This is a genomic window from Burkholderia plantarii, from assembly GCF_001411805.1.
GTDB lineage: Bacteria > Pseudomonadota > Gammaproteobacteria > Burkholderiales > Burkholderiaceae > Burkholderia > Burkholderia plantarii.
This window is the reverse complement of record NZ_CP007212.1, coordinates 801,829-1,028,584: the sequence shown is the minus strand read 5'-3', so window position 1 is coordinate 1,028,584 and position 226,756 is coordinate 801,829. Positions and strand designations below refer to the sequence as shown.

Here is a 226,756-nt window from a genome sequence, read left to right as displayed (position 1 = left end):
GACGGCTGAAGGAGTTGCTCCGAGGCATGCCGCACCGCGCGCCTGTCGCGCGCGGTGCGGCATCACTTGCGCGCAGCCTTGTTCGGCGCGGCAGCACCTCGCGCGGCGGGCGCCGCCGGGGTCTTGGCCGGGGTCTTGGCCGGGCCGACCGTGAGGCCCTCGGACACCAGCCGGTCGACCGATTTCGGACCGATGCCCTTCACGCGCCGCGCGAGGTCGGCGGTATCCTTGAACGGGCCGTGCGCGTTGCGCTCGTCGACGATCGCCTGCGCCTTCGCGGCGCCGATGCCCTTGATGCCACGCAGCGCGTCGCTGTTCGCCTGATTGACGTCGACGGCGGCCCACGCCTGCGCAAGCCCCGCGAACCACATCGCCACCACCAGAATCTTCTTCAGCATCGGGATCTCCCATCAGGAAAAACGGCCGGCGGCTGCCGACCGTGAGACCCAGTGTAGGGACGATGCCGCGTGGCTTACAGCTGGCCGAACAGCCAACGCACGTAGCGGTCGACGCCTTCCTGAACGGTCAGGAACGGCGCGTCGTAGCCGGCCGCGCGCAGCTTCGACTGGTCGGCCTGCGTGAAGCACTGGTACTTGCCGCGCAGCGCGTCGGGGAACGGCACGTACTCGATGAGCCCCTGCCGGACCTGCTCGTCGAGCGTGAGCGGCGGCTCGCCGCCGAGCGCGCGCAGCGTGTTGACGACCGAGGTCGCGATGTCGTTGAACGGCTGGGCGCGTCCGGTGCCGAGGTTGAAGATGCCCGACTTCTCGGGATGGTCGAAGAAGAACAGGTTGACCTTCACCACGTCCTCGACCGACACGAAGTCGCGCGTCTGCTCGCCGGCGCCATAGCCGTTGTACTCGCCGAACAGCTTGACCTTGCCCTCGGCACGGAACTGGTTGAAGTTGTGGAACGCCACCGACGCCATGCGGCCCTTGTGCGTCTCGCGCGCGCCGTAGACGTTGAAGTAGCGGAAGCCCGCGATCTGGCTTTGCGCCTGCGGCAGCACGCGGCGGATCACCTGGTCGAACAGGAATTTCGAATAGCCGTAGACATTGAGCGGTGCCTCCACCTCGCGGACCTCGACGAAGCGCGTCGAGCCGCCGTAGATCGCCGCCGACGACGCGTAGAGGAACTGCGTGCCGTTCGCGAGGCAGGTGTCGAGCACTGCGCGGCTGTAGCGGAAGTTGTTGTCCATCATGTAGCGGCCGTCGGTTTCCATCGTGTCCGAGCAGGCGCCCTCGTGGAACACGGCACGCACCTTGCCGAAATCGCCGCGCGCGAAGCGCTCGACGAACTCGGTCTTGTCGAGGTAGTCGTCGATCTCGCAATCGACGAGGTTCTTGAACTTGTCCGCGCGGGTCAGGTTGTCGACCGCGATGATGCGCGTCTCGCCTCGCTCGTTAAGCGCCTTCACGAGATTCGCGCCGATGAAGCCGGCCGCGCCGGTGACGATGAGAGTCATGATCGTCCTGCTGTCAGAAGGATGAATAAGTCGCGCGGCGCGCCCGGGCGCCGCTCAATGGAACAGTTCGTCGTATTCGACGGTGGCCGTGCCGAGCTTGCCGACCACGATGCCGGCCGCGCGGTTCGCGAGCATCACGGCCTCGTCGAGCGACATCCCGGCGCCGAGCATCGCGGCCACGGTCGCGATCACGGTGTCGCCCGCGCCCGACACGTCGAACACCTCGCGCGCGAGCGCTGCCACGTTCAGCTCGCCCGCGTCGGAGAACAGCGTCATGCCCTCCTCCGAGCGCGTCAGCAACAGCGCATCGAGCGCGAGCTGCGCACGCAGGTCGGCCACGCGCGCGCGCAGCTCGTCCTCGGAGCGCCACTGGCCGATCACCTCGCGCAGCTCGGCGCGGTTCGGCGTGATCAGCGAGGCGCCGCGGTAGCGCGCCCAGTCGGCGCCCTTCGGGTCGACCAGCACCGGCAGCCCGGCCGCGCGCGCGGTTGCGATCATGGTCGTGACGTGCGTGAGGCCGCCCTTTGCGTAATCGGACATCAGCACCACGCCATACGTGGGCAGCAGCGTCTCGAAGCGCGCCAGGCCGGCCAGCAGCACTTCATGCTGCGGCGACGCCTCGAAGTCCACGCGCAGCAGCTGCTGCTGCTGCGCGAGCACGCGCAGCTTGATGGTGGTCGGCAGCAGCGCGTCGCGTTCGAGATGCGTCTCGACGCGGCTCTCGCCGAGCAGTTCGACGATACGCTCGCCCGGCTCGTCGGTGCCCACCACGCAGAGCAGCCCCGCGTTCGCGCCGAGCGTCACGATGTTGCGCGCGACGTTCGCGGCACCGCCGAGCCGCTCCTCCTGGCGCTGCACGTGGACGACCGGCACCGGCGCCTCGGGCGAGATGCGGTTGACGTTGCCGAACCAGTAGCGATCGAGCATCACGTCGCCGACCACCAGCACGCGCGAGGCCGCGAGGCGCTCGCGCGCAACCGATGCGGGCACGGCGGCCGCGGGCTCAGCCGCGCGCGGAGGATTGAGCGGCGACATGCGGGCGTCCGATGGCGTAGTAGTCGATCCCGAGTTCGGCCATCGCGTCGGGTTCGTAGAGATTGCGGCCGTCGAAGATCACCGGCGCGTTCAGCACCGACTTCAGATGCGTGAAGTCCGGGCTCTTGAATTCCTTCCATTCGGTGACGACGACGAGCGCGTCGGCGCCCGTCACCGCCTCCTCCTTGGTGGCGACGAACGTGAGGCCCGCGCCGGCCGCCGGCTGGTCGGCCAGGTCCAGCGCGAACACGCGGCGCGCCTCGTCGATCGCGACCGGATCATAGGCGCGCACCGAGGCGCCGCGCGCGAGCAGCGAGGCGATCAGCGTGCGGCTCGGTGCCTCGCGCATGTCGTCGGTGTTCGGCTTGAACGCGAGGCCCCAGACCGCGAACGTGCGGCCCGACAGGTCGGCGCCGTAGCGCGCGTCGATCTTCGCGAGCAGCACGCTCTTCTGCGCATGATTGACGGCCTCGACCGCATCGAGGATGCGCAGCGGCTGGCCGTTCTCGGCCGCGGTGCGGATCAGCGCCTGCACGTCCTTCGGGAAGCACGAGCCGCCGTAGCCAACGCCGGCGTAGAGGAAGTGATAGCCGATGCGCGGATCGGAACCGATGCCGCGGCGCACCGCCTCGATGTCGGCGCCCACGCGCTCGGCCAGGTTCGACAGCTCGTTCATGAACGAGATGCGCGTGGCCAGCATCGCGTTGGCCGCGTACTTGGTGAATTCGGCCGAACGCACATCCATGTAGAGGGTGCGCTCGTGGTTGCGGTTGAACGGCGCGTAGAGCTTCTTCATCTTCTCGCGCGCGATCGCGCCGGCCGCGTCGTCGTCGACGCCGATGATGATCCGGTCGGGCCGCATGAAATCGTCGACGGCCGCGCCTTCCTTCAGGAACTCGGGATTCGAGACCACCGAGAAGCGGTGCGCGTCGCTGCCGGCCAGGCCGCGCGCGGCGAGCGCCTCGGCCACCACGCCCAGCACGCGCTGCGCGGTGCCGACCGGCACCGTCGACTTGTCGACGATCACCTTGGTGCCGGTCATGTAGCGGCCGATGTTGCGGGCCGCTTCGAGCACGTATTGCAGGTCCGCGGAACCATCCTCGTCGGGCGGCGTGCCGACCGCGATGAACTGGATCTCACCGTGCGCGACGCTGGCCTCGACGTCGGTCGAGAACGTGATGCGTCCCGCCGCGCGCGTGCGCGCGATGATCTCCTGCAGGCCGGGCTCGTGGATCGGAATCCCGCCGTTGTTGAGGATCTCGATCTTGCGCGGATCGACGTCGAGGCAGAACACGTCGTGGCCGATTTCCGCGAGGCAGGCGCCGGTGACGAGACCGACATAGCCGGTGCCGATGATGGTGATTTTCATAGGTTTCCCGGTGATTCGTTCCGGAGGTTAAGCATGATTCTGCGCCGTGTTCGTGACGAAGCGTCGTGGCGCCTAGTTCGGCACGCCGGCCTCGACGCGCCGTGGCGCGTAGGTCTCCCAGCCGCTGCAGCCCGGGCATTGCCAGTAGAACAGGCGGGCGCGGAAACCGCAGTCGTGGCAGGTGTAGCGCGGCAGGTTCTTGGTGCGCTGCTTCACCAGCGCGCGCATCATTTCCAGTTCGGCGCGGCGCGGCTCGTCGGCCGCCGCGATCTGCGCCTCGAGCAGGTGCAGCATGCCGGACAGGTTCGGCGCCTTCTGCATCTGGGTGCGCGCGAGCGCATGCGCCGACTCGGTGCCGCGCAGCTCGGAAACGTACTGGAACACGATGTCGAGCAGGTCGTTCGACGGATAGCGGTCGGCATAGCCGGTCAGCAGTTCGGCGCCTTCCGGACCGCGGCCGAGCGCGAGATACGACTTCATCAGTTTCTCGGCGACGAGCGGCAGATAGGCCGCGTTCTGCTGCTCGACGCGGCGCCAGTGCGCGATCGCCGCGTCGTGGTCGCCGGCCGCCGCGGCCGCGTCGCCGGACAGGATGGTCGCGCGCACGTTTTGCGGATTCACCGCGAGCGCATCGCGCAGCTGGGCCGCGGCCGCCTCGGCGTTTTTCTTCGCGAGCGCGTCCTGGGCCAGCTCGCAATGGAACTGGGCGATCTCGATGGCGAGCGGGCCGCCGTCCATCGCCTCGATCTTGCGTGCCGTCACGATCGACTTGTTCCAGTCCTTCTCGATGCCATAGATCGTCAGCAGCGCTCGCTGCGCGCCAAGCGCGTAGTCGCCGTCGGCGAGCAGGTGGAACGATTCTTCGGCGCGGTCGAGCAGGCCGGCCTTGAGGAAATCCTGGCCGAGCTCGTAGAGCGCGTGGTCGCGCTCGTTGACCGGCAGGTCGTCGCGGTTCAGCAGGTTCTGATGCACGCGGATCGCACGGTCGGTTTCACCGCGCCGGCGAAACAGGTTGCCGAGCGCGAAATGCAGCTCGACCGTTTCGGGGTCGAGCTTGGCGACCTCGATGAACGCGTCGATCGCCTTGTCCGGCTGCTCGTTGAGCAGGAAATTGAGGCCGCGGAAATACGAACGCGGCAGGGTCGCGCTTTCGGACAGCAGCTTGTTGAGGTCGTAGCGCGCCGCCACCCATCCGCATGCGAACGCAACGGGTATGGCCAGCAGCCACCAGAAATCCAGATCCATGCGTGATATCGAAGCAAGGTCGGGGCCGCCTGCGAGGCGGCGCCGACGAACGTTAAATGACGGGCGGCATCGGCGGCTGATCGATCACCACCGGGGTTTCGCGCGCCGAGCGCAGGTCGCGCTTCAGGCGCCCGTTCTCGAGGCGCATCCGCAGCACGGCGGGCAGCGCGGACAGCAGGCCGGCGAGCAGCCCGACACCGAAGAACGCGAGGCCGATCAGGATCAGCGGCGCCTGCCAGTTGTAGCCGGCGAGGAAGTTCAGCGTCGCGGGTTGCGTATTGGCGAGCGCCAGTACGAGCAGCAGGACGAACACCAGTACCCGGATCAGCCAGACGACGAATTTCATTGAGCCCTCCTGTCGAACTTGTTGCACGGCCGAGGTTTCCCGTTCGCCGCGCTTGAAGTGCCCGTATTGTAAAGGATGCGTTTCACGATCCGTGCAACCGATCGCAGCCGGTGCCGCTTCAATCGTTGCAGCCGCTCAAGGCCGGCGCGGCACGGCCACCCTGCCCCGCCGGCGCGGCACCGATCGCGCGAGCAATAAAAAAGCGCCCGCTAGGGGCGCTTTTCACAGCCATGCCGGCAGGCAGGCTTCGGGCGGCGTGACGCTTACTGATCGTCGTCGCCGCCGCTGTCGTGCTTCAACGGCTCGCCAGCGCGGCCATCGACGCGTTCGCGCAATTCCTTGCCGGGCTTGAAGTGCGGTACGTACTTCTCGGGTACCTGTACCTTCTCGCCCGATTTCGGATTGCGGCCCACGCGGGCCGGACGGCGGTTGAGACCGAAGCTTCCGAAGCCGCGGATCTCGATGCGATGCCCCTTGGACAACGCATCCGACATCGCATCGAGCATCGTTTTCACCGCGAAATCCGCATCCTTGAGGACAAGTTGCGGAAATCGCGTTGCCAACTGGGCGACCAACTCGGATTTGGTCATACTTCAGCAGACCTCGCGAGGCTTACTGGTTCTGGCCGTCGAGCTTTGCCTTCAGCAGCGCGCCGAGGTTCGTCGTGCCGCTGGCAGCCGAGCTGTTGTCCGACTGCAGGCCACGGATCGCCTCTTGCTGCTCGGCCGAATCCTTCGCCTTGATCGACAGGTTGATGCCGCGCGACTTGCGATCGATGTTGATCACCATCGCGTTGACCTTGTCGCCTTCCTTCAGCACGTTGCGAGCGTCTTCGACGCGATCCTGCGAGATTTCCGACGCGCGCAGGTAGCCTTCGACATCGCCCGTCAGCGTGACGACGGCGCCCTTCGCATCGACCGTCTTCACGACGCCGTCGACGATCGAGCCCTTGTCGTTCATCGCGACGTAGTTGCTGAACGGATCGCCTTCGAGCTGCTTGATGCCCAGCGAGATGCGTTCCTTCTCGACGTCGATGCCGAGCACGATTGCCTCGACTTCGTCGCCCTTCTTGTACTTGCGAACGGCTTCCTCGCCCGACTCGCTCCACGACAGGTCCGACAGGTGGACCAGGCCGTCGATGCCGCCCGGCAGACCGATGAACACGCCGAAGTCGGTGATCGACTTGATCGCGCCCGTGATCTTGTCGCCCTTCTTGAAGTTGCGGCTGAAGTCATCCCACGGATTCGGCTTGCACTGCTTCATGCCGAGGCTGATCCGACGGCGGTCTTCGTCGATCTCAAGGACCATGACTTCGACTTCGTCGCCGAGCTGCACAACCTTCGACGGGGCGACGTTCTTGTTGGTCCAGTCCATTTCCGACACGTGGACCAGGCCTTCGATGCCCGATTCCACTTCGACGAACGCGCCGTAGTCGGTGATGTTGGTGACCTTGCCGAACAGGCGCGTGCCCGACGGGTAGCGGCGCGAGATGCCTTCCCACGGATCGTCGCCGAGCTGCTTGATGCCGAGCGAGACGCGGTTCTTTTCCTGGTCGAACTTGAGGATCTTCGCGGTGACTTCCTGGCCGACCGAGAGGACTTCGCTCGGGTGACGCACGCGACGCCATGCGATGTCGGTGATGTGCAGCAGGCCGTCGATGCCGCCGAGGTCCACGAACGCGCCGTAGTCGGTGATGTTCTTGACCACGCCGTTGACGATCGCGCCTTCCTTCAGCGTCTCGAGCAGCTTCGCGCGCTCTTCGCCCTGGGTCGCTTCGATGACGGCACGGCGCGACAGCACGACGTTATTGCGCTTGCGGTCGAGCTTGATGACGCGGAACTCGAGCGTCTTGCCTTCATACGGGGTCGTGTCCTTGACAGGACGCGTATCGACGAGCGAACCCGGCAGGAATGCGCGGATGCCGTTCACCATCACGGTCATGCCGCCCTTCACCTTGCCCGTGATGGTGCCGGTGACGAGTTCGTTGTTGTCGAGTGCCTTTTCCAGCGACAGCCACGAAGCCAGACGCTTCGCCTTGTCGCGCGACAGGATCGTGTCGCCATAGCCGTTTTCCAGCGCGTCGATCGCGACGGAAACGAAATCGCCCGACTGAACCTCAACCTCGCCCTGATCGTTCAGGAATTCCTCGATGGGAATGTAGGCCTCGGACTTCAGGCCCGCGTTGACGACCACGAAGTTGTGGTCGACACGCACGACTTCGGCGGAGATCACTTCGCCGGCGCGCATGTCTTGGCGGGTCAGCGACTCTTCGAACAGAGCCGCAAAGGATTCGGTATTCGGGGTGGAGGTTTGCAGGTCGGACATAAAAATCGGATTGTGCATGGTGCCGCGCCACGCTCGCGCCATCTGGCCGAGCTTGCCGGTGCGAACGCCACACGGGGTTAAGGGTTGAAACAAGCTTCGAGACCGGCCCATGCCGATGGCCCGAAGCACCTACCGCGACTGCTGGTTACTGCCTGCTGCATGACTGCCGGAGTGTTGCTTTACTGCCACTTCGGTGCCGCGACGGCTGATGCCGTCAGGCGGATGGCGCCGACTCCCGGTACCACGCCTGCACCTGCTCGACCGCTTGTTCGATCGACAGGCCGGACGTGTCCAGCAGCTTCGCATCCGCCGCGGGCTTGAGCGGCGCGGCCGCGCGGTTGCTGTCTCGCGCATCCCGCTCACGCAAATCCCGGAGCAAGTCATCCATATTAGCAGAAAAACCTTTTTGCATCAATTGCTTATGCCGCCGGGCGGCGCGAGCCTCGACGCTGGCCGTCAGGAACACCTTGAGGCCCGCATCGGGAAAGATCACGGTGCCCATGTCGCGACCGTCCGCGACCAGGCCCGGGGTCTTGCGGAAGGCCCGCTGGCGCGCCACCAGCGCGGCGCGCACGCCGGCGTGGACCGCGATCGCCGAGGCGCGGTTGCCCACCGCCTCGGCGCGGATCTGGTCCGAGACGTCCACGCCGTCGAGCTGCGCGCAGCCCTCGCGGAACGTGATGTGGAGATCGTCGACCAGCTTCGCCAGCCCCGCCTCGTCGTCGGGCTCGATCCCGTAGCGCACGCTCGCGAGGGCCGCGAGCCGGTACAACGCGCCGCTGTCGAGCAGGTGAAAGCCGAGGTGTGCCGCCACGAGCGCGGCGACCGTGCCCTTGCCGGACGCGGTCGGACCGTCGATCGTGATGACGGGGGTCGGGTGGAATGGTCGAGTCGATTTCATCGGAACAAACGGGTCAGCGCTGCGCGAGCGCGGTAAAACGGTCGAAATAATCGGGGAAGGTCTTGGCGACGCACTTCGGATCGTTGATCCGCACCGGCACGCCGCCGAGACTCACGAGCGAGAAGCACATCGCCATGCGGTGATCGTCGTAGGTGTCGATCGCGGCGTTCGGCACGAGCTTCGCCGGCGGCGTGACGACGAGATAGTCGGCCCCCTCCTCGACGGTCGCGCCGACCTTGCGCAGCTCGGCGGCCATCGCGGCGATCCGGTCGGTTTCCTTGACGCGCCAGCTCGCGATGTTGCGCAGCGTGCTGGTGCCCTCGGCGAACAGCGCGGCCACCGCAATAGTCATCGCCGCGTCGGGGATCAGGTTGAAGTCCATGTCGATCGGCTCGAGCTTGCCGTGGTCGTGGCCGATGCCGCGCACCTCGATCCAGTCGTCGCCCATCGAGACGTTCGCGCCCATCTGCATCAGCGCGTTGGCAAAGCCGACGTCGCCCTGGATGCTGGCGCGGCCCACGCCCTCGATGCGCAGCGGGCCGCCGCCGAGCGCGCCGGCCGCGAGGAAGTACGACGCCGACGACGCATCGCCCTCCACCATGATCGTGCCCGGCGACTGGTAGCGCGCCGCCGGCACGCTGAAGCGCTGCCAGCCGTCGCGCTCGACCGTCACGCCGAAGCGCGCCATCAGCTTGATCGTGATCTCGATGTAGGGCTTCGAGATCAGCTCGCCGTCGATCTCGACCACGCTCGCGTCGCCCTTCTTGCCGACCAGCGGCAGCGTCATCAGCAGCGCGGTCAGGAACTGGCTCGATACGTCACCACGCACGCGGATCGGCGCATCGACGGCGATCGTGCCGGCCCGGATCCGCAGCGGCGGATAGCCCTCGTTCTGCTCGTAGTCGATCACGGCGCCGATCTGGCGCAGGCCATCGACGAGGTCGCCGATCGGCCGTTCGTGCATGCGCGGCACGCCGTGGACGCGGTAGTCGCCGCCGTTGACGGCCAGCGCGGCCGTGAGCGGGCGCACCGCGGTGCCGGCGTTGCCGAGGAACAGGTCGGCCGTCTTCGCCGGAAACGCGCCGCGTGTGCCGTTCACGACGCAGGTATCGGCATGGCGTTCGAGCCGCACGCCGAGCGCTTCGAGCGCGGCCAGCATCACGCGCGTGTCGTCGGAGTCGAGCAGATTGGTGATCGTCGTCACGCCCTCGGACAGCGCGGCGAGCAGCAGCACGCGGTTCGAGATGCTCTTGGACCCGGGTAGACGCACCGTGCCCGACGCATGGGAGTAGGGACCGACATCGAGGAATTCCATAAAGATCCTGTTATGACTGAACGGAACCGGGCGCGGCTTTCCCGCCGCGCTCCTGCCAGGCCGTGCGCGCGACGCGCGAACGGGTGAAGACTGCCTCGAGCGCGGCGGCGTCGCCCGCCTCGATTGCCGCGCGCAAGCGCGCGAGCACCTGGGTGTAGGCGTCGAGCTCGTCGAGCAGCGCCTCGCGGTTCGCCACGCAGACGTCGCGCCACATTTCCGGGCTCGACGCGGCGATCCGCGTGAAATCGCGGAAACCGCCTGCCGCGAACGAAAATTTCAGCTCCGCGTCGGCTTCGCCGAGAATCTGCTCGACCAGCGCGAACGACAGCACGTGCGGCAGATGGCTGACAGCGGCGAACACACGGTCGTGCTGCGCGGGCCTCATCTCGCGCACCACCGCGCCAGTGGCGCGCCACATCGCGGCGACGCGCTCGACCGCGGCCGGCGCGTTCTCGGGCAGCGCGCAGAGCACCACGTTGCGGCCGACGTAGAGATCGGGCAGCGCGGCCTCGACGCCGCTCGCCTCGCGGCCCGCGATCGGATGGGCCGGCACGAACTGCGCGATGCGCTCGCCGAGCGCCGCGCGCGCGGCCGCGACCACGTCGGATTTGGTGCTGCCCGCGTCGGTCACGATCGTCGCCGCGTCGAGCAGCGGCGCGATCCGTTCGAGCAGCGGCCCGGTCTGCGCGACCGGCACGGCGAGCAGCACCAGGTCGGCCCCCGCCAGCGCCTCGCGCAGCTGCGCGTCGTCGTCGAGCGCGGCGATCGCGTCGACCACGCCGAGTTCACGCGCGCGCTCGACCGAGGCCGGCGAACGCCCCACGCCTATCACGCTGCCGGCCTGCCCGGTATCGCGCTCGCGCAACGCGCGCGCGAGCGAGCCGCCGATCAGGCCGACGCCGAAAATCACCAGTTTGTTGAACGAGAAATCAGACACGGCAGCCGCCTGTTAGCCGGGTCGGGCGCGCGGCAACGGCCCGCGTCCGACACGATGGAACCACTCGCCCCCGGCACCGGGCCGGCGGATCGTCGACAAGCCTCACCGGGCGCGCGGATACGAACCGAGAATCTTCAGGAACGCGGCCTTCGCGCCGAGCTCCGCGAGCGCCGCCGCGACCTGCGCTTCGTCGCGATGCCCTTCGATGTCGATATAGAAGTAATACTCCCAGGTGCCCACGCGCGCCGGGCGCGATTCGAAACGCGTCATCGACACGCCGTGCCGCGCGAGCGGTTCGAGCAGCTTGAACACCGCGCCCGGCTCGTTCTTCACCGAGACGATCAGCGAGGTCTGGTCGTGGCCGCTCGCGCCGGTCGGCGCCTTGCCGATCACGACGAAGCGCGTGCGGTTGTGCGGATCGTCCTGGATCATCGCGTGCGCGACCGGCAGCCCGTAGTGGGCGGCCGCGCGGTCGCCCGCGATCGCCGCGACGCTCGGGTCGCCGGCCGCGAGCCGCGCCGCCTCGGCGTTGCTCGCCACCGCCTGCCGTTCGAGCTGCGGCGCGTTGGCCGACAACCAGCGCTGGCACTGCGCGAGCGCCTGCGGATGCGCGCAGACGCGCGTCACGCCCTTGAGCGAGCCCGAGCGCGTCAGCAGGTTGTGATGAATCGGCAGCGACAGCTCGCCGCCGATCAGCAGCTGCGTATGCAGCAGCAGGTCGAGCGTGCGCGACACCGCGCCTTCCGACGAGTTCTCGACCGGCACGATGCCGAATTCGGACGCGCCGGCCTCGACGCCACGAAACACCTCGTCGATCGACGGGCACGGCAGCCCCTCGATCGACTGACCGAAATACTCGAACATCGCCTGTTCGCTGTAGGTGCCGACCGGCCCCAGGAACGAGACGTGGATCGTCTTCTCGAGCGCGCGGCTCGCGGCCATGATCTCGCGCCAGATGGCGTTGATGTGCCCGCTGACGAGCGGGCCGTCGCTCATCGCCTGCAGCCGCGCGATCACCTGCTGCTCGCGCTCGGGCCGGAACACCGGCGCGTTGAATTCCTTCTTGACTTCGCCGACCTCGAGCGCGATCGCCGCGCGCTGGTTCAGCAGCGCGATCAACTGCGCATCGATCGCGTCGATGCGCTCGCGCAGCGGTTTGAGTCGGGAATTGAGTTCGTCGTCCATGCTGGTTTGCCGTGCTTTGATGAGCGCGCCGCCGTCAGGCATGCGCGCGCTCGAATTCCTTCATGTACTCGACGAGCGCCTTCACGCCCGCGAGCGGCACCGCGTTGTAGATCGACGCCCGCATGCCGCCGACGGACTTGTGGCCCTTCAGCTGCAGCAGCCCGCGCGCTTTCGCACCGGCAAGGAAGTCTTCGTTGCGCGTTTCGTCGGCCAGGAAGAACGGCACGTTCATGCGCGAACGCGACGCTTTCTCGACCTTGTTGATATAGAAGCTGCTCGAATCGATCGCGTCGTAGAGCAGCGCCGCCTTCTCGGCGTTGCGCGCCGCGATCGCGGTCAGGCCGCCCTGCGCCTTCAGCCACTTGAACACGAGGCCGGCGATGTAGATCGCGTACGTCGGCGGCGTGTTGTACATCGAATTGTTCGCGGCGACCGTCTTCCACTCGAATGCGGACGGGCAGATCGGCAGCGCCCGGTCGAGCAGGTCTTCGCGCACCACCACCAGCGTCACGCCCGCCATCCCGATGTTCTTCTGCGCGCCGCCGAACAGCGCACCATATTTGGTGACGTCGATCGGGCGCGACAGGATGTGCGAGGAGACGTCGGCCACGAGCGGCAGGTCGCCGGTATCGGGGATATCGAACGCCTCGACACCGTCGATCGTCTCGTTGGTGCAGAGATGCACGTAGGCCGGATCGGCCGACAGCTGCCATTCGGAGAACGCCGGCACGCGCGTGTAGCCATCCTCGGTACGCCCGCTCGCGGCCAGATGCGGCGTGCAGTATTTCTGCGCTTCCTTGAACGACTTCTGCGACCACGAGCCCGTCACGACGAAATCGGTGGTCTGGCGCGTGCCGAGCAGGTTCATCGGCACGATCGCGTTCTCGGCGATCCCGCCGCCCTGCAGGAACAGCACGCGGTAGTTGTCCGGCACCGCCATCAGTTCGCGCAGGTCGGCCAGGGCGGTTTCGTGGATCGAGGTGAATTCGCGGCCGCGGTGGCTCATCTCCATCACGCTCATGCCGCTGCCGTTCCAGTCGAGCATCTCGTCGGCCGCCTGGCGCAGCACATCCTCGGGCAACGCCGCGGGCCCCGCGGAGAAATTAAACACGCGCATCGTAGAACCTCGGGAGGGACGCGACCGCGCCGGAACGAACCGGGTGCCGCGCCAAAAAAGAAATGGCCGCCTGCGCTTGCGCGCAAACGGCCATTATCGCACCGACGTCCCCGCCCCGCCAAACCGGCGGACTGCACCGGCGTGGGGCAGAACGCGTGCTTACTTGCCGGGCTTGATGGCCGCGACTTCCTTGTCGGCCTGGGCGCGGGTCGCCTGGATCGCTTGCGGCATGTACTTCTGCATCAGGCCGTTCACGACGTCGCGACCGACCTGATCCTGCACCTGGATGAACTTGCGGCCCGTCGGGCTCTTGTAGAACGTCGTCAGATCCTTGATCTCCGACGTGCTGTAGTACTTCGCGTAGGCGTCGTACTGCGCCTGCATCGCGTCGTTCTTGAAGCCTTGCGTGTCGAACACCTTGCCCGAACCGTCAACCAGCTTCTGCACCGCGTTCTTCTGCAGCGTCGGCACGGCCGCCTGCTTCTGTGCGTCGGTCAGCGTCTTGTTTTCCGACAGCGCGTCCGACAGGATCGCCGGCACCAGCTGCTTCGACTGCATTTCCGCGCTGTTCGCGATCGCGCCGACCAGCTTCGGTGCGTCGATGGCGTTCAGCAGGTCGGTGATCGCCGCCTTCTTGTCCGCATCGATCGGCGCCGCAGTGGCCGAAGCAGCCGGTGCCTGATTCGACAGCGACTGCGCCAGCGCGAAAGTCGGCACGATGGCTGCCAGCAGCACCAGTTGCTTGAATTGTTTTTGCATCATCACTCCCTCATGGAAATATGAACGATTGTTGCACCGTCGGGCGCGACCGCTTCAGCGGTTCCCGCCCGACGGCCGGCCGCCGCCGCCCGGTCAGGCGTCGCCGCCCTCCGGTACGTCGTCGGCGTCGACATCGCTGTCCGCGTCCGCCTCCGCAATCTGCTGCAGGCCAGAAAGCTTGGTGCCCTCATCGAGACTGATGAGTGTAACACCTTGCGTTGCGCGGCTCATTTGGCGGATCTCCGACACGCGCGTGCGGATCAGCACGCCCGCGGTCGTGATCAACATGATCTGATCCTCCGGATCGACCAGCGTCGCGGCCACCACGCGGCCGTTGCGCTCCGAGGTCTGGATCGCGATCATGCCCTTCGTGCCGCGCCCGTGGCGCGTGTATTCGGTGATCGGCGTGCGCTTGCCGTAACCGTTCTCGGTCGCGGTCAGCACCGACTGCTCCTCGCCGCCCGCCACCAGCATCGCGATCACCTGTTGACCATCCTCGAGCTGCATGCCGCGCACGCCGCGCGCCTCGCGGCCCATCGGGCGCACGTCGTTCTCGTCGAAGCGTACCGCCTTGCCCGAATCGGAGAACAGCATCACGTCGTGCTCGCCGTCGGTGATCGACGCGCCGATCAGGAAGTCGCCGTCGTCGAGGCCGACCGCGATGATGCCCTTCTTCATCGGACGGCTGAACGCCTCGAGCGGCGTCTTCTTCACGGTGCCGAGCGAGGTCGCCATGAAGATGTACTTGTCGGCCGAGAACTCGCGCACCGGCAGCACGACGTTGATCTTCTCGCCTTCCTGCAGCGGGAACATGTTGACGATCGGCCGGCCGCGCGAGTTGCGCGAGCCCTGCGGCACCTCGTAGACCTTGACCCAGTAGACGCGGCCGCGGTTCGAGAAGCACAGGATGTAGTCGTGCGTGTTGGCGATGAAGAGCGTCTCGATCCAGTCGTCTTCCTTCATCTGCGTGGCCTGCTTGCCTCGCCCGCCGCGCTTCTGCGCACGGTATTCGGACAGCGGCTGCGACTTCACGTAACCGGCATGCGACATGGTCACGACCATGTCCTGCGGCGTGATCAGGTCCTCGGTGTTCAGCTCGGTCGCGTTCAGCTCGATCCTCGAGCGCCGCGCGTCGCCGAACTCGGCCTTCACCGCGGTCAGTTCCTCGGTGATGATGGTCGTGATCCGCTCCGGGCGCGCGAGGATGTCGAGCAGGTCGGCGATCTGCGCCATCACCTCGCGATACTCGCCGATGATCTTGTCCTGCTCGAGGCCGGTCAGGCGCTGCAGACGCATCTGCAGGATTTCCTGGGCCTGCGTCTCGGACAGGTTGTACTCACCGTTGGCCTGCATCCCGAACGCCGGGTTCAGGCCTTCCGGGCGGTACGCCTCGCGGCCGCCCGCCGACGCGTTCTCGGTCTCGGCGCGCGTGAGCATCTCGCGCACCAGCGACGAATCCCACGACTTCGCCATCAGTGCCTGACGTGCGATCGGCGGCGTCGGCGCGGCCTTGATCAACTCGATGAATTCGTCGATGTTGGCGAGCGCGACGGCCAGGCCCTCGAGCACGTGGCCGCGCTCGCGCGCCTTGCGCAGTTCGTAGATCGTGCGCCGCGTCAGCACCTCGCGCCGGTGCGCGAGGAAGCAGACCAGCATCTCCTTCAGATTCAGCAGCTTCGGCTGGCCGTCGACGAGCGCGACCATGTTCATGCCGAACGTATCCTGCAGCTGCGTGGACTTGTAGAGGTTGTTCAGCACGACCTCGGGCACCTCGCCGCGCTTCAGCTCGATCACGACGCGCATGCCGCTCTTGTCGGACTCGTCGCGGATGTCGGAGATGCCTTCGAGCTTCTTCTCGTTGACGAGCTCGGCGATCCGCTCCAGCAGCGAGCGCTTGTTCACCTGGTACGGCAGTTCGTCGACGATGATCGCCATGCGCTGCCCGCGATCGATTTCCTCGAAGTGCGTGGTCGCGCGCATCACGACGCGGCCACGGCCGGTGCGATAGCCGTCGCGCACGCCGGCCACGCCGTAGATGATGCCGGCCGTCGGGAAATCGGGGGCGGGGATGATCTCGATCAGCTCGTCGACCGTCGCTTCCGGATTCGCGAGCAGATGGTGGCAGGCGTCGACGACTTCGGACAGGTTGTGCGGCGGGATGTTGGTCGCCATCCCGACCGCAATGCCCGACGAGCCGTTGATCAGCAGGTTCGGGATCCGCGCCGGGAGGATCGTCGGCTCGTTCTCGCTGCCGTCATAGTTCGGTCCGAAATCGACGGTTTCCTTGTCGATGTCGGCCAGCAGTTCGTGACCGATCTTCGCCATGCGGATTTCGGTGTAGCGCATCGCGGCGGCGTTGTCGCCGTCGACCGAACCGAAGTTGCCCTGACCGTCGACCAGCATGTAGCGCAGCGAGAAGTCCTGCGCCATCCGCACGATCGTGTCGTAGACCGCGCTGTCGCCGTGCGGGTGGTACTTACCGATCACGTCGCCGACGATACGCGCCGACTTCTTGTAGGCCCGGTTCCAGTCGTTGTTCAGTTCGTGCATCGCGAACAGCACGCGCCGATGCACGGGCTTCAGGCCGTCGCGGACATCCGGGAGGGCACGTCCGACGATCACGCTCATCGCGTAATCGAGATACGAACGGCGCATTTCCTCCTCTAGGGAGATGGGCAGGGTCTCTTTGGCGAATTGATCCATGTATCCGTGTCGTTTCGGAGCGAAGACGGGACCGCCTTTCGCGTGAACGCCGTGGTCACGACGCAACGTGCGATTCTATCATGCGGCAAAACCGCGCCAACGCCGTTGGCCCCCTCTATATGTATATAGCGAAGATTGGCCGCAGGGCCGGCACCGCCCGCCCGGGTTGGCTCCGGCGGGCGCCCCGGGCGGGCGGTGCGCGACGCGATGGTCCGGAATCGACCCGGCATCACCCACGGGGTCGTTATGTCACCGCCCCCTTTCAGCCCTCGCTCATCCGCCCCCCATCCGTCGACATGCTGCTGCCATCGTTGCCGTCGATCATCGACGGTTTGCCCACGCGCACCACCCGCCGCCTAGCGCGCGATTGTGTCGGAACCGTGTACGACGAGCAGGATTTTCTTGACATTCCCTCAAACATCCTGCAGGCGATTGTTGCACTGGAACCACAAACGCCGGGGCGTTCTTGGGGTGGGGAGGATTTTTTTTCGTGGCAAGGGAACGATATGGCAAAATGCCGAAGCACTGAAATTCAGCCGCTGCTCTGCCGGAGCGGTGCCGCGTTTTTTGTGCCGCACCAATGTTATACTCCGAGCAATGTATGACTTGTCATCGTCATCAGGCTCGCAGTAAACCTGCGGTAATCTCAATTTCGAGAGGAGAAATATGAATAAATTTTCAAAGCTCGCGTTCATTGCAGCTACCGCAGTTGTGGCTGCATCCGCCTCGGCTCAGTCGGTGCCGGCGTCGCGACAAGCCGTGAATGACAACTGGGTGAATGGCACGGGCGAATACGTGTGGATGAACGGCACGAACGAGCTTTGCTGGCGCGATGCGTTCTGGACGCCGGCAACGGCCAACGCCAAGTGCGACGGCGCGCTGGTCGCGCAAGCACCGGCTCCGACGCCGGTCGCTCCGGTCGCCCCGCCGGCGATCACGAGCCAGAAGATCACGTATCAGGCCGACGCGCTGTTCGACTTCGACAAGGCGACGCTCAAGCCGCTGGGCAAGCAGAAGCTGGACGAGCTGGCTGCCAAGATCCAGGGCATGAACGTCGAAGTCGTGGTCGCTACCGGCTACACCGACCGCATCGGCTCGGACAAGTACAACGACCGTCTGTCGCTGCGCCGTGCGCAAGCCGTCAAGTCGTACCTGGTCAGCAAGGGCGTCGAATCGAGCAAGGTCTACACGGAAGGCAAGGGCAAGCGCAATCCGGTCACGACGGGCTGCAACCAGAAGAACCGCAAGCAACTCATCTCCTGCCTCGCACCGGATCGCCGCGTGGAAGTGGAAGTGGTTGGCACGCAGCAAGTGCAGAAGTAAATGGGTCGGCAGTAACCTCTCGGGTTACCGCAGCCTTGAAGCCCCGCCTCGGCGGGGCTTTTTCATTTCGACGCCTGGCCACCGACCGCCCGGTGGCAGCCGATCCCGCCCGCTTATATACTCGGGGCTCGCTCCATCTCCGCGTTTTCCGCTTGCCGACATGACCAACGCCGACCCGCACGAACTACAGAAATTCAGCGATCTCGCCCACAAGTGGTGGGATCCGAACGCCGAGTTCAAGCCGCTGCACGACCTGAATCCGGTCCGTCTCGGCTGGATCGACGCGCATGCGCACCTGCCCGGCAAGCGCGTGCTCGACATCGGCTGCGGCGGCGGCATCCTGTCCGAGTCGATGGCGGCCCTCGGCGCCCATGTCAAGGGCATCGACCTGTCGACCGAGGCGCTCGGCGTGGCCGACCTGCACAGCCTGGAAAGCGGCGTGACGGTCGACTACGAGGCGATCGCGGCCGAGGCGATCGCCGAGCGCGAGCCGGGCAGCTACGACGTGGTCACCTGCATGGAGATGCTCGAGCACGTGCCGTCGCCTGCCAACATCGTGGCCGCCTGCTCGACGCTCGTGAAGCCGGGCGGCTGGGTGTTCTTCTCGACGCTGAACCGCAACGTGAAGGCGTATCTGCTTGCCGTGATCGGCGCCGAGTACGTCGCGCAGCTGCTGCCGAAGGGCACCCACGACTACGCGCGCTTCATTCGCCCATCCGAGCTCGCCGGCTTCATCCGCGCGACCGACCTGCACGTCGCGGAGATTCGCGGCATCACCTACCACCCGCTGACGAAGCGCTTCGCGCTGTCGAACGACACCGACGTGAACTATCTCGTCGCCTGCCGCCGCCACGCCTGATCCGGATCGCCGCCCGCATGTCCACCTCCCCCGCTCCGCTCGCCGCCGCCGTCGCGGCGCCGTCTCTCGCTGCCTGCGACGCCGTGCTGTTCGACCTCGACGGCACGCTCGCCGACACGGCGCCCGACCTCGCCGGCGCCGTTCACAAGATGCAGCGCGAGCGCGGCCTGCCCGAAACGCCGCTCGACGCGCTACGGCCGCTCGCCTCGGCCGGCGCGCGCGGGCTGCTCGGCGGCGGCTTCGGCATCGCGCCGGGCGCGCCCGAATACGAGGCAATGCGCGTGGAATTTCTCGCCAACTACGCCGCCGCGATCTGCGTGAATACGACGCTGTTTCCCGGGATCGCCGAACTGCTCGACGCGCTCGACGCGCGCGGCGTGCGCTGGGGGATCGTCACGAACAAGGCGACGCGGCTGACCGAACCGCTCGTCGCGCTGCTCGGCCTCGCGCCGCGCGCGGCCAGCATCGTCTGCGGCGACACCACCGCGCACTCGAAGCCGCACCCGGCGCCGCTGCTGCACGCAGCCGACCAGATGGGCATCGCGCCGCAGCGCATCGTCTATGTCGGCGACGATCTGCGCGACATCCAGGCAGGCACCGCCGCCGGCATGGCGACGATCGCCGCCGCCTACGGCTACTGCGGCGACGGCGCGCCGCCCGAGACGTGGCAGGCCCAGCACTTCGCCGCGACCACGGACGCGTTGCACGAGCTTCTGCGCAATGTTGCGCTATAATGTCAGGTCCGTGGGGGCGACCTGGTTTCGACAGGGGTTGCGAAGCGGCTAGGGCATGTCGAGGACCCGTCACCTCGTTAATCAATGGGAAAAACGTAACTGCAAACGACGATACGTTCGCACTGGCAGCCTAACGGCCGCCGTCCTCTGCCTAGTTCACTGACGGGCTAGTGTCGCAAGACCGGTAGCAATACCGCCAGAGGTCATATACGTCAGTTAAGCCCTGCCGGCGCCGCGACGGCAGGGTCGAAAACCTAGCGGATCGCCGTCCCGCAGCGTGTTCGTCCGCGACGTGGCGGTTAAATCAAAAGACTGAACTAAACATGTAGAACTGGTCGTGGACCGCTTCTGGACGCGGGTTCGATTCCCGCCGTCTCCACCACCCAACACCCGAGGCTGTACCGGCATCAACAGGAAACCCGCGACGGCGCAAAGCCCCGCGGGTTTTTTGTTGTCGGCGCCACGAACGCAGCGTTGTCGAACGCGGGGAGCCGGACCACCGCCCGGCCTGCGCGGCTGCCATCACTTCGCGCAATTCGTCTCGTCGCGATTCACGATCTTCAGCATCGCGCGATCCGAGATCATCGCCGAAAAGCGATGCTGCCTGATGTCGCGATTCAGCGTGACGAGCAGTTCGCCCCTGCGATAGATGTCGAGTTGCTCGTCGGTCGCGAGCGAGCGCCCCAGCAGGCCCGGATACTCCGCATTCGCCACGCGCACGAAGCCATCGGCGCGCAGGCGGCGGGCCGCCCGCTCACGCGCGTCATCGGCATCGGCCAGGAAATACAGCAGCGCGCCGTTGCTCAGCAGGCTCTTCGCCTGCGAATCCTCCATCCCGAACAACACCACGCCGATCGCCTCGTTATCGAAGATGCGACAGCTCGGGCCGGAACGCGACATCTGCAGGTAGCTGCCGTAGTGAGGCGTGCAAACGCTCTTGTTGGCGGGATTGGCGTCCTCGAAGTCGTGCGGCATCGCACGGACCTCCGTCATGACCTCGCCGACGTTGTGCGTCGGCGTGAAACGATCGAGACCGGGGCACGCCTGCGAGGCGGCGAGCGAGAAATCGTAGCCGGCCGCCGAGGCGCCCCGCATGACGCAGCCGAACAATACCGCGAGGATCCACTTGTCGAGTTTCATCTGGCCTGTGCCGGGCTGACGCGAGAGGGGGCGTATTGTCACGGATTGGCGGCCGTCTGTCGATCGGCCGATCTCGTCCCGCTGCACCGGCGATCCACGGCAACGCGCATGAAAGTCGGCTCAACGAATGGCCGGCGGCCGCACGGACTTCACAAGGTGCCGCCAGCGCGCCCTTCGCGTCATTCGCCGACCTTCCCCCTGCCCGCCTTGATCGCCCCGCGCCGGTTCTTCGCGTCGAGCCGGCGCTCCTTCGAGGCGCGCGTGGGGCGCGTCGCCACGCGCGCGCGCCGCACCACGGCGACGCTCGCGATCAGCGCGTCGAGCCGCGCCAGCGCCGCCACGCGGTTCTGCTCCTGGGTCCGGTATTCCTGCGACTTGAGCACGACGACGCCCTCGCGCGTGATCCGCTGATCGGACAGCGCGAGCAGGCGCTCTTTCAGCACCTCGGGCAAGGACGACGCGCGGATATCGAAGCGCAAATGGATCGCACTCGACACCTTGTTGACGTTCTGGCCGCCCGCGCCCTGCGCGCGCATCGCCGACAGCTCGACCTCGGCCAGATCAAGCGTGTAGCGGATCATGATGCGGCGCCGCCGCGCGCTGCCGTCGCGGTGCCTTTCTCGTACATGGGGATTTCCTCGTGGTCGTGCCGCCCCGGCAACCGCCCGGAAGGTCCGGCGACCGGGACGGGATGCCCGCAGCCAGCGCGGGCCGGGCTCGGCGCACGCAACTTTACACTATCGCCGCAGCCCGATTCCGGCCGCGCCGCACGCCGCGCACGAGGTGCCCCGGCGCCGGATGATCCCCGATGCCCGGAAGAGCAAAACCCCGCCGGGTTCGCCGCGCGGGGTTGCTGGTGGCCGAAAACGCTTACGCGTCCGACAGCACGATATTCGCCGTCTTGCTCGGGTCGCCGGCCAGGCCCATCGAGGCCGCGTCGTCGGTCGAGTACTGGTAGGCATGGATCGCGTCGCCGTCGCCGGCCGTGCGGCCATCCGACATCGTGACCGTCATGTTGGTCGCCTGGCCGCCGAAATCCTTGTTGCCGTCGACCTTGCTGATGTCGGGGTTGCCCGCGCCCGACGCCTGGCCGTTGTCGGCGCCGCCGTCCTCGTACAGCACCTCGTCCGGGTGCGTGTTGCCGCTCGCGTCCGACGGCGAGATCCGCACCCCGATGTCACCCGAGCCAGCCGTGAACGAACCGGTCTGCCCCGGCTCCAGCGTGATCGTCCCCTTGTTCTGCCCCTGCACCGAGTACGTGAACGACTGCTCGCGGTTCGTGTTGTTGGTTACGTTGAACGTCTTGTCGTCGCCAGTGCCGGTGTTCACGACCTTGACCGAATTGGGGCTGACGCCATTCGTCGCGGCGGCCTGCGCCACGCCGCCCGCGTTGTTGCTGAGGCCGGCGGCACCCGACGCGGCGGACGAGTCGGTCGTCGCCCCCGGCGTTGCGCCCGCGGGCGACGTGACAGCCAGCGTCGAGGCATTCGGCGTCGCGCCCGCCGGGGATCCCGCGGCGGGCGATCCCGCGGCGGGCGTGCCGGCGCTGGCGCCCGCCGGTTGCGCGGCCAGCTGCGGGAACCCGCCGCCCATGCCGCCACCACCGCCACCGGCGCCGGACGGGCCGCCGCCGATCTTGTTGTTGTCGTCGGAACTCATCTGGGCCAGCAGTTGATGAATCGCATTCTCGATCTGCTGCAGCAACTGGATCAACTGGCTCTGGGCCGAATTGGCGGCGCCGAGCGTGTCGATACCGTCGCTGCCGTTCACATTGCCGATCGCAAGGGACATGTCAAACCCCGATGAAAGTGAGAGCACGAAAAGCGTAAGGGGGCAGCGCATCAGCGTCCGGCACGGGCGGAAACGATGTACGCCGATGCGAAGCGCGCGGCCCAAATCGTTCCGCCACACGAAGAAAAAAGACACGGCGATGACTGCCGCACGCTATCGCGAAATAGTCGAACAATTACCCTGATTGACGTCAATTGCTGCGCCAATCAACCATCGGTCCCGCCCTTTCACTTGTCTATACAAGCTTTATAGTGAAGCGCGTCCTTCACTTTCATGGAGCGGAAAATGGGAAATGCACAGGTCATGTCGACCAAAAAGATGGGGCTCGTCGCGCTGACGCTCGTCACCGCCTCGAACATGATGGGCTCCGGGGTGTTCCTCCTCCCCACCAACCTCGCCAACGTCGGCTACATCTCGATGTGGGGATGGGCGCTGACGATCGTCGGGGTCATGGCGCTCGCGCTGGTGTTCGCCAAGACCAACCTGGTCCAGCAGCGCGCGGGCGGTATCGTGGCTTACGCCGGCGACGCGTTCGGGCCGTTCATCGGCTTCCAGTCCACGTTCTGCTACTGGATCAGCGCCTGGGTCGGCAACGTCGCGCTGCTGGTGGCGGGCGTCGGCTACCTGAGCTACTTTTTTCCGCAGATGAAGGACCCGATGATCGGCAGCGTGACGGCCATCGTCATTCTGTGGGCGTTCATCGGCCTGTCCTGTTTCGGCGCCAAGGTGGCCGGGCGGGCGCAATCTTTCACCGCCTCCTGCATGCTGATCGTCGTGCTCGGCATCGGGCTCGGCGGCTGGGGCTGGTTCAACCCCCACACCTTCACGGAGGTCTACAACGGCACGCCCCACGGCAGCGGCACGGCGATCATCACGGCGGCCTCGATCGCGCTCTGGGGGTTTCTCGGCGTCGAATCCGCCGTGGTGTCGACCGGCCAGGTCGAACGCCCCGAGTACACGGTGCCACGCGCCACCGTCATCGGCCTGCTGATCGCGGCGGTCTGCTACGTGGCGAGCTGCACGGTCATCATGGGGATCGTCCCGCATGAAGTGCTGATCAAGTCGGCCGCGCCGTTCGCCGATTCGGCACGCTACATGTTCGGTCCGCGCGCCGGCGAAATCGTCTCCGCGCTCAGCATCATCGCCTGCCTCGGCTCGATTTCGGGCTGGCTGATCCTGCAGAGCGAATCGGCCCGCTCGGGTGCCGAACGGGGCCTGTTCCCGCGCTTCTTCGCCGACACCAACCGCAACGACGTGACGGTCAAGGGGCTCGTCGTCACCGGCGTGCTGATGTCGGGCGTGCTGCTGCTGACGGCCTCCCCCGATCTGGCCGCGCAGTTCCAGGTGATCATCCTGATGTCGGTGTTCGCCTCGCTGCTGCCCTACATGTACGCGGTGGTGGCACTGCCCATCATCATGGCCTCGAAGAAGATGAACATCGGCCCGACCTTCAAGCTCTACGCCGTGCTGGCCCTGATCGGCGTGGTCTACAGCATCTTCGCGCTGCTCGGCTCGGGCTCCCGGTCGATTTTCTGGGGCACCGCGCTGATCATGGTAACGATCCCGCTCTACTCGCTCGTGGTCCGCAACAAGGCCGCCCGCGCCTGACGCGTCACACGCGGGCCAACCGGCCCGCATCCGGATTCATTTTTTAAGGAATGCGAACCATTCTGGCAAGGCCATGGCAACTTCCTTCGGAGAAATCTCATGAACCATCGTGACAACACGCACTTTCCCATCCTCGTCATCGGCTTCGACAAGGAATCGATGAGCAAGCCCGGCGCCGAGGAGGTCCGCAAGATCGGCCAGCTGCTGAAAGACAGCTACGGCTACTCGATCCTGCACGAAACGACGCTGAAACCGGGCCTGCTGACGAAGGAAGCGGAAAGCACGCTCGGCTGCATCGTGATCGATGCCGATCTCTGCGGCGACGAGCAGGACGGCCTGCACTACATTTCGATGATCGAGGAGATCCGGCGCCACAACACCGGCGTGCCGATCATCCTCGCGGCGGAACGCGCCGTGATGACCGACCTGCCGATCGGCATCCTCGGCGAGGTGCGCGAATACGTCCACCTGGGCCAGGACACCTCGACCTTCATCGCCGGCCGCGTCGATTTCGCCGTGAAGCAATACATGGATTCGCTGCTGCCGCCGTATTTCAAGGCGCTCAAGTCCTATGCCGAGGATCGCCCCTACTACTGGGACTGCCCCGGCCACCAGGGCGGCGTGGCCTACCTCAAGCATCCGGTCGGCCGCGAGTTCCTGCGCTTCTTCGGCGAGAACATCATGCGCGCCGACATCGGCATCGCGACGCCCGACCTCGGCAACTGGCTCGAACATCGCGGTGTGCCCGGCCAATCCGAACGCGAGGCGGCCCGCACCTTCGGCGCCGACGCCACCTACTACGTGGTCGGCGGCTCCTCGCAGTCGAACCAGATCGTCGGCCACGCGATGCTGCGGCCCGGCGAGATGGTGCTGGTGGACCGCAACTGCCACAAGTCGGTGAACCACGAGCTCACCATCACGGGCGCGCGGCCGATCTATTTCAAGCCGGCCCGCAACGGGTACGGGCTGATCGGGCTGATCCCGCCCGAACAGTTCGAGGCGGCGGCGATCCGCGACGAGATCGCGACGAGCCCGATGCATGAGGGCGCGCGCGGCAAGGCACCGGTCTACGCGGTGGTGACCAATTCCACCTACGACGGCCTGATCTACGACGTCGACCGCATCACGCGCCAGCTGGCAGGGGCGGTGCCGCGCATCAAGTTCGACGAGGCCTGGTATGCCTATGCGAAATTCCATCCGCTCTATGCGGGCCGCTACGCGATGGGCGTGCCGGAAGACCTGCCCGAGCGGCCGACGCTGATCGCGGTGCAGTCCACGCACAAGATGCTCGCGGCGTTCTCGTCGGCCTCGATGATCCACATCCGCAACAGCGAACGCGCGCCGATCGACCACGACGTGTTCAACCAGTCGTTCATGATGCACGGCACGACCTCGCCGTTCTACCCGATCATCGCGTCGATCGACGTCGCCACGTCGATGATGAAGGGCGAATCGGGCAAGGCGCTGCTGCGCGACGCGATCAACGACGCCGTCGACTTCCGCAAGACGATGCTGACGATGGCGGCCAAGCTCGGGAAGTCGGGCGACCACGGCTGGTGGTTCGGCGTCTGGCAGCCCGACGAGGTTCAGGTGGACGGCAAGCGCGTGCCGTTCCTCGACGTGCCCAACGCCACGCTCGAGCGCGACCCGACCTGCTGGTGGCTGCGCGCCAACGAGGCGTGGCACGGCTTCGGCGAGATCGAGGACGGCTACGCGATGCTCGATCCGATCAAGGTGACGATCACCTGCCCCGGCATCGACGCGCTCGGCCGCGAAACGGACTTCGGCATTCCCGCGCCGGTCGTCTCGCGCTTCCTCGGCACGCGCCGCACGATCCCGGCCCGCAACGGCGACTACAACCTGCTGATCCTCTATGCGCTCGGCTCGACGCAGGGCAAGTGGGGAACGCTGATCGAATCGCTGCTCGAGTTCAAGCGGCTGCACGACACCGACGCGAGCCTCGCCACGGCGCTGCCCGAGCTCGTCGCACTGGCGCCGCGCTACCGCGACATGACGCTGCGCGAACTCTGCGCGGCAATCCACCGGACCAAGCGCGAGCTGAAGATGACGCAGTTGTCCGACGCGGCCTGCACCGCCAAAGCATCGCCCGTGATGTCGCCGAGCGAGGCATACCAGCGGCTCATCAGCGACGGCACCGAGAAGGTACGCGTGCGCGACATGGTGGGGCGCACCGTCGGCGTGATGGTCACGCCCTATCCTCCGGGCATCCCGGTCATCATGCCCGGCGAACGCGTCGCGCCCGACGCGCACGCCATCGTCGACTACCTGCTCGCGATGGAACGGTTCAGCCGCCTGTTCCCCGGCTTCGAGTCGGAGCTGCAAGGCGTCGAGGTCGACGACGAAGGCAACTACTGGGTGCGCTGCCTGAAGCAGTAATACGGTAGCGGGCCAAGCACACGGGTCGCGACGGGCCAGCCCGCGCCGCAACCCGTGCCTTCACGCGCTCACCACTCGGTCCGCAACGGCCGGCCGCGCTCGAGCGCGGTCAGCCGGCCGCCCGCCCCCAGCTTCGCGAAACTGCCCTCGAGCTGCGCATGCGTCTCCTTCAAATGGACCCAGCCCTCGTTGTGGACCGCGACCAGCGTGGCGTCGGGAAACGCGCTCGCCGCCTCGAGCGCGTCCTCGCTGCCCATCGTCATGTGAAAGCGCCCGCGCGGCGCCGCGGCGCCGGTATGCCGCACCACCACGCGCGGCGCGAACCGCTCGGCCACCTCGGCCGTGCCGCGATACCGGACGGTGTCGCCCGTCACGTAGCGCAGGTCGCCCGGCTGCTCGATGCCGAGCGCGAAGCCGACCTCGTCGCCCGGCTAAGGCTCGATGCCGACCGGGCCGTGGCGCGCCGGCGTGGCGGTCACCAGCAGGCGCCGGCCGCCGCGTGTCGAGCATGCAGGTTTCGAACGGCGCGAGGCCGCGCGCATTGCCGCCGAGGCACCCCGCTCCGGCCTGCGTCGCCAGCACCACCGGCACGCCGGGCAGCATCGCGCGGCCCGCGTGATCGAGATTGTCGAAATGATGGTCGTGGCTCAGCAGCACCGCGTCGAGCGCGCCGATCGCCTCGACCGACAGGGCCGGCCCCGAGGTCTTCGCGAACCGAACGGGCGTTTCCCGGTAGAGCCCGGGCGGGTCGATGGTCGGATCGGTCGGCAGCCGCACGCCGTCGAATTCGATCAGCACGGTCGGGCCGCCGATCAGCGTCAGGGAGGGGTTCGAAGTCGTCATCGCAAATCCCGGTCGGCTATCGAGGCCCCATGCTAGGCTGCACCTAAATGTTCGAAAATTACCGAATTTCATACAATGGCTGATCAAATTCGCACACCCCTCGACTGGCAGGACGTTCGCGTATTCGTTGCGCTGGCGCGACATGGCAGCCTGTCGGCGGCGGCCCGCGCGCTGTCGGTCTCGCACGCCACGATCTCGCGGCGGATCCAGTCGCTCGAACACACGCTCGGCGAGCGGCTGGTCGAGCGCCGCCCCGACGGCTACGTGCTGACGCCTGCCGGGACCCGTGCGCTGGCGGGCGCGAGCGAGATGGAAACGGCGGCCGCGCGGCTGAGCCGAGGCGGTCGCGACGACAACCCGCGCGGGCTGGTCCGGCTCAACGCACCGCCGAGCCTCGTGCAGCACTTCCTGATCGCGCGGCTCGCGACGCTCGCCGCGCGGCATCCGTCGCTCGACATCGACGTGGCGTCGGACTTCCGGGCGGTCAGCCTCGATCGCCGCGAAGCCGATATCGCGCTGCGCTTCGGGCGCCCCGACGACGGCGACGTGATCGCGAAATCGGTGGCGACGCCGGGCTACGGGTTCTACGCGACGCCGCAATGGGCCGGGCGGATCGCGGCAGGCGAGGCGCCCGTGTTTGTCGGCTTCGACGAGGCAAACGCGCATCTGCCCGAAGCGGTCTGGCTCGCGCGGCATTTCCCGCAGGCACGGATCGCCATCCGCGGCGGCAGCCAGCTCGCGCAGGCCGCTGCCGCGCGCGCTGGCGCCGGCGTCGTGCTGCTGCTGAACTTCATCGGCCGCGGCGACGCGGCGCTCGTGCATTGCACGCTCGATCACGCGCCGCCGCCTCGCGAACTGTGGCTGCTGACGCGGCGGGAGGGCCGCAAGGATCTACCGACGCGGACCGTCGTCGATTTTCTGATCCGCACCTTCGCCGACGAGCACGATCATCTGGCGTGAATCGACGGCGGGATCAACGTGGAGGGGTGAGGTGGCAGGGGCTTGCCAAGGGACGGGAGCCGCGAGCCGGTGGAGCAACCTTCGGCTCGGCGGGAAAAGCGGGCGTAACGCGGAAGCGCAAGGGGAAACAAGCGAAGCAAGCAGGCGCTCGCCGGAACGACCCGCCGCTCCGGCATCGACGGGCGGGGGGTGAACCCGCGCGCCCGCTACCGGCCGGTGCTTACTGGTCGTCCGGGCACTGCAGGTTGCAGCCGTTCGGGTCGCCCATGTCGCCTTTCTTGCGCGCCTCGGAGCGCTTGCCGGTCTGGTACTTCTTCGACGGCGCCGACGCGGCGAACGGCATCTGCGGATGCTCGTTGAACTTGAACTGGTCAGTCAGGATGCCGCCCGGCACGCCCGGCGAATTCTGCGCGAACGAAACCGAGGCGACGGCGGACAGCACGCCCGCCGTCACGGCGACGGCGGCAAGATTGGCAAGGAGTTTCATGAAGTCGGGGCGCCGGGTTGCGGCGTGGTGGCTGGTAACGTTGGCTAAACGAAAAGCGTAGCGCAAATGGTCGCCGCGTGCAGCGATCTCGGCACCCGCGCCACGTTACCGGCAATTTCCGGGGCCGGATGCGCGTGCGTGCCGGTCCGGCATCCGCCCATGTCCTCGTTTCGTCACGGATTGCGCCACGGATCTCTGGCGACCGAGCAAGGCCGGGCGGCGCCGCGTCACGAGGCCCCCCCCGACAGCCCGTCGGCAACCGACAGCAGCGTGCCGCAGGCGCCCGGATCATAGCCGTCGAGCCGCGCGACGGTATCGCGATACGGCATCTCTCGCAGCAGCGCGAGCGCGCCGGCCAGCGGCGCCTCGCCGAGCCGGTCGCGGTCGCAGGCGAAGTAATAGTCCTCGTCGACCACCGGAATGAACGCCAGCCCGAAATGATGCGCGGCCGGCTCGACGCCGAAGCCGAGGTCCGCCATCCCGCTCGCGACGAACGCCGCGATCGCGGAATGCGTCAGTTCGGCCGAGGCGTAACCGTTGATCGCCTCGGGATCGACACCGATCTCGCGCAGGGCCAGATCGAGCAGCATCCGCGTGCCCGAACCGGGCTGGCGATTGACGAAACGCACGTCGTCGCGTGCCAGGTCGGCAAGCCCCACCACGCCCTTCGGATTGCCGCGCGGAATGAACAGGCCCTGCTTGCGCCGCGTCAGGTGGATCAGCACGTGGCGCGTGTCGTCGAGCCAGGGCCGGTAGATCTGCGCGCAGTTCGCGCGGAACGCCCCGTGCGGCAGATGGAAGCCGGCCAGATCGCACTCGCCGCGCGCGAGCGCCATCACCGCTTCGACGCTCTCGCGATACTTGATGTCCACCTGCGCGTGCCCGTCGACCAGCGACGACACCAGCGCCGCGACCGCGTAGCCGTGCGAGGCATGGATCCGCAGCGCGCCGGGATGCTGGGTCAGGCGCCGGTTCAGCTCGCTCGCGACCTCGGCGGCCAGCGCCCGCAGGTTGCCGCCCAGCCGTTCGCCGACCAGCCGCTGCGCGCCGACCACGGCCGCGCCCAACTCGGACAGCGAAGTACCCTTGCCGCGCGCGGTCTCGATCAGCACGCCGCCGACGCAGGCTTCCAGCGAGCGCAGCAGGCCCCAGGCGTGACGATAGGACAAACCCTTGGCCTCGGCGGCCTGGGCGATACTGCCCGTCGTCGCGACCAGTTCCAGCAGCGGCACCACGTCCGACAGGCTGGCCGTGCGCCCTTCGCTGTCGCGCACGATCAGATGTGCGTCGCATTCGACTCGAATCATTTATGCAACCTCGTTTCTTATTGCGACCTGGATTCTAACGGCTTATCGTCTCCAGCACTCGATCAAACAACAGCGTCAGTGCCCGGATATATGAAATTCCGAGCATATGGACCTGGAGGAGCTCAGGATGTCCCCATCCCCCGTTTCAGCGGACGCGCTTGTCTTGCGACATGCGCGCGCCGGTCAATCGCTCGTGGCAATTCTGCACGCGATTCAGGATGAAGCCGGCTACGTGCCCGAGGGCTGCGTGCCGCCGCTTGCGAAAGCGCTGAACCTGTCGCGCGCCGAAGTGCATGGCGTGCTCACCTATTACCACCATTTCCGCACCACGCCGCCCGCGCGCGTGACGATCCAGCTGTGTCGCGCCGAGGCCTGCCGCAGCCTCGGCGGCGAGGCGCTGGTCGAGCACGCGCAGGCGCGCACCGGTTGCCGGATCGATGCCGGGCACGACGGCGACGTCGCGCTCGAATCGGTCTACTGCCTCGGCTTCTGCGCGCAGTCGCCGTCCGCGATGATCAACGGCGAGCCGCACGCACGCCTGAACCCGGCGCGCTTCGACGCGCTGCTCGCCGCGGCCGTCGCCGACACCGCCGCCGACCAGAAGGAGCCCGCATGAGCCAGCCCGTCGTCCGCATTCATGTGCCGCGCGATTCCGCCGCGCTGGCGGTCGGCGCCGAGGCGCTGGCCCGCGCGATCGCGGCCGAGGCCGCCGCGCGCGGCATTGCCATCGATCTCGTGCGCAACGGCTCGCGCGGCCTGCTGTGGCTCGAACCGCTGGTCGAGATCGCCACGCCGGCCGGCCGCGTCGGTTACGCGAACCTGTCGGCCGCCGACGTCGGCGCGCTGTTCGACGCCGGCTGGCTCGAAGGCGGCGAGCACCCGTCGCGCGTCGGCCTCGTCGACGAGCTGCCCTGGCTCAAACGCCAGCAGCGCCTGACCTTCGCGCGAATCGGCATCACCGATCCGCTGTCGATCGACGATTATCTCTCGCACGGCGGCCTCGACGGCCTGAAACGCGCGCTCACGCTCGACGGCGCCGCGGCCTGCGAGGAACTGATCGAATCGGGCCTGCGCGGACGCGGCGGCGCCGCGTTCCCGGCCGGCATCAAGTGGCGCACGGTGCGCCAGGCGCGCGCCGCGCAGAAATACGTGGTCTGCAACGCCGACGAGGGCGATTCGGGCACGTTCTCGGACCGCCTGATCATGGAAAGCGATCCGTACTGCCTGATCGAAGGGATGATCATCGCCGGCGTGGTGACGGGCGCGACGCGCGGCCATATCTACGTGCGCAGCGAGTATCCGCACGCGATCGCGGCGCTCGACGAGGCGATCGCGCGGGCCCGCGCGGCCGGCTGGCTCGGCGAGAGCGTGCTCGGCTCGGGCCCCGCGTTCGAGCTCGAGGTCGCGAAAGGCGCCGGCGCCTACGTGTGCGGCGAGGAAACCGCGCTGCTCGAATCGCTCGAAGGCAAGCGCGGCGTGGTGCGCGCCAAGCCGCCGCTGCCGGCGCTCGAAGGCCTGCACGGCCAGCCGACCGTGATCAACAACGTGATCACGCTGGCCACCGCGCCGATCATCTTCGCGCGCGGCGCCGCGTTCTATCGCGACTACGGCATGGGCCGCTCGCGGGGCACGCTGCCGTTCCAGCTGGCCGGCAACATCCGCCAGGGCGGCCTTGTCGAGCTCGCGTTCGGCGTGACGCTGCGCGAACTGCTGTTCGAGTTCGGCGGCGGCACCGCGAGCGGCCGCCCGGCGCGCGCCGCGCAGGTGGGCGGCCCGCTCGGCACCTACCTGCCCGAGAGCCAGTGGGACATTCCGCTCGACTACGAAGCCTATGCGGCCGTCGGCGCGGTGGTCGGACACGGCGGCATCGTGCTGCACGACGACACCTCGAACCTGGCCGAACTCGCCGAATACGCGATGCAGTTCTGCGTCCTCGAATCGTGCGGCAAATGCACGCCGTGCCGGATCGGCTCGACGCGCGGCGTCGAGACCATCGCGCGCATCCGCGGCGGCGACACGTCCGAGAAGCAGGTCCACCTGCTGCGCGATCTGTGCGACACGATGATGGCCGGCTCGCTCTGCGCGATGGGCGGGATGACGCCGTACCCGGTGCTGTCCGCGCTCGATCATTTTCCGGAAGATTTCGGCCTCGCCGGCGCCCCCGTGGCGTCAAAAGCCGCGGCCTGACAGGAGACCACGATGTCCACCCAAGCATTCGACAGCAGCGCCCCCGCCGGCGGCTGCGGCTCCGGCAACTGCGCCTGCAAGAGCGCCGCGCAGGCACGCCGCGATCCGTTCGACGACACCGACTACGGCACGCCGTTCCGCCATTCGGATACCGACGTCACGCTCGAGATCGACGGCCAGGCCGTGACGGTGCCGGCCGGCACCTCGGTGATGCGCGCCTCGATCGAGGCCGGCGTGAACGTGCCGAAGCTCTGCGCGACCGACTCGCTCGAACCGTTCGGCTCGTGCCGGCTCTGCCTCGTCGAGATCGAGGGGCGGCGCGGCACGCCGGCTTCCTGCACCACGCCCGTCGAGGCGGGCATGAAGGTGCGCACCCAGAGCGACCGGCTGCAGAAGCTGCGCCGCAACGTGATGGAGCTCTACATCTCCGATCACCCGCTAGACTGCCTGACCTGCCCCGCCAACGGCGACTGCGAGCTGCAGGACATGGCCGGCGTGGTCGGGCTGCGCGAGGTGCGCTACGGCTTCGGCGGCGACAACCACCTGCAGGCGCAGAAGGACGAGTCGAACCCGTACTTCAGCTACGACCCGTCGAAGTGCATCGTCTGCAACCGCTGCGTGCGTGCCTGCGAGGAAACCCAGGGCACCTTCGCGCTGACGATCGCGGGGCGCGGCTTCGAATCGCGCGTCGCGGCCGGCGAGAGCGGCACGTTCATGGAATCGGAATGCGTGTCGTGCGGCGCCTGCGTGGCCGCCTGCCCGACCGCGACGCTGCAGGAGAAGAGCGTCACGTTCCTCGGCCAGGCCGAGCACTCGGTCGTGACCACCTGCGCCTATTGCGGCGTGGGCTGCTCGTTCAAGGCCGAGATGAAGGGCTCGCAGGTGGTGCGCATGACGCCGCACAAGAACGGCCTCGCCAACGAGGGGCACGCCTGCGTGAAGGGCCGCTTCGCCTGGGGCTACGCCACCCACAAGGACCGCATCACCAAGCCGATGATCCGCGAGAAGATCACCGACCCGTGGCGCGAGGTGAGCTGGGACGAGGCGATCGGCTACGCCGCCTCGCGCTTCCGCCAGCTGCAGCAGCAATACGGCCGCGACTCGATCGGCGGCATCACCTCGTCGCGCTGCACCAACGAGGAAACCTACCTCGTGCAGAAGCTGGTGCGTGCCGCGTTCGGCAACAACAACGTCGACACCTGCGCGCGCGTGTGCCACTCGCCGACCGGTTATGGCCTCAAGACGACGCTCGGCGAATCGGCCGGCACGCAGACCTTCGCCTCGATCTCGAAGGCCGACGTGATCGTCGTGATCGGCGCGAACCCGACCGACGGCCACCCGGTATTCGGCTCGCGCCTGAAGCGGCGTGTACGCGAAGGCGCGAAGCTGGTGGTGATCGACCCGCGCCGCATCGACATCGTCGACGGCGCGCACGTGAAGGCTTCGCATCACCTGCAGCTGCGGCCGGGCACCAACGTCGCGATGATCAACTCGCTCGCGCACGTGATCGTCACCGAGGGACTGCTCGACGAGGCCTACATCGCCGAGCGCTGCGAGTCGCGCGCATTCGAGCAATGGCGCGAGTTCGCCGCACGCGAGGAAAACTCGCCGGAAACCAACGAGGCGATCACCGGCGTGCCGGCCGAGCAGGTGCGCCTGGCCGCGCGGCTCTATGCGACGGGCGGCAACGCGGCGATCTACTACGGGCTCGGCGTGACCGAGCACGCGCAGGGCTCGACCATGGTGATGGGCATCGCGAACCTCGCGATGGCCACCGGCAACGTCGGCCGCGAGGGCGTGGGCGTCAACCCGCTGCGCGGCCAGAACAACGTGCAGGGTTCGTGCGACATGGGCTCGTTCCCGCACGAGCTGCCCGGCTACCGCCACATCGGCGATTCGACGGTGCGCGCGCAGTTCGAGGCGGCCTGGTCGGCGACGCTGCAGCCCGAGCCGGGCCTGCGGATTCCGAACATGTTCGACGCGGCGCTCGACGGCAGCTTCAAGGGCCTCTACTGCCAGGGCGAGGACATCGTGCAGTCGGACCCGAACACGCAGCACGTGGCGGCCGCGCTGTCGTCGATGGAATGCATCGTGGTGCAGGACATCTTCCTCAACGAAACCGCGAAATACGCGCACGTACTGTTGCCGGGCTCGACCTTCCTCGAGAAGGACGGCACGTTCACCAACGCGGAGCGCCGCATCTCGCGCGTGCGCCGCGTGATGCCGCCACTGGCCGGCTACGCGGACTGGGAGGTGACGCTGCTGCTGGCCCGCGCGCTCGGCTACGAGATGCACTACACGCATCCGTCCGAGATCATGGACGAGATCGCCTCGCTCACGCCGACCTTCTCGGGCGTCTCGTATGCGAAGCTCGACCAGCTCGGCAGCATCCAGTGGCCGTGCAACGACGACGCGCCGGAAGGCACGCCGACCATGCACATCGACAGCTTCGTGCGCGGCAAGGGCCGCTTCGTGATCACGCAGTTCGTGGCGTCGCCGGAGAAGGTCAACGCGCGCTATCCGCTGATCCTGACCACCGGGCGGATCCTCTCGCAATACAACGTCGGCGCGCAGACGCGGCGCACCGAGAACGTCCACTGGCACGACGAGGACCGCCTCGAGATCCATCCGCACGACGCCGAGGAGCGCGGCATCGACACCGGCGACTGGGTCGGCATCGAGTCGCGCGCGGGACAGACCGTGCTGCGCGCGCTGGTCTCCGACCGGATGCAACCGGGCGTGGTCTACACCACGTTCCACTTCCCCGAATCGGGCGCGAACGTGATCACGACCGACAGCTCGGACTGGGCCACCAACTGCCCCGAGTACAAGGTGACGGCGGTGCAGGTGCTGCCCGTCACGCAGCCGTCGGAATGGCAGCGCCAGTATTCGCGGTTCAACGCCGAGCAGATCGACCTGCTGCGGCAGCGCGATGCGACGGCCGTGCCGGTCGGCTCGGGCAAGTGAGTACGAGGACACGATGAAAGTCGATCACCTGATCACGATGGCGAACCAGATCGGCACGTTCTTCGGATCGATGCCGGACCACGACGAAGCAGTGAACGGCATCGCCGATCACATCCGGCGCTTCTGGGAACCGCGCATGCGCCGCACGCTGCTCGCGGCGCTCGACGACGCGGGCGGCGACGAGGCCGCCCGCGCCTTGCTGCCGGTCGTGCGCGAGGCGCTGCTCACGCATCGCACGGCGCTCGAGCCGATGGTGTCGCCGGCGGCTTGAGCTGAATCGCGGGTTGTCCCCGCGACGGGCTCGCCCGGCAACGGCTGGCCCGCTGCCTTCAGGGCGCAATGGCATGTACCGCGCGTAGCGCGGTGCGTGCCGTTCCGCGCGTTTCATTGCGGCGCTCGCCGCGCCATGACGTCGAGCGCCGCGCCGCCGCGGATGCCGCCGTCCACGCCCTCCTGTCGATACCGCCCCCCGCCGCCGGCAGCATCATCAGGCGTGCCGGTTCGCCGCCGCGAACCACATCTCGCAATGTCGCAGCAGCGCGTTCGCATCGGACGCGGGCCGCCCGCGCGCGGCGATATAGCCATCCGGGCGCAACAGATAGACGCTCGGCAGCGTATGGCCGTAGACGTCGCCGAGCGGCGGCGCGCCCGGCAAGTCGGCCTCGGTCACGCGCCAGTGACGAATCGCGCCCGGCATCAGGCGATCGAGCGCGGCCGCCAGTTCACGGTCGTCCGGGTCGCCTTCGGCCGCCTGCTCGGGCGCCTCGATCGTCAGCAGCGTGAAGTGCGCCGGGTCATGCAGGTCGAACAGGCGCGCGATGCCCGGGGCCTGCCCGAGCGGCCCGTCATGGACGCGCAGCAGCGCGTCGGGCGCGCGCTCGCCGGCGCGCGGACCGCCGTCGAGCACGCGTTCGAGCGTCAACGGGCTCTTCCGATACTGCACCGCGAGTTCGCTGACCGAGCGGCGCAGCGCGTCGCGCACCGGCCCGAGCGACGCGAGCACCGGCACCAGATGCTCGCGCAGCAGCTTCAGCGGGCCGCGATCGGCCTCGACGACTTGCGTGATGAAGCTCGTCTGGCGCAGTACGTCGCGCTCGATCGGGTGGCGCTCGGCGTGATAGCTGTCGAGCAGCCGCTCGGGCGCACCGGCCTTCAGCACGCGCGCGAGCTTCCAGCCGAGATTGAACGCCTCCTGGATGCCCGTGTTCATTCCCTGCGCGCCGGCCGGGCTGTGGACGTGAGCCGCGTCGCCCGCGAACAGCACGCGGCCGAGGCGCAGCTGCTCGACCATGCGGCTGTTCAGGTGGAAATACGAGGACCAGACGAGCTCGTCGATCGTCAGTTCGGCGTCGATGCGCGTGCGAACGATCTCGCGGCAAGTCTCGAGCGAAGGCGCAGCGGCCGCAGCCGTACCGGCATCGCCGGCATGGCCCGCGCGCCCGCCCGCATCGGGTTCGCCGCCGAGACCGTTGCCGCTGTCGCCGCTGCCCGGCGGCCGGTCCGCCACGAGCCGATAGCGGCCGCCGCCTAGCGGCAGCATTCCCGCGAGCCCGTCGTGCGTGGCGAACAGGTGGATCTCGTCGTCGGGCCAGTCCGGCGCGGCGGAGAAATCGGCGAGCAGGAAGGTCTGCTCGAACGCATGCCCGGCAAAACCGGCGCCGAGCTGATGGCGCACCGTGCTGTGCGCGCCGTCGGCGGCGATCAGGTAGGGCGGCTCGACCGCTTCCTCGCGCCCGTCGCCGTGCCGCAGCGAGACGCGCGTCATGTCGCCCTCCTGGCGGCAGCGCGTGAGCGTGACGCCGCGTTCGATCATGACGCCGAGCCCGGCCAGCTGCTCGGTGAGGATCCGCTCGGTCTCGGTCTGGTCGAGCATCAGCAGATACGGATAGCGCGTCTGCAGCGGGTCGAAATCGAGCGCGGCGATGCGCCGGCCACCCGAATGCAGATGCGCGAGACGCGCACGATGGCCGAGCGCGAGAAACGGCTCGACGATCCGGTGCTGCTCGAACAGTTCGAGCGTGCGCGCCTGGATGCCGATCGCGCGTGAAAAGCGGCCGGGCCGCGGCGCGGCGTCGATGATGCGCACGGGGACCTGCGCACGCGCGAGCGACAGCGCGGCGGCGAGGCCGGTCGGCCCGGCGCCGACCACCAGCACCGGCGCGAGATCGAGAGGAACAGCAAGCATGTGGCGGCCTCCGCGAAACACAACGGTCCCCAGTCTACGCCGGCCGCCGCGCCCGGACCATATGCCGAACGGCCGACCCGTAAATGGGCGGACCGGCGCCGCGGTTATGGGAAAATGCCGCTTTCCCGTCAGTCTTGCGTCATGGAAACCGTTTTCGATCGCGCGTTCGCGGCGCACCGCGCGGGGCGCCTGGCCGATGCCGAGCGCGACTACCGCGCAGCGCTCGCGGCCAACCCCGCCGATGCCGACGCGCTGCACCTGTTCGGCGTGCTGCGCCACCAGCAGGGGCAGAACCACGAGGCGGCCGAGCTGGTCGGCCGCGCCGTCGAGCTTCGCCCGAACGACGCCGCGCTGCAGCTCAACCTCGGCAACGCGCTGAAGGCGCTCGGCCGGCTCGACGACGCGATCGTGCGGTTCCGCAACGCGCTCTCGCTCGCGCCCGATTTCCCGCTCGCCCACTACAACCTCGGCAACGCTTACGCGGCGCAGGCGCGCCACGAGGACGCCGCGGCCGCGTTCGAGCGCGCGCTGCGGCTCACGCCCGGCGACGCGTCGATCCACAACAATCTCGGCAACGCGCTGAACGCGCTCGGCCGCCACGACGACGCGCTCGCCGCGTTCCGGCGCGCGCTCGAACTGCGCCCGGGCCATGCGGGCGCGCACAACAATCTGGGCATGGCGCTCTCGGCGCTCGGCCGCGTCGACGAGGCGGTCGGCCATTTCCGCGCCGCGCTCGCCGCCGAGCCGCGCTTCGTGGCCGCCCACTTCAACCTCGGCAACACGCTCGACGCGGTGGGCCGCCACGCCGAGGCCGTCCACGCGTTCGAGCAGGCGCTGGCGCTGCATCCGGCGTTCCCGGTCGCGCTGCTCGGGCTCGGCAACGCGCTCGCCGCGCTTGGCCGCCATGCCGAGGCGCGCGCGCGCTACGAGCGTGCAATCGGCCTCGACCCGTCGCTCGTGCTCGGCTGGCTGAACCTCGGCACTGCGCATCACGCGCTCGGCGCGCACGAACTGGCGCTGCGCGCGTTCGACCAGGCGCTGCGGCTGGTGCCCGGCCACACGCTGGCGCGCATGCATCGCGCGGTCACGTTGCTCACGCTCGGCGATTTCGCGCGCGGCCTGCCCGACTACGAGGCGCGGCACGCGCTGCCCGGCGCGCCCGACCCGGGCGGCCTGCCGATGTGGCGCGGCGAGCCGATCGAATCGCGCACGCTGTTCGTGCGCGCCGAACAGGGCTTCGGCGATACGCTGCAATTCGCGCGTTTCGTGCCGCTCGCTCGCGCGCGCTGCGCGCGGCTCGTGCTCGAGGTGCAGCCGGAACTGCTCTCGCTGATGGAGCCGCTCGCGCGAAGCTGGCGCGTGTCGGTGGTCGCGGCCGGCGCGTCGGCGCGCGCGCGGCAGGACGCCGATCTCGGCTGCACGCTGCTGAGCCTGCCCCACGCGCTCGGCATCGGCTTCGCCGAAATTCCGTCGCGCACGCCCTATCTCGCGGTGCCGGAAACCGCGCGGCGGCGCTTTCGCGGTTCGCTCGGCGGCCAGTCGAAGCGCAAGCTCGGCATCGTCTGGTCCGGCCGGCAGCAGGTGCAGGAGAATCGCGCGGTGCCGCTGGCTGCGCTCGCGCCGCTGTTCGCAATCGCCGGCGTCGACTGGATCGTGCTGCAGCCGAACCTGTCGGGCGCTGATCGCGCCGCGCTCGATGCGCATCCGCAGCGCGCGCGCATCCACACCGTGGACGGCCTCGACGAGTTCGCGTCCACCGCAGCGCTGATCGACCGGCTCGACGGCGTGGTGTCGATCGACACCGCCGTCGCGCACCTGGTCGGCGCGCTCGGCAAGCCGCTCTGGCTGATGCTGGCGTTCGCCGCCGACTGGCGCTGGTTCACCGGCGACGAGAGTCCCTGGTACCCGCGCGCCGAACTGTTTCGCCAGCCGGCGCCCGGCGCGTGGGACGCGGTGGTGGCGGCCGTGGCCCGGCGCGTCGAGGCGGGCTAGTTCCGCCGGATTTCCTGCCCCTTGCCGCAGCGCGCCGATGAAGCCAGGCGAAGTCGCTTGCCCTGCCTCATGCCCGGGTCGGTCGGGCCGAGCGTTCTCCGGCAGGCACAAGGCATGCCGCGGCGGCATTCGTCCCAAAACAAAAGGGAGCGCCACGGCGCTCCCCTTGCCTCACTTCCCGCCGCGGAAAATCGCGGCGCCTGTCGTCAAACCGCCTTGTACTGCCGGCGCGACTCCGGCGTGCGATACAGCACCAGCGTCGCGATCAGCCCGCAGATCGCGGCCACGCCGAGCCACAGCCCCGGTGCCGCCTTGTTGTGGGTCTCGTGGATCAGCAGCGTCGAGATCGCCGGCGTGAAGCCGCCGATCGTCGTCGCGAGGCTGTAGGCGAGCGAGAAGCCGGCGGTGCGCACGTCGGCCGGCATCACCTCGGTCAGCGCGACCACCATCGCGCCGTTGTACGAACCGTACAGGAACGACAGCCACAGCTCGACGATCAGCAGCCGCATGAACGACGGCTCGGCCACCAGCCACTGCACGGCCGGATAGGCGGTCAGCAGCGTCAGCACCGTGAACGTGATCAGCACCGGCCGGCGGCCGATGCGGTCCGACACGCTGCCCGACAGCGGCAGCCAGAGCAGGTTCGACAGGCCGACGCAGACCGTCACGATCAGCGCATCGACGGACGACAGGTGCAGTTCCTCCTTGCCGAAGGTCGGCGTATAGGCGGTGATCATGTAGAACGACACGGTGGTCATGATCACCATGCCCATCCCGGCCAGCACCACCCCCCAGTTCTGCGCCATCGACTGCATGATCTCGCCCATGCTCGGGCGGTGGCGCCTGGCGAGGAACTCGTCGGTTTCCTTCAGCGAGCGGCGGATCAGAAACAGGAACGGCACGATCAGGCAGCCGATCAGGAACGGCACGCGCCAGCCCCAGGCCGTCATCTGCTCGACGGGCAGCACGCTGTGCAGCAGCACGCCGACCAGCGCCGCGAACACCACCGCCACTTGCTGGCTGCCAGATTGCCACGACGTATAGAAGCCCTTGTTGCCCTTGGTCGCGATCTCCGACAGGTAGACCGACACGCCGCCGAGCTCGACCCCGGCCGAGAAGCCCTGCAACAGCCGCCCGAGCAGCACGAGGATCGGCGCGAGCACGCCGATGGTCGCGTAGCCGGGCACGGTCGCGACCGTGAGCGTACCCAGCGCCATCAGGCCCAGCGTGAGGATCAGCCCCTTGCGGCGGCCATGGTGGTCGATGTACGCACCGAGCACGATCGCGCCGATCGGGCGCACCAGGAAGCCGGCGCCGAACACCGACAGCGACAGCATCAGCGAGGCGAACGCGTCGCCGTTCGGGAAATAGGTCTTGGCGATCGCCGAGGCGTAGTAGCCGTAGACCATGAAGTCGTACATTTCCAGGAAGTTGCCGCTGACCACGCGGAACACGGTGCGGGCCTTGGATTCCTGGTTGACTTGCGTGTGAGTCGCAGTTGACATGATTGATCTCGATAGAGCATGGCGCGGCGCAGCGCGTGCGCCGCCGCGAGGTGGCCGAAGCTGGCACGGCGGCCGAATGCGGTGGCGGACCGGCATCGCGCCGCGCGACGAGCGTCGCCGCGCGGCCGGCCGGGGTCTGCCGACTGTACCGCAGTGTCGCGCAAAACGTCGCCGTGGGATATGCGGGGAAGTGATGAGCGGCGCGGCGATGCTTTCGAATCGATTACGCGAATCGCAAACGGCGCCACGCATGAAACCGGATCGTCAGCTTTGGCCGCCGACTCACTGCGCGTCCGGCGCGAGCCCGTTCTCGTTCTGTTGCTGCAGCCGTCGCACGCGCCGCTGCAGTTCGTGCAGCCGCGCCGCCGAAGCACGCTCCTCGACCGCGAGCGCCTGCGCCTGATCCTGCGCCGCCTGCCGCCGCGCCTCGATCTGTGCCTGCTGCTCGCGCGCGATGCCAAGGTCGGCCCGCAGGCGCTTGGCATGATCCTCGGACAGGCCGATCACGCGCTCGAGAAACCGCTTCTGCGCGGCCAGCTCGGTGCGCCGCAGCTCGATGTCGGACAGCTGGACGGTCTGGTCCGCGAAGTTCTGGTAGATCATCTCCGCGCGCGGACGCTCCTGCGACTTGACCACGCGCCAGAAATGCTTGTCCTGGAACAGCGCGACGTAATAGGTCATCTCCTGCGGATAGAACAGCAGGCTCGCGCCGTAGCTGCCGTTGTAGGTCGTGCGCATCTCCGTGAGCTGGTGATCGCGCAACATCCGCATCAGCTCGGCCACGTCGCCCTGCGCGTCGCCGGCGGCGAGCGGCGACGGCGCGGCGCGGCCTTCGCCGTCACCGGCCGTCAGCGTCGTGACGTCGGGGCGCGTGCCGGCCACGGGCGGCGAGGAATCGGGCGGCGGCGTGGTATCGACGGCAGCGGACGCATCGGCGGCGGGCCGCGATGAAGCCGAAGACGCGGTGGCCGCCGTATCGGCATCCGCGGCATCCGTGGCCTCGGCGGCCAGCGCGTGCGCGCCGCAGATCGCGATCGCGGCCAGCGCGGCGCCCGGAAGCGTCCGTCCGATGAGGCGGGCAACCCTGCTGCGCGTACTCAAGCTGAGGCTCCTGAACGAGGAAAGAGGACGCGCGATTATCGCCCGAATCGCGCGCCGGCCGCCCGCGAACGCGGGTCGGCCGGCAAATTGCCGCGGCAGAACGCGGCAGGAAACGGCCGGGCCGCCGTTACAGCCGCGTCTCGCGAGCGGCGCGCAGGAACGTGTCGAGCAGCGGCGTGCAGTCGAGCAGCTCGGCGCCGCCCGCGCGATGGAACTCGGGGTGCCACTGCACGCCCACCACGAACGGCGCGCGGCGATAGCGAATGCTCTCGATGATGCCGTCCTCGGCCGACACGGCCTCGATGTTCAGGTCGCGGCCGAGATCGCGGATCGCCTGGTGGTGGATCGAGTTGACGATCGCCTCGCGGCGGCCCGGGAACATGTTCGCGAGCGTCGAGTTGTCGGGGAAGCGGATCGCGTGGCGGTGCTGGTCGTAATGCTCGCTGACGTGGATGCCGGCCGTCGGCACGTCGGTGGCGATGTCCTGGTAGAGCGAGCCGCCGAACGCGACGTTGATCAGCTGGCAGCCGCGGCAGACGCCGAGCACCGGTTTGCCGGACTCGACGAACTCGTGCAGCAGCTCGAGCTCGTACATGTCGCGCACGCGGTCGCCCGGCCATTCGGGGCGCGCGTCGGACTCCGCGTAGGTCTGCGGCGACACGTCGGCGCCGCCCTGCAGCAGCAGCCCGTCCAGATGCTTCGCGTAATCGCGCAGCCGGATGTTGCTCGGGTGCAGCATGCCCTGATGGCCGACGGTCGGGATCATGAACACGAGAACGTCGCGCGACATCACCCAGTGCGCGATCGATTCCTCGAGATATTGCAGCGTCTTGCCGCGCAGGCCGCTCGCGCCGGGCTCGGGGTGAAAGATCCGGGCCGAGACGCCGATCCGCAGCGTGCGCTGCGTGATCCGCTGGCCGGCCCGGTCGAACAGCCGCCGCGCGCGCGCGGCGATGATGCGGCCGAATACCGACCACGGCGTGTCGCTGCGCTTCAGGTAGGCAGGTGGGGCCGGCTGCGCCGAGGCGGGCGGCGGGCGGGCGGTTTCGAAATCGGGCGCGGCGCCGAAGCCGGGCGGCGGCGAGCCGGCACGGGCCTGGCCGGCCGCGGGCTCGCCGCCGGTGGCGGCACCAGCCTGCGCGGCGGCGCCTGCCACGCCGGTGGCCGCACCGGCGGCCGCGACACCAGCGGAAGTCACACCGGCCGCGCCGGCCGGCTGGCCGGCGTCGCCCGGCGCCGCCGCGACGGGCGTCTCGGGCAAGCTGGCCGCGAGCGGATCGGCGGGGACGAAGGCGGGTTCGACCGCAACGTCCTGCGCGGCGGGAATCTGCGCGGCGAACACGGCCGGCGACAGTTTCGGTGGCTCGGGCGCGGGTGTGGAGGCGGCAATCGAATCGGCCATGTCGGTGGCCGTGGGGGATTCCGGACGAACGCCGGAAGACGGAGCGGGAGGCGTGTTTTCGCTCATGACGATGGTCTGGCGCGTCTGTCACGCGAATGTTCGACGAGGATTCATTATCCGTCAGTAGAGGATCAGCGGCAAACCGGCTCACATTCCGCAACATTGTTGCAACGGCTGCCGGAACTGCATCGAACCCGCGGCGGCCGGCGCGAAGCGCGCCGGCGCGCAGGCTGGACGCCCGCGATCGATCCCCCTACCATCGTCAGTCAGCCCGCGGGCCGGCACACCGCGCAAGCCGCGCGACGCCGGCCGACTCCATCCACCCTTCGCCCACCTTTCATCCCGCCGCCATGACCACTTTCGCCCCCTTCCCGCCGCTCGCCACGCTGGCCGCCGATCTCGCGGCCGGCCGCACGACCAGCCGCGCGCTCGTCGACGCCGCGCTCGACCGCATCGCCGCGCCCGACGGCCAGGGCGCGATCGCGTTCACCAGCGTCGACGCCGACACGGCGCGTGCGGCGGCCGACGCGCACGACCGCCTGCGCGCGGCCGGCACGGTGCTGTCGCCGCTGGCCGGTATCCCGGTGTCGGTCAAGGATCTGTTCGACATCGTCGGCCAGGTCACGCGGGCCGGCTCGCGCGCGCTCGACGACGCACCGCCGGCCACGGCCGACGCGCCGGCCGTCGCGCGGCTGCGCCGGGCCGGCGCGGTGCTGGTCGGGCGCACCAACATGAGCGAATTCGCGTTCTCGGGGCTCGGCCTGAACCCGCACTACGGCACGCCGCGCTCGCCATACCGGCGCGAGGCGGCCGGCGACGCGCGCGTGGCCGGCGGCTCGTCGTCGGGCGCCGCCGCCTCGGTGGCCGACGGCATGGCGGCCGTCGCGCTGGGCACCGACACCGGCGGTTCGCTCCGGATTCCGGCCGCGCTGTGCGGGCTGACCGGCTTCAAGCCGACCGCGAGCCGGGTGCCGAAGGACGGCGGCGTGCCGCTGTCGTCGACGCTCGACTCGTTCGGCCCGATCGGCGTGTCGGTCGCCTGCTGCGCGCTGGTCGACCGGATTCTCGCCGGGCTCGCGCCGCGCGTGCCGGCCGCGCGCCCGCTCGAAGGCGTGCGGCTCGGCGTGCTCAATCATTATGTGACGGACGGCATGGACGCCGAGGTGGCGGCCGCGTTCAGCGCCGCGCTCGAGCATCTGGCGGCGGCCGGCGCGATCCTGTCGGATCTGCGCTTCGCCCCGCTCGAGCGGCTCGCCGACATCAACCGCTTCGGCTTCCCGTCGATCGAGGCCTACGCCTGGCACCGGCCGCTGCTCGAACACCGCCGCGACAGCTACGACCCGCGCGTGCTGGTGCGCATCATGAAGGGCCAGCCCGCCTCGGCCGCCGATTATCTCGACCTGCTCGCCGCCCGCGCGGCCATGCTCGACGAGGCCGACCGCACGCTCTGGTCGGGCGTGGACGCGGTGCTCGCGCCGACCGTGCCGGTCGTGCCGCCGCGCATGGCCGAACTCGAACACGACGACGCCGCGTTCGCGCGCACCAACGCGCTGATCCTGCGCAATCCGAGCGCGTTCAACTTCCTCGACGCCTGCGCGCTGTCGGTACCATGCCATCCGCGTGACGGCGCGCCGGTCGGCCTGATGGTCGCGGCCGCGCCCCATCGCGACGATGCGCTGCTCGCGATCGGCCAGTCGATCGAAGCAGTGCTCGCGGCGATCCGCTGATCCGCCGCCGCGGCGGCGAAAGCCGGCGAGCCACCCGGACGGCGCCGCGCGGGCCACGCGTCGAAAGCGCACCCGACTCGCCGATGCACGCGAAATCGCCACCGGGTTCGCGCTAGAATCCGACGACTCCATTTTCGGGACCGACCACCGATGAACGACTTCTCGCTGTCGCTGCGCCACGAGCGCCGCCTCCTGACGCTGCTCGGCGTCGTCTGCGTCGGCCTGCTGGCCGGGGCGCTGTACCTGCAGTTCGTGAAGGGCGAGGACCCGTGCCCGCTCTGCATCATCCAGCGTTATTTCTTCGCGCTGATCGCGATCTTCTCGTTCCTCGGCACCGGCCTGCGCAGCCGCCGCAGCCTCGCCGTGATCGAATTGCTGATCGTGATCTCGGCGCTCGGCGGCGCCGGCACCGCGGCGCGCCACCTGCAGATCCAGTTGCACCCGGGCTTCAGCTGCGGGTTCGACACGCTGCAGCCGATCGTCGACAGCCTGCCGCCCGCGCAATGGCTGCCGAGCGTGTTCAAGGTCGGCGGCCTCTGCGAGACCGTCTATCCGCCGATCCTCGGCATCCTGCTGCCGGGCTGGGCACTGATCGGCTTCGTGCTGATCTTCGTGCTGGTCGGCACGAGCCTGCTGCGCAAGCGCCGCCGCTCGATCTGAGCCCGGCCGCGGCGCGCTTCGTGCCTGGCTTCCCGCCGTGCCGCGAACGTGCCGCGCGTTCCGTCGCGCATCCGTTCCGGCTGCCGTGGCCTCGTGCCCGACGCCCGCCGTCGCGCCGCTTGCCCGACCACCACGCCGTTCGGCGTAAACACCTAAGCCCGACCCCAGCCCCGGCGCGGCGTGCTGCAGCCTGTCCGCCACCACCCGGGCACCCGCCCGCCGCGCCCCGCTGACACCGGTCCGGCAGCCCTCACGCCCGCCGTCGTCGACGCCTTCGCGCGCGTCGTACTACGATCGACATGATCGCCACCGAATAGCCCGCATCAGCCAGGATAAATATTTCCTGAAATTGACGGTGCTATCTTGAAAAACGGATGGCGATCTACGTGCGCGACGGGCCGGTTGGCCCAGCGTAACGCGCGCCTGATCCGCAATGTCCTGTTGGTTGAACCATGACAACGCAAACCATCCGTATCCGCCCTCGTGGCGCCACGTCCGTCGTGCGCACCGCGCATCGACTTCCCGCGCCGCGGCCGCCCCGGCCGCGCAGCGCCGTTCGCGAGTCCGCGCGGGCCGACGCCCGTGCGGCTCACGCGATGTCCGCCCCCGCGACAGGCACCGTGCCGGACAGCGCGCCTCGTCCGGCCGGCTCGTCGTCCGGCCCGGGCCGTCCCGGCCTCCATGCGCGGCGAGCACGCCCATCGCGCGCCCTCCACCTGCCGCCCGCCGCCCGCGCGGCGGCGCCCTGAGCGCGGAGGCGAACCATGGAAACCTGGCTCACCGATGCCCAGCAACTGATCGCGCACGGCGAAGCGGCCGTGCTCGTGACCGTCGCGCGCGCCGAAGGCTCGGTGCCGCGCGAGGCCGGCACCAAAATGCTCGTCACGCGCGACACCGCCCGCCACACGATCGGCGGCGGCCATCTGGAATGGAAGGCGATCGAGATCGCGCGGCAACTGCTGAAGGACGGCTCGCACCTGCCGCACGCGCGCCGGCTCGAACGGATGGCGCTCGGGCCGAGTCTCGGCCAGTGCTGCGGCGGCGCCGTGACGCTCGGCTTCGAGCGGCTCGACATCGCCGATCTCGGCTGGATCACCTCGCTCGCCAAACGCGTGGCCGCCGGCAACGCCACCGTGCGCAGCGTCTCGTTCGGCCCCGCGGCCGATCCGGTGACGCTGAGCGAACCCGAGGCCGACGTGACGCGCGCAGACTGCCTGCTATGGTCCACCGGCGACGTCTCGCTGATGACCGAGACGATCGCGCCGCACACCTTCGCCGTGATGCTGTTCGGCGCGAGCCACGCCTCGGCCGCGCTGGTGCGCGTGCTCGCGACGCTGCCGTGCCGGGTGCGCTGGATCGACGGGCGCGACGCGCCGTTCCCGCCCGCCGCGGCGCTCTCCGGCATCCACAACCTGACGGTGGACGCGCTCGACGCCCCCGAGCTCGCCATCGCCGACGCCGCGCCGCACACCTACTTCGTGGTGATGACGCACGACCACGCGTTCGACTTCGTGCTGGCCCAGCACATCCTGCGGCGCGGCGACTACGCCTACTTCGGCATGATCGGCTCGCGCAGCAAGCGCATCCAGTTCGATCAGCGCCTCGCCGCGAGCGGCATCGATCCCGCGCAGACCGCGCGGATGCGCTGCCCGATCGGCGTGGAAGGCATCGTCGACAAGGCCCCCGAGACGATCGCGATCGCGGTGGCCGCGCAACTGCTGCAGGTGGTCGACTCGCACGCCGCCCCGGCCCGGGCGGACGGCGACGCGGCCTCCCCCCATATCTGACCGACCTACAAACAAGCCATGACCCCTGACTTCCGCAACAAGATCGCGCTCGCCCCGAAGGCCGAGCTGCACATCCACATCGAAGGCTCGCTGGAGCCGGAACTGATCTTCAAGCTCGCCGAGCGCAACGGCGTGAAGCTCGCCTACGACTCGATCGAGGCGCTGCGCGCGGCCTACGCGTTCACCGATCTGCAGTCGTTCCTCGACATCTACTACGCCGGCGCGAGCGTGCTGCTGCACGAGCAGGACTTCTACGACATGACGACCGCCTACGTCGAGCGCGCGCTGGCCGACAACGTGATCCACACCGAGATCTTCTTCGATCCGCAGACCCACACGGAGCGCGGCGTGTCGATCGAGACGGTGGTGGCCGGAATCGACCGCGCGCTGGCCGACGCCGAACGGCGCGGCCTGTCGAGCCGGTTGATCCTCTGCTTCCTGCGCCACCTCTCCGAGGACGACGCGCTCGCCACCTACGAAGCCGCGCTGCCGCTGTTCGACCGGTATTCGCACCGGCTGATCGGCGTCGGGCTCGATTCGTCCGAGCGCGGCCATCCGCCCTCCAAGTTCGAGCGCGTGTTCGCGAAGGCGCGCGAGCGCGGCCTGAAGCTGGTCGCGCATGCCGGCGAGGAAGGCCCGCCCGCCTACGTGGTCGAGGCGCTCGACCTGCTCAAGGTGGACCGCGTCGATCACGGCGTGCGCAGCATCGAGGACGCCGCGCTGATCGCGCGGCTCGCCGATTCGCGCATCGCGCTGACGGTCTGCCCGCTGTCGAACCTGAAGCTGCGCGTGTTCGACGACATGACCAAGCACACGCTGAAGCTGCTGCTCGACAGCGGCGTGGCCGTCACGATCAACTCCGACGATCCGGCCTACTTCGGCGGCTACGTCAATGACAATTACTTCGCCACCGTCGCGGCGCTCGGCCTCGACGAACGCGAGGTCTACAACGTGATCCGCAACGGCTTCGAGGCCTCGTTCGTCGATGCGCCCGCACGCGCCGCGCTGATCGCGCAACTCGATTCGCACTGGCATCCGGCATGACGCCCACGTCCTGCCGAGGAGGCCGGTGCATCCGTTCCGCGCGGCATCGCGCGGACGCACCGTCGTCCCCATAACAGAGACTGAGGAGAGCTTTTTCGATGGACACGTACAACGGCAGCAAGGCCCCGGCCACGAGTTCGTGGCTCGACCGATTCTTCGGCATCCGCGAGTCCGGCTCGCGGCTGCGCACCGAAATCGTCGCGGGCATCACGACGTTCCTGACGGCGATGTACATCATCGTCGTCAATCCCGGCATCCTGGCCCAGGCGGGCGTGCCGTTCGCGTCGGCGCTGACCGCCACCGTGATCGTCAGCTTCCTCGGCAGTTGCGCGATGGGCCTGTACGCGCGCAACCCGGTGCTGGTCGCGCCGGGCATGGGCATGAACGCGCTGTTCACGTTCGTGATGGTCCACGGCGGGAAGATGCCGTGGCAGACCGCGCTCGGCTGCGTGTTCTGGGCAGGCGTGATCTTCGCCGTGCTGGCCGCGTTCAACGCGCGCAAGCTGGTGGTGGACGCGATCCCGCCGAACCTGCGGCACGCCGTGTCGTGCGGCATTGGCCTGTTCATCTGCCTGATCGGGCTCGTCAACGCGAAATTCGTGGTGGGCGACCCGGTGACGGTCGTGCATGCGGCGTCGCTGAACCCGGTGATCGTGACGTTCCTCGTCGGGCTCGCGATCACCACCGTGCTGGTGGTGCGCCGCGTGACGGGCGCGCTGATGATCGGCATCGTCGCCACCACGCTGCTCGCGGTGCCGATCGGCCGGATCTGGGGCGACGGCAGCACCTACTGGCCCGCCGCGATCGCCACCCGGACGCTCGTCAACTGGAACGGCCTGGTGGCCGCGCCCGACTTCTCCGGGATCGGCCAGCTCGACCTGCTCGGCGCGCTGAAGGTGGTCTACTGGCCGTTCATCTTCGTGATGCTGTTCACGGCCTTCTTCGACGCGCTGTCCACCTTCATGGCGATCTCGGAGGCCGGCAACCTCGTCGATCGCGACGGCAACCCGCGCAACATCCGCCAGTCGATGATGGTCGACGCGTTCTCGGCGGTGGTGTCGGCACCGCTCGGCACGAGCCCCGCGAACGCCTACATCGAATCGGCCGCCGGCATCTCGGCGGGCGGGCGCACCGGCCTGGTGGCGGTGGTGGCCGGGCTCTGCTTCCTGCCGTTCCTGGTGCTCTCGCCGCTGCTCTCGCTGGTGCCCGCGATCGCCACGGCGCCGGCGCTGATCCTGGTGGGCGTGTTCATGATGGAATCGATCACGAAGATCGAATGGCACCGCTTCGACGAGGCGATTCCCGCGTTCATCGCGATGGTGCTGATCCCGCTCACCTATTCGATCACCGACGGCATCGCCTACGGCTTTCTCACCTTCGTGGTGCTGAAGCTGTTCACCGGGCGCCGCCGCGAGATCAAGCCGGCGATGTGGATCGTCGCCGCGCTCTCGGGCGTGCTGCTCGCGCAGCTGTGAGGCCGCCGATGCGCCCCGTTCCCCTGCCGCAGGAGTTTCGTTCATGACCCAAACCGCCTTTCGCGCCCGGCTGCTGACGTTTCGCGACGACCCCGCGCACGCGGACGAGGCCGCCGTCTTCGAGGAGGACGGCCTGCTGATCGTCGACGCGGCGGGCCGGGTGGTCGCGGCCGGCGCCTACGCCGCGCTGGCCGGCCGCCTCGCGCCCGACGCGCGCGTCACCACGCTCGGCGACAAGCTGATCGTGCCGGGCTTCATCGACACGCACATCCACTATCCGCAGACCGACATGATCGCCTCGCCGGCGCCGGGCCTGCTGCCGTGGCTCGACACCTATACGTTCCCGACCGAGCGGCGCTTCGAGGACATCGAGCACGCGCGCGAAGTGGCGTCGTTCTTCATCGACACGCTGCTGGCGAGCGGCACCACCACCGCGCTCGTCTACTGCACGGTCCATCGGCAATCGGCCGAGGCGCTGTTCGAGGCGAGCGAGGCGAGGAACCTGCGGATGATCGCGGGCAAGGTGCTGATGGATCGCAACTGCCCCGAGTTCCTGCGCGACACGGCGCAGTCGGGCCACGACGACAGCGCCGCGCTGATCGCGCGCTGGCACGGCCGCGGCCGGCAGATGTACGCGCTCACGCCACGCTTCGCGCCGACCTCGACGCCGGCCCAGCTCGAGGCCTGCGCCGCGCTCGCGCGCCGCCATCCCGACGTGTTCGTGCAGAGTCACGTGGCCGAGAACGTCGACGAGGTGAAATGGGCCGCCGAGCTGTTCCCGGGCCACCGCAGCTACCTCGACATCTACGATCGCCACGGCCTGCTGCGCCCGCGCGCCGTGTACGGCCACTGCATCCATCTCGACGACGAGGACCGGCGCCGGATCGCCGAGACCGGCACGGTGATCGCGCACTGCCCGACCTCGAACTTCTTCCTCGGCAGCGGCCTGTTCGACTTCGACCGCGCCACCGCGCAGCGCGTACACCTTTCGCTCGCGACCGACGTGGGCGGCGGCACCTCGTTCTCGATGCTGCAGACCATGAACGAAGCGCACAAGGTCGCGCGGCTGTCGGGCTACCACCTCGGCGCGACGCGGATGTTCTGGCTCGCCACGGCGGGCGCGGCGCGCGCGCTCGCGCTCGACACGCAGATCGGCACGCTCGCGCCGCGCGCCGAGGCCGACTTCGTCGTGCTCGATCCGCGCGCCACGCCGCTGCTCGCGCGCCGCACCGCGCGCGCCGCCTCGCTCGAGGAACTGCTGTTCGCGTTCGCGATGCTCGGCGACGACCGCGCCGTCCACAGCACCTGGGCCGCCGGCCGCTGCGTGCATCGACGCGACGAGGCGAGGGCCGCGGCGGCCTGAACGGCGGCTCGACGGCACCGCGACGGCATCCACCCCGCCGGCACGGCCTCCGGGCCCAGACCGCCGGCCGGATGTGAAAAAGGCCCGATGCGAAACATCGCACCGGGCCTTTCATTCGCTCGGACCTTTCATTCATTTGCCGCCACCCGCGCGGGGGCGGCGGCGCTTCCGGCCCGCCCCGGCGACAACCTCCGTCGCTACCGGGCCGGACCGGCCATGTCCGACTCTAGTGCGCGCCGGCCGCGGCCGGCGCAGCCGAAGCCGGCGCCGCCGGCACCGCGCGCTCATTCGACGCAGGCGCCGCAGCCCCGCCGCTGCGCGCCACCGGCAGCCGCACGACGCGCGTCGCGCCGTTGCCGAGCGGGAAATCGGCCAGCGCCGAACGCGCCAGGTACGGCATCGCCGCGACAAGCGAATCGCCGCTGCCGGTATTGCGCGCGCTGACGTTATAGACCTCGCGCCCGGTCGTCCGCTCGGTGATGCGCAGGTTCAGCGTGCGTTGATAGACCTGATAGGTCTGGTTCACGTAGCCGGCCGGGAACGGGCCGCCCCACGGCCCGAACGGCCCCCACGGGCCACCGCGCCAGTATGGCCCCGGGCCGAACCACGGATCGTAGTAGACTGGCTGCGGCACCGACACCAGGTCGCCCTTGACGCCGTAGGTCAACTTGACCAGATAGCGCGCGTCGGCCTGCGGCACACGGCGGAACGACAGCGTGGACAGCTCGTTCGCCACGATCTGCTCGTAGGTCGCCTGTTCCAGGCTGTTCTGCTCGTCGGGCGCGCGCGTGAACGCGTAGGTGCGCGTCGCGTCGCTGCCGCTCCAGTCGGAAAATGCCGTGACCTGCGTGTTCACGTAGCTCGCGCACCCCGACAGCAGCACGACGCAGGCAGCCGCGAGCCACGTGGCGGCGCGGAACATTCGATTCGCTTTCATGATCCTCTTCCTCGATTCCCTTTCTGTATGCCCCGGCTGTTGCCCGGGTAGTGCCGGAACGCCGCCGACACCCCGGCGGGCGCCTCGCGATCATACGCTGCGCGCCGCGCTCCGCAACCACTAGGCAGACCGCCGGCAGGTCCGAAAGTTCGGTCCGCGCGACTTGCCAAGCCTTTGTACAATGGACCCACGCCGCCCGCCACGAACGGGCTCACGAACTCATCACCGACCGACCGACATGTCCGATACCGCCGCCCCTTCCACCGTGATCCGCCGCGCCGACTACACCCCGCCCGCGTTCCTCATCGACAGCGTCGCCCTCGAATTCGATCTGGTGCCCGAGCGCACGGTCGTGCGCAACACGATGCGCCTGCGCCGCAACCCCGACGCCGCGCCCGCGCCGCATCTCGAACTGCTCGGCGAGTCGCTCGAATTCATCGCGGCGCAAATCAACGGCCAGCCGGCCGCGGCGGTGCGCGCGCACGAACACGGCCTGAGCGTCGAGAACGTGCCCGACGCGTTCGAGCTCGTGATCGACAGCGCCTGCGCGCCGGCCGCCAACACCACGCTGTCCGGCCTCTACGTGTCGGGTGGCAATTTCTTTACGCAGTGCGAAGCGGAAGGCTTTCGCCACATCACCTATTTCCTCGACCGGCCCGACGTGATGTCGACCTACACGGTCACGCTGCGCGCCGACCGCGAGGCTTGCCCGGTGCTGCTGTCGAACGGCAACCTCGTCGATTCCGGCCTGCTGCCCGATGGCCGCCACTTCGCGAAGTGGGAGGACCCGTTTCGCAAGCCGAGCTACCTGTTCGCCCTGGTCGCGGGCAAGCTGGTCTCGATCGAGGAGACCATCACCACCGGCTCCGGCGCGAGCAAGCTGCTGCAGGTATGGGTCGAACCCGCCGACCTCGACAAGACGCGCCACGCGATGGATTCGCTGATCCACTCGATCCGCTGGGACGAAAAGCGCTTCGGCCTCGAGCTCGATCTCGACCGCTTCATGATCGTCGCCGTCAGCGACTTCAACATGGGCGCGATGGAGAACAAGGGGCTCAACATCTTCAACACGAAGTACGTGCTGGCGAACCCGGAAACGGCCACCGACGTCGATTTCTCGAATATCGAGGCAGTGGTCGGCCACGAGTATTTCCATAACTGGACCGGCAACCGCGTGACCTGCCGCGACTGGTTCCAGCTGAGCCTGAAGGAAGGGCTGACGGTGTTCCGCGACCAGGAATTCTCGGCCGACATGGCGGCCGGCGAAGGCGACGACGCGGGCGCGCGCGCCGTCAAGCGCATCGAGGACGTGCGCGTGCTGCGCCAGTTGCAGTTCGCCGAGGACGCCGGCCCGATGGCGCACCCGGTGCGCCCCGAGAGCTACGTCGAGATCAACAACTTCTACACGATGACGGTCTACGAGAAGGGCTCGGAAGTCGTGCGGATGTACCAGACGCTGCTCGGCCGCGACGGCTTCCGGCGCGGCATGGATCTCTATTTCAAGCGCCACGACGGCCAGGCCGTGACCTGCGACGACTTCCGCCACGCGATGGCCGACGCGAACGGCCGCGATCTCGCGCAGTTCGAGCGCTGGTACAGCCAGGCCGGCACGCCGCGCGTGGCCGTGAAGACCGCCTACGACGCGGCGGCGAAACGCTACACGGTCACGCTGAGCCAGGCTTACGGCGAGGGTTCGCCGGCCGCGCGCGAGACCCAGCAGGGCCCGCTGCTGATCCCGTTCGCGATCGGCCTGATCGGCCCCGACGGCCAGGACCTGCCGCTGCGCCTGGACGGCGAGGCCGAGGCCGGCGCCACCACGCGCGTGCTCGAGCTGACCGGGACGCAGGCCAGCTATACCTTCGTCGACGTCGCGGCCGAGCCGCTGCCGTCGCTGCTGCGCAACTTCTCGGCGCCGGTGATCGTCGACTACGACTATCGCGAGGACCAGCTCGCGTTCCTGCTCGCGCACGACAGCGATCCGTTCAACCGCTGGGAGGCGGGCCAGCGGCTCGCCACGCGCGCGCTGCTGACGCTCGCCGACACGGCCGCCGCGGACGGCGAGCTGACGCTCGACGACGCGTTCGTCAATGCATTCCACCGCGTGCTGGTGGACGATTCGCTGTCGCCGGCGTTCCGCGAGCTGGCGCTGACGATGCCGTCCGAGGCCTATCTGGCCGACCAGATGCGCGAGGCGAACCCGGCCGCGGTCCACCGCGCGCGCCAGTTCGTGCGCGGCCGGCTGGCCGCCGCGCTGCGCGCCGACTGGCTCGCGATCCACGAACGGCACCGCACCCCGGGCGCCTACGCGCCGACGCCCGAGGACGCCGGCCATCGCGCGCTGAAGAATCTCGCGCTCGCCTACCTCGCCGAACTCGACGAGCCGGCCGAAGCCGTGCGCCTCGCCACCGCCCAATACGACGTGGCCGACAACATGACCGACCGCGCCGCCGCGCTCGGCGCGCTGCTGTCGGCCTCGGCCGCCTCGGACGCGGCCGAGGCGCCGGCGCGCAAGGCGCTCGCCGACTTCTACGCGCGCTTCGAGAAGGAGGCGCTGGTGATCGACAAGTGGTTCTCGATGCAGGCCACGCGGCGTGGCACGGCCGACCATCCGACGCTCGACACGGTGCGCGAACTGCTCTCGCACCCGGCCTTCAACCTGAAGAATCCGAACCGCGCGCGCTCGCTGATCTTCGGCTTCTGCGCCGCGAATCCGGCGCAGTTCCACGCCGCCGACGGCTCCGGCTACGCGTTCTGGGCCGATCAAGTGCTGGCGCTCGACGCGATCAACCCGCAGGTCGCCGCGCGGCTGTCGCGTTCGCTCGAAAACTGGCGGCGCTTCACGCCGGCGCTGCGCGAGCCGATGCGCGCCGCGCTTGAACGCGTCGCGGCCGGCGCGAAGTCGCGCGACGTTCGCGAGATCGTCGGGAAAGCGCTGGCGTAAGCGCGCCGGACGATCCAGGCAAACCCAAGCCGCTGAAACGGCCGGCCCGCTCACGCGGCGCCGGCCGTTTTTTCATGATCGCGGGCCACGGGCCGCCGCGCGCTCAACCGGGCGCCGCACCGGCCAGCGCCCGCTCGCGATCGCGCAGCCCGCGGTCCCGATCGGCCCACCGGCGGGCGGCCGGCCCCCATTCGAATGCGCCGCCGGCCTTCTCGCGGCCGTCCCTGCCTCGCCGATTTCGTGCGTACCATGTGCGCGGCCGGCGCCGCATCGCGGCCCGAAATCGGGCTGGCGCGACCGCGCCGTGACGCGCGCGCCCGTGATCCGGAACAAAAAGGCGGCGGTGCGTCAGGGCAGCGCGGGTAAAATTGCAAAAAACAGATATTTTCCTGCCTCCCGGAGCTCAGCATGTCCCTTTCCCGACGTACCACGCTGTCGAAGTATCTGATCGAGCAACAACGCGAGAACCACAACCTTCCCGCCGACCTGCGCCTGCTGATCGAAGTCGTCGCGCGCGCCTGCAAGGCAATCAGCTTCCACGTCTCGAAGGGCGCGCTCGGCGATGCGCTTGGCACGGCCGGCAGCGAGAACGTGCAGGGCGAAGTGCAGAAGAAGCTCGACATCCTGTCGAACGAAATCCTGCTCGACGCGAACGAATGGGGCGGCAACCTCGCCGCGATGGCCTCGGAGGAAATGGAAACGTTCTTCCCGATCCCCGAGAACTACCCGCGCGGCGAATACCTGCTGGTGTTCGATCCGCTCGACGGTTCGTCGAACATCGACGTGAACGTCTCGATCGGCACGATCTTCTCCGTGCTGCGCTGCCCGGACGGCCAGCAGGCCACCGAACAGTCGTTCCTGCAGCCGGGCGTGAAGCAGGTGGCCGCCGGCTACGCCGTGTACGGCCCGCAGACGGTGCTGGTGCTGACCACCGGCCACGGCGTGAACTGCTTCACGCTCGATCGCGAACTCGGCTCGTGGGTGCTGACGCAGAGCAACATGCAGATTCCGGCCGACACGCGCGAATACGCGATCAACGCCTCGAACGCGCGCCACTGGTACGAGCCGGTCAAGCGCTATGTCGACGAGCTGAACGCCGGCGTCGACGGCCCGCGCGGCGAGAACTTCAACATGCGCTGGATCGCCTCGATGGTGGCCGACGTCCACCGCATCCTGAACCGCGGCGGCGTGTTCATGTATCCGGCCGACGCGCGCACCCCCGATCGCCCCGGCAAGCTGCGCCTGATGTACGAGGCCAACCCGATGTCGTTCATCGTCGAGCAGGCGGGCGGCGCCGCGTCGACCGGCACCGAGCGCATCCTCGAGGTGCAGCCGACCGGCCTGCACCAGCGCGTGCCGGTGATCCTCGGCTCGAAGAACGAGGTCGAACGCGTCGCACGCTATCACCAGGAAGCGGCCGCGAAGTAAAGCCCGCGCGGCCGTTGCGGCGGCGCCGCAAGAAAGTCCCCGCGACGGCGAGAAAGGCCTTCCTCCCCCGTGTTTTTCATCGTAGAATTCGGGCCGTTGAAAGACGCGGGGACAGATGATCGGCAACGGTCGTCGAGGATGCGGAGCCGGTCGGGTCGGCGCGAATGCTTGAAATTTTTTCGCCGGACCTATTGCCAGCTTCGCAGAAATCACCCTATAATTTCATTTCTTTGTTGCCGGTGTAGCTCAGTTGGTAGAGCAGCGCATTCGTAATGCGAAGGTCGTAGGTTCGACTCCTATCTCCGGCACCATCCGAATCAAGCAAAAAGCCCGATCCTCGTGATCGGGCTTTTTGCTTTGCAGCATCGGCGGCTTTCCTGTCGCTCCTCTCGCTGCTCCTCCTCCGTCTTTTCGGCGCGCCGCCGGAAAGCCCCGCGAAAGCTCCGCGACGTCATGCCTGCCGGCCCGAGAAAACCATTGGAAAAGCACTCCGGCGCTGCCTAACATTACTTAACGCTCCTGACCCGGCTATTGCAGTACATTGCGTGGGCACCGGGCCGGGGCGGACAGTTCGCCCTGTCGATGCGCATCTCGATGCCCACGGCCGGTTCGTTACGCAGCAACCCAACCTGGAGAGAACCACCATGGCTCATGGCTTGATTATGTGGCTCATCATCGGCGCCATCGCCGGCTGGCTGGCCGGCCTGCTCGTGAAGGGCGGCGGCTTCGGCCTGATCGTCGACATCATCGTCGGCATCGTCGGCGCCATCATCGGCGGCTGGCTCGCGGGCGTGCTCGGCATCACGATCGGCAGCGGCTTCTTCGCGTCGATCATCGTCGCTGTAATCGGCGCGGTCATCCTGCTGTTCATCATCCGGCTGTTCCGGCGCGCCTGACTGCGCGCCGATCGCGGCCCGGCGCCCGCCCGAAGCGGCACGCCGGGCCGCTCGCCGCCGCGGCCGCCGCGGCACCGCCTCCCCCTCTCCCGCCCTTCCGCTCCCCGCACACGTCGGACGAATGCCCCCCCCGGCGAGAAAGGTGCGTGCGCATCCATTTTCCGCGCGCCGCCGATCCGGCCAGCCACGACAAAAACCGCCCAGCTGTGCGGTTTAAGCAACATCGACAAATTGAAACGATTCCCTGCTGGAAAAATTGAAGATAGGCGGCTGATAATCGATACACCGCAAGGAGAATGATCATGGACGAAAAGCCGACTCGCATGCCACCTCCCGAGAAAGTGATGAGCCCGGACCCGGAGCCGGTGGCCGTCGAGTTCCTCGCGGAGCTGCCCGACCACGTGCGTGCGTTCTTCGACGAGCAGCACAAGCTGGGCGCGCCGAAGTAACGGCCGGCTGAACGTCGCGAACCACCGCGTCACCGCGCTCGACTCCTTGCGTCCGCCCCCCTCCCCGCTGCAGCAGGCCACCAGGCTCCCGAGTCGGGTCGGCTGCGCGCGCTAAGCTTCGTCTCCGGCGCCCGCGTGCGCGGAGTATTCGTTTATCCTCCTCGTTTTCCCTATGCCCGGCCCCCCCCACCGGCGCCTGCTGATCCACCATGACTCTCCCGATCCGCCCGACCCTCGCGTTTGCGTCGCTCGCCGCCGCCCTGCTCGCCCTGCCGCTGCCGGCCTCGGCCGACGGCGACGACACCCCGCTCACCAACCTCGTCGCGCTCGCCTCGCAGCGCATCGCGCTGGCCGAGCCGGTGGCCCGCTGGAAGTGGGCCAATCACAAGCCGATCGAGGACAAGCCGCGCGAAGCGCAACTGCTCGCCGACGTCGAACGCCGCGCGGTGGCGAGCGGGGTCGATCGCGATTACGCGCATGCGTTTTTCTCGGACCAGATCGAGGCGAGCAAGATCATGCAGAACGCGCTGTTCGCGAAGTGGCGCGCCACGCGGGCCCCCGACGGCACGCCACCCGACCTCGCCACCACCACGCGCCCGCAGTTCGACCGGCTCACCCAGTCGATGATCGGCGCGCTCACGCGCGTCGCGCCGCTGCGCAACGCGCCCGACTGCCAGTCGCGCATGGCGCGCAGCATCGCCGATTGGAAGTCGATGACGCGCTACGACTCGAGCCAGTCGCCCGCGCTCGACGCAGCGCTCGCGCATGTCTGCGCCGGCGGCGGCGCCAGCGCGATCGGCTGACGCGACACCCGCTATCGAATCGGGGAATCGATCTTGTCGGGCACCGCCCGCGCGGTGCAGGTCGAACGCGCCGGTGCGGCGGCCGTCGCGTAAACCCGAAGCGGACGCCGCTTGCTTACTGCGGTGCCACCGGCACAGGGGCCTGCAATGCAAGCTCGATGGTCGGCACGCCGCGCGCGAGATGGGTCTGCAGAATCCGGAACACGGTGGCATTGAACCGGCCGTCGCTCCCGGCCGCGGCGGCCAGCGCACGCGCGGCCTCGATGCCGGCGACAGTGCCCAGATAGCGCCAGCGATCGACCACGTGATATGTCGCCGGTGCGCCGCCGTCGACGATCGCCACCGGGCCGTCGAACGGCCAGGGCTCGCCGGCGGTGCCGCGCCGCGCGTCGCCGGCTTTGCGGTTGAAGGCCGGGGCGAGTTCGGCGATCCAGTTCGCCTCGGCCAGCATCGCACCGAGTTCGCCGCCGGTCTCGCGCCATTCCAGGCGCCGCACCTGCTCCGCGAGCCGCCGCTCCCTCGCCGAGCGCCGCTCGCCCGTGAGCAGCGCGCGCAGGCGGTTGCGCACCCGAACGCTGCGCCCGACGTAGAGCGGCGCGTCGCCCTCCCCGAACAGCGCATAGGCGCCAAAGCCGGCTGGCGCGCGCTCGAGGTCGTCCTCGGTCAGGTCGCCCGCCAGCCGGTAGCGGCGCGTCGTCTGCGCGATCTGCTCGACAAGCTGCTCGGCCGGAATCGCGTCGTGCAGGTGTCGCCAGAACTGCCAGACGAGATCGGCGTCGGCCAGCGCGCGGTGACGCGCGTTCGGCACCAACGCGTGGCGTGCGATCAGCGCATCGAGCCCATGGCGCGATTCGCGCGGGAAAAGCGCGCGCGACAGGCGCACCGTGCAGAGCACGTCGGGATTGAAGGCATAGCCGGCGCGCTCGAATTCGGCGCGCAGGAAGCCGCGGTCGAAACTCGCGTTGTGCGCGATGAAGAGCCGCCCGTCGAGCCGCGCGTAAAGCTCGGCCGCGATCGAGGCGAAGCTCGGCGCGCCGCGCACCATCGCATCGGTGATGCCGGTCAGCTGCTGGATGAAGGCCGGGATCGGCTGGTGGGGATCGATCAGCGAGTTCCAGGTCGAGACGCCGTCGGGACCGACCTCGACGACACCGATCTCGGTAATCCGGTGTTCGGCCGCGGAGCCGCCGGTCGTCTCGAGGTCGACGAAAGCGAGCGGGCCACCGGAGGCCTGGAAAAACGAAGACAACGACGAAGACGAATCAGACATGTCAGCAGTAAGCGATACCGGGTGGAGTGCGCGAAAAACCATGCACGATGCCGATTCTACCCGCCAAAAACAAAGCCCCCGCCAAAGCGGGGGCTGGACATCCGGTTCAACCCGGATTACAGCGCCTGGATGTTCGCCGCCTGCTTGCCTTTCGGCCCGGTCTTCACGTCGAACGACACGCGCTGATTTTCCTTCAGCGTCTTGAAGCCGTCCATGCGGATTTCCGAGAAGTGCGCGAACAGGTCTTCGCCACCGTTGTCCGACGTAATAAAGCCAAAGCCCTTAGCATCGTTAAACCATTTCACGATACCGGTATCCATATTCCTGATTCCCCAAACGATTATAAATAAAACGAGCAACTCGTGAGTGCCGTCACCGAAAGCCTCGGCCCCGCTAAACCTTATGGACGATGAGCAGTAAGCACCGCAGACTTCGTGGTGCTTTTATAAATGGGAGGCTCCGGGCTCGTCAAGAAAATTCTTCACATCTTCTTATCAGACTTGACCTCGATCGCGATGGAAACGGTACATCGCCAACAAAATGGACCATTTAGTCACGCGCGACCTGTCATTATTACTAGGGAATATCCGTTTCAATTAACGAAAATGCAAAAAATACCGACCGGGTAAAAAATAGCGATTACTTGGTATTTGTCCGGGTTGTCGTGGACAGCCGGTTTTGCGATGCTGAATCAGGCCGTGTACAAGGGGGCGGATATGCTGCTCGACAGATTCAAACGTTTCGCGCACCGACTCGGCATGCTGCGCCGCCATAAAAAGATCAAGGCGGTGCCCACGATCTACGCACTCGATGCCGAATTCGACACGACCTGGCATGGCGACCACTGGCAGAACCTGCTCGCCTCGCCACTCGATGCACGCCATTATGTGATGGAAGACTGGGCGCAGCCGGCCGGCATGCCGTCGGCACGCGAAGTCACGGACGCAAAACCGACGAAACAGCGCCGCCGCGGCTGAACCCGGCCGGCGCGCCATCGAGAAAAGACGGAAAAAGCAAAAAAAAGCGCGACTGGGAAGTCGCGCCGACAAAGGTTTGGAGATCTTTTCCGTCAACGAAAAAGTCTGCTTCGGAAAGCAGAGACACCAGTATAACGATTGCGCCGTGCAGCATTAGCGGTGGTCCTCACAAACGTCTATTGTCGAAGACTCAACAATCCTCCGCACTTCCCACGTTCCCGATCCGCCCCGCTTCCCTGCTCCCTTTTGTCGCCGCCGCGCAACGGCGGACGACCATTCGCGATCCCGATCAAATCTCACCGAACGGCGCTTTCCCTTGCCTGACAAAGGTTTCCGGGCGATTTCCGATCATTTCCGAAACTTAAATTCATTATTGCTTAAAGTGCGAGCCACGAACACGGCCGGCTCCCTCTTACACTGCGCTCGGGTTTGGAGATTTGCGGCGCCCTGTGGCGCCACCCCTATCACGCCACACTACGCCCCACCCGGTGCTGGCCGACTATCCCGAATTGCGGGGGACCCGTTCCTCCTCCTGATGGAGACGAAACAATGAAAAAGACTCTACTCGTGGCCGCGCTCTCGGGCGTCTTCGCAACGGCCGCACACGCTCAGAGCAGCGTGACGCTGTACGGCCTGATCGACGCCGGCATCACTTATACGAACAACCAGGGCGGCCACAGTTCATGGTCGGAAACGAGCGGCTCGATCAACGGTAGCCGCTGGGGCCTGCGTGGCAATGAAGACCTGGGCGGCGGCCTGAAGGCGATCTTCGTGCTCGAAAACGGTTTCGGCATCAACAACGGCACGCTCAAGCAGAACAGCCGCGAATTCGGCCGCCAGGCTTACGTCGGCCTTGGCCACAACCAGTTCGGTTCGGTCACGCTCGGCCGCCAGTACGACAGCGTCGTCGACTTCCTGGCCCCGCTGTCGCTGACGGGCACGCAGTACGGCGGCACGCAGTTCGCCCACCCGTTCGACAACGACAACCTGAACAACTCGTTCCGGATCAACAACTCGGTCAAGTACACGAGCGTCAACTACGGCGGCCTGAAGTTCGGTGGCTTGTACGGCTTCTCGAACAGCGACCAGTTCTCGAACAACCGTGCGTTCAGCGGCGGCGTGTCGTACTCGTATCTCGGCTTCAACATCGCGGCCGGCTACCTGCAGCTCGACAACAACATCACCGGCCTCACGTCGGCGACGCTGTCGAACACGGGCGGCGCGGTGGCGGGCGACAACACGTTCGTCGGCAAGCGCCAGCGCGTGTTCGGCGGCGGTCTGACCTACACGTTCGGTCCGGCCACGGCGGGCTTCGTGTTCACGCAGACGCGCGTGAACCGCGCGCTCGGCATCGCGGCCAGCCCGTCGGGCGTGTCGACCGGCCTTGCGCTGGACGGCACCTTCGCGCGCTTCAACAACTACGAAGTCAACGCCCGCTACGCGCTGACGCCGGCCCTGTCGGTCGCCGGTTCCTGGACGTACACGGCCGGCTTCCTCGACGGCCGTCACCCGGGCTGGAACCAGTTCAACCTGCAGACCTCGTATGCACTGTCCAAGCGCACCGACGTCTACCTGCAGGGCGAATACCAGCACGTCAGCAACGACGGCCTGGCGATCGGTGCCTATGTGAACGGTCTCGGCGGCGCTTCGTCGACGAACAAGCAGATCGCCGTCACGGCCGGCCTGCGTCACCGCTTCTGATCGACCGCGTCCTGACGCGCCGCGGCAATCCGGCGGCGATCATGACAAAAGCGCCCCTTGGGGCGCTTTTTTTGTTTTCGGGCGAGGCGACGAGATTGCCGGTGTAGTCGGCGACGGGCTGCTACGCGGCGGGCGCCGGGTAACGGACGTCGAGCACGTCCACGGGCTGCGGGCCGCCCGGCGTCACAAGCGTGACCGTGTCGCCGATGCGCGCCTTCAGCAGCGCGCGCGCGATCGGCGAGACCCAGCTGACGTGGCCGCGATCCAGGTCGACCTCGTCGACGCCGACGATCGTGATGGTGTGCTCGTCGCCGTCCTCGGTCGCGTAATCGACGGTCGCGCCGAAGAACACCTGGTCGGCACTCTCCTGCCGGCTCGCGTCGACCACCTCGGCCAGATCGAGCCGCTTGGTCAGGAAGCGGATCCGCCGGTCGATCTCGCGCAGCCTGCGCTTGCCGTAGATGTAATCGCCGTTCTCGGAGCGGTCGCCGTTCGAGGCGGCCCACGACACCAGCTTGACCACCTCGGGACGCTCCTCGTCGATCAGGTGCAGCAGCTCGTCGCGCAGCCGCTTGTGACCGGCCGGCGTGATGTAGTTCTTCGCACCGGGCGGAATCGGCGGCAAGGCCGCATCGAGCTCGTCATCGTCGCCGTCCGACTCCTTCACAAACGCCTTGTTCATTCCGTTCCAGACTACCCATGAGATGCCCCAAGGGTACACGAATGGCCTTCCTGAAGAAATCGGCGTCAAACACTTCCCTTTTCAAAAAACCTTGCTATAATCTCACTTCTGCGTGCGGCTGTAGCTCAGTTGGATAGAGTACTTGGCTACGAACCAAGGGGTCGTGGGTTCGAATCCTGCCAGCCGCGCCATTTTTTAACGGGTTGTCCTACGGGATCTCCCGGCAGTACGATGCAGTATCGTTTTGCGTGCGGCTGTAGCTCAGTTGGATAGAGTACTTGGCTACGAACCAAGGGGTCGTGGGTTCGAATCCTGCCAGCCGCGCCATCTTTTGAAGGGCCTTCCTCCGGGAAGGCCCTTTTGTTTTGTCGGTCCAATTCGCACGCCCGATGCAACCGCATCGGCATCGCCCGCTCCCCGTCATGAAAAAAAGCGGCACGCCGCTTTCGCGCGTGCCGCTTTTCCAGGGCGACGCCCTGCGCCGCCGGCCCGTCAGTAGTCCTGCCGCTCGCGGTCGATCCGCATCCCGCCGTCGTGGCGCGTATGGGCCGTGTCGTCGCTCGAACGCTCGCGCATGATCCGCATCACGTCCGGGTTGGTCCGCACGCGCCGCATCACGTTCGCGAGATGGACGCGGTCGCTCACCTGGATCACGAAGCGCAGCACCGTCGATTCGTGCGCCAGATCCTCGTCCATCGCGATGTGGACGATGTTCGCGTCGGCCGAGGTGATGTCGGCCGCGACGCGCGCGAAGATGCCCTTGGTGTTCTTCACCAGCACCTTCACCGTCACGTCGAACAGGCGGCCCGGCTGCGGCGCCCAGGCGACGTCGATCCAGCGGCCCGGATCGCGCCGGTGGATGCGCTGCGCCACCCGGCAATCCGTCGTATGGATCGCCATGCCCAGACCGATGCCGATGTAGCCCATGATGCTGTCGCCCGGAATCGGCCGGCAGCAGGCCGAGAGCTGCACCGACATGCCCTCGGTGCCGGTGATCGCGACGGGCGGCGCGTTGTGCGCCGGACGGTCGGCACGCGGCATGTCGTCGTCGGCGTCCCGCCCGCTCATCAGCACCTCGATGCGCTTGGCCATCACCGCCGGCACGCGCCGGCCGAGGCCGATGTCCGCGAAGATCTCCTGACGGCTCTTGTTGCCGGTCCACTGCACGAGCTTTTCCCACACGTCGGGCTGCACGTCGGCCAGCGCGAGACCGTAGCCCTTGAGGCTCTGGTCGACGAGCCGCTCGCCCAACTGCACCGATTCATTCAGGCGCATCGTCTTCAGATAGTGGCGGATCGCCGAACGCGCCTTGCCGGTGCGCACGAAGCCGAGCCAGACCGGATTCGGCTTCGAGTACGGTGCCGTGATCACCTCGACGATGTCGCCGCTCTTGAGCTCGGTGCGCAGCGGCAGCAACTCGTTGTTGATCTTCACGGCCACGCACTGGTTGCCGAGATCGCTATGCACGGCGTAGGCGAAGTCGAGCGCCGTCGCGCCGCGCGGCAGCGCCATGATCTTCGACTTCGGCGTAAACACGTAGACGGCGTCCGGGAACAGGTCGATCTTGACGTGTTCGAGGAACTCGCTCGAGTCGCCCGCCTCGCTCTGGATGTCGAGCAGCGACTTGAGCCACTGGTGCGCGCGCATCTGCACGTCGTTGAGATCGGCGCCGCCGTTCTTGTAGAGCCAGTGCGCGGCCACGCCGGCCTCGGCGATCTCGTGCATCTTGCGGGTGCGGACCTGGAACTCGATCGGCGCGCCGAACGGGCCGACCACGGTGGTGTGCAGCGACTGGTAGCCGTTCACCTTCGGGATCGCGATGTAGTCCTTGAACTTGCCCGGCACGGGCTTGTAGAGCGCATGCAGCGCACCGATGCAGGTGTAGCACTCGAGCGGATGCTCGACCACCACGCGGAAGCCATACACGTCGAGCACCTGCGAGAACGACAATTGCTTGTCGCGCATCTTGCGGTAGATGCTGTAGATGGTCTTCTCGCGGCCGGTGATCTCGGCGTCGAGCTTCGCGTCCACCACCGTGCGCTGCGCGGCCTCGAGGATCTTGCCGACCACTTCGCGGCGGTTGCCGCGCGCGGCCTTCACGGCCTTCTCGAGCGTTGCGTAGCGATGCGGGTTGAAGTTCGCGAAGCTCATCTCCTGCAGTTCGCGATAGGTGTTGTTCAGGCCGAGCCGGTGCGCGATCGGCGCGTAGATGTCGAGCGTCTCGCGCGCCACACGGCGGCGCTTCTCCATCGGCACCGCGCCGAGCGTGCGCATGTTGTGCAGACGGTCGGCCAGCTTAACGAGGATCACGCGCACGTCGCGCGCCATCGCGAGCAGCATCTTGCGGAAGTTTTCCGCCTGCGCTTCCTCGCGGCTGCGGAACTCCATCTTGTCGAGCTTGGACAGCCCGTCGACGAGCTCGGCCACCTTCGGACCGAAGCGCTCGGCGAGCTCGCTCTTCATGACGCCCTGGTCTTCCATCACGTCGTGCAGCAGCGCGGCCATCACCGCCTGCGCGTCGAGCTTCCAGCCGGCGCAGATTTCGGCGACGGCGACGGGATGGGTAATGTAGGGTTCGCCGCTCTGGCGATATTGACCGAGGTGGGCTTCGTCACTGAAGTGGAACGCCGCCTTCACCTCCTTGATCTCCTCCGGGGGCAGATACTCGGCAAGCGCGGCCGTCAGTTTCGCGATCGAAACGACGCCGTGCTTGCGAGGTTGCTCCGGAGTGGCGGTCGGCCCGAACAGATGGCGAAACGACTGTTCGAGGACCGCATCGATGTACTGCCGCGCCGGCGAGGTGACCGTCGCTTCCGTGCTTTCGGCCGGGCCGGTTTCCGCGGAGGCGGACGATGGTGAGTTGCTCATATTCGCCTCCTCAGGTTGGCACGTCGGGTTGCGCGGGACTACATGACTCGAGTGACCGAGTGTGCCTTAAACCGGCACTTTCTTCAGCATCTCGATGCCGACCTGGCCCGCCGCGATCTCGCGCAGCGCAACCACGGTGGGCTTGTCGCGGCTTTCGATCTTCGGCGTATGGCCTTGCGCGAGCTGCCGCGCGCGGTAGGTGGCGGCGAGCGCCAGTTCGAAGCGATTCGGGATTTGCTTCAGGCAGTCTTCGACGGTAATGCGAGCCATGTTGGTGTTCCTTCTGAATATGTTGCCTATTCTACCTTATGTCCCTCATCCCTCGCCTTCACTCGGCGTGCGGGAGATGGATGCCGAGCTCGATGAAAAGCTCGGCGTGGCGTGCGTATTGCGAAGCGAAGCGCAGCCGCGTGGCGGCCACGATGCGCTGCAGCTCGGCGAGCGCCGTGTCGAAGTGTTCGTTGATCACCACGTACTCGGCCTCGGAGGCGTGTGCGATCTCGCTGCCGGCCGCCAGCAGCCGCCGCGTAATCACGTTCGGCTCGTCCTGGCCGCGTTTCTTCAGACGCTCCTCGAGCGCCGCGAGCGAGGGAGGCAGGATGAAGATGCCGACCGCGTTGCGGAACTGCTTCTTGACCTGCTGCGCGCCCTGCCAGTCGATCTCGAGCAGCACGTCGCGCCCGCTCGCCATCTGCTCCTCGATCCAGACGCGCGAGGTGCCGTAGTAGTTGCCATGCACCTCGGCGCTTTCGAGGAATTCATGCGCCGCGTGGCGCGTGCGGAAATCCTCGACGCTCGTGAAGTGATAGTGTTCGCCGTCCTGCTCGCCCGGACGCGGCTTGCGCGTCGTGTACGAGATCGACAGGCGGATCTCGTCGTCCTTGGCGAGCAGCGCGTTCACGAGCGTCGACTTGCCCGCGCCCGACGGCGCCACCACCATGAACAGGTTGCCGGGATACGCGCCGGCATGCAGCGCGTGCGCGTCTCGGTTCGATTCGGTCATCTTGCCTTACTCCAGGTTTTGCACTTGCTCGCGCATCTGCTCGATCAGCAGCTTGAGCGCCATCGACGCATCGGCCAGCTCCTTGGCCGCGGCCTTCGAGCCGAGCGTGTTCGCCTCGCGGTTCAGTTCCTGCATCATGAAGTCGAGCCGCTTGCCCACGCGCCCGCCCTTCTCGATCACGTGGCGCGTCTCGTTCAGATGCGCGGTCAGCCGCGACAGCTCTTCCGCGATGTCGATGCGGATGCCGTACATCGTCACTTCCTGACGGATCCGCTCCGCCGCTTCCTCGCGCGTGACCACCGTCTGCGCGCCCTCGGGCGCCGCGATGCCGAGCGCTTCCTGCAGGCGTTCGACGATCTTCTGCTGGTGTTTCGTGATCAGCTCCGGCACGAGCGGCGTGATGCGCGCGACGATCGCCTCCATCTCGGTGGCGTTCGCGAGCAGCATCGTGGCCAGTTGCGCGCCTTCGCGCGAGCGCACCACCACGAGTTCGCCGATCGCTTCCTTGCCACAGGCCAGCACCGCGTCGCGCAGCGCCTCGGCCGACACGCCGCTCTCGGCGAGCACGCCGGGCCAGCGCAGGATCTCACCCGCGCGCAGCCGGCCCGCGCCGGGGAACGCGTCGAGCACCGAGCGCTCGAGCTCGGCGAGCTGGCCGAGCGCGGTGCCGTTCAGCGCGCCCGCCTGGGCGGTCTGCTCGCTGCGCTGCAGGTTGATGCGCACGTCGACCTTGCCGCGCGAGAGCTTGTTCATCAACATCTCGCGCAGCGCCGGTTCGCAGACACGCACGTCGTCCGGCATCCGGAAATTGAGGTCCAGGAAGCGCGAATTCACCGTGCGCAGTTCGACCGACACGCTGGTGGTGCCATTGCCCGAAGTGGCCACGAGTTCGCGCGTCGCGCTCGCGTAGCCCGTCATGCTGTAGATCATGGTTGGTCTCGCCGGTGAATGGGCCGCAATGGCCCGGGATTCCAGAGGCGCCCGGCGCGGTCGAAGCACGGGGCGCGAAACCCGCATTATCCCATTTTTGACGACGCCCCCGCCCGCGGGTACCCGCGCACGCGCGCCCGCCATGCGCCGCGCGAGCGCGACCGATGCGCGGCGGCCTTGCGCGGTAAAATCGCGGTTTCCCTCCGGATGCCCCACCCCACCATGACGAATCCCTCCCTGCGCCCGAGCGGCCGCCAAGCCGACCAGCTCCGCGAGGTGCGCCTGACCCGCCAATACACGAAGCATGCCGAAGGATCGGTGCTCGTCGAATTCGGCGACACCAAGGTGATCTGCACGGCCAGCGTGGCCGAGCGCGTGCCCGAGTTCCTGCGCGACCGCGGTCAGGGCTGGCTCACCGCCGAATACGGCATGCTGCCGCGCGCCACCCACACGCGCAGCGACCGCGAGGCCGCGCGCGGCAAGCAGACCGGCCGCACCCAGGAGATCCAGCGCCTGATCGGCCGCGCGCTGCGCGCCGTGGTCGATCTCGAACAGCTCGGCCCGCGCACCATCCATATCGACTGCGACGTGATCCAGGCCGACGGCGGCACGCGCACGGCCAGCATCACCGGCGCGTTCGTCGCCGTGCAGGACGCGATCGAGAAGCTCGTCGCCGCCGGCAAGCTCGAACGCTCGCCGATCAACGATTCGGTCGCCGCGATCTCGGTGGGCGTCTACCAAGGCACGCCGCTGCTCGATCTCGACTACGCCGAGGATTCGCGCTGCGACACCGACATGAACGTCGTGATGACGGGCGCGGGCGGCCTCGTCGAGGTGCAGGGCACGGCCGAGGGCGCGCCGTTCACGCGCGCCGAGATGAACGCGCTGCTCGACCTCGCGCAGAAGGGCATCGGCGAACTGATCGCGCTGCAGAAAGCGGCGCGGGAAGCGTGACATGAGCGACCACATCGACCCGGCACGCGGCGGCGAACCCGCGCCGCTCACGCGCATCGTGCTTGCCTCGAACAACGCCGGCAAGCTGCGTGAATTCGCGGCGCTGTTCGAGACGGTCGGCATCGAGATCGTCCCGCAGGGCAAGCTCGACGTACACGAAGCCGAGGAGCCGTACCTGACCTTCATCGAGAACGCGCTGACCAAGGCGCGCCACGCCTCGCGCGCGACCGGCCTGCCCGCGATCGCCGACGATTCGGGCCTCTGCGTGCGTGCGCTGCGCGGCGCGCCCGGCGTGCATTCGGCGCGCTACGCGCAGCTCGCCGGGCTGGAAAAGAGCGACGCGGCCAACAATGCGCATCTGGTCGCGCAACTGCGGGGCGTAGACGACCGGCGCGCCTATTATTACTGCGTGCTCGCACTGGTTCGACATCCCGACGATCCCGAGCCGTTGTTCGCCGAAGGCCGCTGGCAGGGCGAGGTGATCGACACGCCGCGCGGCGCGAACGGCTTCGGCTACGATCCGCATTTCCTGCTGCCGACGCTGGACGCGACCGTCGCCGAACTCGAGCCGGCCGCGAAGAACGACATCAGCCATCGTGCGATCGCGCTGCGCGCGCTGCTCGCGCGCCTCGGAGAAGACGCGTGAGCCAGGCCGCCGACACCGGGCAACGGATCGTCGCGACGTTCGCGTCGCCGGGCAGGATCCGCCTCACCTCGCTGCCGCCGCTCGCGCTCTACGTCCATTTCCCGTGGTGCGTGCGCAAGTGCCCGTACTGCGATTTCAACTCGCATGAATGGAAGGGCGAGCGGTTTCCCGAGAAGGAATACCTCGACGCGCTGCGCGCCGACCTCGAACAGGCGCTGCCGTTCGTCTGGGGCCGTCAGGTGCATACCATCTTCATCGGCGGCGGCACGCCGAGCCTGCTGTCGGCGGGCGGGCTCGACCGGCTGCTGTCCGACGTGCGCGCGCTGCTGCCGCTCGACGCCGATGCCGAGATCACGCTCGAGGCCAACCCGGGCACGTTCGAGGCCGCCAAGTTCGCGCAGTTCCGCGCGAGCGGCGTGAACCGGCTGTCGATCGGCATCCAGAGCTTCAACGAAGGTCATCTGAAGGCGCTCGGCCGCATCCACGACACCGCGCAGGCGCGCGCGGCCGTCGAGATCGCCGCGAACACATTCGACAATTTCAATCTCGACCTGATGTTCGCGCTGCCGAACCAGAGCCTCGACGAATGCCGCGCCGACATCGAGACCGCGCTCGCCTACGCGCCGCCGCACCTGTCGCTCTATCACCTGACGCTCGAACCGAACACGACGTTCGCGAAGTTCCCGCCGGCGGTGCCCGACGACGACGCGTCGGCCGACATGCAGGACTGGATCCACGAGCGCACGGCCGAGGCCGGCTACGGGCGCTACGAGGTGTCGGCCTATGCGCAGCCGCACCGCCAGTGCAGGCACAACCTCAATTACTGGCGCTTCGGCGACTATCTCGGCATCGGCGCGGGCGCGCATACGAAGCTGTCGCTCCCGAACCGGATCCTGCGGCAGGCGCGCTACAAGCATCCGGCCACGTTCATCGAGCAGGCGATGGCCGGCACGCCGGTGCAGGAAGAGCGCGAGGTGGGGCCGCGCGATCTGCCGTTCGAATTCATGCTGAACACGCTGCGGCTGGTGGAGGGGTTCCCGGTGGCGAGCTATGCCGAGCGCACCGGGCTGCCGTTCTCGACGATCGAGTCGGCGCTGGTGGAAGCGGAACGGCGCGGGCTGATCCAGCGCGACTTCGAACGGATCTCGCCGACGCCGCTCGGCCAGCGCTTTCTCAACGATCTCCAGGAACTGTTCCTGCGCGACGACGAAGCGTGAATCGCGCGGGATGTTCGCCCGGCGTAAGGAACGTTAAAAGGAACCGGTGCCGGGGGCGGACAGCGCCGGCATTTCGGTTACAATGCCGGCCGTGGAAGCGTGGCCGAGTGGTTTAAGGCACCGGTCTTGAAAACCGGCGACGGGCAACCGTCCGTGAGTTCGAATCTCACCGCTTCCGCCAGAAAGCCTTATCTGACAAGGCTTTCCTGGAGACCAACCGGCGATACCCGCCAAGCAACCCACCCTAAACAAAAGTCGTATTTCTGCCACTAGGAGGCCGAAATGCCGACCTTCACGCTGACCGCTCGCGTCGTGCTGCACAAAGACGATGCGCGGACCGAAGAGCACTCTCCTGACGCTGACGAGTACAAAACGCTGCATGCGGAAATGCACCGGCGTGACTACCGGCGCTACTTCATCAACCGGGACGACAAGGTGAAGAAGTTGCCGGCAGGTTTGTACTTCATCGAACTCAAAGCCGATTCGTGATTACTGGCGGCAACGGCGTGCGCGGGGCTGGCCTCGAAACGATCACCGAAGATCCCGACAAAGATACGTTGATCGACCCTTGATTTCAATTTCTTCAACGTAGGAACAACGTGACCGTCTTGCGCAACGCACTGGCGCCGCTACAATCTGCGTTGCACGTCGGAGGTTCAAACTAGCCCGCCCTGGCAGCGGGAGGTACCTTACTCAAACGGCGGGCACGAGCCCCGGACGTTAAAACCATCCCGCCCCGGCAGCGTGCGAGGTACGTTACTCAGACGGGGCTCCCTCATTCCCCGCAGCACCAATGAGAAAGCCCTCGGCGTGGCCGAGGGCTCGCGCGCTTCTGCACGGCCGGTCACGCGACCGGCGCCGGCCTGGTTCGGCTGACCGACTCGCTGTCGGCCAGCGGCTCGCCGCGGATAGGAGTGAGACTTTCGTCTCTAGCCAGCATCTCCGAGCAGATGCAAATCGCGCCGGTATGCACGTCTCGACCTTTGGTCCCAGGCCCCTGGATGTCCGTGACCCAGTCGTAGCCGTCCTCGAAACATCTCTCCACGACTCGAACGATCAGCCCGATACGCTCGGGCACCCGGCATCGCGTGACAATCGCAAGATCCCCCGGACGGCAACACAGTCGATCACCCAACGCAGGCAATCTGAACGGCCTTGCCGAAAATCGCTCTCGGCTGAGAAATCTGGCCGATGCGTCGCAGATGGTGCCGTACAGCCTGGCGCTGGACGACGGGAAAACCGTCATCACCCTGCCGAACCTGAGCCAATCCGCCATCCGCCTGGACCCGCCCGGCAACATGTGTTTCTAGCCGACATCCCGGATCTTCGTCGAGCCGGCCTCGAAGGGCGGCAATTACCACGACATGCTCATATTCACGGTGATGGCGAAGGCGTGATTGACCGCCGCAGGTAATTCGCGGCGGCCCCCTCGCGATCGTTTCTCCTGATGGTTTTCTCCGGCGTGCGGGCTATGCTGGAGACGACCCGATCGCTCCCGGACGGCCGCCGCCATGTCGCCAACACTCCGCCCTGCTTCGCCTCGGGCGCTCGCACGCCTTGCACGCCTCGCCGCGTGGCTCGCCGGCGCGCTCGTCGTCGCCGGCTGCACGATCACGCTGCCGCAGCGCGCGCTGGTGCTGCCGTCCTCTCCGGCCGCGGGCGGCACAACACAGGCCCAATATCGCGACGCGGTCGCGCAACGGATTCTCGACGCGAACGCCTCGAGCGTCCTTCACGGCACGCCGCAGGCGATGCTGCGCTCGCTCGTGGTGGTCGCCTTCACGGTCGATCGCGACGGCCGGCTGCTGCGCTCCTCGGTCTATCGCAGCAACGGCGACGACGGGGCCGAGGCGATCGCGCTGCAATCGCTGCGCCGCGCGGCGCCGCTGCCGAAGCCACCGGCGCCCCTGCTCGATGGACACGGCCAGCTGGACATGATGGAAAGCTGGCTGTTCAACGACAACGGCCAGTTCCAGCTGCGCACGAAGGCGACGCAGCAGGCGCAGACGATCGATTGAGACGCGCGCCACATGGATCGCCGCCACGCATCCTGCCCATTCCTGGCCCGCCCGCGGGCCGACCCGACCGACGCGTCGCCATGCACACGACCATGCAAGCGCGCCGCCGGATTGATTCCGCCCGAGCCGGCCCGGGCCGTACAGGCTTCGCACGCCTGCATGCTCCCGCGCCCGCGCGCTTCGTTACACGCAGGCGGTTGTTATAATGCCGTCCATCCCGCTCCGTCTTTCCAGACCGCTCGCCGCGGGCCGCCTACCCGGCCGGTCCACCGCGCGAGCCAGACAGGCCAGCGCTCGCGCGACGCGCGCGAGCCGCCCTAGGACGCACGCCGGCCCTCGTGCCGCCCGCGACATCGGCACCGGCGCAACGCGCCTGGCTGCCGGCTCCATTCCAATCATTCGAACATCCGGCCGGCACCCCGCGTGCCGTTTGCCCCGCACCACGGAAACATCATGTCCTCTACCCCAGCGACGGCCGACGCCGCGCAGCACGGATCGAGCACGGTCAGCCAGCGGCGCATCGTCTTCGCAAGCTTCATCGGCACCGCGATCGAGTTCTACGATTTCTACGTCTACGCTACCGCCGCCGCGCTCGTGATCGGTCCGGTGTTCTTCCCGCACGGTTCGGCAACGGCGCAGGCGCTGTCGGCGTTCGTCACGTTCGGCATCGCGTTCATCGCGCGGCCGATCGGCTCGTTCCTGTTCGGCCACTTCGGCGACCGCTTCGGCCGCAAGTCGACGCTGGTCGCCTCGCTGCTGGTGATGGGCGTGTCGACCACGGCGATCGGCTTCGTGCCCGGCTACGCCGCGATCGGCGCGCTCGCGCCGGTGCTGCTCTGCGTGCTGCGCTTCGGCCAGGGCATCGGCCTGGGCGGCGAATGGGCCGGCGCCGCGCTGCTCGCCACCGAACACGCGCCGCCCGGCAAGCGCGGCTGGTTCGGGATGTTCCCGCAGCTCGGCCCGTCGATCGGCTTCCTGATGTCGAACGGTCTGTTCTTCGCGCTCGCGATCGGCCTGAGCGACGACCAGTTCCGCGACTGGGGCTGGCGCGTGCCGTTCATCGTCAGCGCCGTGCTGGTGGCGGTGGGTCTCTACGTGCGCCTCAAGATCACCGAAACGCCGGCGTTCCAGGCCGCGATCGAACGCAACGAGCGCGTGCGCATGCCGGTGGCGGCGCTGCTCTCGCGGCACTGGGCGCCCACCCTGCTCGGCTCGGTCGCGATGATCGTCTGCTACACGCTGTTCTACATCTCCACGGTGTTCTCGCTGTCCTACGGAGTCGGCAAGCTGCACATCGCGCGCCCGAGCTTCCTCGGCCTGCTCTGCATCGCGGTGGTGTTCATGGCGATCGCCACGCCGATTTCCGCGTGGGCAGCGGACCGCTTCGGCCGCAAGCCGATCCTGATCGCAGGCGGGCTCGCCGCGCTGCTGTCGGGCTTCACGATGGAGCCGCTGCTCGGCAGCGGCTCGATACCGCTCGTCGCGCTGTTCCTGATCATCGAACTGTTTCTGATGGGCGTCACGTTCGCGCCGATGGGCGCGCTGCTGCCGGAGCTGTTTCCGACCCACGTGCGCTACACCGGCGCCGGCGTCGCCTACAACCTCGGCGGGATCCTCGGCGCGTCGGTCGCGCCGTACATCGCGCAGTTGCTGGTCGCGCGCGGCGGGTTGTCGTGGGTGGGCGGCTACGTGTCGGTGGCCGCGGCGCTCAGCGTGATCGGCGTGCTGCTGATGCGCGAAACGCGCGACGCACGCCTGATGTGAGCCGACGGCGGGCCGGCGCGACGCGTCGGGCCGGCCCGCCGTCCGGCCGCGTGCGGGTGCGCCGACGCGGCGCCACCCTCCACCTTCCGGCTCGAATCGGACGCGCATCGAGGGGCGCAATCGCGCTCCTTCGCTCGCGTCACAGTCGGGCCGTCCGCCGCCCCCGCGCCGGATCTCCGTATAATTCCGTTTTGTCCGCGCCGCCTGCCGCCATGCCGCCATGCAACGGTTGACCGATTTCCTCCCGACGCTGACACGCCGCTCGCTACGACTCTGGCGCCTGTACGGCGTGTTCTGGCTCGGCGCGATCGTGGTCGGCATCACCGCCGTACTCTACGCACGCCTGATCGACTGGGGCTACGAGACGTTCCGCTCGCTGCAGCAGACGCACGCGTGGCTGCCGCTGATCCTGACGCCGGCCATCGCCTCCGCCTCGGTATGGCTCACGCGCCGCTTCTTTCGCGGCGCCGAGGGCAGCGGCATCCCGCAGGTGATCGCAACGCTGCAGGCCAGCCCGAGCGCGTTCGGCTCGCGGCTGCTGACGCTGCGCATCCTCGGCGGCAAGATCCTGATCTCGCTGCTCGGCATCCTCGGCGGCTTCACGATCGGCCGCGAGGGGCCGACGGTCCAGATCGGCGCCGCGCTGATGTTCAACCTGCGGCGCTTCTATCCACGCTCGAACGCGCTGATCGAGCGCCAGCTGGTGCTGGCGGGCGCGGCGGCCGGCCTGTCGGCGGCCTTCAACACGCCGCTGGCCGGGATCGTGTTCGCGATCGAGGAACTCACGCGCAGCTTCTCCGAGCGCGCGAGCGGCGTGCTGATCACGGCGATCATCATCGCCGGCGTGATCGCGCTCGGCATGAACGGCAACTACACCTACTTCGGCACGATCGACGTCGGCCCGCACTTCCCGCGACTGATCGCGGTGGCGGTGCTGGTCACCGCGATCGTCACCGGCATCGCGGGCGGCCTGTTCTCGTGGCTGCTGCTCAATACCAACCGCTGGCTGCCGGCCCGGCTGCTGACGATGTATCGCGGCCAGCCGGTCGCGTTCGCGGCGCTGTGCGGCCTCGTGATCGCGGTGGTCGGCATCGTCTCGGGCGGCACCACGTTCGGCAGCGGCTACGCGGAAGCGCGCGGCCTGCTAGGCGGCCATTCGCAGCTGTCGATGCTGTATCCGTTCGAGAAGATCGTCTCGATGGTCGCGTCGTACCTGCCCGGAATTCCCGGCGGGATCTTCGCGCCGTCGCTGTCGATCGGCGCCGGCTTCGGCAACCTGCTGCACCTGGTGTTCATCCATGTGCCGCTGCCGATGTTGATCGCGCTGGCGATGGTCGGCTATCTGGCGGCCGTCACGCAATCGCCGATCACCTCGTTCGTGATCGTGATGGAGATGATCAACGGGCATGCGCTCGTGATCTCGCTGATGGCCACCGCGCTGATCTCGAGCCGTGTGTCGCGCCTCTTCGTGCCGCCGCTCTACGAGGCGCTCGCGCACCGGTACCTGCATCCGCCCGCGCCGCCCGCCGCCGCGGCCAGCGACGATCGCCTCACGACGCCGGCCGACGCCACCACCTCGCCGGCCGATCCGCTGCGCACGCTGACGCCCGGGCCGGACGACGAGGCCGAGGGCAAGGCCGATCACGCCGCGGGCAGCGGGACGGCAGCGCGCGAGCCCGGCGCGACTGACGGCAACCCGGCTCCCGCACGGGGCGCCGCTCAGGATGCCGAATCGGCCTCATCGGCCCGGACCGACGAAATCGATGCCGCCGGCACGGTAAGCCGCGACACCGCCACGCCGCCCGCGAACCCGCCCGCGCCGCGCGACGCGAACGACCCGAACGAGCCGCCGGCGCGCTGAACGCGCCACGACCTCGCCTCAATACACGACGACGTGCGCCGGATGGTAATACACCGGCCGCGCCGGCACGACCACGCACCCGGCCAGCACGATGGCGGCGAGCGCGATCACGAACAGGGTCCGTTTCATGACGACGCTCCGTCAGGCCCAGTGGCCGCGCACCCAGATCCAGTTCGGACCGCGCGCCACCCAGTGCCCCGGCGCCCAGTGCAGGCCGACACGCTCGGCCTGCCAGTGACCCGCGACCCACACGTAATGGCCGCGTCGCCAGTCCCAATGGCCGCGATCCCAGACATAGCCGACCCGTTCGGCCGGCACTACCTCGTAGCGCGGCGGCGGCGGCGCGCTCGGTGCGACGATCACGACCTCCTCGGCGGAGGCGGCGAGCGGCGCGACGGCGGTCCCGACGGTGGCGAGCGCGAGTGCGAGCGGCAGCAGATGGCGAGCGGTGGAACGAATCATGGTGACCTCCTTTGTCGTCGATTCGGATACGCGTTTCAGGCGCGTACCGGTTCAATGCGCGAGCCGCGCGAACGGCCGACAACGGCCGTGTTACGACGAGGGGCAAAGTGCAACAGCTCGTAAAGGCGCCAGGCGGCGGAGGTGAACGCGAAACGACGACGGGCGCGGCGACGCATCGGCACCCTCGAAACGAGTGGGGACGGTCAGAGCAGGCCGCGAAACGCGCGGCGCAGGCGGCGCGAACGGCCGACGAAGGGCAAAGGGGAAAACGGAAGAACGCGGCAACCACGCCGCGATCCGGGGCGCGCCCCGGGGCAACCCGGCGGCGCGCCGCCAAAACGACACGGCAACACGCGCGCCGCGGGCGCGGCGCGCGTACCCCGACGATCAGGCCTGCGGAATCTCGATCTTGACCTCGAGCACCTCGAGATCGTCCTGACGCTCGAGGCTCACGCGGATGTCGTCGTTCGAGATCTTCACGTACTTCGAGATCACGGCGAGCAACTCCTTCTGCAGCGCGGGCAGGTAGTCGGCGGGCGGCCGGCCACCGATGCGCTCGTGCGCGATGATCAGTTGCAGACGCTCCTTCGCGACGGCGGCGGATTTCTTCTTCTCTCCGAGGAGAAACGACAGAATCGACATGAGGTGCCTCCGTTACTTGCTGCCGAACAGGCGTTGCAGCAGGCCCGGCTTCTGGTAATCGACGAAGCGCAGCGGCTTGTCTTCACCGAGGAAGCGGGACACCACGTCCTTGTAGGCCTCGGCCACGTCGGTGCCGTCGAGATGCACGGCCGGCAGGCCCTGGTTCGAGGCGTGCAGCACCGCTTCGGACTCCGGAATCACGCCGATCAACTTGATCCGCAGGATTTCGCCGATGTCCTCGAGCGAGAGCATCTCGCCTTCGCTGACGCGCTTCGGGTTGTAGCGCGTGATCAGCAGGTGCTCGCGGATCGGCTCGCCGCCGTCGGCCGCGCGCTTGGTCTTCGACGACAGGATGCCGAGAATGCGGTCGGAGTCGCGCACCGACGACACTTCCGGGTTCGTGACCACCACCGCCTCGTCCGCGAAATACATCGCGTGCAGCGCGCCGGACTCGATGCCGGCCGGCGAATCGCAGACGATGTATTCGAAGTCCATCGCGATCAGGTCGTTGATCACCTTCTCGACGCCTTCGCGCGTGAGCGCATCCTTGTCGCGCGTCTGCGACGCCGGCAGGATGAACAGGTTCTCGCACTTCTTGTCCTTGATCAGCGCCTGATTCAGGTTCGCCTCGCCCTGGATCACGTTGACGAGGTCATAGACCACGCGCCGCTCGCAACCCATGATGAGATCGAGATTGCGCAGGCCGACGTCGAAGTCGATCACGGCCGTCTTGTGGCCGCGCAGCGCCAGCCCGGAGGCGAAGCTCGCACTCGTCGTCGTCTTGCCGACACCGCCCTTGCCCGAAGTCACCACGATGATTTTTGCCATTACCCTACCCTGTATTCGTCAATGAATCCGATCGATCCGCGTTCGCGTCTCGCGCCTGGCGTTCAGGTCAGCCGCAGCGGTTCGATCATCAGTTTCTCGTCCTCGAGCCGGATCTGCACCGACTTGCCGCGCACGTCGGCCGGCAGCGGGTTCTCGGTGGTTCGATAGATGCCCGCGATCGAGATCAGTTCCGGCTCGAGGCACGTGCAGAAGATCCGCGCCTCGTGGTTGCCGTGTACGCCGGCCAGCGCCCGGCCGCGCAGCGGCGCGTAAATATGGATATTGCCCTCGGCGATCACCTCGGCACCGTTGCTGACCGGCGCGAGCACGACCAGGTCGCCCTTCGCGTAGACCTGCTGGCCCGAGCGCAGCGGGCGGTCGATCACGAGCGTCTGCGGCGGCGCCGAAGTGGCCGGCGCCGGCACGGCCGAAGCTGCAGCCGCCACGTCGCTGGCCGCCGCGCCGGCGGCCGTCGCCGCGTCGCTGGCCGCCGCCTCCGGCGTCTCGCCGCCGGCCTCGGCCGGTGCGTCGCCGCTCGCGCCCGATGCCGCCTCGTGCGCCGCCCTGCCGGCCGGCGCGCGGCGATCGCGCGCCTCGAGCAGCGGCAGTCCGCCGACGGCGGCCCAGCCATGCTGCTCCGCTTGCGCGACCACGCCGATCGGGCGCATCCGCACTTCGTCGAGCAGCGCGCGCAGCGCGGCGAGCGACACCTGTTCGCCCTCGGCGAGGCGTCGCACGTCGATCGCGACGACGTCGTCCGCGAAAAACTCCGGCGTCGCTTCGAAGCGCTTGACCAGTTCGGCCCGCAGTGCATCCAGATCGACCGTCTTCACGACGAACAACAAGGTGTCGACCGAGCCGCTGCGAAGCTCGAAGAATGGCGATTTTTTAAGCGACATGGACGTCCTGCAAAAATTTTTTGCGTATTTTACAGGCGTCCGCGCGGGCGGCCATCATTTTCGGGCGGCCTGCGGCGGTGGCGGACAAGCGGGCGGGCAACGACGCGCAATAACGCGCAACCGCGGCATGCGGCGGCCAATGGCGGAAACGGGCGGCGCGGCGGCCCGCCCGCTCAGGCGCCGAAGCGCCAGACAAACAGCGACTTCATCGCGCCGGGCACGCGCGCGATCGGCGCATGCTCGCCGAGGTTCGCGAAGCCCATGTGTTCGTAGAAGCGGATCGCGTTGAGGTTCTGCTCGGCGATCCAGGCGTAGATCTCGGTCGCGCCCTGCCCGGCGAACCAGTCGCGCGCCGTGTTGACGAGCAACACGCCGCCGCGCAGATGGCGCACCGCGTGCGCGACCCACAGCTCGCTGACGAACGCGCGGCGCTCGGGCGTATTGTCGAAGTACGCACCGATCATGCCGGCCGGATGGCCCTCGGTGTAGAGCAGGAAGGTGGTGGACTGGTCGGAGCCCGCGCGCTGCGCGACGATCGAATCGGCCGCGTCCGCGTCGAACGACAGCTCCGCCTCGGGGGTTTCACCCGGCGCATAGGGCTCGCGCAGCGAGGCGGCACGCAGCTCGCGATACACATTGCCCTGATCGGCGGCAATACGGCGGACGGTCAAAGTCGAACTCATGCAGGGACACCCTTCGGACAGCAAGTTATTAGCTTCAACCGAAAGCGGGGTATGAGTCAAATCGTTATTTTCAAACGTCGGAACGATTCGGAAGAATGAAAAACCGGCATGCCGGCGCACGAAAAATATGGTGCGGCGCACATTTAGTTACGAGATATTTCAGCGACGATGTTTCGCTTTTCGATCAGGGCGTTCCGAACCGTTTCCGCCATGCCCGGTGTGCTTCGCGGTGGTGTCCGGCAATCCTCATGCCGCGATGCAGCAATTCGAGTCCGTTAGCTGCCTATCCTTGAATGGCGCGATTGAAATATTGGGGAGGGAATTAGATGCCGCGCGAATGTCGCTCGGGAAGGCCGGCTGATGCCGATGCAAGCCGCCCCAAGGCGTTCGCCCCGCGTGAGCGAAACGCGAAAGCGCCGCGCAACGGCGGGGACCGGATGCGCCGCGCGGCCGCTTCGGCAACGCGGCCGGCGGATCAGAAACCCTTCCAGTAATCGACGAAACCGGGCTTGTAGTGGAAATAGGTGGTCTGCAATTCGCGATTGATCATCGCGACGCGCGCCTCCAGCTCGCCGAGCAACGGATGGTCGCGCTTGAACAGGTACCAGCTCTTCGCCTGGGGCGAATAAATCGAGGCCGCGTAGCCCCATTGGCCCATCAGCAGCGACATGCTGCGGTTCGTGTGGAACGCCGTGTGGACCATCGTGTTGATGTAGAACCAGTTCGGATCCTTCGGCACGCGCTCGGCGATCACGGTGTGCAGCATCAGCACGCCGTCGTCGCGCACCAGCGCGTTCACCTCGTCGAGCGCCGCGCGGTCGAGCACGTGCTCGAACATCGCGCTGTTCACGACCAGCTGGTAGCGTGACAGGTCCTGCTCGGCAACGTAGCGCACGCTCGGGTCGGCGGTCTGCACGTAGCGGTCGAAGATGTTGATGTCGACGCCGAAATACTTCTTCAGGCAGCGCGAGAACGTGCCGTAGCCGGCGGCGTAGTCGAGCACGCCGTCGAGTTCCAGTACGCCGTTGCCGGCCAGCAGCTTCAGCGCGAGCGCCTGGTCGATGTAGGGCGGCTGGTTCGTGGTGCGCGAGGCCAGATCGGTTTCGAACGTGTGATGCCAGCTCGAATTGAGTTGCGACCACTGCGCCTCGCTCATCTCCTGGTGCGTGCGAGACACGGTGAAGCCGCAATGCCCGCACTTCCAGAAATCGACGGTCAGCGTTTCAGGAAACGGACTGCCCGGATATGTCGGGTAATCCTTCGAGAAAAAATACTCGGTATCGTGCCGGCAGATCAGACAAGCGTGGTCGCCCATACCTTCATCCAAGTTTTCTAGGTTCGATCCGGCGCACCGCTCGGCGCCGGCAACCGGATATTACGGCCAGCCCGCGCGCATTCTTGAGCAGGCTCCGCCGGGCATTAACCCGCATCGTCGAATCGCGGGACGATGCCGAAAAAAGACCGACAAAAGAAAAACCCCTCGACTCTTTTCAGACTCGAGGGGTTCTTCATGTATCTGGCGGAAAGGGTGGGATTCGAACCCACGGTACGGTATAACCGTACACCGGATTTCGAGTCCGGCGCATTCGACCTCTCTGCCACCTTTCCTTCTTTACTGCTTCGCCGTTCGTTAGGTCGTGTCCCGGCGAAGCAAAGATTATAGAACAACTCTTTTCAAACTTCCAAGCCCTTTCCGCAAAAAATTTATGCGGCGCGAGCATCGCGATCGAAGCGCCGCGGCCGGCGATCCGGGCACGACCCGGGCAAGGTCAGGCCGCTGCGTTCGGCGCCGCGATCGTCTCGAGCCCACCCAGGTACGGACGCAGCGCGACCGGCACCGTCACCGAGCCGTCGGCGTTCTGGTAGTTCTCGAGCACGGCCACCAGCGTGCGGCCCACCGCGAGCCCCGAACCGTTCAGCGTATGCACGAGCTCGGGCTTGCCCTGCGCGTTGCGGAAGCGCGCCTGCATGCGGCGCGCCTGGAACGACTCGGTGTTCGAGCAGCTGGAGATCTCGCGATAGGTGTTCTGCGCGGGCAGCCACACTTCGAGGTCGTAGGTCTTCGCGGCCGAGAACCCCATGTCGCCGGTGCAGAGCGTGATCAGCCGGTACGGCAGTTCGAGCTTCTGCAGGATCGCCTCCGCGTGGCCGACCATTTCCTCGAGCGCCGCATACGAGGCGTCGGGCGCCGTCACCTGCACCATCTCGACCTTGTCGAACTGGTGCTGGCGGATCATGCCGCGCGTGTCGCGGCCGTAGGCACCGGCCTCGGAGCGGAAGCACGGCGAATGCGCGGTCAGCTTGACCGGCAGCTCGGCCGCGTCGAGGATCGACTCGCGCACGCTGTTGGTCAGCGTGATCTCGGAGGTCGAGATCAGGTACTGCGTGACGGTGTTTTCGCCGCCGCCCTTCTCGACGCGGAACATGTCGTCGGCGAACTTCGGCAACTGGCCGGTGCCGCGCAGGATGTCCGGGTTCACGATGTATGGCGTGTAGGTTTCGGTGTAGCCGTGCTGCTGCGTGTGCGTGTCGATCATGAACTGCGCGAGCGCGCGGTGCAGGCGCGCGATCGGGCCGCGCAGCATCGTGAAGCGCGCGCCGGACAGCTTCGCGCCGGTCTCGAAATCGAGGCCGAGCGGCGTGCCGACGTCGACGTGGTCGCGTACCTCGAAATCGAACGCGCGCGGCGTGCCCCAGCGGCGCACCTCGACGTTGCCGGCCTCGTCGGCGCCCACCGGCACGCTCTCGTGCGCGAGGTTCGGCATGCCGAGCATCAGGTCCGACATCGCGTCCTGGATCTCGTCGAGCTTCGCGGCCGACGCCTTCATCTCGTCGCCGATCCCGCCCACTTCGGCCATCACGGCCGAGGTGTCCTCGCCCCGCCCCTTCATCGCGCCGATCTGCTTGGACAGGCTGTTGCGGCGTGCCTGCAGCTCCTCGGTGCGGGTCTGGATCGCGCGGCGGTCGGCCTCGAGCGAGGAAAACGCGGCGACGTCGAGGGTGTAGCCGCGATCGGCGAGGCGCCTGGCGACGCCGTCGAGGTCTTTGCGCAGCAACTGGATGTCGAGCATGGGAGGACCGGAGAATCGTTGTGTGAAACGCGAATTCTAACGCACCGCGCGGCGCCGCCGGCTGCCGCGCGGTGCGAAGTGCGCGACGTTTTCGGCCGGCCGCTCACATTCGTTTCACGTTCGGCCCGCGGCCGCCGCGCCGGATGGCGGGGAAGCATCGGGAGGCGCGCGTGGGCGCGCCGGCCGCTCACTCGGGCTTGCCCGCCTCGCGGTCGAGCTCGCGCAGCCAGGCGAGCTTCTCGGCGATCTTGGTTTCGAGTCCGCGCGGCACCGGCTGGTACCAGCGCGGCTCGCGCATGTCGTCGGGAAAATAGGTCTCGCCGGCCGCGTAGGCGTTCGGCTCGTCGTGCGCGTAGCGATACTCGTGGCCGTAGCCGAGTTCCTTCATGAGCTTGGTCGGTGCGTTGCGCAGATGCACCGGCACCTCGCGCGACTTGTCCTGGCGCACGAACGCCATGGCCGCGTTGAACGCGTTGTAGCCGGCGTTGCTCTTCGCCGCGCAGGCCAGGTAGATCACCGCCTGGCCGAGCGCCAGCTCGCCCTCGGGCGAGCCGAGCCGCTCGAAGGTTGCGGCCGCGTCGTTGGCCACCTGCATCGCGCGCGGATCGGCGAGCCCGATGTCCTCCCAGGCCATCCGCACGATGCGGCGCGACAGGTACTTCGGATCGGCGCCGCCGTCGAGCATGCGGCAGAACCAGTACAGCGCCGCGTCCGGATTCGAGCCGCGCACCGACTTGTGCAGCGCCGAGATCTGGTCGTAGAAGTTGTCGCCGCCCTTGTCGAAGCGGCGCGCGTTCAGCGTCATCGCGCTGGCGACGAAATCGGCGTCGATACGGTTGGTGCGCGCCGACAGCGCGGCCGTCTGCGCCTGCTCGAGCAGGTTCAGGAAGCGCCGCGCGTCGCCGTCGGCATAGCCGATCAGCGTATCGACGGCGAGCGGCTCGAACTCGAGCCCGTCGAGCGCGATCTGCTGCGCGCGCGCGAGCAGCTGGCGCAGCTCGTCGTCGCTGAGCGACTTCAGCACGTACACCTGGGCGCGCGAGAGCAGCGCCGAGTTGACCTCGAAGCTCGGGTTCTCGGTGGTCGCGCCGATGAACGTGACGAGCCCCGATTCGACGAACGGCAGCAGTGCGTCCTGCTGGCTCTTGTTGAAGCGATGGATCTCGTCGACGAACAGGATCGTGTGCCGCCCGCTGCGGTTCAGCGTGTCGCGAGCCTGCTCCATCGATTCGCGGATGTCCTTCACGCCACCCAGCACCGCCGAGATCGCGATGAACTCGCAGTCGAACGCATGGGCGGTGAGCCGCGCGAGCGTGGTCTTGCCGACGCCGGGCGGCCCCCATAGGATCATCGAATGCGGCTTGCCAGACTCGAACGCGAGCCGCAGCGGCTTGCCGTCGCCGAGAAGGTGCGTCTGGCCGATCACCTCGGCGAGCGTCTTCGGGCGCAGCGCCTCGGCGAGCGGGCGACGCGGTTCGACTTCAAACAGGTCGGCCATGACCTCGACTCCTACGTTGTGCCGCGCGACGTCCATCGCCGCGCAGCGGGACATTATGACAGCCGCGCGCGCGGCGCACCGCTGGCCGGATGGACGGGTTCGCGTCCGCGCGCGACATCGCGACCGGCGGCGCAGCGCGGCGTTCCCGCCGCCTCGTCCCATGCCGCGACGGCCGCCGCCAAACGAAACGGGCCTGCCATCGCTGGCAGGCCCGCGCGACCGGCGCCGGACAGGCGTTCAGCCCTTGATCACGTCGGCGCCCTTCGGCACCGCGAAGTGGAACTGGTCGGCCGGCAGCGACGGATTCGTCTGGATATTGGTGAAGGTCAGCAGCGTGACGTTGCCGAACACGTCGTGCAGCTCCATCGCGGCCAGCACGCCGCCCTTGAAGCCGATGCCGATGCGCTGGAACTGCGTGTCGCGTGCCTTCGGCAGCATCTCGACCCAGTCGATGCCGCCCTTCTCGCCCGCGTCGCGCAGCGTGTAGTTCTTCTCGATGTCGTTGCTGCCGAACAGGATCGCGGCCGGGCTCGCGCCGAGCGCGCCGGCCAGCTTGCGCTCGGTCACCTGGTTCAGGTCCTTGTCGTAGACGTAGAGCGAGTCGCCGTCTGCCTGCAGCAACTGCTGGTACGGCTTCTCGTAGGACCAGACGAACTTGCCCGGGCGCGAGAACACGAAGCTGCCGCTCGAATTGTCGGTGGGCTTCGCGGTATTGGTCGCGATCGCGCCGCTGGCGGCCTTCGAGGGCGCCTTGACGATCTGCTGCGTGAAGCCGCCGCGGGCCGACTTCACCTGCGCGACGAACGCCTTCAGCTCGTCGGTGCCGCCCGCGAACGCGTGCGAGGCGACGCCGAGCAGCGCGGTGCCGGCCAGCGCGGCGAGGAAATGGCGCACCGCGCGGCGGGCGGACGAGGGAACGACGAACGGGAATGCTTGCATCTGGTGGGTTTCTCCTGATTGGCGGGCCGGGCGGCCGGCGCGGGGGGGTGCCGGGCGGACCGGATCACTCCACGTCGCGGGCCGGCACGAGGATTTCGCGGTTGCCGCTCGACGACATCGCCGAGACGAGCCCCGACTGCTCCATCTGTTCGAGCAGGCGGGCGGCGCGGTTGTAGCCGATGCGCAGATGGCGCTGCACGAGCGAGATCGAGGCGCGGCGATGCTTGACGACGATCTCGACGGCCTGATCGTATAGCGGATCGGACTCGCCGCCGGCCTCGCCGGTTCCCGCTCCGGGCGCGCCTTCCTCGCCGTCGGCGGTGCCGCCTTCGAGCAGCCCCTCGATGTAGTTCGGCTCGCCGTGCTCCTTGAGCTTCTCGACCACGCGGTGGACTTCCTCGTCGGACACGAACGCGCCGTGGACGCGCACCGGCAGGCCGCTGCCGGGCGGCAGGTAGAGCATGTCGCCCATGCCGAGCAGCGATTCGGCGCCCATCTGGTCGAGGATCGTGCGCGAATCGATCTTCGACGAGACCTGGAACGCCATGCGGGTCGGCACGTTGGCCTTGATCAGGCCGGTGATCACGTCCACCGACGGGCGCTGGGTGGCGAGGATCAGGTGGATGCCGGCCGCGCGCGCCTTCTGCGCGATCCGCGCGATCAGTTCCTCGACCTTCTTGCCGACAACCATCATCAGGTCGGCCAGCTCGTCGATCACCACCACGATGTTCGGCAGGCGGCCGAGCGGCTCCGGATCCTCGGGCGTCAGGCTGAACGGATTCGGGAGTTTCTCCTCGCGCCGCGTCGCCTCGTCGATCTTGTTGTTGTAGCCGCTCAGGTTGCGCACGCCGAGCTTGCTCATCAGCTTGTAGCGGCGCTCCATCTCGGCCACGGTCCAGTTCAGCGCGTTGCCGGCCTGGCGCATGTCGGTCACGACCGGACAGAGCAGGTGCGGAATGCCTTCGTAGACGCTCATTTCGAGCATCTTCGGATCGATCAGGATCATCCTCACCTGTTCGGCCGTGCTCTTGTAGAGCAGCGACAGGATCATCGCGTTGATCCCCACCGACTTGCCCGAGCCGGTCGTGCCGGCCACCAGCAGGTGGGGCATCTTGGCGAGATCGGCGCACACCGGCTTGCCGCCGATGTCCTTGCCGAGCCCCATGGTCAGCGCCGACGAGGCCGAGCCGTATACCTCGGAGCCGAGAATCTCGGACAGCCGCACGGTCTGGCGGCGCTGGTTCGGCAGCTCGAGCGCCATGTAGTTCTTGCCGGGGATCGTCTCGACCACGCGGATCGAGACGAGCGACAGCGAGCGCGCGAGATCCTTGGCGAGGTTGACGATCTGGCTGCCCTTCACGCCGGTGGCGGGCTCGATTTCGTAGCGCGTGACGACGGGGCCGGGATAGGCCGCGACCACCCCAACCTCGACGCCGAAATCCTTCAGCTTCTTCTCGATCAGCCGCGAGGTGAATTCGAGCGTGTCGGCCGAGATCGACTCCTGCGCCTGCGGCGCCGGATCGAGCAGCGAGACGGCCGGCAGCGTCGAATCGCCGGGCAGGTCGGTGAAGAGGGGCACCTGGCGCTCGCGCTCGACGCGCTCGGACTTGGCCGGCGTGACCACCGGCGGCACGATCGTGACGGGCTCGTGCTCCTCGATGCGCACCCGCTCCTCCTCCACCTTGCCCTCGCGGCGCACCGCGGCGGCCTCGCCGAGCCGGCGGTCGCGCTCGGCCTCGCGGCGCAGCTTGGCGAGCGTGAAAGCGTTGATGATGGCGTCGCCGACACGCTCGCAGACCGACAGCCACGAGAACCGGAAGTACAGCGACAGGCCGATCGCGAGCGCGATCAGGAGCGCCAGCGTGCCGCCCGTGAAGCCGAGCGCGTGCGAGATGCCGCGCGCCACCGTCTCGCCGATCACACCGCCCGGCGCGCGCGGCAGCGGCACCTTCAGCGACCACATGCGCAGCGCCTCGATGCCGTCGCTCGCGAGCAGCACCAGCACGAACGCGAAGCCCTCGGCGAGCCAGCCGACCGGGCGGGCCGGCTCGTCGTCGGGCGCCGCCTCGTGGTGCGTGATGCGGCGGTAGTTGGCGGCGATCCGGCGCGCCAGCAGCGCGACCAGCCAGTAGGCGGAGATGCCGAACAGCAGCAGCAGGATGTCGGCCGTCCAGGCGCCGACGCGGCCGGCCCAGTTGGCGATGTGGTCGACCTGCGCCGCATGCGTCCAGCTCGGGTCGCGGCGGCTGTAGCTCACGAGTGCCATCAGCAGGAACGCGAACACCGCGACCTGCAGAATCCAGCGAATCTCGACGAACAGCCGCGACATGCGATGCGGCAGCGCCTGCGCCTGAGCCGTATAGGGAGCTTTTGCCATGAATCCGTGTAGAAGGGGCGCCCACGACGGGGCCGCCGATCGTTCGATCGCGATTATTGTAAACGCTGGCGTGACACGGCAAGTGTAAATGACGGTAACCAGCCGATCGACGCATGCTATCGGCGCCATTGAAACGTCGGTTCGGCGGCGCAGCAAACGCCCCTTTATAATGCGCGTCTGGTACCCATCTACGGCATCGTTCCGGTGCGCCGCCGCTGTCTCGCGCCGCCGCCCCGCTTTGCCCCCTCGCCGCACGCCGCGCCATCCCGCCCGTCCGGCCGCTTTTTACGGATCCTGCACATGTCCACGAAACACGCGAAAGTCCTGATTCTCGGTTCCGGCCCCGCCGGCTACACGGCCGCCGTCTATGCGGCGCGCGCCAATCTGTCGCCGCTGCTCATCACCGGCATCGCGCAGGGCGGCCAGCTGATGACCACGACCGACGTCGAAAACTGGCCCGCGGACCCGAACGGCGTGCAGGGCCCGGAACTGATGCAGCGTTTCCTCGAGCACGCCGAGCGCTTCAACACGGAAATCGTGTTCGACCACATCCATACCGCGAAGCTCGACGAGAAGCCGATCCGCCTGATCGGCGACTCCGGCGAATACACCTGCGACGCGCTGATCATCTCGACCGGCGCCTCGGCGCAGTACCTCGGCCTCGCCTCGGAAGAAGCGTTCATGGGCAAGGGCGTGTCGGCCTGCGCGACCTGCGACGGCTTTTTCTATCGCAACCAGGAAGTGGCCGTGATCGGCGGCGGCAACACCGCCGTCGAGGAAGCGCTGTACCTGACCGGCATCGCGAAGAAGGTCACCGTGATCCACCGCCGCGACAAGTTCCGCGCCGAGCCGATCCTGATCGACCGCCTGCTGGACAAGGAAAAGGAAGGCAAGGTCGAGATCAAGTGGAACCACGTGCTCGACGAGGTGACGGGCGACGATTCGGGCGTCACGGGCGTGAAGATCAAGCACACCGGCACCGGCGAGACCGAGCAGCTCGCGCTGCAGGGCGTGTTCGTGGCGATCGGCCACAAGCCTAACACCGACATCTTCCAGGGCCAGCTGGAGATGAAGGACGGCTACATCGTCACCAAGAGCGGCCTGGCCGGCAACGCCACGGCCACCAGCATCCCGGGCGTGTTCGCGGCCGGCGACGTGCAGGACCACATCTACCGCCAGGCCATCACCAGCGCCGGCACGGGCTGCATGGCCGCGCTCGACGCGCAGCGCTACCTCGAGAGCCTGCACGACGCGAACTGAGTGGCGCGGTGCGCGGCGACGCTACAATGAGGTCGCCGCGCACCGCACGCCCGCAGCTCGCCGACGTCCGCTGTCCACCGACGTCGCCGCGCTCGCCCGAAGGCCGCTGCCGTGCGCAGCGGCCTTTTTCATTGGCGCGCGCCCGGCCCCGGCCGGCCCGCCCTTCGATCCGTCGACCATCATGGCGAAGAACCATCTCCACCCGAGCGACCCGGCCAAGCGCCGCGCCGCCGCCCCCGTCAAGCCCGCCGAGCCGATCGTGCCGGCCCCGGCCGCCACCGCCGCCACGCTGAAAAACCAGGGCCTGGCCGGCCTCGGCGCGCTGCGCGACGCGCTCAAGGGCGAGGCCGAGCGGCAGGCGCGCGCGCTCGCGCAGGCCCGACGCGATATGCGCGAGGCCGAGGCCAACGCGAACCTGTTCCGCAACGAGATCGGCGCGATCACGCCGCTTGCCGCCCCGCCCCGCGCCCCGGCGCGACGCGAGCCGCCCCAGCCGCTGCCGAAGCAGACGCGCCGCGACGAAGAGGCGGTGCTGTCCGAAACCCTGTCCGACGAATTCGATCCGGAAACGCTGCTCGACTCCGACGAAAGCCTCTATTACCACCGCCCCGGCATCAGCCGCGACGTGGTCCGGAAGCTGCGCAGCGGCACCTGGATCGTCCAGTCCCAGCTCGACCTGCACGGCATGCGCCGCGACGAGGCGCGCGAGGCGCTCGCCGCGTTCATCCGCGAGGCCGGCAAGAAGGGGCTGCGCTGCCTGCGCGTGATCCACGGCAAGGGGCTCGGCTCGATCGGCAAGGAGCCGGTGCTGAAGGGCAAGGTGCGCGCGTGGCTGGTACAGAAGGAGGAAGTGATCGCGTTCTGCGAGGCGCGCGGCCACGACGGCGGTGCCGGCGCGGTGCTGGTGCTGCTGCAGCCGGCCTCGGCGCTCGGCGCCATCGGCGCGGGCGAACGCGGTACGCCGCGCGAGGCGCTCTGAGGGTTTTGCAACGGCGGGCGGGCGCGAATGGCTCGCCGGGCGCCGGCACCGTTCAGGCCGACTTGCGTTGCCGTGCGTGGCCAGCGGTTGCCCGGCATGATAGCCGGCTCCCAGTCACGGCCCTGACGCGGCCGGTCGCGCCTGTACTGAGCCGCGCGCTGGCCGTCCAGCGGTGGCCTCTGGATACCACCTGCATGTAGGTCCAACCTGAACGCGACGGCCACCGCCTCCCGCCGCGCGCGCCTCGACACTCCGCCCCAAAACCAACGGGCCGCCCGCAGGCAGCCCGTCGTCACCCCGGCGTGCCCGGGCGGCGGCGCGCCCGGGCACGCCTCCCCCGCTCACCGCGTCACGCGATCCGCGCCTCCGTGGCCGGATCGAACGCCACCGCCTTCGACACGTCGAACAGCAGCTTCAACTGCTGCTGCGGCTGCGGGTTCGCGGCCGGGTGGACGCGGCTCACGATGCGCTTGCCGTTGACCTGCGCGAACACGTGCGTGTCCGGACCGGTCGGCTCGGTCACGTCGACGATCACGTCGAGCGGCTGCAGCGCCGAGGCCTGGCCGTCGTGCGCGTTGCGCGCGTCGGTGATGCGCTCCGGACGCAGCCCGAGGATCACCTCGCGGCCGAGGTGGCCGTTCATCCTGGCGCGCTCGAACGGCAGGTTCAGCACGCCGCGCGTGGCGCCCGTGTCGATCTCGAGACCCACGCCGCTGCCCTGCTCCACCACGCGGCCGTGGATGAAGTTCATCGGCGGCGCGCCGATGAAGCCGGCCACGAACAGGTTCGACGGCGAATCGTAGATGTCCTGCGGCGCGCCGAACTGCTGCACCACGCCGTCCTTCATCACCGCGATGCGGTCGCCGAGCGTCATCGCCTCGATCTGGTCGTGCGTCACGTAGACGATGGTGGTACCCAGGCGCTGGTGCAGCAGCTTGATTTCCGCGCGCATCTCGATGCGCAGTTTCGCGTCGAGGTTCGACAGCGGCTCGTCGAACAGGAACAGCGACGGGTCGCGCGCGAGCGCCCGGCCCATCGCCACACGCTGGCGCTGGCCGCCCGAGAGCTGGCCCGGCTTGCGGTCGAGCAGGTGCTCGATCTGCAGCATCGCGGCCACGCGGTCGACGATCTGCTTCTGCTCCTGCTTCGGCACCTTGCGGATGTTCAGGCCGAACGAGATGTTCTCCTTGACCGTCATCGACGGGTAGAGCGCATAGGACTGGAACACCATCGCGATGTCGCGATCCTTCGGCGAGAGGTCGTTGACGACCTTGCCGCCGATCCGGATCTCGCCCTTCGTGACGGTCTCCAGGCCCGCGATCATGTTGAGCAGCGTCGACTTCCCGCAGCCCGAGCCGCCGACCAGGATCAGGAACTGGCCGTCCTCGATATCGATGTCGACGCCCTTCAGGACCGGCACCCCGTTCGGATAGGTCTTGTACACGTCACGGATGGAAAGGCTTGCCATGCTGTGAATCCTCTGTCTCGGTGCGGCGCCGCGCGCCGCGTCTGTTCTGCGCGCCGCGCGGAGTGCCCGCGCGGCCGGTTCGTTCGGAAATCGTTCAGGAAAAGCCGGGCCGTCAGCCCTTCACCGCGCCCGCGGTCAGCCCGCGCACGAAGTAGCGGCCGGCGATCACGTAGACGAGCAGCGTCGGCAGCGCGGCGATGATCGCGCCGGCCATGTCGACGTTGTATTCCTTCACGCCCGTCGACGTGTTCACGAGGTTGTTCAGCGCGACCGTGATCGGCATCGAATCGACGCCGGAGAACACGATGCCGAACAGGAAGTCGTTCCAGATCTGCGTGAACTGCCAGATCAGGCAGACCATGAAGATCGGCAGCGACACCGGCAGCAGGATCTTCGTGAAGATCGTGAAGAAGCCCGCGCCGTCGATGCGCGCGGCCTTCACCAGCTCGGCCGGCACGCTCACGTAGAAGTTGCGGAAGAACATGGTGGTGAACGCGATGCCGTACACCACGTGGACCAGCACCAGCCCGGCCGTGGTGTTGGCGAGGCCGAAGTAGCCCTCGACGCGCGCCATCGGCAGCAGGATCACCTGGAACGGGATGAAGCAGCCCACCAGCAGCAGCGTGAACAGCGCGTCGGCGCCGCGAAAGCGCCAGTGCGTGAGCACGTAGCCGTTGAACGCGCCGATCAGCGACGAGATCAGCACGGCCGGGATCACCATCTTCAGCGAATTGAAGAAGAACGGCTTCATGCCGTCGCAGCGCACGCCGGTGCAGGCCGTGCCCCAGGCCTTGAGCCACGGGTCGATGGTCCAGTGGGTCGGCGGCGTGAGCAGGTTGCCGGTGCGCAGCTGGTCGAGGTCCTTGAAGGACGTCGACAGCATCACGTACAGCGGCAGCAGGAAGTACAGGGCGAACAGGATCAGCACCGCGTAAATGACGCCGCGGCTGATCGTCATCTTAGGCTGCATTGCGGGTGCTCCTCGATTCCATATACATCAGCGGCACGAGCACCGCGACCACGGTCGCGAGCATCATCACCGACGAGGCCGCGCCCACGCCGAGCTGCCCGCGATTGAACGAATAGGTATACATGAACATGGCCGGCAGCGACGACGAGGTGCCGGGGCCGCCCGCCGTCAGCGCCACGACCAGGTCGAAGGTCTTGATCGTGATGTGGCAGAGGATCAGCAGCACCGAGAAGAACACCGGGCGCATGCTCGGGATCACGATCTTGCGGTAGATGGTGGGCAGCGTCGCGCCGTCCACCTGGGCCGCCTTGAAGATCTCGCCGTCCACGCCGCGCAGGCCGGCCAGGAACAGCGCCATCACGAAGCCGGTCGACTGCCAGACCGCCGCGATCACGACGCAGAAGATCGCCTTGTCCGGATCGTCGAGCCAGCCGAACGAGAAGCTCGTCCAGCCCCAGTCCTGCAGCACCTTCTCGAGGCCGAGGCCGGGGTTCAGGATCCACTGCCAGGCGGTGCCGGTGACGATGAACGAGAGCGCCATCGGATACAGGAACACCGCGCGCAGCGCGCCCTCGTTGCGGATCTTCTGGTCGAGCAGGATCGCGAGGAACAGGCCGAGCACCACGCAGACCACGATGAACGGAATGCCGAACCAGCCGAGATTCGCGGCGGAAGTCCACCAGACGTCGTTCTCGAACAGGTCCGAATAGCGGCCGAAGCCGTCGAACGTGTAGTTGGGCAGCAGTCGCGACTTGGTCAGCGACAGGTAGCCGGTGATGACGATGAAGCCGTAGATGAACACGACGGCGATCGCGATGCTGGGAGCGAGCACCAGCTTCGGGATCCAGCGATCGGCCAATGCGGAGAGCGGCGACGCATGGCGGCCGACGTCGGCGCGACCGGATTCGTTTCCGCTGAGAGGGGCAGCCACTTGATTCGACTCCTGGAACGGGGCGCCGGCCGCCTTGAAGGAAGGCGCACGGCATCGGGGTGCGGCGCGGGCCCGCGAGGGCCCGTTTGCGGCGGGTCGGGCGGTGCCGGCGGACAGGCCGCCGGCACCGCCCGCTGCGCGCTTACTTCACCTTGGCGGCCTTGGCGAGTGCTGCCACCGCGGCCTTCGGATCTTCCTGCGAGTTCATGAACTTCGTCACGACGTCCGAGATCGCGCCGGCGGTCGCATCGCCCTGCGCCATGCCGTGCGCGAGCGACGGCACGTAGCCGCCCGCCTTCAGCGCGGTCTGCTCGTCCGCGTAGGACTTCTTCGCGCAGTCGTCGAACTTGTCCATCTTCACGCCCAGGCGCACCGGGATCGAGCCCTTCAGCAGGCTGAACTGCTCCTGGAAGTCCGGCGTCATGATCGTCTTGGCGAGCGCCAGCTGGCCCGGCGTGGCCTTGTCCGAACCCTTCTGCTGGAAGAACACGAACGAGTCCACGTTGAACGTGTAGCCCTTCGCGGTGCCCGGCACCGGCGCGCAGATGTAGTCCTTGCCCGACTTCTTGCCGGCGTTCTCGAACTCGCCCTTGGCCCAGTCGCCCATGAACTGCATGCCGGCCTTGCCGTTGATCACCATCGCCGTGGCCAGGTTCCAGTCGCGGCCGTTGCGGCTCGCGTCGAAGTAGCCCTGGATCTTGCGCACCGTGTTGAACACGTCGAGCATCTTCGGCGAGGTCAGCGTGGCCTGGTCGAGGTCGACGAGCGCCTTCTTGTAGAAGTCGGCGCCTTCGGACAGCACCACGTCTTCCCACAGCGTCAGATCCTGCCACGGCTGGCCGCCCATCGCGATCGGCTGGATGCCGGCGGCCTTCAGCTTGTCGGCGACCTGGAAGAATTCCGGCCAGGTGGTCGGCACCTTGCCGCCGACCTTGTCGAGCGCGGCCTTGTTGATGTACAGCCAGTTCACGCGATGCACCGAGAACGGCGCCGCCACGTAATGGCCCTTGTACTTGATGATCTTGTCGATTTCCGGCGGCAGGTTCTGCTTCCAGTCACCCGCGACCGAGTCGATGTTGACCAGCACGCCCTGGTCGGCCCAGTCCTGGATCAGCGGCCCCTTGATCTGCGCGGCCGACGGCGAATCGCCGCTGATCACCTTGGTCTTCAGCGCGGTCATGGCCGCCGCGCCCGCGCCGCCCGCCACCGCGAAATCCTTCCACACGTAGCCCTGCTTCTGCAGGTCGTCCTTCAGCGCGCCCACCGCCTTCGACTCGCCACCCGACGTCCACCAGTGCAGCACCGTCACGTCCTCGGCCGCCTGCGCCGTGGCGGCGCCGATCATCAGGCCTGCGGCGCACAGCGCGCCCATCATCGCGCGAACTTTCATTTACTTATCTCCTCCAGATTGGATTGAACCAACTCGTAAGGCTTTCGACTCCACGAAAGCCGGCTTGCTCGGGAACCTGCGAAACGAAACAACCGGGATGACACGCCGCGAACGACCGGAACCGGTCGGGCCGTTGCCGGCCGCGGGCGCTCAGGAACTGAGTGGATCGAGATTCAAGGCTTGTCTCCTCCGATCTTGATGGTTCCGGTTCCGCCGTCGCGCGACACCGAACCTCGGGGCCGTCGCGGACCGGCGCATGATGCGTTTCGCCATTGTCCTTTAACATTCGGTCTCGGCGCGCTGCCGCACCGACCGTCCCCGCACGAAGAGCGCGCTTCCCCGATGTATCGTGTGCGCTTCTTTTTCTTCGTTCGGGTCTACCCCTTGCGGCGGATTGTAGTTAAACTACAATTCAGTGTCAAAAAAAATTTTATCGCACTACGGCTCCGATTCATGCGGTCCGCGCCCGTCGGATCGAGGTCGGATTGATGCCGTGGCGCGGGGCATTTCCAACCGGGCGGAGACACATGCAAACCGATTCCAGCTTCACCTTCGTTCTGTTCGGCGGCACCGGCGACCTGTCGATGCGCAAGATCCTGCCGGCGCTGTTCGAGGCGCACCGCGCCAACATGCTCGCCGAGGCGGGACGTATCGTCGCCGTCGCGCGCCATGAGTCGGATCGCGCCGCCTATCACGGCTGGGTCGAGGAGCACGTGAAGCCGCATGCGCGGAAAGCGTCCGGCAACGCGCTCGACGAAGCGGCCTGGCGGCGGTTCCTCGAGCGCATCGACTACGTCCATCTCGATCTCGGCCGCCCGGAAGACTACACGGTGCTGCGCGACGCGATCGGCACGCTGCCCGGCACGCGCGTGTTCTACCTGGCCACCGGCCCGTCGCTGTTCGAGCCGATCTGCAAGGCGCTGGCCGGCGTGGGCTTGAGCGAAGGCGCGCGCATCGTGCTCGAGAAGCCGCTCGGCTACGACCTCGCCTCGTCGAACGAAATCAACGACGCGGTGGGCGAGATCTTCGCCGAGGACCAGATCTACCGGATCGACCACTATCTCGGCAAGGAGCCGGTACAGAACCTGCTCGCGCTGCGCTTCGGCAATGCGCTGTTCGAGCCGCTGTGGCGCCGCGAATGGGTGGAGAGCATCCAGATCACGATCGCCGAGGAGCTCGGCGTGGAAGCGCGCGGCGATTTCTACGACAACACCGGCGCGCTGCGCGACATGGTGCAGAACCACCTGCTGCAGCTGCTGTCGATCGTCGCGATGGAGCCGCCGCATTCGATGGATTCGGATTCGGTGCGCGACGAAAAGCTGCGCGTGCTGCGCGCGCTCAAGCCGATCGACCCGCGCGACATCAGCAAGGTGGCCGTGCGCGGCCAGTACCACGGCGGCACCATCAAGGGCACCCAGGTGCCCGCCTACGCCACCGAGCCCGGCGTGAAGCCGGACAGCACCACCGAAACCTACGTCGCGCTGAAGGTCGAGATCGAGAACTGGCGCTGGGCCGGCGTGCCGTTCTTCCTGCGCACCGGCAAGCGGCTCGCCGACCGCGTCGCCGAGATCGTCGTCAACTTCCGCGCCGTGCCGCATTCGGCGCTCGGCGCCTCCGCGCTGCGCGCCGGCGCGAACCGCCTGGTGATCCGGCTGCAGCCGAACGAGACGATCCGCCTCTACTGCCTCGCCAAGCAGCCCGGCGAGGGCATGAACCTCGCAAGCGTGCATCTCGACCTCGCGTTCGACCAGTTCTTCAAGGAAGGCCAGATGGAGGCCTACCAGCGCTTGCTGCTCGACGTCATCAACGGGCGCCTCGCGCTGTTCGTGCGCCGCGACGAGCAGGAAGCCGCCTGGCGCTGGGTCGAACCGATCCAGAGCGAATGGCAGAAATCGCTGAAGCCGCCGAAGCCCTACGCATCGGGCACCTGGGGGCCGGCCGCCGCGAGCGCGATGCTCGCGCAGCACGGCACCTGCTGGCTGGAAGAAGAGAATTGACCGACATCTCGATGCGCGCGGCGGCTCGCGGCCGCTCGGCCACGCCGCGTCATCGGCAATGCATGACACCCGAAATCAATAAAAGCAGCCTGGAGGAGAAGTGATCGAGCTTCACCCATTCGAAAGCCCGCACCAACAGTGCGAGGCGCTCGCGCAGGCGGTCGGCGCGGCGCTGCAAGCGTCGCTCGCCGGGCAGGCGCGCGCGACGCTCGCCGTCTCCGGCGGCACCAGCCCGCGTCCGTTCCTGCAAACGCTGTCCACCCTCGCGCTCGACTGGGCGAGGATCGACGTCACGCTGGTCGACGATCGCTGGGTGCCGGCCACCGACGCCGCGAGCAACGCGCAGCTGGTGCGCGACACGCTGCTGCGCAACGAAGCGGCGCAAGCACGCTTCCTGCCGCTCGTCGACGTCTCCGCCACGCTCGCCGCCCAAGTCTCGGTGCTGAACGCCGATCCCGACTACCGGCAGCCCGACGTGGTCGTGCTCGGCATGGGCGAGGACGGCCACACCGCGTCGATCTTCGCCGACGCGCCCGAATGGGAGCTGGCGACCAGCACGCCGGCGCGCTACGTCGCCGTGCATCCGGGCGCCGCGCCCCACCCGCGCGTGAGCCTGTCGCTCGACGCGCTGCGCCGCGTCGAGCGCCTGTTCCTGCTGATCGCGGGCGCCCGCAAGCGCGAGGTGCTGGAGGCCGCCGCCGCGGCGCCGCAGCGCAACGCGATTTCCCAACTGGCCAACGACAAGGGGACGAAGCTCGATGTCTACTGGTGCGCAAACTAAACCGGCAGCCGGCCAGCACGCCGACGGCCCGCGCCTTTTGGCCGACGTCGGCGGCACGAACGCGCGCTTCGCGCTCGAGGTCGGTCCCGGCGAGATCACGCAGATCCGCGTGTACCCCGGCGCCGACTACCCGACGCTGACCGACGCGATCCGCAAGTATCTGAAGGACGTCAAGATCGGCCGCGTCAACCACGCGGCGATCGCGATCGCGAACCCGGTCGACGGCGACCAGGTGCGCATGACCAATCACGACTGGAGCTTCTCGATCGAGGCCACGCGCCGCGCGCTCGGCTTCGACACGCTGCTGGTCGTCAACGATTTCACCGCGCTCGCGATGGCGCTGCCGGGCCTGACCGACGCGCAGCGTCAGCAGGTGGGCGGCGGCACGCGCCGCCAGAACAGCGTGATCGGCCTGATGGGGCCGGGCACCGGGCTCGGCGTGTCGGGGCTGATCCCGGCCGACGACCGCTGGATCGCGCTCGGCAGCGAGGGCGGCCACGCCACCTTCGCGCCGATGGACGAGCGCGAGGACCTGGTCATGCAGTACGCGCGCAAGAAGTTTCCGCACGTCTCGTTCGAGCGCGTCTGCGCCGGGCCGGGCATCGAACTCGTTTACCGCGCGCTGGCCGGACGCGACAAGAAACGCGTGGCGGCCGGCTTCGGCACGCCCGAGGTGGTAGAGCGCGCCCACGCGGGCGACGCGCTCGCGCTCGAGGCGGTGGACGTGTTCTGCGCGATCCTCGGCACCTTCGCCGGCAACCTCGCCGTCACGCTCGGCTCGCTCGGCGGCGTCTACGTGGGCGGCGGCGTGGTGCTCAAGCTCGGCGAGCTGTTCCTGAAGTCACGCTTTCGCGAGCGCTTCGAATCGAAGGGGCGCTTCTCCGACTACCTCGCGAACGTGCCGACCTACCTGATCACGGCCGATTACCCGGCGTTCCTCGGCGTCTCGGCGATCCTCGCCGAGCAGTTGTCGAACCGCACCGGCGGCGCCTCGTCGGCCGTGTTCGAGCGGATCCGCCAGATGCGCGACGCGCTCACGCCGGCCGAGCGCCGCGTGGCCGACCTCGCGCTGAACCATCCGCGCTCGATCATCAACGATCCGATCGTCGACATCGCGCGCAAGGCCGACGTGAGCCAGCCCACCGTGATCCGCTTCTGCCGCTCGCTCGGCTGCCAGGGGCTGTCGGACTTCAAGCTCAAGCTCGCCACCGGCCTGACCGGCACGATCCCGATGAGCCACAGCCAGGTGCATCTCGGCGACACGGCCACCGACTTCGGCGCGAAGGTGCTCGACAACACGGTCTCGGCGATCCTGCAGCTGCGCGAGCACCTGAACTTCGAGCACGTCGAGCAGGCCATCGAGATCCTGAACGGCGCGCGGCGCATCGAGTTCTACGGGCTCGGCAACTCGAACATCGTCGCGCAGGACGCGCACTACAAGTTTTTCCGCTTCGGGATTCCGACCATCGCCTACGGCGACCTCTACATGCAGGCGGCCTCGGCCGCGCTGCTCGGCAAGGGCGACGTGATCGTGGCCGTCTCGAAGTCGGGCCGCGCGCCCGAGCTGCTGCGCGTGCTCGACGTGGCGATGCAGGCCGGCGCCAAGGTGATCGCGATCACCTCCAGCAACACGCCGCTCGCCAAGCGCGCGACGGTGGCGCTGGAGACCGACCACATCGAGATGCGCGAGTCGCAGCTGTCGATGATCTCGCGCATCCTGCATCTGGTGATGATCGACATCCTCGCGGTGGGCGTCGCGATCCGGCGCGCCTCGCCGAACGCCGAGATCAACGAGGCCGTCGCGCAGGCGCGCTCGCGCGCGGGCGACGACGAATCGGCCGACGTGCTCGACTGGCTCAGCCACGGCGCGGCGCCGGCCGCGCGCGACTGAGCGCTCGCCCGGCGAGCGCGCGAGCGTCCGTCGCCGAGGAAAAAAGGCCGGCCCCCTCGGGTGCCGGCCTTTTTCTTTTGCTCCCGCGCGTTGCCGCGACCGCCGGCGCCGCGTCGGGCGCCCGACCCGCCGGGCTCAGTCGCCGCGCACCGGCCGACCGTGCCAGCGGATCACGAGCCGCCGCCCGACGAAGCAGAGCGCGCCCGTGATCGCGATCGTCACGCCCATCCCGAACGGCGTGCCGTCGGCGAGCAGCCCGACCACCGCGCTCGCGACCGCGCCGAGCCCGAGCTGCATCGCGCCGAACACGGCCGCCGCCGCGCCCGCGTTGTGCGGATAGCGGTGCATCAGGTCGGTCGAGCAGTTGGCCGAGAGCAGCCCGATCACGCCGACCACGAAGAACAGCCCCGCGACGATCGACCAAAGCCCGCCGATCCCCGTCAGCGCGAAGAACGCCACCGCCAGCGAGGCGATGCAGCTCACCAGCGAGGCCGCCGAGATCAGCCGCAGCGAGCCGAGCCGGCCGACCACGCGCGTGTTGATGAAGTTGCCGGTGATGATGCCGATGATGTTCAGGCCGAACAGCAGGCCGTAGTGCTGCGCCGAGACGTGGAAGTATTGGATGTAGACGAACGGCGTGGCGGTGATGTAGGTGATCATCGAGGCGAACGCCATCCCGCCGCACAGCATGTGCCCCCAGGCCACCGGGTCGCCGAGGATGCGCCCGTAGGCCGCGAACGAAGTGAGGATCGCCGAGGAATGGCGTCGCGCCTTCGGCCAGGTCTCCGGCACCTTCAGGAACGCGGCGATCGCGCAGCCGAGGCCGAACAGCGCCAGCACCACGAACACCGTGCGCCAGCCCGCGAAGCGCAGGATCTGGCCGCCCACCAGCGGCGCGACCAGCGGCCCGACCGAGGTGACGATCGCCACCATCGACAGCACGCGCGCCGCGTCGGCCGGCTCGTGCGCGTCGCGCGCGATGGCCCGCGACAGCACCGAGGCGGCGCCCGCGCCGAGCGCCTGCAGGAAGCGCAGCACGATCAGCGTGCCGATGCTCGGCGCGACGAAGCAGCCCGCGCCCGCCACCGTGAACAGCACGATGCCGCCGAGCAGCACCGGCCGGCGTCCGAGCGCGTCCGACAGCGGGCCGTACAGCAGCATGCCGAGCGAGAAGCCCGCGATGAAGCTGGTCAGCGTCCATTGCACGGCCGCCGCGCTGGTGCCGAGGCTCTCGGCCACCGACGGCATGCTCGGCAGATACATGTCGGTGCCGATCGGACCGCAGGCGGCCAGCGCACCAAGCAACAGGATCAGCCGGGCGTCGGGCCGGCGCCGTACCACGTTCGACATGGGAAATTCTCGGGAGCGGCCGGGACTTCGCGCGCGTTCCGGGGCGATTCGCTGCGGGGCGATTCGACTCGATTCGGCGCGGCCCGGCTCGGGCGGGACGGGCAGCCGGACGGCCGCCGCAAGGCGACAATTGTACGCGCTTGTCCGGAATCGTTCGTCGGGCCGCCAGCGGGGCGAGTGACCGGGTGCGCGGGCGTCAAGGCGGCGCCGAAAACGATCGGGTAAGCTCGCGGGGGGAGCGTTCCTCCCGGGGCGTGCTCCCCCGATCCGCCCGATTCCCCCGTTGATCCGACCGAGATGACCGCCTTCCTGCTGATCTGGAGCCCCAAGAAATGGCCGTGGCCCGAGTTGCCCGAACTGGCCGCGCGCGTGCGCGCCGGCGAGGCCGTGCGCGACGTCTGGGGCTGCGGTTTCTCGCGCAGCATCCTGCCCGGCGACCGCGTGTTCCTGCACCGTGTCGCGCAGGAACCGAAGGGCGTGTTCGGCTCCGGCTACGTCACGCGCGCGCCCTACGAGGTACCCGACGCCGGCACCAAGCGCGGCTACCGGCTCTGCATCGACTTCGTCTACGACTGGCTCGTCGATGCCCACGCCGAGACCGTGATCGCGCGCGACGCGCTGCGCGTCCACCCGTTCTCGGTGCAGACCTGGGACGCGCAGACCTCCGGCACCTCGATCAAGCCGATGGCCGAGGGCGCGCTGGAAAAGCGCTGGGCCGAGCTGACCGGCCGGCGCAAGCCGCCGCCGCTGTAACGGGCTCAACCCGCCCGCGAGCCGCCGCGCGGCGGCCTCCCGGCGACCCGCCGCGTCACACTTCGGTACAATCTGCCCATCGTGTTTCGCACGGTTTCGTGCGTTCGCGGCCGGGACAGCGCGGCGGTCGTCGCGCCCCGCCCGGCCGTCGCCTCTCATCGCAGGCCCTTATCCATGTCGAACAACCAAACGCTCTTCGAACGCGCCCAGCGGACCATTCCTGGCGGCGTCAACTCGCCCGTGCGCGCCTTCCGCTCGGTCGGCGGCACACCGCGCTTCGTCTCGCGCGCCCAAGGCCCCTACTTCTGGGACGCCGACGGCCAGCGCTACATCGACTACATCGGCTCGTGGGGGCCGATGATCCTCGGCCACGTCCATCCGGAAGTGCTGGCCGCCGTGCAGGCCGTGCTCGCCGACGGCTTCTCGTTCGGCGCGCCCACCGAGGCCGAGATCGAGATCGCCGAGGAAATCTGCAAGCTGGTGCCGTCGATCGAGCAGGTGCGGATGGTGTCGAGCGGCACCGAGGCCACCATGAGCGCGCTGCGCCTCGCGCGCGGCTTCACCGGCCGCAGCCGGATCGTGAAGTTCGAGGGCTGCTATCACGGCCACGCCGACAGCCTGCTCGTGAAGGCCGGCTCCGGCCTGCTGACGTTCGGCAACCCGACCTCGGCCGGCGTGCCGGCCGACATCGCCAGGCACACCACCGTGCTCGAATACAACAACGTGGCCGCGCTCGAGGAAGCGTTCGGCGCGTTCGGCGACGAGATCGCCGCCGTGATCGTCGAGCCGGTGGCCGGCAACATGAACCTGGTGCGCGGCACCCCCGAATTCCTGAACGCGCTGCGCGCGCTCTGCACGAAGCACGGCGCCGTGCTGATCTTCGACGAGGTGATGTGCGGCTTTCGCGTCGCGCTCGGCGGCGCCCAGCAGCACTACGGCATCCAGGCCGACCTGACCTGCCTCGGCAAGGTGATCGGCGGCGGCATGCCGGCCGCCGCGTTCGGCGGACGGCGCGACATCATGGGCCAGCTCGCGCCGCTCGGCGGCGTCTACCAGGCCGGCACGCTGTCGGGCAACCCGATCGCCGTGGCCGCGGGCCTGAAGACGCTGCGGCTGATCCAGGCGCCCGGCTTCTACGACGCGCTCACCGCGCAGACCCGACGCCTCGCCGACGGCCTCGCCGCCGAGGCGCGCGCGGCTGGCATCGCGTTCAGCGCCGACGCGATCGGCGCGATGTTCGGCCTCTACTTCACCGAGGCCGTGCCGACCAGCTTCGCCGACGTGACCAGGAGCGACATCGCGCGCTTCAATCGCTTCTTCCACCTGATGCTCGACGAGGGCGTCTACTTCGCGCCGTCCGCGTACGAGGCCGGGTTCGTCTCCAGCACCCACGACGACGCCGTGATCGACGCGACGCTCGCCGCCGCGCGCCGCGCGTTCGCCGCGCTTGCCGCGCCCGACGCCTGATTACCCACGGAGAACCGGATGTTCTCGGATACTGATTTCGCGCACATGCAACGCGCGCTCGACCTGTCGTCGCGCGGGATGTACACGACCACGCCGAATCCGCGGGTCGGCTGCGTGATCGTCAAGGACGACGTCGTGATCGGCGAGGGTTACACGCAACCGGCCGGGCAGGACCACGCCGAGGTGCAGGCGATGAAGGACGCGCGCTCACGCGGCCACGACCTGCGCGGCGCGACCGTCTACGTCACGCTCGAGCCGTGCAGCCACTTCGGCCGCACGCCGCCGTGCGCGCAGGGGCTGATCGACGCGCGCGTGGCCAAGGTGATCGCCGCGATGGAAGATCCGAATCCGGTCGTCTCCGGGCGCGGTCTAGCGATGCTGCGCGACGCCGGCATCGAGGTGCGCTGCGGGCTGCTCGCGCAGGAAGCGCGCGAGATGAACATCGGCTTCGTCTCGCGCATGACGCGCGGCCGCCCGTGGCTGCGCATGAAGATCGCCGCCTCGCTCGACGGCCGCTCCGCGCTGCCCACCGGCGAGAGCCAGTGGATCACCGGCGAGGCCGCGCGCCGCGACGGCCACGCGTGGCGCGCGCGCGCCTGCGCGATCCTGACCGGCATCGGCACCGTACTCGAGGACGATCCGCAGTTGACCGTGCGCGACATCGACACGCCGCGCCAGCCGCTGCGCGTGCTGATCGACAGCCGCCTCGACCTGCCGCTCGACGCGAAGCTCCTGGCCGGCGCGCCGATCCTCGTGTTCTGCGGCAAGCTCGACGCCGTCAGCGAGGCGCGCGCCGCCGCGCTGCGCGATCGCGGCGCCGAGGTGATCCCGCTCGCCGACGCGAACGGCAAGGTCGACCTGGCCGCCATGCTCGCCGTGCTCGGCAAGCGCGGCATCAACGAACTGCACGTGGAGGCCGGACACAAGCTGAACGGCTCGCTGCTGCGCGAGGGCTGCGTGGACGAGTTGCTCGTCTATCTCGCGCCCACCCTGCTCGGCCCCGAGGCGGCCGGCATGTTCAACATCGCGACGCCGCCCACGCTGGCCCAGCGCACGGTGTTGCAGTACCACTCGATCGACCGGATCGGCGACGACCTGCGCGTGCTCGCGCGGCTGGTCGGCGCGCCGGCACCCTGACTCTTCTCGTCCACGGAATTCACACGATGTTTACCGGAATCGTCGCGGCTGTCGGCCGCATTGAAACCATCGAACCGCTCGGCACCGACGCCGATGCCGGCGTGCGCCTCGTCGTACATGGGGGCGGCCTCGATCTCGACGACGTCGCGCTCGGCGACAGCATCGCGATCCAGGGCGCCTGCATGACGGCGATCGGGAAGACCGCGCAGACGTTCACGGTCGACGTGTCGCGCGAGAGCCTGAGCAAGACCGCGGGGCTGACCGAGCCCGGCGACGTGAACCTGGAAAAGGCGCTGCGCGCGCACGACCGGCTCGGCGGGCACATCGTGTCGGGCCACGTGGACGGGCTCGGCACGGTCACGCATTTCGCGCCGGTGGGCGAGTCGTATGAACTGCGCGTGCTGGCGCCGAAGGAACTCGGCAAGTATCTCGCCTATAAAGGCTCGATCACGGTAAACGGCGTGAGCCTGACGGTGAACGCGGTCAGCGATCTCGCGGACGGCTGCGAATTCTCGATCAACCTGATTCCGCACACGGTGCAGGTGACGACGCTGCGCCATGTGAAGCCGGGGGTGAAGGTCAATCTCGAGATCGACATGATCGCGCGGTACGTGGAGCGGATGCTGTCGACGGCTTCGCCTGCGTGACACTCATCGGTGTTCGTGGTGAACGCCGTTGCATCCCGCCTTCAATCGTTGCGTTGAAAGCGGTTCGTTGAGTGCCGTCGACGAAGTCATGGTTCACGGCAATCCATGAACATATACGCGGCAGCCACCTCAGGGCTGCCGCCGCCCCCGCACCAGACTCGAACATCAATATTCCGCAGCCGTACCGACGCCAATTCGGTGGCTTGCTTCTATGTCGCCCAGATCGTCGAGCCCGGCGCGCGTGTCGCGCTTCAACCAGGTGCAGTCCAGGTCAAGCTCCAGCGAACCTCGACCGTGCTATCGCCTGAACAGCGCTCGCAAGGCGCGTGACCTCCCCCCGACTAGCCGAGCGTCTGCCTGAAACTCTGGCTGGCCTGCACTTCGTCGTCTCTGTCTCGTTGATGCCCGCTCGCGCCGTTCAGTATTTTTGAAAGTGCATGACACGCTCTAACGGTCGTTTGCCGGGGAATTCACATCGGCTTCGTTGAGCGCCGCTTTCAGTCCGTCACGCAGATCCTTCTCGAAGCGCTTGCCATCCTTGAGCAAGCCCACGATCTCGCAGTAGCAAGGCAATTCAAGCCGGAATTCCGCGTCGCTGAAATCCTACCTCGTCGTTCACCACTGGTTAGTTATCGATATTCAGTCCTGTCTTGTCGAATTTTACGAGAATTCAACATGCCGTTTGAACTCGTCGGACAAGCAGGTCTGGTTGGCAATTTTCAAATAATCGTCAAATTCGATTTTCTCCACTAGACCGCGCAATCGGGATGTATTCGCGATGGCGTGCCCCGATCATTTGCGCCAGACATTCGTCCGATACGTTGCGCCATTTGGTCTGATGGCCGTTTCGAAACAGCCCCCCAACTGGCGCGTCGATTCGTCTCGCTGACGTGGCAGAGCCAGCTGATGTATTAGCAATAGGCCGATGTCTTTGCGACTTTCGCCTGAAAGGAGCACTTTGCAATGCTCGACGTTGAAAAACAGAAGGACACGCTGCGCCACGAAATACCCTCGAAGGAATCGAACATGACTCCACGTCCGGCCACTGCATACGTTAGTGGCGCCGAGTTGCATTGCACCGCTGCTTATGGGACGCGTCCTCGCGATAAAGCAGTTCGCTCGCGATTTGTCCCGCTTCTTGCCACCGTCCTTGCCGCATGCGCTCTACTCGTCCTGCCTGCATGCGCGGACAGTTCGCTACCACCCGATGATCCTCTCGCCAGCGAGCATCCCTTGTGGATGGTCCAGGTCAATCACACGGACCGTGGGGCCATCAATCTGGCAGTAGGTCGATACGGAATGGGAGATGTCTATCCACACAGCGGCGGAGGTGCAGCGGCCTGCTGTTATCCCAGCCCCAAGGACTGGAGCAAACCGGTCACGGTCCACTGGGAGTGGGACACGATGTTCGATCCGAAGGCAAAGGTTATACCGCCAACCGAACCCCATTCGATGGTCGTGCATTTCCCGCCGGGCGGCCCCGCGAAGAATGACCGTTACCTGTGCTTGATCCTGCGCGACCGTGATACGGCCGAACTCGCGTTCTCACGCGCCGCCTCACGTTGCGTCGCCAAATAACTTCCAAGGAATCCAACATGACCACACGTCAAGCCGATGCATCCATGAGCAATTCCGAATTGGATTGCATCGCTGCTTATGGGACGAACCAGCGCAATAAATTCATCCGCTCACTATCCATGGCGCTTCGTACCTCAGCCCTTGCCGCATGCTCGCTATTCGCCCTGTCTGCTTGCGCGAGCGATTCGTTACCGCCCGATGATCCTCTCGCCAGCGAGCACCCCTTGTGGATGGTCCCAGTCAATCACACGGACCGAGGGGCCATCAATCTAGCGGTGAATCGATACGGAATGGGGGACGCCTATCCACACGAAGACGGAAGCGCTGCGGCTTGCTGTTACCCCAGTCCCGAAGACTGGAGCAAACCGGTCACGGTCCACTGGGAGTGGGACACGATGTTCAATCCGAACACAAAGGTTATACCGCCAACCGAACCCCACTCGTTGATCGTGCATTTCCCATCAGGCGGCCCCGCGAAGAACGACCGCTACCTGTGCTTCATCTTGCGCGACCGCGATACGGCCGAACTCGCATTCGCCACCAGCCGAACACGCTGCGCCACCAAATAACTTCCAAGGAATCGAACATGACCACACGTCAGGCCGATGCACCCATAAGCGATGCCGAGTTGGGCCGCGCGGCCATGCGCGGGATAAACCGGCGGTTCGCTGCCGAATGTTCCGTCAATCCCAAAGCTCGCTTCCAATGCCGTCTCTACCCGAAACTCAGCTTCTTCTTCGACGGCACCGGCAACAACATGTATCAGGAACTGCGGAAGCCGGAGCACGAACAGGCGCTGTCGAACGTGGCCAAGCTCTATCTCGCGGCAATTCGTGACCACTCGCAAGGCGCCACGCCAACCTACATCTCCGGCGTCGGCACACCATTCAAGATTCCCCGGCGTGTGCCCGGCTACGCCGCAGAACTGCTGCGTGACGATCCGGGCGGCGTGATTGGCCTGGGCTTCGGCCTCGGAGGGCGGACGCGTATCGACGCGGCCCTCGCCGAATTCGCCATGATCCTCGGCGAGGATTGGAGCGAGGGCGCGCGACGGCACATGCCGTTCATCAGCGTGGCGGTGTTCGGTTTCTCGCGCGGCGCGACCGAAGCCCGTGTGTTCGTGCGGAAACTGCTTTCGCACTGCGTCGACAAGGACGGCCAGCGGTGCTGGCTGGACAAGGGCCTGCAGCGCATCCCGCTGCGCATCACGTTCATGGGCTTGTTCGACACGGTGGCGTCGGTGGGTGGCCCGGGCCTGCATCTGGGCTGGGCGGCCGAACTGGCGATTCCGCCCGAAGTCGAGCGCTGCGTGCACTACGTGGCGGCGCACGAGGTACGGCAGGCGTTTCCGCTCGACTCGGTGCGCGTGGGGCGCACCTGTCCAGCCAATTGCGAGGAGGTGGTCTATCCCGGCGTGCATGCCGATGTGGGCGGCGGCTATGCGTCGGACCAGCAGGGCCGCAGCAACCTGCTCGCACGGATCCCGCTGCGCCACATGTACGCGGAGGCACTCAAAGCCGGCGTACCGTTGCTGGCGCTCAACAGAATGCTGGCAAACCGACGCGTCTATTTCACGCTTCCCGACGACGAACCAGTGGTCACCCTTTACCAGGACTACATGTCCAACCTCCCCTCAGCAAACCCCGAAGTGGAAGCACTGATCCGGGCGCACCGGCGCCTGCTGTTCCAATGGCGCGGCGGCCTCGCCCGCAGGCACGAGGACACACGCGTGCTCGGCAGCCTGTACGGCAGGCGCGGTGTCTCGGCGGCAGCCTGTCAGACCGTGCAACCCGCCACCGACCTCGACCATCCCGAGTGCGACCCGACGCGGTGGACCTATGACGTGCCGCCCAGCCCCGAACGACAGGCGACCCAGTTGCTGGCCGAGCAGCGACGCCTGGCTCGGCGAGTCGCCTTCCTGCGCAACCCGGTCGAAAGTTTTACGAACGATCGGGAATGGCCGCCGCCCCAGCCGCGCAAGCTCAACGCCTATGAAGATCTGATCCTGTCGGCGTGGGACATCGACTCGGCCGTGCCGCCGGCAGTCGACAGCCTGCTGGCAGAACACGTACATGATTCGGTCGCGCACTTTACGTCCTGGCCGTGTACCTTGTACGACCGGCGTGACGTCTATTGCGACCAGGTCCGCTACTACGCCACGAGGCCATGGCTTGGCACTCGCCCGGAAGTCACGAGCTGATGCCGGTGTTGGCAAAACGATCGCCCGTGGCGTCCTGCCTTATTCGTCGGCTTGCCCGGTAATGGCAAAGATCAAGTGAGCGCGAGACTGTTCTTCAGCCGCCCCCCCTCTTGCATGATCACCAAGGCAGTGCTCATCCGCTTGACTCATCGATCAACTTTTATTGAAATGGGCGGATTAAGCCGGCATGCGGCGGATTTGTTAACGCTCTCCGGCCAATCCTCAATCCAGTCCGGTTATGCGTTCCATGCGCTTTCACCTTGCGGGTTGAATGCTTTACAGCGCGTGGTGGTCCAATAAATATACGCATGCTGAATATGCTCGATCTCACCTCCGCGTCCATTAGCGCGTGCTATGTACTTTCAAAAAATGCTGAACAGCACGAGCGAGCATCAACGAGACAAAGACGACGAAGGGCAGCGGCCAGTTTCAGGCAGACGCTCGTACTCACGCGCGAGCTTGCGAGAGCGATTGAGCCAGCCGAAACTGCGTTCGACCACCCAATGTCGCGGCAAAAGCACGAAGCCTTTCTTCGCCTCGGATAGCTCGACAACCTGCAGCTCGATCTCCTCGGCTGTGGCGGCCGCTGCCGCATCCCTGCCGGTGTAGCCTGGGTCCGCGAAAGCGAGTTCCACCGTTCTGCTCGTCGCTTGTTGGACTTGTTGAGCCAGTTCCTGAACTGAGCGCGCGCTTGCTCGTCGGCCGGCGTGATATGGACGGCCAATGGACGTCCCAATGTGTCGACAGCGATATGCGTTTTGCTGCCACGCTTGCGTCCGTAGCCGTCGTATCCTGCGCGCGGGCCGCTCTCGCATGTGGACTGAAGCATGTGCCCATCGAGAATGACCACGCCGGGCGGGCCCTGACGCGCTTGCGCAACGCGAATCATCGAACGCAGATCGTCGGTCATCGCCTCGAAACACCCGGCGCACGGCAAACCCGTCACATCGACAGCAGGAGCGATGCCAGAGACGCGAACATGCCGCTCATGCCGGCGCATCGGCACGAACGGCTGGCACGAATCACGCCCCGCGTTCCCGATGCGGGCCGCCCGTCGCCTACGGCTGGACCCAGGACGCGAGCCCGCCGTAGCTATAGCCGGCCTTCTGATGCCGCTGATGCTGGATGATCAGGTTTTCCAGCGACTCACCGCCGTCCCCGGTGTTCGAAACGAAGTCGATCGGGATGACACCGACCACCGAACCGAAATCGTGGTTCTTCAGAAACTTCTGCAGCCGGACATTCATCCCGGCGGCATTCCTTCCCGGTGACTGCGCCCCCCAGCTATAGCTCGCGAAATTGAGCGTCATCTGGCCTTGCTTCGCCCAGGCATCGGCACCCTTGATGTACTTTTCCACCTCGTCGCCTTTTTCCGTGCCATTCCATTTCGACCAGCCGTTTTGCGTCTGGAACAGCGTCGAGCTGGACACATCGTCGATTTCGCAGCCGTTCCAGACCATGCCGCCCTGCCCCGGAAGGCCGCCCGGCTTCATGTGCGTCGGCCATCCACCGCCGGCCGTGGCCCGGATCAGGATAATCCGCCCTCTGACATCGCCGACCTTGGGAAAATCGCTGACCGGATTTCCCGCCGCGTCCTTCTTGAGCGCATCGCCGAAATGCCAGTAATTCAGATAAGGCTGGGTCATTTCCGTGAATTTCTGCGCGAAGATATCGCCCTTGGTGGTCTCCTCCATCTGGAGATTCATGAGAATGAATTCGGAAGGATTCGCCGCCAGGAACGCCACGCATTGCGCCTGTATTTCCTGGAACGTCACGGCCTGGTTCATGGTGCCGTGCCGGACGAACAGATAGATTTCCGGGTCGCCGGGCTCGTCCACCGGCGAGCCTGCCTCGCCCTTCGGGGCGACGATGTCGCAACGCACGTCCAGGAACCGGATACCGCGGCTCAGTTGATCGATGACGGACCGCCATTGGCAATGCGCGGAGGATCCACCATATCGCGCGCAGGATTCATGCGAACCGGGAATGCTGACTTCGCAAATCCGCGCTTTATCGTCAATGGCGGACATCCAGTTGTTCGACCAGGTCACGACCATGTTTGCATTGGACATCGTGCTTCTCCTCAACAGGTGAACTACCCCGAAACCGTGAAATTTGATTGATTTGATATTCTCGCGGCAGTCGTTGCCAGAATTCTGCCGCCGACAGTGTGCCTCAGCATCGGGAAACAGGATATAACGAAGAAAATCGCCTCGAATTCAAGTCAATTTCGAGTTCGATAATCGAAGGGATGAGATCGACGAAAGGCCGGGATATCGGGAAAATCGCCCCGATATGGGGAGACGGACGCGCGTCCAGGGCCGTGATCGCACGGCCGGCTGCATCGGCGGGATGACGGGAAACTGCCGGCAGGCCTGAAACCTCGCCGGCGAGTGCAGGAAAAAAAACGGAGGCGGCTCGGGCCGCCTCCCTGGTCGATCGTGCTGCCTACGCCGGCAGGCTAGTCCCGGAACGCGTCGACCACATGCAGCACATGCGCGTAGACGGCGCCGGCCCGGATCACGACCGCGATCGCATAGGCTTCGTCGAGCGCCTCGCCGGCTTGCCCGGCCGCCAGCGCCACTTCGTGAAAAACCCGCCGCCGCGCCTCGTTGGCCTGCGCATAGGCCGCCGCGGCGGCCACCACCCAGACGAGGCCCGGCGCCAGCACCTCGGTATCGAACACCGCCTGCGCGAACCGCAGCCGCTGCCGCGCCAGCTCCGTGTCCCGCACGGCGGCCTCGTCCTCGACCGCGAGGCGCCCGTCGACCACGCTCACGCGTGCCTCGCCGAACGCCTCCAGCGCCGCGCTGACGTAGCTGACCGCAACCGCCTCCGGCTCGCTCGCGCCGCTGCGGCGCGCGGCGATCGAATGATGTTCGATGCAGAACGCGCAGCGCGTGACCTGCGCGATCGCGACGGCCACCAGATGCTTGTCCTTCTCGGCCAGCGTCCCGCTGCGCCACACCGACGCCGACGACAGCCCGCGAAACGCCTTGGGGCCGCCATGCTGCCGTTCGAGCGCGCCGAGAATCCGCGCTTGCTCGTCATGCGTTCGTGTCCCGCTCATCCGCTCCCCCTCCCGTGAAAAATGCGCTCAGCGCGCATCGGCGACGGCATCGCGGCCGGCCGGTACGGCCGCGCGGCGCGCGATCCGGCGCGCCGGATCCGCCGCGGCCAGCACCGCGATCAGGCTCAACCCGCCGAGCGCGCTGATGTAGGCGCAGATCAGCCATGGCTTGCCGTCGCCGAGCGCCAGCAGCGCCGCCGCGACGAACGGCGTGAGCCCGCCCGAGATCAGCGTGCCGATCTGGTAGCCGAGCGAGATCCCACTGTAGCGCACCTCGACCGGAAACTGCTCGGCGAACCAGGCCGCGCCGGGCGCGTAGATCGCGGCGTCGAACAGCGCGAGTTCGATCGCGAACACCACGGGCAGATAACGCAGGTCGCCGTGATCGAGGAACCAGAAGAACGGCCAGACCAGCAGGCTGATGCCCGCCACGGCCCATACCGCCGGCCGGCGCCGGCCGATACGGTCGGACAGCGCGGCCCACAGCGGCGTGGCGACGATCGCGAACGCCGAGCCGATGATCACGGCGCCCAGCGCCGACGAGGCGCCGCCGCGCTTCAGGTTCAGATAGCTGATCGCATAGGTCGTGACGATCGCGTACATGGCCGGCTGCAGGAGCCGCAGGCCGATCGTCACGAGCAACGCACGCCGATGATGCCGGAACACCTCGGCGACCGGCAACCGCCGGATCCGGCCTTCGGCCTGCGCCGCGAGGAACGGCTCGGGCTCGCGAATCCGCGTGCGCACGAACACGCCGACGGCCACCAGCACCACGCTGAACAGGAACGGTAGCCGCCAGCCCCAGGCCGCGAACGCGTCGGGCGCGAGCCAGGCGCGCACGGCGAGGAAGGTGCCCGACGCGAGCAGCATGCCGGCGGCCGAGCCGACTTGCGTAAACGAGCCGAGCAGCCCGCGCGAGCGCTCGCCCGCGTGCTCGACCGACAGCAGCGAGGCCCCGCCCCACTCGGCGCCGGTCGCGATGCCCTGCAGCAGACGCAGCGCCACCAGCAGCCCGGTGGCGAGCAGCCCCGCGCTGGCGTAGGTGGGCAGCAGCCCGGTCAGCACGGTGGCGATGCCCATCAGCACGAGCGAGAACACCAGCACGCGCTTGCGCCCGATGCGGTCGCCGAAGTGGCCGGCGAACACGGCGCCGAGCGGCCGCGCGAAGAAGCCGACGCCGTAGGCCGCGAACGCGCCGAGGATGCCGGTCAGCGCGCTGGCCGAGGCGGGAAAGAACGCGTGGCTGAAGACGAGCGCAGAGGCGGTGCTGTAGATGTAGAAGTCGTACCACTCGATGGTGGTGCCGATGAAGGCGGCGAAGCCGACGCGCGCGGCGCCGGCGGCAGGCGTCGCCGACGCCGTGGAACGGGTGGACATGATGCGCGAACCGGATGGGACGGCGCAGTAGACCATCGATTTCCGCCGCGCTCCAGCGAGATTTCCTGCTTAGCATCGAAGCGGATCGCGTCATAACAATATGAACGATTCGCGCTTCGCGGGTCACCGCGCCGAACCTAGAATGGCCCGCTTTCCTCCTGCCCCGGCCCGCCGTGATGCCTCGCCAAATCCGCCTGAACGCCTTCATGATGAACTGCGTGGCGCATCTCGCGCCGGGCCAGTGGACCGCGCCGGACGACGGCTCGGCCGATTACCTCGACCCCGCGTACTGGGTCGGGATCGCCCGCACGCTCGAGGCGGGCCTGTTCGACGGACTGTTCCTCGGCGACGTGATCGGCGTCTACGACGTGTTCGGTAACGCACCGGACGCGGCGCTGCGCACCGCCGCGCAGGTGCCGATGAACGATCCGGCCGTGCTGATCCCGCTGATGGCGCATGCCACGCGCCATCTCGGCTTCGGCCTCACGACCTCGGTGGCCTACGAAGCGCCCTATCTGCTGGCCCGGCGCTTCACCACGCTCGACCACCTGAGCGGCGGGCGCATCGCCTGGAACATCGTGACCTCGTACCTGCAGAGCGGCGCGCGCAGCCTCGGCGACGACGCGCTGCTCGCGCACGACGCGCGCTACGAGCGCGCCGACGAGTTCATGGAGGTCTGCTACCGGCTCTGGGAAGGCAGCTGGGAGGACGGCGCGCGGCTGCGCGATCGCGAGCGCGGCATCTATGCCGACCCGGCGCGCATCCACGCGATCCGGCACGAAGGCGCGCACTTTCGCAGCGAGGGCGTGTTCCAGTGCGAGCCGTCGCCGCAGCGCACGCCGCTGCTGTTCCAGGCGGGCGGCTCGGCGCGCGGCACGCGTTTCGCGGCCCGGCACGCCGAATGCATCTTCCTCGGCGCGCCGACGCGCAACGGCCTGCGCAGCTCGGCGCGGGCGATCCGGCAGGCGCTCGTCGACGCGGGCCGCGCGCCCGACAGCGCGCGGCTGTTCGCGATGCTGACGGTGATCGTCGACTCGACCGCCGAACGCGCACAGGCCCGCTACGCGGCCTGTCGCGAGCGCGCCAGCCACGAGGGCGCGCTCGCGCTGCTGTCGGGCTGGACCGGCATCGACCTCGCGCGCTATCGCCCTGACGACACGCTCGCCTATGTCGATACCGACGCGGGCCAGTCGGCGCTGGCCTCGTTCAGCAAGCTCGATCCGGACAAGGTATGGACCGTGCGCGACGCGACGGAATTCGCCGCGATCGGCGGGCGCGGCGCGGTGGTGGTCGGCGACGCGGCACAGGTGGCCGACGAACTGCAGGCGATCGTGGACGACACCGGCATCGACGGCTTCAATCTGGCGTGGGTGGAGTCGCCGCGCACGTTCGAGGACGTGGTGCGTTACCTGGTGCCCGAACTGCAGCGGCGCGGCGCCTACAAGACGCGCTACGAGACGGGCACGTTGCGGGAGAAACTGCTGGGCGGCGGCGCCCGCTTGAGCGCGCCGCACGTGGGCGCGCGCTTTCGGGCGGCCGGCGCGGATTGAACTGCGGTTGAACGGCGGCCGCGCATGAACGATGCGCGAGCGGCACCGCACACGGCGGCCAATCCGCCCCCGCCCCGCGATCGGACCCGGCCGCGACGCCGGCATCACCTCACGCCGTCTACTGCCCGGCCTTCTGCGCGCCAGCCTTGGCCCGCTTCAGCTCGGCCAGCACTTCGAGCGCCCTGCCCTCGTCCTCGGTCAGGTCGACCATGAACGCCTCGTTGTTGGCCTTGATCCATTGCAGCGGCATGTCCCACCACGCCAGTTCGAGCAGGCTCTCGCGCACGCGCTCCGGGAACCGGAACCGCACCAGCCGCGCCGGCGAGCCAACATAGATGCCGTAGGGCTCGGTGCGGAAATTCGGCGGAATCACCGACCGCGCGCCGATCACGCAGCCGCTCTCGATCTCGCTGCCCCCGAGCACCATCGTCTCGTCGCCGATCCACACGTCGTTGTGGACAACGGTGTCGCCGTACTGCGGCTGGGGCGTGTTCAGCAGCCCGTCGCCGAACACGCTGAACATGCAGGTCGAGATCGTCTTGATGTCGTGCTGGCCGTTGAGCAGGAAGCGCAGGCGCAGGCCGCCGGCCACGAACTTGCCGATCCGCAGCGCCTGCTGGTCGAGATCGTACTTGGCGACCGAGCCGACCCCGAGGCCCGAGCCGCGGCCGATGTGGAAGGTGCCCGCCGTGGCTTCCTCGTCGAGCCAGTTCTTGAAGAAGTTGTTCGGAATCGTCGAGTACGCGCCATCCCGATAGGTGAACACGATGAAGTGTTTGGCGAACGGGTGATTGGCCGCGATCCCCGTGCAATCGTCCGATGTGGTTACGTTCATGGTGAAGTGTGGAAGAGAGGGCGCCGACGGCTCGCATGGCGGCCGGCGCGGTTCCGTTGGAGTGGCCGAAGCCATGATGCCCCGGAGTCGGGCGATAGCCCCCGGGACCGCGGGCGCGGGCCGCCCGGCTGTGCTTGCCGAAGCCGGCGACGGGATTGCCGCTTGCCGCCGGTGCCGCCCGGCTATCGCGGGGGCAATTGTAGTATGAAAAAACGGCCGGTCGATGGCCGGCATGCGTCCGGCGCCGGGCCGGGGGTCTCCTCCGTGGGCCCCGGACCGTCGCGGCTACGCCGCGCCGGGCCCGGCCAGCCCCATCTCCTCCACCACGCGCGCGATCGAGGCCACCACCAGGTCGGCCAGTTCCATCGGCGTCGCGCCGGCCGTCTCCAGCACCAGATCCGCGCACTCGCGATACAGCGGATCGCGCTGCGCGTACAGCTCGGTGAGCCGCTGCAGCGGATCGGCGACGCGCAGCAGCGGCCGCCCGCCCTGCACGCGCGCGCGCTCCCACAGCCGCGCGGGCGCCGCGTGCAGGTAGACCACGAAGCCGCGCCCGCCCAGGGCCGCGCGATTGTCGGCACGCAGCACGGCGCCGCCGCCCGTGGCCAGCACGATGCCGCTGCGCCGCGTGAGTTCGTCGAGCAGTTCGGCCTCGCGCAGCCGGAACGCCGCCTCGCCCTCGCCGAACAGCGCCTCGATGGTCCTGCCCGTACGCCGCTCCAGCTCCCAGTCGGCATCGAGAAACTCGCCGCCGAGCAGGCTGCCGATGCACTGGCCGATGGTGGTCTTGCCGGCCCCCATCATGCCGACCAGGAAGATCCCGCGATCGAGGCCGGCGCTCGCGGACGCGCCGGCCGGTGGCGTCGCCGCGCTCACAGGCGCTGCCACAGCGACGCGCGCGGCCGCGTGGCGAGCACCACGCGGCGCTCGCGCACGGCGTTCGCGAGCACGTCGAGCGTGGCCTCGACCATGTCGATGTTGTGCGTCGACCATTCGTAGGCGCCGTCCGCCCCGGCTTCGTCGGGACGATGCGGCAGCGTGCTGCCCGGCGTGGCGTCGAGCAGCGCACCGACCACGTGCGTGATGTCATCGCGCACCGCGTCGCCGAAGTAGCGCGCGAGCGCATGGCCGTGCTGCGCGAGCCCCGGCCGATAGGTCAGGTCGACCACCAGCGCCTGCGCCGAGGCCACCGTCTGCCCGTAGGCGCGCCCGAGCGCGGCATGGCGCGCGACGCCGGGCGGCACGATGATGCCGGGCAGCAGCCCCGGCCCCGCCCCCGTGCCGGCGCGCCGCGGCGCCACCATCCGCGACGGCGGCTTCAGGTTGCCGGCCTGCAGGTCGCTCAGCATCCCCGCCTCGAAATTCCAGCGGATCGCCCAGGCCGCCTGCGCGGCCAGTTCGGCGTCCTGCGCCAGGTCGGCCGCCGAGAACGCGGCGGCCACGCCATTCAGCGCGAGCGTGCGCGCCAGCTGGTCGAGCGGGCCGGCGGCCTCCGGCGCGGCCGCCGCGCCGTGGCCGCGCCGCTGCCGCGGGCAGACGCAGGCGAGCAGCTCGACGTCGTCCTCGTAGTCGCGCGCGAGCTGGCGCAGCCATTGCTGGAAGCTCGGCTGGCGAAGCCGCGCCGGCTCGCTCTGCAACAGCAGCAGCAGGCGGTCGTCGCGGCCCTGCACGATGGCCGCGATGCGCTGGTGGACGCGGGCGAGATCGAGCTTCATGACAGGTCTCCCGCGGTAGTGGCCGGGCGCAGCGCGTCCACCGTCACGAACGCGCTGTCGAAGCGCGGATAGGAACCGAGCACGCGACACGATTCGGCCACCGTGCCGAGTTCGTCGAGCGCGGCGGCGAGCTGCGGATCGTCGCGATGGCCGGCCACGTCGAGCAGGAACCGGTAGCGCCACGGCTTGGTGCGGCGCGGCCGCGCGTCCACCCAGAGCACCGACACGCCGCGCCGCCCGAACGGCGCGAGCAGGTCGGCGAGCGCGCCGGGCTGGTGGTCGAGATAGACCGCGAGCGTGGTGCGGTCGAAGCCGGTCGCCGCGGTGGGCGCGTTGCCGAGCACCAGGAAGCGCGTGCAGTTGTCGGCATGGTCCTGGATGTCCTCGGCCACCACACGCAGACCATAGATCGCGGCGGCATGCGCGGCGGCGATCGCCGCGCTGTCCGGCGCGGCGGCCGCGAGCCGCGCGGCCTCGGCGTTGCTCGGCGCCTCCTGCCGCGTCGCGCCCGGCAGCATCCGTTCGAGCCAGTCGCGGCATTGCGCGAGCGACTGCGGATGGCCGAACACGCGCGTCACGCCCGACAGCGAGCGGCCGGTGGACAGCAGGCAATGCCGCACCGGAATCACCACCTCGCCCTTGATCGGCGCGCTGGTGTCGAGCAGCAGATCGACGCTGCGATTGACGGCGCCCTCGGTCGAGTTCTCGATCGGCACCACGGCGAACTCCACCTCGCCGCCGACGAAGCGGGCGAACACCTCGTCGATCGAGGCGCCGGGGCACGGCACCGCCGCCTCGCCGAAGTAGGCACGCACCGCGTCCTCCGAATAGGTGCCGGCCGGCCCGAGGAACGCGATCTTGCCGTGCGTCTGCAACTCGCGACTGGCGCGCATGATCGCCTGCCAGATCGCGTCCACCTGCCCGTCGGCGAGCGGCCCGCCGTTCAGCGAGCACAGCCGCTCCACCACCTGCCGCTCGCGCTCGGGCTGGAACGTCGCCGCGCCGCTGCGCGCCTTGACGCGCCCGATCGCGAGCGAATAGCCGGCCCGCCGGTTGATCAGCGCCACCAGTTGCTCGTCGACGCGATCGATCTCGTCGCGCCAGTGATCGATGTGATCGCCGCCATCGGCCACGGATACAGAAAGCACGTCCATCCTCCCCCCCGTCCAGGTTCGCCGTCGAAATCGCCGCGGCGCCTAGGCGCGCGCCGCTCCGTTTGCGCGCGCATGCAGCCGCTGCATCTGGTTGAAGATGTTCTTGCGATGCATCTCCTCGGTGCCGCCCACGCTCGCGAAGCCGAGCGCGTCGCGCGCCAGCACCGCCAGCTCGCCCTCGTGATAGCCGGTGCTGCCGCGCAGCCGCACCAGGCTGATCGCCGTGTCGATCAGGTCGTTGGCGCCCACCAGCTTCGCGATCGAGCAGAGCATCACGCTGCCGTCGCGCCGGTTCAGCAGCTGGTCGAGCGCGGCGTAGGCGAGCCAGCGCGTGCGCTCGATGCCGATGCGCGCGTCCACCACGCGCTTCTGCACGTACTGGTGCGCCGCCACCGGTTCGCCGAAGCTGGTGCGCGCGGCCACGTAGTCGAGCGCCTCCTCGACGTAGGGCTCGGCGATCGCGGCGCTGACCAGGCCGTAATAGAGCCGTCCGAGCGAGATGATGTCGATCAGCTGCTGCAGGCCGCGACCCGGCTCGCCGAGGATCTGCTCGCGGCTCACCGGCGTGTTCTCGTAGCGGATCGGGCCGGTGGGCAGCGCGCGATTGCCGAACTTCGTGTCGGGCGGGCCGGCGTGGATGCCCGGCGCGTCCTTGTCGAGCATCACCAGCGTGACGCCCTCGCGCGCCGCGCCGGTCAGCTTGGCCACCACCAGCGAGAAGTCGGCCACCGGCGCGTGGGCGATGTTGAACTTGTCGCCGGACAGCACGTAGCCGTCACCTTGCGGTTCCAGCACGGTGCCGATGCTGCGCACGTCGGTGCCGGTGGTGGGCTCGGCGATCGCGGTCACGCCGAGTTCGCCGCGCAGCAGCGCACCGAAATACTTCTCGCGCTGCGCGGGGCTGCCGTATCCGGTCATGGCGCGGATCAGCCCGGCCTGCGCGATCACGGAGAGCACCAGCGCCGGCGTGCGGATGCCGCTCGCCAGCCCTTCCAGCGCGGCCGTGAACGCCCACCAGCCGCGTTCGTCGCCGCCGAACGCCTGCGGAATCGCGATGCGCCAGAGGCCGGCGTCCTTCAGCTTGCGCCAGCCGTCGTGATCGAACGCGTCGATCGCGGCGCCCTGGCGGGCCTGCGCGATCTCCGCGCCCAGCTTGCGGTAGCGGTCGTGCAGCTCCCGCTCCTCGTCGTTCCATCCCAGTTGCATGGGTCGCCTCCAGTTGCCCGGCGCGCGGCGCCGTTGCGGTGTCGGTGGGTGAGTTCGGTGGTGATGGCCGGCCGGCGCTCAGACTTCGCCCTGGTAGCCGATGATCTTCTGCTTGAATTCCTCGGGCACCGGCGTGGTCTTGTTGGTCTCGTAGTCGAACATGACGTGGGTGGACAGGCCGCGCGCCACGATCGTCTTGTCGTCGCGCTCCATCAGGTGCTCGATCTCGAAGCTCTTGGTGCCGAACTTGATGACGCTCGACTTGACCGTCAGCTTGTCGCCGAACAGCGCGGGCGTGACGTACTCGCACTGCGTCTTGACCATGATGTGCGGCAGCTTCTCGCTCTTCGGCAGGTCGAGCAGGTCGAACATGTAGCTCAGGTAGGAATGCTGAAGATAGTCGTAGTAGACCGGGCTGCTCACGTGCCCCATCGAGTCGGTGTCACGGTATTTGACGACGATGGGCGTTTCGTAATGGCGCTTGCTCATGTGGATCTCCGCAGGGTGGGATCAGGGTCTTGGCGCGCGGCGCCGGATGCGTCGCGTGCCGCTCGGTTGTCATCGACGGGATGAACGTTAAGGCCGAACCCGAATCGCAATCCACTGGCAAAGTTCTTAGTTGCTGCTGCGCACCATCTTTCGTATAAACGTCGCATTGCCAAGCAACTTCGCCCACGCCAAGGAGTGCGTCCATGGAAAGCGCAACATCCGGCCGGTCGTCCGCGCGACGCCTGCCCTCGCCCGCGGAAATCGCCGCGGCCTGCCCCACCACGGCGCGCGTGCGCACCGTGGTGGAAAACGGCCGGCGCGCCATCGTCGACTGCCTCGAAGGCAGCGACGGCCGGCTCGCCGTGATCGTCGGTCCCTGCTCGATTCACGATCCCGATGCGGCGCGCGACTATGCGCACAAGCTCGCGGAGCAGCGCCAGCGCCTCGCCGACGATCTCGAGATCGTGATGCGCGTGTATTTCGAAAAGCCGCGTACCACCACCGGCTGGAAGGGCCTCATCAACGACCCCTGGCTCGACGGCAGCCACGCCGTGGAGACCGGGCTCGGCATCGCGCGCACGCTGCTGCGCGACGTCAACGAAATGGGGCTGCCGACCGCCACCGAGTTCCTCGATCCGCTCACGCACGGCTATTTCTCGGACCTCGTGAGCTGGGGCGCGGTGGGCGCGCGCACCACCGAATCGCAGACGCACCGCGAAGTGGCGTCGAGCCTCGCGATGCCGGTGGGCTTCAAGAACGGCACCGACGGCAACGTGCGCATCGCGGCCGACGCGATGATCAGCGCGTCGCGCGCGCACCATCACATCTCGATCGACAGCGACGGCGCGATCTGCAAGAACGTCTCGCCCGGCAACCCCTACGCGCACATCGTGCTGCGCGGCGGCAGGCAGCCGAACTACGACGCGGCCAGCGTCAACGCCACGGGCTCGCTGCTCGAGAGCGAGAACCTGCGCGGCCGGCTGTTCGTGGACGCGAGCCATGCCAACAGCGCGCGCAAGCATCGCAACCAGATCGCCGTGTGCGGCAACATCGGCGCCCAGCTGGCCGACGGCAGCCGCTACATCGCGGGCGTGATGATCGAATCGAACCTCATGGAAGGACGCCAGGACCTCGGCAACGGCAAGGGGCTCGAGTACGGCAAGAGCGTGACCGATGCCTGCCTGTCGTGGGAGGACACTGTGGAGGTGCTGTCCCAGCTTGCACGCTCGGCCGGCAAGCGCCGCAAGCTGGCGCGCACCGAGCCGAGCGGGCTCGCGACGGCCTGAACGCCGGGCCCGCGCAACGCGCGCGGGCCCGGACCGCTCGCGCGCGCCGCCCGGCGCGCCGAGTCCGCCTGCCTGCCGTCATGGGCGCCCGCTCCCGCCGGCGGCCTCGTCATCTGCCGCCCCTCCTCACGCTTTCCCGCCGCCGTGCCGCCGGCATGGAGGCCGTCGTCGTCCATCACGCGATGCGCGGTAACCGCTCGTCGACCAACCCGGGCCACCCCCTGCCCCGCACGCCTCGCGGCGCGCCGTCGCGCGAAACCGCCCGCAGCCGGTCAATCCGCCCAATCCGCCCAATCCGCCCAATCCGCCGCCCGCATCGCCACTGCCGCGCGAATGAATTTACCGTGTCTTTTTATGAATCGGGAATAATTTTTGAATTTCAAATTCGTCAAATTTATATGCCGAATTCAGCATAAAATTACGACGCATTTTTCTGAATCTGCAATACTGTCGATACTTCACATTCATCATTCCATAGGCTCCACGCTATCAATCGGCAGCTGGGGGAGACACCTGGGACAGACTGCGTGCCATGAGCTGCAAACCGCAGCCGAATTGGCTCCGCGCGCTTCTTTAAATGCTTTTCCGCGGGGATGAAGATGGACAGCTGGCGAGAAGATGTGATGTTGCAGCTCGAGCGCGCAACGGATGCCGCGCACGCGTTTTCCATTATTGCGAAAATTGTCGCAAATCTGGGATTTGAATATTGTGCGTTCGGCATGCGAATTCCCATTCCGCTTTCGCGGATGCCGGTATATATGCATAACAATTATCCGATGCAATGGCAGCTCAACTATCGCGAGCAATCGCTGCTGCGGCTCGATCCCACCGTCGATCGCGGCATGCGCTCGACGCTGCCGTTCCTGTGGCCCGCGCTGTCGGCGCACGGCGGCGCGTTCTGGGAGCAGGCCTGGTCCTACGGGCTGCGGCATGGCTGGGTGCAGTCGGCGCGCGATCCGTCGGGCGCGATGGGCATGTTCAGCTTCGCGCGCAGCCATACCGCGATCGACCGGCTCGAACTCGACGCGAAGGAATCGCGCCTCGAATGGCTCTCGCAGATCTCGCACGCGACGATGGCCAGGCTGCTGCTGCCGCATACGCTGCCGGAGGTCCATCACCAGCTCAACGCGCGCGAGCGCGAGGTGCTGCTATGGAGCGCGGAAGGCAAGACCTCGGTGGAAATCGCCACGATCCTGAATCTGGCGGAAAGCACGGTGAACTACCACGTCGCGAACGCGGTGAAGAAGCTGCGCGCCTCGAACAAGATGCACGCGGTGGCGAAGGCCGCGATCCTCGGGCTGCTGTTCAGCGACGTCGCGGTGGTCAATCCGCTCGTCGAGCGCGACGCGCCCTCGCGCGAGCCCGCGCCGGGTCATGCGCGCGCGGCCTGCCTCGTGACCGAAGACGACAGGAGCTGATGCGCGCGACGCGCGCCTACTTGGCCGGCTGCGCCGACGCGCGCGGAGTACGGGCGGCGCCTGGCGCGCGCGGGGTGCGCGGCGTCCGTGTCGCGCGTCCGCGCGGCGTGCGCTCGACGGGCGGCAACGAGGCCGCCTGCAAGGACGACGCCAGCGCGGTCGGCGCCGGCACGTGCAGGTCAAGCTCGCGCAGATCGAGCAGGGATGCGTGGCCGTCGTCGGTCATCGGCCGCGACGGCCGGGCCGCAACCGCGTGAGCATCGTTCAGGATGGTCCAGCGTGCTTTCATCGTCGACTCCCGGATAGCTTGCATGTGAAATATCAGGGCGGGACGCCGCGCCTCGCGCGGTGCCGCGTCGTCGCCCCTGCCGAAGACGGCCGCCGCCGGTGGCGGCCGGTGCTTGCCGTGCGCGGCCGCGGTCGTGCTCAGCCGGCGCGGGGCGCGGGCGCGCCGCCCGTCAGCGAGGTGCCGGCGCGGCGGCCTGCGTTCGCGTCGGCGCCGGAGGCGGCCGCCGGCATGCCGGCCGCGCCGGCCCGAGCATCGGCGGCCGGGAAGGTGGTCTGCCAGCCGCCGCCGAGCGCCTTGAACAGGCCGATCAGCGACACCAGCACGTCGGTGCGGCTCACGGCCAGCGCCTGCTGCGTGCCGAGCAGGTTCTGCTGCACCGTCAGCACGTTCAGGAAATCGGTGGCGCCGGCCAGGTACTGGCGACGCGCGTTGTCGAGCGCGAGGCGGTTCTGCTCGACCGCCTCGGCGAGCATGTCGTGCTGCTGCTGGCTGGTGCGGTAGGCGCTCATCGCGTCGTCCACTTCGTGCCACGCGTTCAGCACGGCGCGCCGGTAGCCGATCGCGGCCGCCTGCTGCTCGGCGTTGCGCACCGCGAGCTGGCCCTTGAGCCTGCCGCCCTCGAACAGCGGGATGCTGATGGCCGGTCCCACCCCGAACGCGCGCGAACTCCAGCTGTCGAGATCGCCGAAGTGCATGGCCTGCAGATCGAGGTTCGCCGACAGCGTCACGCGCGGATAGAAGTCGCCCACCGCCACGCCGATCTGCGCCGTGGCCGCGTGCAGCGTCGCCTCGGCCTCGCGGATGTCGGGGCGCCGCTCGACAAGTTCCGACGGCAGCCCCACCGGCACCGCCGGCGGCACGGGCGGCAGCGGCGCGGCCTGCCGCAGTTCCGCCTCGAGCATGCGCGGCGGCGCGCCGAGCAGCAGGCTCAGCGCGTTCACGAGCCGCGCGCGTTCGTGTTCGAGCGGCGGCAGGCGCGCCTCGATGGTCTTCACCTGCGCGTCGGCCTCGGCGAGGTCCAGCTGCGTCGCCACGCCGTCGCGCAGGCGGATCCGCGTGAGCCGCGCGTTGTCGCGCGCGGTGTCGAGATTGCGCCGCACGATGTCCTGCTGCGCCTGCACGCCGCGCAGGCGCACGTAGCTGCCCGCGGTCTCGGCCAGCATCGACAGCAGCACGGCGCGCCGCCAGTCCTCGGCGGCCTGCAGCGACGCGTCGGCGGCCTCGATCCGGCGCCGCACGCGGCCCCACAGGTCGAGCTCCCACGACACGTCGAGGCCGGGCTGCCAGAGGTTGTAGTCGCTCTTGCCGTTCAGGCCCGACACGTCGATCAGCCCGTTCTGGCTCGAGCGCGCGTGCTGGTACGCGGCGCTGCCGTTCAGCGCGGGCAGCGCCTCGGCGCCCGTCACGCGGCGCGCGGCACGCGCCGCGGCCACGCGCGCGCCGGCCGCCTCGACGTCGAGGTTGCCCGCGCTCGCGCGCGCGATCAGCGAGCTCAGCTCGGGGTCGCCGAACTGCCGCCACCAGTCGACGTAGAGCGGACCGGGCACCGGGCGGCTCGCCACCGGCGCCTCCGCGTCATCCGCATCGTGCGCGGCCGTGGCCGAAGCCGTGGTCGAAGCGGCCGGGGCGCCAACCGGCGCGGCCGCTGCGTCGCCGGTCCAGCTCGCGGGCAGCGCCGCCACCGGGCGCTGGAAATCGGGGCCGACGGAACAGCCGGCCAGCAACGCGCAGGCGCCGCACAGCAGCGTGATCGCGGTCCTCATCGCGCGGCCACCGCTTCGCCGGCGTTGCCATGCACGTCGTCGGTAGTGATCGACGCTTCCACCGACATCCCCACGCGCAGCCGCTCGAGCGACGGCTGGCCCGGGTCGAGCACGATCTTGACCGGAATCCGCTGCACCACCTTCGTGAAGTTGCCAGTCGCGTTGTCCGGCGCGATCGCGGCGAAGGTGACGCCGGTGGCCGGCGCGACGCTGTCCACCTTGCCGCGCAGCACCACGCCCGGCAGCGTATCGACCTTCACCTCGCTGCGCTGGCCGGGCCGCACGTCGGTCAGCTGCGTTTCCTGGAAGTTGGCGACCACGTAGGCGCGCTGCAGCGGCACCACCGCCAGGAGCGGCGTGCCGGCGCCGACCCACGCGCCCACCCGCACCGAGCGCCGCCCGACCATGCCGTCGATCGGCGCCGTGATGCGCGTCCAGCCCAGGTTCAGGCGCGCCGTCTCGAGCGCGGCGCGGGCCCGTTCGAGCGCCGCCTCGGCGTGCTCGCGCGTGCTCTGCAGCACCGCCACGCGCTGCTTCGCGGCGGTCAGGCTGGCCTCGCCGCGCGTCACGTCGGCGCGCGAGGCGTCCACCCGCGCGCGCGACTGCTGCGCGTTCTGCACGCTGCCGGCGCCGTGCTGCGCGAGGTCCGCGTAGCGCTCGGCGTCGGCATGCGCGAACGCGTAGTTGGCGCGCAGCGCGGCCAGGTTCGCGCCGGCCTGGTCGATGGTGGCCTGCTGCTCGACGAGGCTCGCCGCGGCGTTGCCGACCGCGGCCTGCGCCATCGCCACGTCCGCCTGCGCGGCGAGGAACGCGGCTTGATAGTCGCGATCGTCGATCTGCGCGAGCAGCTGGCCCTTGCGGACCAGCTGGTTGTCCTCGACGCCCACCGACACGATCTGCCCCGCCACGCGCGGCGCGACCAGGCTGAAATCGGCATCGACATAGGCGTCGTTGGTGGTTTCGCCGGCGGAGCGCGTGAAGCGGAATCCGGCGAGGCCGAGCGCCAGCACGGCCGCGACGACGACGGCAACGAGGTAAGGCTTCCTCTTGAGTGACAGGTTCGACATGGAATACGAATCTCTAGGATTGAGCCACGGGACGCGGCGGGTAGATACGGGTGGGAACCAGCGGAATCAGCACGATCAGCGCGAACGAGAGCACCGCCATCACGCGCAGCACGTCGGCCGAGGCCAGCACCAGCGCCTGCTCGTGCATGCGCGCCGACAGCAGCGCGAGCAGCGCCTGCGGATCGAGCCCGCTGGCGGCGCCCCAGGCCTGCCGCGTGAGATCGCCGGCGAGCGGATGGTTGCCCGACTGGTCGGCCAGCACGTTCAGGTGATAGCGCTCGCGCATGGTGGTGAGCCCCTCGGTCACGCCGGTGCCGACCACCACCGAGAAGCCCTTGACGGTGTTGAACCACGACGACGCGAACGGCCCCTCCATCGGCGTCATGCCGTTGGTGGCCAGCATCAGCAGCGGGATCACCGCCATCGGCTGCGCGAAGATCTGCAGCAGCTGCACCGCGTAGAAGTTCTCGCGCACCCACTCCGAGGTCAGATCGGCGCCGACCAGGCACGACAGCCCGATCATCGCGAGGCCGATGCCGAGCACCCAGCGGCAATCCACGCGCGGGATGTTGCAGAGCGCCGCGACGAGCGGCAGCGCCACCAGCTGCGGCAGCGCCACGCAAAGTGCGAGCGGCACCAGCTGCAGCGGCCGGTAGCCGTGGACCTCGGCGAGATAGGCGGCCGGCACGCCCGGCACCGCGACCAGCACCAGCAGCACGCCGCCGAGCGTGATCAGCGAATGCGTGAGGTTGCGCCGCGAGAGCAGCTGGATCTTGAAGAACGGCAGCGGGTGATACCACTCGTTGACGAGGAACAGCACGAGCAGCACGCCGCCGCCGCCGAACAGCGCGCGGATCAGGCCGGAGTCGCCCCAGCCGAGCCGCGTGCCCTGCTCGAACGCGATCACCAGCATCGCGATGGCGGGCGCGCCGAGCAGCACGCCGCGCCAGTCGAAGCTGCGCAGCCGTTCGAGGCGAAGCGGATCCTGCGGCAGCCCCCAGGCGATCATCGCGATCGAGATCGCCGCGAGCGGCGCGATCTGCCAGAACAGCCAGCGCCAGCCGACGTATTCGGACCAGAGCGCCGCGAGCGGCGTGCCGAGATTCGGCGCGAAGGTGGCGGTGAGCGCGTAGGCGGCGAGGCCGTAGAGCTTGATGCCGGGCGGCAGGAAGCGCAGCGCCACCGTCATCAGCATCGGCGGCAGGCAGCCGCCCGCGAGGCCCTGCACGAGGCGCAGGACGTAGAGCGTGCCGACGTCGGGCGCGAACGGCATCACGGCGCCGAGCAGCGCGAACACCGCCACCGCGCCGATCGTGAAGCGGCGCAGCGAGAACGTGCCCGAGCACCAAGGCGCGAACATCATCGCGCAAACCTGCGCGGCCTGATAGAGCGCGGACAGCCAGATCGCCCCGTCGCGGCTCACGCCGAGCGCGCCGCGGATGTCGGCCATCGCCGTTTCGGTGACGTGATCGTTGAGCTGCGCGATCACCACCGCCAGCAGCACGCCGCCGAGCCCGGTGATGATGCGCGCGCCGAAGGCGGCCGGCGCGGCGGCCCTGGCCGGCTCCGCGCGCGCGGGCGCCGGGCTGGCGGCGGCCGTGCCGGCGGCGGGCGTACCGGCAGCGGGCGCGGCTCCGGCGCCGATCGCGACGTCGTTCATCGCGCCCCCGGCATGCCGGCCGCCGGGGCCGCCCGTCCTTTCACCGCCGCCGCCGCGGCCGCGCGCTTGCTCCCGTCCACTTCGGTTCCCCCCGTGATCGATGACCCGACGGAGTTTAGAAGCGGTGCAGCAATACGGAAACTGACTTGTCTGCACTCAATGCATGCGCCAGACGCACGCATCGATGCCGGGGCCCAGCGTGCCCGCTCAGCCGGCCGGCGCGCCCGCGGCGCAGACCTCGCGCACCACCTGGCGCAGCCAGCGGTGCGCGCCGTCGCTCTGGAACCGCGGATGCCAGCCCTGCACCATCACCACCGTCGCGAGCGGCAGCGGCAGCGAGAACGCGCGCGCGCGGATCCCCATCCGCTGCACCGCCCAGGCCACGTGCTCCGGCACCGGCAGGATCAGGTCCGAGGTACCGAGCATGAACACCCCGGAATGGAAGGTCGGCACCACCAGCGAGACGCGCCGCGCCAGGCCCAGCGCGGCCAGCGCCGTATCGATCGGCCCGCTCGAGCGGCCGCGTCGCGACACGCTGATCTGGTCGTGGCGCGCGAATCGCTCGGCCGTGATCTCGGCGTCGAAGATCGGATGCGCCTCGCGCGCGAGGCCGACGAACTTGGTGGTGAAGAGCGGCTGGACGTGGACGTCCTCGCCCATCGGCCGCATCGCGCTGATGTAGAGATCGACGGCGCCGTCCTGCAGCACCGAGTTCTCCGAGCTGCTCTCGGGCGAAAAGCGCAGCAGCACGTGCGGCGCCTCCCCGCGCACGCGCTCCAGCAGGCTCTGCCCGAACGCGCTGACGAACACGTCGTTGGCGTGCAGCGTGAAGCCGCGTTCGAGCGTGGAGAGATTGACGTCCTTCTCGGGCTGCAGCAGCTGCCGCGCGCTCGTCACGGCGCCGCGCACCGATTCGCGCAGCGCCAGCGCGCGCGGCGTCGGCACCATCTTGCGGCCGACCTTCACGAACACCGGGTCGCCCACGGTCTCGCGAATCCGAGCCAGCGTGCGGCTCATGGCGGGCGCGCTCAGGTTCATGCGGCGCGCGGCGCCCACCACCGAGCCCTCTTCGAGCAGGACGTCGAGGGCGAACAAGAGATTGAGGTCGGGTGATTGCATGACGGGCGATTATATGGATATGGATTGATCTTCGCACACGGATAGCCGTGCGCGGCATGCACTGCAGACATGCATCCGGCGGTATTTCCGGCGCGCGGAAAGCAGTGCAGCATCGAGGCTGTTCCCTCCTGCCCGCGTCCGCCATGTTCACCAACGTCCTGATCGCGCTCGACGGCTCCGCCTCGGGCGAGCGCGTGCTGCGCCTTGCCGCCTCGATCGCCACGCCGGGCGAGACGCGCCTGAGCGTGCTGTGCGTGGTGGACGCCGGCTACCGGCAGGCGGACGCCGCGCCGGACGGCCGCGAGCCCGACGGCCTGCTCTATCCGCGCGCCATTGAACAGACCGCGCACGGCGAGCGCGCGGTGGCCGAGGCCGTCGCGCAGCTGACCAGCCGTGGGCAGCAGGCGACCGGCTGGCTCTGCGACGGGCCGCCCGCCGATACCGTGATCGCCGAGGCGCGCCGGATCGGCGCCGACCTGATCGTGATGGGGCACCGCCACCTGTCGCGCCTGCGGCGCTGGGCCGATCCGTCCACCGCCGATGCCGTGATCGACCGCGCGCCGTGCCCGGTGCTGGTCGATGCCGGCGAGCTTGCCGTGCGCGAAGCGCCGGCCCGTGCCGGTTGATCCGCCCGCCTTCCACTTCTTCAGGATGAATGCCTCATGCGCACCGTTGCCCTGCCGCCTCGCAGCATGTACTACGGCACGCCCGTCGCGCTGATCTCGACGATCAACGCGGACGGCTCGGAAAACCTGGCCGCCATGTCCTCGTCGTGGTCGCTGCGCGACCGGATCGTGATCGGCATGGGCAGCGCCTCGCAGACCGCCGAGAACATCGCGCGCGATCGCGAGTTCACCTTCAACCTCGCCAGCGCCGCGCTCTGGCGTCAGGTGGAGATCCTCTCCAGCCTGACCGGCAAGCCCGAGGTGCCGGCCCACAAGGCGCCGCAGATCCGCCACGACGCCGACAAATGGGCCGCGTCCGGCTTCACGCGGCGCGTCTCCAGCCAGGTGCGCCCGGCCTGCGTCGACGAATGCCCGCTGCAGATGGAGGCCGTGGTCGAGCACATTCGCGCCGTGGCCGACGAGCCCGAGGGGTTCGCGCTGATCGAGGCGCGCGTGGTGGCGCTGTGGGCGCATGAGGACGTGGTGGCGCCCGATGCGAGCGGCGTCGATGGCGAACAGTGGCGCCCGCTGATCTTCAGCTTCCGCAGCTACCGCGACGCCGGGACCGAACTCGGCCGCATGGCGCGGGCCGTGCGCGGGGCTCCCCAGCCAGCGACACAAGCGGCCGCGCCGTCCCGGCCCGCGCAACCGCGCGCCGAGACCGAGAACCGCTGAATCCGCCGGGCCCGCCGAACCCGCCGGCAGGCCACGCGCCAACACGCCCGCGCGGCGCGCCCGGTGCCGCCCGCCCGCGCGGCCCATCGTGATCAACCCGCCAGCCGAGCGCGCTCGGCGGCCCGGCCGTCGAATACGTACAGCGAGAACCGCATCAGCGATTCGCCCGCGAGCACGAACGCCTTGCCTTCCGGTACCAGCCTGAATCCCTTCTTCCGGTAGAGCCGCATCATGGCCGGCGCGGCGACGCCGATCAGCCGCGAGATGCCGCGCGCGCGGGCCGCCTCGATCACGGCCGCGAGCAGCGTCTGCATCGCGTCGCGCCCGTCGCCGGCCTCCGCGGCCGCGCGCTGCGCCACCGCCACGCGCGACAGCTCCCAGACGCGCGGGTCGGGCGCCTCGGGCTGCGCGTCCGGCAGCAGCTTGTGCATCAGGCAGGGCGCCGTGGTCGCGAGCAGGCGCGCGCAGGCCCGCACGTCGCCGTCACGGCTGCGCAGCACCACGTACACGGCGTCGGCGCGATCGAATTCGTCCCATTCGAATTCGTCGTTCGCGGAGACCATCGGCAGGTCCCACTTCAGGTGCTTGACGAACACGCCGTGCCGGAAGCGCCCCAGCTGCGCGAGCAGCGTGGGTTCGAACGATGCACGACTACCGCTGACCGCCTTCATGCCTTGCCTCCCGCAACGTATCGGACAGGCGCTCAAAACTATCGCAACCGTCGGCGTTTGCAACTGGCAAGGTTTCCAGTGGCGCGCATGCGGTGCGGTCGCTACGCGCGCGGCGCCGCGAAATGCTTCGGCATCCCGATGATCCGGATTCCGCTCGCGCCCGGCATCCGGCCGCCGATGCCGGGACGCGGACGAATCCCCGATCCATGAGCGCCCACCGCCGATATGCTCCGGCGCTTTTCCGGGCCATTTTTCACATCATTTTCCAAACCGGTCCGGATTCGATCGCGCGCCCAATCTTTATGTTTTGTTTTACATATATTCACGCGTTGACGCCGAATGCCAAGCATCAAGCGATGACTCGCGGATATCCCGTGTTTTCACCGCGATCCAAGCTGGCGCGCTTCGGACTACACTGCGAACAAGCTGCCCGGTTTCATTCAAGGACGCGTTAAAACATTCCCCATCGGAGACACGGCCTCATATGAAAAATATAACAATTCGCCAACTCAAAACTTTCGAAAGCGTTGCGCGCAATTTGAGTTTTTCGCGCGCGGCCGAGGACCTGCACCTGACCCAGCCCGCCGTCTCCATGCAGATCAAGCAGATGGAGGATCAGGCGGGCGTGTCGCTGTTCCGCCATGCCGGCAAGCGGATCTCGCTGACCGAGGCGGGCCAGCTGCTGTTACGCCACAGTAGGGTGATCCTTGCCGATTTGAAAGCTGCCGAACAATCGCTGGCCACGCTCAGGATCGGCGGCGGCGAGCAGATGCGCGTCGGGCTCATCACTTCCGGCAGCTATTTCTTTCCGCACCTGATCGGTGCGTTCATGCAGGGCGAGACGGGCTTCGAGCTCAACATGACGGTGCGCAGCCGCGACCAGCTGATCGCGCTGCTGCGCAACGACGGCATCGACCTCGCGATCATGGTCCACGCGCCCGACGACGACGCGATCGTCGCCGAGGCCTTCGCGCCGAACCCGTTCGTGCTGGTCGCCTCGCCCGCCCATCCGCTGGCCGGCGCGCAAGACATCCCGTCCGAGCGCATCGCCGGGGAATGCCTGCTGGTCAGGGAGAGCGGCACCGACACGCGCAGCGCCGCCGACGACGCGTTCCGCGGCCGGTCGTTCGCGCCGCGCCTCATGGAGATCGGCTGCGCGGAGGCCATCAAGCAGTCGGTGATGGCCGGCATGGGCATCAGCTTCCTGCCCGCGCAGACCGTTCAGTCGGAACTGCGCGCGGGCTTGCTGGCGATCCTCGACGTGCAGGGCTTTCCGTTGCGGCGCCACTGGTGCGTGGTGCATCGCGCCGACCGGCACCTGCCGCCGGCCGCGCTGCGCTTCCGGCAGTTCCTCCTGGCCGAGGGCGGCGCGCGGCTCGCGCATTTCACGGGAATCGACAAGGTACATACGGGCATGGATCTTCAGCGCCAGTCGCTCGCTGCTCCGTCTGCTCGACCGCTGGTCGCCGGCAGCGCCGGGCTCGACGTGGCGCTGCGCACGCGTGCGCTGCTACGCGACGACGGCCTGCCAGATCAGCATCGCGTTCAGGACCACGATCACGCCGGTGGCGACGCCGGCGGCGACGAGCAGCTTGCGGCCCGCCGCAAATCGACCCATCACTGAGCGGCGCGACGACAGCACCACCAGCGCGACGAGCGGCACCGGCAGGATCAGGCTCAGCACGATCTGGCTGTCGATCATGGCGCGCATCGGGTTGCAGGTCAGGCAGACGATCACCGCGGGCACCATCGTGACGAGGCGGCGCACCATCACCGGCGTGCGGAAGCCGACGAAGCCCTGCATGATCGACTGGCCGGCCATGGTCCCCACCACCGAGCTGGAGATGCCCGAGGCCAGCAGCGAGACCAGGAACAGCGCGGCCGCGCCGGCGCCGAGCACCGGGGTCAGCGTGTGATAGGCGGCCGTGATGTCGGAGATGCCGGGCGCGTGCTTGCGGAACACCGAGGCCGACATCGCCACCATCGCCAGGTTCACGAAGCCGGCGAAGCCGAGCGCGATCATCACCTCGCGGTTCGAGAAGCGCACCAGGCGGCGGCGCTGGTAGTCGTTGCGGGCCGGCGCGCGATTCTGCGTGAGGCCCGAGTGCAGATAGATGGTGTGCGGCATGATGGTGGCGCCGACGATGCCCACGGCCAGCATCAACGCGTCGTTGCCGTGCAGATGCGGCACGAAGGTGTGGAAGATCGCGGCATGCCAGTCGGGCGGCGCGATCACGAGCTCGCACAGGTAGCTCAGGCCGATCACCGTGATCAGCGCGGCGATCACGATCTCGAGCGGGCGGAAGCCGCGCTTGTCGAGCGACAGGATGCCGACCGTGACCACGCCCGTGATCGCGAGCCCCCAGCCGATCGCGAGATGGAACAGCAGCGCGATGCCCATCGCGGCGCCCATGAACTCGGCCAGGTCGGTGGCCATCGCCGCGATCTCGGAGCCGATCCACATGCCGATCACGAGCGGCTTCGGGAATTCGTCGCGGCAGACTTCCGCGAGGCTGCGCCCGGTGACGATGCCGAGCTTGGCCGACATCGCCTGGAACAGCATCGCCACCAGCGACGAAAGCAGCACCACCCACAGCAGTTCGTAGCCGTAGGTCGAGCCGGCCTGGATGTTGGTGGCGAAGTTGCCCGGGTCCATGTAGCCGACCGAGGCGATCACCGCCGGCCCCGCGAACGACAGCAGCGCGCGCACGCCACGGCGCCTGTTGTCGAGCACCTCGCGCATCGCCGTCACGGTGTCGGTGGTCGCCGCGCCGGACAGGGCGTAGCCGGCGGTTCGTTTGATTGCCATCAGCATGATGAGCGCCTCTTCCCGGGGTGGCCGGGGTGTCGATAAAAGGTCCCGCCTCCGCCGCGCCGTCATTGCGCGGCAGTCTCGAATCCGGTGGCGCACCGTGCGGCGGGTTCGGGCCGAACCCGCGCGCAGGCGACGCCGCCGTCACTGCACCGCGTCCACGCTCAGGCGATCACGTCGCGACGACGCTTCAGGTTGTGGATCGCGTCGAGCGTCTCGTCGTCCACGCGCAGATGTTCGCGCAGCAGCTGGCGCGGCACGCTGGCGAGCCACTGCGAGAGCGTGACCTCCGAGAAGTGGTCCGACTTGAAGATCTCGAGGAACACCAGATCCTCCTTGCCGGTGTTCTTGATGTAGTGGCCGAGGTTCTTCTCGACGTAGCCGACGTCGCCGGGGCTGAAGTCGACGGTCTGCGCGGCCGGCCCGGTGTTGAACACCGTCATGCGGCCGTTGCCCTTGATGAAGTACTGCCACTCGTCGTTGTCCGGGTGCCAGTGCAGCTCGCGCAGGCCGCCCGGCTTGACCGTCACGAGCGCCGCGGCCACCGTCTTCGAGACCGGGAAGTTGTGGCTGTCGACGATCCGCACCTCGCCGCCCGAGGTCGAGAGGGTCGGCGCCATCGCGCTCATGCGGAACACGAACGGATGATCGGGGCGGCCGTCCGGCGACGCCGCGTAGGCCTGGTCGGCGGCGAGCGGGCCGGCCTTGGCGCCCTGGTAGATCCACAGCTGCTCGAGCGGGATCTCCTTGAACTTCTCGGCCGGCACGCCGAAGTTCTGCGCGAGGATGTCCGGCGGCGTGTGCGCGAGCCAGTCGGACACCATCAGCGTGTTGAATTCGCCGGCCGCGCCGTTGTCGAACGCCAGCACGAATTCGCCGCCGTTGTCGCCCAGCCCCTGCAGCGAGTGCGGCAGGCCCGGCGGGAAATACCAGATGTCGCCGCTCTGCACGTCGGCCACCTCGGCGCGGCCCTTGGTGTCGATGGTGGTGATGCGCACCTGGCCGCTGACCATGATCGCCCACTCGGCCTGCTGGTGCCAGTGCAGCTCGCGCACGCCGCCCGGCCCGAGCCGCATGTTCACGCCGGCGATGTCCTTCGACACCGGGAACGCCTTGGTGGTCACCTCGCGCGCCCAGCCGCCCGCCTGGATGCGCTTGTGCGCGAGGTTGAACGAGGCCCACGGGATCGGCATGCCGCCGACGTCGGTGGCGGGCGGGTTGTTGAACGACGGCAGCACGTCGCGCAACTGCGGGTTCTGCGGCCCCGGCTCGGAAATCGCGATCGGCGTCGAATTGATGGCGCCCTGCGCCGGCGTGTCGGGATTGCCGAACTCGGCCGCCTTCGCGGCGGCCGCCGCCCCCAGTGCCACCGCACCGGCGGCCGCGCCGACCAGGACGCTACGACGTTTCAAATCGGTCATGCTCTGTTCTCCTGAATATATCGCTTTGATGGCTCCGGCCGTCGCGGCGCATCTCGGCTCATACCTCGGCACGCGACGCGGAACACCGGCGGAGGCGGCGGGGCGCCGTGCCGACGTGAGCCGCCGCGTCCTGCACGAACGGCCCACCTCGGCAGCGGCGCCCGCCATCCGCTCCGTGACGCCAATACTAGGGAGCCGCGCCGCCGATGAACAATCACGATTTGTTGGCAAATCCATCAGCAGCTTTGATGGATGGCCGCCGCGATTGCGCTTAGGATCGGCGCACGCGCTGGTGCTTCGGGCCGGCGCCCGACGCGCTGACCGGCGCATTCACCAATCACGCAAGGAGTGGATCATGGGTAGCCTCAGCATCACGCACTGGCTGATCGTTCTGGCAATCGTCTCGCTCGTGTTCGGGACGAAGAAGATCCGCAGCCTCGGCTCGGACCTCGGCGGCGCCATCAAGGGTTTCAAGGAAGGCATGCAGGACGGCGACGCGCCGGAGGGGGCCGCGCCGGCCGCCGCCGACGCGAAGGCCGGGACGACGCTCGACGCGCAGACGGGCCGGCCGGTTTCGCAGTGAGACTGCGCGCCCGCGCGAGCCGCCGCTCGCGTGCGCCGCGCGCGACGGCACGGCCGGGCCGCGCGCGCGGCCGCATCCGGACCAAACCGGGCGTGATCCGGGCCGTGATGCCGATCGCCCACGGCCGGCCTCCCGAGTGCGCTCCGGGCCACACCTCACGCCGCCCCTCCGGGCCGCCTCCACCCGGCCGCGCCGCCTCCCGCCCCGCGCCGTCACCACCGCGCGGCCTCGCGCGCCCGCCCCGCGCGCGCCGGGCCTTGACCGCCACGGCCCCGCGTCGCCGGATTTCCAAGGCAGCCGCGCGCGCGTGACGTAAAATAGCGCTTTTCTTCCGTCTCCCCCCTTTTCTGATATGACGCTCGCCTCCACGCCCGACATCATCGCCGAGCTGAAAGCCGGCCGGATGGTGATCCTCGTCGACGAAGAAGATCGCGAAAACGAAGGCGATCTGGTCATCGCGGCCGAATTCGTCACGCCGGAAGCGATCAACTTCATGGCGCGCTACGGCCGCGGCCTGATTTGTCTGACCCTCACGCAGGAACGCTGCAAGACGCTGAACCTGCCGCTCATGACCTACCGCAACGGCACGCAGTACGGCACCGCGTTCACGGTCAGCATCGAGGCGGCCGAGGGCGTGACCACCGGCATCTCGGCGGCCGACCGCGCCCACACGATCGCCACGGCCGTCAAGCGCGACGCGCGCGCCGACGAGATCGTCCAGCCCGGCCACGTGTTCCCGATCATGGCGCAGCCGGGCGGCGTGCTGGTGCGCGCCGGCCACACCGAGGCCGGTTGCGATCTCACGGCGCTCGCGGGCCTCACGCCGGCCGCGGTGATCTGCGAGGTCATCAAGGACGACGGCTCGATGGCGCGCCTGCCCGACCTGATCGCGTTCAGCCAGGAACACGGCATCAAGATCGGCACGATTGCCGACCTGATCCACTACCGCAGCCGCACCGAATCGATCGTCGAGCGCGTGGCCGAGCGCACCATGCAGACCGCGCACGGCGCGTTCCAGGCCGTGCTCTACCGCGACAAGCCCACCGGCTCGCCGCACATCGCGCTGGTGCGCGGCACGCCCACGCCCGATCGCGAGACGCCGGTGCGCGTCCACGAGCCGCTCTCGGTGCTCGACCTGCTCGAAACCGGCAGCTCGACGCACTCGTGGACGCTCGACGCGGCCATGAAGGAAATCGCCGAGCGCGATCTCGGCGCGATCGTGCTGCTGAACTGCGGCGACACGAAGGAGCATCTCGTCGACGTGTTCCGCGCGTTCGACGAGGAGGAAAAGGCCGCGGTGCTCAAGCGCCGCCCGGTCGACTTCAAGACGTTCGGCATCGGCGCGCAGATCCTGCGCGACGTCGGCGTCGGCAAGATGCAGGTCCTCGCGAACCCGCGCAAGCTCGGCAGCATGTCGGGCTGGGGTCTCGAGGCGACGGGCTTCGTGCCGATGCCGGGCGGCGCCGCCTCCGCGGTCTGACCGGCTGCCCGGCGCTCATCCGCTCACCATTTGGCTGCCGCTCCTTACTTACGCTGAATCCAACCACGGAACGAACATGGAAATCGGACAATATCAACCGAATCTCGAAGGCGAGGGCCTGCGTATCGGCATCGTGCAGTCGCGCTTCAACGAGCCGGTCTGCAACGGCCTCGCGGACGCCTGCGTCGAGGAACTCGAACGCCTCGGCGTGGCCGGCGAGGACGTGCTCCTCGTGACGGTGCCCGGCGCGCTGGAAATCCCGCTCGCGCTGCAAAAGCTCGCGGAAAGCAACCAGTTCGACGCGCTGATCGCGCTCGGCGCCGTGATCCGCGGCGAAACCTACCATTTCGAACTCGTCTCGAACGAGAGCGGCGCCGGCATCTCGCGCATCGCGCTCGACTTCAACACGCCGGTCGCGAACGCGGTGCTGACCACCGAGAACGACGAGCAGGCCATCGCGCGCATGACCGAGAAGGGTCGCGACGCGGCCCGCACGGCCGTGGAGATGGCCAACCTCACGATGACGCTCGACCAGCTCAACGAGGATGAGGACGAGGAAGACGAGGACGAAGACGACGAAGAGGAACGCGCATGAAGAAGAGCGCACGCCGACAATCGCGCGAACTGGCGACGCAAGGCCTGTATCAGTGGCTGCTGTCGAACGCGTCCACCGGCGAGATCGACGCGCAGTTGCGCGGCGCGCAGGGTTACGACAAGGCCGATCGTGAGCTGCTGGAGACGATCCTGTACGGCGTGATCCGCGAACACGTGGATCTCGCCGCCGTGCTCACGCCTTGCCTCGATCGCCCGATCGAGCAGCTCTCGCCGGTCGAGCGCGCGGTGCTGCTGATCGCCACGTTCGAACTCAAGCACCAGATCGAGACGCCGTACCGCGTCGTGATCAACGAGGCGGTCGAGCTGACCAAGACGTTTGGCGGCTCCGACGGCTATAAATACGTGAACGGCGTGGCCGACAAGCTCGCCCTCAAGCTGCGCCCCGACGAGGCCGCCGCCCGCCGCAACGCGTGATCCACGCGGGCGCCGCGCGGCGCCCGCGCTTTTTTCCTTTCCGGCCCCGGACATGAATACTGCCGTCGAATCGCTGATCCGGCTGGCTTCGCGCGTCGACGCGATCCAGCCGTTCTACGTGATGGAAATCGTCAAGCAGGCCGCGCTGCTCGAACAGGAGGGGCGCGACGTGATCCACATGAGCATCGGCGAGCCCGATTTCACGGCCCCCGAGCCGGTGGTCGAGGCCGCCGCCGCCGCGATGCGGCGCGGCGTGACGCAATACACGAGCGCGCTCGGCATCAGGCCGCTGCGCGAGGCGATCGCCGCGCACTACGCACGGGCCTACGGGCTCACGATCGCGCCCGAGCGGATCGTCGTCACGGCCGGCGCGTCGGCCGCGCTGCTGCTGGCCTGCCTCGCGCTGGTCGGCCGCGACGACGAAGTGCTGATGCCCGACCCGTCCTACCCGTGCAACCGGCATTTCGTGGCGGCCGCCGAAGGCCGGCCGGTGCTGGTGCCGAGCGGCCCCGAGGCGCGCTTCCAGCTTACCGCCGCGGACGTCTGCGCGCGCTGGGGCGAGCGCACGCGCGGCGTGCTGCTGGCCTCGCCGTCCAATCCGACCGGCACCTCGCTCGCGCCCGACGAACTCGGCCGCATCCTGGCCGCCGTGCGCGCACGCGGCGGCTTCGCGATCATCGACGAGATCTACCAAGGGCTCAGCTACGACGGCCCGCCCGCCTCCGCACTGTCGTTCGACGACGACGTGATCACCGTCAACAGCTTCTCGAAGTACTTCAACATGACCGGCTGGCGACTCGGCTGGCTGGTGGTCCCGCCGGCGCTGGTCGGCACCTTCGAGAAGCTCGCGCAGAACCTGTTCATCTGCGCGTCCGCGCTGGCCCAGCACGCGGCGCTCGCCTGCTTCGAGCCGGCCACGCTGGCCGTCTACGAGGCGCGCCGCCTCGAATTCATGCGCCGCCGCGATTACATCGTGCCCGCGCTCGAATCGCTCGGCTTCGAGGTGCCCGTGATGCCCGACGGCGCGTTCTACGTCTATGCGCGCTGCGGCGGCGTCGCCCATCCGGCCGCCGGCGACAGCGCGAAGCTCGTCGACGCGATGCTGCAGGACGCCGGCGTGGTGCTGGTGCCGGGCATGGACTTCGGCCTGCACGCGCCGCGCGAGTACATCCGGCTATCCTACGCCACCGCCTACGAACGGCTCGAGGAAGCGGTCGCGCGGCTCGGCGCGATGTTCGGCCGCTAATAACCACCTTTTCCGCCCGCGCCGGCCGCATGCCGGGGGCCGGTGCCGCACTCAAATACGCGGCACCAAAAAGAACAGGGCACCCGAGGGTGCCCTGTCTGCATTGTTCGTTCCGTGACGACCTGATCGGCCCGCCCGATCAGGTCCCGACTTCCGCCGCGCCGTCGTGCTTGACGCCGCCCGTGTCGGCGCTCGCGTCGGCTTGCGGCGAGGTCTTCGCGTCGGCCGGCACGGTCGCCTTGATCGTGATCGGGTGCGCGCCGTCGAGCGTCGCCTGCACGCGCTTCTGGCCCGCGGCCGGCGAGCCCGACGCGGTGGTCACCGGCGTCGGCAGCTGCGGCGCGTAGATCGACACGTTGCGGCCGCGCGCGACGTCGCGCAGCCGGCCGCGCTCGGCCAGCACCTTCGCGCTGTAGCCGCCGTCGTCGGTGCCCGTCACGCCGTTGTAGAGGCGCAGGCCGCCCGGCAGCGAGCCGCCGCGCGCGATGCAGTCCTTCAGCACCAGCGCGCCGACCTGGATGTTGACCACCGGGCGCAGCGCCGCGTTGGTGCCGCCCGCGTATTCGAACTTGTCGGAATGGATCTTCGACATCACCTGCATCAGCCCTTGCGCGCCGACGCCGCTTTCCGCGTAGGGATTGAAGCCCGATTCGATCGCCATCACCGACAGCAGCAGCATCGGATCGAGGCCGATGTCGTGGCCGGTCTGGAACGCTGCCTTCACGAGCTGGCCGACCGGCTCCTGCGCGACGTGGTAGCGGCGCGCGAGATAGGTGGCCACGAGCGCCTGCTCGCGGTTCGAGAACACGCGGTCGTCGCGTGCGTCGGCCGCGACGCGCTGGGCCGGGATCAGCTTCGCGAGCGTGACCGGCGACTGGCCGTTGCGGATCGCGTCGTCGGCCGCGGCGACGTCGCCGGTGGCCGTGCCGGACGACGGCGAATAGGACACCGGCGAGACCGGCGAGGTCTGGCCGTCGGCATCGACGTCGTCATCGGTGTTGCCGGGGCCGAACGCGGGCAGCGGGTGCCCGGACAGCAGCCGCGCCGGCCCCGCCTTGACGGCGGCCGACAGCACGGGCATCAGTTTTGCGGCCAGCGTGCCGCGGGCGTTCGGCAGCATCCAGAGCGCGAACGCGACGACGACGGCCAGGCCGCCGACGACGCTGAAAAGATGGTGGCTGACACGCGTCCCCCGGCGGAGCACTTCACGCAACAACTGCGCATGCCGTTCGGAGGGACGCCACGATAACCAAGCGTTCATTCAGATCTCCCATGAACATGACTCGTGCGGCTCGCTCGACTCGGTAGCGAGAAGGACGCGTGGCCGCGGAATCAGGACGTTGCGCACCCGGATCGGGCGGCGACGTCGGAGAAACGGTATGTGTACCGTTCGGGGCCACGGCGGCTTGAGGTCAGTGCCCGGCGGGCAGACTGACGCGCGGTGGCTCCCACGCAAAAAACCAGCGTCGCGAAGGCGCTGGCTCGGACGACAACTACCGTCATGTGCCGTACAGGTCGCGGCGGACGGCGACGCGAAGCGTCTGGAAGACCGGAGACTGGTTGTCAGCCAGGGGGTCCGGCGAACAATGTGAGCGGATTCTAGGGAGGGTTTTATAGATCGTCAACACTATAAAGTCCCGAAATCATAACAAAAAGTAATCATTTATTACGACGCGGCGCGAAAAGCCGCGCACCGTCTGGCTTTCATGCGCGTTGAACAAATTTGCGGATCGCGCTGCCCGGAGCCACCCCGGGTAAAATCGGTGCTCGATTTCCGGCGCCTCGCGCCGCCATCGCGCCCGATTTCCGAGCGCCGGCAATACTCTGATGAAATACAAAGACTTACGCGATTTTTCTCAGCGCCTCGAGGGTCTCGGCGAACTGCGGCGGGTCACCCAGCCCGTGTCGCCCGTGCTCGAAATGACCGAGCTGTGCGATCGGGTACTGCGCGCCGGCGGCCCGGCCCTGCTGTTCGACGCGCCCGACGGCTATCGGTTTCCGGTGCTCGGCAACCTGTTCGGCACGCCGCGGCGCGTGGCGCTCGGCATGGGCGTGGACGCCGACGCGGCCGACGACGCCACGGCGCTGACCTCGCTGCGCGACGTCGGCCGCCTGCTGTCGGCGCTGAAGGAGCCCGATCCGCCGAAGCGCCTCGCCGACGCCGGCAAGCTGCTGTCGCTCGCCAAGGCCGTGTGGGACATGGCGCCGAAGACGGTGTCCGCGCCGCCGTGCCAGGAGATCGTCTGGGAGGGCGACGACGTCGACCTGCACAAGCTGCCGATCCAGACCTGCTGGCCCGGCGACGCCGGCCCGCTGCTGACCTGGGGGCTCACCGTCACGCGCGGCCCGAACAAGACGCGCCAGAACCTCGGCATCTACCGCCAGCAGTTGATCGGCCGCAACAAGCTGATCATGCGCTGGCTCGCGCATCGCGGCGGCGCGCTCGATTTCCGCGAATTCGCGCTCGCCAATCCCGGCAAGCCTTATCCGGTGGCCGTGGTGCTCGGCGCCGACCCGGCCACCACGCTCGGCGCCGTCGCGCCGGTGCCCGACACGCTGTCCGAGTACCAGTTCGCCGGGCTGCTGCGCGGCGCGCGCACCGAACTCGCGAAGTGCCTGACGCCGGGCGTGGACGGGTTGCAGGTGCCGGCGCGCGCCGAAATCGTGCTCGAGGGCTTCATCCACCCGCAGACCGGCACGCCGGGGCCCGCGCCCGCCGGCGCGCCGCCGCGGCCCGCCGGCACGCGCGGCACGGCCGCCTACGAACACGCGCTCGAAGGCCCGTATGGCGACCACACCGGCTACTACAACGAGCAGGAGTGGTTCCCCGTGTTCACCGTCGAGCGCATCACGATGCGCCGCGACGCGATCTACCACTCGACCTACACCGGCAAGCCGCCCGACGAGCCCGCCGTGCTCGGCGTCGCGCTCAACGAAGTGTTCGTGCCGCTGCTGCAGAAGCAGTTCGCCGAGATCACCGACTTCTATCTGCCGCCCGAGGGCTGCAGCTACCGGATGGCGATCGTGCAGATGAAGAAAAGCTACGCGGGTCACTCGAAGCGCGTGATGTTCGGCGTCTGGAGCTTCCTGCGGCAGTTCATGTATACGAAGTTCATCGTGGTGGTGGACGAGGACGTGAACATCCGCGACTGGAAGGAGGTGATCTGGGCGATCACCACGCGCGTCGATCCGGTGCGCGACACCGTGCTGGTCGACAACACGCCGATCGACTACCTCGATTTCGCCTCGCCCGTGGCCGGCCTCGGCTCGAAGATGGGCATCGACGCCACCAACAAGTGGCCCGGCGAGACGCAGCGCGAATGGGGGCGCCCGATCGAGATGGAGGCAGCCGTGAAGGCGCGCGTCGATACGCTCTGGAACGAGATCGGGCTCGGCTGAACGCGCCGCGACCCAATACTGGCGGGCGCTGATGCGTTGATTCATGCTGGCCGGTTGGCGGGAGGGCCGCACGCTCGTCGCGGCACGCGCGGTTTCACCCGGTTACGAATTGCCCCCGCCCCGGCGGCGTGCGTCCTGGCTCGAGCCCGGCCCGCTCACGCGCTCCGTCTCCTTCCCTTCCCGCCCAAAAAGCAGACGGCGCGACACGGTTTCCCGTGCCGCGCCGCGATAGGGCGCGCCGGCTTGCCGGTGATTACCAGCGGCGGCCGTAGTAGCCGTGGCCGTAATAGCCGTGATGGTGCCAGTACGGGCGGCCGTAGTAGCCGCCGACGACGACCGGGGGCGGGCCATAGTAGGCAGGCGCCGGCGCATAGACGACGGGCGGCGGCGGCGCGTAGACGACGGGCGGCGGCGCGGCATAGACCGGATAGGCCGGCGCGATCGGCAGGCCGATGCCGACGCCGATCGAAACATGGGCCTGGGCAGCGCTCGCGACCCCGAGGCCGAGCGCGGCGGCAGCGATGAGCGGAATGAGCTTTTTCACTTCGGTTCTCCTGGCGGCACTTCGTCGGCGGGCCACATGGACAGCGACGGATGCCTTGCTGTATGGGTTCAATGTAGCGAAATCCCTTCCCGCGAACCATCCACATTTGTTGCAAATTGCAATTGCAGCTTGCCCCATGGACGCGCCCGGCGCGGCCTTTCACGGGGCGGGACGGCCCGCCCGAGCCGCCGGCCGGACCTCGGCCTTGCGATCAATCAAGCGAATCGGTCAGCTTTTCCGATAGTTAATCCTGAAGCAGCGGCGGGACAGGTAATGATTGATTACAAATTCCGCGCGAAGTTGCCGCCGTCGCCCGGCGATTTCGTCGGGTTTTGTATCGGGTCGGCGGATAGTGCGCCAAATACGGGATACTGACGGCTGACCGATTCGTCCCGTGCCGCACCGCCATGACTGCAATGTCGCTTCCGTCCGTTCCCCGTCTCGGCTTCATCGGCGCCGGCCGGCTCGCCCGCTGTCTCGCGCGCCGGTTCGCGCAGGCCGGCTTTCCGGTGGTGGCGATCGCGAGCCGCTCGGCGGCGTCCGCGCAGGCGCTCGCCGCCCCGATCGACGGCTGCCTGGCCGTCGCGAACGCGCAGGCCGTCGTCGATGCCGCCGATCTGATCTTCGTGACCGTCTCCGACGACGGCATCGGCCCGGTGGCCGCGTCGCTGCGCTTCGATCCGGCGCGCGCGCCGGCGCAGGCGCTCGTCCACTGCAGCGGCGCGTCGAGCGTCGAGTTGCTGGCGCCCGCGCGCGCGCAGCTGGCGCAGACGGGCGGCTTCCACCCGCTCTACCTGTTTGGCGGCGCCGACGCCGACCTGACCCGCATCGAGGGCTGTTCGGTCACGATCGAGGCCGACGGCACGCTGCGCCCCGTGCTCGATGCGCTCGCCGCCGCGCTCGGCTGCCATCCGCTGGCGATTCCGCCCGGCGGCCGGATGCTCTATCACGCGGCCGCGCACTACGCGGCGAGCTTCGCGCTGTGCGGCCTGGCCGAAGCCGTCGCGCTGTGGCGCCAACTCGGCATGAACGAGGCCGACGCGCTGCGCGCGCTGCTGCCGATGCTGTCCGGCACCATCGAGACCGCGCGCGACAAGGGGCTCGCCAACGCGCTGGCGGGGCCGGTATCGCGCGGCGACGCCGGCATCGTCGAGCGGCAGCTCGCGCTGCTCGACGAACTCGGCGACGATCATGCCGTGCTCTACGCGCTGATGACGCGCCGCGCCGTGGGCCTAGCCAGGCGACGCGCGGTGCCGCCCGCCGGTCTCGACGCGCTGGCCGGCAGCGTCGACGCGCTGCTCGCTTCGCACCTGGCCCGGCCTGCCCCCGCGCGCCGCGAGCCGTGATAAGGTGACGCCCGATGCAGGCCACCTTCGCACGGCGGCCGCACGCTACCCGACTGTCATACTAAGGATTTCAACGATGCTCGGCGAAATCGCCCGCTTTCTGCTCAACACCCTGTTCACGCTGTTCGGCGCCGCCCTGCTGCTGCGCGCCTGGATGCAGGCGGTGCGCGTCCCGCCCTACAACCCCGTCACGCAGGCCGTGCTGCAGGCCACCAACTGGATCGTGCTGCCGCTGCGCCGCGTGATCACCGGCACGCGCGGCATCGACTGGGCCAGCGTGGTGGCCGCGTTGCTCACCGCGTTCATCTACGTGCTGCTGATGATGTCGCTGGCCGGCATCGACGCGCTGTCGATCCTGCCCACGCTCGTGATCGTCGCGCTGCTAACGCTCGTGAAATGGGCGCTGAACCTGGTGCTGTGGATGACGATCCTGATGGCGCTGCTGTCGTGGCTCAATCCGCGCTCGCCGGCCATGGAGATCCTGTTCCCGCTGACCGCGCCGCTGCTCAATCCGCTGCGGCGCGTGCTGCCGAGCCTCGGCGGCATGGATCTCTCGCCGATCCTGCTGTTCGTGATCGTGCAGGTGCTGATCATGGTCGTCACGCGTGCGGCGATCTCGATGACGCTGTTTACGCTCTGAATTCGCTTTGAATTCACGCTGAACGGCCGACGCCGGGCGGCTGGCGCCTCGCCGCCCGGACTCTCCCGGATTTTGCGGCGGCGGCCGGCATCGCCTACGCGGCTACGCGGTGCCAGCTCGCGATGTCGATGTCACGCCGGCAGCAGCAACGCGCGAGCCGTCAGGATGCCGAGCAGCGTGAGCGTGAACGAGCCGATCAGATGCACGAACGCGACGATCGCCGCCCAGCCCAGCCGCCCGTCCACGACGTGCTGCATCACCTCGGCCGAATAGGTCGAGAAGGTGGTGAGCCCGCCCATGAATCCGGTGATCACGAACAGCCGCCACTCGGGCGGCAGGCCCGTCTTCGTGTTGAACACGACGATCGCGATGCCGATCAGATAACCCCCGACCAGGTTCGAGGCGAGCGTGCCGAGCGGAAGCTGCGGCACGACCATGTTCAGCGTGAGACTCAAGCCCCAGCGCAACAGCGCGCCGAGGCCGGCGCCAATGAAGATCGCGGCGATCGAAAATAACAAGAAGGCTCCTGGATAAGGGATGGGCGCAGGCCGGCCGGCGCCTCCGGGCGCGAGGGCGGGGCGGCACGGCATCGGTCGCGTTACTTTAGGCGCTGCGGGCCGGGTAAGGCAATGTCCGGGCAACGAGCGCGATCGCGATGCTGGCCGTGGCACCACCAGTCACTTTTATCAGGCTCGGCCCCACGGAACTTGCACGACGACAAGTCCGAAACGGCATCGAGCGCTTATTGTGGATGGGTTGTCGCAGTGCCGCTGCGGCGGCAATCCCTCATGCCGTGGTTCGACCGTCAGGTCAGGCGCGTGGCCGCACGCAGCCGGCAGCCGGGCCGGCATGCCCTCCCCTTATCCGTGCCCCCTATGCTCATCCTGATCATTACCGCGCTGCTGCCCGTGTACGTCGGACTTCTGCTGGGCTATTTCGCCGGCCGCCGCAAGCTGGTCGACAACCTCAACGTCAAGAGCCTGAACGTGCTGCTGATGCAGTTCGCGCTGCCGCTCACGCTGTTCATCTCGATCGCGCGCACGCCCCACGACGTGATCGTGCAGAACGGGCGGCTCGCGCTCGTCATCGCGCTCGGGCTGCTGATCGTCTACCTGCCCGTGTTCTTCCATCAGCGCCGCGCCTGCGGGCAGGACCTCGGCACGGCCTCGGTCCAGACGCTGACCACCGCGTTTCCGAATTTCGCGTCGATCGGCCTGCCGCTGCTGACGCCGTTCTGGGGCGCCGAGGCCGGGCTGCCGGTGGCGATCTGCATCGCGGTCGGCTCGGTGACGATCTCGCCGCTGACGCTCGCGTTCCTCGACATGCATGTGTCGGCCGAGAGCCGGCCCGATTCACCCGGTTCCGCGCTAGGCAAGTTCCTCGTCGCGCTCCGGCATTCGGTGCAGAAGCCGATCTTCGTCGGCCCGCTGCTCGGGTTGATCGTGGCGCTGTCCGGCCTGCGCGTGCCGCCGATCGTCGGCACCGCGCTCGCGCCGATGACCGCCGCCACCGCGGGCGTCGGGCTCTTTCTGACCGGGCTGATGCTGTCGGCCCAGCCGATCCGCATCGGCGGCAACGTCGTGCTGGGCACGGTGATCAAGAACCTGGTGCAGCCGGCGATCGTCTGGGCGCTGGCCACGCTGTTCGGACTGCCGCCCGTCATCAAGGCCGAAGCCGTGCTGCTGACGGCGATCCCGGCCGGCTTCTTCGGCCTGGTGTTCGGCGCCAGCGCGAACGTGCGGCCGGCGGTGTCGGGGACGACGCTGGTGGTGTCGTCGCTCGCGAGCATCGTCACGCTGTCGGTGGCGATTTATCTGTTTGCGCCGGTTCGGTGAGGGGGCTGGCGGAGTGAAACGCCCCGGATCGGGGCGTTTCCACACGCATGGCGATTGCCTTGGTCATGACGATTTTTGTTCGAAGACGCCGCGCGGCCGGAAGTAGCTGAACGGTTCGACGTTCGCAATGAAGTCAACCTTGGAGTTGTGAACGTAGCGGGAAAAGAAATTGACGATGCTGTCGGGAGCGTTCGTCAGCCACGCATCGAGCCGCCATTGCTCGGGCTTGAACGAGTAGAAAAATACCCGCTCTTCGGCGGTGCCGCGATTAGTTACGACGATATCGCGATGCGTCTTCAATGCCTCCGCATAGGCTGGCGCCTCGAGGTCGATCGTGCCCCACATGGCGTGCTTGATCGAACTGCTGTTGAACGACGCCTGGCCGGCCAATGGCCGTTTTTTTCGTGAAAGCGTTCCGTTGCTTTCGTAGTACGACTTCATGTGGCACCGCATATCGGCTTCGACCGAGGTTCCCGCCGGATTTGCCGCGCTCATGTAGGCTTGATAGTTCTTCTGTGTTTCGGGCTTCACGGTGAAGCGATCGAAGATAGGAGCAAGGGTGCGCTTGATGTCCGCCATCGACAGCAGGCGCACGCCCGCCTTCAGCGCTTCCTGGTGCATGTCGTTCATCGGAATACGAGCATAGTTCCCGTCCAGGTTCTGCTCGTTGGGTCCATATCCCCCGCCGATGTCGGAATGCACACCGGGATAAACCTTTTCGGTCCAACCGGCCTTGTACTTGCCGCCTTCGCGAATCAAATCCACCGGAAACGAATAACGAAGCTCGTTGGCGGCGACGTAATGCACGCAGCGCTCGACACAGGCAGGGATGCGCAGGTCCCGCTGTTCCAACGGAAGCGTGATGTTGTGTGCGGGCATCCCGAACGATGCCACCGTATCGAATACGCCCAGGAACGTGAAACGGACCGGAAAGCCATTCAATGCCAGCGAGCCGTCCGCCTGCTTCCTGCATTGCCCGACCAGCATGTTCACGAATGCACGGGAAAGCGCCGCGCCGCGGGAGAAGCCTATGACAGAGATGTTGATGACCTTGATAAGGCGATGAGCCCCGATTGCCTTGTTCAAATCGTTCAGGCTGGCATCCTTGTTCTTCTCGACGTATTGCTTGACCTCGCCGCCCATCTTCTTCGCGTTGTTGACCACCGCCTGGCGCAACGCCTGATTCATGCGGTCTTCGCCATCGAGCAGACGACGGTCTCCGCCCGCGCCGAACGCCCCGCCGAGAGCATGGTCCTCCAGCCACACATCGGGCTTGTCGACCCAGGACACCTCGCCGTTGAAGGGGGTGCCGACGCCGCTGATGTAGAACCGGTAGATCCCTTTCGATGGATCGTTCATCGCGGCATCAAACAACCTCGCGACGTTGCTCCATCGTTGCCCGGCTGCATCCGCGTCGCGGTTGTTCCCGGTACCGTCGAAGAAGAAAGCCAGATGAAGAACGTCGGAACAATCCTGTTTTGCCGTCGGAGGCGTCTTCGGTACGTCGCGCGTAGCGGCCGATATGATTTGCGTCGTCGAAGAGGACTGTGGCTGCGACGACATCATTTTTTATCCTCCGGTTCCGGCCGCTCGTCGACGTATTCCTTGGATGCTTCGGCAAAAGCCGTTCCATTGGGATACACATGCATGGTGAGAACCTTGGAATTGTCCGGCAATGCCTGCAAAACGGCAGTTGCATGAATTCTCTCGCCCAATCTCGGCATTCCTTCAGAACCCCCGAGAGAATATTCGATCGTTATCGGGCCAGGCTTGACCTTGATACAACAAACAACCGACCCACCCGCGCCGCCAGGGTGATAGCCCATATAAGCACCCCCTGCATATTGACCATTGACGGCAACGTCATAGATCGCGCGCGGCCAGTAGTTGTAGATCGATACATCCAGGTTCATGGTTCTCTCCGAGCAGGCCGCCAGCGGCAGCAACGACATCAGGCCAACGAGCAGACGGCAGGCCGCTGCATGGAATGCAATTCCGGGTCTCGTTTTCATTTCGCCATTCGGTAGTAGATCGTCAATGCGCCGCGTCGATTGCCGGGATATCGCTCGGAAATTTTTTCATGAATTCATCAAAGCTCATGGCCTTGCTCCTGACCTGCTCCAGTAAAACGGCAACTTCCGGCAGTGTGTCAAACGCATCGCCATAAGCCAGCGCGACGCAGCAATAGTTGACGAGGTCGCCGGTCCCTTCCAGTCCATATTTTCGGGCATTCAGGATCTGCGAGTACACGAATGCGTACTGCGCCGATTCCGGTATCCGCGCCAGCAGGCCCGGTAGGTTGAGCCTGATGTAGTACAGGATGCTGTCCGGCACGCTGGCCTCGACCAGCGCATCGACCTGACGTTGGTCGAGGTTCAGGGGCAAACGCATATCCGGCCTCGACGCAGCAGCGCCGCCGTTCCAGTCGAGGGATCGAAGATGGCCGGCACGGTCCCAGTACCACCATGCGAGGACAGGGCCGAGGAATGCCTGTCGTTGCCCGGCCGCCAGCACCGGGCCGCGGACAGGCAGCGTATCGTCTCCGTGCGCACCGGCCAGGACTGCGAGAATAGCCGGGTCCCAGAAGGCAAGCGCCATGATGGTCCGGTCCGGCAGCACGACATCGACAAACGAACTCAAGTGCCTCGCGAGCATCTCCAGCGGCAGGGCGGAAATCAGCAGCGTCGCGCATGGAACCTTTGACGCATGACGATCCAGCCATGCTCCCGCGCGATGAAAATTCGCCTCATCGATCTCGATCAGATGCGGGGCGACGGCGATCACGTCAGCCGCGCCGTCAAGCAGACATACGGCGCGCGCGGAATCGAATTGCAATGCGCCCGGCAAGGTTCTGTCCTGAGCGGGATCCGCCAGGACATAAGCCTGGGCGCTCAGCGAGCGTGCCATTGCGAATACGGCCGAGGCTTCCGTCATTTCACGACCTTTTCCTTGTCGACAAACGCCGCTCGGGTCGCCGCCCTGCGCCGCAGGCATTCAGCGCATGCCGAGCGCGGTGCGCGTACCTGACCGCGCACCGTCTTCCACACGGGCTCAGCCACGACATGCATCTGCACGCTTGAAGCAACCTCCGGGGCCACAGAAACGAAAGGCATGTCATACCCCCTTCGTGATCAGCGCGGCTCGGGACTCAGCGCGTCTCAACAGGCACTCGACGCAGATCGACTGCGGCAAGCCTGGAAGCGGATACGGCAAGCTCGCGGGACCAGCGAACGCGTGCCGGGCTCCCTTGATATCGATCGTTCCCGGAGCGTGAATATCGATGTTGCCATCCTTGATCCGGATATAGGCACCGCCCGAGGTGAGCAGGATCTCCTGCCTGGCGGCGACCTCGATACTCGCGGTGGCCGACAGGATCTTGAGCGCTTTCTGGGCCGTGATTTCGATGTTATCCGAATGCGCCTGGATCTCCACTTTGCCCTTCGCCGCGAACCACTTCATCCCCGCGTTCTGCACGAACAGGCTGAGTTTCTCCGCGACGCTCGCCATCAGCGACTTCCCGCTGACGAGGAACATGCCCTGGCCGCTCACCAGATTCGTTTGTCCATCGCTCGATACATGCAAGGAGTCCTGCGTCGACAATGCGATACCGGACGGACCCGCCATCAGCATGACCGGTGCCTTGAACGCATTCGCGCTGCCTGTTCCGCCGCCTGCGGTTCTGCCACCCGCCGTTGCGCCTCGCGCGCTATTCCGAGTCGCATCGGCAAAAGCCTCGAGTGCCGTGCGCCCTTCCTCCAGGCTTTCCGCCTGGTGCGTCCGGCTCGCCCCCGACATCGCCTCGACCATGCTCCCGGCATCGACGAGTTGCTGCCGTGCCTGGCCAACGTCGAGCTGCTCGCTGTTGGCCGGTTTGGCATGCGTCGTCACGTAGAGGCCCAGGCTTGCACGAATTGCACCGTAGGCGTCGGTCCTCAAGTCAAAGCCGGAGCCCAGATAAGCGCCGCGCGTATTCCCGTTCTGATCGATCAGATACCCAAGATGCAGCAGGCTGTTGGCGCTGCTGCTCATCAACTGGACGCGATTCTGGCCGGTCGCGTCGTCCATCACCATCTGGTTGTAGCCGCTGCCGCCGTACTCCTTGGAGCGGTGCCCCGACAGGATGCCGTTGCCGTGCCACCGGGGTTTGACCTTGCCGTTGTACACGCGATGCAGCACGATCGGCCGGTCGCAGTCGCCGCCCAGATAGCCGATCAGCACCTCCTCGCCGACGCGTGGCATATGCACGCCGCCGTAGCCGCCGCCCGTGTCCGATTGCACGACACGCACCCAGCACGACGCCCCCGCGTCCCCTGTGTTCTGCCGATCCCAGACGAACCTCACCTTCACCCGGTTCAGTTCATCCGTATAGACCTCCTCATCCGGCGGACCGACGACGATCGCCGTCTCCAGATGCATCTCCGGCTTGCCGTGTTCGAACCGGCTGCGATACGGCACCGCGGTGCGCTGCGCTTCCACCTCGGCCAGATAGAAACCCGCCGAACCGTCAACGTGAGCCACCGATCCGCCCGAATACCCGGCCTTCGCCCGCGTCAGCGCGGCCTGCAGGCTGTGCGGAAAACGGACCTCGTGATTCGACAGCGGCAGATTGTTCTCGATGTAGCGCCGGACCTTGATCGCCGCGAATTCGCGTTGCCCGGCCGGATCGCGATCATGCTCCGGATGACCGCTCAATTCGAACCGCAGACCCGCATCGATACCCCGCACGCCACCCGCCGCGAAAAAACGCTTCGCCCGCGACTCCCATTCTTCCAGGCGCATTCTGGAAAGATGGTCTCCACGATCCTGAACGCCGTAGGTGTACGCGCCCGTGTATTCGTAAACCTCCGCTTGCTCGGGCAAACTTCCCTGGCCCGCCATCGTCGGCAGCGAAGTCCCTTTCGGATTGGCAGCCGATGACGGTGCCTTGTAGTCGAACGTGCGGGTCGTATGCACCACACTCTGCAAGGTCCGCGAGCCGGCCCACTGCGTCAACGCATCCGTTTCGCTGCCGGTGCCGGACCGGGAAAACACGACGGGATTGACCGATATCTCGTCGAGCGAATGAACGTCGTCGGTCACGACCAGCGAATGCGACCTGCCGTCCTTTCCCTGGCGCCAGAAGCCGAACAGCCCTTCCTGTTCCATCAGGCGATGCACGAAATTCCAGTCCGATTCGCTCTGTCGGCAATACGAGCGCGGCGGCAAGGGCTTCGACAGCGCAAACTGGAACTGCCCGTTCGCTTGCGGATGCGCATTGAAGACATCCGTGAGGATGGCGTCGGCGCCCTGATCCTGCCAATACCGCATGTCGCGGCGAAATCGAAGGAAATGCATCCACGAGGCGAAGGCCAGCTGATAACTGGTCTGGCTGCCTTCGGCACCGAGCCGGCGAGCCGTATGGATATAGCCGTTGATCGGCAGATAGGACTTGTCCGCCTGCTGTATCCACAGCGTCATGGGCTGAGCCATCAGCGTTTTCAGCTCGATGTCGTTCGCGGTCGATACCATGTCGAGCGTGACGCCGAAGTCCCGGCCAAGCTCGGAACAGGTCACGGCGCGGCGGGGGACGAGCGCGTTATCAGGCAACGATGGGATGTCCGTCTTCAGGAGGCGATCCTGCTGAATCAGCCCGCCTCGAAGCGCCTGACTCCAATCGGTCGAGTTCATGTGCTACCCGGTTCTCGTTTATGGCAAGCCCCGCGGGGCTTTCTCTCAGGGGGTACGGCCGCCCTTCGCCAACTTGGCGCGGACGGGACCGGGATCGTCGCGGTCATTTTCCGGGTGCCGGGAAGCGGTAATGATCCGCAGCCGACAATTGCCGCAACGAACCAGGCATTGAAGCTCGCCGCCATGATATGGCAATCGGCGGCCGGTGAATGCAGGCTATTAGCGCATGAGAATTTCAGAAGGCTTTAGACAAAACATTCCGTGCTTTCTTCCGGCAAGCGCCGCATGCGAATACTCGAGGCGCGATTCGCCGGTCACCAGATCATGCTCGCCCACGACCGATTTTTCAATCGCCAGAGTGGCATGCACCGTCTTGCAATAAAAGAAATTCGAATGAAAGAATAAGAAAATCGATATGCACGTCCCTTGAAATCAGCGCGATCGGCGACGATATCCGGAAGTCACGAATTGTTGGAAAAATGGCATCAAAGCTGTCCGGAATTGACAATTCCCCGTCGGCGCGCGATTGCAGTTCGACTGCATGAAAACGAAGACGGCCAGCGGCACGGCAAACTTGAACCGCTTGAACGACGGCTGCACCGTGGGCCCGGAAGCGGCATGCGTGCCAACACGATCCTTCGGCATCGGGCTCATGTCGCACTTGCCCTCCCTACTTACATCCCTGTACAATCACGCGTTCTGCGGGCGTCGTATAATGGCCATTACCTCAGCTTCCCAAGCTGATGACGTGGGTTCGATTCCCATCGCCCGCTCCACCTCGGCAGTCCATCAAGGTTCGGATCTCTCCGCAGTCCGTCGTCCCTCCCGCCGTCCCCGCATTCCCTTCGTTTCGCAGAATCCGTCGCCGCCGTCTAAGCGCTCGTCCCCTCGCGTCCCGCCATCCTCCGAATCCCCTGCGGCGGATGCCCGAGAATCCGGATGAACGCACGCCGCATCCGCTCCGGATCACCGAAGCCGACGCTGGCGGCAATCATCTCGATCGGCTCCACGCCCTGCTCGACGCGTGGCCGCGCCACCTCCACCCGCAGGCGCTCGACCGCCTTCGCCGGCGTTTCCCCGGTCTCCGCGAGAAACAGGCGCCCGAACTGCCGCGGGCTCAGGCACGCCACCGACGCGAGCAATTCGGTAGACATCGCCTCGTCCAGATGTTCGCGCATGTAGCTCAGCACCTCGCGCATCCGGTCCGACGACGGCGCCATGTCCGCCATCGCCGAGAACTGCGACTGGCCGCCCGGCCGCCGGTGATAGACCACCAGCATGCGCGCCACCGCGTGCGAGACCGTGCTGCCCAGATCCGCCTCGATCAATGCCAGCGCCAGGTCGATCCCGGCCGTGATGCCGGCGGAAGTCCAGATGCCGCCGTCATGCGTGAAGATCCGGTCGGGCTCGACCCTGACCTGCGGAAACTGCCGCTGCAGCGCCGTCGCGTGCTTCCAGTGCGTGGTGGCGCGCCGCCCGTCCAGCAGGCCGGCGGCGGCGAGGATGAACGCGCCGGTGCAGACGCTCGCGATGCGGCGCGTCCCCCTGCGCGCGGCGCGCGTCAACTGCGCCGACATCAGCGGCAGCGTGGCGGGATGGCCGGACACGTCCCCGCCCACCACGACGAGCGTGTCATACGGCGCGGCCCGGATCCGGCGCGTCGCCACCTCGAGCCCCGACGAACTGACGATGCCGCCGCCATCGGGCGACACCACATGGCAACGATAGGCGCCGGCGCCGCCGGACTTGCCGGCGACGTCGAAGGCGGCCAGCGGCCCGCTCAGGTCGAGGATCTGGAAGCCGTTGAAAACCAGAAAGGCGATGTCCCGGCTGGCGGCGCCCGGGTGGGTGACGGCGTTGCGCATGATGCTCCACGAATGCTTGCCGCCGACCGATGGCCACCAATGACCACCGCTCGGACTTCCGGCGCGACACGCCAATGATGGCGCCTGAATCGCCCGTCGTGAAGCGCCGTTTCCCTCAATAATCGACAATCCAAGTCAATGGCGAAAAACGAGGGAAGTTCGTCCTTTCGCCATTCCCGCGCGATGGCGACAATGCCCTGCCCGACGATCTCTCTGGAGCAGCAAGCAATGGCATTCCGCGATTCGCCCCGCCACGCCCGGCCCCGGTGGCGCGCAACATGACGACCCGACCCGAACCCGCGCCGCCCCCGCCGCTGCCACCGGCTGCACCCGCGCGCCGCTCCAACGCATTCGTGCTGGCCGTCGCGCAGGGCCTCTTCACCGCGGCGATCGCCATCGACCTCACGCTGACGGGCCTGACCGGCTACCAGCTCGCGCCCGACAAGTCGCTGGCCACGCTGCCGTTCGCGACGATCACGGTGTCGGGCGCCGTCGCGACGCTGTTCGCCTCGCTGTTGATGCAGCGCATCGGGCGCCGTCGCGGCTTCGTGATCGGCGCCGCGACCTGCGCGCTGGGCGGCGCGATTTCGGTCTGGGCGGTGTGGCACGCGGCGTTCTGGCTGTTCTGCCTCGGCACGGCGGCGGTCGGCGTGTTCCAGGCATTCGCCCAGTACTACCGGCTCGCCGCCGCGGATTCGGTGGAAGGCGACGACAAGGCGCGCGCGATCTCGCTGGTGCTGGCGGGCGGCGTGATCGCCGCGATTCTCGGGCCGATGCTGGCGGCCTGGAGCAAGACGCTGCTGCCGGCGCTGTTCGCGGGCTCCTACCTGATGGTGGCCATCCTCGGCGTGGCCTCGGCGCTGTTGCTGGCCGTCGGCTATCGCGATACGCCGCCCGCCAGCGCCGCGCCCGGCGCCGATGCGCCGGCGCGCGCCCTGCGAACCGTGTTCCGCCAGCCGATTTCGCTCGCGGCGCTGGCCAACAACGTGATCGGCGGGATGGTGATGATGTTCGTGATGACGGCCGCGCCGCTCGCGGCGGTGGCCTGCCACCATTCGATCGACGACGGCGCCGGCATCATCCAGTGGCATCTGGTCGGCATGTACGGCCCGTCGTTCTTCGCGGGCCGCCTGATCAAGCGCTTCGGCATGCCGGCGGTGCTGTTCGCGGGCATGGCCCTGAGCGCGGCGGCGGCCGTGATCGCCTCGCTCTCGGCCACGCTGCCGGCGTTCTACGTCGCGCTGCTGAGCCTCGGGATCGGCTGGAACTTCATGTACGTGGGCGGCACCACGCTGCTGGCTTCGTCGCACACACCGTCCGAGCGCGCCCGCGTGCAGGGCACGGCCGAACTGGTCCGCTATCTGTTCACGGCGCTCGCCACGCTCGGCGCGGGGCCGGTGCTCGAACGCTTCGGCTGGGTCGACCTGAATCTCGTCACGTTCCCGCTGCTGGCGGTCGCCGCCGCGATGACGCTGGCCTGGGTGCGGACGCAGCGCGGCACGCGCGCCGCGGGGACAACGAAATCGGCCTGAGTACGGCGCGCCGCGGCGGCTGCGACAGCGGCCCCAATCTGGACAAGCCCCCCCGTCCGTGCTACCTTACATGCCCTTTTTCGGCCACGCCGTCGTGATCCGAAGCTCGCGCGAAGCCGCCTCACCGAAGGCGGCTTTTTCGTAACGAGCCGCTATCGAACGGTAGCGGGCCGCCGTCCGGCCCGCGAACGCAGCACCGGCGCGCGATTCGCCCACACTGACCACCATGATTCACGATTCCGACCCAACCGGCCTGCCGCCGTCCGACGCCGCCGACGATGCCCGCGAGCCCGGCCACGACGCCGCCGGCGCGCCGTCCGACGACACGAACCCGCTCCACCTGCGCCGCATCCGCAGCTTCGTGACGCGCGCCGGGCGCGTGTCCACGGGGCAGCGCCGCGCGCTCGACGCGTTCGGCCCGCGCTACGTGGTGCCCTACGCGCCGGAGCCGCCGGACTGGGCGGCGGTGTTCGGCCGCGAGGCGCCGCGCATCCTCGAGATCGGTTTCGGCATGGGCGCCTCGACGGCCGAGATCGCCGCGCATCGCCGCGACGACGATTTCCTCGGCGTGGAGGTCCACGAGCCGGGCGTGGGCGCGCTGCTGAAGCTGATCGGCGAGCAGGACCTGAGCAACATCCGCATCATCCAGCACGACGCGGTCGAGGTGCTCGAGAACATGCTCGCACCCGACAGCCTCGACGGCGTCCACATCTTCTTCCCCGATCCGTGGCACAAGGCGCGTCATCACAAGCGCCGCCTGATCCAGCCGCCGTTCGTGGCGCAGCTCGTGTCGCGGCTCAAGCCCGGCGCCTACCTGCACTGCGCGACCGACTGGCAGAACTACGCCGAGCAGATGCTCGACGTGCTCGGCGCCGAGCCGCGGCTCGAAAACACCACCGACGGCTACGCGCCGCGCCCCGACTATCGCCCCATCACGAAGTTCGAGCGGCGCGGCCTGCGGCTCGGGCACGGCGTCTGGGATCTGGTGTTCCGCAAGCGCGCGGGCTGAGCCCGGGCCGCGCCGAACGCGCGAACGCCCAAATGCAAAAGCGGCAACGCATCGATCGCGATGCGTTGCCGCTTTTTTCATGGCGGCGGCCCCCATCGGCCGCCGCCGCTCAACTCCAGTTCAGCCAGCCGCTGTAGCCCACCAGCAGCACGACGAGCCCGAACACGATCCGGTACCACGCGAACACGGTGAAATCGTGCGAGGCCACGTAGCGCAGCAGCCAGCGCACGCAGGCGAACGCGCTCACGAACGCGGCCGCGAGCCCGATCGCGAACAGCCCGATCGAATCGGCCGAGAACGCATGCCAGTCCTTCACGGTTTCGTAGAGCGTCGCGCCGAAGATGATCGGGATCGCAAGGAAGAACGAGAATTCGGTGGCGACGCGCCGGTCGAGCCCGGCCAGCATGCCGCCGATGATGGTGGCGCCGGAGCGCGACACGCCCGGGATCAGCGCGCAGCATTGCGCGAGGCCGACCTTCAGCGCGTCGAGCGGGGTCAGCGCGTCGATCGACGTCACGCGCGCCGGCTCGCGGCGCTCGCGCTGGCGCGCCTCGGCCCAAAGGATCACGGCGCCGCCCGCGACCAGCGCGAACGCGACCGGCACCGGCGAGAACAGCACGCGCTTGATGGCCTTCTCCAGCAGCAGCGCGAGCACGATGGCGGGCAGCGTGGCGATCACGACGTTGAGCGCGAAGCGCCGCGCCTCGGGCCGCGACGGCAGCCCCGCCACCACGGCGCCGATGCGGCGCCGGTATTCCCAGCAGACGGCCAGGATCGCGCCGAACTGGATCACCACGTCGAAGGTTTTCGCCTGATCGGCATCGAAATCGAGAAAGCTGCCGGCGACGATCAGGTGGCCGGTGCTCGACACGGGCAGAAATTCGGTCAAGCCCTCGACCACGCCGAGTATCAGCGCCTTGCAGATCAGTATCCAGTCCATCGGTGGCCCGTTCGTCAGAGTTGCGGGAAACGGGGCCGCCGTCCGGTACCGTGATCCGGCGTGCGGCCCGCCCGGCCGCGCGCCGGATCCGTCACTTCTCGACGATCTCGACGCGTATGCCGTTTGTAAGGATCGTGATTGTACCGGGTTCGTAGCTTACGCCGGCGAATTGCAGCTGCTCGGGCTTGAACGTGTAGATCGGGTAGTTGGTCAGCAACTGCGTGGCGAGCAGCCCGGCGGCCTGGCCGACCTGCGCCGTATAGGCCTGGGCGTCGCCGTCGAGATTGACGCTGTCGACGGCCGGCGCACGCAGCACCACCGACAGGCTCGCCGGATCGTAAGCAAGCTGTGCGGAAACGGTAAACGTGCCGCTCACGGGCTCGCGCAGGAACGGGCTCGCGAAGCGCGCGTCGAGCTGCACGGCGATCCGGTTCTGCTCGGGCAGCATGCCCACGGCCGGGTTCGCGAGCGCGACCTCGAACACCTGCGAGACGGTGTGCTGGTACGGGAATTTGCGCGCCACGGCCCGCTGCACGTCCGATTTCGAGAACGTGTAGTGGTTCGGGATGAACGGGAAAGTCGGCGTCGCGCCGCAGGCGGCCAGCGACACCGATACGCCGAGGGCCGCGAGCGCGGCAAGCGCGAGGCGGCGCCGGCCGCGCGTCCGGGAAAACGTCATGCGGATTCTCCTGCTGCTGGCGAGCCGGGGCGTGTCGCGGTCTCGAGCCGGGTCAGCCACGCGAGCGCCTCGCCGCGCGAGCCGCCGCACATCTCGTCGTCGGGCTGCAGGCCCGAGCAGCAGGCGGGCCGCTCGGGCTGCCCGAAGATCGCGCAGCGCAGATCGTCGCCGAGCTGCGCGCAGCGCTCGCCCGCGGGCTTGCCCGCCGGCATGCCGGGGATCGGGCTCGAGATCGACGGCGCGATGCAGCAGGCGCCGCAACCTTCGCGGCAGGCATGGGCGGCGGCGCGCGCGGGCGCTGCGGGATCGGGGTGGACTGCCGGGTTCACGTCACTGGCTCATACTGGGTCAAACGGGCAGCGGAGCCATTGCCCCGCCGCGCGAACCCGCATTGTGCCATCTCAAACTTCAGCGAGATCGGACGGCCTCGGTCGCGCGCCGCGCCACTAGACTGAACCGCGTCGCCCGTCGCCTGTCGATTCCAATCATGACGTCCTGCTCCCCATCCTCATTGTTCCGGCCTGATTTGCTCGCGAAGTACGCGGTCAACGGCCCGCGCTACACGTCGTACCCGACCGCGCTGCAGTTCGACGAGGCGTTCGATCCCGACCACTACGCGCGCGCGGCGGCCGACCCCGGCGCGGCAGCCAGCGAGCTGTCGCTGTACGTCCACATCCCGTTCTGCGCGACGGCCTGCTTCTACTGCGGCTGCAACCGGATCGCAACCAACAACCGCGCGCACGCGGCGCCGTATCTCGAACGGCTCAAGCGCGAGCTGGCGCTGCAGGCCGGGCGCTTCGACCCGGACCGCGTGATCACGCAGCTGCACTGGGGCGGCGGCACGCCGACCTTCCTGTCCGACGCGCAGACGGCCGAACTGATGGCCGCCACGCGCGCCTGCTTTCCGATCGCGCCCGACGACGAGGCCGAGATCTCGATCGAGATCGACCCGCGCACGGCCGTGCCGGCCACGCTCGCGCATCTGCGCATGCAGGGCTTCAACCGCCTGAGCCTCGGCGTGCAGGACGTCGATGCCGAGGTGCAGCGCTCGATCAACCGGGTCCAGCCGATCGAGCGCACCGCCAGCCTGATCTCGGCGGCGCGGCTGGTCGGCTATCGCTCGGTCAGCGTCGACCTGATCTACGGGCTGCCGAAGCAGAGCGTGGCCACCTTCGCGCGCACGCTCGACACCGTGATCGAACTCGCGCCGGACCGGATTTCCGTGTTCGGCTACGCGCACCTGCCGACGCTGTTCAAGATGCAGCGCCGCATCGACGACGCGCAGCTGCCGCCGCCGGCCGAGCGCGTCGCGCTGCTCGGCCTCGCCATCGAGATGCTGACGCAGGCCGGCTACGTCTACATCGGCATGGATCATTTCGCGCGGCCCGGCGACGAACTGGTCGCCGCGCAGCGCAACGGCACGCTGCAGCGCAACTTCCAGGGCTACAGCACGCGCGCCGACACCGACCTGATCGGCGTGGGCGTGTCGTCGATCGGCAAGGTCGGCGACGTCTACGCGCAGAACGCGAAGGACCTGGCCGGCTGGAGCGCGGCGCTCGACGCGGGCCGGCTGCCGATCGTGCGCGGCGTGCGGCTGTCGGTGGACGACCGGCTGCGCCGCGACGTGATCATGCGGCTCATGTGCAACCTGACGCTGCCGTTCGCCGAACTCGAAGCCGCCTACGGGATCCGCTTCGCCGAACGCTTCGCGCCCGAACTCGCCGCGCTCGGTGAATTCGAGCGCGACGGGCTGCTCACGATCGAACGCGACCGCCTGACGATCCATTCGGCCGGGCGCCTGTTCGTGCGCAACATCGCGATGACGTTCGACGCCTACCTGTCGAACGCCGGTGCCGGGCGCTGCTCGCGCACCGTCTGAGGCCGGCGCGACGCCCGACGCGGCACGGGCAGGCGCGGCGCCCCGCCATCTGCGCTACAGTGACGGTTTCCCCCGCCGCTCTTTGCTCCACCACGATGCGCACGACCAAAGCGACCCTCGCGGTCGAACGCCTGAAGACCCGTACCGGCAACACGCGCTACGCCGCCGTCAGCATGCCGGGCGACCTGTTCTACCTGACCGACCGCTCGAGCGGCACCGCCGAGAAGCTCTGCGCGCCGCTGCCGCCCGACGAGTTCGTCGCGTTCGTCAACGCCATCGCGCCGCCGGCACCGCGCAAGGCGAGCAAACTCGACGTGGCGTTCGAGGAAAAGATCCGCAACGCCAAACGCTGACGCCCCGCAGCGCGGCCGCCCTGTTCCGGCGCTGAAATTGGCCGTCGTTTGGTACAATCGCCGCGTTAATCTCCCCGCTGACGGCCGCCTCGCGGCATGACCACCATGAACATCGAAAATGCGCGCTTCAACATGATCGAACAGCAGATCCGGCCGTGGGACGTGCTGGATCAGGAGGTCCTGAGCCTGCTGTCGGTCGTCAAGCGCGAACAGTACGTGCCCGCCGTATACCGCGATCTCGCGTTCGCCGACCTCGAACTGCCCCTGCCCGGCGGCCAGAAGATGCTGGCGCCGCGCGTCGAGGCGCGCATGCTGCAGGAACTCGCGGTGAAGAAGCACGAGAGCATCCTCGAAATCGGCGCCGGCTCCGGCTACATGGCGGCGCTGCTCGCCCATCGCGGCCAGCACGTGGTGACGGTCGACATCGATCCCGAGCTCGTGCAGTTCGCGGCCGACAACCTGCGCAACAACGGCGTGACGAACGCCGAGGTGGTGCTCGGCGACGCCGCGCGCGGCCTGCCCGAGAAAGGCCCCTACGACGTGATCTGCGTGTCGGGCGGCCTGCCGGTGGTGCCGCAGGAACTGCTCGAACAGCTGAAGGTGGGCGGCCGGCTCGCGGCCTTCGTCGGCTCGCGTCCGGTCATGAAGGCGCAGATCATCACGCGCATCGACGACAAGCAGTTCCGCGTCGCCGACGTGTTCGAAACCTACATCGACCACCTCGTCAACGCGATGGAGCCGTCGCGCTTCCGTTTCTGATTCCCGCTTACCGCTCACGCCCATGCCGATGCAGATCCTGACCGCTCCCGCGCTGGCCGCCTGGCTCGCCGATTCGTCGCGCCCCGCGCCTGTCGTGCTCGACGTGCGCGAACCGTGGGAGGTCGCGACCGCGAGCCTCGCCGGCAGCGTGTCGATCCCGATGCAGCAGATCCCCGCGCGCAGCGAGGAACTCGACGACGAGGCCGAGATCGTCTGCGTCTGCCATCACGGCATGCGCAGCGCGCAGGTCGCAATGTTCCTCGAATCGCGCGGCTTCACGAAGCTCTACAACCTGCAGGGCGGCATCGACGCCTGGTCGCGCGACGTCGACCCGTCCGTGCCGCGCTACTGATTCCGCGCCGTTGCGCCGCGCCGCGGCGCCCCGCCCGGTAGTCGATCCCGCGACGCCGCGGCCCTGACCGGCCGCGGCGTCGGCGTTTTCGGGCCACGCTTAGCAGGCCGGGCCGCACTTCCCGCCTCGCCGTCATGTCGAGCGCCCCGCGCCGCGTTCGCGTGCAGCGTTTTCCGGGCGCCATGCCGGCCGCCCATGTCCCCCGTCCCGTTCTCCCCCGCCGTCCCACCGCCGGCTCGACGACGCATCGCGGTGCGCGCCATGCACGCGAACGTGCGCGCCGCGCGGGCCGTGCCGCGCCGCATGACCCCGCATCGTGCATCGCGGCCCGATGCACCAGGTTCGCCCGCGCCGCTGCACCGCGACGGCCCACCCGAGCCGCCCGCCTCGTCGCGGCACCGTCGCCTCCCCCTCCAAACCACGCCGGCACGGGGTTTGCCCGCCTCTGGCACATGCCTTGCGTGGTCCCTCCCCGACAGCGCCGGCCGGCGCACACATGCCAACACGTCAAGGGGAAATCGATGAAGCGTCGCAGTCTGTTGAAGGTCGGTTCGATGGCGGGTGCCCTCACGCTCGCGGGGCGCGTTCCGTTCGCACGCGCCGCGGAAGGCACGGGTCCGATCAAGGTCGGCATCCTGCATTCGCTGTCGGGCACGATGGCGATCTCCGAGACCTCGCTGAAGGACACCGCGCTGATGACCATCGCGCAGATCAACCAGGCCGGCGGCGTGATGGGGCGCAAGCTCGAACCCGTGGTGGTCGATCCCGCCTCGAACTGGCCGCTGTTCGCCGAGAAGGCCCGCGGCCTCCTCACCCAGGACAAGGTCGCCGTCGTGTTCGGCTGCTGGACCTCGGTGTCGCGCAAGTCCGTGCTGCCCGTGTTCGAGGAACTCAACGGCCTGCTGTTCTACCCCGTCCAGTACGAAGGCGAGGAAATGTCGCGCAACGTGTTCTACACCGGCGCCGCGCCGAACCAGCAGGCGATCCCCGCCACCGAATACCTGATGAGCGCCGAGGGCGGCGCCGCCAAGCGCTTCTTCCTGCTCGGCACCGACTACGTCTACCCCCGCACCACCAACAAGATCCTGCGCGCGTTCCTGAAGTCCAAGGGCGTGCAGGACGCCGACATCCAGGAGGTCTACACCCCCTTCGGCCACAGCGACTACCAGACCATCGTCTCGAACATCCGCACCTTCTCGCAGGGCGGCAAGACCTGCGTGATCTCCACCATCAACGGCGACTCCAACGTGCCGTTCTACAAGGAACTCGGCAACCAGGGCCTCAAGGCCACCGACGTGCCGGTGGTGGCGTTCTCGGTCGGCGAGGAGGAACTGCGCGGCATCGACACCAAGCCGCTGGTCGGCAACCTCGCCGCCTGGAACTACTTCATGTCGCTGCGCAACCCCGAGAACACCAGGTTCAAGGCGATGTTCGCGGACTGGGTGAAGAAGAACAACCTGCCCGGCGGCGCCAAGCGCGTCACCAACGACCCGATGGAGGCCACCTATGTCGGTATCCACATGTGGAAGCAGGCCGTCGAGAAAGCCAAAAGCGTTGACGTCGACAAGGTGCGCACGGCGATGGTCGGCCAGAAGTTCAACGCGCCGTCGGGCTTCGTGCTGGAGATGGACGGCAACCACCATCTGCACAAGCCGGTCATGATCGGCGAGATCCGCGCCGACGGGCAGTTCAACGTGGTCTGGCGCACCAAGACCACGATCCGCGCGCAGCCGTGGAGCCCGTACATCCCGGGTAACGCCGGCAAGCCCGACGTGGTCAGCTCGATCGGCGATTTCCTGCGCCGCCGCCGCGCCGCCGCGCTCGCGTAAAGCACCGCCCCCGGGACCGGCGGCGCGCTTCATGTCCATGCCGCGCGCCGCCGGTCCCGCGATGTCCTCGCTCGACGGATCCCTCCCATGACCCTGCGCTCCTTCACGCGCGTGCTGCTGGTTTGCGCGGCATGCGCCCTCGGCAGCCCCGCCGCCTTCGCGCTTCAGGCCGCCGACACGGCCGCGCTGGCCGGCGACGACTTCGACGCGAAACTCGCCGCCATCGATCACCTCGCCGCGGCCGGCGACGCGCCGTCGGTCGCGCTGCTGCACGCGCTCGCCGACGGCACCGCGCTCGCCACCGACAGCGGCGCGCTGCTGCTGCAGGCCGACGACGGCAGCACCCGCGACGCGCTCTCGGGCGCCGTGGTGCCGCCCGGCGACGCCCAGCCCGTCACGCTCAACAACCTGCTGCGCAGCAAGGTCGCCAGCGCGCTGTCCGGCCTCGACCTCGCCTCGCCCGATCTCGCCACGCGCACGGCCGCCGTCGATGCGCTGCTGAAGAATCCCGACGCCTCGGAAAAACCGCTGATCGACCGTGCCCGCGCGAAGGAAACCGACCCGACGCTCAAGCGCCGGCTCGACGCGCTGTGGGCGATCGCCGCGCTGCACGACGCCGATCCGGCCAGGCGCCTCGAGGCGGTGCAGCTGGTGGCCGCGCGCCACGACCTCGACATGATCGAGCAGCTGCGCCCGCTGGTGGCGAAGCAGGCCAACGGCGCCTACGCCGAACCCGACGCACGCGTGCGCGAGGCCGCCCGGCAGGGGCTCGACGCGCTGCATGCGCTGCAGGAGCGCGGCGAGATCGCCAGCACGCTGTTCGCGGGGCTCTCGCTTGGCAGCGTGCTGCTGCTCGCCGCGCTGGGCCTGGCCATCACCTACGGCCTGATCGGCGTGATCAACATGGCGCACGGCGAATTCCTGATGATCGGCGCCTACGCCACCTACGTGGTGCAGACGCTGTTCCAGCGCTACGCGCCGGGCGCCTTCGACTGGTATCCGCTGGTGGCCGTGCCGGCCTCGTTCGCGGCCGCGGCCCTGGTCGGCATCGTGCTCGAGCGCACCGTGCTGCGCCATCTCTACGGCCGCCCGCTCGAAACGCTGCTCGCCACCTTCGGCGTGAGCCTGATCCTGATCCAGGCCACCCGCATGATCTTCGGCGCGCAGAACGTGCAGGTGGCCAACCCCGCCTGGATGAGCGGCGGCGTGACGGTGATGCAGAACCTGATCCTGCCGTACAACCGGATCGTGATCCTCGCGTTCTCGCTCGCGGTGGTGGCCGTCGCCTGGGGCGTGCTGACCAGGACGCGGCTCGGCCTGTTCGTGCGCGCGGTCACGCAGAACCGCCGGATGGCCGCCTGCGTCGGCGTGAAAACGGCGCGCGTCGATTCCTACGCGTTCGCGTTCGGCGCCGGCATCGCCGGGCTCGGCGGCTGCGCGCTCTCGCAGATCGGCAACGTCGGGCCCGACCTCGGCCAGAACTACATCATCGATTCGTTCATGGCGGTGGTGCTCGGCGGCGTCGGCCAGATCGCCGGCACGGTGGTGGGCGGCTTCGGCCTGGGCCTCGTCAGCAAGGCGATCGAGCCGTTCTGGGGCGCCGTGCTCGCCAAGATCGCCGTGCTCGTGATGATCGTGCTGTTCATCCAGAAACGCCCGCAGGGCATGTTCGCCCTGAAGGGCCGCAGCGCGGAGGCTTGACGCGATGACCTCGATCACCTCTTCCTCCCTGACGCCGGCCACGGTGCCCACGCCCTCGCCCGCCGGCGCGCCCGGCTTCGCGCTCGGCCTGCCGCCGCGCGCGCCGCTGCTCTCGCGCCGCGCCTGGCTCGCGCTCGTCGCGCTGTGCCTCGCGATCGGCATCGGCGTGCCGCTCGCCGCGCTGGTCGCGCCCGAGACGAGCGCGTTCCACCTCTCGGCCTACGCGATGACGATCGCCGGCAAGTTCATGTGCTACGCGATCGGCGCGCTCGCGCTCGACCTCGTCTGGGGCTACTGCGGGATCCTCAGCCTCGGCCACGGCCTGTTCTTCGCGCTCGGCGGCTACGCGATCGGCATGTACCTGATGCGCGAGATCGGCCACGACGGCGTGTACGGCAGCAACCTGCCCGACTTCATGGTGTTCCTGAACTGGAAGCAGCTGCCGTGGTACTGGAGCGGCTCCGATCATCTGGGCGTCGCGCTCGCGCTGGTGGTGCTCGCGCCCGCCGCGGTCGCCTGGGTGTTCGGCTTCTTCACGTTCCGCTCGCGCGTGAAGGGCGTGTACCTGTCGATCATCACGCAGGCCATGACGTTCGCCGCGATGCTGCTGTTCTACCGCAACGAGACCGGCTTCGGCGGCAACAACGGCTTCACCGACTTCAAGCGCATCGCCGGCTTCGGCATCACCACGCCCGGCACGCGCACGGTGTTGCTGCTGCTGACGTTCGCCACGCTGGTGCTCGCGTTCGTCGCCGCGCGCGCGATCGTCACCTCGAAGCTCGGCCGCGTGGTGACCGCCGTGCGCGACGGCGAAACGCGCCTGATGTTTCTCGGCTACAGCCCGCTCGCCTACAAGCTGTTCGTGTGGACCGTGTCGGCCGTGCTGTGCGGCATCGCCGGCGCCCTCTACGTGCCGCAGGTCGGCATCATCAATCCCGGCGAGATGTCGCCCGGCAACTCGATCGAGATGGCGATCTGGGTGGCCGTGGGCGGGCGCGGCACGCTGATCGGGCCGATCCTCGGCGCGTTCGCCGTGAACGGCGCCAAGAGCTTCTTCACCGCCTACTTCGCCGAATACTGGCTGTTCTTCCTCGGCCTGATCTTCGTGCTGGTGCCGCTGCTGATGCCGCGCGGCATCGTCGGGCTGGTCGAGGCCCTGCTGAAACGCGGAGCGAGCCGATGAGCGACCACGACACGACCCTGACCGTGAGCGGCGTGGCCTCGATGGGGCGCGTGGTCGAGCCGGGCACGATCGACACCTCGCACGGCACGATCCTCTATCTGGAGGACATCGAGGTCAGCTTCGACGGCTTTCGCGCGCTCAGGAAGCTGTCGCTGGCGATCGACGCGGGCGAGCTGCGCTGCGTGATCGGCCCGAACGGCGCCGGCAAGACCACCATGATGGACGTGATCACCGGCAAGACCCGGCCCGACTCGGGCAAGGTGTTCCTCGGCCAGACCATCGACCTCGCGCGGATGAACGAGCCCGAAATCGCGCGCATCGGCATCGGCCGCAAGTTCCAGAAGCCGACCGTGTTCGAGGCGCACCCGGTGTGGGAGAACCTCGAACTGGCGATGAAGGCCGACAAGGGCTGGCTCGCCTCGCTGCGCGCGCGGCTCGATCGCGCGGCGCAGGCCCGCATCGAGGAAACGCTCGAACTGATCAAGCTCGAGGACAGCGCCTATCGGCTCGCGGGTGAACTCTCGCACGGCCAGAAGCAGCGGCTCGAGATCGGCATGCTGCTGATGCAGCAGCCCGCGCTGCTGCTGCTCGACGAACCGGCCGCCGGCATGACCGACCACGAGACGATGGAACTCGCGCAGTTGCTCAACACGCTGCGCGGCACCTGCTCGATGATGGTGGTGGAGCACGACATGGAGTTCGTCGCGGCGCTCGCGGGCGAGACCGGCCGCGTGACCGTGATGGCCGAAGGCGCGGTGCTCGCGCAAGGCACGCTCGATCAGGTCAAGCGCGACGAGGCCGTGATCGAGTCGTACCTCGGACGCTGAAGGACACACCATGCTGAAGATCGAATCGCTGAACCAGTACTACGGCGGCAGTCACATCCTGCGCGACGTGAACCTGAGCGCCGAGGCCGGCAAGCTGACCGTGCTGCTCGGGCGCAACGGCGTGGGCAAGACCACGCTGCTGCGCTGCCTGATGGGGGTGGTGGCGGCCAGGCGCGGCACCATCGCGTGGCAGGGCCGCGCGCTCGACGCGCTCGCGCCGCACGCGCGCGTGGCCGCCGGCCTCGCCTACGTGCCGCAGGGCCGCGATATCTTTCCGCGCCTGACGGTGGAGGAAAACCTGCTGGTGGGCGCGGCCAGCCGCAAGGCGCCGTCGAAGGTGCCGGAGCGGATCTACGAACTGTTTCCGGTGCTCAAGGACATGCGCGCGCGGCGCGGCGGCGACCTGTCGGGCGGCCAGCAGCAGCAGCTGGCGATCGGCCGCGCGCTGATGAGCGAGCCGCAGTTGCTGATCCTCGACGAGCCGACCGAGGGCATCCAGCCGTCGATCATCCAGGACATCGGCCGCACGCTGCGGCAGCTCGTTGACGAGACGGGGATGACGGTGCTGCTGGTGGAGCAGTACTACGATTTCGCGCGCTCGATCACCGACCATTACTGGGTGATGAGCCGCGGCGAGATCGTGGCGGGCGGCGCGGGCAGCGAGATGGAACGGAACGGCGTGCGCGAGTTGATCGCGGTGTGAAGGGCGCGGGGAGGAAGGAAGGGCAGCCGGCGCGGACCGCTTGGCGGCCGCGCCGGAGTGCGAGGCAGGATGCCTCAGGCGACGGTCTGGATGACCTCGAAGCCCTCGAACTCGGGATGACCGAGATAGAGCGGACGATTGGCGCCGCCCGCGTTGCGGTGCGCCGCGCGGAACGCCTCGGATTGAGTCCAGGCCGTGAAGGCGGCCTCGTCGGCCCAGATCGTGTGGCTCGCGTAGAGCACGTGATCGTCGCGCACGGGGCCGCGCAGCAGATGGAACTCGACGAACCCCGGCACCTGCTTGAGCTGCGAGTCGCGCTCCAGCCAGACCTGTTCGAAATCCTTCTCGGAACCCAATGCCACCTTGAAACGATTCATTGCGATATACATACGCTCGATTCCTGTTGGCCGGCGATTCGCGCGGCGGTTGACGACGCCCTCGGGCGGACCGCGAAAGTGTACCGTGCCGTCCGGCGCGACGTGCGCGACAGCCGGCCACCGCCGCGCGTGAGGTAGCATGACGGCCTGCGGCATGCCGCGCGGCGCCCGATCCACCCGATCCACCTCGAGCCTCGTCGGTCCGCCCGCCGCGCCGTCCGATGCCCCGATTCACCGCCTGACCACCCGACGCTTCCCCAGTTCGATGTCCGCCCACGATCCGCACGCCCGCCCCGCCTCCGATGCCCCCGCCGCCCCCGACGCGTCCGGCACGCCCGCCCCGGCCTCGCCGGCCGCGAAGAAATCGTGGCGCGCGATGCTCGAACTCGGCTTCGAGCGGCAGCAGGCGCGCACGGCGCTCGTGCATCGCCGCCACGACGGCCCGCTGCGGATCCAGCGCCCGCTGTACCCGGAAGGCGACGCGGTCTGCCACGCCGTGATCGTGCATCCGCCCGGCGGCGTGGCAGGCGGCGACCGGCTCGACATCGCGGTGCGCGTGGGCGCCGGCTCGCGGGCGGTGATCACGACGCCGGGCGCGACCAAGTGGTACAAGTCGAACGGGCTCGACGCGCGGCAGCGCATCGCGATCGAGGTCGGCGACGGCGCGACGCTCGACTGGCTGCCGCAGAACAACCTGTTCTTCGATGCCGCGCAGGCCTCGCTCGAGTTCTCGCTCACGCTCGGCGAGCACGCCAGCGTGCTCGGCTGGGACGCCTCGCAGCTCGGCCGCCAGGCGGCCGGCGAGACCTGGTCGCTGGGCCGGATCGCGTCCTACGCGCGCATCGGCACGGCGGCCGGCGAGCCGCTCTGGATCGAGCGCGCCCACCTCGGCGCCAGCGAACCGCTGCGCGTCACCGCGCAGGGCCTCGCCGGCTTCCCCGTCTACGGCACGCTCTGGGCGATCGGCGACGCCTGCACCGAGGCGCTCGCCGAATCGCTCGCGCCGGCGCTGCCGTTCGACGCCACGCTGCGCGCCGGCGCCACCTGCGTCGCGCCGCGCGTGATCCTGATCCGCGCGCTGTCGGCCTCGATGGAACCGCTGCAGCAGCTGTTCGTCTCGCTCTGGATGCAGCTGCGCCCGATCGTGCATGGCATCGAGGCCCGCCCGCTGCGACTCTGGCAGACCTGAGCGCTCTGCGCACCCGCACGGTGCGAACGCGCGGCACGCCCCGGTCGCCGCGCACCAGGACAGTGAAAATCCGCCCGATATCGGCCGCTGCAACGCACTGCCACATGGCACACGGCTTGCATTCTGAAACGTTCCGACGCGATGCGCGATCACGATGCTACGATCGATGGCCGTGTGCCCCATGCACGAACGAATTATTACGTCAAGCTAAATATCGGGCTTTCATGAAGCTGACTCCACGAGAAAAAGACAAGCTGCTGATCTTCACCGCCGCGCTGCTCGCCGAGCGCCGCCGCGCGCGCGGCCTGAAGCTCAACTACCCGGAGACGGTCGCGTTCATCACGGCGGCGCTGATGGAGGCCGCGCGCGACGGCAGGACCGTGGCCGAGGTGATGCACTACGGCACCACGCTGCTCACGCGCGAGGACGTGATGGACGGCATACCCGAGATGATCCCCGACATCCAGGTCGAGGCGACCTTCCCCGACGGCACCAAGCTCGTCACCGTCCACCACCCGATTCCGTGAGGCCGCGATGATTCCCGGTGAAATCCTCGTCGACGACGGCGAACACGAACTGAACGCGGGCCGCGCCACCATCACGCTGGCGGTGGCCAACACCGGCGACCGGCCGGTGCAGGTCGGCTCGCACTACCACTTCCATGAAGTCAACGACGCGCTGTCGTTCGATCGCGCGGCCGCGCGCGGCTACCGGCTCAACATCGCCTCGGGCACCGCGGTGCGTTTCGAGCCGGGCCAGGCGCGCACCGTCGAGCTGGTCGAACTGGCCGGCGACCGCGTCGTCTACGGCTTCCAGGGCAAGGTGATGGGCGCGCTCTGAGCGCCCCGCCGCCGCTTCCATTCGTTCCGCACACGGCGCCCGCGGGCGCCCCGGGAATCCACACCATGACACTACGCTTGAGCCGCCGCGCCTACGCGGAAATGTTCGGCCCGACCACCGGCGACCGCATCCGCCTCGCCGACACCGACCTGCTGATCGAGGTCGAGCGCGACTGCACGATCTACGGCGAGGAAGTGAAATTCGGCGGCGGCAAGGTGATCCGCGACGGCATGGGCCAGTCGCAGCGCGTGGCCGCCGAGGTGGCCGACACCGTCGTGACCAACGCGGTGATCCTCGACCATTGGGGCATCGTGAAGGCCGACATCGCCATCAAGGACGGCCGCATCGCCGCGATCGGCAAGGCCGGCAACCCCGACATCCAGCCCGGCGTGACGATCGCGATCGGCGCGGCCACCGAGGTGATCGCCGGCGAAGGCAGGATCGTCACGGCGGGCGGCATCGACACGCACATCCATTTCATCAGCCCGCAGCAGATCGACGAGGCGCTCGCCTCCGGCGTGACCACCATGATCGGCGGCGGTACCGGGCCGGCCGCCGGCACCAATGCCACCACCTGCACGCCGGGGCCGTGGCACCTCGAACGGATGCTGCAGGCCGCCGACGGCTGGCCGATCAACATCGGCTTTCTCGGCAAGGGCAACGTGAGCCTGCCCAAGCCGGCCGAGGAGCAGATCGCCGCCGGCGCGATCGGCCTCAAGCTGCACGAGGACTGGGGCTCGACGCCGGCCGCGATCGACAACTGCCTCACCGTGGCGGACGCCACCGACACGCAGGTGGCGATTCACACCGACACGCTCAACGAGGGCGGCTTCGTCGAATCGACGGTGGCCGCGTTCAAGGGCCGCACGATCCACACCTATCACACCGAGGGCGCGGGCGGCGGCCATGCGCCCGACATCCTGAAGGTCTGCTCGGAGCTGAACGTGCTGCCCTCGTCGACCAACCCGACGCGGCCGTTCACGATCAACACGCTCGACGAACACCTCGACATGCTGATGGTCTGCCATCACCTCGACGCGTCGATCGCCGAGGATCTCGCGTTCGCCGAATCGCGGATCCGCCGCGAGACGATCGCGGCCGAGGACATCCTGCACGATCTCGGCGCGCTGTCGATGATGTCGTCCGACTCGCAGGCGATGGGCCGCGTGGGCGAGGTGATCATCCGCGCGTGGCAGACCGCGCACAAGATGAAGGTGCAGCGCGGCGCGCTGCCCGAGGACGGCGCGCGCAACGACAATTTCCGCGCCAAGCGCTACGTCGCGAAGTACACCATCAACCCGGCGCTCACGCACGGCATCGCGCACGAGGTCGGCTCGATCGAGCCCGGCAAGTGGGCCGACCTGGTGCTGTGGGAGCCGGCGTTCTTCGGCGTGAAGCCGGCCATGATCCTGAAGGGCGGGATGATCGCGGTGGCCCAGATGGGCGACCCGAACGCGTCGATCCCGACGCCGCAGCCGGTCCACTTCCGCGACATGTTCGCCACGCGCGGCGGCGCGCTCGGGCGCACCTCGCTGACCTTCGTCTCGCAGCTCGCGGCCGACGCCGGCGTGGCGGCGCGCTACGGGCTCGCCAAGCGCGTCGTGGCGGTCCGAAACTGCCGCAGCGTGACGAAGGCCGACATGATCCACAATGCGTGGCGGCCGAGCATCAGCGTCGATCCCGAGACCTACGACGTGGTGGCCAACGGCCAGCTGCTGACCTGCGAACCCGCCACCGTGCTGCCGATGGCGCAGCGTTACTTCCTGTTCTGACCATTCCATGCGCACGCTCGACAAACGCATCGCCCCCCACGTCAGGCTCGCCGCGTCGCTGGTGGGGCGCGCGCCGACCCTCACGCTCGCCTACGACGCACGCTGCAGGAGCCGCTTCGCGGCCACGCTCGACTCCGGCGAGGAACTCGGCGTGGTGCTGCCGCGCGGCACCGTGCTCGCCGACGGCGACGTGCTGGTGGCCGACGACGGCGGCCTGGTGCGGATCGTCGCCGCCGCCGAGGCGGTGCTGCTGGTGCGCGCGCCCGACGCGCTGACCTTCACGCGCGCCGCCTACCATCTCGGCAACCGGCACACGCCGGTCGAGATCGGCACGCAGACGCTCAAGCTCGAATACGATCCGGTGCTGGCCGACATGCTGACGCGGCTCGGCGCACGCGTCGAACGCGTCGAGGCGCCGTTCCAGCCCGAGGCCGGCGCCTATGGCGGCGGCCACCGGCACGGCCACGACGCGACCTTCGCCGAGGACTACGCGCTCGCGCAGCAGGTGTACGGCGAGCATCACGGGCACGCGCATTCGCACGACGGGCATGGCCACGATCATGGCCACGAGCACGGGCATTCGCACACGCATGATCACGGGCATTCGCACGGCGGCCATGGCCACGGGCACGACGATCACGCACATGGCCACTCGCATGCGCATGCCCACTCGCACGGCGACCCCTCACACGCGCACTCGCACGACGGCCACGCCTGCAGCCACGATCACGATCATCAACACGACGAGCCCGGCGCAGACGGCCATCGCCACGGCCCCGGCTGCACGCACCGGCACGGCCATGGACACGACTGAACTCGTCGCGCTGCTGCATCTGGCCTCGCCGGCGCTGCCGATCGGCGCGTTCAGCTATTCGCAGGGCTTCGAGGCCGCGCTCGACGCGAACCTGATCCACGACGCCGACAGCGCGCGCGACTGGATCGCGAGCGGCCTCGCCGACGTGCTCGCGGCGGGCGAGCTGCCGTTCCTCGCGCACCAGCTCGAACGCTGGCGCCGCCACGAGCCGGCCACGCTGGCCGAGGCCAACGCCGAATTCATCGCGAGCCGCGAATCGGCCGAGCTGCGCCGCGAGACCGAGCAGATGGGCTGGTCGCTCGCGCAGCTGTGCGGCGCGCTGGAATGGGGCGACGCCGCGCGCCGCGCCACGCTCGCCGCGCTGCGGCCGGTCGCGCTGCCCACCGCCTACGCGTTCGCGGCGGCCGCGCACGACGCGGCGCCCGAGGCCACGCTCGCCGCCTACGCATTCGGCTGGGTCGAGAACCAGGCCGCCGCGGCGCTGAAGGCGGTGCCGCTCGGCCAGCTCGCCGGCCAGAAGATGCTGGTCTCGCTGCGCGGCACGATCGCCGCCGCGGTGCGCCGGGCGCTCGCCACGCCGCCCGAGGCCATCAACACCTTCGCCCCGCTGCTCGGCATCCTGTCGGCGCGGCACGAAACCCAGTACTCACGACTGTTCCGCTCATGACCATCTCCTCCCCCTCCTCCCGCCGCACCAGGAAGCTGCCGCCGCTGCGCGTCGGCATCGGCGGCCCGGTCGGCTCCGGCAAGACCACGCTGCTCGAAATGCTCTGCAAGGCGATGCGCGAACGCTACGACCTCGTCGCGATCACCAACGACATCTACACCAAGGAAGACCAGCGCCTGCTGACGGTGGCCGGCGCGCTGCCCGAGGAACGCATCATGGGCGTGGAGACGGGCGGCTGCCCGCACACGGCGATCCGCGAGGACGCGTCGATCAACCTCGAGGCCGTCGACCGCATGCTGGGGCGCTTTCCCGACGCCGACATCGTCTTCATCGAATCGGGCGGCGACAACCTCGCGGCCACCTTCAGCCCGGAGCTGTCGGACCTGACGCTCTACGTGATCGACGTGGCCGGCGGCGAGAAGATCCCGCGCAAGGGTGGCCCCGGCATCACCAAGTCGGACCTGCTCGTGATCAACAAGACCGACCTCGCGCCGCTGGTCGGCGCGAACCTCGACGTGATGGCCTCCGACACGCGCAAGATGCGCGGCGAGCGGCCCTACGTGATGACGAACCTGAAGGCGCTCGACGGCGTCGCCGAGGTGGTCGCGTTCATCGAGAAGAAGGGATTGCTGGCGGCCTGACGGCCCGGAGGGAAGCGCGGCGGCCCGGGCCGCCGGCGGGGGAGCGCCGCGAAAGCCGCTGCGCGTGTCGGACCCGGGCCCGGATTCAGGCCGGCTCGGGCTCGCCGCTGCCGCCGCCGTCGCTCGCGTCGCCCTCGCCGTGATGACCCGGCACGGCCGCGCCGCCGGGCGGCAGCAGCGCGGTCAGCACGTCGACGGTGCGCGCGGTCGCGCCGCGATGGCGTGCCGCGAACGCGGCGCCGGCCGCGCCCATCGCGGTGCGCCGCGCCGGGTCGGCGAACAGCGCGTCGAGCACCGTCGCCAGTTCGTCCGGGTCCCGCACCTGCGCGGCGGCGCCGGCCGCCACCGCGTCGGCGGTGGCCTGCGTGAAGTTGAAGACGTGCGGCCCGATCAGCACCGGCACGCCCACCGCGCAGGCCTCGATCAGGTTCTGGCCGCCGAGCGGCAGCAGGCTGCCGCCGACGAACGCCACGTCGGCAGCCGCGTAGTAGGCGCCGAGCTCGCCCATCGAGTCGCCGAGCAGCACCGCCACGCCGGCCTCGAGCGGCGCGGCCGTGCCGCCCGCCGCCGCGGCCACGCCGGGCGCCCAGCGCGTCGAGCGCCGTTCGAGCGCGAGCCCCTCGCGCGCGGCCAGCGCGGCCACCTCGTCGAAGCGCTGCGGATGGCGCGGCACCAGGATCAGCAGCGCACCGGGCGTCTTCAGCGCCGCGAACGCGCGCAGCACCAGCGCCTCCTCGCCCTCGCGCGTGCTGGCCGCCACCCACACGGGCCGGCGGCCGATCGCCTCGCGCCAAGCGCGACCGCGCGCGGCCAGCTCGGGCGGCGTACTCATGTCGAACTTCAGGTTGCCGAGCACCACCACGTTGCGCGCGCCGAGCGCCATCAGCCGCTCGGCGTCGGACGGGCTCTGCGCGAGCACGCGCGAGAAGCCGCCGAACACCTCGCGCGCCGCCGGGCCGAACTTCGCGGCGCGCCGGAACGAGCGCGCCGACATCCGCGCGTTGGTCAGCACCAGCGGCACCGCGGCGCGCCGACATTCGTCGATCAGCGTCGGCCAGACCTCGGTCTCCATCACGAGCCCGAGCGCGGGCCGCCAGGCGCGCAGGAAGCGGCGCACCAGATGCGGCATGTCATACGGGAGATAGGCGCGCAGCACGCGCGTGCCGAACAGTTGCTCGCCGGTGGCGCGCCCGCTCGGCGTCATGTGCGTGACGAGCAGCTTCGCGTCGGGCCGCGCGGCCAGCAGCGCCTCGACGAGCGGCTGCGCGGCACGCGTCTCGCCGACCGACACCGCGTGGACCCAGATCAGCGGCGCGCCGTCGTCGGGGCTGCGCGCGGCGCGCATCGCCGGCGCGAGATGGCCGAAGCGCTCGCCGATATGCTCGCGATAGCCGTGCTCGCGGCGCGACCGCCAGAACAGCCGCAGCACCGCGGCGGGCGCGACGATCCACCAAAGCGCGCGATACACCGCTCTCAACATGAGGACATCATCGTGATTTCCGTTCGGTTCGCCGCGTTCAGACGAGCGCGCGCTGCTGCAGGCGTTCGAGGATGCCGAGCGGCGCGCATTCGGGCCGCGCCATCGCCTTGACCGGCAGGAAGAAGGTTTGCTCCATCATGAACTGGCCCGACATCACCGCGTGCGAAGTCTGGTCCGAGAAACAGATCCAGACGCAGCCGGACGGGAACGGCATGGTCTGCTGCGGGCTCGTGCGCTGGTAGTCGAGGTCGGCCTTCATCGCGTCGTGCAGATGCAGCATCAGGTGATCGTAGGCGCTGCGCCTCGACTTCGTCACGTGCAGCAGGTCGAGCAGCCAGGCCGAGCCGGGCAGCTGCGGGCGGATGCCGGGCAGGAAGCGTCTGGCGACGTCCTCGAACGGCTCGCCCACGCGCCACACGCGCGGCACGCCGGCCGGGTTGACGTTGGCGAACACGCGCAGGATCCGCTCGCCGTAGTTCGGCCGCGACGGGAACGCGTCCACGTGCAGCCGGCTGTCGTCCTTGCGCCACGAGGTCTCGCGCGTCTCGACCTGGCGCAGGCGCAGGCTGGTCGGCGCCATCCGCAGCTTGCCGCGATACTCGGGAAAGAGGCCGTCCACCAGCGTGCCGGCCTGCTGCTTGAAGCGCGCCACCAGCGCGCGCACGGCCGACTGCGTGACCGCGTCGCCCTGCACGCCGGCCACCGCGCTGCCGTCCGGCGCGAGGCTGATGTTCTTGCGCTTCGGATCGGCCAGCGCCGGATCGAGCAACGCTTCCTCGCCGCCGTCGATCGCGAAACGCAGGTTCGGGAAATACAGCACGCGGCCGGTCTCGAGCGCGGCGAGCAGCTGCTCGCGCGGCACGGCCAGCTGCTCGCCGCGCCAGTCGGCCGAGGCGATTTCGAGGATCTGGGATTCGGTCATGAACACACCGTTACAGGAGGCCGAACGACGCGAGCGCGCCCTTCACCTGGGACAGCGAGGGCGGCGCGCCGGCCGTGCCGAGATTGACGACGTTCGGCGACCAGTAGCCGCCCGTGCGCCATGCGGTCGCGAAATTGTACAGCTCGACGGTGGGCCGCTTGAGCGCCGCCGCGATGTGGACGAGGCCCGTATCGACGCCGACGGTGGCGGCCGCGCCGTCGATCAGCCCGACCACGGCCGGCAGCGACAGCTTCGGCGGCACGATCGCGGCCGCGCCGAACTCCTTCGCGAGACGTTCGCTCGTCACGCGCTCCGCGTCGCTGCCCCACGGCAGCACCAGCGACGCGCCGCGCCGCACGAGCGCCTGGCCGAGTTCGATCCAGGCGGCGTCGGGCCACTGCTTGTCGGCGCGCGAAGTCGCATGGACGAACACGACGTAGGGTACTGGAAGATTGAGCTGGAACGAGGCAAGCGCGCGCGCTGCCTGATGCGTGTCAAGACCGAAATCGAGTTCGTCGGCAGGCGTCGGCGCGGGCTCGCCGAGCGCCGCGGCCACCAGCTCGCGCGTGCGCTCGACCACGTGCGTGCGCGGCGCGATCGGCACGCGGCGGCGGTAGAAGAAGCGCGCCGGCCATTCGTAGCCGGCGCCGTCGGTGCGGTTGCCGAGCCCGACCAGCGGGCCGCGCGCCCAGCTCGCCACCCACGCGCTCTTGATGAGGCCCTGGCAGTCGATCACGAGGTCGTAGCGCTCGCCCGCGATGCGCCGGCGAAACGCGGCGATCTCGCGCCAGGTGCGCGCGCTGCCGAGCGACTTGCGCCAGCGCCGCAGCGAGAACGGCAGCACGCCGTGTACGCCGCGCACGAGCTTGACCAGATCGACGAAGCTTTCCTCGACCAGCCAGTCGATCTGCGCGTCCGGATGGTGCCGGTGAATGTCGGCGATGGCCGGCATGTTGTGGACGACGTCGCCGAGCGACGACACGCGCACGATCAGAATTTTTTGCACGCTGGAAAAATACGGCGAGAGGCCGGTACGGACCGAAAGACGCGATTTTATCGCGTCGGCCGGCTTTGTCCCGGATTTTGTCCCGTGGAGGCAGGACACGGCGCAGGCAGCGGGCGCCGTGCGGGAGGAATGGCGGGGGGCGGACCGCGGCGGCCGGGCCGCCGGCCATGGCGGACCACGGCGCCCCGTCGCGGGCAGGCGCCGGCGCCCCGAACGGCGCGCCGACGCGCGGGCCCGCCGCGTCAGAACGGCAGCTTGGCGTCGGGCTTGGCGGCCGTCAGCGCGCGGCGGAAATCGTCCTGGATCCGCGCGAGCGCCTCGGCGGTGTTCGCCTCGAAGCGCAGCACCACCACCGGCGTGGTGTTCGACGAGCGCGCGAGGCCGAAGCCGTCCGGGTACTCGACGCGCAGCCCGTCGATCGTGACGACCTCGTCGGCGCCGTCGAACTTCGCGTTCGCGCGCAGCTTCTCGATCAGCGCGACGTTCTCGCCTTCCTCGAGCTTCAGCTGCAGCTCCGGCGTCGATTCCGCGTTCGGCAGGCCGTTCAGCAGCGCGCTCGGATCGGCCACGCGCGCGAGGATCTCGAGCAGGCGCGCGCCGGTGTAGAGGCCGTCGTCGAAGCCGTACCAGCGGTCCTTGAAGAACACGTGGCCGCTCATCTCGCCGGCCAGCGGCGCGCCGGTCTCGCGCAGCTTGGCCTTCACGAGCGAGTGGCCGGTCTTCCACATCAGCGGCTCGCCGCCCTTGTCGCGAATCCACTGCGCGAGGTTGCGCGTGCATTTGACGTCGTAGATGATCTGCGCGCCCGGGTTGCGCGACAGCACTTCCTCGGCGAACAGCATCATCTGGCGGTCCGGATAGATGATCTGGCCGTCCTTGGTAACCACGCCGAGGCGGTCGCCGTCGCCGTCGAACGCGAAGCCGATCTCGGCGTCGGTTTCCTTCAGCGCACGGATCACGTCCTGCAGGTTCTCGGGGTGCGCCGGGTCCGGATGGTGGTTCGGGAAGTGGCCGTCGATCTCGGTGAACAGCTCGACCAGTTCGCAGCCGAGCGCTTTGAAAAGGCGCGGCGCGAGTTCGCCCGCCACGCCGTTGCCGGTGTCGACCACGATCTTGAGCGGGCGCGCCAGCTTGATGTCGCCGACGATGCGCTGCAGGTAGGCCTCGGCCACGTCGTGCTGCTCGTAGCTGCCGCTGCCCTCGGTGAAGTCGGCGGCCACGATGCGGCGGTACAGCGCCTGGATCTGCTCGCCGTAGATCGCCGCGCCGCGCAGCACCATCTTGAAACCGTTGTAGTCGGGCGGGTTGTGGCTGCCGGTCACGACGATGCACGAATCGACGCGGCGCTCGCCGGCCGCGAGCGGCAGCGGCACGCTGGCGGCGAAATAGCCGACCGGGGTCGGCACCATGCCGACGTCGACCACGTCCACGCCCGCCGCGCGCAGCCCGTCGGCGAGCGCGCCGATCAGCTCCGGCCCGGACAGCCGGCCGTCGCGCGCCACCACCACGGCGTCGCCGCCCTGGGCGCGCACCTCGCTGCCGAAAGCCCGACCGATCGAGCGGGCAGTCTCGGCATCGAGCGTCTTGCCGATCACACCGCGAATGTCGTATGCCTTGAAGATGGACTGGGAAATCATCGATTCACTCTCTGTCGTGCATGGAAAAAGGTGACACTCCCGCGCGCCGGTGGCACGTTACCGCCCGCCTGCGCCCCGCCGATGTCGGGTTCGAACCCGAACAACTTATAATCGATCGTTTGGACCGGACCGGTCACCCGACCGTGATCCGCGAGCCGCCCATTCTAATGCGTGGATGTTTCAGCGCAGCAAATTAGAAATTCGGCGGCGCCGGCCGACGCGGCCTCGTACCCATTTTCATCCGGTTTTTTTCATGCTGAAGCTTTCGCGCATCGCCAACCCCGATGTCGCTCGCGCCGCCGCCAACCTGGTCTGGCTCGGCCTCGAGCGCCTCACGCAGATCGGCGTGGCGATCGTGATCAGCGGCCTGCTCGCGCGCGCGCTCGGCCCCGACGCGTTCGGCAAGTGGCAGTACGCGAACACGCTGCTGCTGGTACTGGCGCCGCTGACCTGGGTGTGCGGCGCCGAGATCCTGGTGCCGACCATCGTCCAGCGCCCGCCCGGGCAGCTCGGCGCCGTGCTCGGCAGCGCGTTCGCGCTGCGCATCTCGGTGTCGGCTGCCGCGCTCGCGCTGACTTGGGCCGGCATCGCCATGCACTGGGTCGATCCGCTGGTGGGCGCGATGCTGGCCGGGCTCGCGGTGACGATGGTGCTGCGCGAGCCGTTCGTCGGCGTCATCAACGCCTGGCTGCAGAGCATGACCTACAGCAAGCCGCAGCTGATCGCCAGCATGGTCGCCGCGCTCGGCAAGGCGGTACTGGTCTGGCTGCTGGTGCGCGCCGCCGCGACGCCGGCCAGCTACGGCTGGCTGTGGGCGCTCGAGGCCGGCGCGATCGCGCTCGCGCTGATGCTCTATTACCGGCAGCGCCACGGCGGCCGGCTCGGCTGGCGCGTCGAGGCACCGCTGTTCCGCCATTTCGCCTCGGCGGGCACCGTGTTCTGGATCGGGCTCGTCTGCATGTACCTGTTCCTGAAACTCGACCGGCTGATGCTCGAACGCCACGTGTCGTTCGCCGAACTGGGCCGCTACGCGGCGGCGCAGCAACTGAACGAGAACTGGATCACGCTCGCGCTGCTGCTCGCGCAGACCATCGCGCCCGCGTTCGTCTACCGCGTGAGCGAGGTGGCCCGGCTGCGCCGCAACGTCTGGCGGCTGATGGCGATGACCAGCGCGCTGATGATCGCCGGCGCGGCGGTGCTCGACCTGCTCGCGCCGCTCATCATCGGCCGCGTGTTCGGCCCGGGCTTCGCGCAGTCGGTGTCGATCTTCCGCTGGGCCGTCTGGCTCTCGGTGCCGGCCGGGATCGAGGCGATCGGCAACCTGGTGGTGCTCAAATACCAGGCGAAATTCGTGCTGCTCGCGAAATGGCTGCTCGCGCTGGCCGTGGCGGCGCTCGCCAACACCTTCGCGATCCCGGCGCTCGGCCTGTACGGCGCGCTGGTCGGCCTCGCCGCCGGCTATCTCGCGGCCGCCTCGGTCAACTTCTACTACATTCGCCAGAGCCTGCGCCCATGACGCCCTCTCCCGCTTCCGCCGGCGCGCTCGACGACGTCGCGGTGCTGATCCCCGCCTACAACGGCCACGACGACCTCGAACGCACGCTCGACTCGCTCGACGAACCGGCCCCCGTGCGGGTGCTGGTGGTGGACGACGGCAGCACGCCGCCGATCGCGCCGCGCCCGCGCGCGGGCCTGACCGTCGAGGTGCTGCGCATGCCGCGCAACGGCGGCATCGAGCGCGCGCTCGCGGCCGGCATCGACGCGCTCGCGGCGCGCGGCGTGCGCTATGCCGCGCGCCTCGACGCGGGCGATCTGGCCGTGCCGCACCGGCTCGTGAAGCAACGCGCGTTCCTGGCGGCGCACCCGCGCGTGGCCTGCGTCGGCACCTGGGCGCAGGTGGTCGCGCGCGATGGCCGGCCGCTCTTCATGCTGACGCCGCCCGCCGATCCGGCGCGGCTGCGCCGCACGCGCTTCCTGCGCTCGCCGCTCGTGCATCCGTCGGTGATGCTCGATATTGCCCGGGTCGTGGAGGTCGGCAACTATCGGATCAAATATCCGGCCGCCGAGGATCTGGACATTTTTTTGCGCTTAATGGAACGCTACGATTGCGCGAACCTGCCCGAACTCGGCCTATATTACGAACTGAACGAAGGCGGCATCAGCGCCACGAAGCGCCGCCGCCAGATCCGCTCGACGCTCGCGCTGGTGCTGCGTTATTTCGACGTGGGCAACCCGTGTGACTGGGGCGGCCTCGCGAAATACCTTCTGCATCTCGTCACGCCGTATGCGCTGCTGCACCGGCTCAAGCGCCGCTCGTTCGCGCCGCGCCCGCCCGCCTGACGCGCCGGTCCCGTTTCCCTCTCACTACTGCCCCATGAGTCCTGTTTCCGCGCTGCGCATCGTCCTCGTCTGCAACACCGCCTGGGCGATCCACACCTACCGCCACGGCCTGATCCGCATGCTGGTGGCGAGCGGCGCCGAGGTGGTGGTGCTCGCGCCGCGCGATCGCACCGTCGAGCCGCTCGTCGCGATGGGCTGCCGCTATGTCGAGCTGCCGGTGGCCTCGAAGGGCACCGATCCGCTCGAGGATCTGCGGATGCTGGCCGCGATGCGCCGCCACTATCGCGAGTTGCGCCCGCAACTGGTGTTCCACTACACGATCAAGCCGAACATCTACGGCTCGATCGCGGCCTGGCTCGCGCGCGTGCCGTCGGTGGCCGTCACCACCGGGCTCGGCTACGTGTTCATCCGCGAGAGCCGCGCGGCCTCGATCGCGAAGCAACTCTACCGCTTCGCGTTCCGCTTCCCGCGCGAGGTCTGGTTCCTCAACCGCGACGACCTGGCGACCTTCGAGGCCTCGCGCCTGCTCGCGCATCCCGAGCGCGCGCGGCTGCTGCACGGCGAAGGCGTCGACATCGAACAGTTCGCGGCCACGCCGCTGCCCGAGCGCGCGACCTTCACGTTCGTGCTGATCGGCCGGCTGCTGTGGGACAAGGGCGTGCGCGAGTTCGTCGACGCGGCGCGCGCGCTGCGCCCGCGCTATTCGCAGGCGCGCTTCGCGCTGCTCGGGCCGGTGGACGTCGACAATCCGAGCGCGGTGTCGAAGCGCTACGTCGACGAATGGGTGCGCGACGGCCTGATCACGTATCTTGGCGAGGCGCACGACGTGCGCCCGCATATCGAGGCGGCCGACTGCGTGGTGCTGCCGTCGTATCGCGAAGGCGTGCCGCGCACGCTGATGGAAGCCTCCGCGATGTGCCGCCCGATCGTCGCCACCGACGTGCCCGGCTGCCGCGACGTGGTGGCCGACGGCGAGACAGGCCTGCTCTGCCTCGCGCGCGACAGCGCGAGCCTGGCGGAAAAGATGGCGGCGATGCTGGAGATGCCGGCCCAGGCGCGCCGCGCGATGGGGCAGCGCGGCCGCGAGAAAGTGTTGCGCGAGTTCGACGAGGCGAACGTCGTCGAACGCTATCGAGAAACCATCCGTGCGCTGACGGGCACGGCACTCTGACGGAGGTCAACCATGAGTGACAAAGGCACCATCCTCGTGACGGGCGGTGCGGGCTTCATCGGCTCGCATACGGCTGTCGAACTGCTCGGTCACGGCTATGACGTCGTGATCGTCGACAACCTGGTCAACAGCAAGCGCGTGGCCGTCGACCGGATCACCGAGATCGCGGGCCGCGCGCCCGCATTCCACCCGATCGACGCGCGCGACGAGGCCGCGCTCGACAAGGTGTTCGACGCGCACCCGATCACGGCCGCGATCCACTTCGCGGCGCTCAAGGCGGTGGGCGAGTCGGTGGCCAAGCCGATCGACTACTACCGCAACAACCTCGACAGCCTGTTCTCGCTGCTCGCGGTGATGCGCGCGCGCGAGGTCAGGCAGGTAGTGTTCAGTTCGTCGGCGACCGTCTACGGCGTGCCCGAGCGCTCGCCGATCGACGAATCGTTCCCGCTCTCGGCCACCAACCCCTACGGCCAGACCAAGCTGATGGCCGAGCAGATCCTGCGCGACCTCGAGATCTCCGACCCGTCGTGGCGGATCGCGACGCTGCGCTACTTCAACCCGGTCGGCGCGCACGAAAGCGGCCTGATCGGCGAGGACCCGGCCGGCCTGCCGAACAACCTGATGCCCTACGTCGCGCAGGTCGCGGTGGGCAAGCTCGAACGCCTGCGCGTGTTCGGCAACGACTACCCGACGCCCGACGGCACCGGCGTGCGCGACTACATCCACGTGGTCGACCTGGCGCGCGGCCACCTCGCCGCGCTCGACGCGCTGCGGCAGCGCGATGCGAGCTTCACGGTGAACCTCGGCACCGGGCGCGGCTACAGCGTGCTCGACATCGTGCGCGCGTTCGAGGCCGCGAGCGGGCGCAAGGTGCCCTACGAGATCGTCGCGCGCCGGCCCGGCGACGTCGCCGAGTGCTATGCGGACCCGGCCCGCGCGGCCGAGCTGATCGGCTGGCGCGCCGAGTACGGCATCGAGCGCATGTGTGCCGACCACTGGCGCTGGCAGGAGAAGAACCCGCGCGGCTTCGCCTGACCCACGCGGGCGGCGCGGCCGGTCCGGACGGAATCGGTCGCGCCGCCCGCGCGCCGGGCCGCCGCGCCTCGCCCCCGCCGGCCCTCGCCGGCCCTCGCCAGTCTCCGCAATTCCCCGCAAGTCCTTGTCCCACAAGGGAAACGCGAGCCGGCCGCGCTTTCGGGGCCGGCCGGGCGTCCTGTATAATCCGCTGTCCCGTTTCCGGCTCGTCGGCCGGCCCCGCTCGCCCTCCGGCCCGTCCATGCTCAGTTTCGCCGTCGCGTTCCTCGCCTCCCTGTTCGTCACGCTGCTCATCATCCGCTATGCGCATCTGCACGAGAAATTCTCGATCGACAGCGACCTGGCCGGGGTGCAGAAATTCCATGTTCGCCCGGTGCCGCGCGTCGGCGGCCTCGGCATCGTCGCGGGCCTGCTGGCCGGCTGCGTGCCGCTCGCGCTGCGCTATCCGACGGTGGCCGGCAGCATCGCCGGGCTCGCCGCCTGCGGCCTACCCGCGTTCGCCTCGGGACTCGTCGAGGACCTGACGAAGAAGGTTTCGCCGCGCGCGCGCCTGATCTGCACCATGGCCGCCGCCGCGATCGCGTTCGCGCTGGTCGGCGTGGCGATCACGCGCATCAGCGTGCCGCCGCTCGATTTCCTGCTCAGCTACACGGCAATCTCGGCCGTGGTCACGGTGCTGGCCGTGGCCGCGCTCGCCAACGCCGTCAACATCATCGACGGCTTCAACGGCCTGGCCTCGATGGTCGCGTTCATGATGTTCGCCTCGCTCGCCTACGTCGCGTTCCAGGTGTCCGATCCGACCGTGCTGTCGGCCTCGCTCGTGATGATGGGCGCGATCATGGGCTTCTTCATCTGGAACTTCCCGGCCGGGCTGATCTTCCTCGGCGACGGCGGCGCCTACTTCATCGGCTTCATGCTCGGCGAGCTCTCGATCCTGCTCGTGATGCAGCACCGCGAGGTGTCGGCCTGGTATCCGGTGCTGCTGTTCATGTACCCGATCTTCGAGACCTGCTTCTCGATCTACCGGAAGAAATTCGTGCGCGGCATCTCGCCCGGCATCCCCGACGGCGTCCACCTGCACATGCTCGTCTACAAGCGGCTGATGCGCTGGGCCGTCGGCACGCGCGCCGCGCACGACCTGACGCGCCGCAATTCGCTGACCTCGCCCTACCTGTGGCTGCTCTGCCTCGTGGCCGTGATCCCGGCCACGCTGTTCTGGCGGCACACGGTCCACCTGTTCGCGTTCGTGCTGGTGTTCGCGTTCACCTACGTGTGGCTCTACGTCAGCATCGTGCGTTTTCGCGTGCCACGCTGGCTGGTGGTCCGCAAGCAGCGCGCGCGCCGTCACCACTGAGGCACGGGGGCCGCGCGGCCGTCATGGCGTGCGTTCGCCGTGCGGTTTGGTGTCGTGATCGACCATGAAAAAAAGCGCTCATTCGAGCGCCTTTCGTTGGTGTGTCGTCGCCTCGAGCGACCTCAGCCGGCCTGCTGCGCGCCGCCGCCGGCGATGCTCTGCAGCGTCGGGCCGCAGGCCGGCTGGTATTCCGGCACCCAGCGGCGCAGGTCGCGGCGCACCTCGTCGTCGCCAAGCACGCGATGCTGCATCAGCCAGGGCAGCAGCTCGTCGAGCAGGTGGTCGGGCACCTCGCGCGCCTTCGCGGTGCGCAGCTTCGGATGCGGCGTGCGGGTGGTGGTCTCGTCGTCGGCGAGCAGTTCCTCGTAGAGCTTCTCGCCGGGCCGCAGGCCCGTGAACTCGATGCGGATCTGCTGCTCGTCGAAGCCGTAGAGGCGGATCAGGTCGCGCGCCAGGTCGACGATGCGCACCGGCTCGCCCATGTCGAGGATGAAGATCTCGCCGCCCCGCCCCATGCTCGACGCCTGCAGCACCAGCTGCGAGGCCTCGGGAATCGTCATGAAGAAGCGCGTGATCTCGGGGTGCGTGACGGTAACCGGGCCGCCCTTGGCGATCTGCTGCTGGAACTTCGGGATCACGCTGCCGGCGCTGCCGAGCACATTGCCGAAGCGCACCGTCTCGAACTGCGTGTTCGGGCTGGTCTGCTGCAGCGCCTGGCAGGCCATCTCGGCGAGCCGCTTGCTCGCGCCCATCACGTTGGTCGGGTTGACGGCCTTGTCGGTCGAGATCAGCACGAAGTGGCGCACGCCATGCCGGATCGCCGCGCGCGCCACGCGGTAGGTGCCGAGCACGTTGTTGCGCAGCGCCTGCCACGCGTTGAGCTCCTCCATCAGCGGCACGTGCTTGTAGGCCGCCGCGTGGAACACGATGTGCGGCGCGTGGCTCGCCATCACGTGGTCGAGCAGCAGCGAATCCTTGGCGTCGCCGATGATCGGCACCACGCGGCTGTCGCCGAAGCGCTCGCGCAGGTCCTCGGTGAGCCGGTAGATCGCGAACTCGGACAGGTCGAACGCGATCAGCTGGGCGGGCGAGAAGCGCAGGATCTGGCGGCACAGCTCGGAGCCGATCGAACCGCCCGCGCCCGTCACCATCACCACGCGATCGTGCAGCAGCGCGTCGACGTGCGCCGTGTCGATCGTCACCTCCTCGCGGCCGAGCAGGTCCTCGAGGTCGATCTGGCGGACCTGCGAGAGGATGCCCTGGCCCGGCATGGTGGTCAGCGACGGCAGCACCAACGCGTTCACGCCGGCGCGCACGCACAGCGTAGCGACGCGGCGCTGCACTTCCACCGAGGCCGCCGGCATCGCGATGATCACGTGCTCGGCCTTCATCGCCTCGGCCCAGCGCGGCAGTTCGGAAATCGGGCCGAGCACTTTATAGCCGTAGACCTCGCGGCCGCGCTTGGCCGGCTCGTCGTCGAGCAGCCCCACCAGCCGCCATTCGCCCGAGCGGGACAGCTCGCGCGCGAGGCTCGCGCCGGCGCCGCCGGCGCCGAGCACCAGCACCGGCTTGCCCTGGCCGACGAGGCCGCCGTAGCGATAGAACTCCTTGGTCGCGCGGTACAGCGCGCGCGCGCCGCCCATCACGAGGAACAGCAGCATCGGCGAGAGCAGCAGCACCGAGCGCGGGATGATCGGCGCGGGCTGGAACATCACCGCGCAGGCCATCACGATGCCGCCGCCGCCCACCACCGCCTTCGAGATCCGCAGCAGATCGGGCAGGCTCGCGAACACCCAGAGCCCGCGGTAGAGGCCGAGGGCGCGGAACAGCACGGCGTAGACGGGCAGCACCCAGGCGAGCGCGAGCAGGCCGCCGTGGAGGAAATCGGGGGGCACGCTACCGTTGAAGCGGATCAGATAGGAAAAGAGCCACGTGGTGGCGACCGCCAGCAGGTCGAACAGGAACGCGCTCAGCGAAAGCCACGATGCTTTGCGTCGCAACATCGACACGGCACCTCAGAAATTGTTGTTGGCGTTATCCAGCACCCGGCGCCAGCGCAGATCGATGATCAAGCCGGTGCATGCAATCACGCAATACCATCCGACAAACAGGATCCACTGGATCAGGGGACTGCAGGTCAGTGCTCTCAGGGCGATGATTATGCCGACAAGCATCGCGGCATACCAGTAAAGCGCGGTCCGGCGATGATTCGTGCCCGAGCGGATCATGCGCTGATAATAATGCTCGCGGTGCGCCTGCCAGAACTTATCACTGCGTAACAAACGTCTCAATAATGTTACAGATGCATCCGCGATAAAGGGTGCAAACACCATGGCCGGAAACCAGATCGGCCAGACAGCCTCGCGCCAGCCCCAATATCCGAGCGCCCCGGCGAGAAAACCGAGCGGAATCGAGCCGGCATCGCCAAGGAACAGTCGTGCCGGATGGAAATTGAGCAGCAGGAAGCCCGCGGCCGCGCCGGCGACGCTCGCCGATGCCAAGGCGAGATCCGCTGCCGCGCCCGGCCCGGCAGCGAACGAGGCGGCCGCATAGGCTCCGAAACCGAACAGCGCCATGCCGCCGGCCAGGCCATCCGCGCCGTCCATGAAGTTGTACAGGTTGATCAGCCAGACCATCAGGAACCCGATGGCAACCAGCCACCAGGGCGCGGCGGCCGGATAGACGACCAGCAACACCGCCACCGCGCCCAGATGGGCGGCAAAGCGAACCCGCGCGGGCAGGCCGCGCCGATCGTCGATCTGCGAGAGCGCCGCCAGCGCCGCCGCCGCCAGCGCAATCAGGGCGAGACGCGGCGCAAGCGCCAGGATTCCCACGACCACCACCGGCACGATGCCCCAGCCGCCGACGCGCGGAATCGGGCGAGTATGCAGCGAGCGCGCGTTCGGAATGTCGGTGGCGAGCCGCCATGCCCATCCGGTGCTCAGCAGCAGGCGCAGGATCGCCGTGGACATCACGGCGGCCAGGACTGCAACCAGCACCACCTGCCACGCGAAGGGCAACGCAAGAAGCATGTCTGTCATGTCCGATGATTTCGTGAGCGGTACCAGTCAACCGTCGCGGCGAGCCCCTGTCGGGTCGTGCAGGGCGGCTGCCAGCCAAGTTCCCGCCGGATCCGGCGCGTATCGAGTTGCAGGCTGCCGGCCAGGCGATCGACCTGAGCGGCGCGCCCGGTCAAGCGGCCGATCGCGCGCAGCAGGCCGACCGGAAACGGCACGAGGCGCGCCGGGCGACCCAGTTCCACGGCCACCATGCGCAGCAGCTCGGCCACCGTCGGCGCGTCGTCGTCCGCGACGTGAAAGCATCCCGTCGCCCGGGGGTCGGTCGCGCAGCAGCGCAGCGCATCCGCCAGGTTGTCGACGTAGACGAGGCTCCGGCGCGCGCGAACCGAGCCGAGCGGCAACGGCACGCCACGCGCCACGGCGTCGAGCATGCGAAGGAAATTGGCGCGAACGCCGGGTCCATAGACGAGCGGCGGACGCACGATCACCACCTCGATCCCGCTGTCCTTGCCCCATTGCTGCAACGCGAGTTCGGCATCGCGCTTCGAACGCCCGTAGGGATCGAGCGGTCTCGCCGGCGTGTCCTCGGACAGCGGCGTCCCGTCATCGCCTTCGGCAAGCGCCTTCACGCTGCTCACGAACACGAAACGCCGTGCTCCGCGGCGGCGCGCGGCCTCCGCGACGCGCAGCGTTCCCGTCAGATTGGTCGCCCGGAACGCCAGCTCGGGATCGGCGGCGCTGTCGTTCATCACATGCACGCGGGCCGCGAGATGGATCACGCAGTCGACCTCGGGCAGGTCTGCCTCGGCGAGCCCGTCGAAGTCGATGCCGTCGAAGCACCGCTCGCTGACCCCGTCAACGCAGGCGCCCGGGCGCCTGACCAGCCCCGTCACCGCATGGCCTCCGGCCAGCAAGGCGCGGCAGGTGGCGCGGCCGACGAAGCCGTTTGCTCCGGTCACGAGAATCCTGTTCATCGCCACTTCCAGCCGAAACGATGGTAGAACCGGAAGGCCGAGGCCAGGAACATCCGGATATGGGCGAAGCCCTTGCGTGAAGCACCGCCGCCGTGATGGATGATCCGCACCGAGGGGACATACGCGATCGACGCAAGCCGGCCGGCGCGGACACTGAGGTCGTAGTCCTCGAAATAGAGGAAGTAGCGCGGATCGAAGCCCCCGAGCCGACGCAGCAGGTCGGTACGGAACAGCATGAAGCAGCCGCTGACGATGGGCGGCTCCCAGACGATGTCCGTGTCGTTGATTTGGTCACGCATCTCGTAGCGTGCGAGACGGCGCGCGAACAGCCTGCGCAGCGAACCCGGCAGGAAGCCGCGCACGAACAGGTCGAGCAAGGCGGGATAACGACGGCACAGGTACTGGAGCCGCAGTTCGCCGTCATAGGTTCGCGGCGCGAGCAGGCCGACCTGCGGATGCGCGTCGAGGAACTCGGCAGCCCGCACCAGGGTATCGGGATCGAGATCGACGTCGGGATTGAGCACCAGGTGACAGTGGCCGCGCGCGCGCTCGATCGCGAGATTATGGCCGCGCCCGTAACCGAGATTGCCGTGCCCCGAGAGCAGGGTACAGGCGACGCCGGCGCGCTCGAGCGCCGCGATCGGCTCGGCCAGGTCTGGCAGCCCGCCATTGTCGACGAGATAGAGTTCGATCCCGCCGCCGCGCTCCGACTGCCAGACGCGGCAGGCTTCGAGCAGATGCGCGAGCGTGCTTGCGATGGTCGCGCGCTCGGGATGGTAGGTCACGATCGAGACCGACCAGCGCTCATCGCCGGATGGCGGAACCGGATGCAATGCGGGAGTGAAGGATTCGGATGCCAAGTGTGGGTGACGTATTCAAATGATGGCCGGCGCTATCGCATTCGACAGCAGGCCGCGGCAACGCCCGGCCGGACCGGCGCGGACGCCGGGCTTCGGCCCGCCGCATCGGTTTGGCCCTGCCGGGATGCGAAACCTCGCATCGCGCGGCCAGCCGCCGTTTTTGGGCTCCTGCACGCGCCGCTCGCCGGGCCGCGGCCACGCGATGACGCAGCGCCATGATAGCCGACGTCCACCTGCCGGCCGTCAAGTCACGCGCATGCTCGCGCGGTTCGACGCCTCGGTTCGAACGGGGCCCGCGGAAGACATTCGGCGATCGCGCGCAGGCAGGCGACGCGAAACGCAGCCGGGCCGGCACCGCATCGGTCAGGCGCGCCGTGTTGCGCGATCTGATCAACATCAACCGGAGCGCGCGTCAATGTTCCGCGAGATCGTCCATCACGAGCGCCAGCGCGCGGCGCCAGTCGAGCCGAGTCAGCCCGAAACGCCGATCGAAACGGCCGTTGTCGAGCACCGACCATGCCGGACGGCGTGCCGGCGTCGGGTAGGCCTCCGAATCGATCGCCTCGATGGTGCGTACCTTGATCGCGTCACCGCGGGTTGCGCGAGCCGAATCGACGATCGTGGAGGCAAAGCCGTGCCAGGAAGTCTGATCGGCAGCCGTCATGTGGAACAGGCCCGATTCGAAATGACCTGCCGAACGCTCGCGCATTGCTTGCGCGGCGGCATGCGCGGTCAGTTCGGCGATCATCCGCGCCGAAGTCGGGGTACCGATCTGGTCGGCCACCACCCGCATGGTTTCGCGCTCTCCCGCCAGTCGCAGCATCGTGCGCAGGAAGTTTCGACCGCGCACGCCATAGACCCAGGTGGTGCGAAACGTCAGCCAGTCGCCGCCGGCCGCCGCGATCGCCTGCTCGCCGGCCAGCTTGGTGCGGCCGTAGGCATTGACGGGCGAGGTCGGATCGCTCTCCGTGTAGGGACGATCGGCCGTGCCGTCGAATACGTAGTCGGTCGAATAGTGAACCAGCAGTGCGCCGGCCTTGCGGGCCGCCTCGGCCAGCACGCCGACCGATTCGCCGTTCACGCGCAGCGCGAGCGCCTCCTCCTCCTCGGCCCGATCGACCGCCGTGTAGGCCGCGGCATTGACGATCAGGCCGGGCCGGACCTCGGCCACCAGCGGCGCGAGCGTCTCGGGCCGCGACAAATCGGCGGTCTCGCGATCGCAGGCGACCACCTCGCCGAGCGGCGCGAGCGCGCGGGCCAGTTCCCAGCCGACCTGGCCGTTGCGGCCGGTGACGAGCACCCTCATGCGTACACCTCGGCGTCGGCGAGCAGGACGCCGGCCGCATCCTTCGCGGCCAGCACCGGCTCGCCGTCGAGCGGCCACTCGATGCCGATCACCGGATCGTTCCAGAGGAGGCTTCGCTCGAACTCGGGATACCAGTAATCGGTGGTCTTGTAGAGGAATTCGGCCGATTCGCTGACGGCGACGAAGCCGTGCGCGAAACCGGGCGGCACCCAAAGCTGGCGCTTGTTCTCGGCCGACAGGATCACGCCGACCCACTTGCCGAAGTTCGGCGACGCGCGGCGGATGTCGACCGCGACGTCGAACACCTCGCCCGCGATCACGCGCACCAGCTTGCCCTGCGCATGCTCGATCTGGTAGTGCAGGCCCCGCAGCACGCCGCGCGCCGAACGCGAATGGTTGTCCTGGACGAACACCGCCTGCGGGTCGACCTTCTCGGCGAATTCGCGGCCGTTGAAGCTTTCGTAGAAGAAACCGCGGTCGTCGCCGAACACTTTCGGCTCGACGATCCTCACCTCGGGAAGCGCGGTTGGAGTTACCTGGATTGCCATGCCACCTGGTCCGTCAAGAGATTCTTCAGATACTGCCCGTAGGCGTTCTTCGCGAGCGGCTGCGCCAGCTTCAGCACCTGCTCGGCGTCGATCCAGCCGTGCCGGTACGCGATTTCCTCGGGGCACGCCACCACCAGCCCCTGACGCTTCTGCAACGTGGCGATGAAGGTCGCGGCCTCGATCAGCGAATCGTGCGTGCCGGTGTCGAGCCACGCGTAGCCGCGGCCCATGATCTCGACGTCGAGCTGGCCGGCCTGCAGGTAGCGCGAGTTCACGTCGGTGATCTCGAGCTCGCCGCGCGCGGACGGCTTGATGTCGGCGGCGATGTCGCACACCTGCCGGTCGTAGAAATAGAGCCCGGTGACCGCGTAGTTCGAGCGCGGCTTGGCGGGCTTCTCCTCGATCGACAGCGCATGGAACGCGCTATCGAACTCGACCACGCCGTAGCGCTCCGGATCCTGCACGTGATAGGCGAACACGGTCGCACCGTCCTCGCGCGCGTTCGCGCTCGCGAGCTGCCGGACCAGATCGTGGCCGTAGAAGATGTTGTCGCCGAGGATCAGCGTCGACGGATCGTTGCCGATGAATTCGCGGCCGATGATGAATGCCTGCGCGAGCCCGTCCGGCGACGGCTGCACCGCGTAGGCGAGGTTCATGCCCCACTGCGCGCCGTCGCCGAGCATCGCCTCGAAGCGCGGCGTGTCCTGCGGCGTCGAGATGATCAGCACGTCGCGAATCCCCGCGATCATCAGCGTCGCCAGCGGGTAGTAGATCATCGGCTTGTCGTACACCGGCAGCAGCTGCTTCGACACCGCGTGCGTGATCGGGTACAGACGCGTGCCGGAACCGCCGGCCAGGATGATGCCCTTGCGTGTCATCTCGCCTCCGTCACGCGCGCTGCGCGTAGTTCATCTCGACCCAGTTGCGATACTCGCCCGAGGCGACCTCGGCGGCCCAGGGCTGGTTGTCGAGGTACCAGCGCACGGTTTTTTCCATGCCGGTCTCGAACGTCTCGGCCGGCTTCCAGCCGAGCTCGCGCTCGAGCTTGCGCGCGTCGATCGCGTAGCGGCGATCGTGGCCGGGGCGATCGGTGACGAACGTCACCTGCTCGCGATACGAGCCGGCAGCCTTCGGCCGGTGCGTGTCGAGCAAATCGCACAGCACATGCACCACGTCGAGGTTCTTCTTCTCGTTCCAGCCGCCCACGTTGTAGGTCTCGCCGGGCACGCCGCCTGCCAGCACCTCGCGGATCGCCGAGCAGTGGTCGCCCACGTAGAGCCAGTCGCGCACGTTCTGGCCGTCGCCGTACACGGGCAGCGGCTTGCCGGCGAGCGCGTTGGCGATCATCAGCGGGATCAGCTTCTCGGGGAACTGGTAGGGGCCGTAGTTGTTCGAGCAGTTGGTGGTCAGCACCGGCAGCCCGTAGGTGTGGAAGTAGGCGCGCACCAGATGGTCGGAACCGGCCTTGGTGGCCGAATAGGGGCTGTTCGGCGCGTACGGCGTGGTTTCGGAGAACTGCGGGTCGCTCGCCGACAGCGAACCGAACACCTCGTCGGTCGAGACGTGCAGGAAGCGGAACGCAGCCTTCGCGTCGGCCTCGAGCGTGTTCCAGTACTGGCGCGCCGCCTCGAGCAGCGTGAAGGTGCCGACCACGTTGGTCTGCACGAAATCGGCCGGCCCGTGAATCGAGCGGTCCACATGGCTTTCCGCCGCGAAATGCAGGATCGCGCGCGGGCGATGCTCGGCCAGCAGCGCGTCGATCGCCGCACGATCGCAGATATCGACGCGGGCGAATACGTGCGCCGGATTATCCTGAAGCGATTTCAGCGTGCCGAGATTGCCCGCATACGTCAGCTTGTCGACATTCAGCACTGCCTCGTCGGATTGCGCGAGCCAGTCCAGCACGAAATTGGCGCCGATAAAACCGGCACCGCCCGTCACCAATATCATGGGATCCCTTTTGTCGAAATACGATCCATACGCGCCGCGTTGTCGACTGGCGCCACGGCTTCCCGGAATGTGCGCCCGCGAATCGCGAATGTTCTGTTGTTCTGCAGCCCGGCAGGCCGATCGGACTGCCTTGCAGCCTTGTCGCACCTCGCCCCGCAAGCGCGCAATTATAAGGCCAGTCCCCCCTGAAAGGCGGGCTTCTAACAACTTGCAACAGCTTGACAAATGACGAAAGGCATGATGTTTCGCACCCGTTTTTCTCAAAAAAGAGACAATTCGCGGGATATTTTCTCTCGCCAATCGCGCAAGGAAGTCCGGATTAACCTGTGTTACCGTGTGCCGCAGTTCGTCAAGCAATGTCAAATCATCACGTCACGCCCATGACCCTAGCATCCGGCACGGCCGTTCCCATCGCGTTCGGCGACCTCCAGGGTTGTCACGCGCCGTTGCGCCAGTTGCTGTCACGCCTGTCCCCGTCAGCCGACCGGCCGCTCTGGTTCGCGGGGGATCTGGTCAACCGCGGCCCCGCCTCGCTTGCCACGCTGCGTGAGGTGATCGCGCTCGGCGAGCGCCGGGTGGCCGTGCTCGGCAATCACGACCTGCACCTGCTGGCGGTCTCGGCCGGCATCCGGCAGCTCAAGCCCGGCGACACGATCGGCGAGATCCTCGACGCACCCGACGCGGAGGATCTGCTCGACTGGGTCCGCCACCGGCCGTTCGTTCACTTCGAGGGGGGCAAGCTGATGCTGCATGCGGGCCTGCTGCCGCAATGGGACGTGACGCTCGTGCTCGAACTCGCCGACGAACTGCAGCGCGCGCTGCGCGCGCCGGACTGGCGCGACACGCTGCGAAAGCTCTACGGCAACGAGCCGAACCAGTGGCGGGACGGCCTGACGAAGGCCGAGCGCCTGCGCGTGGCGTTCAACGCACTCACGCGGCTGCGCTTCTGCACGCCGGACGGCGCGATGGAGTTCCGCGCCAACGGCGGCCCCGGCGCTGCGCCGGACGGCTATCTGCCGTGGTTCGAGGCGCCCGGCCGGCGCAGCGCCGAGGTGACCGTCGTGTTCGGTCACTGGGCCGCGCTCGGGCTGATGCTGCGCGACAACCTGGTCGCGCTCGATTCCGGATGCGTGTGGGGAAACCAGCTGTCGGCCGTCGAACTCGCCGACGACCCGGCCGCGCGCCGCGTCACGCAGGTGTCCTGCGAGGGCTGCGGCGCCGGCGGGGACTGAACGGCCGGCACGTTTCTGTTGCGTTGCCGCAACGCGTTCAATTGCATCGAACTATCGGCGGCCGGGGTCGGACCACGACGCCCAAAGAGCGATCGGGGCTCGCCCGTGAAGGCGAAGCGCCCCGCCCTCGCGGCCGTCAGGCGTCGCGGCGCGCGGCCGGCTCCGCCTCGACGCCGGTCGGCGCGGCTTCATGCGCCGCCGCCCCGCCCGGCTGCCCCGCGAGTTCGTCGACGGCAAGCCGCGCGAGCGCCTCGGCCGTCGGCTGGCCCGCGTTGCCCTGCATCTCGGCCAGCGCGGCGCAGACCGCCTCGCGCGCGCGCGCCGAGAGCTCGCGCCGGTCACCGGCCTCGATCGGCGCGCCGACGTAGAGGTGCGCGACCAGCGGCGCGTCACGCAGTACGCGCCCGAGCGAGGTGCCCAGCGACATCTTGCCGGTGTAGGCGGGCGCCACCGACTGCCGCCCCTGCGCGTCCTCGTACATGATGCAGAGCGGCTGAACCGGGCGCCCCGCCTCGACCGCAGCCTGGAACATGTTCGAATGGAACGGCAGCACATCGAGCCCGTTCGAGGTGGTGCCCTCGGGAAACACGCACATCAGCTCGCCGCCGTTCAGACGTTCGGCCAGCTCGTGCATGATCCGCTTGGCCTCGCTGCGCTTCTCGCGCTGCAGGAAGATGGTGCCGAGCTTCTCGGCGAGCCAGCCCACCACCGGCCACTGGCGCACCTCGGCCTTCGAGACGAACGGCGTGGGCCGCCACGCGTTGATCACGTAGATGTCGAGCCACGAGACGTGGTTGCCGATCACGAGCGCGCCGGCATCGAGCCGCGCCTCGTCGTGATGGACGACGAGCCGCATCCCGCAGAGCCGCAGCATCTTCACGGTCCAGCGGCGCGTCAGTTCCTGCCGCCGCGCCGGCGTGGCCCGGCCGAAATGCAGGGCGATGGTCGCCATCCCGCGCAACAGATGCAGGATCAGGCGCAGCTTGCGCAACAGGTTCACGATGCGCTCCCGCTCAGCGACGCTCGAACGCGAGCTGGCCGGCGACGATCGTCGCGCGCACCTGCGCGGGCAGTTCGTAGCCGAGGAACGGCGAGTTGTGGCCCTGGCTCTTCAGCGCGCGCGGCTCGACCTGCCAGTGCGCGGCCGGATCGAACACCACCAGGTCGGCCACCGCGTCCGGCACGAGACGCCCGGCCGGCAGCTTCAGCACGTCGGCCGGGGCCGAGGTGATGTGGCTCAGCGCCCGCGCGAGCGGCAGCTTCGCTTCGTTGGCCCACTTCACCGTCAGCGACAGCAGCAGCTCGAGGCCGGTGGCGCCCGGCGTCGCCTCGGCGAACGGCAGCAGCTTCTCGTCGTCGTCGACCGGCGTGTGGTCGGAGCAGATTGCGTCGATCGTGCCGTCGGCCACCCCGGCGCGGATCGCCTCGCGATCACGCTCGGCGCGCAGCGGCGGATCGAGCCGGTACTGCGCGTCGAAGTAGCCGATATCGACGTCGGTCAGGTGCAGGTGGTTCGCGCTGACGTCGCAGCTCACCGCCAGCCCCTCGGCCTTCGCCTCGCGCACCAGCGCGATGCCGGCCGCCGACGACAGTCGCATTACATGCACGCGCGCGCCCGTCACGCGCATCAGCTCGAACAGCGTGTGCAGCGCGATGGTTTCGGCCGACACCGGCACGCCCGACAGCCCGAGCCGCGACGCGACCGGGCCGCTCGCGGCCACCCCGCCCCTGGAGAGGAACGCGTCGAGCGGGCGCAGCCAGACCGTGAAGCCATAGGTGCTCGCGTATTGCAGCGCGCGCAGCAGCACCTGCGTGTCGCGGATCGGCACGTTGGCCTGCGTGAAGCCGATGCAGCCCGACTCGGTCAGCTCGACCATCTCGGTGATCACCTCGCCGCCGAGCCCCACCGTCAGCGCGCCGAGCGGATAGACGTGCGCCTGGTGCAGCTTGCTCGCGCGGAACTTGAGCATCTCGACCAGGCCCGGCTCGTCGAGCACGGGATCGGTGTCGGGCGGACAGACGAGGCTCGTCACGCCGCCGGCCACGGCCGCGGCCATCTCGGACTCGAGCGTGGCGCGGTGCTCGTTGCCGGGCTCGCGCAGCCGCGCCGAGAGATCGACGAGACCGGGCGCGACCACCAGCCCGGTGGCGTCGATCGTCTTCGCCGCGTGGAAATCGGCCGGCGCCGCGCCGATCGCGGCGACCTTGCCGGCCGCGAGGTAGACGTCGGCCTGTTGCTGCGTGCCGGCGGCCGGATCGACCAGCGTGCCGCCCTTGATATGAATCTTCATGCGCTGCCTGTGAATGCGTTGGATGCGTGGAATTCGATGGCCGGACGGCGGCGCCCGCCGCGCTGCGCGGCTCGTGGCGCCGGCCCGCGGCCGCAATCAGTCGCTGTTGCCGGCGACGATCCCCATCACGGCCATGCGCACCGCGATGCCGAACGTGACCTGGTTCAGGATCACCGACTGCGGGCCGTCGGCCACCTGCGAGTCGATCTCGACGCCGCGGTTCATCGGCCCCGGGTGCATCACGATCGCGTCGGGCGCGGCCAGCGCGAGCCGCTCGGGCGTGAGCCCCCAGCTCTTGAAATACTCCTGCGCCGAGGGCAGCAGCGCGCCGCTCATGCGCTCGTTCTGCAGGCGCAGCATGATGATCACGTCGACGCCCTTCAGGCCTTCGTCGAGATTGTGGAAGACCTTGACGCCCATCTGCTCGAGCCCGCCCGGCAGCAGCGTGCGCGGCCCGATCGCGCGCACCTCGGGCACCCCGAGCGTGGTCAGCGCATGGATGTCCGAGCGCGCCACGCGCGAGTGCAGGATGTCGCCGACGATCGCCACGCGCAGCTTCGTGAAGTCGCGCTTGTAGTGGCGGATCGTGTACATGTCGAGCAGCCCCTGGGTGGGGTGCGCGTGGCGGCCGTCGCCGGCGTTGATCACGTGGACGTGCGGCGCGCAGTGCTCGGCGATCAGGTACGGCGCGCCGCTCGAGGCATGGCGCACCACGAACAGATCGGCATGCATCGCCGAGAGGTTGTTGATGGTGTCGAGCAGCGATTCGCCCTTGCTCGTCGACGACGCGTTGATGTTCAGGTTCAGCACGTCGGCCGACAGGCGCGTGGCGGCGATCTCGAAGGTGGTGCGGGTGCGCGTCGAGTTCTCGAAGAACAGGTTGAACACCGACTTGCCGCGCAGCAGCGGCACCTTCTTCACCTCGCGGTCGGTCACGCTGACGAAGCGGTCCGCGGTGTCGAGGATGTGCGTGACGATCGAGCGCGGCAGGCCCTCGATCGACAGCAGATGCTTGAGCTCGCCGTTCTTGGTGAGCTGCGGGTTGCCCTTCAGGAAGCCGTAGCGAAAGCGCTCGGTGGACGCAGCCGCGGCGGGGGTGCCGGCGCGGCCGGAGGTGTCGGTCGTCATGGTGTGCGTGATTCCAGCGTGTTGCCAGGTAGCTGGCGCCCCGGCACGGCTTCGCGTGCCGCGGGCACCGGATGAGGCGCGCTCAGTGCGAGCTCGCCTCGAGATCGAACGTGAAGCGCAGCGCCGCGTCGCGCGTGAGCACGAGCGTCGCGCCGGCCGGCACGTCGAGCGTGCCGCCGACGAAGCGCGCCGCCACCGGCAGCTCGCGCCCGCCGCGGTCGGCCAGCGTCGCGAGCTCGACGGCGGCGGGACGGCCGTAGTCGTAGAGCTCGTTGAGCGCGGCGCGCACGGTGCGGCCCGTGTAGAGCACGTCGTCGACGAGCAGGATGCGGCGCCCCTCGACCTCGAACGGCAGCGAGGTCGGGCTGGCCTGGCTGTGCAGGCCCTTCTTGGCGTAGTCGTCGCGATGCAGCGCGACGTTGACGACGCCGAAGCCCGACGCGTTCAGGTCGCGCGCGAGGCGCTCAGCGAGCCAGGCGCCGCCGCTGTAAATGCCGGCGATCGCCGGGCCGTCGGGCGCCGCGAACGCGGCTTCGCCCCAGGCGTCGCGAATCCGGGCGAGCAGCGCGCGGTAGAGCGCTTCGGCGTCAATGGAACTCATGATGATCGGGCAACTGGTCGAGATGGGTTTGAAGGATCACGCGGGCGGCCTCGGCATCGATGGCCGCGGCGGCGCCTTTCGCTCTAGCACCGCGCTCGCGCAGCTGGGCGCGCGCCTCGACCGACGAATAGCGCTCGTCGATCCAGCTGACGGGCAGGTTGAAGCGGCCGTTCAGCTGGTTGCCGAAGCGTTTGGCCTGCTGCGTCATCTCGTGCGGCGTACCGTCCGGATGCAGCGGCAGGCCCACCACGAGCGCGTCCGGGCGCCATTCGGCGATCAGCTCGCCGATCGCCTTGAAGCGATGGTCGCGATTCAGGTTGGGAACGATGACGAGCGCGCGGGCCGAGCGCGTGAGCGTATTGCCGACCGCCACGCCGATCCGCTTCTCGCCGTAGTCGAACGCGAGCAGCGTCGCCTCGCGCGCGTTCGAACCGCTCATGCGTGGCCCGCCTCGCCGGAGAGCATCGTCGAGGACACGCCGAGCAGGCCGAGCGCGGCCTCGAAGCGCTCCTCGGCCGGCGTGTCGAACACGATGCGCGGATCGGCCGCCACGGTCAGCCAGCCGTTCTTCGAGATTTCGTCCTCGAGCTGGCCGGCGCCCCAGCCAGCGTGGCCGAGCGTCAGCAGAAAGCGTTTCGGGCCGCTGCCCGACGCGACCGCCTCGAGCACGTCCTTCGAGGTCGTCATCTCGAGCCCGCCCTCGACCGTCATCGACGAACTGTAGGCGCTGCCCTCCACCGGCTCGTGCAGCACGAAGCCGCGCTCGGTCTGCACCGGGCCGCCGAAATAGACGGGGATGTGCAGCAACGGCTCGATCTCGAGCTTGAGGTCGATGCGGTTGAACAGCGATTCGAGGTCGATGTCGGTGGGACGGTTGATGACGAGGCCGAGCGCGCCGCGCTCGCTGTGATCGCAAAGATAGACCACCGTCCCGGAGAACGTCGGATCGGACATGCTGGGCATGGCGATCAGGAACTGGTTGGTGAGATTGATGCGATCGGAACTCTTTGACATGGTTTGAATTTTAGCAAAGACCGCGCGGTAGCGAGCGGCGCCATGTCATCCGGCGCCGCCCGCCGCGAGGGTCGATATGACGGATCACGTCGCACTCTATCACGCGTTCGGGGCCGACCGGCAGGCTCGCCGCGCGGCAACGGCGTCGCGGCTCGCGGTGGCGCCGCGTCACAAAAAGCCCATCATCGGCGATGCGGCCGAATCGGTCGCGAATCGTTCGTCAATCGGCGGAAACGTCCCCAAAATCAATCGATCCGGCCGCACCGCGCGCCGCCCGTCGGAGATCGATGATCGGTGGCGCGCCCGCCACAGGACATAAGGGGGACACGACATCATCCGGGCCGGCGCCCAGGCCGGCCTCAGGCCGCCTCGAGCGCCGTGCCGAGCGCCTCGCGCGCGGCCGCCAGATCGGGCGGCGCCACGCCGGCCGCGATCTTGTAGAGCGCCGCGCGCAGCGCGTCGGAGCCGGCCGCGAGCGCCGCCCCGCCATCGCCGGGCGGATGACCGTGGGTGATGCGGCGCCAGCCGAGCGCGACCGCGTCGGCCAGCAGCGCCGTCTGGCCGAGCCCGAGCGCGGCCGCGGCGGCGCCGACCCGATAGGCCGCGGCCGACGCGCGCCAGGCCTGGGTCGTGCCGGCCGCGGCCGGATCACCCGCCAGCTCCGTCATCGAGGCGTCGGCGGTCTGCAGGAAATCCTCGTAGGCGTGGCCGTTGACGGTGACCACGCCGAGTTGGCGGATCGCCGCGGCATCACGCAGCGCGTCGGCCTCGGCGCGCGCGGCATCGGCCTCCCAGAGCATCTCCGATGCCTGCGAGCCGGCCACGTGCCAGTCCACCGTCAGGCCGTAGTCGTTCAGCAACTCGACCTCGGCCGCATCCTCGGCCGCGGCGCCGTACAGCGCGAGCTCGCGCCAGACCAGCGCGAGCGTCTCGCGCACGAGTGCCACATCGGCCACGCGCGCGCCGTTGGCCTGCTCGCGCAGTTGCAGGTTGCCGCGCGCGAGCCAGCGCCGCAGCTCGGTGCCGGCCGTGCCGCGCAACGTGCGCAGGCAGGCGCGGGCCAGCCGCCAATAATCGTAGGGATCGCTGCCGGCGAGCGCGGCGAGGCAGGCGTCGAGCGCATCGAGCGCAGCCGCGGGCGGCGCGTCGGGCTCGCGCAGCACGATCAGCAGCGCGGCCTCGTAGACGGCGCGCAGATGCGCGAGGCGATCGGCCGGCAGCGCGTCGAGCCGCGCCGGCGGCACCGGGCGGCCGGCCAGCGCGAGCGCGTCGAACGGCACCTCGCGCGCGGCCCGCGCGCGATCGGGCTCGGCCGACGCGCACGCCGCACGGTAATGCGCGTGCAGCACCGGCGAGCAGGCAAGCTCGCGCAGGTTGCGGCGCGCGACGGCCCAGCGGAAATCGCGCAGCGCGTCGCGCCACGGCAAGCCGACCGGATCCGGTGCGCCATCGGTGGAGGTGGCCAGCGACGCGGCGGCCAGCGCCAGCGCATAACGCTGCGCGGCCAGCCAGCCCGCGTCGCGCAAGGCTGCCGCGCCGGTGCGCAGCGCCCGCGCGAGCGCCTCGCCCGACGCCGTGCTGGCCTCGGCCAGCGTCGCCTCGACGAGCAGCACCGCGCCACCGCGGGGATTCGGCAGCGCATCGGGGATCGGCACGGCGGCCGGGAACGTCGTCATGGGCTCGCAACCATCGACGCGAAGACGAAAATGCCGCGCGGCCGGAGCCGTGCGGGATACCGCCGGACCGGCGTCGCGTCAGGCACGCCGGCCCGCGGCCGAAAGGCGGCGCGGATCGGTCAGATCTGAACCATCTCGAAATCTTCCTTGCGCGCGCCGCATTCCGGACAGGTCCAGTTGATCGGCACGTCTTCCCAGCGTGTACCCGGGGCGATGCCCTCGTCCGGCAACCCCGCCTCTTCGTCGTAAATCCAGCCGCAGATCAGGCACATCCAGCTTTTATATTCCATCGTTCGCCGCGCAGGGATAGCGTTGTTTGGGGAGCCGTGATGGTAACGTGCGGAGGGCCGCGCTGCCTAGCTCCGAGATGCGGCAGGGGGACGGTCGGGCCGGGACGGCGCGACCGCTGCGCGCGCATCGATCTCGCGCGGCGTCGCACCCGGCCGCCGCCGGCAGCTGCGAGGGCCCGCGAAGCGCTGCAAACGGCCGCGCGCCTGCGGTCCGGCGGGGCCACCGCGCGCTGTATCTCATTAAAAAAACCGTTTCACGCGCAGCTTTCCCCCGCATAATGACCGGCGAGGCGCACCCGCGTGGTGCGCCGCCCGATCGTTATCTCTTTCCCCGATTTTTCATGTCCAGCAACGCCCCCCCGATCGTCCTCACATTCGGCCTGTCCGATCCCACCGGCGGCTCCGGCCTGCAGGCGGATCTGCTGACGCTGGCGAGCATGGGTTGCCACGGCGTGTCGGTGCTGACGGGCTACACGGTCCGCGATTCGGCGTCCTGCGACGAGGTCACCGGCCTCGATCCCGACACCGTGGTCGCGCAGGCCCGCATGCTGCTCGAGGACATGCCCGTGGCCGCCTTCAAGATCGGCGCGACCGCGCGTGCCGAAGTGGTCAGCGCGATCGCCGAGGTGGTGGCCGACTACGACGGCGTGCCGCTCGTGCTCGCGCCTGACTTCACGCTCGACGACGAACACGTGCTGGCCGCCGACGATCTGCGCGAATCGATCGCGGACCTGCTTGCGCCGCAGACCACGCTGCTGGTGGCCGACCATGCCACGCTGATCGCGCTCGCGCAGCCCGACGGCGACGCGGAGGCCCCGAACCTCGATGCCGCGATCGCGCATCTGCTGTCGCAGGGGTGCGAATACATCCTGGCGACCGAGACCGGCACGCACCGGCTCGTCAACACGCTGTACGGCGAAGAGGGGCAGATCCGCCAGGACCTGTGGGAGCGCACGCCGCATCGGTTGATGGGCGTGACCGACACGCTCGGCACCGCGATCGCGGCGCTGCTCGCGAACGGCCAGGAACCGCCCGAGGCCGTGCGCGAGGCGCAGGAATATCTCTACCAGGCCGCGCGCGACGCGTTTCGGCCCGGCATGGGCGCCTGGGTGCCCGATCGCTTCTTCTGGGCGCGCAGCAACGAGGACGCGCCGGCCGCCCCCGCCGCCCCGGCCACGCCGCCGTTCGGCGCGTCGCGCCACTGACGACGCGCCGCTGAACGGGGCCGGGCGAGACAAGCCCGACCACGCGCGACGGCGCCGCGACCCGAGCCGTAAACGACAAAAAACCCGCAATCACTTGCGGGTTTTTTGTTTGGCAGACGGGACGCGCATCGCTGCGCGCCCGTCGATGCAATCGACCGAAGTCGATTACATGTCCATGCCCATGCCGCCCATGCCGCCCGGCATGCCGCCCGGCATCGGTGCGTCTTCCTTCGGCAGTTCGGCAACGGCAGCGTCCGTCGTCAGCAGCAGGCCGGCGACCGAAGCTGCGTTTTGCAGCGCGGTGCGCGTGACCTTCGTCGGGTCGACCACGCCGGCTTCGACCATGTCGACGTACTCGCCCGTCGCTGCGTTGTAGCCGTAGTTGCCTTGGCCGGCGGCAACTGCCGCGACCACGACGCTCGCCTCTTCGCCACCGTTCGTGACGATCTGGCGCAGCGGCTCTTCCATCGCGCGCAGCACGATCTTGATGCCGGCGTTCTGGTCGGCGTTGACGCCGGTCAGGCCCGCGATCGCGGTGCGTGCGCGGATCAGCGCGACGCCGCCGCCGGCCACGATGCCTTCTTCCACAGCTGCGCGCGTGGCGTGCAGTGCGTCTTCGACACGTGCCTTCTTTTCCTTCATTTCGACTTCGGTCGCGGCGCCAACCTTGATCACCGCCACGCCGCCCGCCAGCTTGGCAACGCGCTCTTGCAGCTTCTCACGGTCGTAGTCCGAGGTCGCTTCCTCGATCTGCGCACGCACTTGCTTGACGCGCGCTTCGATGTTCACGGCTTCGCCAGCGCCGTCGATGATCGTCGTGTTTTCCTTGCCCACTTCGATGCGCTTGGCCTGGCCGAGTTCGGCCAGCGTTGCCTTCTCGAGCGTGAGGCCGGTTTCTTCCGCCACCACTTGACCGCCGGTCAGGATCGCGATGTCTTCCAGCATGGCCTTGCGACGGTCGCCGAAGCCCGGTGCCTTGACGGCGACGGTCTTCAGGATGCCGCGGATGTTGTTCACCACCAGCGTCGCGAGCGCTTCGCCTTCGACGTCTTCGGCGATGATCAGCAGCGGACGGCCGGCCTTCGCGACTTGCTCCAGCACCGGCAGCAGGTCACGGATGTTCGACACCTTCTTGTCGTGCAGCAGCACGAACGGGTTGTCGAGGACGGCGACTTGCTTGTCCGGGTTGTTGATGAAGTACGGCGACAGGTAGCCGCGGTCGAACTGCATGCCTTCGACGACGTCGAGTTCGTCGGCCAGCGACTTGCCGTCTTCGACGGTGATCACGCCTTCCTTGCCGACCTTGTCCATCGCTTCGGCGATGCGGTCACCGATCGACGAATCGCTGTTCGCCGAAATCGAGCCGACCTGGGCGATTTCCTTGTTCGTCGTGCAGGGCTTGCTGATCTTCTTCAGCTCTTCCACTGCCGCGGCGACGGCCTTGTCGATGCCGCGCTTCAGGTCCATCGGGTTCATGCCCGATGCAACGTACTTCATGCCTTCGCGGACGATCGATTGCGCGAGGACGGTTGCCGTCGTCGTGCCGTCGCCTGCGTTGTCGCTGGTCTTGGAAGCGACTTCCTTGACCATTTGCGCGCCCATGTTCTGGAGCTTGTCCTTCAGCTCGATTTCCTTGGCGACCGACACGCCGTCCTTGGTGACCGTCGGGCCGCCGAACGAACGCTCGAGCACCACGTTGCGGCCCTTCGGACCCAGCGTGACCTTCACTGCGTTGGCGAGAATGTTCACGCCTTCAACCATCTTGGAACGGGCGGAATCGCCGAACACGACGTCTTTAGCTGCCATCTTCTAACTCCTTGAATTCTTGGGAATGGATACCGGCGGGAACGCTTAGTTCGCGTTGACCACGGCCATGATGTCTTCTTCGCGCATCACGAGCAGTTCCTGGCCGTCGACCTTGACGGATTGGCCAGCGTACTTGCCGAACAGGACACGGTCGCCAACCTTGACGTCGAGCGCAATCGGAGCGCCCTTGTCGTCACGCTTGCCCGGGCCGATCGCCAGCACTTCGCCTTGATCCGGCTTTTCCGCTGCCGCTTCGGGGATCACGATGCCCGAGGCCGTCTTGGTTTCCTGATCCAGGCGCTTGACGATCACGCGATCGTGCAAAGGACGAAGGTTCATTTTCACTCCTCTCTTGAATGAGACTGAAGAACACTAAGGGATGCCGCCTGGCGATCGCCGGCGGCGAATTGTTAGCACTCTCGTGCAGCGAGTGCTAATTATATGGACGCGGTTTGACAAATTCAAGGACGAGCCAGCACGGTTTTTTCGCGTGCCCCGCCCGCCCCCCGCCGCAGGCCCCCGACGGCCGGAACGCGGCTGCCCGTCAGGGTTTACCTGCCCCCTGCCGGCCCGGAAGCGTGCCGGCTGGCCCGGGAGCGCCGTTCGAGTCGCCCGGGGCGTGACAAGTTCCATCGCCGGCCCGGCAAGCCGGCGGCCCGGTTTCCCGCGCGCCGGCTTCGCTTTCGCCGCGCCGTGCCGGCCCTCCCATGCCCTCGCCACCTGCGCCACCGCGCCGCCTGTCCGGCCGCACCGCTCCGACATTTTCCAAACCGCTGCCCGCCTCGATCGGTCCCTTTTTCGATTGAGCTGCGTCAAGGGCCGCACGGGGATGGCCAATTCCAGGGATATCCATTCCGGTTTCAGCCATTTCGTCTGCGGAAAAAATCATCCAATGACGATTCCGGATCGGCAATTCCCGATCACGAACGCGAATCACGAGCGTTTGCCGGCTCCACGCGGTCGAGGATGCCGATTCACCGTCGCCCGGACGACACCCGCATCGCACCTTCAAAGGACCCCGATATGAAAATCGAATTACCCGAGCGAGAGATCAATGGCGAACTAGGCGGCATTTATTCGGCGCACGTGTCGCAGCATCCGCTGCCGACGCTTCGGATTCCTGACACTTCGACGGCCCCGGCGGTGGCCTACAACCTGATCCACGACGAGTTGCTGCTCGACGGCAACTCGCAACAGAACCTGGCGACGTTCTGCACCACCTGGGTCGAGCCGGAAGTGCAGCAGTTGATGACCGATGCCATCGACAAGAACATGATCGACAAGGACGAGTATCCGCAAACGGCCGAGATCGAGAACCGCTGCGTCACGATGATCGCCGACCTGTGGCACGCGCCCGATCCGCTCGGCACGATCGGCTGCTCCACCACCGGCTCGAGCGAAGCCTGCATGCTGGGCGGCCTCGCGCTGAAATGGAAATGGAAACAGCGCCGCGAGGCGGCCGGGCTTTCGACGGCCAGGCCCAATTTCGTGTGCGGCCCGGTGCAGATCTGCTGGAAGAAGTTCGCGCGCTACTTCGACGTCGAGATCCGCGAGGCGCCACTGCACGGCGACGGCCTCGGCATCACGCCGGCCGACCTGCGCGAGCTGTGCGACGAGAACACCATCGGCGTGGTCGCGACGCTCGGCGTTACCTTCACCGGCATCTACGAGCCGGTCGCGGCGCTCGCCGCCGAGCTCGACGCGATGCAGCGCGAACTCGGGCTCGACATCCCGATCCACGTCGACGCGGCCAGCGGCGGCTTCGTCGCCCCGTTCATCCAGCCCGACCTCGAATGGGACTTCTCGATCGAGCGCGTCAAGTCGATCAACGCGTCCGGGCACAAGTACGGCCTGGCGCCGCTCGGGGTGGGCTGGGCCGTCTGGCGCTCGAAGCAGGAACTGCCGGAAGACCTGATCTTCTACGTCGATTACCTCGGCGGCAACATGGCGACCTTCGCGCTGAACTTCAGCCGTCCGGGCGGCGAAATCATCGCGCAGTACTACAACTTCCTGCGGCTCGGCCGGGAAGGCTACACGGGCATCCAGCAGGCCTGCAGCGACACGGCCCAGTGGCTGGCCGCCGAAGTGGCCAGGCTCGGACCGCTCGAACTCGTCTACGACGGCCGCGGCGGCCTGCCGGCCGTCTGCTATCGCCTGAAGGACGGCATCGACCATCGCTTCACGCTCTACGACCTCTCCGACCGCATGCGCATGCGCGGCTGGCAGATCGCCTCCTATCCGCTGCCGGCCAACCGCCAGGACGTGATCGTGCAACGCGTCCTGATACGCCACGGCATCAGCCGCGACCTGATCAAGATCCTGCTCGATGACCTGCATAAAGCCATTGAATATCTTCAAGGCAACTGAAACGACGTCATCGCGTTGACGTGATATCGCATTGCGACGCCCGTGATTGCGCGCCGATCGGCGCATTCCCTTTTGCAGGTCAATCCCGCCGTCAACCGGGCGTCGCGCTATCCGGATCGCAGTGGAGAGCGAAAATGGTTCACTTCTTTACCTTCCTGAACGGCAATCCTTATATTTTGCTGTTCTTCGTGGTCGCCATCGCGGTATGGGTCGGGCACTGGTCGATCAAAGGCTATGCGCTCGGCGCCGTGGCGGCCTCGATCATCGTCGGCTGCGGCGTCGCCACCCTGGCCTCGCATTACGGCGTGATGCTGCATCTCGACGATTTCACCAAGAGCCTGTTCTATTACCTGTTCATGTACGGGGTGGGGCTGCGCGTCGGGCCGTCGTTCATCAACAGCCTCAAGGACGACGGGCCGAAATTCATCGTCCTGGCGATCCTGTCGTCGGTGCTCGGGCTCGGCATCATCGTGGCGGGCTCTCGCTGGCTGCATCTGCCGGTGGGCGCCGCTGGCGGCATCCTGGCCGGTTCGCAGACCATGTCGGCCGCGATCGGCTCCGCGGAAACCGCGATCACCTCGGGCGTGGTGCCGCTGCCGCCCGGCACCACCCAGGCCGGCGCGACGGCGATGATCGCGCTGTCCTACGGGATCTCGTATATCTGGGGCACCGTCGGCATCATCCTGATCTGCAAGTACCTGCCGCGCTGGTGGGGCGTGGACGCGCGCAAGGCCGCGAAGGAGTACGAAATCGTCCACGGCGTGCCGAACGTGGACGACGCCGAGCTGTACGGCTTCCGGCCGTTCGGCATCCGCGCCTACCGGCTCGTCAACGACAAGCTGCACGGCCTGACGATCGCCGATTTCCGCCGCCGCTTCGGCGAATACCAGATCGTCAACGTCGAGCGCGGCAACGCGCTGCTCGGCGCCGGCGCCGACCTGACGCTGAATGCCGGCGACGTGATCGCGCTCGGCGGCCGGCTCGCCGACCTGACCAGCCACATGGGCCTGATCGGCCCCGAGGTGCCGGACGCGCAGGTGCTCAGCGTGCCGCTCGACGAAGCCGAAGTGGTGGTCACGAGCAAGGGCGCCGGCGAACACACGCTGCGCAATTTCGCCGATACGGCGGTGGCGGGCCAGGTGCAGCTGACGAACATCATCCGCGGCGGCAAGTCAATGCCGGTCGGGCCCGATACGCAGTTGAAGCGCTTCGACGTGCTGCAGATGGTGGGCCTGCGCGACGCGGTGGCGAAAAGCGGCGAGATGCTCGGCATCCTCGCGCACCACAACACCGCCACCGACCTGCTCACGCTGTCGCTCGGCATGATCCTCGGCTTCCTGATCGGCCTGATCCAGATCCCCGCGTTCGGCGCCTCGGTCGGGCTCGGCAACGCGGGCGGGCTGCTCGTGTCGGGGATCATCGTGTCGTCGCTGGTCTCGCGCGTGCGCTTCTTCGGCAACACGCCGAACGCCGCGCGCAACATCCTCGAGGACATGGGGCTGATCTTCTTCGTCGCGATCGTCGGCGTGAACGCCGGCGCGAGCCTGCTCTCGCAGCTCACCGGCGGCACCGCGCTGAAGATCTTCCTGCTCGGCTTCGTCGCCTGCACGGTCCCGCCGTTCATCGTCTGGGCCATCGGCCTGCACCTGTTCCGGATCAATCCGGCGGTGCTGATGGGCGGCGTGGCCGGTGCGCGCAGCCACTCCGGCCCGGCGCGCGAGGCCGCCAAGGAAATCAGCAGCACCGTGCCGTGGATCGGCTTCCCGGTCGGCTACGCGGTGTCCGGCGTGCTGCTCACGGTGTTCGGCTACTTCGCGATGGTGCTCGCGCGCTAGCGGAGCGGGGCCGGCCCGGCACCGTGTTCAGGCGCGTGGCGATGCGTGATCGCGGCTTGATCGCGGCGTAAGCGAAACGCCACCGCCGGCCGGCAACGCGCGATCGCGTCCGGCCGCCCCCGGGCCGGGCGGAACCGGCCGTCCGGCCACGGCCGGACGGACCGGATGGACTGCAGCGGCGTGACGCGACACCTCGCGATCCACGCGCTGCGGATGATGGACCCTCCACAGGATGAACGCCGAAAGAACGCGCCGCCCCCGCGCGCCGCCCGTCGACGGGCGCGTGAAGGCGGCGAGGTTCGGGACGCGTTCCTGCAGCAGACATGACGAATCAATCGCAGCTTCAATCGCAACCTCAAACTCAGCCCCGGAGCGCCGCGCAGGCCACCCTGCCGCGCCGCCGGTTCATCCGGTCGGGCGCCGGCCTCGCCGCGGCCGCGGCGCTGCCGCTCGCCGCGCTGCCGGCCGGCGCGCATGCCGACGCGCCGGGCGCCGCGCCAACCGGCCCGGCCGACCTGAAGCGGCTCGTGACCGAGGCGCACCGGCGCTTCGCGGGCGAGCATGACGGCAAGAACGCCGACTACATTCCGTACCTGGCGGGCGTGCCGTCGCAGCTGTTCGGCATCGCGATCGTGGACCGCCACGGCGGCGTCGCGACGGCCGGCGACGCGAACACGCCGTTCGCGATCGAGTCGATCGCCAAGGTGTTCAACCTCGCGCTCGTGATGGCGGAGCGCGGCGCCGATCGCGTGCGCGACAAGCTCGGCGCGAGCGCCACCGGCCTGCCGTTCAACTCCGTGATGGCGCTCGAACTGCACGGCGGCAAGCCGCTGAGCCCGCTCGTGAACGCCGGCGCGATGGCGACGGTCAGCTTCGTCGCGGCCGGCAGCGCGAGCGAGCGCTGGAGCAAGGTGTTCGCCAACATGAAGCGCTTCGCGGGCGCGGACCTGTCGCTGAACGCCGCCGTCTATCAGTCGGAAGCGGCAACGAATCAGCACAACCGCGCGATCGCCTACCTGCTGCAGAGCGCCGGCTACATGTATTCCGATCCGATCGAGGCCTGCGACGTCTACACCAGGGCCTGCTCCGTCAACCTAACCGCGCGCGACCTGGCGATGATGGGCGGCGTGCTGGCGAACAACGGCGTCCACCCGGTGTCGGGCACGCGCCTGCTGGACGGCCGCGACGTGCCGAAGCTGCTGGCCGAAATGGCGATGGAAGGCATGTACGACACCAGCGGCGACTGGCTCTACGACGTCGGCCTGCCGGCCAAGAGCGGCGTGGGCGGCGGCATCGTGGCGGTGGCGCCGGGCCGGCTCGCGATCGCGGCGTTCTCGCCGCCGCTCGATACCTATGGCAACAGCGTGCGGGCCCAGAAGGCGATCGCCTGGATCGCCGACCAGCTCGGACTCAACGTGCTGCGCGTCGCCTGAGCCTCGCCGTCCCTCCCCAACGCGCGCGGCTTCCGGGCCGCGCGCCGGCACGGCGGGGTCACGCCACCGGTCAGGCGAACCGGCCCGCCGCCCTCGCTCATCGAGCGACACGTTAGCCGGCACCGGCACGGTGCGGGCGTGCCGGGCAGCGCGCCGATCATCTCGCGATCGGCACGCTGCCTGGTGTTTTCAGGTCGCACATGAAGGCACCCGTGATGCGTCTCGCGCACGAAGCGCCGCGCTATCGCCACCGCCCTGTCGGCCGCTCGTCGAGCGTCCGTCAATCGTCGGTCGAGCGCCCGTCGATCCGGCCGTCGCATCGTTCGCGCCGGAAGAAGTGGCCGGGCGTACGGCCAAACACGCTCTTGAACATCGCAATGAACGCGTTGACCGATTCGTAGCCGAGGTCTTCCGAGACGCGCTGGACCGGGGTACCCACGGACAGCTTCTGCAGCGCCACGATCAGCCTCAACTGGCGGCGCCAGCGGCCGAACGTCATGCCGGTCTCGGCGATCACCAGCCGGGACAGGCTGCGTTCGCTCAGCGCGACGCGCGCCGCCCACTGCGCCGCGGTGCGCCGGTTCGCCGGGTCCGCCGCGAGTTCGGTGGCGATCCTGCGCAGGCGAGGATTCGACGAGATCGGCACATGCAGATACTCCACCGGCATCGTCGCCAGTTGCTCGACCAGCACCACCGCGAGCCTTCCGGTCGGGCTGTCGCTGGCGTAGTGCTGGGACTGCTTCGCGAGATGGCAGATCAGCTCCAGCACCAGCGCGCTGAGCGTCAGCGTGCAGCAGGTGTCGGGCATCGCGGCGACATCGGGCTCGAGGAACAGCATCAGCACTTCGCCGCCCGACGAGACACGGCTGCTGTGCAGCATGCCGCGCGGAATCCACACGCCGAAATTCGGCGGCACCAGCCAGATGCCGCTCTCGACCTGGCACGTCACCGAGCCGCGGCGCGTGACGACGAGCTGACCCTTGCGATGGAAATGCGGCTGCGGCGCAGCCTGGATCTGCTTCAGGTCCGGCCGCACCGCGACGACGGGGCCGTCGTGCGTGTCCGGATCGAACCGGCTTCGACGCACCGGGACGTCGACCACGCGCTCAAGGTCCGGCATGCGCGATCCGGTGAAGCTGACTGGATTCAAATACTGGTTGCGGACACATCCTGTTTGCCCTCCGACCCGATTGACGAGTTGCCGGCCATCGGCGGCCGTGTGAACCGGCAACCCAGCCATGCTACGGTGGCCCGGTGGCAACTCGCCGAAGCAGATCAGCGTCTCGTCATTCCGCGCGGGAATTTTCGACGTGCATTGTCGTTGTCGAGGAAGGGGGTGCGATGGGCCGAGACAAGATGGCGCCGGTGTCGGGATGGCAGACTGGATGATTCGGAGTACGACGGGGACGCGTGCGGGTCGTCCAGCCGGATCGGCTCGACCCGACGTGCAAGCCGCAGCGGGATCACGCGGATCGGCCGGAGCGAGAGGTGGACGCGTCGCGGAGCCGCTGTCTCGCTCACGGCGCGCAGGGTCACATCGTGAAACGGCCGAAACGGATTCCGGCCGGCCTATCTACCGGCCGGCGACCGCGAACAGGCGTGGCACGAATCGAGGCAGCCGTGCCGCCGCGACCGACGCCACCCGCGCGCGCCGCGGCCCCGCCAACCGGCGCCGCGCACGCCGGCAAGCCGGCAGCGCGCCCGCCGTGCCGCAAACTCAACCCTGGAAAAACGCCAGCAGATCCTGATTGACCTGCTCGGCATCGACGATCGCGATGCCGTGCGAGCCGCCCGGATAAACCTTCAGCGTCGCGTGCGGCACGATATCGACGGTGCGGCGCGCCGAGGCATCGATCGGCACGATCTGGTCGTCGTCGCCGTGCAGCACGAGCGTCGGCACGTCGATCTTCTTCAGGTCCTCGGTGTAGTCGACCTCCGAGAACTCGCGGATGCAGTCGAACTGCCCCTTGATCGAGCCCATCATCCCCTGCGCCCAGAACGCGTCGATGGTGCCCTGCGAAACCTTCGCGTCGGCGCGATTGAAGTTGTGGAACGGCACGGCGAGATCCTGGTAGAACTGCGAGCGGTTGCGGACCACGCCGTCGCGGATGTCGTCGAACACGTCGATCGGCAGGCCGCCCGGGTTCGCCTCGGTCTTCAGCATCAGCGGCGGTACCGCGCCGATCAGCGCCACCTTCGCGACGCGCGCGGTGCCGTGGCGGCCGATGTAGCGCGCGACTTCACCGCCGCCCGTGGAATGGCCCACCAGCATCGCGCCCTTCACGTCGAGATGGTCGAGCAGCGCGGCCAGATCGTCGGCATAGGTGTCCATGTCGTTGCCGTTCCACGGCTGGGCCGAGCGCCCGTGGCCGCGCCGGTCGTGCGCGATCACGCGATAGCCGCGATAGCCGAAGAACAGCATCTGGGCGTCCCAGGCGTCCGCGCAGAGCGGCCAGCCATGCGAGAACACGACCGGCACACCCTTGCCCCAGTCCTTGTAGAAGATTTCCGTACCGTCTTTCGTCTGGAAAACACTCATCACGAGACTCCTGAAGTGGAATTGGCTGAACGCGGACCTGCCCAGCCAGTGTAAGCGCTCGTGATGACGGCAAGGAAATCGGCCGGCGGCCGTGACGCCCCGTTGCGGGGCAGGCGAACCACGACGCTGCCGCTCAGCCGCGCTCGCCGACCAGCTCGATCAACGCACGTGCCTGCGCGTCGTCATCGCCCGTCATCGGCGCGAACGGGAACGGCAACGCGTCCGCGAGCTGACGGAACGCGGCGCGGCTGCTGCGCGTGTAGGCGGGGTCGTAATGCAGATCGATCAGCGATTCGAACAGCTCGCCGCGCTCGCCGGCCTCGGCCAGCGTCTGCCAGTCGCGAATCCGCGCGTGGCCGTGCAGTTCGGTCAGGCGCGCGAGTTGCTGCACGAACGCGACCGGATCGTCGAACAGGTGCTCGTAGTCGCGCAGCAGCAGCGCGACGCGTTCGTCGCGCGCGGTCTCGACGGCGACGCAGCGCGCCGCGTGCATGCCGGCGAGGATCGTGTCCGGCAGCGCGATGCGGCCGATCTTGCGGCTCTCGGCCTCGACGAACACCGGCCGCGCCGGATCGAGCCCGCGCAGCGCGAGCACGAGCGCCGTGTCGAAGCCCTTCTGCGTCGGCTGCTCGGCGCCCGGCAGCGCGCCGAGCAGCGAACCGCGATGCACCGCCAGCCGCTCGAGATCGAGCGTCTGCGCGCCGGCCCGCGCGAGCGCGCCGAGCAGCTGCGTCTTGCCGCTGCCGGTGCGCCCGGTCAGCACGATGTAGCGGAACCGCCCCGGCAGCTCGCCAAGCTCGTCCACCACCCAGCGCCGGTAGGTCTTGTAGCCGCCGTCGAGCTGCCTGGCGCGCCAGCCGATCAGGTTCAGCCACGAAGTCATCGAGCCCGAGCGCTTGCCGCCACGCCAGCAATAGATGAGCGGGCGCCAGTTCAGCGGCCGGTCCGCGAAGGTGGTCTCGAGATGCGTGGCGATGTTGCGCGCGACCCAGGCCGCGCCGATCCGCGTGGCCTCGTGCGGCGACTCCTGCTTGTACATGGTGCCGACGATCACGCGCTGATCGTTGCTGAGCACCGGCGCGTTGAGCGCGCCGGGGATGTGGTCTTCCGCGTATTCGAGCGGCGTGCGCACGTCGATGATCTCGTCGAATTCATCGACGCGAGACAGCGGAACGAGAAAGGGATTCACGAAAAGGGCCGGAGGAACGAGGGGCGGAACAGCGGACAGGACAACCGGCGGATTATCGCACGGTGCCCCGCCCGCCCCGGCCCGTCTCCTCGGCCCAGCGACACCAGCGGCTGCCTCATTCAGTCACATGGCGTCGGTCACGCCGCGTCAATCGCGCAGCGCGTCGCGGATCGCCGCGAGCCACAGCGCCACGGCGTGCGCGCCCGGGTCCGGATGGCCGAGCGCGCGCTCGCCGAGATAGCTCGAACGGCCGCGCTTCGGCATCAGCGTGGCGGTGCCGGCGGCGCCCTCGGCGGCCGCGGCCGCGCTCGCGTCGAGCGCCTGGCGCAGGTTGCCGGTGGCGTCGAGCGCGGTGCGCAACGCACGCGCGGCCGGATCGAGCGCATCGACCATGGTGCGGTCGCCGGGGTGCGCGCCGCCGATCTCGGTCACGCCCGCCACCGCGGCGAGGAACGCATCGGCCCAGGCCGACGCGTCGGGCTGGCCGGCGGCGTCGAGCGTGGCCGCCGCGCGCATCAGCATGGCCGCGTAGAGCGGGCCGGAGGTGCCGCCCACCGCGCGCCGCAGCGTCGCCGACATCGCGCGCAGCACCGCGCCCGGGCGCGACGCGTCGGGCCAGCCGTCGGCCTCGGCCGCGATCGCGTGGGCCGCGCGCGACAGGCTGATGCCGAGGTCGCCGTCGCCCACGCGCTGGTCCATTTCGGTCAGCGTCGGTTCGGCGGCCAGCAGCCGCGCGCAGATCGCGTCGAGCACGCGGCGCAGCGCGCTGTCGGGCGCGAGCCGCGCGCCGCCCGCCAGCCGGCGATGCGCGGCGTCGGGCGCGGCCGGCACCGGCCGGCTCTCGGGCGGCGCGACCTGCCCGGCGCGCGCGGGCCAGGCCGGCGCGGCGGTCGGCGCATCGAGCCAGGCGAGCCGCGCGTCGTCCACGCGCAGCAGCGTCAGCGACACGCCCGCCATGTCGAGCGCGCTCAGGAAGGTGCCGGCCCAGGCGCGCTCCACCTTGACGCCGCGCGCCCCGAGCACGCGCAGCGCCGCGCCCGCCACGATGTCGAGTTCGCCCGGCGGCGTGCCGCCGAGGTTGTTGACGAGCAGCGCCACGCGCGCGCCGCGTTCGAGCGCGAGATCGTCGGCGATGCGCGCGAGCAGGCGTTCGGCCACCGTGTCGGCCGCGCCGGCCGGGTCGAGTTCGGCGCGCTCGACGCCGGCCTCGCCGTGGATGCCGAGCCCCCATTCGATCTCGCGCTCGCCGAGCGTGAAGCCGGGCGTGCCGGCCGCCGGCACCGTGCAGGGCGACAGCGCGACGCCCATCGTGCCGAGCGCGGCCGCGGCTTCGCGGGCGTGCCGCGCGACCTCGGCGAGCGGCAGGCCGGCCGCCGCCGCCGCGCCGGCGATGCGATGCACGAGCACCGTGCCGGCCAGGCCGCGCCGGCCGGCATGTTCGCCGCGCGCGGCGAGCGCGACGTCGTCGGCGACGATCACCGTCTCGACGTCGATCCCTTCCGCGCGCGCGATCTCGGCGGCGAGCCCGAAATTGAGCCGGTCGCCGGTGTAGTTCTTGACGATCAGCAGCACGCCGGCCGGGCCGCCCACGGCGCGGATCGCGTCGAGCACCGCGTCGACCGACGGCGACGTGAACACTTCGCCCGCCACCGCCGCGCTCAGCATGCCGCTGCCGACATAACCGGCATGCGCGGGTTCGTGGCCGGCACCGCCGCCCGACACGAGCGCGACCTCGCCGCGCGAGGCGGACTCGGCCGCGTCAGCGCGCACCACGATCGTGCGGTCCGCGAGCAGCGCCAGATGGGGATGCAGTGCGACGAGTCCGTTCAGCAGGTCGGGCACCACGCGTTCGACATCGTTGATCAGCTTCTTCATTCGGCAGGTTCTCCGGGAGCGTGGCTCCCCGTCGTCTCCAGCATGTCTCGCCGGACGCACCGCGTCCGGCCCTCGTGAATCGCACCGGCCGCGATCGCGGCGCGCGGCGGCCGTCCGTCACTATAAGACGATCGCCCCGAACCGGCCGTGATGCGGGCGCAATGCCGGTTCGACCATGCCGGGGCGGTGAGTTCCCGTGGGCCGGCACGCGCGGGACCGCAGGTGAAGATGGTGCCGACAATCAGTCATCACGCGGACCGGAAAGACCATCGCCGGCGCGAGCGCATGAAAAAAAGCGGCACGACCGCCGCGTCGTACCGCTTTCGGATCGCAATTCGCGGGGATCGGCGCGCCGACCCCCGGCTACCTTGCCGGTGCTTATTTCCTCGGCAGTCCGCCTGCCAGCGTCGCGACCAGCGAGGTGACCGGCGAGAGCAGCGTGCTGCCCGACGACCCCGAGGACGACGAGGCACCGCCCGACGACGGCGTGACCGCGACGCCCGGCAGCGCGGCACCGACCGCACCGATCGTCTGCGTCGCGGCGGTGGTGACGGCGCCGAGCGTCGCCACGCCGGTCGAGGCGACCGCGCCGACCGAGGCCGGCACCGTGCCGAGCGCCGCCGTCCCGGTGCTCGCGACGTTGCCGAGCGTGGTGCCCGCGGTGTTCACGAGCGTCGTGCCGACCGTGCCAAGCTGGGTGGCCGCCGCGACGCCGGTGTTGGCCGCCGTCGCCAGCGTGCCCGTCACCGTGTTCGCGACGCCCGACAGCGCGCCCGTCGCCACGCCGACCGGCAGCGCGCCGGACAGGCTGCCCACCACCGTCGTGATCGGCGCGATCGGGTTGCTCGCGACCACGTTCGTCACCGCGTTGACCACGCCGCCCACGACGGCCGGCGCCGTGCTCGCAACCGTGCCGGTGACCGAGCCGAGCCCGCTCACCGCCGACGAGACGCCCGAGGACGCCGCGTTCACCACGCCCGTCACGGCGGTGGTCGGCACTGAACCGACCGCGCCCGTCAAAGCCGTGGTCGCCGTGCCGAGGCCGGTGGTGGCCGCGTTGACCACGCCCGTCACGGCGTTGGCCGGATCGACACCGCCGACCAGGCCGGTGATCGCCGTGGTCGTCGTGCCGAGCCCGCCCGCGACGGCCTGGACGCCGCCCGAGAGCGCGTTGGCGCCCGTGCCCACCGCTCCCGCCAGCGCGCCGGCGCCCGTGCCGAGACCAGTGGCCGCCGCGCCGACCGTTCCGCTCAGCGCCGAGGCGCCGGTGCCGAGCGCGCCCGCCACCGTACCGGTCACCGCGCCGAGGCCGCCCGTCGCCGAGCCGAGTCCGCCCGCAAGCGCCCCCGCGCCGTTCGACAACGCGCCGGCCGCGGCACCGAGGCCGTTCGACAGGCCGCCCGACACCGCGCCAGCGGTGTTGGACAGGCTGCTCGCCACCGCGCCGAGACCACCCGCCAATGCGCCCGCGCCGTTCGACAGCGCGCCCGTGGCTGCGCCGAGCCCGTTCGACAGGCCGCCCGCGACCGTGCCGGCCACCGTGTTCAGACCACCGGTCGCGCCGCCCAGGCCGCTCGCCACCGCGCCGAGACCACCCGCCAATGCGCCCGCGCCGTTCGACAGCGCGCCCGTGGCTGCGCCGAGGCCGTTCGACAGCCCGCCCGCGACCGTGCCGGCCACCGTGTTCAGCCCGCTCGTCGCCGAACCCAGGCCGCCAGCCAACGCACCGGCTCCCGACGACAAGGCGCCCGTTGCCGCACCGAGCCCACTCGCCAGCGCACCGGCTCCGGAAGCCAGCGCGCCAGAGGCGGCACCGAGGCCGTTCGACAGCCCGCCCGCGACCGTGCCCGCAACGGTGTTCAGGCCACCCGTTGCCGCACCCAGCCCACCGGCCAACGCGCCCGCACCCGAAGCCAGCGCGCCCGAAGCCGCGCCCAACCCGGTCGACAGCCCGCCCGTCACCGTGCCGGCCACCGTGTTCAGGCCGCCCGTCGCCGCGCCGAGCCCACCCGTCAACGCGCCCGAGGCGGTGCCCACCCCGGTCGACAGGCCGCTCACGACCGTGCCCGCCACCGCGTTCAAGCCGCCCGCGGCCCCGCCGAGGCCGCTCGCCAGCGCACCCGCGCCCGACGACACCGCGCCGGCCGCGGCACCCAGCCCGCCCGACAACGCCCCGGCCCCCGACGACAGCGCACCCGACACCGCGCCAAGTCCGTTCGACAGGCCGCCTGCCAGCGTCCCCGCCAGCGAGTTCAAGCCACCGGCCGCGGCGCCGAGGCCCCCCGCCAGCGCACCGGCGCCGTTCGACAACGCCCCCGCCGCCGCACCGAGACCATTCGACAGCGCCCCCGTGGCGTCGCCCGCCACCGTCGTGAGGCCGCCCGCCAGCGCACCGGCCCCGTTCGACAGCGCGCCCGTCGCGCCCGACGCGACAGCACCAAGCCCGGACGTCGCCGCGCCGAGGCCGTTCGACAGCGCCGCGGTGCCGGTCGAGAGCGCGCCGGTCGCGGTGCCGACGATGCCCGTCAGCGCGCCGGCCGGATTCGTCAACGCCCCCTGCAGGCCGGTGATCACGCCGCCCAGCGGGGTGTTGCCGGCGATCGCCTCGATCGTGCTGGCGAGGCCGCCCAGCGAGGTCCGCAGCGGGTCGACGACGTTGCCGAGCGAGACGCCGAACCGCGTGCCGTTCGCGGTCAGGACGACGGACAGGCCGTCGATCCGGTTCAGCGTCGCATCGAGGCCGAGCGTCGTGCCGGCCAGGCTCGCGGTCGCGCCCAGCGCGGCACCGCTCGCGTTCAGCGAACTGCTCAGACTCAGACTGGCCCCCAGCGGGGTGACGATGCCACCGACGTCGGCCATCGCCGGCGCAGCCGCCGCGAGACCGAATACCGCCGCAACCGAAAGCGCGATGCTCGACAGAGTGAAGTGTTGTTTCATTTGTGGCCCCATGTCAGTTGGTGCTGCTGTCTGGTGTAGCGGGGGCACTTCTGCAGAGACCATGCCAGCAGCCGGCCGATACGGGAAACCACGCATTTCGTCGAACAAATTACTGCGAACCCGTGATCAAGCTCCGTAAATCGCGGCGCCGGACGCACGCTCGCCATGCGTCCCGATTCGCGAAAGACGGCCGACGTAACGTAACAACCGAATGGAACGTTACGCGCGCGCTCCGTAACGAGGCTGGCCTGCCGACAACGCGGCCTTCAGCCAAAGCGGGCCGCAATGAATTCGCGCCACATGGATTCCAGACCACTCGTGCGGCGGCTCCATCAATTGATAAAAATCCTTTCCAGGCAAGGCTTTCATGGGCAGGCCGAATGAAAATCACCGGATGTCGATCCGGCCTGAATTTTTAAAAATCGATAAGCAAAAAGAAATAGACGGTTCAAAGCTTGAAAATGTCACGATTCCCGATGGCCAATAAAAAAGAATCGCAATCGAAGATTTTTTCAATGTTCCGACAGTACAAACACGCGGCAATCCACGCCGGGCTCACGCCAGATCGCGCCGCGCGGCCGCGACGCCGAGCATTGCCTCGACGAACGCCACGAACGCGCGGGCGAGCGAGGTGGCGAGCCGGCCGGCGGGAACGTCGCCCACGGCTCGGCGGGCGGCAGCAGCCAGCCGTCGAACGTGGTGACGACGCGCCCGTCGCGCAGCGCGTCGGCAAACCGCCAGTCGGAGCCGATCGCGAGTCCGAGCCCGGCGAGCGCGCCGCGCGCACGCCCTCGGCCTCGCGCACGCGCAGCCGCCCCGAGGTCTCGACGGCCAGCTCGGTATCGTGGCGGCGGAATTTCCAGACAGCGCCGCCGGCGCGCCGGTCATGCACGACCACCTGATGACGGACGAGATCCTGCGGCCGGTGCGAAATCCCGGCGCGCGAGAAACTGGCGTGCGGGCCGACCGCGCGTCGCGCGCTCTCGCCGATCTTGCGCGCGCCGGCCAGCGCGCCGTTGCCGCCGGCGGCCGCGCCGTGGCCGATCCGCAGCGCGACGTCGATGCGCTCGGCGGCGAGGTCGGCGTGGCGGTCGTCGAGCAGCAGTTCGATGACGAGATCGGGATGGGCGTCGAGAAACGGCTCGATCGCCGGCACCAGTTGCAGGCGCGCGAACGTGCCCGGCCCCCGACGCGCAGCGTGCGCCGGCAAGGCCACCGCCGACGCCGCGCGCGGCCTGCCCGGCTTCCTCGGCGTCGTCGAGCAGCCGGCGCGCGCTTGCAATACCGCTGGCCGGCCTTGGTCGGCATCAGCCCGTGCGTGGTGCGCGACAGCAGCGATACGCCGACCTGTCGCTCGAGGTTCGCGATCGACTTCGATACGGGCGGCTGGCCGAACCCGAGCCACCTGGCGGCGCTCGAAAACGAGCCCGTTTCGATGGCGGCCATGAAACCGGCCATCGCACCGAGAAGATCCATCGGTTGGTCCTCCCGATTCCTCCGTCGAATCAGCCTGGCAGCCGCGCGGCGCGACGGCGGCCGGGTCCGGCCCCATCGCGCATCTCATGCAACGGCCAGCCGGGACCACGGCCCGGTGGATCGGCGTCCACGCCGACGCCCTGCGCGATAAACAGCGCGGCGACATGCGCGCGAGCGCCATGACGAACCGGCGCGAACCGGCGCGAACCGACGCGACCATCGATGCCGCCACCGCCCGGCCTCCCCCTGCTTCGCCCGGCGACGCGGCGACGGACATTCCCACGCCCGAGCGGCAATTTTGCGACAATGGAGGGTTTCGACCGCGCGCAACCACCGGGCCCTCGCCGATGTCGCTTCCCCATATCAATCTGCTCTACACCGTCTCCGGCCTGTTCGTCGGCTTCCTCGTCGGCCTGACGGGCGTGGGCGGCGGCTCGCTGATGACGCCGATCCTCGTGCTGCTGTTCAACATCCATCCGGCCACGGCGGTCGGCACCGACCTGCTCTACGCGGCGGCCACCAAGGCCACCGGCACCTTCGTCCACGGCGCCAAGGGCTCGGTGGACTGGCGCATCACGGGCCGGCTCGCGGCGGGCAGCGTGCCGGCCGCGGCGGTCACGCTGTGGCTGCTGCACGCGCACGGCTTCGGCTCGACCTCGACCAACCGGCTGATCCAGGTCGTGCTCGGCGGCGCGCTGCTGCTGACCTCGGTGGCGCTGATGTTCCGGCCGCGGCTCGCCGCGTTCGCCTCGCGCCACGCGCTCGCGCCGAATCCGGCCCGCACCGTCGCGCTGACGGTGCTGACCGGCGTCGTGCTCGGCGTGCTGGTGTCGCTGACCTCGGTGGGCGCGGGCGCGATCGGCGTGACGGTGCTGCTGCTGCTGTACCCGACGCTGTCCACCACGCGCATCGTCGGTTCGGACATCGCGCACGCGGTGCCGCTCACGCTGGTGGCCGGGATGGGCCACTGGCTGCTCGGCTCGGTCGACTGGTCGATGCTGGTGTCGCTGCTGCTCGGCTCGCTGCCCGGCATCGTCGCGGGCAGCCATCTGTCGACGCGCGCGCCTGAACGCCTGCTGCGCAACGTGCTGGCCGCGACGCTGGTGGCGGTCGGCCTGAAGCTCGTCACGTCCTGAGGGGGCGGCATCGCCGCGGTGAGCGCCGCCCGGAGCCGGCCGGACGCGACGAAGCGGCCGACGACGGCCTGCCGATGCCGGGCAACGCGCAAAAAATCCACGAGTCCGCCGGATGGCGGCATGCCAGCGAGCGTGCGGGAGACGGCGCGGAAGCTGGCGCCAACGCGCCCCGCCGGTCAGATAGCGCGACAGCCGCCCGGGCGGCAACGCCCGCGAAGCCGCCCGAAACCCGCCACCGGCACGAACCCGCTCCACAAAAAAATGCGCCGCTCGAGGCGGCGCACGTTTCCACGCGAGACGGCCGACGCCGTCCCGCGCGTTTCCGGTCTTACTGCTGCTGGACGGTCAGCTTGTTGTCGACCGAGGTGACGCCCGCCACCCCCTTGGCGACGTCGCCGGCCTTGTCGATCTGCGACTGGTCCGGCACCGTGCCCTGCAGCGAGATCGCGCCGCCCTTCGAGCGCACGGTGATGTTCGACACGTCGATGCCGCCGGCCTTCGTGATGGCCTTGCGCACCGCGTAACCGAGCTTGCGATTGGACTTGCGGGCCGCCTTCGCGGCCGCCTTCTGCGTGCTCTTGCTGGCGGCCGGCGCCTCGGTGCCCGCGGCGGCGTCGCTCGCCTGCGCGTACACGTTGCCGCAAACGAGCGCCGCAACCAGCGCGCTGCCCAGAGCCTTCCACACGATCGACTTCATATTTTCTCCTTGTGATTCCGGAAACGGCCGCACCAGACGGGCGGCCGAATTACCCCCAGATGAACGGCCGGCGACGGATGCCGTCGGCCGACGTTTTCACGAAGATACGAGAGGCGCAGCGTTCGCCCGGCGCGCGCGAAGGCGGCCGGACTGCCGGGACGTGGTCCGTCTCGCGCCCGGTCTGGTTTCAACGGCTTGCCGGGTCGCGCCGCGACGGACACGGCGCGGCTGCGACGCACAATGTAATCCAGCGGCACGCGAAGCGCAAAGGATTTGCGCGCCGGATCACCGGCGTTGCGCGGCGGCATCCGGACCTTCCCGGATCCCGCGCCCCGCTTGCCGCAGCGCCGTCGAACTCGGGTACCATCCTCGCCATCGCCCCGGTCCCCCGCCGTCGCCCTCCTCGCCGCCCTTCGTTTCGCACTCCGATGATTGTCCGTCCGCCCCGTCCCGACCGTCCGCACCGATTCCTGGCCCGCTTCGTCGCGGTGTCGTGGCGCGACCTGGCGATGTCGTTCGGGCCGGCGCTGCTGCTCGGCGCCGCGGCGATCTGGCTCGCGATCAAGCTGATCCAGCCCGCGCCGCCCACCCATCTGGTGCTCTCGGCCGGCCCGCCCGGCAGCACCAACTGGATGGCCGCGCGCCGCTACCAGCGAATCCTCGCGAAGAACGGCGTGACGCTCGAGGTGCTGCCCTCGGAAGGCTCGGCGCAGAACCTGCAGCGCCTGCTGGATCCGCACGGGCGCGTCGACGTGGCGTTCGTGCAGAGCGGCGTCGACCAGAAGGACCGGCCCGACAGCCTGGTCTCGCTCGGCAGCGTCGGCTACGTGCCGCTCGCGATCCTCTACCGCGGCCCGCCCGTCGCGCGGCTGTCGCAGTTCGACGGCAAGCGGCTCGCGCTCGGCCCGGACGGCAGCGGCGCCCACGAACTCGGCCTCGCGCTGCTGAAGCTGAACGGCATCGTGCCGGGCGGCGCGACGCGCCTGCTGCCGCTCGCCGGCGAGGACGCCGCGCGCGCGCTGATCGACGGCCGCATCGACGCGGCGTTCCTGTCGGGCGATTCGACCCAGATCCCGGTGATGGCGAAGCTGTTCCGCGCGCCGGGCGTGCGTTTCTACTCGTTCCCGCAAGCCGAGGCCTACACGCGGCGCTTCCCGTACCTGACCGACATCACGCTGCCGATGGGCGTCTACGATCCCGGCACGAACCTGCCGTCGGAGGACATCCATACGCTGTCGCCCACCGTCGAGCTGATCGCGCGCGACTCGCTGCATCCGGCGCTGTCGGACCTGCTGATCGAGGCCGCGCGCGAGGTGCAGGGGCGCGCGACGATCCTGCAGCGCGCCGGCGAATTCCCGTCGCCCGTCACGCACGGCAGCTTCCCGCTGTCCGACGACGCGGCGCGCTACTACAAGTCCGGCAAGACCTTCCTCTACCGGCAGCTGCCGTTCTGGGTGGCGAGCCTGGTCGACCGGCTGCTGGTGATCGTGGTGCCGCTCGTGGTGGTGCTGATCCCGGGGCTGCGCTTCGTGCCGATGCTGTACGGCTGGCGCGTGCGCTCGCGGATCTACCGCTGGTACGGCGCGCTGATCACGCTGGAGCGCAGCGCGCTGGGCGAGCCAACCGGGCGCGAACGGCTCGCGCTGCTCGAACGGCTCGACGACGTGGAGGACTCGGTCAACCGGATGAAGATGCCGCTCGCCTACGCGGGGCAGTTCTACGTGCTGCGCGAGCATATCGGCTTCGTGCGCGAGCGCCTGCTCGCGCACGAAGCGGCGCCGCGCGGCGATGATTCGTCCGCGCCGGGCACGCCGGGCGCCGCCACGCCGGCCGACGCCGCGCCTGGTGCCGGTTCCGGCACGCCGGCACCGGGTGGTCCGGGCGTCGCGCCGGGTTGAGCGGGTTGAGCGGGTTTTGTCGGGCTGAGCCGCGTTCCGTCTCCCCCGCGCGACGCCGCGCCAGGCGGCTTGCTTCGGCCCCGATCCGGTCGGGGCCGGCCACGCCATCGTGCCAATCCGCCACCATTGTCTATACCGACCAACACCGCCGCCACGGCACCACCCCGGCCCGCCGCCGCAAGTGCCGCCCCCACTCCCCGAGCACGCGCCCGCCCCTCACCGCGACGCGTGAACGGCTAGGGCGCCGCGATTGCTGCAATCGCCGACGCCATTGCGTACCATGGCGACACGCGGGCCGCGCGGCCCCTCGCCTTTTCAGGAGACTTGCCGATGACCGTGGGCCACGACACCAGCCAACCGCGCTGGTATTACGATTTCCTGTCGCCGTTCACGTATCTGCTGCTCGAACAGCAGGACAAGTGGCCGAGCATGCCGTTCGCGCCGGTCCCGGTCTCGCTGCCGGTCCTGCAGGAACGCTGGGGGCAGCGCCCGATGTACGACGTGCCGGCCAAGCGCGTGTTCACCTATCGCCATGCCTTGTTCCGCGCCGAGCAACTCGGCATCGCGTTCCGCATGCCGCCCGCCCATCCGTTCGATTCGACGCGCCTGCTGCGGCTCGCGATCGTGGCGGGCGCCGATCTCGCCGTGGTGCGCGAGATGTTCCGCTTCATCTGGCGCGAGGGGCGCGATGCGATCGCCGAGGACGGCTTCGCCGCGCTCTGCGAACGCGTGGGCGTGGCCGCCGACGACCCGCGCATCGACGCGCCCGAGACGCAGGCGCAACTGCATCGCAACACGCAGGACGCGATCGAGCTCGGCGTGTTCGGCGTGCCGACCTTCTGGATGAACCGGCAGTTGTTCTGGGGCGAGGACGCGCTGTCGATGGTGCTCTATTGCGCGCGCACGCCGAACTGGCTCGAATCAAAGGAAGTGAAGCGGATCAGCACGCTGCCGCCGGGCCACCGCTGATCGCGCGTGCCGCGCCGGAGCGGCCGGTTCGTCCCGACGGGCCGGACCGGCCGGCCGGACCGCTCCGGCCACGCAAGCCGCACCAATCGCACAAGTCGCGCCGATACCGCGGATAACACGCCGGCCCGCGCGCGCGCCGCGCGCTCCGGTATCTTACAAGCGACGCCCTCGCCGCCCCGCCGATGCCAACCGACGACGACACCGCCGATTCCCGCACCGCCTCGCTCGACATCTGGCTCGTGCGGGTGTTGCGCACGCTGCTGCTGGAGCGCAGCGTGACGCAGGCCGCGCTGCGCCTGAACCAGACGCAGCCGGCCATCAGCACGGCGCTGCGGCGCCTGCGCGAAGTGCTGAACGACCCGATCCTGGTGCGCGGCAAGTCGGGCATGGTGCCGACCGAGTACGGCGCGTCGCTGCTGGAGGCGGCGCAGCGCGCGCTGCGCGACGTCGACTTCATCGCCACGCCGCACGGCGACTTCGATCCGGCCAGCTCGCGCCGCACCTTCCGGCTCGCCGCGCCCGACTACCTGAACGACTTCTTCATGCCG

The 226,756-nt window shown here is 68.6% G+C and carries 200 protein-coding genes, 6 tRNA genes, 1 other RNA gene and 4 pseudogenes (1 of these 211 cut by a window edge); 99 read left to right on the top strand and 112 right to left on the bottom strand.

Annotation, left to right across the window (positions count from 1 at the left end):
• Positions 1-62 precede the first annotated feature (62 nt).
• The 15 genes from bpln_RS04505 to gyrA all read right to left on the bottom strand — a co-directional run bounded on the left by bpln_RS04505 (position 63) and on the right by gyrA (position 16,702).
• A complete protein-coding gene (locus tag bpln_RS04505) occupies positions 63-398 on the bottom strand; it encodes a ComEA family DNA-binding protein (RefSeq protein ID WP_042624169.1) in 336 nt (111 codons plus the stop codon).
• A 74-nt stretch (positions 399-472) separates the two neighbouring features.
• Positions 473-1,465, bottom strand: a complete 993-nt coding sequence (gene rfaD, locus bpln_RS04500; protein ID WP_055138177.1) for an ADP-glyceromanno-heptose 6-epimerase — start codon at positions 1,463-1,465, stop codon at positions 473-475.
• A 54-nt stretch (positions 1,466-1,519) separates the two neighbouring features.
• On the bottom strand, positions 1,520-2,500 hold the full coding sequence (rfaE1, locus tag bpln_RS04495; protein WP_055138176.1) for a D-glycero-beta-D-manno-heptose-7-phosphate kinase: 981 nt from the start codon (positions 2,498-2,500) through the stop codon (positions 1,520-1,522).
• A complete protein-coding gene (locus tag bpln_RS04490) occupies positions 2,469-3,869 on the bottom strand; it encodes a UDP-glucose dehydrogenase family protein (RefSeq protein ID WP_042624167.1) in 1,401 nt (466 codons plus the stop codon). Before bpln_RS04490 ends, rfaE1 begins: the two co-directional genes overlap by 32 nt.
• Positions 3,870-3,941: 72 nt before the next feature.
• Positions 3,942-5,114 carry a lipopolysaccharide assembly protein LapB gene (lapB, locus tag bpln_RS04485; protein ID WP_042624166.1) on the bottom strand — a complete coding sequence of 391 codons (1,173 nt, stop codon included), beginning with the start codon at positions 5,112-5,114 and terminating at the stop codon, positions 3,942-3,944.
• A 52-nt stretch (positions 5,115-5,166) separates the two neighbouring features.
• Positions 5,167-5,460 carry a lipopolysaccharide assembly protein LapA domain-containing protein gene (locus bpln_RS04480; RefSeq protein ID WP_042624165.1) on the bottom strand — a complete coding sequence of 98 codons (294 nt, stop codon included), beginning with the start codon at positions 5,458-5,460 and terminating at the stop codon, positions 5,167-5,169.
• A 263-nt stretch (positions 5,461-5,723) separates the two neighbouring features.
• Complete coding sequence (locus bpln_RS04475; protein WP_012734952.1) at positions 5,724-6,050, bottom strand: integration host factor subunit beta; 327 nt, start codon at positions 6,048-6,050, stop codon at positions 5,724-5,726.
• A 22-nt stretch (positions 6,051-6,072) separates the two neighbouring features.
• A complete protein-coding gene (gene rpsA / locus bpln_RS04470) occupies positions 6,073-7,803 on the bottom strand; it encodes a 30S ribosomal protein S1 (protein WP_307838135.1) in 1,731 nt (576 codons plus the stop codon).
• Positions 7,804-7,999: 196 nt separating this feature from the next.
• The gene (gene cmk / locus bpln_RS04465) at positions 8,000-8,686 is read right to left on the bottom strand and encodes a (d)CMP kinase (RefSeq protein ID WP_042624164.1); all 687 of its coding nucleotides are present in this window, start codon (positions 8,684-8,686) and stop codon (positions 8,000-8,002) included.
• Between the two features lie 13 nt (positions 8,687-8,699).
• Entirely contained in the window at positions 8,700-10,001 is a 1,302-nt protein-coding gene (aroA, locus tag bpln_RS04460) for a 3-phosphoshikimate 1-carboxyvinyltransferase (RefSeq protein ID WP_042624163.1), read from the bottom strand.
• A gap of 10 nt (positions 10,002-10,011) precedes the next feature.
• The gene (locus tag bpln_RS04455) at positions 10,012-10,938 is read right to left on the bottom strand and encodes a prephenate dehydrogenase (protein ID WP_055138175.1); all 927 of its coding nucleotides are present in this window, start codon (positions 10,936-10,938) and stop codon (positions 10,012-10,014) included.
• 102 nt (positions 10,939-11,040) lie between these two features.
• Positions 11,041-12,123 (bottom strand): prephenate dehydratase, encoded by a 1,083-nt coding sequence (gene pheA, locus bpln_RS04450; RefSeq protein WP_055139440.1) that lies wholly within the window; start codon positions 12,121-12,123, stop codon positions 11,041-11,043.
• A gap of 34 nt (positions 12,124-12,157) precedes the next feature.
• Positions 12,158-13,240 carry a 3-phosphoserine/phosphohydroxythreonine transaminase gene (gene serC, locus bpln_RS04445; protein ID WP_042624161.1) on the bottom strand — a complete coding sequence of 361 codons (1,083 nt, stop codon included), beginning with the start codon at positions 13,238-13,240 and terminating at the stop codon, positions 12,158-12,160.
• A gap of 159 nt (positions 13,241-13,399) precedes the next feature.
• Positions 13,400-13,999 carry a DUF2059 domain-containing protein gene (locus bpln_RS04440; protein WP_042626435.1) on the bottom strand — a complete coding sequence of 200 codons (600 nt, stop codon included), beginning with the start codon at positions 13,997-13,999 and terminating at the stop codon, positions 13,400-13,402.
• Between the two features lie 93 nt (positions 14,000-14,092).
• Positions 14,093-16,702 (bottom strand): DNA gyrase subunit A, encoded by a 2,610-nt coding sequence (gyrA, locus tag bpln_RS04435; RefSeq protein ID WP_042624160.1) that lies wholly within the window; start codon positions 16,700-16,702, stop codon positions 14,093-14,095.
• 296 nt (positions 16,703-16,998) lie between these two features.
• Between gyrA and bpln_RS35060 the strand changes: the two genes are divergently transcribed.
• From bpln_RS35060 to ssrA, 5 genes are all read left to right on the top strand, one after another.
• Positions 16,999-17,307, top strand: coding sequence for a hypothetical protein (locus bpln_RS35060; protein ID WP_148653933.1), 309 nt, complete (start codon positions 16,999-17,001; stop codon positions 17,305-17,307).
• Between the two features lie 61 nt (positions 17,308-17,368).
• On the top strand, positions 17,369-18,025 hold the full coding sequence (ompA, locus tag bpln_RS04430) for an outer membrane protein OmpA (protein ID WP_025100608.1): 657 nt from the start codon (positions 17,369-17,371) through the stop codon (positions 18,023-18,025).
• 160 nt (positions 18,026-18,185) lie between these two features.
• Positions 18,186-18,884 (top strand): bifunctional 2-polyprenyl-6-hydroxyphenol methylase/3-demethylubiquinol 3-O-methyltransferase UbiG, encoded by a 699-nt coding sequence (ubiG, locus tag bpln_RS04425; RefSeq protein ID WP_055138174.1) that lies wholly within the window; start codon positions 18,186-18,188, stop codon positions 18,882-18,884.
• A 17-nt stretch (positions 18,885-18,901) separates the two neighbouring features.
• Positions 18,902-19,618 carry a phosphoglycolate phosphatase gene (gene gph / locus bpln_RS04420; RefSeq protein ID WP_055138173.1) on the top strand — a complete coding sequence of 239 codons (717 nt, stop codon included), beginning with the start codon at positions 18,902-18,904 and terminating at the stop codon, positions 19,616-19,618.
• A gap of 12 nt (positions 19,619-19,630) precedes the next feature.
• Positions 19,631-20,000, top strand: a transfer-messenger RNA (tmRNA) gene (gene ssrA, locus bpln_RS33345).
• A 140-nt stretch (positions 20,001-20,140) separates the two neighbouring features.
• Here the strand turns inward: ssrA and bpln_RS04415 are convergent.
• From bpln_RS04415 to bpln_RS04405, 3 genes are all read right to left on the bottom strand, one after another.
• Positions 20,141-20,758: a hypothetical protein gene (locus bpln_RS04415; RefSeq protein ID WP_055138172.1), complete on the bottom strand. Its 618-nt coding sequence runs from the start codon at positions 20,756-20,758 to the stop codon at positions 20,141-20,143.
• Between the two features lie 179 nt (positions 20,759-20,937).
• Positions 20,938-21,342 carry an alternative ribosome rescue aminoacyl-tRNA hydrolase ArfB gene (gene arfB / locus bpln_RS04410; RefSeq protein ID WP_055138171.1) on the bottom strand — a complete coding sequence of 135 codons (405 nt, stop codon included), beginning with the start codon at positions 21,340-21,342 and terminating at the stop codon, positions 20,938-20,940.
• A gap of 286 nt (positions 21,343-21,628) precedes the next feature.
• The gene (locus bpln_RS04405) at positions 21,629-22,684 is read right to left on the bottom strand and encodes a hypothetical protein (protein WP_148653931.1); all 1,056 of its coding nucleotides are present in this window, start codon (positions 22,682-22,684) and stop codon (positions 21,629-21,631) included.
• Between the two features lie 168 nt (positions 22,685-22,852).
• Between bpln_RS04405 and bpln_RS04400 the strand changes: the two genes are divergently transcribed.
• Together bpln_RS04400 and bpln_RS04395 are read left to right on the top strand one after the other, a co-directional pair.
• Positions 22,853-24,157 (top strand): amino acid permease, encoded by a 1,305-nt coding sequence (locus tag bpln_RS04400; RefSeq protein WP_042624154.1) that lies wholly within the window; start codon positions 22,853-22,855, stop codon positions 24,155-24,157.
• A gap of 99 nt (positions 24,158-24,256) precedes the next feature.
• Entirely contained in the window at positions 24,257-26,554 is a 2,298-nt protein-coding gene (locus tag bpln_RS04395) for an Orn/Lys/Arg family decarboxylase (RefSeq protein WP_055138169.1), read from the top strand.
• Positions 26,555-26,622: 68 nt separating this feature from the next.
• On the opposite strand, the gene bpln_RS37590 is transcribed toward bpln_RS04395, so the two are convergent.
• Positions 26,623-26,928, bottom strand: a complete 306-nt coding sequence (locus bpln_RS37590) for a hypothetical protein (protein ID WP_244132085.1) — start codon at positions 26,926-26,928, stop codon at positions 26,623-26,625.
• 67 nt (positions 26,929-26,995) lie between these two features.
• Here bpln_RS37590 and bpln_RS37585 point away from each other — a divergent pair, with 67 nt between their 5' ends.
• Positions 26,996-27,433 carry a hypothetical protein gene (locus bpln_RS37585; RefSeq protein WP_244132084.1) on the top strand — a complete coding sequence of 146 codons (438 nt, stop codon included), beginning with the start codon at positions 26,996-26,998 and terminating at the stop codon, positions 27,431-27,433.
• Positions 27,434-27,472: 39 nt separating this feature from the next.
• The gene (locus tag bpln_RS04385) at positions 27,473-28,357 is read left to right on the top strand and encodes a LysR family transcriptional regulator (protein ID WP_055138168.1); all 885 of its coding nucleotides are present in this window, start codon (positions 27,473-27,475) and stop codon (positions 28,355-28,357) included.
• A gap of 220 nt (positions 28,358-28,577) precedes the next feature.
• Here bpln_RS04385 and bpln_RS04380 read toward each other — a convergent pair whose 3' ends face one another.
• Complete coding sequence (locus bpln_RS04380) at positions 28,578-28,844, bottom strand: hypothetical protein (protein ID WP_042624151.1); 267 nt, start codon at positions 28,842-28,844, stop codon at positions 28,578-28,580.
• Between the two features lie 227 nt (positions 28,845-29,071).
• Positions 29,072-30,151 (bottom strand): substrate-binding domain-containing protein, encoded by a 1,080-nt coding sequence (locus bpln_RS04375; protein ID WP_055138167.1) that lies wholly within the window; start codon positions 30,149-30,151, stop codon positions 29,072-29,074.
• 127 nt (positions 30,152-30,278) lie between these two features.
• Between bpln_RS04375 and bpln_RS04370 the strand changes: the two genes are divergently transcribed.
• From bpln_RS04370 to bpln_RS04355, 4 genes are read left to right on the top strand one after another with little or no spacing between them, the layout of a single operon-like run.
• On the top strand, positions 30,279-30,767 hold the full coding sequence (locus bpln_RS04370) for an NAD(P)H-dependent oxidoreductase subunit E (protein ID WP_042626434.1): 489 nt from the start codon (positions 30,279-30,281) through the stop codon (positions 30,765-30,767).
• Entirely contained in the window at positions 30,764-32,338 is a 1,575-nt protein-coding gene (locus bpln_RS04365; RefSeq protein WP_055138166.1) for a formate dehydrogenase beta subunit, read from the top strand. Before bpln_RS04370 ends, bpln_RS04365 begins: the two co-directional genes overlap by 4 nt.
• Positions 32,339-32,350: 12 nt before the next feature.
• On the top strand, positions 32,351-35,305 hold the full coding sequence (gene fdhF, locus bpln_RS04360) for a formate dehydrogenase subunit alpha (protein WP_042624148.1): 2,955 nt from the start codon (positions 32,351-32,353) through the stop codon (positions 35,303-35,305).
• A gap of 13 nt (positions 35,306-35,318) precedes the next feature.
• On the top strand, positions 35,319-35,576 hold the full coding sequence (locus bpln_RS04355; protein WP_042624147.1) for a formate dehydrogenase subunit delta: 258 nt from the start codon (positions 35,319-35,321) through the stop codon (positions 35,574-35,576).
• Between the two features lie 216 nt (positions 35,577-35,792).
• Here bpln_RS04355 and bpln_RS04350 read toward each other — a convergent pair whose 3' ends face one another.
• A complete protein-coding gene (locus tag bpln_RS04350) occupies positions 35,793-37,490 on the bottom strand; it encodes an FAD-dependent monooxygenase (protein WP_055138165.1) in 1,698 nt (565 codons plus the stop codon).
• Positions 37,491-37,631: 141 nt separating this feature from the next.
• Between bpln_RS04350 and bpln_RS04345 the strand changes: the two genes are divergently transcribed.
• A complete protein-coding gene (locus tag bpln_RS04345) occupies positions 37,632-39,482 on the top strand; it encodes a tetratricopeptide repeat protein (RefSeq protein WP_055138164.1) in 1,851 nt (616 codons plus the stop codon).
• Positions 39,483-39,688: 206 nt separating this feature from the next.
• Here the strand turns inward: bpln_RS04345 and tcuC are convergent, their stop codons facing one another.
• From tcuC to bpln_RS04330, 3 genes are all read right to left on the bottom strand, one after another.
• Positions 39,689-40,987 carry an MFS transporter gene (tcuC, locus tag bpln_RS04340; RefSeq protein WP_055138163.1) on the bottom strand — a complete coding sequence of 433 codons (1,299 nt, stop codon included), beginning with the start codon at positions 40,985-40,987 and terminating at the stop codon, positions 39,689-39,691.
• 282 nt (positions 40,988-41,269) lie between these two features.
• Entirely contained in the window at positions 41,270-42,088 is an 819-nt protein-coding gene (locus bpln_RS04335) for a DUF2968 domain-containing protein (RefSeq protein WP_244132083.1), read from the bottom strand.
• A gap of 127 nt (positions 42,089-42,215) precedes the next feature.
• Positions 42,216-43,556, bottom strand: a complete 1,341-nt coding sequence (locus tag bpln_RS04330; RefSeq protein ID WP_042624143.1) for a gamma-glutamyl-gamma-aminobutyrate hydrolase family protein — start codon at positions 43,554-43,556, stop codon at positions 42,216-42,218.
• Between the two features lie 284 nt (positions 43,557-43,840).
• Here bpln_RS04330 and bpln_RS04325 point away from each other — a divergent pair, with 284 nt between their 5' ends.
• From bpln_RS04325 to guaD, 6 genes are all read left to right on the top strand, one after another.
• Positions 43,841-45,217 (top strand): amidase, encoded by a 1,377-nt coding sequence (locus bpln_RS04325; RefSeq protein ID WP_055138162.1) that lies wholly within the window; start codon positions 43,841-43,843, stop codon positions 45,215-45,217.
• Between the two features lie 150 nt (positions 45,218-45,367).
• On the top strand, positions 45,368-45,877 hold the full coding sequence (locus bpln_RS04320; protein ID WP_042624141.1) for a disulfide bond formation protein B: 510 nt from the start codon (positions 45,368-45,370) through the stop codon (positions 45,875-45,877).
• A gap of 764 nt (positions 45,878-46,641) precedes the next feature.
• Positions 46,642-47,664 carry a xanthine dehydrogenase accessory protein XdhC gene (gene xdhC, locus bpln_RS35055; RefSeq protein WP_055138161.1) on the top strand — a complete coding sequence of 341 codons (1,023 nt, stop codon included), beginning with the start codon at positions 46,642-46,644 and terminating at the stop codon, positions 47,662-47,664.
• An 18-nt stretch (positions 47,665-47,682) separates the two neighbouring features.
• Positions 47,683-48,708 carry an adenosine deaminase gene (locus bpln_RS35050; RefSeq protein ID WP_042624139.1) on the top strand — a complete coding sequence of 342 codons (1,026 nt, stop codon included), beginning with the start codon at positions 47,683-47,685 and terminating at the stop codon, positions 48,706-48,708.
• 98 nt (positions 48,709-48,806) lie between these two features.
• Entirely contained in the window at positions 48,807-50,183 is a 1,377-nt protein-coding gene (locus tag bpln_RS04305) for an NCS2 family permease (protein WP_055138160.1), read from the top strand.
• 43 nt (positions 50,184-50,226) lie between these two features.
• Positions 50,227-51,546 carry a guanine deaminase gene (gene guaD, locus bpln_RS04300; protein ID WP_042624137.1) on the top strand — a complete coding sequence of 440 codons (1,320 nt, stop codon included), beginning with the start codon at positions 50,227-50,229 and terminating at the stop codon, positions 51,544-51,546.
• 226 nt (positions 51,547-51,772) lie between these two features.
• Here guaD and bpln_RS04295 read toward each other — a convergent pair whose 3' ends face one another.
• A complete protein-coding gene (locus bpln_RS04295; RefSeq protein WP_042624136.1) occupies positions 51,773-52,483 on the bottom strand; it encodes a DUF4136 domain-containing protein in 711 nt (236 codons plus the stop codon).
• A 238-nt stretch (positions 52,484-52,721) separates the two neighbouring features.
• Between bpln_RS04295 and pepN the strand changes: the two genes are divergently transcribed.
• The 6 genes from pepN to bpln_RS04270 all read left to right on the top strand — a co-directional run bounded on the left by pepN (position 52,722) and on the right by bpln_RS04270 (position 59,000).
• Positions 52,722-55,424 (top strand): aminopeptidase N, encoded by a 2,703-nt coding sequence (gene pepN, locus bpln_RS04290; protein WP_042624135.1) that lies wholly within the window; start codon positions 52,722-52,724, stop codon positions 55,422-55,424.
• 408 nt (positions 55,425-55,832) lie between these two features.
• On the top strand, positions 55,833-56,852 hold the full coding sequence (locus bpln_RS04285) for a class 1 fructose-bisphosphatase (protein ID WP_042624134.1): 1,020 nt from the start codon (positions 55,833-55,835) through the stop codon (positions 56,850-56,852).
• Positions 56,853-57,087: 235 nt separating this feature from the next.
• A tRNA-Thr gene (locus tag bpln_RS04280) sits at positions 57,088-57,163 on the top strand.
• A 333-nt stretch (positions 57,164-57,496) separates the two neighbouring features.
• Positions 57,497-57,748, top strand: a complete 252-nt coding sequence (locus bpln_RS04275) for a GlsB/YeaQ/YmgE family stress response membrane protein (RefSeq protein WP_042624133.1) — start codon at positions 57,497-57,499, stop codon at positions 57,746-57,748.
• A gap of 302 nt (positions 57,749-58,050) precedes the next feature.
• A complete protein-coding gene (locus bpln_RS37110; RefSeq protein ID WP_042626432.1) occupies positions 58,051-58,197 on the top strand; it encodes a hypothetical protein in 147 nt (48 codons plus the stop codon).
• 209 nt (positions 58,198-58,406) lie between these two features.
• Positions 58,407-59,000, top strand: coding sequence for a chorismate mutase (locus tag bpln_RS04270; RefSeq protein WP_055138159.1), 594 nt, complete (start codon positions 58,407-58,409; stop codon positions 58,998-59,000).
• Positions 59,001-59,115: 115 nt separating this feature from the next.
• Here the strand turns inward: bpln_RS04270 and bpln_RS04265 are convergent, their stop codons facing one another.
• Positions 59,116-60,270 (bottom strand): exonuclease domain-containing protein, encoded by a 1,155-nt coding sequence (locus bpln_RS04265; protein WP_055138158.1) that lies wholly within the window; start codon positions 60,268-60,270, stop codon positions 59,116-59,118.
• A 116-nt stretch (positions 60,271-60,386) separates the two neighbouring features.
• Complete coding sequence (locus bpln_RS04260) at positions 60,387-60,590, bottom strand: cold-shock protein (protein WP_012734907.1); 204 nt, start codon at positions 60,588-60,590, stop codon at positions 60,387-60,389.
• A 399-nt stretch (positions 60,591-60,989) separates the two neighbouring features.
• On the opposite strand from bpln_RS04260, the gene bpln_RS04255 reads away from it, so the two are divergent.
• The gene (locus bpln_RS04255) at positions 60,990-61,247 is read left to right on the top strand and encodes a hypothetical protein (RefSeq protein ID WP_171907455.1); all 258 of its coding nucleotides are present in this window, start codon (positions 60,990-60,992) and stop codon (positions 61,245-61,247) included.
• A gap of 549 nt (positions 61,248-61,796) precedes the next feature.
• The gene (locus bpln_RS04250) at positions 61,797-62,948 is read left to right on the top strand and encodes a porin (RefSeq protein WP_042624130.1); all 1,152 of its coding nucleotides are present in this window, start codon (positions 61,797-61,799) and stop codon (positions 62,946-62,948) included.
• Between the two features lie 121 nt (positions 62,949-63,069).
• Here bpln_RS04250 and greB read toward each other — a convergent pair whose 3' ends face one another.
• Positions 63,070-63,630 carry a transcription elongation factor GreB gene (gene greB / locus bpln_RS04245; RefSeq protein WP_042624129.1) on the bottom strand — a complete coding sequence of 187 codons (561 nt, stop codon included), beginning with the start codon at positions 63,628-63,630 and terminating at the stop codon, positions 63,070-63,072.
• Positions 63,631-63,744: 114 nt separating this feature from the next.
• On the opposite strand from greB, the gene bpln_RS04240 reads away from it, so the two are divergent.
• Positions 63,745-63,821: transfer RNA gene (locus tag bpln_RS04240), tRNA-Arg, on the top strand.
• A 59-nt stretch (positions 63,822-63,880) separates the two neighbouring features.
• Positions 63,881-63,957 (top strand) — tRNA-Arg (locus bpln_RS04235).
• A 165-nt stretch (positions 63,958-64,122) separates the two neighbouring features.
• On the opposite strand, the gene bpln_RS04230 is transcribed toward bpln_RS04235, so the two are convergent.
• From bpln_RS04230 to bpln_RS04215, 4 genes are all read right to left on the bottom strand, one after another.
• The gene (locus bpln_RS04230; protein ID WP_042624128.1) at positions 64,123-66,498 is read right to left on the bottom strand and encodes a RelA/SpoT family protein; all 2,376 of its coding nucleotides are present in this window, start codon (positions 66,496-66,498) and stop codon (positions 64,123-64,125) included.
• A 66-nt stretch (positions 66,499-66,564) separates the two neighbouring features.
• Positions 66,565-66,768: a DNA-directed RNA polymerase subunit omega gene (gene rpoZ / locus bpln_RS04225; protein WP_006999799.1), complete on the bottom strand. Its 204-nt coding sequence runs from the start codon at positions 66,766-66,768 to the stop codon at positions 66,565-66,567.
• Positions 66,769-66,826: 58 nt separating this feature from the next.
• Positions 66,827-67,501, bottom strand: a complete 675-nt coding sequence (gene gmk, locus bpln_RS04220; RefSeq protein ID WP_042624127.1) for a guanylate kinase — start codon at positions 67,499-67,501, stop codon at positions 66,827-66,829.
• 6 nt (positions 67,502-67,507) lie between these two features.
• Positions 67,508-68,431, bottom strand: coding sequence for a YicC/YloC family endoribonuclease (locus tag bpln_RS04215; protein ID WP_042624126.1), 924 nt, complete (start codon positions 68,429-68,431; stop codon positions 67,508-67,510).
• 222 nt (positions 68,432-68,653) lie between these two features.
• On the opposite strand from bpln_RS04215, the gene rph reads away from it, so the two are divergent.
• From rph to bpln_RS04170, 8 genes are all read left to right on the top strand, one after another.
• Complete coding sequence (rph, locus tag bpln_RS04210; protein ID WP_042624125.1) at positions 68,654-69,385, top strand: ribonuclease PH; 732 nt, start codon at positions 68,654-68,656, stop codon at positions 69,383-69,385.
• A 1-nt stretch (position 69,386) separates the two neighbouring features.
• Complete coding sequence (rdgB, locus tag bpln_RS04205) at positions 69,387-70,031, top strand: RdgB/HAM1 family non-canonical purine NTP pyrophosphatase (protein WP_055138157.1); 645 nt, start codon at positions 69,387-69,389, stop codon at positions 70,029-70,031.
• Positions 70,028-71,248 (top strand): radical SAM family heme chaperone HemW, encoded by a 1,221-nt coding sequence (gene hemW / locus bpln_RS04200; protein WP_055138156.1) that lies wholly within the window; start codon positions 70,028-70,030, stop codon positions 71,246-71,248. The genes rdgB and hemW overlap by 4 nt, the downstream gene beginning before the upstream one ends.
• A gap of 93 nt (positions 71,249-71,341) precedes the next feature.
• Positions 71,342-71,429 (top strand) — tRNA-Ser (locus tag bpln_RS04195).
• 101 nt (positions 71,430-71,530) lie between these two features.
• Complete coding sequence (locus bpln_RS04190) at positions 71,531-71,737, top strand: hypothetical protein (protein ID WP_055138155.1); 207 nt, start codon at positions 71,531-71,533, stop codon at positions 71,735-71,737.
• A 1,022-nt stretch (positions 71,738-72,759) separates the two neighbouring features.
• Entirely contained in the window at positions 72,760-73,266 is a 507-nt protein-coding gene (locus bpln_RS04180; protein ID WP_055138153.1) for an energy transducer TonB family protein, read from the top strand.
• A 453-nt stretch (positions 73,267-73,719) separates the two neighbouring features.
• Positions 73,720-75,030 carry an MFS transporter gene (locus tag bpln_RS04175; protein ID WP_055138152.1) on the top strand — a complete coding sequence of 437 codons (1,311 nt, stop codon included), beginning with the start codon at positions 73,720-73,722 and terminating at the stop codon, positions 75,028-75,030.
• Between the two features lie 220 nt (positions 75,031-75,250).
• The gene (locus tag bpln_RS04170; protein ID WP_055138151.1) at positions 75,251-76,891 is read left to right on the top strand and encodes a chloride channel protein; all 1,641 of its coding nucleotides are present in this window, start codon (positions 75,251-75,253) and stop codon (positions 76,889-76,891) included.
• A gap of 141 nt (positions 76,892-77,032) precedes the next feature.
• Here the strand turns inward: bpln_RS04170 and bpln_RS04165 are convergent, their stop codons facing one another.
• From bpln_RS04165 to bpln_RS04115, 11 genes are all read right to left on the bottom strand, one after another.
• The gene (locus tag bpln_RS04165) at positions 77,033-77,353 is read right to left on the bottom strand and encodes a YXWGXW repeat-containing protein (RefSeq protein WP_042624106.1); all 321 of its coding nucleotides are present in this window, start codon (positions 77,351-77,353) and stop codon (positions 77,033-77,035) included.
• Between the two features lie 387 nt (positions 77,354-77,740).
• Positions 77,741-77,995 (bottom strand): cell division topological specificity factor MinE, encoded by a 255-nt coding sequence (minE, locus tag bpln_RS04160; RefSeq protein ID WP_012734892.1) that lies wholly within the window; start codon positions 77,993-77,995, stop codon positions 77,741-77,743.
• A 12-nt stretch (positions 77,996-78,007) separates the two neighbouring features.
• Complete coding sequence (minD, locus tag bpln_RS04155; protein ID WP_012734891.1) at positions 78,008-78,823, bottom strand: septum site-determining protein MinD; 816 nt, start codon at positions 78,821-78,823, stop codon at positions 78,008-78,010.
• A gap of 62 nt (positions 78,824-78,885) precedes the next feature.
• A complete protein-coding gene (minC, locus tag bpln_RS04150) occupies positions 78,886-79,722 on the bottom strand; it encodes a septum site-determining protein MinC (RefSeq protein ID WP_055138150.1) in 837 nt (278 codons plus the stop codon).
• A gap of 173 nt (positions 79,723-79,895) precedes the next feature.
• Positions 79,896-80,534 (bottom strand): GNAT family N-acetyltransferase, encoded by a 639-nt coding sequence (locus bpln_RS04145; protein WP_226993637.1) that lies wholly within the window; start codon positions 80,532-80,534, stop codon positions 79,896-79,898.
• A gap of 346 nt (positions 80,535-80,880) precedes the next feature.
• Positions 80,881-81,561 (bottom strand): class I SAM-dependent methyltransferase, encoded by a 681-nt coding sequence (locus bpln_RS04140; RefSeq protein ID WP_055139438.1) that lies wholly within the window; start codon positions 81,559-81,561, stop codon positions 80,881-80,883.
• Between the two features lie 361 nt (positions 81,562-81,922).
• Positions 81,923-82,013 (bottom strand) — tRNA-Ser (locus bpln_RS04135).
• 161 nt (positions 82,014-82,174) lie between these two features.
• Positions 82,175-83,476 carry a serine--tRNA ligase gene (gene serS / locus bpln_RS04130; protein ID WP_042624103.1) on the bottom strand — a complete coding sequence of 434 codons (1,302 nt, stop codon included), beginning with the start codon at positions 83,474-83,476 and terminating at the stop codon, positions 82,175-82,177.
• A 187-nt stretch (positions 83,477-83,663) separates the two neighbouring features.
• Positions 83,664-84,974 (bottom strand): replication-associated recombination protein A, encoded by a 1,311-nt coding sequence (locus bpln_RS04125; RefSeq protein ID WP_042626427.1) that lies wholly within the window; start codon positions 84,972-84,974, stop codon positions 83,664-83,666.
• 237 nt (positions 84,975-85,211) lie between these two features.
• Complete coding sequence (gene lolA / locus bpln_RS04120; RefSeq protein WP_042624102.1) at positions 85,212-85,913, bottom strand: outer membrane lipoprotein chaperone LolA; 702 nt, start codon at positions 85,911-85,913, stop codon at positions 85,212-85,214.
• A 64-nt stretch (positions 85,914-85,977) separates the two neighbouring features.
• The gene (locus tag bpln_RS04115) at positions 85,978-88,290 is read right to left on the bottom strand and encodes a DNA translocase FtsK (protein ID WP_042624101.1); all 2,313 of its coding nucleotides are present in this window, start codon (positions 88,288-88,290) and stop codon (positions 85,978-85,980) included.
• Positions 88,291-88,590: 300 nt separating this feature from the next.
• Between bpln_RS04115 and trxB the strand changes: the two genes are divergently transcribed.
• Entirely contained in the window at positions 88,591-89,550 is a 960-nt protein-coding gene (gene trxB, locus bpln_RS04110; RefSeq protein ID WP_042624100.1) for a thioredoxin-disulfide reductase, read from the top strand.
• A gap of 181 nt (positions 89,551-89,731) precedes the next feature.
• Positions 89,732-90,529 (top strand): Smr/MutS family protein, encoded by a 798-nt coding sequence (locus tag bpln_RS04105; RefSeq protein ID WP_055138149.1) that lies wholly within the window; start codon positions 89,732-89,734, stop codon positions 90,527-90,529.
• 349 nt (positions 90,530-90,878) lie between these two features.
• Here bpln_RS04105 and bpln_RS04100 read toward each other — a convergent pair whose 3' ends face one another.
• The 4 genes from bpln_RS04100 to bpln_RS04085 form a co-directional block, all read right to left on the bottom strand.
• Positions 90,879-91,997 carry an ABC transporter ATP-binding protein gene (locus tag bpln_RS04100; protein ID WP_055138148.1) on the bottom strand — a complete coding sequence of 373 codons (1,119 nt, stop codon included), beginning with the start codon at positions 91,995-91,997 and terminating at the stop codon, positions 90,879-90,881.
• Positions 91,998-92,109: 112 nt separating this feature from the next.
• A complete protein-coding gene (locus tag bpln_RS04095; RefSeq protein WP_042624097.1) occupies positions 92,110-92,967 on the bottom strand; it encodes a carbohydrate ABC transporter permease in 858 nt (285 codons plus the stop codon).
• The gene (locus bpln_RS04090; RefSeq protein ID WP_042624096.1) at positions 92,957-93,898 is read right to left on the bottom strand and encodes a carbohydrate ABC transporter permease; all 942 of its coding nucleotides are present in this window, start codon (positions 93,896-93,898) and stop codon (positions 92,957-92,959) included. Before bpln_RS04090 ends, bpln_RS04095 begins: the two co-directional genes overlap by 11 nt.
• A gap of 142 nt (positions 93,899-94,040) precedes the next feature.
• The gene (locus bpln_RS04085) at positions 94,041-95,288 is read right to left on the bottom strand and encodes an ABC transporter substrate-binding protein (RefSeq protein ID WP_042624095.1); all 1,248 of its coding nucleotides are present in this window, start codon (positions 95,286-95,288) and stop codon (positions 94,041-94,043) included.
• A gap of 527 nt (positions 95,289-95,815) precedes the next feature.
• On the opposite strand from bpln_RS04085, the gene zwf reads away from it, so the two are divergent.
• The 3 genes from zwf (at position 95,816) to bpln_RS04070 (ending at position 99,957) form a co-directional block, all read left to right on the top strand.
• Positions 95,816-97,285 carry a glucose-6-phosphate dehydrogenase gene (zwf, locus tag bpln_RS04080; RefSeq protein ID WP_055138147.1) on the top strand — a complete coding sequence of 490 codons (1,470 nt, stop codon included), beginning with the start codon at positions 95,816-95,818 and terminating at the stop codon, positions 97,283-97,285.
• Between the two features lie 100 nt (positions 97,286-97,385).
• Positions 97,386-98,066, top strand: coding sequence for a 6-phosphogluconolactonase (pgl, locus tag bpln_RS04075; protein ID WP_042624093.1), 681 nt, complete (start codon positions 97,386-97,388; stop codon positions 98,064-98,066).
• The gene (locus bpln_RS04070) at positions 98,044-99,957 is read left to right on the top strand and encodes a bifunctional transcriptional regulator/glucokinase (protein ID WP_042624092.1); all 1,914 of its coding nucleotides are present in this window, start codon (positions 98,044-98,046) and stop codon (positions 99,955-99,957) included. The genes pgl and bpln_RS04070 overlap by 23 nt, the downstream gene beginning before the upstream one ends.
• A gap of 135 nt (positions 99,958-100,092) precedes the next feature.
• On the opposite strand, the gene bpln_RS04065 is transcribed toward bpln_RS04070, so the two are convergent.
• The gene (locus bpln_RS04065) at positions 100,093-101,307 is read right to left on the bottom strand and encodes a Bcr/CflA family multidrug efflux MFS transporter (protein WP_042624091.1); all 1,215 of its coding nucleotides are present in this window, start codon (positions 101,305-101,307) and stop codon (positions 100,093-100,095) included.
• A gap of 297 nt (positions 101,308-101,604) precedes the next feature.
• On the opposite strand from bpln_RS04065, the gene bpln_RS04060 reads away from it, so the two are divergent.
• From bpln_RS04060 to bpln_RS04040, 7 genes are all read left to right on the top strand, one after another.
• Positions 101,605-102,060, top strand: coding sequence for a hypothetical protein (locus bpln_RS04060; RefSeq protein ID WP_042624090.1), 456 nt, complete (start codon positions 101,605-101,607; stop codon positions 102,058-102,060).
• A gap of 174 nt (positions 102,061-102,234) precedes the next feature.
• Complete coding sequence (gene hemL / locus bpln_RS04055) at positions 102,235-103,527, top strand: glutamate-1-semialdehyde 2,1-aminomutase (protein ID WP_055138146.1); 1,293 nt, start codon at positions 102,235-102,237, stop codon at positions 103,525-103,527.
• 18 nt (positions 103,528-103,545) lie between these two features.
• Entirely contained in the window at positions 103,546-104,664 is a 1,119-nt protein-coding gene (gene ribD / locus bpln_RS04050; protein ID WP_042624088.1) for a bifunctional diaminohydroxyphosphoribosylaminopyrimidine deaminase/5-amino-6-(5-phosphoribosylamino)uracil reductase RibD, read from the top strand.
• A 26-nt stretch (positions 104,665-104,690) separates the two neighbouring features.
• Complete coding sequence (locus tag bpln_RS04045) at positions 104,691-105,311, top strand: riboflavin synthase (RefSeq protein WP_055138145.1); 621 nt, start codon at positions 104,691-104,693, stop codon at positions 105,309-105,311.
• Positions 105,312-106,274: 963 nt separating this feature from the next.
• The gene (locus bpln_RS33575) at positions 106,275-106,889 is read left to right on the top strand and encodes a DUF3304 domain-containing protein (RefSeq protein ID WP_244132082.1); all 615 of its coding nucleotides are present in this window, start codon (positions 106,275-106,277) and stop codon (positions 106,887-106,889) included.
• 17 nt (positions 106,890-106,906) lie between these two features.
• A complete protein-coding gene (locus bpln_RS33570) occupies positions 106,907-107,458 on the top strand; it encodes a DUF3304 domain-containing protein (protein ID WP_244132081.1) in 552 nt (183 codons plus the stop codon).
• A gap of 17 nt (positions 107,459-107,475) precedes the next feature.
• Positions 107,476-109,089, top strand: coding sequence for a T6SS phospholipase effector Tle1-like catalytic domain-containing protein (locus bpln_RS04040; RefSeq protein WP_055138144.1), 1,614 nt, complete (start codon positions 107,476-107,478; stop codon positions 109,087-109,089).
• Positions 109,090-109,481: 392 nt separating this feature from the next.
• Here the strand turns inward: bpln_RS04040 and bpln_RS33565 are convergent.
• The 4 genes and pseudogenes from bpln_RS33565 to bpln_RS04025 form a co-directional block, all read right to left on the bottom strand.
• Positions 109,482-109,918, bottom strand: a pseudogene (locus bpln_RS33565) (transposase).
• Positions 109,919-110,147: 229 nt separating this feature from the next.
• Positions 110,148-111,023, bottom strand: a pseudogene (locus bpln_RS04035) (phosphatidylinositol-specific phospholipase C domain-containing protein); the annotation flags it as partial.
• 527 nt (positions 111,024-111,550) lie between these two features.
• Positions 111,551-112,159 carry a carboxymuconolactone decarboxylase family protein gene (locus bpln_RS04030; RefSeq protein ID WP_055138142.1) on the bottom strand — a complete coding sequence of 203 codons (609 nt, stop codon included), beginning with the start codon at positions 112,157-112,159 and terminating at the stop codon, positions 111,551-111,553.
• A gap of 27 nt (positions 112,160-112,186) precedes the next feature.
• Entirely contained in the window at positions 112,187-113,536 is a 1,350-nt protein-coding gene (locus tag bpln_RS04025) for an MFS transporter (RefSeq protein ID WP_055138141.1), read from the bottom strand.
• Between the two features lie 176 nt (positions 113,537-113,712).
• Between bpln_RS04025 and bpln_RS04020 the strand changes: the two genes are divergently transcribed.
• The gene (locus bpln_RS04020; protein ID WP_042624083.1) at positions 113,713-115,086 is read left to right on the top strand and encodes an LLM class flavin-dependent oxidoreductase; all 1,374 of its coding nucleotides are present in this window, start codon (positions 113,713-113,715) and stop codon (positions 115,084-115,086) included.
• Positions 115,087-115,204: 118 nt separating this feature from the next.
• Here the strand turns inward: bpln_RS04020 and bpln_RS04015 are convergent, their stop codons facing one another.
• The 6 genes from bpln_RS04015 to bpln_RS03990 form a co-directional block, all read right to left on the bottom strand.
• Positions 115,205-115,921, bottom strand: a complete 717-nt coding sequence (locus bpln_RS04015) for an LbetaH domain-containing protein (protein ID WP_042624082.1) — start codon at positions 115,919-115,921, stop codon at positions 115,205-115,207.
• A 285-nt stretch (positions 115,922-116,206) separates the two neighbouring features.
• Complete coding sequence (locus bpln_RS04010; protein ID WP_042624081.1) at positions 116,207-116,797, bottom strand: shikimate kinase; 591 nt, start codon at positions 116,795-116,797, stop codon at positions 116,207-116,209.
• Positions 116,794-117,636: a hypothetical protein gene (locus bpln_RS36590; protein WP_055138140.1), complete on the bottom strand. Its 843-nt coding sequence runs from the start codon at positions 117,634-117,636 to the stop codon at positions 116,794-116,796. Before bpln_RS36590 ends, bpln_RS04010 begins: the two co-directional genes overlap by 4 nt.
• Complete coding sequence (pheA, locus tag bpln_RS04000) at positions 117,633-118,784, bottom strand: prephenate dehydratase (protein ID WP_226993596.1); 1,152 nt, start codon at positions 118,782-118,784, stop codon at positions 117,633-117,635. Before pheA (bpln_RS04000) ends, bpln_RS36590 begins: the two co-directional genes overlap by 4 nt.
• Positions 118,785-118,832: 48 nt before the next feature.
• Positions 118,833-119,996: an acyl-CoA dehydrogenase family protein gene (locus tag bpln_RS03995; RefSeq protein WP_042624079.1), complete on the bottom strand. Its 1,164-nt coding sequence runs from the start codon at positions 119,994-119,996 to the stop codon at positions 118,833-118,835.
• A gap of 78 nt (positions 119,997-120,074) precedes the next feature.
• Positions 120,075-120,485: an acyl-CoA thioesterase gene (locus bpln_RS03990; RefSeq protein WP_042624078.1), complete on the bottom strand. Its 411-nt coding sequence runs from the start codon at positions 120,483-120,485 to the stop codon at positions 120,075-120,077.
• 203 nt (positions 120,486-120,688) lie between these two features.
• On the opposite strand from bpln_RS03990, the gene bpln_RS03985 reads away from it, so the two are divergent.
• Together bpln_RS03985 and bpln_RS03980 are read left to right on the top strand one after the other, a co-directional pair.
• A complete protein-coding gene (locus bpln_RS03985; protein WP_052498254.1) occupies positions 120,689-121,771 on the top strand; it encodes a 3-deoxy-7-phosphoheptulonate synthase in 1,083 nt (360 codons plus the stop codon).
• A gap of 593 nt (positions 121,772-122,364) precedes the next feature.
• On the top strand, positions 122,365-123,189 hold the full coding sequence (locus bpln_RS03980; RefSeq protein ID WP_080937080.1) for an autoinducer binding domain-containing protein: 825 nt from the start codon (positions 122,365-122,367) through the stop codon (positions 123,187-123,189).
• 16 nt (positions 123,190-123,205) lie between these two features.
• Here bpln_RS03980 and bpln_RS03975 read toward each other — a convergent pair whose 3' ends face one another.
• The 5 genes from bpln_RS03975 to bpln_RS03955 form a co-directional block, all read right to left on the bottom strand.
• Positions 123,206-123,478, bottom strand: coding sequence for a hypothetical protein (locus tag bpln_RS03975; protein WP_042624077.1), 273 nt, complete (start codon positions 123,476-123,478; stop codon positions 123,206-123,208).
• Between the two features lie 137 nt (positions 123,479-123,615).
• The gene (locus bpln_RS03970) at positions 123,616-125,241 is read right to left on the bottom strand and encodes an efflux transporter outer membrane subunit (protein ID WP_063891177.1); all 1,626 of its coding nucleotides are present in this window, start codon (positions 125,239-125,241) and stop codon (positions 123,616-123,618) included.
• Positions 125,238-126,308: an HlyD family secretion protein gene (locus bpln_RS03965; RefSeq protein WP_055138139.1), complete on the bottom strand. Its 1,071-nt coding sequence runs from the start codon at positions 126,306-126,308 to the stop codon at positions 125,238-125,240. The genes bpln_RS03970 and bpln_RS03965 overlap by 4 nt, the downstream gene beginning before the upstream one ends.
• 13 nt (positions 126,309-126,321) lie before the next feature.
• Complete coding sequence (locus bpln_RS03960) at positions 126,322-127,968, bottom strand: MFS transporter (RefSeq protein WP_055138138.1); 1,647 nt, start codon at positions 127,966-127,968, stop codon at positions 126,322-126,324.
• A 207-nt stretch (positions 127,969-128,175) separates the two neighbouring features.
• Entirely contained in the window at positions 128,176-129,087 is a 912-nt protein-coding gene (locus bpln_RS03955) for a LysR family transcriptional regulator (RefSeq protein ID WP_055138137.1), read from the bottom strand.
• A 143-nt stretch (positions 129,088-129,230) separates the two neighbouring features.
• Here bpln_RS03955 and bpln_RS03950 point away from each other — a divergent pair, with 143 nt between their 5' ends.
• Together bpln_RS03950 and bpln_RS03945 are read left to right on the top strand one after the other, a co-directional pair.
• Complete coding sequence (locus bpln_RS03950; protein WP_055138136.1) at positions 129,231-129,713, top strand: universal stress protein; 483 nt, start codon at positions 129,231-129,233, stop codon at positions 129,711-129,713.
• Positions 129,714-129,749: 36 nt separating this feature from the next.
• Positions 129,750-130,427: a flavin reductase family protein gene (locus bpln_RS03945; protein WP_055138135.1), complete on the top strand. Its 678-nt coding sequence runs from the start codon at positions 129,750-129,752 to the stop codon at positions 130,425-130,427.
• Positions 130,428-130,519: 92 nt separating this feature from the next.
• Here the strand turns inward: bpln_RS03945 and bpln_RS03940 are convergent, their stop codons facing one another.
• Together bpln_RS03940 and bpln_RS35035 are read right to left on the bottom strand one after the other, a co-directional pair.
• Positions 130,520-131,098 carry an acyl-homoserine-lactone synthase gene (locus bpln_RS03940; RefSeq protein WP_055138134.1) on the bottom strand — a complete coding sequence of 193 codons (579 nt, stop codon included), beginning with the start codon at positions 131,096-131,098 and terminating at the stop codon, positions 130,520-130,522.
• A gap of 101 nt (positions 131,099-131,199) precedes the next feature.
• Positions 131,200-131,451 carry a hypothetical protein gene (locus bpln_RS35035; protein ID WP_148653928.1) on the bottom strand — a complete coding sequence of 84 codons (252 nt, stop codon included), beginning with the start codon at positions 131,449-131,451 and terminating at the stop codon, positions 131,200-131,202.
• A gap of 131 nt (positions 131,452-131,582) precedes the next feature.
• Here bpln_RS35035 and bpln_RS33560 point away from each other — a divergent pair, with 131 nt between their 5' ends.
• Positions 131,583-132,722 carry a LysR family transcriptional regulator gene (locus bpln_RS33560; RefSeq protein WP_082465184.1) on the top strand — a complete coding sequence of 380 codons (1,140 nt, stop codon included), beginning with the start codon at positions 131,583-131,585 and terminating at the stop codon, positions 132,720-132,722.
• Here bpln_RS33560 and bpln_RS03930 read toward each other — a convergent pair.
• Together bpln_RS03930 and bpln_RS03925 are read right to left on the bottom strand one after the other, a co-directional pair.
• Entirely contained in the window at positions 132,609-133,913 is a 1,305-nt protein-coding gene (locus tag bpln_RS03930; protein ID WP_055138133.1) for an Nramp family divalent metal transporter, read from the bottom strand. The genes bpln_RS33560 and bpln_RS03930 overlap by 114 nt on opposite strands.
• 161 nt (positions 133,914-134,074) lie before the next feature.
• A complete protein-coding gene (locus bpln_RS03925) occupies positions 134,075-135,331 on the bottom strand; it encodes a cupin domain-containing protein (RefSeq protein WP_042624071.1) in 1,257 nt (418 codons plus the stop codon).
• 355 nt (positions 135,332-135,686) lie between these two features.
• On the opposite strand from bpln_RS03925, the gene tatA reads away from it, so the two are divergent.
• From tatA to bpln_RS03900, 5 genes are all read left to right on the top strand, one after another.
• Positions 135,687-135,914, top strand: a complete 228-nt coding sequence (gene tatA, locus bpln_RS03920; RefSeq protein ID WP_042624070.1) for a Sec-independent protein translocase subunit TatA — start codon at positions 135,687-135,689, stop codon at positions 135,912-135,914.
• A gap of 352 nt (positions 135,915-136,266) precedes the next feature.
• Positions 136,267-137,394 (top strand): bifunctional 3,4-dihydroxy-2-butanone-4-phosphate synthase/GTP cyclohydrolase II, encoded by a 1,128-nt coding sequence (ribBA, locus tag bpln_RS03915; protein WP_042624069.1) that lies wholly within the window; start codon positions 136,267-136,269, stop codon positions 137,392-137,394.
• 76 nt (positions 137,395-137,470) lie between these two features.
• Entirely contained in the window at positions 137,471-137,989 is a 519-nt protein-coding gene (ribH, locus tag bpln_RS03910) for a 6,7-dimethyl-8-ribityllumazine synthase (protein ID WP_042624068.1), read from the top strand.
• Positions 137,986-138,423: a transcription antitermination factor NusB gene (gene nusB / locus bpln_RS03905; RefSeq protein WP_042624067.1), complete on the top strand. Its 438-nt coding sequence runs from the start codon at positions 137,986-137,988 to the stop codon at positions 138,421-138,423. The genes ribH and nusB overlap by 4 nt, the downstream gene beginning before the upstream one ends.
• Before the next feature lie 52 nt (positions 138,424-138,475).
• Positions 138,476-139,669, top strand: a complete 1,194-nt coding sequence (locus bpln_RS03900) for a pyridoxal phosphate-dependent aminotransferase (RefSeq protein ID WP_055138132.1) — start codon at positions 138,476-138,478, stop codon at positions 139,667-139,669.
• A gap of 139 nt (positions 139,670-139,808) precedes the next feature.
• On the opposite strand, the gene bpln_RS03895 is transcribed toward bpln_RS03900, so the two are convergent.
• A complete protein-coding gene (locus bpln_RS03895) occupies positions 139,809-140,930 on the bottom strand; it encodes a transglycosylase SLT domain-containing protein (protein ID WP_042624065.1) in 1,122 nt (373 codons plus the stop codon).
• Positions 140,931-141,496: 566 nt separating this feature from the next.
• On the opposite strand from bpln_RS03895, the gene bpln_RS03890 reads away from it, so the two are divergent.
• Positions 141,497-143,068, top strand: coding sequence for a UbiD family decarboxylase (locus tag bpln_RS03890; protein WP_042624064.1), 1,572 nt, complete (start codon positions 141,497-141,499; stop codon positions 143,066-143,068).
• Between the two features lie 253 nt (positions 143,069-143,321).
• Here bpln_RS03890 and bpln_RS03885 read toward each other — a convergent pair whose 3' ends face one another.
• On the bottom strand, positions 143,322-143,612 hold the full coding sequence (locus bpln_RS03885; protein WP_042624063.1) for a hypothetical protein: 291 nt from the start codon (positions 143,610-143,612) through the stop codon (positions 143,322-143,324).
• 416 nt (positions 143,613-144,028) lie between these two features.
• Here bpln_RS03885 and bpln_RS03880 point away from each other — a divergent pair, with 416 nt between their 5' ends.
• Together bpln_RS03880 and bpln_RS03875 are read left to right on the top strand one after the other, a co-directional pair.
• Positions 144,029-144,958: a Rossmann-like and DUF2520 domain-containing protein gene (locus bpln_RS03880; protein ID WP_055138131.1), complete on the top strand. Its 930-nt coding sequence runs from the start codon at positions 144,029-144,031 to the stop codon at positions 144,956-144,958.
• A 76-nt stretch (positions 144,959-145,034) separates the two neighbouring features.
• Positions 145,035-145,598 (top strand): YggT family protein, encoded by a 564-nt coding sequence (locus bpln_RS03875; protein ID WP_055138130.1) that lies wholly within the window; start codon positions 145,035-145,037, stop codon positions 145,596-145,598.
• 131 nt (positions 145,599-145,729) lie between these two features.
• Here bpln_RS03875 and crcB read toward each other — a convergent pair whose 3' ends face one another.
• Positions 145,730-146,116 (bottom strand): fluoride efflux transporter CrcB, encoded by a 387-nt coding sequence (gene crcB / locus bpln_RS03870; protein ID WP_055138129.1) that lies wholly within the window; start codon positions 146,114-146,116, stop codon positions 145,730-145,732.
• A gap of 357 nt (positions 146,117-146,473) precedes the next feature.
• Here crcB and bpln_RS03865 point away from each other — a divergent pair, with 357 nt between their 5' ends.
• The gene (locus bpln_RS03865; protein WP_055138128.1) at positions 146,474-147,433 is read left to right on the top strand and encodes an AEC family transporter; all 960 of its coding nucleotides are present in this window, start codon (positions 146,474-146,476) and stop codon (positions 147,431-147,433) included.
• 63 nt (positions 147,434-147,496) lie between these two features.
• On the opposite strand, the gene bpln_RS03860 is transcribed toward bpln_RS03865, so the two are convergent.
• From bpln_RS03860 to bpln_RS37275, 5 genes are all read right to left on the bottom strand, one after another.
• Entirely contained in the window at positions 147,497-148,999 is a 1,503-nt protein-coding gene (locus bpln_RS03860; RefSeq protein ID WP_080937077.1) for a T6SS phospholipase effector Tle1-like catalytic domain-containing protein, read from the bottom strand.
• Positions 148,996-149,445 (bottom strand): DUF3304 domain-containing protein, encoded by a 450-nt coding sequence (locus tag bpln_RS33555; protein ID WP_080937076.1) that lies wholly within the window; start codon positions 149,443-149,445, stop codon positions 148,996-148,998. The genes bpln_RS03860 and bpln_RS33555 overlap by 4 nt, the downstream gene beginning before the upstream one ends.
• Before the next feature lie 22 nt (positions 149,446-149,467).
• Positions 149,468-150,367, bottom strand: a complete 900-nt coding sequence (locus bpln_RS03855) for a DUF4123 domain-containing protein (RefSeq protein WP_082465183.1) — start codon at positions 150,365-150,367, stop codon at positions 149,468-149,470.
• A gap of 180 nt (positions 150,368-150,547) precedes the next feature.
• Positions 150,548-153,100 (bottom strand): type VI secretion system Vgr family protein, encoded by a 2,553-nt coding sequence (locus tag bpln_RS03850; protein ID WP_055138127.1) that lies wholly within the window; start codon positions 153,098-153,100, stop codon positions 150,548-150,550.
• Positions 153,101-153,446: 346 nt separating this feature from the next.
• Complete coding sequence (locus tag bpln_RS37275) at positions 153,447-153,761, bottom strand: hypothetical protein (RefSeq protein ID WP_148653927.1); 315 nt, start codon at positions 153,759-153,761, stop codon at positions 153,447-153,449.
• A gap of 40 nt (positions 153,762-153,801) precedes the next feature.
• Here bpln_RS37275 and bpln_RS03845 point away from each other — a divergent pair.
• Positions 153,802-153,876, top strand: a tRNA-Gly gene (locus tag bpln_RS03845).
• 96 nt (positions 153,877-153,972) lie between these two features.
• Here bpln_RS03845 and bpln_RS03840 read toward each other — a convergent pair.
• Entirely contained in the window at positions 153,973-154,965 is a 993-nt protein-coding gene (locus tag bpln_RS03840) for a GlxA family transcriptional regulator (RefSeq protein ID WP_055138126.1), read from the bottom strand.
• Between the two features lie 278 nt (positions 154,966-155,243).
• Here bpln_RS03840 and bpln_RS03835 point away from each other — a divergent pair, with 278 nt between their 5' ends.
• Entirely contained in the window at positions 155,244-156,497 is a 1,254-nt protein-coding gene (locus bpln_RS03835) for an MFS transporter (RefSeq protein WP_055139437.1), read from the top strand.
• Between the two features lie 66 nt (positions 156,498-156,563).
• Here bpln_RS03835 and bpln_RS36585 read toward each other — a convergent pair whose 3' ends face one another.
• Positions 156,564-156,725, bottom strand: a complete 162-nt coding sequence (locus bpln_RS36585) for a hypothetical protein (RefSeq protein WP_158511997.1) — start codon at positions 156,723-156,725, stop codon at positions 156,564-156,566.
• Here bpln_RS36585 and trmB point away from each other — a divergent pair.
• Positions 156,724-157,506, top strand: a complete 783-nt coding sequence (gene trmB, locus bpln_RS03830) for a tRNA (guanosine(46)-N7)-methyltransferase TrmB (protein ID WP_055138125.1) — start codon at positions 156,724-156,726, stop codon at positions 157,504-157,506. The genes bpln_RS36585 and trmB overlap by 2 nt on opposite strands.
• 109 nt (positions 157,507-157,615) lie before the next feature.
• Here the strand turns inward: trmB and bpln_RS03825 are convergent, their stop codons facing one another.
• From bpln_RS03825 to bpln_RS03815, 3 genes are all read right to left on the bottom strand, one after another.
• On the bottom strand, positions 157,616-158,446 hold the full coding sequence (locus bpln_RS03825; protein WP_042624050.1) for an undecaprenyl-diphosphate phosphatase: 831 nt from the start codon (positions 158,444-158,446) through the stop codon (positions 157,616-157,618).
• Between the two features lie 91 nt (positions 158,447-158,537).
• Positions 158,538-159,125, bottom strand: a complete 588-nt coding sequence (locus tag bpln_RS03820) for a DUF1439 domain-containing protein (RefSeq protein WP_055138124.1) — start codon at positions 159,123-159,125, stop codon at positions 158,538-158,540.
• Entirely contained in the window at positions 159,122-159,454 is a 333-nt protein-coding gene (locus bpln_RS03815; protein ID WP_042624048.1) for a YkgJ family cysteine cluster protein, read from the bottom strand. The genes bpln_RS03820 and bpln_RS03815 overlap by 4 nt, the downstream gene beginning before the upstream one ends.
• 158 nt (positions 159,455-159,612) lie before the next feature.
• Here bpln_RS03815 and hemN point away from each other — a divergent pair, with 158 nt between their 5' ends.
• From hemN to urtE, 9 genes are all read left to right on the top strand, one after another.
• On the top strand, positions 159,613-161,004 hold the full coding sequence (gene hemN / locus bpln_RS03810; RefSeq protein ID WP_055138123.1) for an oxygen-independent coproporphyrinogen III oxidase: 1,392 nt from the start codon (positions 159,613-159,615) through the stop codon (positions 161,002-161,004).
• A gap of 95 nt (positions 161,005-161,099) precedes the next feature.
• Positions 161,100-161,357 carry a hypothetical protein gene (locus bpln_RS03805; protein ID WP_042624046.1) on the top strand — a complete coding sequence of 86 codons (258 nt, stop codon included), beginning with the start codon at positions 161,100-161,102 and terminating at the stop codon, positions 161,355-161,357.
• Between the two features lie 105 nt (positions 161,358-161,462).
• On the top strand, positions 161,463-162,116 hold the full coding sequence (locus tag bpln_RS03800; protein ID WP_042626414.1) for a protein-L-isoaspartate O-methyltransferase family protein: 654 nt from the start codon (positions 161,463-161,465) through the stop codon (positions 162,114-162,116).
• Positions 162,117-162,144: 28 nt separating this feature from the next.
• On the top strand, positions 162,145-162,468 hold the full coding sequence (locus tag bpln_RS03795) for a rhodanese-like domain-containing protein (protein ID WP_042626413.1): 324 nt from the start codon (positions 162,145-162,147) through the stop codon (positions 162,466-162,468).
• A gap of 521 nt (positions 162,469-162,989) precedes the next feature.
• Positions 162,990-164,297 (top strand): urea ABC transporter substrate-binding protein, encoded by a 1,308-nt coding sequence (gene urtA, locus bpln_RS03790; RefSeq protein ID WP_055138122.1) that lies wholly within the window; start codon positions 162,990-162,992, stop codon positions 164,295-164,297.
• 87 nt (positions 164,298-164,384) lie between these two features.
• A complete protein-coding gene (gene urtB, locus bpln_RS03785) occupies positions 164,385-165,998 on the top strand; it encodes an urea ABC transporter permease subunit UrtB (protein ID WP_080937074.1) in 1,614 nt (537 codons plus the stop codon).
• Between the two features lie 4 nt (positions 165,999-166,002).
• Positions 166,003-167,181, top strand: a complete 1,179-nt coding sequence (urtC, locus tag bpln_RS03780; RefSeq protein ID WP_055138121.1) for an urea ABC transporter permease subunit UrtC — start codon at positions 166,003-166,005, stop codon at positions 167,179-167,181.
• A complete protein-coding gene (gene urtD, locus bpln_RS03775; RefSeq protein WP_042624043.1) occupies positions 167,178-168,008 on the top strand; it encodes an urea ABC transporter ATP-binding protein UrtD in 831 nt (276 codons plus the stop codon). The genes urtC and urtD overlap by 4 nt, the downstream gene beginning before the upstream one ends.
• 10 nt (positions 168,009-168,018) lie before the next feature.
• Positions 168,019-168,711: an urea ABC transporter ATP-binding subunit UrtE gene (urtE, locus tag bpln_RS03770; protein ID WP_055138120.1), complete on the top strand. Its 693-nt coding sequence runs from the start codon at positions 168,019-168,021 to the stop codon at positions 168,709-168,711.
• A 74-nt stretch (positions 168,712-168,785) separates the two neighbouring features.
• Here the strand turns inward: urtE and hmuQ are convergent, their stop codons facing one another.
• Complete coding sequence (gene hmuQ, locus bpln_RS03765; RefSeq protein ID WP_042624041.1) at positions 168,786-169,100, bottom strand: heme-degrading protein HmuQ; 315 nt, start codon at positions 169,098-169,100, stop codon at positions 168,786-168,788.
• Positions 169,101-169,353: 253 nt separating this feature from the next.
• Here hmuQ and bpln_RS03760 point away from each other — a divergent pair, with 253 nt between their 5' ends.
• The 7 genes from bpln_RS03760 to ureG all read left to right on the top strand — a co-directional run bounded on the left by bpln_RS03760 (position 169,354) and on the right by ureG (position 175,011).
• Entirely contained in the window at positions 169,354-170,277 is a 924-nt protein-coding gene (locus bpln_RS03760) for an urease accessory protein UreD (RefSeq protein WP_042624040.1), read from the top strand.
• 224 nt (positions 170,278-170,501) lie between these two features.
• A complete protein-coding gene (locus bpln_RS03755; protein ID WP_042624039.1) occupies positions 170,502-170,804 on the top strand; it encodes an urease subunit gamma in 303 nt (100 codons plus the stop codon).
• Between the two features lie 7 nt (positions 170,805-170,811).
• Positions 170,812-171,117: an urease subunit beta gene (locus bpln_RS03750; protein ID WP_042624038.1), complete on the top strand. Its 306-nt coding sequence runs from the start codon at positions 170,812-170,814 to the stop codon at positions 171,115-171,117.
• A 65-nt stretch (positions 171,118-171,182) separates the two neighbouring features.
• Positions 171,183-172,889, top strand: coding sequence for an urease subunit alpha (gene ureC / locus bpln_RS03745; RefSeq protein ID WP_042624037.1), 1,707 nt, complete (start codon positions 171,183-171,185; stop codon positions 172,887-172,889).
• Between the two features lie 7 nt (positions 172,890-172,896).
• Positions 172,897-173,703: an urease accessory protein UreE gene (gene ureE, locus bpln_RS03740; protein ID WP_042624036.1), complete on the top strand. Its 807-nt coding sequence runs from the start codon at positions 172,897-172,899 to the stop codon at positions 173,701-173,703.
• Positions 173,690-174,370: an urease accessory protein UreF gene (locus bpln_RS03735; protein ID WP_042624035.1), complete on the top strand. Its 681-nt coding sequence runs from the start codon at positions 173,690-173,692 to the stop codon at positions 174,368-174,370. Before ureE ends, bpln_RS03735 begins: the two co-directional genes overlap by 14 nt.
• The gene (gene ureG, locus bpln_RS03730; RefSeq protein WP_123863407.1) at positions 174,367-175,011 is read left to right on the top strand and encodes an urease accessory protein UreG; all 645 of its coding nucleotides are present in this window, start codon (positions 174,367-174,369) and stop codon (positions 175,009-175,011) included. Before bpln_RS03735 ends, ureG begins: the two co-directional genes overlap by 4 nt.
• An 85-nt stretch (positions 175,012-175,096) precedes the next feature.
• On the opposite strand, the gene waaA is transcribed toward ureG, so the two are convergent.
• The 4 genes from waaA to bpln_RS03710 form a co-directional block, all read right to left on the bottom strand.
• Positions 175,097-176,491 (bottom strand): lipid IV(A) 3-deoxy-D-manno-octulosonic acid transferase, encoded by a 1,395-nt coding sequence (waaA, locus tag bpln_RS03725; protein WP_055138119.1) that lies wholly within the window; start codon positions 176,489-176,491, stop codon positions 175,097-175,099.
• Positions 176,492-176,528: 37 nt separating this feature from the next.
• Positions 176,529-177,413, bottom strand: a complete 885-nt coding sequence (locus tag bpln_RS03720; RefSeq protein ID WP_055139436.1) for a Kdo hydroxylase KdoO — start codon at positions 177,411-177,413, stop codon at positions 176,529-176,531.
• Between the two features lie 10 nt (positions 177,414-177,423).
• A complete protein-coding gene (gene waaC, locus bpln_RS03715; RefSeq protein WP_055138118.1) occupies positions 177,424-178,419 on the bottom strand; it encodes a lipopolysaccharide heptosyltransferase I in 996 nt (331 codons plus the stop codon).
• Positions 178,420-178,661: 242 nt separating this feature from the next.
• Positions 178,662-180,056, bottom strand: a complete 1,395-nt coding sequence (locus bpln_RS03710) for a phosphomannomutase/phosphoglucomutase (RefSeq protein ID WP_042624032.1) — start codon at positions 180,054-180,056, stop codon at positions 178,662-178,664.
• Between the two features lie 175 nt (positions 180,057-180,231).
• On the opposite strand from bpln_RS03710, the gene bpln_RS03705 reads away from it, so the two are divergent.
• The 5 genes from bpln_RS03705 to bpln_RS03685 all read left to right on the top strand — a co-directional run bounded on the left by bpln_RS03705 (position 180,232) and on the right by bpln_RS03685 (position 185,956).
• On the top strand, positions 180,232-181,572 hold the full coding sequence (locus bpln_RS03705; RefSeq protein WP_420807353.1) for an oligosaccharide flippase family protein: 1,341 nt from the start codon (positions 180,232-180,234) through the stop codon (positions 181,570-181,572).
• Positions 181,569-182,396 (top strand): glycosyltransferase, encoded by an 828-nt coding sequence (locus tag bpln_RS03700; RefSeq protein ID WP_055138116.1) that lies wholly within the window; start codon positions 181,569-181,571, stop codon positions 182,394-182,396. Before bpln_RS03705 ends, bpln_RS03700 begins: the two co-directional genes overlap by 4 nt.
• A gap of 34 nt (positions 182,397-182,430) precedes the next feature.
• Positions 182,431-183,567: a glycosyltransferase family 4 protein gene (locus tag bpln_RS03695; protein ID WP_042624029.1), complete on the top strand. Its 1,137-nt coding sequence runs from the start codon at positions 182,431-182,433 to the stop codon at positions 183,565-183,567.
• Between the two features lie 12 nt (positions 183,568-183,579).
• On the top strand, positions 183,580-184,602 hold the full coding sequence (gene galE / locus bpln_RS03690; RefSeq protein WP_055138115.1) for a UDP-glucose 4-epimerase GalE: 1,023 nt from the start codon (positions 183,580-183,582) through the stop codon (positions 184,600-184,602).
• Positions 184,603-184,843: 241 nt separating this feature from the next.
• Positions 184,844-185,956, top strand: a complete 1,113-nt coding sequence (locus tag bpln_RS03685; protein WP_055138114.1) for an MraY family glycosyltransferase — start codon at positions 184,844-184,846, stop codon at positions 185,954-185,956.
• 122 nt (positions 185,957-186,078) lie between these two features.
• Here bpln_RS03685 and bpln_RS03680 read toward each other — a convergent pair whose 3' ends face one another.
• The 8 genes from bpln_RS03680 to rfbB form a co-directional block, all read right to left on the bottom strand.
• Entirely contained in the window at positions 186,079-187,959 is a 1,881-nt protein-coding gene (locus bpln_RS03680; protein WP_055138113.1) for a polysaccharide biosynthesis protein, read from the bottom strand.
• Positions 187,960-187,971: 12 nt separating this feature from the next.
• Positions 187,972-188,988, bottom strand: a complete 1,017-nt coding sequence (locus tag bpln_RS03675) for an MraY family glycosyltransferase (RefSeq protein WP_082465182.1) — start codon at positions 188,986-188,988, stop codon at positions 187,972-187,974.
• Between the two features lie 5 nt (positions 188,989-188,993).
• On the bottom strand, positions 188,994-189,950 hold the full coding sequence (locus tag bpln_RS03670; protein WP_055139435.1) for a UDP-glucose 4-epimerase family protein: 957 nt from the start codon (positions 189,948-189,950) through the stop codon (positions 188,994-188,996).
• Complete coding sequence (locus tag bpln_RS03665; protein WP_082465320.1) at positions 189,947-190,735, bottom strand: glycosyltransferase family 2 protein; 789 nt, start codon at positions 190,733-190,735, stop codon at positions 189,947-189,949. Before bpln_RS03665 ends, bpln_RS03670 begins: the two co-directional genes overlap by 4 nt.
• 487 nt (positions 190,736-191,222) lie before the next feature.
• On the bottom strand, positions 191,223-192,116 hold the full coding sequence (gene rfbD, locus bpln_RS03660; RefSeq protein ID WP_042624023.1) for a dTDP-4-dehydrorhamnose reductase: 894 nt from the start codon (positions 192,114-192,116) through the stop codon (positions 191,223-191,225).
• A complete protein-coding gene (gene rfbC / locus bpln_RS03655; protein WP_055138110.1) occupies positions 192,113-192,664 on the bottom strand; it encodes a dTDP-4-dehydrorhamnose 3,5-epimerase in 552 nt (183 codons plus the stop codon). Before rfbC ends, rfbD begins: the two co-directional genes overlap by 4 nt.
• On the bottom strand, positions 192,649-193,542 hold the full coding sequence (rfbA, locus tag bpln_RS03650) for a glucose-1-phosphate thymidylyltransferase RfbA (protein WP_055138109.1): 894 nt from the start codon (positions 193,540-193,542) through the stop codon (positions 192,649-192,651). The genes rfbC and rfbA overlap by 16 nt, the downstream gene beginning before the upstream one ends.
• Positions 193,543-193,552: 10 nt before the next feature.
• Entirely contained in the window at positions 193,553-194,614 is a 1,062-nt protein-coding gene (gene rfbB / locus bpln_RS03645) for a dTDP-glucose 4,6-dehydratase (RefSeq protein WP_055138108.1), read from the bottom strand.
• 380 nt (positions 194,615-194,994) lie between these two features.
• Here rfbB and bpln_RS03640 point away from each other — a divergent pair, with 380 nt between their 5' ends.
• A complete protein-coding gene (locus bpln_RS03640) occupies positions 194,995-195,846 on the top strand; it encodes a symmetrical bis(5'-nucleosyl)-tetraphosphatase (protein WP_042624019.1) in 852 nt (283 codons plus the stop codon).
• Positions 195,847-195,982: 136 nt separating this feature from the next.
• On the opposite strand, the gene bpln_RS03635 is transcribed toward bpln_RS03640, so the two are convergent.
• The 6 genes from bpln_RS03635 to bpln_RS03610 form a co-directional block, all read right to left on the bottom strand.
• Positions 195,983-196,798 (bottom strand): lysophospholipid acyltransferase family protein, encoded by an 816-nt coding sequence (locus tag bpln_RS03635; RefSeq protein ID WP_042626408.1) that lies wholly within the window; start codon positions 196,796-196,798, stop codon positions 195,983-195,985.
• 61 nt (positions 196,799-196,859) lie between these two features.
• The gene (locus bpln_RS03630; RefSeq protein ID WP_042624018.1) at positions 196,860-198,137 is read right to left on the bottom strand and encodes a dihydroorotase; all 1,278 of its coding nucleotides are present in this window, start codon (positions 198,135-198,137) and stop codon (positions 196,860-196,862) included.
• Between the two features lie 96 nt (positions 198,138-198,233).
• Complete coding sequence (locus bpln_RS03625) at positions 198,234-199,265, bottom strand: aspartate carbamoyltransferase catalytic subunit (protein WP_055138107.1); 1,032 nt, start codon at positions 199,263-199,265, stop codon at positions 198,234-198,236.
• 82 nt (positions 199,266-199,347) lie between these two features.
• Positions 199,348-199,866: a bifunctional pyr operon transcriptional regulator/uracil phosphoribosyltransferase PyrR gene (gene pyrR / locus bpln_RS03620; protein ID WP_055138106.1), complete on the bottom strand. Its 519-nt coding sequence runs from the start codon at positions 199,864-199,866 to the stop codon at positions 199,348-199,350.
• The gene (gene ruvX, locus bpln_RS03615; protein WP_042624015.1) at positions 199,853-200,305 is read right to left on the bottom strand and encodes a Holliday junction resolvase RuvX; all 453 of its coding nucleotides are present in this window, start codon (positions 200,303-200,305) and stop codon (positions 199,853-199,855) included. The genes pyrR and ruvX overlap by 14 nt, the downstream gene beginning before the upstream one ends.
• A complete protein-coding gene (locus tag bpln_RS03610) occupies positions 200,302-200,880 on the bottom strand; it encodes a YqgE/AlgH family protein (RefSeq protein ID WP_042624014.1) in 579 nt (192 codons plus the stop codon). Before bpln_RS03610 ends, ruvX begins: the two co-directional genes overlap by 4 nt.
• A gap of 76 nt (positions 200,881-200,956) precedes the next feature.
• Between bpln_RS03610 and bpln_RS03605 the strand changes: the two genes are divergently transcribed.
• Positions 200,957-201,199, top strand: a complete 243-nt coding sequence (locus bpln_RS03605) for a hypothetical protein (RefSeq protein ID WP_055138105.1) — start codon at positions 200,957-200,959, stop codon at positions 201,197-201,199.
• 40 nt (positions 201,200-201,239) lie between these two features.
• On the opposite strand, the gene bpln_RS03600 is transcribed toward bpln_RS03605, so the two are convergent.
• Both bpln_RS03600 and bpln_RS03595 read right to left on the bottom strand, forming a co-directional pair.
• Positions 201,240-202,556 (bottom strand): hypothetical protein, encoded by a 1,317-nt coding sequence (locus tag bpln_RS03600; RefSeq protein WP_055138104.1) that lies wholly within the window; start codon positions 202,554-202,556, stop codon positions 201,240-201,242.
• A 119-nt stretch (positions 202,557-202,675) separates the two neighbouring features.
• Positions 202,676-202,846 (bottom strand): rubredoxin, encoded by a 171-nt coding sequence (locus tag bpln_RS03595; protein ID WP_006400971.1) that lies wholly within the window; start codon positions 202,844-202,846, stop codon positions 202,676-202,678.
• Between the two features lie 341 nt (positions 202,847-203,187).
• On the opposite strand from bpln_RS03595, the gene thiD reads away from it, so the two are divergent.
• The gene (gene thiD / locus bpln_RS03590; protein WP_042624012.1) at positions 203,188-204,051 is read left to right on the top strand and encodes a bifunctional hydroxymethylpyrimidine kinase/phosphomethylpyrimidine kinase; all 864 of its coding nucleotides are present in this window, start codon (positions 203,188-203,190) and stop codon (positions 204,049-204,051) included.
• 165 nt (positions 204,052-204,216) lie between these two features.
• Here the strand turns inward: thiD and groL are convergent, their stop codons facing one another.
• Both groL and bpln_RS03580 read right to left on the bottom strand, forming a co-directional pair.
• Positions 204,217-205,857: a chaperonin GroEL gene (gene groL, locus bpln_RS03585; protein WP_042624011.1), complete on the bottom strand. Its 1,641-nt coding sequence runs from the start codon at positions 205,855-205,857 to the stop codon at positions 204,217-204,219.
• 45 nt (positions 205,858-205,902) lie between these two features.
• Positions 205,903-206,196: a co-chaperone GroES gene (locus bpln_RS03580; protein ID WP_012734796.1), complete on the bottom strand. Its 294-nt coding sequence runs from the start codon at positions 206,194-206,196 to the stop codon at positions 205,903-205,905.
• A 684-nt stretch (positions 206,197-206,880) separates the two neighbouring features.
• Here bpln_RS03580 and gad point away from each other — a divergent pair.
• The 3 genes from gad (at position 206,881) to glsA (ending at position 211,492) form a co-directional block, all read left to right on the top strand.
• On the top strand, positions 206,881-208,224 hold the full coding sequence (gad, locus tag bpln_RS03575) for a glutamate decarboxylase (RefSeq protein WP_055138103.1): 1,344 nt from the start codon (positions 206,881-206,883) through the stop codon (positions 208,222-208,224).
• 134 nt (positions 208,225-208,358) lie between these two features.
• Positions 208,359-210,059 (top strand): aspartate:alanine exchanger family transporter, encoded by a 1,701-nt coding sequence (locus bpln_RS03570; protein WP_042624008.1) that lies wholly within the window; start codon positions 208,359-208,361, stop codon positions 210,057-210,059.
• Positions 210,060-210,382: 323 nt separating this feature from the next.
• Positions 210,383-211,492 carry a glutaminase A gene (gene glsA / locus bpln_RS03565; protein WP_082465181.1) on the top strand — a complete coding sequence of 370 codons (1,110 nt, stop codon included), beginning with the start codon at positions 210,383-210,385 and terminating at the stop codon, positions 211,490-211,492.
• A 280-nt stretch (positions 211,493-211,772) separates the two neighbouring features.
• Here the strand turns inward: glsA and bpln_RS03560 are convergent, their stop codons facing one another.
• From bpln_RS03560 to bpln_RS37575, 7 genes and pseudogenes are all read right to left on the bottom strand, one after another.
• The gene (locus bpln_RS03560; RefSeq protein ID WP_042624007.1) at positions 211,773-212,612 is read right to left on the bottom strand and encodes an AraC family transcriptional regulator; all 840 of its coding nucleotides are present in this window, start codon (positions 212,610-212,612) and stop codon (positions 211,773-211,775) included.
• Between the two features lie 597 nt (positions 212,613-213,209).
• Positions 213,210-214,031: an alpha/beta fold hydrolase gene (locus tag bpln_RS03555; RefSeq protein WP_055138102.1), complete on the bottom strand. Its 822-nt coding sequence runs from the start codon at positions 214,029-214,031 to the stop codon at positions 213,210-213,212.
• A 133-nt stretch (positions 214,032-214,164) separates the two neighbouring features.
• Positions 214,165-215,220, bottom strand: a complete 1,056-nt coding sequence (mnmH, locus tag bpln_RS03550) for a tRNA 2-selenouridine(34) synthase MnmH (protein WP_055138101.1) — start codon at positions 215,218-215,220, stop codon at positions 214,165-214,167.
• A gap of 147 nt (positions 215,221-215,367) precedes the next feature.
• Positions 215,368-217,095 (bottom strand): dihydroxyacetone kinase subunit DhaL, encoded by a 1,728-nt coding sequence (gene dhaL / locus bpln_RS03545; protein WP_055138100.1) that lies wholly within the window; start codon positions 217,093-217,095, stop codon positions 215,368-215,370.
• 378 nt (positions 217,096-217,473) lie between these two features.
• Positions 217,474-219,954: a beta strand repeat-containing protein gene (locus tag bpln_RS36580; RefSeq protein ID WP_055138099.1), complete on the bottom strand. Its 2,481-nt coding sequence runs from the start codon at positions 219,952-219,954 to the stop codon at positions 217,474-217,476.
• A gap of 913 nt (positions 219,955-220,867) precedes the next feature.
• A pseudogene (locus bpln_RS37580) lies at positions 220,868-221,188 on the bottom strand (LysR substrate-binding domain-containing protein); the annotation flags it as partial.
• 191 nt (positions 221,189-221,379) lie between these two features.
• A pseudogene (locus bpln_RS37575) lies at positions 221,380-221,478 on the bottom strand (LysR family transcriptional regulator); the annotation flags it as partial.
• A 377-nt stretch (positions 221,479-221,855) separates the two neighbouring features.
• Between bpln_RS37575 and bpln_RS03530 the strand changes: the two are divergent.
• Positions 221,856-222,644 (top strand): sulfite exporter TauE/SafE family protein, encoded by a 789-nt coding sequence (locus tag bpln_RS03530; RefSeq protein WP_042624001.1) that lies wholly within the window; start codon positions 221,856-221,858, stop codon positions 222,642-222,644.
• A gap of 328 nt (positions 222,645-222,972) precedes the next feature.
• On the opposite strand, the gene bpln_RS03525 is transcribed toward bpln_RS03530, so the two are convergent.
• Positions 222,973-223,341: a BON domain-containing protein gene (locus bpln_RS03525; protein ID WP_042624000.1), complete on the bottom strand. Its 369-nt coding sequence runs from the start codon at positions 223,339-223,341 to the stop codon at positions 222,973-222,975.
• A 428-nt stretch (positions 223,342-223,769) separates the two neighbouring features.
• On the opposite strand from bpln_RS03525, the gene bpln_RS03520 reads away from it, so the two are divergent.
• The 3 genes from bpln_RS03520 to bpln_RS03510 all read left to right on the top strand — a co-directional run.
• Positions 223,770-225,239 (top strand): TAXI family TRAP transporter solute-binding subunit, encoded by a 1,470-nt coding sequence (locus bpln_RS03520; protein ID WP_063891172.1) that lies wholly within the window; start codon positions 223,770-223,772, stop codon positions 225,237-225,239.
• Positions 225,240-225,569: 330 nt separating this feature from the next.
• The gene (locus tag bpln_RS03515; protein WP_055138097.1) at positions 225,570-226,208 is read left to right on the top strand and encodes a 2-hydroxychromene-2-carboxylate isomerase; all 639 of its coding nucleotides are present in this window, start codon (positions 225,570-225,572) and stop codon (positions 226,206-226,208) included.
• Positions 226,209-226,390: 182 nt separating this feature from the next.
• Positions 226,391-226,756, top strand: partial view of a LysR family transcriptional regulator gene (locus bpln_RS03510; RefSeq protein WP_055138096.1) — the 5' end (the start) only. Its footprint extends 609 nt past the window's final position; only the first 366 of its 975 coding nucleotides appear in the window; it begins with the start codon at positions 226,391-226,393; the stop codon falls past the right edge of the window.

What these genes read in the sequence shown, in the direction of transcription:
- bpln_RS35060 (WP_148653933.1), top strand. Translation starts at nt 16,999, where the DNA reads ATGCTGCTGCCATCGTTGCCGTCGATCATCGACGGTTTGCCCACGCGC.
- minE (WP_012734892.1), bottom strand. Translation starts at nt 77,995, where the DNA reads ATGTCGATTCTGTCGTTTCTCCTCGGAGAGAAGAAGAAATCCGCCGCC.
- ureE (WP_042624036.1), top strand. Translation starts at nt 172,897, where the DNA reads ATGCGCACGCTCGACAAACGCATCGCCCCCCACGTCAGGCTCGCCGCG.
- groL (WP_042624011.1), bottom strand. Translation starts at nt 205,857, where the DNA reads ATGGCAGCTAAAGACGTCGTGTTCGGCGATTCCGCCCGTTCCAAGATG.
- gph (WP_055138173.1), top strand. Translation starts at nt 18,902, where the DNA reads ATGTCCACCTCCCCCGCTCCGCTCGCCGCCGCCGTCGCGGCGCCGTCT.
- bpln_RS03760 (WP_042624040.1), top strand. Translation starts at nt 169,354, where the DNA reads ATGTCCGCCCACGATCCGCACGCCCGCCCCGCCTCCGATGCCCCCGCC.
- bpln_RS33560 (WP_082465184.1), top strand. Translation starts at nt 131,583, where the DNA reads ATGAAAAATATAACAATTCGCCAACTCAAAACTTTCGAAAGCGTTGCG.
- ribD (WP_042624088.1), top strand. Translation starts at nt 103,546, where the DNA reads ATGTTCTCGGATACTGATTTCGCGCACATGCAACGCGCGCTCGACCTG.
- ribH (WP_042624068.1), top strand. Translation starts at nt 137,471, where the DNA reads ATGGAAATCGGACAATATCAACCGAATCTCGAAGGCGAGGGCCTGCGT.
- bpln_RS03955 (WP_055138137.1), bottom strand. Translation starts at nt 129,087, where the DNA reads ATGCAATCACCCGACCTCAATCTCTTGTTCGCCCTCGACGTCCTGCTC.
- greB (WP_042624129.1), bottom strand. Translation starts at nt 63,630, where the DNA reads ATGAACAAGGCGTTTGTGAAGGAGTCGGACGGCGACGATGACGAGCTC.
- bpln_RS03705 (WP_420807353.1), top strand. Translation starts at nt 180,232, where the DNA reads ATGTTTCAGCGCAGCAAATTAGAAATTCGGCGGCGCCGGCCGACGCGG.
- pheA (WP_055139440.1), bottom strand. Translation starts at nt 12,123, where the DNA reads ATGGACGACGAACTCAATTCCCGACTCAAACCGCTGCGCGAGCGCATC.
- bpln_RS04030 (WP_055138142.1), bottom strand. Translation starts at nt 112,159, where the DNA reads ATGAGCGGGACACGAACGCATGACGAGCAAGCGCGGATTCTCGGCGCG.
- bpln_RS04355 (WP_042624147.1), top strand. Translation starts at nt 35,319, where the DNA reads ATGAAAGTCGATCACCTGATCACGATGGCGAACCAGATCGGCACGTTC.
- bpln_RS03580 (WP_012734796.1), bottom strand. Translation starts at nt 206,196, where the DNA reads ATGAACCTTCGTCCTTTGCACGATCGCGTGATCGTCAAGCGCCTGGAT.
- bpln_RS03985 (WP_052498254.1), top strand. Translation starts at nt 120,689, where the DNA reads ATGGAAAGCGCAACATCCGGCCGGTCGTCCGCGCGACGCCTGCCCTCG.
- bpln_RS36580 (WP_055138099.1), bottom strand. Translation starts at nt 219,954, where the DNA reads ATGGCCGACGTCGGTGGCATCGTCACCCCGCTGGGGGCCAGTCTGAGT.
- rfaD (WP_055138177.1), bottom strand. Translation starts at nt 1,465, where the DNA reads ATGACTCTCATCGTCACCGGCGCGGCCGGCTTCATCGGCGCGAATCTC.
- bpln_RS03875 (WP_055138130.1), top strand. Translation starts at nt 145,035, where the DNA reads ATGCTCGGCGAAATCGCCCGCTTTCTGCTCAACACCCTGTTCACGCTG.
- ompA (WP_025100608.1), top strand. Translation starts at nt 17,369, where the DNA reads ATGAATAAATTTTCAAAGCTCGCGTTCATTGCAGCTACCGCAGTTGTG.
- bpln_RS04025 (WP_055138141.1), bottom strand. Translation starts at nt 113,536, where the DNA reads ATGTCCACCCGTTCCACGGCGTCGGCGACGCCTGCCGCCGGCGCCGCG.
- bpln_RS03710 (WP_042624032.1), bottom strand. Translation starts at nt 180,056, where the DNA reads ATGATTTCCCAGTCCATCTTCAAGGCATACGACATTCGCGGTGTGATC.
- bpln_RS04105 (WP_055138149.1), top strand. Translation starts at nt 89,732, where the DNA reads ATGGCGAAGAACCATCTCCACCCGAGCGACCCGGCCAAGCGCCGCGCC.
- bpln_RS04375 (WP_055138167.1), bottom strand. Translation starts at nt 30,151, where the DNA reads ATGATTCGAGTCGAATGCGACGCACATCTGATCGTGCGCGACAGCGAA.
- serS (WP_042624103.1), bottom strand. Translation starts at nt 83,476, where the DNA reads ATGCTCGACATCCAGTTGCTGCGCAAAGACCTCGACGGCGTCGCCAGG.
- bpln_RS04415 (WP_055138172.1), bottom strand. Translation starts at nt 20,758, where the DNA reads ATGAAACTCGACAAGTGGATCCTCGCGGTATTGTTCGGCTGCGTCATG.
- bpln_RS03925 (WP_042624071.1), bottom strand. Translation starts at nt 135,331, where the DNA reads ATGACCGATTTGAAACGTCGTAGCGTCCTGGTCGGCGCGGCCGCCGGT.
- bpln_RS04490 (WP_042624167.1), bottom strand. Translation starts at nt 3,869, where the DNA reads ATGAAAATCACCATCATCGGCACCGGCTATGTCGGTCTCGTCACCGGC.
- bpln_RS04325 (WP_055138162.1), top strand. Translation starts at nt 43,841, where the DNA reads ATGACCACTTTCGCCCCCTTCCCGCCGCTCGCCACGCTGGCCGCCGAT.
- bpln_RS03600 (WP_055138104.1), bottom strand. Translation starts at nt 202,556, where the DNA reads ATGACGACGTTCCCGGCCGCCGTGCCGATCCCCGATGCGCTGCCGAAT.
- bpln_RS04180 (WP_055138153.1), top strand. Translation starts at nt 72,760, where the DNA reads ATGTCGCCAACACTCCGCCCTGCTTCGCCTCGGGCGCTCGCACGCCTT.
- bpln_RS04095 (WP_042624097.1), bottom strand. Translation starts at nt 92,967, where the DNA reads ATGCAGCCTAAGATGACGATCAGCCGCGGCGTCATTTACGCGGTGCTG.
- bpln_RS36585 (WP_158511997.1), bottom strand. Translation starts at nt 156,725, where the DNA reads ATGGTGGTCAGTGTGGGCGAATCGCGCGCCGGTGCTGCGTTCGCGGGC.
- bpln_RS03560 (WP_042624007.1), bottom strand. Translation starts at nt 212,612, where the DNA reads ATGCCGGACCTTGAGCGCGTGGTCGACGTCCCGGTGCGTCGAAGCCGG.
- bpln_RS03835 (WP_055139437.1), top strand. Translation starts at nt 155,244, where the DNA reads ATGACGACCCGACCCGAACCCGCGCCGCCCCCGCCGCTGCCACCGGCT.
- ureC (WP_042624037.1), top strand. Translation starts at nt 171,183, where the DNA reads ATGACACTACGCTTGAGCCGCCGCGCCTACGCGGAAATGTTCGGCCCG.
- bpln_RS03895 (WP_042624065.1), bottom strand. Translation starts at nt 140,930, where the DNA reads ATGAACGCTTGGTTATCGTGGCGTCCCTCCGAACGGCATGCGCAGTTG.
- pepN (WP_042624135.1), top strand. Translation starts at nt 52,722, where the DNA reads ATGTCCGATACCGCCGCCCCTTCCACCGTGATCCGCCGCGCCGACTAC.
- bpln_RS03950 (WP_055138136.1), top strand. Translation starts at nt 129,231, where the DNA reads ATGTTCACCAACGTCCTGATCGCGCTCGACGGCTCCGCCTCGGGCGAG.
- trmB (WP_055138125.1), top strand. Translation starts at nt 156,724, where the DNA reads ATGATTCACGATTCCGACCCAACCGGCCTGCCGCCGTCCGACGCCGCC.
- trxB (WP_042624100.1), top strand. Translation starts at nt 88,591, where the DNA reads ATGTCCACGAAACACGCGAAAGTCCTGATTCTCGGTTCCGGCCCCGCC.
- bpln_RS33575 (WP_244132082.1), top strand. Translation starts at nt 106,275, where the DNA reads ATGCTCGACGTTGAAAAACAGAAGGACACGCTGCGCCACGAAATACCC.
- urtD (WP_042624043.1), top strand. Translation starts at nt 167,178, where the DNA reads ATGAGCGACCACGACACGACCCTGACCGTGAGCGGCGTGGCCTCGATG.
- rdgB (WP_055138157.1), top strand. Translation starts at nt 69,387, where the DNA reads ATGAGCGACCACATCGACCCGGCACGCGGCGGCGAACCCGCGCCGCTC.
- bpln_RS04320 (WP_042624141.1), top strand. Translation starts at nt 45,368, where the DNA reads ATGAACGACTTCTCGCTGTCGCTGCGCCACGAGCGCCGCCTCCTGACG.
- rfbB (WP_055138108.1), bottom strand. Translation starts at nt 194,614, where the DNA reads ATGATATTGGTGACGGGCGGTGCCGGTTTTATCGGCGCCAATTTCGTG.
- bpln_RS03890 (WP_042624064.1), top strand. Translation starts at nt 141,497, where the DNA reads ATGAAATACAAAGACTTACGCGATTTTTCTCAGCGCCTCGAGGGTCTC.
- bpln_RS03700 (WP_055138116.1), top strand. Translation starts at nt 181,569, where the DNA reads ATGACGCCCTCTCCCGCTTCCGCCGGCGCGCTCGACGACGTCGCGGTG.
- hemL (WP_055138146.1), top strand. Translation starts at nt 102,235, where the DNA reads ATGTCGAACAACCAAACGCTCTTCGAACGCGCCCAGCGGACCATTCCT.
- bpln_RS03865 (WP_055138128.1), top strand. Translation starts at nt 146,474, where the DNA reads ATGCTCATCCTGATCATTACCGCGCTGCTGCCCGTGTACGTCGGACTT.
- bpln_RS04385 (WP_055138168.1), top strand. Translation starts at nt 27,473, where the DNA reads ATGGCTGATCAAATTCGCACACCCCTCGACTGGCAGGACGTTCGCGTA.
- rfbC (WP_055138110.1), bottom strand. Translation starts at nt 192,664, where the DNA reads ATGGCAATCCAGGTAACTCCAACCGCGCTTCCCGAGGTGAGGATCGTC.
- bpln_RS03850 (WP_055138127.1), bottom strand. Translation starts at nt 153,100, where the DNA reads ATGAACTCGACCGATTGGAGTCAGGCGCTTCGAGGCGGGCTGATTCAG.
- bpln_RS03695 (WP_042624029.1), top strand. Translation starts at nt 182,431, where the DNA reads ATGAGTCCTGTTTCCGCGCTGCGCATCGTCCTCGTCTGCAACACCGCC.
- bpln_RS04440 (WP_042626435.1), bottom strand. Translation starts at nt 13,999, where the DNA reads ATGCAAAAACAATTCAAGCAACTGGTGCTGCTGGCAGCCATCGTGCCG.
- thiD (WP_042624012.1), top strand. Translation starts at nt 203,188, where the DNA reads ATGTCCAGCAACGCCCCCCCGATCGTCCTCACATTCGGCCTGTCCGAT.
- bpln_RS03755 (WP_042624039.1), top strand. Translation starts at nt 170,502, where the DNA reads ATGAAGCTGACTCCACGAGAAAAAGACAAGCTGCTGATCTTCACCGCC.
- bpln_RS04365 (WP_055138166.1), top strand. Translation starts at nt 30,764, where the DNA reads ATGAGCCAGCCCGTCGTCCGCATTCATGTGCCGCGCGATTCCGCCGCG.
- bpln_RS04265 (WP_055138158.1), bottom strand. Translation starts at nt 60,270, where the DNA reads ATGTCTGATTCGTCTTCGTCGTTGTCTTCGTTTTTCCAGGCCTCCGGT.
- bpln_RS04100 (WP_055138148.1), bottom strand. Translation starts at nt 91,997, where the DNA reads ATGGCAAGCCTTTCCATCCGTGACGTGTACAAGACCTATCCGAACGGG.
- bpln_RS04475 (WP_012734952.1), bottom strand. Translation starts at nt 6,050, where the DNA reads ATGACCAAATCCGAGTTGGTCGCCCAGTTGGCAACGCGATTTCCGCAA.
- bpln_RS33555 (WP_080937076.1), bottom strand. Translation starts at nt 149,445, where the DNA reads ATGAAAACGAGACCCGGAATTGCATTCCATGCAGCGGCCTGCCGTCTG.
- urtE (WP_055138120.1), top strand. Translation starts at nt 168,019, where the DNA reads ATGCTGAAGATCGAATCGCTGAACCAGTACTACGGCGGCAGTCACATC.
- bpln_RS03625 (WP_055138107.1), bottom strand. Translation starts at nt 199,265, where the DNA reads ATGACGACCGACACCTCCGGCCGCGCCGGCACCCCCGCCGCGGCTGCG.
- bpln_RS03680 (WP_055138113.1), bottom strand. Translation starts at nt 187,959, where the DNA reads ATGTTGCGACGCAAAGCATCGTGGCTTTCGCTGAGCGCGTTCCTGTTC.
- bpln_RS37585 (WP_244132084.1), top strand. Translation starts at nt 26,996, where the DNA reads ATGCCGACCGGGCCGTGGCGCGCCGGCGTGGCGGTCACCAGCAGGCGC.
- bpln_RS04330 (WP_042624143.1), bottom strand. Translation starts at nt 43,556, where the DNA reads ATGAGCGAAAACACGCCTCCCGCTCCGTCTTCCGGCGTTCGTCCGGAA.
- bpln_RS03640 (WP_042624019.1), top strand. Translation starts at nt 194,995, where the DNA reads ATGACCCTAGCATCCGGCACGGCCGTTCCCATCGCGTTCGGCGACCTC.
- bpln_RS03960 (WP_055138138.1), bottom strand. Translation starts at nt 127,968, where the DNA reads ATGAACGACGTCGCGATCGGCGCCGGAGCCGCGCCCGCTGCCGGTACG.
- dhaL (WP_055138100.1), bottom strand. Translation starts at nt 217,095, where the DNA reads ATGAAGAAGCTGATCAACGATGTCGAACGCGTGGTGCCCGACCTGCTG.
- bpln_RS04345 (WP_055138164.1), top strand. Translation starts at nt 37,632, where the DNA reads ATGGAAACCGTTTTCGATCGCGCGTTCGCGGCGCACCGCGCGGGGCGC.
- serC (WP_042624161.1), bottom strand. Translation starts at nt 13,240, where the DNA reads ATGCGCGTGTTTAATTTCTCCGCGGGGCCCGCGGCGTTGCCCGAGGAT.
- bpln_RS03750 (WP_042624038.1), top strand. Translation starts at nt 170,812, where the DNA reads ATGATTCCCGGTGAAATCCTCGTCGACGACGGCGAACACGAACTGAAC.
- bpln_RS04070 (WP_042624092.1), top strand. Translation starts at nt 98,044, where the DNA reads ATGTCTACTGGTGCGCAAACTAAACCGGCAGCCGGCCAGCACGCCGAC.
- zwf (WP_055138147.1), top strand. Translation starts at nt 95,816, where the DNA reads ATGCAAACCGATTCCAGCTTCACCTTCGTTCTGTTCGGCGGCACCGGC.
- cmk (WP_042624164.1), bottom strand. Translation starts at nt 8,686, where the DNA reads ATGAAATCGACTCGACCATTCCACCCGACCCCCGTCATCACGATCGAC.
- bpln_RS03825 (WP_042624050.1), bottom strand. Translation starts at nt 158,446, where the DNA reads ATGGACTGGATACTGATCTGCAAGGCGCTGATACTCGGCGTGGTCGAG.
- gad (WP_055138103.1), top strand. Translation starts at nt 206,881, where the DNA reads ATGAAAATCGAATTACCCGAGCGAGAGATCAATGGCGAACTAGGCGGC.
- bpln_RS37110 (WP_042626432.1), top strand. Translation starts at nt 58,051, where the DNA reads ATGGACGAAAAGCCGACTCGCATGCCACCTCCCGAGAAAGTGATGAGC.
- bpln_RS04085 (WP_042624095.1), bottom strand. Translation starts at nt 95,288, where the DNA reads ATGAAAGTTCGCGCGATGATGGGCGCGCTGTGCGCCGCAGGCCTGATG.
- bpln_RS04295 (WP_042624136.1), bottom strand. Translation starts at nt 52,483, where the DNA reads ATGAAAGCGAATCGAATGTTCCGCGCCGCCACGTGGCTCGCGGCTGCC.
- bpln_RS03735 (WP_042624035.1), top strand. Translation starts at nt 173,690, where the DNA reads ATGGACACGACTGAACTCGTCGCGCTGCTGCATCTGGCCTCGCCGGCG.
- bpln_RS04350 (WP_055138165.1), bottom strand. Translation starts at nt 37,490, where the DNA reads ATGCTTGCTGTTCCTCTCGATCTCGCGCCGGTGCTGGTGGTCGGCGCC.
- nusB (WP_042624067.1), top strand. Translation starts at nt 137,986, where the DNA reads ATGAAGAAGAGCGCACGCCGACAATCGCGCGAACTGGCGACGCAAGGC.
- urtA (WP_055138122.1), top strand. Translation starts at nt 162,990, where the DNA reads ATGAAGCGTCGCAGTCTGTTGAAGGTCGGTTCGATGGCGGGTGCCCTC.
- bpln_RS03805 (WP_042624046.1), top strand. Translation starts at nt 161,100, where the DNA reads ATGCGCACGACCAAAGCGACCCTCGCGGTCGAACGCCTGAAGACCCGT.
- tatA (WP_042624070.1), top strand. Translation starts at nt 135,687, where the DNA reads ATGGGTAGCCTCAGCATCACGCACTGGCTGATCGTTCTGGCAATCGTC.
- bpln_RS04165 (WP_042624106.1), bottom strand. Translation starts at nt 77,353, where the DNA reads ATGATTCGTTCCACCGCTCGCCATCTGCTGCCGCTCGCACTCGCGCTC.
- bpln_RS04020 (WP_042624083.1), top strand. Translation starts at nt 113,713, where the DNA reads ATGCCTCGCCAAATCCGCCTGAACGCCTTCATGATGAACTGCGTGGCG.
- minC (WP_055138150.1), bottom strand. Translation starts at nt 79,722, where the DNA reads ATGTCGCTTAAAAAATCGCCATTCTTCGAGCTTCGCAGCGGCTCGGTC.
- bpln_RS04015 (WP_042624082.1), bottom strand. Translation starts at nt 115,921, where the DNA reads ATGAACGTAACCACATCGGACGATTGCACGGGGATCGCGGCCAATCAC.
- ureG (WP_123863407.1), top strand. Translation starts at nt 174,367, where the DNA reads ATGACCATCTCCTCCCCCTCCTCCCGCCGCACCAGGAAGCTGCCGCCG.
- bpln_RS04170 (WP_055138151.1), top strand. Translation starts at nt 75,251, where the DNA reads ATGCAACGGTTGACCGATTTCCTCCCGACGCTGACACGCCGCTCGCTA.
- bpln_RS35050 (WP_042624139.1), top strand. Translation starts at nt 47,683, where the DNA reads ATGACCCCTGACTTCCGCAACAAGATCGCGCTCGCCCCGAAGGCCGAG.
- bpln_RS04060 (WP_042624090.1), top strand. Translation starts at nt 101,605, where the DNA reads ATGACCGCCTTCCTGCTGATCTGGAGCCCCAAGAAATGGCCGTGGCCC.
- bpln_RS03990 (WP_042624078.1), bottom strand. Translation starts at nt 120,485, where the DNA reads ATGAGCAAGCGCCATTACGAAACGCCCATCGTCGTCAAATACCGTGAC.
- bpln_RS03995 (WP_042624079.1), bottom strand. Translation starts at nt 119,996, where the DNA reads ATGCAACTGGGATGGAACGACGAGGAGCGGGAGCTGCACGACCGCTAC.
- bpln_RS03975 (WP_042624077.1), bottom strand. Translation starts at nt 123,478, where the DNA reads ATGAAAGCACGCTGGACCATCCTGAACGATGCTCACGCGGTTGCGGCC.
- bpln_RS03820 (WP_055138124.1), bottom strand. Translation starts at nt 159,125, where the DNA reads ATGACGTTTTCCCGGACGCGCGGCCGGCGCCGCCTCGCGCTTGCCGCG.
- bpln_RS03800 (WP_042626414.1), top strand. Translation starts at nt 161,463, where the DNA reads ATGAACATCGAAAATGCGCGCTTCAACATGATCGAACAGCAGATCCGG.
- bpln_RS03795 (WP_042626413.1), top strand. Translation starts at nt 162,145, where the DNA reads ATGCAGATCCTGACCGCTCCCGCGCTGGCCGCCTGGCTCGCCGATTCG.
- bpln_RS04230 (WP_042624128.1), bottom strand. Translation starts at nt 66,498, where the DNA reads ATGAGCAACTCACCATCGTCCGCCTCCGCGGAAACCGGCCCGGCCGAA.
- lolA (WP_042624102.1), bottom strand. Translation starts at nt 85,913, where the DNA reads ATGCAAGCATTCCCGTTCGTCGTTCCCTCGTCCGCCCGCCGCGCGGTG.
- bpln_RS04260 (WP_012734907.1), bottom strand. Translation starts at nt 60,590, where the DNA reads ATGGATACCGGTATCGTGAAATGGTTTAACGATGCTAAGGGCTTTGGC.
- bpln_RS03675 (WP_082465182.1), bottom strand. Translation starts at nt 188,988, where the DNA reads ATGCTTCTTGCGTTGCCCTTCGCGTGGCAGGTGGTGCTGGTTGCAGTC.
- bpln_RS04215 (WP_042624126.1), bottom strand. Translation starts at nt 68,431, where the DNA reads ATGATCTACAGCATGACGGGCTACGCGAGCGCGACGCGCGAACTCGTG.
- bpln_RS03900 (WP_055138132.1), top strand. Translation starts at nt 138,476, where the DNA reads ATGAATACTGCCGTCGAATCGCTGATCCGGCTGGCTTCGCGCGTCGAC.
- bpln_RS03525 (WP_042624000.1), bottom strand. Translation starts at nt 223,341, where the DNA reads ATGAAGTCGATCGTGTGGAAGGCTCTGGGCAGCGCGCTGGTTGCGGCG.
- rfaE1 (WP_055138176.1), bottom strand. Translation starts at nt 2,500, where the DNA reads ATGTCGCCGCTCAATCCTCCGCGCGCGGCTGAGCCCGCGGCCGCCGTG.
- hmuQ (WP_042624041.1), bottom strand. Translation starts at nt 169,100, where the DNA reads ATGTATATCGCAATGAATCGTTTCAAGGTGGCATTGGGTTCCGAGAAG.
- bpln_RS04250 (WP_042624130.1), top strand. Translation starts at nt 61,797, where the DNA reads ATGAAAAAGACTCTACTCGTGGCCGCGCTCTCGGGCGTCTTCGCAACG.
- bpln_RS04285 (WP_042624134.1), top strand. Translation starts at nt 55,833, where the DNA reads ATGTCCCTTTCCCGACGTACCACGCTGTCGAAGTATCTGATCGAGCAA.
- bpln_RS04395 (WP_055138169.1), top strand. Translation starts at nt 24,257, where the DNA reads ATGAACCATCGTGACAACACGCACTTTCCCATCCTCGTCATCGGCTTC.
- bpln_RS03685 (WP_055138114.1), top strand. Translation starts at nt 184,844, where the DNA reads ATGCTCAGTTTCGCCGTCGCGTTCCTCGCCTCCCTGTTCGTCACGCTG.
- bpln_RS03515 (WP_055138097.1), top strand. Translation starts at nt 225,570, where the DNA reads ATGACCGTGGGCCACGACACCAGCCAACCGCGCTGGTATTACGATTTC.
- bpln_RS03945 (WP_055138135.1), top strand. Translation starts at nt 129,750, where the DNA reads ATGCGCACCGTTGCCCTGCCGCCTCGCAGCATGTACTACGGCACGCCC.
- bpln_RS04115 (WP_042624101.1), bottom strand. Translation starts at nt 88,290, where the DNA reads ATGGCAAAAGCTCCCTATACGGCTCAGGCGCAGGCGCTGCCGCATCGC.
- bpln_RS04140 (WP_055139438.1), bottom strand. Translation starts at nt 81,561, where the DNA reads ATGAGCGAGGCGCAGTGGTCGCAACTCAATTCGAGCTGGCATCACACG.
- bpln_RS03880 (WP_055138131.1), top strand. Translation starts at nt 144,029, where the DNA reads ATGTCGCTTCCGTCCGTTCCCCGTCTCGGCTTCATCGGCGCCGGCCGG.
- bpln_RS03855 (WP_082465183.1), bottom strand. Translation starts at nt 150,367, where the DNA reads ATGACGGAAGCCTCGGCCGTATTCGCAATGGCACGCTCGCTGAGCGCC.
- aroA (WP_042624163.1), bottom strand. Translation starts at nt 10,001, where the DNA reads ATGGAATTCCTCGATGTCGGTCCCTACTCCCATGCGTCGGGCACGGTG.
- ubiG (WP_055138174.1), top strand. Translation starts at nt 18,186, where the DNA reads ATGACCAACGCCGACCCGCACGAACTACAGAAATTCAGCGATCTCGCC.
- bpln_RS03635 (WP_042626408.1), bottom strand. Translation starts at nt 196,798, where the DNA reads ATGGCGACCATCGCCCTGCATTTCGGCCGGGCCACGCCGGCGCGGCGG.
- bpln_RS03970 (WP_063891177.1), bottom strand. Translation starts at nt 125,241, where the DNA reads ATGAGGACCGCGATCACGCTGCTGTGCGGCGCCTGCGCGTTGCTGGCC.
- bpln_RS03720 (WP_055139436.1), bottom strand. Translation starts at nt 177,413, where the DNA reads ATGACCGAATCCCAGATCCTCGAAATCGCCTCGGCCGACTGGCGCGGC.
- ribBA (WP_042624069.1), top strand. Translation starts at nt 136,267, where the DNA reads ATGACGCTCGCCTCCACGCCCGACATCATCGCCGAGCTGAAAGCCGGC.
- urtC (WP_055138121.1), top strand. Translation starts at nt 166,003, where the DNA reads ATGACCTCGATCACCTCTTCCTCCCTGACGCCGGCCACGGTGCCCACG.
- bpln_RS33570 (WP_244132081.1), top strand. Translation starts at nt 106,907, where the DNA reads ATGACCACACGTCAAGCCGATGCATCCATGAGCAATTCCGAATTGGAT.
- rph (WP_042624125.1), top strand. Translation starts at nt 68,654, where the DNA reads ATGACGAATCCCTCCCTGCGCCCGAGCGGCCGCCAAGCCGACCAGCTC.
- bpln_RS03930 (WP_055138133.1), bottom strand. Translation starts at nt 133,913, where the DNA reads ATGCTGATGGCAATCAAACGAACCGCCGGCTACGCCCTGTCCGGCGCG.
- bpln_RS04045 (WP_055138145.1), top strand. Translation starts at nt 104,691, where the DNA reads ATGTTTACCGGAATCGTCGCGGCTGTCGGCCGCATTGAAACCATCGAA.
- pyrR (WP_055138106.1), bottom strand. Translation starts at nt 199,866, where the DNA reads ATGAGTTCCATTGACGCCGAAGCGCTCTACCGCGCGCTGCTCGCCCGG.
- lapB (WP_042624166.1), bottom strand. Translation starts at nt 5,114, where the DNA reads ATGGATCTGGATTTCTGGTGGCTGCTGGCCATACCCGTTGCGTTCGCA.
- bpln_RS03860 (WP_080937077.1), bottom strand. Translation starts at nt 148,999, where the DNA reads ATGATGTCGTCGCAGCCACAGTCCTCTTCGACGACGCAAATCATATCG.
- bpln_RS04370 (WP_042626434.1), top strand. Translation starts at nt 30,279, where the DNA reads ATGTCCCCATCCCCCGTTTCAGCGGACGCGCTTGTCTTGCGACATGCG.
- waaA (WP_055138119.1), bottom strand. Translation starts at nt 176,491, where the DNA reads ATGTTGAGAGCGGTGTATCGCGCGCTTTGGTGGATCGTCGCGCCCGCC.
- bpln_RS03980 (WP_080937080.1), top strand. Translation starts at nt 122,365, where the DNA reads ATGAAGATGGACAGCTGGCGAGAAGATGTGATGTTGCAGCTCGAGCGC.
- rpoZ (WP_006999799.1), bottom strand. Translation starts at nt 66,768, where the DNA reads ATGGCTCGCATTACCGTCGAAGACTGCCTGAAGCAAATCCCGAATCGC.
- bpln_RS03520 (WP_063891172.1), top strand. Translation starts at nt 223,770, where the DNA reads ATGATTGTCCGTCCGCCCCGTCCCGACCGTCCGCACCGATTCCTGGCC.
- bpln_RS04275 (WP_042624133.1), top strand. Translation starts at nt 57,497, where the DNA reads ATGGCTCATGGCTTGATTATGTGGCTCATCATCGGCGCCATCGCCGGC.
- bpln_RS03670 (WP_055139435.1), bottom strand. Translation starts at nt 189,950, where the DNA reads ATGAACAGGATTCTCGTGACCGGAGCAAACGGCTTCGTCGGCCGCGCC.
- rfbD (WP_042624023.1), bottom strand. Translation starts at nt 192,116, where the DNA reads ATGAGGGTGCTCGTCACCGGCCGCAACGGCCAGGTCGGCTGGGAACTG.
- gmk (WP_042624127.1), bottom strand. Translation starts at nt 67,501, where the DNA reads ATGACCGAATCGAACCGAGACGCGCACGCGCTGCATGCCGGCGCGTAT.
- bpln_RS03530 (WP_042624001.1), top strand. Translation starts at nt 221,856, where the DNA reads ATGTCGCTTCCCCATATCAATCTGCTCTACACCGTCTCCGGCCTGTTC.
- fdhF (WP_042624148.1), top strand. Translation starts at nt 32,351, where the DNA reads ATGTCCACCCAAGCATTCGACAGCAGCGCCCCCGCCGGCGGCTGCGGC.
- bpln_RS03840 (WP_055138126.1), bottom strand. Translation starts at nt 154,965, where the DNA reads ATGCGCAACGCCGTCACCCACCCGGGCGCCGCCAGCCGGGACATCGCC.
- bpln_RS03555 (WP_055138102.1), bottom strand. Translation starts at nt 214,031, where the DNA reads ATGAGTGTTTTCCAGACGAAAGACGGTACGGAAATCTTCTACAAGGAC.
- bpln_RS04190 (WP_055138155.1), top strand. Translation starts at nt 71,531, where the DNA reads ATGCCGACCTTCACGCTGACCGCTCGCGTCGTGCTGCACAAAGACGAT.
- glsA (WP_082465181.1), top strand. Translation starts at nt 210,383, where the DNA reads ATGACGAATCAATCGCAGCTTCAATCGCAACCTCAAACTCAGCCCCGG.
- hemN (WP_055138123.1), top strand. Translation starts at nt 159,613, where the DNA reads ATGACGTCCTGCTCCCCATCCTCATTGTTCCGGCCTGATTTGCTCGCG.
- guaD (WP_042624137.1), top strand. Translation starts at nt 50,227, where the DNA reads ATGACCCAAACCGCCTTTCGCGCCCGGCTGCTGACGTTTCGCGACGAC.
- bpln_RS03965 (WP_055138139.1), bottom strand. Translation starts at nt 126,308, where the DNA reads ATGTCGAACCTGTCACTCAAGAGGAAGCCTTACCTCGTTGCCGTCGTC.
- bpln_RS03595 (WP_006400971.1), bottom strand. Translation starts at nt 202,846, where the DNA reads ATGGAATATAAAAGCTGGATGTGCCTGATCTGCGGCTGGATTTACGAC.
- gyrA (WP_042624160.1), bottom strand. Translation starts at nt 16,702, where the DNA reads ATGGATCAATTCGCCAAAGAGACCCTGCCCATCTCCCTAGAGGAGGAA.
- bpln_RS03630 (WP_042624018.1), bottom strand. Translation starts at nt 198,137, where the DNA reads ATGAAGATTCATATCAAGGGCGGCACGCTGGTCGATCCGGCCGCCGGC.
- xdhC (WP_055138161.1), top strand. Translation starts at nt 46,642, where the DNA reads ATGGAAACCTGGCTCACCGATGCCCAGCAACTGATCGCGCACGGCGAA.
- bpln_RS03610 (WP_042624014.1), bottom strand. Translation starts at nt 200,880, where the DNA reads ATGTCAAAGAGTTCCGATCGCATCAATCTCACCAACCAGTTCCTGATC.
- bpln_RS04040 (WP_055138144.1), top strand. Translation starts at nt 107,476, where the DNA reads ATGACCACACGTCAGGCCGATGCACCCATAAGCGATGCCGAGTTGGGC.
- minD (WP_012734891.1), bottom strand. Translation starts at nt 78,823, where the DNA reads ATGGCAAAAATCATCGTGGTGACTTCGGGCAAGGGCGGTGTCGGCAAG.
- bpln_RS04065 (WP_042624091.1), bottom strand. Translation starts at nt 101,307, where the DNA reads ATGTCGAACGTGGTACGGCGCCGGCCCGACGCCCGGCTGATCCTGTTG.
- ruvX (WP_042624015.1), bottom strand. Translation starts at nt 200,305, where the DNA reads ATGAGCGGTTCGAACGCGCGCGAGGCGACGCTGCTCGCGTTCGACTAC.
- bpln_RS03605 (WP_055138105.1), top strand. Translation starts at nt 200,957, where the DNA reads ATGACGGATCACGTCGCACTCTATCACGCGTTCGGGGCCGACCGGCAG.
- bpln_RS04175 (WP_055138152.1), top strand. Translation starts at nt 73,720, where the DNA reads ATGTCCTCTACCCCAGCGACGGCCGACGCCGCGCAGCACGGATCGAGC.
- bpln_RS04305 (WP_055138160.1), top strand. Translation starts at nt 48,807, where the DNA reads ATGGACACGTACAACGGCAGCAAGGCCCCGGCCACGAGTTCGTGGCTC.
- bpln_RS04505 (WP_042624169.1), bottom strand. Translation starts at nt 398, where the DNA reads ATGCTGAAGAAGATTCTGGTGGTGGCGATGTGGTTCGCGGGGCTTGCG.
- bpln_RS03570 (WP_042624008.1), top strand. Translation starts at nt 208,359, where the DNA reads ATGGTTCACTTCTTTACCTTCCTGAACGGCAATCCTTATATTTTGCTG.
- bpln_RS04125 (WP_042626427.1), bottom strand. Translation starts at nt 84,974, where the DNA reads ATGGCCGACCTGTTTGAAGTCGAACCGCGTCGCCCGCTCGCCGAGGCG.
- rpsA (WP_307838135.1), bottom strand. Translation starts at nt 7,803, where the DNA reads ATGCACAATCCGATTTTTATGTCCGACCTGCAAACCTCCACCCCGAAT.
- rfbA (WP_055138109.1), bottom strand. Translation starts at nt 193,542, where the DNA reads ATGACACGCAAGGGCATCATCCTGGCCGGCGGTTCCGGCACGCGTCTG.
- urtB (WP_080937074.1), top strand. Translation starts at nt 164,385, where the DNA reads ATGACCCTGCGCTCCTTCACGCGCGTGCTGCTGGTTTGCGCGGCATGC.
- bpln_RS04480 (WP_042624165.1), bottom strand. Translation starts at nt 5,460, where the DNA reads ATGAAATTCGTCGTCTGGCTGATCCGGGTACTGGTGTTCGTCCTGCTG.
- bpln_RS04380 (WP_042624151.1), bottom strand. Translation starts at nt 28,844, where the DNA reads ATGAAACTCCTTGCCAATCTTGCCGCCGTCGCCGTGACGGCGGGCGTG.
- bpln_RS03940 (WP_055138134.1), bottom strand. Translation starts at nt 131,098, where the DNA reads ATGAAGGCGGTCAGCGGTAGTCGTGCATCGTTCGAACCCACGCTGCTC.
- bpln_RS36590 (WP_055138140.1), bottom strand. Translation starts at nt 117,636, where the DNA reads ATGAAGCTCGATCTCGCCCGCGTCCACCAGCGCATCGCGGCCATCGTG.
- galE (WP_055138115.1), top strand. Translation starts at nt 183,580, where the DNA reads ATGAGTGACAAAGGCACCATCCTCGTGACGGGCGGTGCGGGCTTCATC.
- bpln_RS04270 (WP_055138159.1), top strand. Translation starts at nt 58,407, where the DNA reads ATGACTCTCCCGATCCGCCCGACCCTCGCGTTTGCGTCGCTCGCCGCC.
- bpln_RS04400 (WP_042624154.1), top strand. Translation starts at nt 22,853, where the DNA reads ATGTCGACCAAAAAGATGGGGCTCGTCGCGCTGACGCTCGTCACCGCC.
- tcuC (WP_055138163.1), bottom strand. Translation starts at nt 40,987, where the DNA reads ATGTCAACTGCGACTCACACGCAAGTCAACCAGGAATCCAAGGCCCGC.